185 protein-coding genes, 1 tRNA gene, 1 rRNA gene and 1 pseudogene are annotated in these 210,985 nt (G+C 72.5%); 114 read left to right on the top strand and 74 right to left on the bottom strand.

Going from position 1 to position 210,985, the window contains the following annotated elements:
• The 3 genes and pseudogenes from rrf to ACZ5WG_RS34425 form a co-directional block, all read left to right on the top strand.
• A 5S ribosomal RNA gene (rrf, locus tag ACZ5WG_RS34435) occupies window positions 1-91 on the top strand; the annotation flags it as partial.
• Window positions 92-677: 586 nt separating this feature from the next.
• Window positions 678-1,703 (top strand): annotated as a pseudogene (locus ACZ5WG_RS34430) (hypothetical protein); the annotation flags it as partial.
• Window positions 1,704-1,775: 72 nt separating this feature from the next.
• Window positions 1,776-2,642: a tetratricopeptide repeat protein gene (locus tag ACZ5WG_RS34425; protein WP_468728378.1), complete on the top strand. Its 867-nt coding sequence runs from the start codon at window positions 1,776-1,778 to the stop codon at window positions 2,640-2,642.
• Between the two features lie 69 nt (window positions 2,643-2,711).
• Here the strand turns inward: ACZ5WG_RS34425 and ACZ5WG_RS34420 are convergent, their stop codons facing one another.
• Entirely contained in the window at window positions 2,712-3,983 is a 1,272-nt protein-coding gene (locus tag ACZ5WG_RS34420; RefSeq protein ID WP_468728359.1) for a DUF1015 family protein, read from the bottom strand.
• 109 nt (window positions 3,984-4,092) lie between these two features.
• On the opposite strand from ACZ5WG_RS34420, the gene ACZ5WG_RS34415 reads away from it, so the two are divergent.
• From ACZ5WG_RS34415 to ACZ5WG_RS34400, 4 genes are all read left to right on the top strand, one after another.
• Window positions 4,093-5,124, top strand: a complete 1,032-nt coding sequence (locus ACZ5WG_RS34415; protein WP_468728358.1) for an HAD hydrolase-like protein — start codon at window positions 4,093-4,095, stop codon at window positions 5,122-5,124.
• Window positions 5,125-5,288: 164 nt separating this feature from the next.
• On the top strand, window positions 5,289-6,335 hold the full coding sequence (locus tag ACZ5WG_RS34410; protein ID WP_468728356.1) for a FecCD family ABC transporter permease: 1,047 nt from the start codon (window positions 5,289-5,291) through the stop codon (window positions 6,333-6,335).
• Entirely contained in the window at window positions 6,332-7,393 is a 1,062-nt protein-coding gene (locus ACZ5WG_RS34405) for a FecCD family ABC transporter permease (protein ID WP_468728355.1), read from the top strand. Before ACZ5WG_RS34410 ends, ACZ5WG_RS34405 begins: the two co-directional genes overlap by 4 nt.
• Window positions 7,390-8,247, top strand: a complete 858-nt coding sequence (locus ACZ5WG_RS34400; protein ID WP_468728354.1) for an ABC transporter ATP-binding protein — start codon at window positions 7,390-7,392, stop codon at window positions 8,245-8,247. The genes ACZ5WG_RS34405 and ACZ5WG_RS34400 overlap by 4 nt, the downstream gene beginning before the upstream one ends.
• Window positions 8,248-8,336: 89 nt before the next feature.
• Here the strand turns inward: ACZ5WG_RS34400 and ACZ5WG_RS34395 are convergent, their stop codons facing one another.
• Window positions 8,337-8,684 carry an SCP2 sterol-binding domain-containing protein gene (locus tag ACZ5WG_RS34395; RefSeq protein ID WP_468728352.1) on the bottom strand — a complete coding sequence of 116 codons (348 nt, stop codon included), beginning with the start codon at window positions 8,682-8,684 and terminating at the stop codon, window positions 8,337-8,339.
• Window positions 8,685-8,749: 65 nt separating this feature from the next.
• On the opposite strand from ACZ5WG_RS34395, the gene ACZ5WG_RS34390 reads away from it, so the two are divergent.
• From ACZ5WG_RS34390 to ACZ5WG_RS34370, 5 genes are all read left to right on the top strand, one after another.
• Complete coding sequence (locus tag ACZ5WG_RS34390; protein WP_468728351.1) at window positions 8,750-9,079, top strand: hypothetical protein; 330 nt, start codon at window positions 8,750-8,752, stop codon at window positions 9,077-9,079.
• 7 nt (window positions 9,080-9,086) lie between these two features.
• On the top strand, window positions 9,087-9,902 hold the full coding sequence (locus ACZ5WG_RS34385) for a TlyA family RNA methyltransferase (protein WP_468728350.1): 816 nt from the start codon (window positions 9,087-9,089) through the stop codon (window positions 9,900-9,902).
• Complete coding sequence (locus ACZ5WG_RS34380; RefSeq protein WP_468728348.1) at window positions 9,899-10,840, top strand: NAD kinase; 942 nt, start codon at window positions 9,899-9,901, stop codon at window positions 10,838-10,840. Before ACZ5WG_RS34385 ends, ACZ5WG_RS34380 begins: the two co-directional genes overlap by 4 nt.
• 52 nt (window positions 10,841-10,892) lie before the next feature.
• Window positions 10,893-12,656 (top strand): DNA repair protein RecN, encoded by a 1,764-nt coding sequence (gene recN / locus ACZ5WG_RS34375; RefSeq protein ID WP_468728346.1) that lies wholly within the window; start codon window positions 10,893-10,895, stop codon window positions 12,654-12,656.
• Window positions 12,657-12,963: 307 nt separating this feature from the next.
• On the top strand, window positions 12,964-14,091 hold the full coding sequence (locus ACZ5WG_RS34370) for a glycosyltransferase family 4 protein (protein WP_468728344.1): 1,128 nt from the start codon (window positions 12,964-12,966) through the stop codon (window positions 14,089-14,091).
• Between the two features lie 371 nt (window positions 14,092-14,462).
• On the opposite strand, the gene ACZ5WG_RS34365 is transcribed toward ACZ5WG_RS34370, so the two are convergent.
• The 3 genes from ACZ5WG_RS34365 to ACZ5WG_RS34355 all read right to left on the bottom strand — a co-directional run bounded on the left by ACZ5WG_RS34365 (window position 14,463) and on the right by ACZ5WG_RS34355 (window position 19,493).
• Window positions 14,463-16,082, bottom strand: a complete 1,620-nt coding sequence (locus ACZ5WG_RS34365; protein WP_468728342.1) for a PucR family transcriptional regulator — start codon at window positions 16,080-16,082, stop codon at window positions 14,463-14,465.
• Window positions 16,083-16,104: 22 nt separating this feature from the next.
• Window positions 16,105-17,484, bottom strand: coding sequence for an FAD-binding protein (locus tag ACZ5WG_RS34360; protein ID WP_468728341.1), 1,380 nt, complete (start codon window positions 17,482-17,484; stop codon window positions 16,105-16,107).
• 155 nt (window positions 17,485-17,639) lie between these two features.
• Window positions 17,640-19,493, bottom strand: a complete 1,854-nt coding sequence (locus ACZ5WG_RS34355; RefSeq protein ID WP_468728339.1) for a glycoside hydrolase family 15 protein — start codon at window positions 19,491-19,493, stop codon at window positions 17,640-17,642.
• A 478-nt stretch (window positions 19,494-19,971) separates the two neighbouring features.
• Here ACZ5WG_RS34355 and ACZ5WG_RS34350 point away from each other — a divergent pair, with 478 nt between their 5' ends.
• The 14 genes from ACZ5WG_RS34350 to ACZ5WG_RS34285 all read left to right on the top strand — a co-directional run bounded on the left by ACZ5WG_RS34350 (window position 19,972) and on the right by ACZ5WG_RS34285 (window position 36,295).
• A complete protein-coding gene (locus ACZ5WG_RS34350; protein WP_468728338.1) occupies window positions 19,972-21,615 on the top strand; it encodes a CTP synthase in 1,644 nt (547 codons plus the stop codon).
• Window positions 21,616-21,714: 99 nt separating this feature from the next.
• Complete coding sequence (locus tag ACZ5WG_RS34345; RefSeq protein ID WP_468728336.1) at window positions 21,715-22,344, top strand: NUDIX domain-containing protein; 630 nt, start codon at window positions 21,715-21,717, stop codon at window positions 22,342-22,344.
• A 114-nt stretch (window positions 22,345-22,458) separates the two neighbouring features.
• A complete protein-coding gene (locus ACZ5WG_RS34340; protein ID WP_468728334.1) occupies window positions 22,459-24,513 on the top strand; it encodes a tetratricopeptide repeat protein in 2,055 nt (684 codons plus the stop codon).
• 152 nt (window positions 24,514-24,665) lie between these two features.
• Window positions 24,666-25,781: an alanine dehydrogenase gene (gene ald / locus ACZ5WG_RS34335; RefSeq protein WP_389414282.1), complete on the top strand. Its 1,116-nt coding sequence runs from the start codon at window positions 24,666-24,668 to the stop codon at window positions 25,779-25,781.
• Between the two features lie 492 nt (window positions 25,782-26,273).
• Window positions 26,274-27,311, top strand: a complete 1,038-nt coding sequence (locus ACZ5WG_RS34330) for a ParA family protein (protein ID WP_229340921.1) — start codon at window positions 26,274-26,276, stop codon at window positions 27,309-27,311.
• Entirely contained in the window at window positions 27,296-27,787 is a 492-nt protein-coding gene (locus tag ACZ5WG_RS34325; protein ID WP_133898427.1) for a hypothetical protein, read from the top strand. Before ACZ5WG_RS34330 ends, ACZ5WG_RS34325 begins: the two co-directional genes overlap by 16 nt.
• Before the next feature lie 1,055 nt (window positions 27,788-28,842).
• Window positions 28,843-29,892, top strand: coding sequence for a segregation and condensation protein A (locus ACZ5WG_RS34320; RefSeq protein ID WP_468728377.1), 1,050 nt, complete (start codon window positions 28,843-28,845; stop codon window positions 29,890-29,892).
• Entirely contained in the window at window positions 29,889-30,539 is a 651-nt protein-coding gene (gene scpB / locus ACZ5WG_RS34315) for an SMC-Scp complex subunit ScpB (protein WP_468728332.1), read from the top strand. Before ACZ5WG_RS34320 ends, scpB begins: the two co-directional genes overlap by 4 nt.
• The gene (locus tag ACZ5WG_RS34310; protein ID WP_468728330.1) at window positions 30,539-31,951 is read left to right on the top strand and encodes a pseudouridine synthase; all 1,413 of its coding nucleotides are present in this window, start codon (window positions 30,539-30,541) and stop codon (window positions 31,949-31,951) included. Before scpB ends, ACZ5WG_RS34310 begins: the two co-directional genes overlap by 1 nt.
• A gap of 138 nt (window positions 31,952-32,089) precedes the next feature.
• On the top strand, window positions 32,090-32,686 hold the full coding sequence (gene pnuC / locus ACZ5WG_RS34305; RefSeq protein WP_468728329.1) for a nicotinamide riboside transporter PnuC: 597 nt from the start codon (window positions 32,090-32,092) through the stop codon (window positions 32,684-32,686).
• A 5-nt stretch (window positions 32,687-32,691) separates the two neighbouring features.
• Window positions 32,692-33,780, top strand: coding sequence for an AAA family ATPase (locus ACZ5WG_RS34300; protein WP_468728376.1), 1,089 nt, complete (start codon window positions 32,692-32,694; stop codon window positions 33,778-33,780).
• Window positions 33,777-34,520: an NUDIX hydrolase gene (locus tag ACZ5WG_RS34295; protein WP_468728327.1), complete on the top strand. Its 744-nt coding sequence runs from the start codon at window positions 33,777-33,779 to the stop codon at window positions 34,518-34,520. Before ACZ5WG_RS34300 ends, ACZ5WG_RS34295 begins: the two co-directional genes overlap by 4 nt.
• Complete coding sequence (locus ACZ5WG_RS34290) at window positions 34,517-35,533, top strand: ADP-ribosylglycohydrolase family protein (RefSeq protein ID WP_468728326.1); 1,017 nt, start codon at window positions 34,517-34,519, stop codon at window positions 35,531-35,533. The genes ACZ5WG_RS34295 and ACZ5WG_RS34290 overlap by 4 nt, the downstream gene beginning before the upstream one ends.
• 3 nt (window positions 35,534-35,536) lie before the next feature.
• Window positions 35,537-36,295 (top strand): nucleotidyltransferase domain-containing protein, encoded by a 759-nt coding sequence (locus ACZ5WG_RS34285; RefSeq protein WP_468728325.1) that lies wholly within the window; start codon window positions 35,537-35,539, stop codon window positions 36,293-36,295.
• On the opposite strand, the gene ACZ5WG_RS34280 is transcribed toward ACZ5WG_RS34285, so the two are convergent.
• The 3 genes from ACZ5WG_RS34280 to ACZ5WG_RS34270 all read right to left on the bottom strand — a co-directional run bounded on the left by ACZ5WG_RS34280 (window position 36,284) and on the right by ACZ5WG_RS34270 (window position 37,926).
• A complete protein-coding gene (locus ACZ5WG_RS34280) occupies window positions 36,284-36,991 on the bottom strand; it encodes a nucleotidyltransferase domain-containing protein (RefSeq protein ID WP_468728323.1) in 708 nt (235 codons plus the stop codon). The genes ACZ5WG_RS34285 and ACZ5WG_RS34280 overlap by 12 nt on opposite strands.
• A gap of 28 nt (window positions 36,992-37,019) precedes the next feature.
• The gene (locus tag ACZ5WG_RS34275; protein ID WP_468728322.1) at window positions 37,020-37,490 is read right to left on the bottom strand and encodes a Rieske (2Fe-2S) protein; all 471 of its coding nucleotides are present in this window, start codon (window positions 37,488-37,490) and stop codon (window positions 37,020-37,022) included.
• A 94-nt stretch (window positions 37,491-37,584) separates the two neighbouring features.
• Window positions 37,585-37,926 (bottom strand): DUF952 domain-containing protein, encoded by a 342-nt coding sequence (locus ACZ5WG_RS34270; RefSeq protein WP_468728321.1) that lies wholly within the window; start codon window positions 37,924-37,926, stop codon window positions 37,585-37,587.
• 107 nt (window positions 37,927-38,033) lie between these two features.
• Between ACZ5WG_RS34270 and ACZ5WG_RS34265 the strand changes: the two genes are divergently transcribed.
• The 5 genes from ACZ5WG_RS34265 (at window position 38,034) to der (ending at window position 42,679) form a co-directional block, all read left to right on the top strand.
• The gene (locus ACZ5WG_RS34265; RefSeq protein WP_468728320.1) at window positions 38,034-38,477 is read left to right on the top strand and encodes a YidB family protein; all 444 of its coding nucleotides are present in this window, start codon (window positions 38,034-38,036) and stop codon (window positions 38,475-38,477) included.
• A gap of 127 nt (window positions 38,478-38,604) precedes the next feature.
• Window positions 38,605-39,693 (top strand): prephenate dehydrogenase, encoded by a 1,089-nt coding sequence (locus ACZ5WG_RS34260; RefSeq protein ID WP_468728319.1) that lies wholly within the window; start codon window positions 38,605-38,607, stop codon window positions 39,691-39,693.
• A gap of 116 nt (window positions 39,694-39,809) precedes the next feature.
• Entirely contained in the window at window positions 39,810-40,499 is a 690-nt protein-coding gene (gene cmk, locus ACZ5WG_RS34255) for a (d)CMP kinase (RefSeq protein ID WP_468728318.1), read from the top strand.
• 56 nt (window positions 40,500-40,555) lie between these two features.
• Window positions 40,556-41,143 carry a lysophospholipid acyltransferase family protein gene (locus tag ACZ5WG_RS34250; RefSeq protein WP_468728375.1) on the top strand — a complete coding sequence of 196 codons (588 nt, stop codon included), beginning with the start codon at window positions 40,556-40,558 and terminating at the stop codon, window positions 41,141-41,143.
• Window positions 41,144-41,218: 75 nt separating this feature from the next.
• Window positions 41,219-42,679, top strand: coding sequence for a ribosome biogenesis GTPase Der (der, locus tag ACZ5WG_RS34245; protein ID WP_468728317.1), 1,461 nt, complete (start codon window positions 41,219-41,221; stop codon window positions 42,677-42,679).
• Between the two features lie 19 nt (window positions 42,680-42,698).
• Here der and ACZ5WG_RS34240 read toward each other — a convergent pair whose 3' ends face one another.
• Window positions 42,699-43,166 carry a hypothetical protein gene (locus ACZ5WG_RS34240; RefSeq protein ID WP_468728316.1) on the bottom strand — a complete coding sequence of 156 codons (468 nt, stop codon included), beginning with the start codon at window positions 43,164-43,166 and terminating at the stop codon, window positions 42,699-42,701.
• 198 nt (window positions 43,167-43,364) lie between these two features.
• A complete protein-coding gene (locus tag ACZ5WG_RS34235) occupies window positions 43,365-44,174 on the bottom strand; it encodes a hypothetical protein (RefSeq protein WP_468728315.1) in 810 nt (269 codons plus the stop codon).
• A 299-nt stretch (window positions 44,175-44,473) separates the two neighbouring features.
• On the opposite strand from ACZ5WG_RS34235, the gene ACZ5WG_RS34230 reads away from it, so the two are divergent.
• Window positions 44,474-45,283 carry a LysM peptidoglycan-binding domain-containing protein gene (locus tag ACZ5WG_RS34230; RefSeq protein ID WP_468728314.1) on the top strand — a complete coding sequence of 270 codons (810 nt, stop codon included), beginning with the start codon at window positions 44,474-44,476 and terminating at the stop codon, window positions 45,281-45,283.
• A 69-nt stretch (window positions 45,284-45,352) separates the two neighbouring features.
• The gene (locus ACZ5WG_RS34225) at window positions 45,353-46,318 is read left to right on the top strand and encodes a helix-turn-helix transcriptional regulator (RefSeq protein WP_468728313.1); all 966 of its coding nucleotides are present in this window, start codon (window positions 45,353-45,355) and stop codon (window positions 46,316-46,318) included.
• Between the two features lie 369 nt (window positions 46,319-46,687).
• On the opposite strand, the gene ACZ5WG_RS34220 is transcribed toward ACZ5WG_RS34225, so the two are convergent.
• Both ACZ5WG_RS34220 and ACZ5WG_RS34215 read right to left on the bottom strand, forming a co-directional pair.
• Complete coding sequence (locus ACZ5WG_RS34220) at window positions 46,688-47,776, bottom strand: phosphatase PAP2 family protein (RefSeq protein ID WP_468728312.1); 1,089 nt, start codon at window positions 47,774-47,776, stop codon at window positions 46,688-46,690.
• Between the two features lie 304 nt (window positions 47,777-48,080).
• Complete coding sequence (locus tag ACZ5WG_RS34215; RefSeq protein ID WP_468728311.1) at window positions 48,081-49,196, bottom strand: glycosyltransferase family 39 protein; 1,116 nt, start codon at window positions 49,194-49,196, stop codon at window positions 48,081-48,083.
• Between the two features lie 317 nt (window positions 49,197-49,513).
• Between ACZ5WG_RS34215 and ACZ5WG_RS34210 the strand changes: the two genes are divergently transcribed.
• Together ACZ5WG_RS34210 and ACZ5WG_RS34205 are read left to right on the top strand one after the other, a co-directional pair.
• On the top strand, window positions 49,514-51,169 hold the full coding sequence (locus ACZ5WG_RS34210) for an MFS transporter (RefSeq protein ID WP_468728309.1): 1,656 nt from the start codon (window positions 49,514-49,516) through the stop codon (window positions 51,167-51,169).
• A gap of 200 nt (window positions 51,170-51,369) precedes the next feature.
• Window positions 51,370-52,539: an acyl-CoA dehydrogenase family protein gene (locus ACZ5WG_RS34205; protein WP_468728308.1), complete on the top strand. Its 1,170-nt coding sequence runs from the start codon at window positions 51,370-51,372 to the stop codon at window positions 52,537-52,539.
• 9 nt (window positions 52,540-52,548) lie between these two features.
• Here ACZ5WG_RS34205 and ACZ5WG_RS34200 read toward each other — a convergent pair whose 3' ends face one another.
• On the bottom strand, window positions 52,549-52,998 hold the full coding sequence (locus tag ACZ5WG_RS34200) for a cell division protein SepF (protein ID WP_468728307.1): 450 nt from the start codon (window positions 52,996-52,998) through the stop codon (window positions 52,549-52,551).
• Window positions 52,999-53,280: 282 nt separating this feature from the next.
• Between ACZ5WG_RS34200 and ACZ5WG_RS34195 the strand changes: the two genes are divergently transcribed.
• The 4 genes from ACZ5WG_RS34195 (at window position 53,281) to ACZ5WG_RS34180 (ending at window position 57,418) form a co-directional block, all read left to right on the top strand.
• Window positions 53,281-54,612: a DUF5685 family protein gene (locus ACZ5WG_RS34195; RefSeq protein WP_468728305.1), complete on the top strand. Its 1,332-nt coding sequence runs from the start codon at window positions 53,281-53,283 to the stop codon at window positions 54,610-54,612.
• Between the two features lie 78 nt (window positions 54,613-54,690).
• Window positions 54,691-55,512, top strand: coding sequence for a DUF1684 domain-containing protein (locus tag ACZ5WG_RS34190; protein WP_468728304.1), 822 nt, complete (start codon window positions 54,691-54,693; stop codon window positions 55,510-55,512).
• 148 nt (window positions 55,513-55,660) lie between these two features.
• A complete protein-coding gene (locus ACZ5WG_RS34185) occupies window positions 55,661-56,536 on the top strand; it encodes a S1 family peptidase (protein ID WP_267000186.1) in 876 nt (291 codons plus the stop codon).
• 81 nt (window positions 56,537-56,617) lie between these two features.
• Window positions 56,618-57,418 (top strand): hypothetical protein, encoded by an 801-nt coding sequence (locus tag ACZ5WG_RS34180; RefSeq protein WP_468728374.1) that lies wholly within the window; start codon window positions 56,618-56,620, stop codon window positions 57,416-57,418.
• Here the strand turns inward: ACZ5WG_RS34180 and ACZ5WG_RS34175 are convergent.
• Complete coding sequence (locus ACZ5WG_RS34175; RefSeq protein WP_468728302.1) at window positions 57,351-58,211, bottom strand: alpha/beta fold hydrolase; 861 nt, start codon at window positions 58,209-58,211, stop codon at window positions 57,351-57,353. The genes ACZ5WG_RS34180 and ACZ5WG_RS34175 overlap by 68 nt on opposite strands.
• Window positions 58,212-58,327: 116 nt before the next feature.
• On the opposite strand from ACZ5WG_RS34175, the gene ACZ5WG_RS34170 reads away from it, so the two are divergent.
• Both ACZ5WG_RS34170 and fxsBH read left to right on the top strand, forming a co-directional pair.
• On the top strand, window positions 58,328-58,522 hold the full coding sequence (locus ACZ5WG_RS34170; protein WP_468728301.1) for a hypothetical protein: 195 nt from the start codon (window positions 58,328-58,330) through the stop codon (window positions 58,520-58,522).
• Window positions 58,523-58,542: 20 nt separating this feature from the next.
• Window positions 58,543-60,840, top strand: coding sequence for a radical SAM/SPASM protein FxsBH, inactivated beta-hydroxylase extension form (fxsBH, locus tag ACZ5WG_RS34165; RefSeq protein WP_468728299.1), 2,298 nt, complete (start codon window positions 58,543-58,545; stop codon window positions 60,838-60,840).
• A gap of 110 nt (window positions 60,841-60,950) precedes the next feature.
• On the opposite strand, the gene ACZ5WG_RS34160 is transcribed toward fxsBH, so the two are convergent.
• Entirely contained in the window at window positions 60,951-61,508 is a 558-nt protein-coding gene (locus ACZ5WG_RS34160; protein WP_468728298.1) for a TetR/AcrR family transcriptional regulator, read from the bottom strand.
• A gap of 239 nt (window positions 61,509-61,747) precedes the next feature.
• Here ACZ5WG_RS34160 and ACZ5WG_RS34155 point away from each other — a divergent pair, with 239 nt between their 5' ends.
• The 6 genes from ACZ5WG_RS34155 (at window position 61,748) to ACZ5WG_RS34130 (ending at window position 71,396) form a co-directional block, all read left to right on the top strand.
• On the top strand, window positions 61,748-63,148 hold the full coding sequence (locus ACZ5WG_RS34155; protein WP_468728297.1) for a purine-cytosine permease family protein: 1,401 nt from the start codon (window positions 61,748-61,750) through the stop codon (window positions 63,146-63,148).
• Window positions 63,149-63,217: 69 nt separating this feature from the next.
• Window positions 63,218-64,870 carry an amidohydrolase gene (locus ACZ5WG_RS34150; protein ID WP_468728295.1) on the top strand — a complete coding sequence of 551 codons (1,653 nt, stop codon included), beginning with the start codon at window positions 63,218-63,220 and terminating at the stop codon, window positions 64,868-64,870.
• 444 nt (window positions 64,871-65,314) lie between these two features.
• A complete protein-coding gene (locus ACZ5WG_RS34145; protein ID WP_468728372.1) occupies window positions 65,315-65,389 on the top strand; it encodes a putative leader peptide in 75 nt (24 codons plus the stop codon).
• 103 nt (window positions 65,390-65,492) lie between these two features.
• Window positions 65,493-66,740 carry a vanadium-dependent haloperoxidase gene (locus tag ACZ5WG_RS34140; protein WP_468728294.1) on the top strand — a complete coding sequence of 416 codons (1,248 nt, stop codon included), beginning with the start codon at window positions 65,493-65,495 and terminating at the stop codon, window positions 66,738-66,740.
• Between the two features lie 103 nt (window positions 66,741-66,843).
• Window positions 66,844-70,407 (top strand): DNA polymerase III subunit alpha, encoded by a 3,564-nt coding sequence (locus ACZ5WG_RS34135; RefSeq protein WP_468728292.1) that lies wholly within the window; start codon window positions 66,844-66,846, stop codon window positions 70,405-70,407.
• The gene (locus ACZ5WG_RS34130) at window positions 70,404-71,396 is read left to right on the top strand and encodes a DNA polymerase Y family protein (protein ID WP_468728290.1); all 993 of its coding nucleotides are present in this window, start codon (window positions 70,404-70,406) and stop codon (window positions 71,394-71,396) included. Before ACZ5WG_RS34135 ends, ACZ5WG_RS34130 begins: the two co-directional genes overlap by 4 nt.
• Window positions 71,397-71,405: 9 nt before the next feature.
• On the opposite strand, the gene ACZ5WG_RS34125 is transcribed toward ACZ5WG_RS34130, so the two are convergent.
• A complete protein-coding gene (locus tag ACZ5WG_RS34125; RefSeq protein ID WP_468728288.1) occupies window positions 71,406-72,548 on the bottom strand; it encodes an acyl-CoA dehydrogenase in 1,143 nt (380 codons plus the stop codon).
• A gap of 190 nt (window positions 72,549-72,738) precedes the next feature.
• Between ACZ5WG_RS34125 and ACZ5WG_RS34120 the strand changes: the two genes are divergently transcribed.
• Complete coding sequence (locus tag ACZ5WG_RS34120; protein WP_468728287.1) at window positions 72,739-73,605, top strand: esterase/lipase family protein; 867 nt, start codon at window positions 72,739-72,741, stop codon at window positions 73,603-73,605.
• 132 nt (window positions 73,606-73,737) lie between these two features.
• Here the strand turns inward: ACZ5WG_RS34120 and ACZ5WG_RS34115 are convergent, their stop codons facing one another.
• The 3 genes from ACZ5WG_RS34115 to ACZ5WG_RS34105 form a co-directional block, all read right to left on the bottom strand.
• Window positions 73,738-74,772, bottom strand: a complete 1,035-nt coding sequence (locus ACZ5WG_RS34115; RefSeq protein WP_468728285.1) for a lytic polysaccharide monooxygenase — start codon at window positions 74,770-74,772, stop codon at window positions 73,738-73,740.
• A gap of 245 nt (window positions 74,773-75,017) precedes the next feature.
• Window positions 75,018-75,503: a ribonuclease FAU-1 family protein gene (locus ACZ5WG_RS34110; protein ID WP_468728283.1), complete on the bottom strand. Its 486-nt coding sequence runs from the start codon at window positions 75,501-75,503 to the stop codon at window positions 75,018-75,020.
• Window positions 75,500-76,450 carry a GNAT family N-acetyltransferase gene (locus tag ACZ5WG_RS34105; RefSeq protein WP_468728282.1) on the bottom strand — a complete coding sequence of 317 codons (951 nt, stop codon included), beginning with the start codon at window positions 76,448-76,450 and terminating at the stop codon, window positions 75,500-75,502. Before ACZ5WG_RS34105 ends, ACZ5WG_RS34110 begins: the two co-directional genes overlap by 4 nt.
• A gap of 71 nt (window positions 76,451-76,521) precedes the next feature.
• On the opposite strand from ACZ5WG_RS34105, the gene ACZ5WG_RS34100 reads away from it, so the two are divergent.
• Window positions 76,522-76,908: a GntR family transcriptional regulator gene (locus ACZ5WG_RS34100; RefSeq protein WP_468728280.1), complete on the top strand. Its 387-nt coding sequence runs from the start codon at window positions 76,522-76,524 to the stop codon at window positions 76,906-76,908.
• A 56-nt stretch (window positions 76,909-76,964) separates the two neighbouring features.
• On the opposite strand, the gene ACZ5WG_RS34095 is transcribed toward ACZ5WG_RS34100, so the two are convergent.
• Window positions 76,965-78,074 (bottom strand): DUF5925 domain-containing protein, encoded by a 1,110-nt coding sequence (locus tag ACZ5WG_RS34095; RefSeq protein WP_468728278.1) that lies wholly within the window; start codon window positions 78,072-78,074, stop codon window positions 76,965-76,967.
• Window positions 78,075-78,271: 197 nt separating this feature from the next.
• On the opposite strand from ACZ5WG_RS34095, the gene ACZ5WG_RS34090 reads away from it, so the two are divergent.
• Window positions 78,272-79,075: an SGNH/GDSL hydrolase family protein gene (locus ACZ5WG_RS34090; protein ID WP_468728371.1), complete on the top strand. Its 804-nt coding sequence runs from the start codon at window positions 78,272-78,274 to the stop codon at window positions 79,073-79,075.
• Between the two features lie 9 nt (window positions 79,076-79,084).
• On the opposite strand, the gene ACZ5WG_RS34085 is transcribed toward ACZ5WG_RS34090, so the two are convergent.
• The gene (locus ACZ5WG_RS34085; protein ID WP_468728370.1) at window positions 79,085-80,794 is read right to left on the bottom strand and encodes a protein kinase domain-containing protein; all 1,710 of its coding nucleotides are present in this window, start codon (window positions 80,792-80,794) and stop codon (window positions 79,085-79,087) included.
• A gap of 348 nt (window positions 80,795-81,142) precedes the next feature.
• On the opposite strand from ACZ5WG_RS34085, the gene ACZ5WG_RS34080 reads away from it, so the two are divergent.
• Window positions 81,143-81,412: a hypothetical protein gene (locus ACZ5WG_RS34080; protein WP_172671376.1), complete on the top strand. Its 270-nt coding sequence runs from the start codon at window positions 81,143-81,145 to the stop codon at window positions 81,410-81,412.
• Between the two features lie 38 nt (window positions 81,413-81,450).
• On the opposite strand, the gene ACZ5WG_RS34075 is transcribed toward ACZ5WG_RS34080, so the two are convergent.
• From ACZ5WG_RS34075 to ACZ5WG_RS34065, 3 genes are all read right to left on the bottom strand, one after another.
• Entirely contained in the window at window positions 81,451-82,674 is a 1,224-nt protein-coding gene (locus ACZ5WG_RS34075) for a CaiB/BaiF CoA transferase family protein (RefSeq protein ID WP_468728276.1), read from the bottom strand.
• Between the two features lie 94 nt (window positions 82,675-82,768).
• The gene (locus tag ACZ5WG_RS34070; protein ID WP_468728275.1) at window positions 82,769-83,557 is read right to left on the bottom strand and encodes an ABC transporter permease; all 789 of its coding nucleotides are present in this window, start codon (window positions 83,555-83,557) and stop codon (window positions 82,769-82,771) included.
• Entirely contained in the window at window positions 83,554-84,543 is a 990-nt protein-coding gene (locus ACZ5WG_RS34065; protein WP_468728274.1) for an ATP-binding cassette domain-containing protein, read from the bottom strand. Before ACZ5WG_RS34065 ends, ACZ5WG_RS34070 begins: the two co-directional genes overlap by 4 nt.
• A gap of 63 nt (window positions 84,544-84,606) precedes the next feature.
• Between ACZ5WG_RS34065 and ACZ5WG_RS34060 the strand changes: the two genes are divergently transcribed.
• Complete coding sequence (locus tag ACZ5WG_RS34060; RefSeq protein ID WP_468728273.1) at window positions 84,607-85,341, top strand: TetR/AcrR family transcriptional regulator; 735 nt, start codon at window positions 84,607-84,609, stop codon at window positions 85,339-85,341.
• 43 nt (window positions 85,342-85,384) lie between these two features.
• Here ACZ5WG_RS34060 and ACZ5WG_RS34055 read toward each other — a convergent pair whose 3' ends face one another.
• Window positions 85,385-86,512 carry a type ISP restriction/modification enzyme gene (locus ACZ5WG_RS34055; protein ID WP_468728368.1) on the bottom strand — a complete coding sequence of 376 codons (1,128 nt, stop codon included), beginning with the start codon at window positions 86,510-86,512 and terminating at the stop codon, window positions 85,385-85,387.
• 180 nt (window positions 86,513-86,692) lie between these two features.
• Here ACZ5WG_RS34055 and ACZ5WG_RS34050 point away from each other — a divergent pair, with 180 nt between their 5' ends.
• On the top strand, window positions 86,693-86,854 hold the full coding sequence (locus tag ACZ5WG_RS34050; protein WP_468728271.1) for a hypothetical protein: 162 nt from the start codon (window positions 86,693-86,695) through the stop codon (window positions 86,852-86,854).
• Between the two features lie 74 nt (window positions 86,855-86,928).
• Here ACZ5WG_RS34050 and ACZ5WG_RS34045 read toward each other — a convergent pair whose 3' ends face one another.
• Complete coding sequence (locus tag ACZ5WG_RS34045) at window positions 86,929-87,678, bottom strand: GntR family transcriptional regulator (protein ID WP_389414098.1); 750 nt, start codon at window positions 87,676-87,678, stop codon at window positions 86,929-86,931.
• A gap of 51 nt (window positions 87,679-87,729) precedes the next feature.
• A complete protein-coding gene (hmgA, locus tag ACZ5WG_RS34040; RefSeq protein ID WP_468728270.1) occupies window positions 87,730-89,043 on the bottom strand; it encodes a homogentisate 1,2-dioxygenase in 1,314 nt (437 codons plus the stop codon).
• Between the two features lie 228 nt (window positions 89,044-89,271).
• On the opposite strand from hmgA, the gene ACZ5WG_RS34035 reads away from it, so the two are divergent.
• From ACZ5WG_RS34035 to ACZ5WG_RS34000, 8 genes are all read left to right on the top strand, one after another.
• A complete protein-coding gene (locus ACZ5WG_RS34035; RefSeq protein WP_468728268.1) occupies window positions 89,272-91,404 on the top strand; it encodes a right-handed parallel beta-helix repeat-containing protein in 2,133 nt (710 codons plus the stop codon).
• 184 nt (window positions 91,405-91,588) lie between these two features.
• Window positions 91,589-92,470 carry a cupredoxin domain-containing protein gene (locus tag ACZ5WG_RS34030; RefSeq protein ID WP_468728367.1) on the top strand — a complete coding sequence of 294 codons (882 nt, stop codon included), beginning with the start codon at window positions 91,589-91,591 and terminating at the stop codon, window positions 92,468-92,470.
• Between the two features lie 109 nt (window positions 92,471-92,579).
• Window positions 92,580-93,935 carry a hypothetical protein gene (locus ACZ5WG_RS34025; protein WP_468728266.1) on the top strand — a complete coding sequence of 452 codons (1,356 nt, stop codon included), beginning with the start codon at window positions 92,580-92,582 and terminating at the stop codon, window positions 93,933-93,935.
• 35 nt (window positions 93,936-93,970) lie between these two features.
• Window positions 93,971-94,591, top strand: a complete 621-nt coding sequence (locus ACZ5WG_RS34020; protein WP_468728366.1) for a TetR/AcrR family transcriptional regulator — start codon at window positions 93,971-93,973, stop codon at window positions 94,589-94,591.
• Window positions 94,592-94,772: 181 nt separating this feature from the next.
• Window positions 94,773-97,052, top strand: coding sequence for a molybdopterin-dependent oxidoreductase (locus tag ACZ5WG_RS34015; protein ID WP_468728265.1), 2,280 nt, complete (start codon window positions 94,773-94,775; stop codon window positions 97,050-97,052).
• Window positions 97,053-97,125: 73 nt separating this feature from the next.
• On the top strand, window positions 97,126-98,628 hold the full coding sequence (locus ACZ5WG_RS34010; protein ID WP_468728264.1) for a CitMHS family transporter: 1,503 nt from the start codon (window positions 97,126-97,128) through the stop codon (window positions 98,626-98,628).
• A gap of 102 nt (window positions 98,629-98,730) precedes the next feature.
• A complete protein-coding gene (locus ACZ5WG_RS34005) occupies window positions 98,731-100,143 on the top strand; it encodes an aldehyde dehydrogenase family protein (protein WP_468728262.1) in 1,413 nt (470 codons plus the stop codon).
• 126 nt (window positions 100,144-100,269) lie between these two features.
• Window positions 100,270-101,355 (top strand): Zn-dependent alcohol dehydrogenase, encoded by a 1,086-nt coding sequence (locus ACZ5WG_RS34000; RefSeq protein WP_468728260.1) that lies wholly within the window; start codon window positions 100,270-100,272, stop codon window positions 101,353-101,355.
• A 28-nt stretch (window positions 101,356-101,383) separates the two neighbouring features.
• Here the strand turns inward: ACZ5WG_RS34000 and ACZ5WG_RS33995 are convergent, their stop codons facing one another.
• The 4 genes from ACZ5WG_RS33995 to ACZ5WG_RS33980 all read right to left on the bottom strand — a co-directional run bounded on the left by ACZ5WG_RS33995 (window position 101,384) and on the right by ACZ5WG_RS33980 (window position 107,384).
• Window positions 101,384-102,631: an FAD-dependent monooxygenase gene (locus ACZ5WG_RS33995; RefSeq protein ID WP_468728259.1), complete on the bottom strand. Its 1,248-nt coding sequence runs from the start codon at window positions 102,629-102,631 to the stop codon at window positions 101,384-101,386.
• A gap of 34 nt (window positions 102,632-102,665) precedes the next feature.
• Window positions 102,666-105,737 carry a BTAD domain-containing putative transcriptional regulator gene (locus ACZ5WG_RS33990; RefSeq protein WP_468728257.1) on the bottom strand — a complete coding sequence of 1,024 codons (3,072 nt, stop codon included), beginning with the start codon at window positions 105,735-105,737 and terminating at the stop codon, window positions 102,666-102,668.
• Between the two features lie 49 nt (window positions 105,738-105,786).
• Complete coding sequence (locus ACZ5WG_RS33985; RefSeq protein ID WP_468728255.1) at window positions 105,787-106,581, bottom strand: SDR family oxidoreductase; 795 nt, start codon at window positions 106,579-106,581, stop codon at window positions 105,787-105,789.
• Window positions 106,582-106,730: 149 nt separating this feature from the next.
• A complete protein-coding gene (locus ACZ5WG_RS33980; RefSeq protein ID WP_468728254.1) occupies window positions 106,731-107,384 on the bottom strand; it encodes a TetR/AcrR family transcriptional regulator in 654 nt (217 codons plus the stop codon).
• Between the two features lie 76 nt (window positions 107,385-107,460).
• Here ACZ5WG_RS33980 and ACZ5WG_RS33975 point away from each other — a divergent pair, with 76 nt between their 5' ends.
• From ACZ5WG_RS33975 to ACZ5WG_RS33965, 3 genes are all read left to right on the top strand, one after another.
• Window positions 107,461-108,612: an acyl-CoA dehydrogenase family protein gene (locus tag ACZ5WG_RS33975; RefSeq protein ID WP_468728253.1), complete on the top strand. Its 1,152-nt coding sequence runs from the start codon at window positions 107,461-107,463 to the stop codon at window positions 108,610-108,612.
• Between the two features lie 59 nt (window positions 108,613-108,671).
• Window positions 108,672-108,962, top strand: a complete 291-nt coding sequence (locus ACZ5WG_RS33970; protein WP_468728252.1) for a YiaA/YiaB family inner membrane protein — start codon at window positions 108,672-108,674, stop codon at window positions 108,960-108,962.
• Window positions 108,963-109,053: 91 nt separating this feature from the next.
• Window positions 109,054-109,707 carry a TetR/AcrR family transcriptional regulator gene (locus tag ACZ5WG_RS33965; protein WP_468728250.1) on the top strand — a complete coding sequence of 218 codons (654 nt, stop codon included), beginning with the start codon at window positions 109,054-109,056 and terminating at the stop codon, window positions 109,705-109,707.
• Here the strand turns inward: ACZ5WG_RS33965 and ACZ5WG_RS33960 are convergent.
• A complete protein-coding gene (locus ACZ5WG_RS33960) occupies window positions 109,698-110,159 on the bottom strand; it encodes a MaoC family dehydratase (RefSeq protein ID WP_468728249.1) in 462 nt (153 codons plus the stop codon). The genes ACZ5WG_RS33965 and ACZ5WG_RS33960 overlap by 10 nt on opposite strands.
• Before the next feature lie 112 nt (window positions 110,160-110,271).
• Between ACZ5WG_RS33960 and soxR the strand changes: the two genes are divergently transcribed.
• Window positions 110,272-110,715 carry a redox-sensitive transcriptional activator SoxR gene (gene soxR, locus ACZ5WG_RS33955; RefSeq protein ID WP_468728248.1) on the top strand — a complete coding sequence of 148 codons (444 nt, stop codon included), beginning with the start codon at window positions 110,272-110,274 and terminating at the stop codon, window positions 110,713-110,715.
• Here the strand turns inward: soxR and ACZ5WG_RS33950 are convergent.
• From ACZ5WG_RS33950 to ACZ5WG_RS33935, 4 genes are all read right to left on the bottom strand, one after another.
• Entirely contained in the window at window positions 110,696-111,487 is a 792-nt protein-coding gene (locus tag ACZ5WG_RS33950; RefSeq protein WP_468728247.1) for a 3-keto-5-aminohexanoate cleavage protein, read from the bottom strand. The genes soxR and ACZ5WG_RS33950 overlap by 20 nt on opposite strands.
• 29 nt (window positions 111,488-111,516) lie before the next feature.
• Entirely contained in the window at window positions 111,517-112,137 is a 621-nt protein-coding gene (locus ACZ5WG_RS33945) for a hypothetical protein (RefSeq protein WP_468728246.1), read from the bottom strand.
• A gap of 150 nt (window positions 112,138-112,287) precedes the next feature.
• Window positions 112,288-113,730, bottom strand: a complete 1,443-nt coding sequence (locus tag ACZ5WG_RS33940; protein WP_468728245.1) for a serine-threonine protein kinase — start codon at window positions 113,728-113,730, stop codon at window positions 112,288-112,290.
• Window positions 113,731-113,815: 85 nt separating this feature from the next.
• On the bottom strand, window positions 113,816-115,084 hold the full coding sequence (locus tag ACZ5WG_RS33935; protein ID WP_468728243.1) for an exo-beta-N-acetylmuramidase NamZ family protein: 1,269 nt from the start codon (window positions 115,082-115,084) through the stop codon (window positions 113,816-113,818).
• Window positions 115,085-115,161: 77 nt separating this feature from the next.
• Here ACZ5WG_RS33935 and ACZ5WG_RS33930 point away from each other — a divergent pair, with 77 nt between their 5' ends.
• From ACZ5WG_RS33930 to ACZ5WG_RS33920, 3 genes are all read left to right on the top strand, one after another.
• Window positions 115,162-115,935, top strand: coding sequence for an SDR family oxidoreductase (locus ACZ5WG_RS33930; protein WP_468728242.1), 774 nt, complete (start codon window positions 115,162-115,164; stop codon window positions 115,933-115,935).
• The gene (locus ACZ5WG_RS33925; protein WP_468728241.1) at window positions 115,932-117,938 is read left to right on the top strand and encodes an AMP-binding protein; all 2,007 of its coding nucleotides are present in this window, start codon (window positions 115,932-115,934) and stop codon (window positions 117,936-117,938) included. The genes ACZ5WG_RS33930 and ACZ5WG_RS33925 overlap by 4 nt, the downstream gene beginning before the upstream one ends.
• Window positions 117,939-118,028: 90 nt before the next feature.
• On the top strand, window positions 118,029-118,634 hold the full coding sequence (locus ACZ5WG_RS33920) for a TetR/AcrR family transcriptional regulator (RefSeq protein ID WP_468728239.1): 606 nt from the start codon (window positions 118,029-118,031) through the stop codon (window positions 118,632-118,634).
• Between the two features lie 28 nt (window positions 118,635-118,662).
• Here the strand turns inward: ACZ5WG_RS33920 and ACZ5WG_RS33915 are convergent, their stop codons facing one another.
• The 8 genes from ACZ5WG_RS33915 to ACZ5WG_RS33880 form a co-directional block, all read right to left on the bottom strand.
• On the bottom strand, window positions 118,663-119,862 hold the full coding sequence (locus ACZ5WG_RS33915; protein ID WP_468728238.1) for a S8 family peptidase: 1,200 nt from the start codon (window positions 119,860-119,862) through the stop codon (window positions 118,663-118,665).
• A 189-nt stretch (window positions 119,863-120,051) separates the two neighbouring features.
• The gene (locus ACZ5WG_RS33910; protein ID WP_468728237.1) at window positions 120,052-121,293 is read right to left on the bottom strand and encodes an acyl-CoA dehydrogenase family protein; all 1,242 of its coding nucleotides are present in this window, start codon (window positions 121,291-121,293) and stop codon (window positions 120,052-120,054) included.
• Between the two features lie 9 nt (window positions 121,294-121,302).
• The gene (locus ACZ5WG_RS33905; protein WP_468728236.1) at window positions 121,303-122,346 is read right to left on the bottom strand and encodes a phosphotransferase family protein; all 1,044 of its coding nucleotides are present in this window, start codon (window positions 122,344-122,346) and stop codon (window positions 121,303-121,305) included.
• Window positions 122,347-122,550: 204 nt separating this feature from the next.
• Window positions 122,551-123,462: an MBL fold metallo-hydrolase gene (locus tag ACZ5WG_RS33900; RefSeq protein ID WP_468728234.1), complete on the bottom strand. Its 912-nt coding sequence runs from the start codon at window positions 123,460-123,462 to the stop codon at window positions 122,551-122,553.
• A gap of 114 nt (window positions 123,463-123,576) precedes the next feature.
• A complete protein-coding gene (locus ACZ5WG_RS33895) occupies window positions 123,577-123,873 on the bottom strand; it encodes a hypothetical protein (RefSeq protein WP_468728233.1) in 297 nt (98 codons plus the stop codon).
• A gap of 83 nt (window positions 123,874-123,956) precedes the next feature.
• Window positions 123,957-124,277, bottom strand: a complete 321-nt coding sequence (locus ACZ5WG_RS33890) for a DUF202 domain-containing protein (RefSeq protein WP_468728232.1) — start codon at window positions 124,275-124,277, stop codon at window positions 123,957-123,959.
• Window positions 124,274-124,672: a YidH family protein gene (locus ACZ5WG_RS33885; protein WP_383518972.1), complete on the bottom strand. Its 399-nt coding sequence runs from the start codon at window positions 124,670-124,672 to the stop codon at window positions 124,274-124,276. The genes ACZ5WG_RS33890 and ACZ5WG_RS33885 overlap by 4 nt, the downstream gene beginning before the upstream one ends.
• A 9-nt stretch (window positions 124,673-124,681) precedes the next feature.
• Complete coding sequence (locus tag ACZ5WG_RS33880; protein ID WP_468728365.1) at window positions 124,682-125,203, bottom strand: NUDIX hydrolase; 522 nt, start codon at window positions 125,201-125,203, stop codon at window positions 124,682-124,684.
• Between the two features lie 85 nt (window positions 125,204-125,288).
• On the opposite strand from ACZ5WG_RS33880, the gene ACZ5WG_RS33875 reads away from it, so the two are divergent.
• Window positions 125,289-126,944 carry an FAD-binding dehydrogenase gene (locus tag ACZ5WG_RS33875; RefSeq protein WP_468728230.1) on the top strand — a complete coding sequence of 552 codons (1,656 nt, stop codon included), beginning with the start codon at window positions 125,289-125,291 and terminating at the stop codon, window positions 126,942-126,944.
• A gap of 14 nt (window positions 126,945-126,958) precedes the next feature.
• Here ACZ5WG_RS33875 and ACZ5WG_RS33870 read toward each other — a convergent pair whose 3' ends face one another.
• Complete coding sequence (locus tag ACZ5WG_RS33870; RefSeq protein ID WP_468728229.1) at window positions 126,959-127,390, bottom strand: ASCH domain-containing protein; 432 nt, start codon at window positions 127,388-127,390, stop codon at window positions 126,959-126,961.
• 195 nt (window positions 127,391-127,585) lie between these two features.
• Here ACZ5WG_RS33870 and ACZ5WG_RS33865 point away from each other — a divergent pair, with 195 nt between their 5' ends.
• The 3 genes from ACZ5WG_RS33865 to ACZ5WG_RS33855 all read left to right on the top strand — a co-directional run bounded on the left by ACZ5WG_RS33865 (window position 127,586) and on the right by ACZ5WG_RS33855 (window position 131,793).
• Window positions 127,586-128,533 (top strand): hypothetical protein, encoded by a 948-nt coding sequence (locus tag ACZ5WG_RS33865; protein WP_468728227.1) that lies wholly within the window; start codon window positions 127,586-127,588, stop codon window positions 128,531-128,533.
• A 62-nt stretch (window positions 128,534-128,595) separates the two neighbouring features.
• Window positions 128,596-130,140: an APC family permease gene (locus tag ACZ5WG_RS33860; RefSeq protein WP_468728226.1), complete on the top strand. Its 1,545-nt coding sequence runs from the start codon at window positions 128,596-128,598 to the stop codon at window positions 130,138-130,140.
• A gap of 216 nt (window positions 130,141-130,356) precedes the next feature.
• The gene (locus ACZ5WG_RS33855) at window positions 130,357-131,793 is read left to right on the top strand and encodes an amino acid permease (protein ID WP_468728225.1); all 1,437 of its coding nucleotides are present in this window, start codon (window positions 130,357-130,359) and stop codon (window positions 131,791-131,793) included.
• Between the two features lie 97 nt (window positions 131,794-131,890).
• Here the strand turns inward: ACZ5WG_RS33855 and ACZ5WG_RS33850 are convergent, their stop codons facing one another.
• From ACZ5WG_RS33850 to ACZ5WG_RS33820, 7 genes are all read right to left on the bottom strand, one after another.
• Window positions 131,891-132,250: a zinc ribbon domain-containing protein YjdM gene (locus tag ACZ5WG_RS33850; protein WP_468728223.1), complete on the bottom strand. Its 360-nt coding sequence runs from the start codon at window positions 132,248-132,250 to the stop codon at window positions 131,891-131,893.
• The gene (locus tag ACZ5WG_RS33845; RefSeq protein ID WP_468728222.1) at window positions 132,247-133,764 is read right to left on the bottom strand and encodes a phytoene desaturase family protein; all 1,518 of its coding nucleotides are present in this window, start codon (window positions 133,762-133,764) and stop codon (window positions 132,247-132,249) included. The genes ACZ5WG_RS33850 and ACZ5WG_RS33845 overlap by 4 nt, the downstream gene beginning before the upstream one ends.
• A gap of 17 nt (window positions 133,765-133,781) precedes the next feature.
• Complete coding sequence (locus tag ACZ5WG_RS33840) at window positions 133,782-135,344, bottom strand: serine hydrolase domain-containing protein (RefSeq protein WP_468728221.1); 1,563 nt, start codon at window positions 135,342-135,344, stop codon at window positions 133,782-133,784.
• Window positions 135,334-136,452: an HTTM domain-containing protein gene (locus ACZ5WG_RS33835; RefSeq protein ID WP_468728220.1), complete on the bottom strand. Its 1,119-nt coding sequence runs from the start codon at window positions 136,450-136,452 to the stop codon at window positions 135,334-135,336. The genes ACZ5WG_RS33840 and ACZ5WG_RS33835 overlap by 11 nt, the downstream gene beginning before the upstream one ends.
• The gene (locus tag ACZ5WG_RS33830) at window positions 136,422-137,156 is read right to left on the bottom strand and encodes a DUF5819 family protein (RefSeq protein ID WP_468728219.1); all 735 of its coding nucleotides are present in this window, start codon (window positions 137,154-137,156) and stop codon (window positions 136,422-136,424) included. The genes ACZ5WG_RS33835 and ACZ5WG_RS33830 overlap by 31 nt, the downstream gene beginning before the upstream one ends.
• Before the next feature lie 92 nt (window positions 137,157-137,248).
• Entirely contained in the window at window positions 137,249-137,614 is a 366-nt protein-coding gene (locus tag ACZ5WG_RS33825; protein ID WP_468728218.1) for a hypothetical protein, read from the bottom strand.
• Between the two features lie 577 nt (window positions 137,615-138,191).
• Window positions 138,192-138,279, bottom strand: a tRNA-Leu gene (locus tag ACZ5WG_RS33820).
• 169 nt (window positions 138,280-138,448) lie between these two features.
• On the opposite strand from ACZ5WG_RS33820, the gene ACZ5WG_RS33815 reads away from it, so the two are divergent.
• The 3 genes from ACZ5WG_RS33815 to ACZ5WG_RS33805 all read left to right on the top strand — a co-directional run bounded on the left by ACZ5WG_RS33815 (window position 138,449) and on the right by ACZ5WG_RS33805 (window position 141,117).
• Window positions 138,449-139,774, top strand: coding sequence for a M20/M25/M40 family metallo-hydrolase (locus ACZ5WG_RS33815; protein WP_030294289.1), 1,326 nt, complete (start codon window positions 138,449-138,451; stop codon window positions 139,772-139,774).
• A 129-nt stretch (window positions 139,775-139,903) separates the two neighbouring features.
• Complete coding sequence (locus ACZ5WG_RS33810) at window positions 139,904-140,137, top strand: chaplin (protein ID WP_468728216.1); 234 nt, start codon at window positions 139,904-139,906, stop codon at window positions 140,135-140,137.
• A gap of 98 nt (window positions 140,138-140,235) precedes the next feature.
• On the top strand, window positions 140,236-141,117 hold the full coding sequence (locus ACZ5WG_RS33805) for a chaplin (protein ID WP_468728215.1): 882 nt from the start codon (window positions 140,236-140,238) through the stop codon (window positions 141,115-141,117).
• Window positions 141,118-141,157: 40 nt separating this feature from the next.
• Here the strand turns inward: ACZ5WG_RS33805 and ACZ5WG_RS33800 are convergent, their stop codons facing one another.
• A complete protein-coding gene (locus tag ACZ5WG_RS33800) occupies window positions 141,158-141,346 on the bottom strand; it encodes a DUF5703 family protein (protein ID WP_031146791.1) in 189 nt (62 codons plus the stop codon).
• A gap of 47 nt (window positions 141,347-141,393) precedes the next feature.
• On the opposite strand from ACZ5WG_RS33800, the gene ACZ5WG_RS33795 reads away from it, so the two are divergent.
• Window positions 141,394-142,077, top strand: a complete 684-nt coding sequence (locus tag ACZ5WG_RS33795; RefSeq protein ID WP_468728214.1) for a hypothetical protein — start codon at window positions 141,394-141,396, stop codon at window positions 142,075-142,077.
• A gap of 70 nt (window positions 142,078-142,147) precedes the next feature.
• Here ACZ5WG_RS33795 and ACZ5WG_RS33790 read toward each other — a convergent pair whose 3' ends face one another.
• Window positions 142,148-144,304 (bottom strand): helix-hairpin-helix domain-containing protein, encoded by a 2,157-nt coding sequence (locus tag ACZ5WG_RS33790; protein ID WP_468728364.1) that lies wholly within the window; start codon window positions 144,302-144,304, stop codon window positions 142,148-142,150.
• A gap of 440 nt (window positions 144,305-144,744) precedes the next feature.
• A complete protein-coding gene (locus tag ACZ5WG_RS33785; RefSeq protein WP_468728213.1) occupies window positions 144,745-145,737 on the bottom strand; it encodes an aldo/keto reductase in 993 nt (330 codons plus the stop codon).
• Window positions 145,738-145,838: 101 nt separating this feature from the next.
• On the opposite strand from ACZ5WG_RS33785, the gene ACZ5WG_RS33780 reads away from it, so the two are divergent.
• Entirely contained in the window at window positions 145,839-146,888 is a 1,050-nt protein-coding gene (locus ACZ5WG_RS33780; RefSeq protein WP_468728211.1) for an LLM class F420-dependent oxidoreductase, read from the top strand.
• A 186-nt stretch (window positions 146,889-147,074) separates the two neighbouring features.
• Window positions 147,075-147,863 (top strand): ferritin-like domain-containing protein, encoded by a 789-nt coding sequence (locus tag ACZ5WG_RS33775; protein ID WP_468728210.1) that lies wholly within the window; start codon window positions 147,075-147,077, stop codon window positions 147,861-147,863.
• 12 nt (window positions 147,864-147,875) lie between these two features.
• Here the strand turns inward: ACZ5WG_RS33775 and ACZ5WG_RS33770 are convergent, their stop codons facing one another.
• A complete protein-coding gene (locus ACZ5WG_RS33770) occupies window positions 147,876-148,868 on the bottom strand; it encodes a magnesium and cobalt transport protein CorA (protein WP_468728209.1) in 993 nt (330 codons plus the stop codon).
• 73 nt (window positions 148,869-148,941) lie between these two features.
• On the opposite strand from ACZ5WG_RS33770, the gene ACZ5WG_RS33765 reads away from it, so the two are divergent.
• The 4 genes from ACZ5WG_RS33765 (at window position 148,942) to mshC (ending at window position 152,573) form a co-directional block, all read left to right on the top strand.
• Window positions 148,942-149,679: a histidine phosphatase family protein gene (locus tag ACZ5WG_RS33765; RefSeq protein ID WP_468728207.1), complete on the top strand. Its 738-nt coding sequence runs from the start codon at window positions 148,942-148,944 to the stop codon at window positions 149,677-149,679.
• A 133-nt stretch (window positions 149,680-149,812) separates the two neighbouring features.
• On the top strand, window positions 149,813-150,403 hold the full coding sequence (locus ACZ5WG_RS33760) for a DUF3090 domain-containing protein (RefSeq protein WP_266668591.1): 591 nt from the start codon (window positions 149,813-149,815) through the stop codon (window positions 150,401-150,403).
• On the top strand, window positions 150,367-151,233 hold the full coding sequence (locus ACZ5WG_RS33755; protein ID WP_468728206.1) for an SCO1664 family protein: 867 nt from the start codon (window positions 150,367-150,369) through the stop codon (window positions 151,231-151,233). Before ACZ5WG_RS33760 ends, ACZ5WG_RS33755 begins: the two co-directional genes overlap by 37 nt.
• Before the next feature lie 110 nt (window positions 151,234-151,343).
• Entirely contained in the window at window positions 151,344-152,573 is a 1,230-nt protein-coding gene (gene mshC / locus ACZ5WG_RS33750) for a cysteine--1-D-myo-inosityl 2-amino-2-deoxy-alpha-D-glucopyranoside ligase (RefSeq protein ID WP_468728205.1), read from the top strand.
• A 132-nt stretch (window positions 152,574-152,705) separates the two neighbouring features.
• On the opposite strand, the gene ACZ5WG_RS33745 is transcribed toward mshC, so the two are convergent.
• From ACZ5WG_RS33745 to ACZ5WG_RS33725, 5 genes are all read right to left on the bottom strand, one after another.
• Window positions 152,706-153,698 carry a PAC2 family protein gene (locus tag ACZ5WG_RS33745; RefSeq protein ID WP_468728204.1) on the bottom strand — a complete coding sequence of 331 codons (993 nt, stop codon included), beginning with the start codon at window positions 153,696-153,698 and terminating at the stop codon, window positions 152,706-152,708.
• A gap of 127 nt (window positions 153,699-153,825) precedes the next feature.
• Entirely contained in the window at window positions 153,826-155,433 is a 1,608-nt protein-coding gene (locus ACZ5WG_RS33740) for a glycerol-3-phosphate dehydrogenase/oxidase (protein WP_468728203.1), read from the bottom strand.
• 37 nt (window positions 155,434-155,470) lie between these two features.
• A complete protein-coding gene (glpK, locus tag ACZ5WG_RS33735) occupies window positions 155,471-156,997 on the bottom strand; it encodes a glycerol kinase GlpK (protein WP_468728201.1) in 1,527 nt (508 codons plus the stop codon).
• 75 nt (window positions 156,998-157,072) lie between these two features.
• Window positions 157,073-157,855: an MIP/aquaporin family protein gene (locus ACZ5WG_RS33730; protein WP_468728200.1), complete on the bottom strand. Its 783-nt coding sequence runs from the start codon at window positions 157,853-157,855 to the stop codon at window positions 157,073-157,075.
• Between the two features lie 312 nt (window positions 157,856-158,167).
• A complete protein-coding gene (locus tag ACZ5WG_RS33725) occupies window positions 158,168-158,935 on the bottom strand; it encodes an IclR family transcriptional regulator (RefSeq protein WP_030294317.1) in 768 nt (255 codons plus the stop codon).
• Between the two features lie 252 nt (window positions 158,936-159,187).
• Between ACZ5WG_RS33725 and metH the strand changes: the two genes are divergently transcribed.
• From metH to ACZ5WG_RS33705, 4 genes are all read left to right on the top strand, one after another.
• The gene (gene metH, locus ACZ5WG_RS33720; RefSeq protein ID WP_468728198.1) at window positions 159,188-162,700 is read left to right on the top strand and encodes a methionine synthase; all 3,513 of its coding nucleotides are present in this window, start codon (window positions 159,188-159,190) and stop codon (window positions 162,698-162,700) included.
• A gap of 113 nt (window positions 162,701-162,813) precedes the next feature.
• Window positions 162,814-163,515 (top strand): HAD family hydrolase, encoded by a 702-nt coding sequence (locus tag ACZ5WG_RS33715; protein ID WP_468728196.1) that lies wholly within the window; start codon window positions 162,814-162,816, stop codon window positions 163,513-163,515.
• 480 nt (window positions 163,516-163,995) lie between these two features.
• Entirely contained in the window at window positions 163,996-165,600 is a 1,605-nt protein-coding gene (locus ACZ5WG_RS33710) for an ABC transporter substrate-binding protein (protein WP_468728194.1), read from the top strand.
• An 81-nt stretch (window positions 165,601-165,681) separates the two neighbouring features.
• Window positions 165,682-167,265: an ABC transporter substrate-binding protein gene (locus tag ACZ5WG_RS33705; protein ID WP_468728193.1), complete on the top strand. Its 1,584-nt coding sequence runs from the start codon at window positions 165,682-165,684 to the stop codon at window positions 167,263-167,265.
• Between the two features lie 86 nt (window positions 167,266-167,351).
• Here the strand turns inward: ACZ5WG_RS33705 and ACZ5WG_RS33700 are convergent, their stop codons facing one another.
• Together ACZ5WG_RS33700 and ACZ5WG_RS33695 are read right to left on the bottom strand one after the other, a co-directional pair.
• On the bottom strand, window positions 167,352-168,026 hold the full coding sequence (locus ACZ5WG_RS33700; RefSeq protein ID WP_468728191.1) for a response regulator: 675 nt from the start codon (window positions 168,024-168,026) through the stop codon (window positions 167,352-167,354).
• 65 nt (window positions 168,027-168,091) lie between these two features.
• The gene (locus ACZ5WG_RS33695) at window positions 168,092-169,006 is read right to left on the bottom strand and encodes a RecB family exonuclease (protein ID WP_468728190.1); all 915 of its coding nucleotides are present in this window, start codon (window positions 169,004-169,006) and stop codon (window positions 168,092-168,094) included.
• On the opposite strand from ACZ5WG_RS33695, the gene ACZ5WG_RS33690 reads away from it, so the two are divergent.
• The 3 genes from ACZ5WG_RS33690 to ACZ5WG_RS33680 all read left to right on the top strand — a co-directional run bounded on the left by ACZ5WG_RS33690 (window position 168,897) and on the right by ACZ5WG_RS33680 (window position 172,120).
• Window positions 168,897-170,399 (top strand): site-2 protease family protein, encoded by a 1,503-nt coding sequence (locus ACZ5WG_RS33690; RefSeq protein WP_468728188.1) that lies wholly within the window; start codon window positions 168,897-168,899, stop codon window positions 170,397-170,399. The two genes, ACZ5WG_RS33695 and ACZ5WG_RS33690, sit on opposite strands and share 110 nt — an antisense overlap.
• Before the next feature lie 18 nt (window positions 170,400-170,417).
• The gene (locus tag ACZ5WG_RS33685) at window positions 170,418-171,314 is read left to right on the top strand and encodes a tRNA (adenine-N1)-methyltransferase (protein ID WP_030016358.1); all 897 of its coding nucleotides are present in this window, start codon (window positions 170,418-170,420) and stop codon (window positions 171,312-171,314) included.
• Window positions 171,315-171,517: 203 nt separating this feature from the next.
• Window positions 171,518-172,120, top strand: coding sequence for a hypothetical protein (locus ACZ5WG_RS33680; protein WP_468728187.1), 603 nt, complete (start codon window positions 171,518-171,520; stop codon window positions 172,118-172,120).
• A gap of 4 nt (window positions 172,121-172,124) precedes the next feature.
• On the opposite strand, the gene ACZ5WG_RS33675 is transcribed toward ACZ5WG_RS33680, so the two are convergent.
• Window positions 172,125-172,445, bottom strand: a complete 321-nt coding sequence (locus ACZ5WG_RS33675) for a ferredoxin (RefSeq protein ID WP_267000304.1) — start codon at window positions 172,443-172,445, stop codon at window positions 172,125-172,127.
• 265 nt (window positions 172,446-172,710) lie between these two features.
• Here ACZ5WG_RS33675 and arc point away from each other — a divergent pair, with 265 nt between their 5' ends.
• The 6 genes from arc (at window position 172,711) to prcA (ending at window position 178,860) form a co-directional block, all read left to right on the top strand.
• Entirely contained in the window at window positions 172,711-174,477 is a 1,767-nt protein-coding gene (gene arc, locus ACZ5WG_RS33670; protein ID WP_468728185.1) for a proteasome ATPase, read from the top strand.
• Between the two features lie 248 nt (window positions 174,478-174,725).
• Complete coding sequence (dop, locus tag ACZ5WG_RS33665) at window positions 174,726-176,237, top strand: depupylase/deamidase Dop (RefSeq protein WP_030294331.1); 1,512 nt, start codon at window positions 174,726-174,728, stop codon at window positions 176,235-176,237.
• A gap of 176 nt (window positions 176,238-176,413) precedes the next feature.
• Window positions 176,414-176,626 carry a ubiquitin-like protein Pup gene (locus ACZ5WG_RS33660; RefSeq protein WP_133898495.1) on the top strand — a complete coding sequence of 71 codons (213 nt, stop codon included), beginning with the start codon at window positions 176,414-176,416 and terminating at the stop codon, window positions 176,624-176,626.
• A 39-nt stretch (window positions 176,627-176,665) separates the two neighbouring features.
• Window positions 176,666-177,259, top strand: a complete 594-nt coding sequence (locus ACZ5WG_RS33655; RefSeq protein WP_468728184.1) for an endonuclease VII domain-containing protein — start codon at window positions 176,666-176,668, stop codon at window positions 177,257-177,259.
• A complete protein-coding gene (prcB, locus tag ACZ5WG_RS33650; protein WP_266789484.1) occupies window positions 177,211-178,050 on the top strand; it encodes a proteasome subunit beta in 840 nt (279 codons plus the stop codon). Before ACZ5WG_RS33655 ends, prcB begins: the two co-directional genes overlap by 49 nt.
• A 45-nt stretch (window positions 178,051-178,095) precedes the next feature.
• Complete coding sequence (prcA, locus tag ACZ5WG_RS33645) at window positions 178,096-178,860, top strand: proteasome subunit alpha (RefSeq protein ID WP_468728182.1); 765 nt, start codon at window positions 178,096-178,098, stop codon at window positions 178,858-178,860.
• Window positions 178,861-178,914: 54 nt separating this feature from the next.
• On the opposite strand, the gene ACZ5WG_RS33640 is transcribed toward prcA, so the two are convergent.
• Entirely contained in the window at window positions 178,915-179,910 is a 996-nt protein-coding gene (locus ACZ5WG_RS33640) for a LacI family DNA-binding transcriptional regulator (protein WP_468728180.1), read from the bottom strand.
• Window positions 179,911-180,055: 145 nt separating this feature from the next.
• On the opposite strand from ACZ5WG_RS33640, the gene ACZ5WG_RS33635 reads away from it, so the two are divergent.
• The 12 genes from ACZ5WG_RS33635 to ACZ5WG_RS33580 all read left to right on the top strand — a co-directional run bounded on the left by ACZ5WG_RS33635 (window position 180,056) and on the right by ACZ5WG_RS33580 (window position 192,532).
• Window positions 180,056-181,342, top strand: a complete 1,287-nt coding sequence (locus ACZ5WG_RS33635) for an MFS transporter (protein WP_468728179.1) — start codon at window positions 180,056-180,058, stop codon at window positions 181,340-181,342.
• 58 nt (window positions 181,343-181,400) lie between these two features.
• Window positions 181,401-182,762: a Pup--protein ligase gene (pafA, locus tag ACZ5WG_RS33630; protein ID WP_030294339.1), complete on the top strand. Its 1,362-nt coding sequence runs from the start codon at window positions 181,401-181,403 to the stop codon at window positions 182,760-182,762.
• Window positions 182,763-182,865: 103 nt separating this feature from the next.
• Entirely contained in the window at window positions 182,866-183,804 is a 939-nt protein-coding gene (locus tag ACZ5WG_RS33625; RefSeq protein ID WP_468728178.1) for an FKBP-type peptidyl-prolyl cis-trans isomerase, read from the top strand.
• Between the two features lie 42 nt (window positions 183,805-183,846).
• Complete coding sequence (locus ACZ5WG_RS33620) at window positions 183,847-184,224, top strand: FKBP-type peptidyl-prolyl cis-trans isomerase (protein ID WP_468728177.1); 378 nt, start codon at window positions 183,847-183,849, stop codon at window positions 184,222-184,224.
• A gap of 180 nt (window positions 184,225-184,404) precedes the next feature.
• Entirely contained in the window at window positions 184,405-185,361 is a 957-nt protein-coding gene (locus tag ACZ5WG_RS33615) for a helix-turn-helix transcriptional regulator (RefSeq protein WP_266668631.1), read from the top strand.
• 155 nt (window positions 185,362-185,516) lie between these two features.
• Window positions 185,517-186,485, top strand: coding sequence for a helix-turn-helix transcriptional regulator (locus ACZ5WG_RS33610; protein ID WP_468728176.1), 969 nt, complete (start codon window positions 185,517-185,519; stop codon window positions 186,483-186,485).
• Window positions 186,486-186,634: 149 nt separating this feature from the next.
• Window positions 186,635-186,907, top strand: coding sequence for a hypothetical protein (locus ACZ5WG_RS33605; protein ID WP_468728174.1), 273 nt, complete (start codon window positions 186,635-186,637; stop codon window positions 186,905-186,907).
• 27 nt (window positions 186,908-186,934) lie between these two features.
• Complete coding sequence (locus tag ACZ5WG_RS33600) at window positions 186,935-187,135, top strand: hypothetical protein (protein WP_468728173.1); 201 nt, start codon at window positions 186,935-186,937, stop codon at window positions 187,133-187,135.
• Window positions 187,136-187,351: 216 nt separating this feature from the next.
• A complete protein-coding gene (gene tatA, locus ACZ5WG_RS33595) occupies window positions 187,352-187,648 on the top strand; it encodes a Sec-independent protein translocase subunit TatA (protein ID WP_468728172.1) in 297 nt (98 codons plus the stop codon).
• Window positions 187,649-187,721: 73 nt separating this feature from the next.
• Window positions 187,722-188,687 carry a twin-arginine translocase subunit TatC gene (gene tatC / locus ACZ5WG_RS33590; protein ID WP_468728170.1) on the top strand — a complete coding sequence of 322 codons (966 nt, stop codon included), beginning with the start codon at window positions 187,722-187,724 and terminating at the stop codon, window positions 188,685-188,687.
• A 17-nt stretch (window positions 188,688-188,704) separates the two neighbouring features.
• Entirely contained in the window at window positions 188,705-189,610 is a 906-nt protein-coding gene (locus ACZ5WG_RS33585; protein ID WP_468728169.1) for a diacylglycerol kinase, read from the top strand.
• Between the two features lie 69 nt (window positions 189,611-189,679).
• Complete coding sequence (locus tag ACZ5WG_RS33580; protein ID WP_468728167.1) at window positions 189,680-192,532, top strand: DEAD/DEAH box helicase; 2,853 nt, start codon at window positions 189,680-189,682, stop codon at window positions 192,530-192,532.
• A 208-nt stretch (window positions 192,533-192,740) separates the two neighbouring features.
• Here the strand turns inward: ACZ5WG_RS33580 and ACZ5WG_RS33575 are convergent, their stop codons facing one another.
• The 4 genes from ACZ5WG_RS33575 to ACZ5WG_RS33560 all read right to left on the bottom strand — a co-directional run bounded on the left by ACZ5WG_RS33575 (window position 192,741) and on the right by ACZ5WG_RS33560 (window position 197,320).
• Window positions 192,741-193,739: an RluA family pseudouridine synthase gene (locus ACZ5WG_RS33575; protein WP_468728166.1), complete on the bottom strand. Its 999-nt coding sequence runs from the start codon at window positions 193,737-193,739 to the stop codon at window positions 192,741-192,743.
• An 18-nt stretch (window positions 193,740-193,757) separates the two neighbouring features.
• Entirely contained in the window at window positions 193,758-195,308 is a 1,551-nt protein-coding gene (locus tag ACZ5WG_RS33570) for a serine hydrolase (RefSeq protein ID WP_468728164.1), read from the bottom strand.
• Window positions 195,309-195,531: 223 nt separating this feature from the next.
• Window positions 195,532-196,365 carry a siderophore-interacting protein gene (locus ACZ5WG_RS33565; protein WP_468728162.1) on the bottom strand — a complete coding sequence of 278 codons (834 nt, stop codon included), beginning with the start codon at window positions 196,363-196,365 and terminating at the stop codon, window positions 195,532-195,534.
• 49 nt (window positions 196,366-196,414) lie between these two features.
• The gene (locus ACZ5WG_RS33560; RefSeq protein WP_468728363.1) at window positions 196,415-197,320 is read right to left on the bottom strand and encodes a 5'-3' exonuclease; all 906 of its coding nucleotides are present in this window, start codon (window positions 197,318-197,320) and stop codon (window positions 196,415-196,417) included.
• Between the two features lie 259 nt (window positions 197,321-197,579).
• Between ACZ5WG_RS33560 and ACZ5WG_RS33555 the strand changes: the two genes are divergently transcribed.
• Both ACZ5WG_RS33555 and ACZ5WG_RS33550 read left to right on the top strand, forming a co-directional pair.
• Window positions 197,580-198,191, top strand: a complete 612-nt coding sequence (locus ACZ5WG_RS33555; RefSeq protein WP_051832331.1) for a helix-turn-helix domain-containing protein — start codon at window positions 197,580-197,582, stop codon at window positions 198,189-198,191.
• A 4-nt stretch (window positions 198,192-198,195) separates the two neighbouring features.
• A complete protein-coding gene (locus tag ACZ5WG_RS33550; protein WP_468728161.1) occupies window positions 198,196-198,918 on the top strand; it encodes a helical backbone metal receptor in 723 nt (240 codons plus the stop codon).
• Here the strand turns inward: ACZ5WG_RS33550 and ACZ5WG_RS33545 are convergent.
• Window positions 198,915-200,036, bottom strand: a complete 1,122-nt coding sequence (locus ACZ5WG_RS33545; protein ID WP_468728159.1) for a TDT family transporter — start codon at window positions 200,034-200,036, stop codon at window positions 198,915-198,917. The two genes, ACZ5WG_RS33550 and ACZ5WG_RS33545, sit on opposite strands and share 4 nt — an antisense overlap.
• Window positions 200,037-200,106: 70 nt before the next feature.
• Here ACZ5WG_RS33545 and ACZ5WG_RS33540 point away from each other — a divergent pair, with 70 nt between their 5' ends.
• Together ACZ5WG_RS33540 and ACZ5WG_RS33535 are read left to right on the top strand one after the other, a co-directional pair.
• Window positions 200,107-201,030, top strand: coding sequence for a LysR family transcriptional regulator (locus ACZ5WG_RS33540; protein ID WP_468728158.1), 924 nt, complete (start codon window positions 200,107-200,109; stop codon window positions 201,028-201,030).
• Between the two features lie 131 nt (window positions 201,031-201,161).
• Window positions 201,162-202,370, top strand: a complete 1,209-nt coding sequence (locus tag ACZ5WG_RS33535) for an amino acid deaminase/aldolase (RefSeq protein ID WP_468728156.1) — start codon at window positions 201,162-201,164, stop codon at window positions 202,368-202,370.
• 14 nt (window positions 202,371-202,384) lie between these two features.
• Here the strand turns inward: ACZ5WG_RS33535 and ACZ5WG_RS33530 are convergent, their stop codons facing one another.
• From ACZ5WG_RS33530 to ACZ5WG_RS33515, 4 genes are all read right to left on the bottom strand, one after another.
• The gene (locus ACZ5WG_RS33530; RefSeq protein WP_468728155.1) at window positions 202,385-203,683 is read right to left on the bottom strand and encodes a haloacid dehalogenase-like hydrolase; all 1,299 of its coding nucleotides are present in this window, start codon (window positions 203,681-203,683) and stop codon (window positions 202,385-202,387) included.
• A 142-nt stretch (window positions 203,684-203,825) separates the two neighbouring features.
• Window positions 203,826-204,617: a 3-oxoacyl-ACP reductase gene (locus ACZ5WG_RS33525; RefSeq protein WP_030860205.1), complete on the bottom strand. Its 792-nt coding sequence runs from the start codon at window positions 204,615-204,617 to the stop codon at window positions 203,826-203,828.
• 7 nt (window positions 204,618-204,624) lie between these two features.
• Complete coding sequence (locus tag ACZ5WG_RS33520) at window positions 204,625-205,989, bottom strand: aldehyde dehydrogenase family protein (RefSeq protein WP_468728154.1); 1,365 nt, start codon at window positions 205,987-205,989, stop codon at window positions 204,625-204,627.
• A gap of 100 nt (window positions 205,990-206,089) precedes the next feature.
• Entirely contained in the window at window positions 206,090-207,454 is a 1,365-nt protein-coding gene (locus tag ACZ5WG_RS33515; protein ID WP_468728153.1) for a glutamine synthetase family protein, read from the bottom strand.
• A gap of 77 nt (window positions 207,455-207,531) precedes the next feature.
• Here ACZ5WG_RS33515 and ACZ5WG_RS33510 point away from each other — a divergent pair, with 77 nt between their 5' ends.
• From ACZ5WG_RS33510 to ACZ5WG_RS33500, 3 genes are all read left to right on the top strand, one after another.
• Entirely contained in the window at window positions 207,532-208,278 is a 747-nt protein-coding gene (locus tag ACZ5WG_RS33510) for a FadR/GntR family transcriptional regulator (protein ID WP_468728152.1), read from the top strand.
• Between the two features lie 135 nt (window positions 208,279-208,413).
• Window positions 208,414-209,883 carry an ethanolamine permease gene (gene eat / locus ACZ5WG_RS33505; protein ID WP_468728151.1) on the top strand — a complete coding sequence of 490 codons (1,470 nt, stop codon included), beginning with the start codon at window positions 208,414-208,416 and terminating at the stop codon, window positions 209,881-209,883.
• Window positions 209,884-209,915: 32 nt separating this feature from the next.
• Window positions 209,916-210,620 (top strand): gamma-glutamyl-gamma-aminobutyrate hydrolase family protein, encoded by a 705-nt coding sequence (locus tag ACZ5WG_RS33500; RefSeq protein WP_468728150.1) that lies wholly within the window; start codon window positions 209,916-209,918, stop codon window positions 210,618-210,620.
• Window positions 210,621-210,985 lie beyond the last annotated feature (365 nt).

Here is a 210,985-nt window from a genome sequence, read left to right as displayed (position 1 = left end):
GCCCGGTTACATTCCGAACCCGGAAGCTAAGCCTTTCAGCGCCGATGGTACTGCAGGGGGGACCCTGTGGGAGAGTAGGACGCCGCCGAACAATCTTTCAAAGGACCCTTGGTCCAGCGTTCAACGCTGGACCAAGGGTCCTTTTTTGTTTTTCACCTCTTTACGCCGAAGCGCGGCCATGGGTTGGTTGCGCGAGAATGACTAGCGGTACCCCGAAGACAGGAGTCACACCCATGTCCAACTCTCCCGACGATCGTCCGGAGCGCGAGCCTCGGCGCAACGACGGCGGTGACAGGGGCGGCTACCGCGGGGGCCGTGACGACCGTGGCGGTGACCGTGGTGGCTTCCGCCGCGACGACCGCGGTGGCCGGCCGACCGGTGGCGCTGGTGGCGCCGGCGGTGGCGGCGGTTTCCGCCGTGACGACCGCGGTGGCCGTCCCTCCGGCGGCGGTGGCGGCGGTTTCCGTCGCGATGACCGCGGTGGCGACCGTCCCTCGTACCCGCGTCGTGATGACGACCGTGGTGGTTTCCGCGGTGGTCGTGACGACCGTGGCGGCGACCGTCCGTCGTACCCGCGCCGCGACGACCGTGGCGAGCGTCCTTCCGGCGGCGGTGGCGGCGGTTTCCGTCGCGATGACCGCGGTGGCGACCGTCCGAGCTTCCCGCGTCGTGATGACGACCGCGGTGGGCGTCCCTCGTACCCGCGTCGTGATGACGACCGCGGTGGTTTCCGTGGCGGTCGTGACGACCGTGGCGGCGACCGTCCGTCGTACCCGCGCCGCGACGACCGTGGCGAGCGTCCCTCCGGCGGCGGTGGCGGCGGCTTCCGCCGTGACGACCGCGGTGGCGACCGTCCGACCGGCGGCGGCTTCCGCGGCCGTGAGGACCGTCCGTCCTACCCGCGTCGTGACGACCGTGGCGGCGACCGTCCGAGCTACCCGCGCCGCGACGACCGTGGTGACCGCCCCGCCGGCGGTGGCTTCCGTCGCGATGACCGCGGTGGCGAGCGTCCCTCGTACCCGCGTCGTGATGACGACCGTGGTGGTTTCCGTGGCGGTCGTGACGACCGTGGCGGCGACCGTCCGTCCTACCCGCGTCGCGATGACCGCGGTGGCGAGCGCCCCTCGTACCCCCGTCGTGACGACCGCGGTGGCCGGCCTACCGGTGGCGCCGGCGCCGGCGGCGGTTTCCGTCGCGATGACCGGGGCGAGCGTCCTTCGTACCCGCGTCGTGATGACGACCGTGGTGGTTTCCGCGGTGGTCGTGACGACCGTGGCGGCGACCGTCCGTCCTACCCGCGCCGTGACGACCGTGGCGGCGACCGCCCGTCCTACCCGCGCCGCGATGACCGTGGCGGCGACCGTCCGAGCTACCCGCGCCGTGACGACCGCGGCGAGCGTCCCGCCGGTGGCGGTTTCCGCCGCGATGACCGCGGTGGCGAGCGTCCCTCGTACCCGCGTCGCGACGACGACCGTGGTGGGCGTCCTTCGTACCCGCGTCGTGATGACGACCGTGGTGGTTTCCGTGGCGGTCGTGACGACCGTGGCGGCGACCGCCCGTCGTACCCGCGCCGCGACGACCGCGGTGGCGACCGTGGCGGATTCCGCGGCCGCGATGACCGCGGTGGTGACCGCGGTGGCTACCGTGGCGGCCGTGATGACCGTGGCGGCGACCGCGACTACCGTGCGGACCGCGACCGGGACCCGGTCAAGCGGCTTCCGATCGACGAGGACGTCACCGGTCTCGAGATCGACGCCGACGTCCGCCAGGAGCTCCTGAGCCTGCCCAAGGGGCTGGCCGAGGAGGTCTCCCGGAACCTGGTCATGGTGGCCCGGCTGATCGACGAGGACCCGGAGCAGGCGTACGCGTACTCGCGCATCGCCCTGCGCCTGGCCTCCCGTGTCGCCGCCGTGCGCGAGGCCGCCGGCTTCGCCGCGTACGCCACGCAGAAGTACAGCGAGGCGCTCGCGGAGTTCCGCGCCGCCAAGCGCATGACCGGATCCGTCGAGCTGTGGCCCGTCATGGCCGACTGCGAGCGCGGCCTCGGCCGCCCCGAGCGCGCGCTGGCCATGGCCGGCGAGCCCGAGGTGCAGAAGCTGGACAAGGCCGGCCAGGTCGAGATGCGCCTGGTCGCCGCCGGTGCGCGACGGGACATGGGGCAGCTCGAAGCCGCCATCGTGACCCTGCAGAGCCCGGAGCTGGCCTCCCACTCCGTCCAGCCGTGGACCGCGCGTCTGCGGTACGCCTACGCCGACGCCCTGCTGGCGGCCGGCCGTGAGGACGAGGCGCGCGAGTGGTTCGCCAAGACGGTCGAGGCCGACAAGGACGGCTCGATGGACGCCTCCGACCGGCTCGCCGAGCTGGACGGGGTCGAGTTCGTCGACGCGCTCGTCGGCGATGAGCCGGACGAGATCGACGACGAGGACGACGAGCAGGACGACGCCGAGGTGGCTGCCGCCGAGCGCGCGTCCGACCAGGCCGAGTACTACGACGAGGACGACGAGGAGTACGAGCCCCTCGAGCGGTCCGAAGCGGACGCCGACGTCGACGTCACCGACGAGATCGTCGTCGTCGAGGACGAGGACCGGGACAACGAGCAGGACCGGGACGACGAGCAGGACCAGGCCCGCGACAAGGGCTGAGCGCTGAATCGGCTCGATTGAGAAAGGGCGGTACCCCTCCGGGGGTACCGCCCTTTTTCGCGTCCGCGGTCAGTCCAGGCTGCGCAGCACCAGGCCCGTGGCCGGCTTCGGTCCGAAGGAGGTGGACTTGCGGGGCATCGTCACGCCCTGGCGGGCCAGGTCCCGGACGACTTCCTCCCGTACGGGGTGCAGCAGGACCGCGGTGCCGCCGTGGCGCTCGGCCATGGCGACGGTGGCCGCCGCGTCGTGGATGTACGTGATCTGGTCCGGGGTGTCGGGGATCTGCCACAGGGCGTCGAGCAGCGTCGCGTGCAGGACGGTCGCGTCGAGCCGGCGCCAGGCCTCGGGGCGGTCGCGGCGTACGGTGCGCTCGAGAAGGTCCAGGTCCGGGTCGGTGACCAGGTGGAAGGTCCCGTCGCCGGTCAGGAGGAAGGCGTTGCCCCGCTCCGCGGCGTCGGCGAGGGCCTCCAGGGCGAGCGGCAGCGGGCCCTCGACCGGGCGGACCCGGAAGCGGCCCTCGACGGCGGCCAGGGCGTCCGCGAGCGGGAGGCGGCGCAGCATCCGGTGGATCGCGCGAACCTGGAGCGGGTAGCGGGCCGTGTCGACGAGGAGGACCAGGCCGAAGTCCCATGCGGTGGGGGACTGGTGCTCCTCCTGGAGGCGCAGGTACGTCGCCCAGCGGTGGTGTCCGTCGGCGATGAGGGCCTGGCGGTGGCCCAGGTCGGCGGTGACGGCGGCCAGGTCGGCGGGGTCGGTGATGGCCCAGAGCCGGTGCCGGAAGCCGTCCTCGGTGGTGGTGGCCAGCAGGGGCGGGCCCCCGGCGGTCCGCTCGACCACCTCCGCAGCCCCGGCCGCGGGATCGTCGCCGCGGTAGGTGAGCAGGAGCGGCTCGAGATTGGCCGACGCAGCACGCATCAGGCCGGCCCGGTCGGTGACCACGTCCGGCATGACGTCCTCGTGCGGGAGCACGATGCCCGCGTCGGGCTGCGTCAGGGCGAGGGCGCCGATGACGCCGCGCTGGAGCAGGCCGGCCTTGCGCTGCTCGTAGACGTAGAGCGCCGGCTCGGGGTCGGCGCTGAGGATGCCCTTGGCGAGCCAGTCGTGCAGGGTGCGCGCGGCCTGTTCGTTGCGCGCGGCAGGGGTGTCGGCCTGCGGAAGGATCAGGCGGACGATGTTGTGCGGGTCGGCGGACTCGAGGTGGTCGACGCCGTCGGGGCGTACGACCACGTCGTACGGCGGTGAGGTGACGGCGGCCAGGCTGCCGACACGCTCCGGGACGTAGCGCAGTCCATGGAAGGGGATCAGGCGCAGCCCGTCGTCCGCAGTACCAGATGTGGTCATTGGTGCATGGTAAGACGCGTCTCGCGATGCGGGATGATCGGGTGAGGAAGACCTCGGCGCAAATGCAACCGAGGCCGATCGAGGACCGAACGGACAGGGAGCCGACAGGATGACCCGGCAGAGCAGGACGAGTCCGGCGGGCAGCGAGCGCAGCCTGCACCAGGCGTACGACACGGCCCTGCTGGACCTGGACGGCGTCGTGTACGCGGGCGGCGAGGCCATCGCGTACGCGGCGGAGTCCCTCGCCGCGGCCCGGGCCGGCGGGATGCACCTCGCGTACGTCACGAACAATGCGCTGCGCACCCCCGACGCGGTTGCCGAGCACCTGGGCGAGCTGGGGATCCCGACCGAGCCCGGCGAGGTGATCACCTCGGCGCAGGCCGTGGCCCGGCTGATCTCGGAGCAGGTGGAGCCGGGGTCGAAGGTGCTGGTCATCGGCGGCGAGGGGCTGCGGGTCGCGCTGCGCGAGCGGGGGCTGGTGCCGGTGGAGTCCGGCGACGAGGAGGGCCTCGCGGCGGTCGTCCAGGGGTACGGGGGCCCGGATCTGCCGTGGTCACGGTTCGCGGAGGCCTCGTACGCGATCCACCGCGGGGTGCCGTGGTACGCGTCGAACACCGATCTGACGATTCCGGGGGCGCGCGGGATCGGCCCCGGGAACGGGGCCGCGGTGGAGGTCGTACGGATCGCCACGGGCGCGGAGCCGCAGGTGGCGGGTAAGCCGCTGCCCCCGATGCACCGGGAGACGGTGCTGCGGACCGGGGCGGAGCGGCCGCTGGTGGTCGGGGACCGGCTGGACACGGACATCGAGGGGGCCTTCAACGGGGAGGTGGACTCGCTGCTGGTGCTGACCGGGGTGACGGACGCGGCGCAGCTGCTGCGGGCCGAGCCGCGGCACCGGCCGACGTACGTGGACCGGGATCTGCGCGGGCTGCTGACGGGCCAGCCGGAGGTCGTGGCGGCCGGGGAGGGCTTCCGCTGCGGGGGCTGGACCGCGGTGGCTGCGGCGGGCGTACTGGAGCTGCGGGGCGAGGGCGATCCGGTCGACGGGCTGCGGGCGCTGTGCGCGGCGGCCTGGACGCAGGCCGGCGAGGGCGCGTGCGCGCTGGACGCGGGGAAGGCGCTGGCCCGGATCGGGCTGTAGACGGATCGGACCGCAGGCGAGGGCGCCGGGGCGTTCGGCAGGGGCCTGCGCGGGACATGGGCGGGCCTGCGCGGGACATGGGCGGGGCCTGCGCGGTGCGGCCGCGAGGAGGCCGGCGGATCCTGAAGGCCAGATCAGGAGCAGGGTAGGCTAACCTAACTTCCGTGTTGGTCGAGAGTCCCCCTGAACAGAGCGCGGCGCCGGTCGCCGCCGTCCGCCCGCGCCATGCGGCGCGCGCCGCCGGTCTGCTCGGCGCCCTCGCGGTGCTGGCCCTGATCGTGGTGGCGAGCATCGCCGTGGGCGCCAAGCAGATGCCCCTCGACCAGGTCTGGCACGGCCTGTTCCACTACGCGGGGACGCCCTCCGACGTGGTGGTGCGCGATCTGCGGGTCCCGCGCACCCTCCTCGGGCTGATGGTCGGGCTCGGGCTCGGCCTGTCCGGTGCGGTGATGCAGGCGCTGACCCGCAATCCGCTGGCCGAGCCGGGGATCCTCGGCGTCAACGCGGGTGCCGCGGCCGCCGTGGTCTCGGCGATCACCTTCCTCGGGGCCTCCTCGCTCAGCGAGTTCGTGTGGTGGGCCTTCCTGGGCGCCGCCGTCGTCTCCGTCGTGGTCTACGTGCTCGGCGGCAGCCGCAGCGCGACGCCGGTGCGCCTCGCGCTCGCCGGTACGGCGGCCAGCGCGGCCCTGGTCGGCTACATCAACGCCGTGCAGCTGATGGACAGCAAGGCGCTGGACAAGCTCCGCTTCTGGACCGTGGGCTCGCTGGCCTCCGCGAACATGGACACCGTCCGACAGGTCGCGCCCTTCCTGCTGGTGGGCGCTGTGATCGCGCTGTCGCTGGGCCGGCCGCTCAACGCGATGGCCATGGGCGACGACACCGCGCGGGCCCTCGGCGCCCACCTGACGCGGACCCGGATCGGCGCCATGGCCGCCATCACCCTGCTGTGCGGGGCGGCGACCGCCGCCTGCGGGCCGATCGTCTTCATCGGGCTGATGATCCCGCACCTGGTGCGGCTCATCACCGGGCCCGACATGCGGTGGGTGCTCGCCTACTCGGCGGTCCTCTCGCCGGTGCTGCTGCTGGGCGCGGACGTCATCGGCCGGGTCGTCACCCGGCCCGCCGAGCTCCAGGTCGGCATCGTCACCGCGCTGATCGGCGGACCCGTGTTCATCTACCTCGTCCGGCGCAAGAGGATGGCCCAGCTGTGACCGTCGACCTTCGGGCGGACAAGCCCGGATCCCGTCCCCTGCGCGGCCCCGGCGGGCTGTCCCTGCGGCTGGAGCCGCGTGCGCTGACGGTCGGGCTGCTGCTCACCGTGGCCGCGCTGTCCATGGGCGTCGTACTCATCGGCACCGGCGACTTCGAGATCGCGCCGTGGGACGTCGTACAGACCCTGCTGGGCAACGGCACGCCGGCGCACGACTTCATCGTCAACGACCTGCGACTGCCGCGGGTGCTGGTCGCCCTGCTGGTCGGTGCCGCCCTCGGCATGGCCGGCTCGGTCTTCCAGTCCGTCTCCCGCAACCCGCTCGGCTCCCCGGACCTGCTCGGCTTCAGCTACGGCTCCTCGGTCGGCGCGCTCACCGTGATCGTCCTGTTCAAGGGCGGCGCGACCGAGGTGGCGTCGGGCGCGCTGGTGGGCGGGCTGCTCACCGGCGTCCTCGTCTACCTGCTGTCGTACAAGCGCGGCATCCACGGCTACCGGCTGGTGCTGGTCGGCATCGGCGCTTCGGCGATGCTCGTCGCCGTCATCAACTACCTGCTGACCAAGGCCCAGCTCGTCGAGGCCACCCGGGCGATGGTCTGGCTGACCGGCTCGCTCGCCGGCCGGGACTGGAGCCAGGTCTGGCCCCTGCTGGGGACCTGCGCGGTGCTGTTCCCGCTGGTGCTCGGGCAGGGCCGGGCCCTGCGGATGATGGAGATGGGCGACGACGCCGCGTACGCCCTCGGGGTACGGGTGGAACGTACGCGGATGCTGCTGATGCTGGCGGCCGTCCTGCTGACCACCGCGGCCGCCGCGGCCGCCGGACCGATCTCCTTCGTCGCGCTGGCCGCGCCCCAGCTGGCCCGGCGCCTGACCCGCTCGCCCGGGTCGAACCTGCTCACCGGCGCGCTGATGGGCTCCGTCCTGCTGCTCGTGTCCGACTGGGCCTCGCAGCGCGCCTTCGGCGCCGACCAGCTGCCGGTGGGTGTGGTGACCGGGCTGGTCGGCGGTGTCTATCTGCTCTGGCTGCTCGTCACCGAGCGCCGGGCGGGACGTATATGAGCACGTATATGAGCAACTCAAGGAGTACGCACGTGCAGCGGCTGACCGCGCAGAACGTGACCCTCGGCTACGAGCAGCGGGTCATCGCCGAGAACCTGTCGGTGGAGATCCCCGACCACTCCTTCACGGTGATCGTCGGCCCCAACGCCTGCGGCAAGTCCACGCTGCTGCGGGCCCTGTCGCGGATGCTGAAGCCGTCCGCCGGGCAGGTGCTGCTGGACGGGCAGGCCATCGGGTCGATGCCGGCCAAGAAGGTCGCCAAGACGCTGGGCCTGCTGCCGCAGTCCTCGATCGCGCCGGACGGGATCACCGTCGCCGACCTGGTCTCGCGGGGCCGGTACCCGCACCAGGGGCTGCTGCGGCAATGGTCGCCGGAGGACGAGCGGATCGTCCTCGAGTCGATGGCCTCGACCGGGGTCGCCGAGCTCGCGGACCGGTCGGTGGACGAGCTGTCGGGCGGGCAGCGACAGCGCGTGTGGATCGCGATGGCGCTGGCGCAGCAGACGCCGCTGCTGCTGCTGGACGAGCCGACCACGTACCTGGACATCCAGCACCAGATCGACGTGCTGGACCTGTGCGCGGAGCTGCACGAGACGCAGGGGCGGACGCTGGTGGCGGTGCTGCACGATCTGAACCATGCGGCTCGGTACGCCACGCACCTGATCGCGATGCGGGGCGGCAAGGTCGTCGCGGAGGGGCCGCCGGCCGAGGTGGTCACGGCGGAGCTGGTGGAGGAGGTGTTCGGGCTGCGCTGCCAGATCATCGACGATCCGGAGACGGGGACGCCGCTGGTGATCCCGGCTGCGCGCAGGCCACTGGCCGGGCGCTTGGCGGGCTCCGGCGCCGCGGGCTGAGGTCCGGGCGCAGCCCCTGGCGTCCGTGCGGCGCCGTTGCCGGGGGCCCCGCCCCCGGCCCCGCACCTCAGAAGCCGGCGGGAGCCGGGTCAGAGCAGGCTCTTGAGGCGGAGCAGGTCGCGGAAGCCGGCTTCCAGGCGGACTCGGCCGGAGGCCCAGGCCCTGGCGAACTTCAGCTCGCCCGCGACCATCGCGACCAGGTCGTCGCCGCTCATCGCGAGCCGGATCTCGGCCTTGGCGGCGGGCGGGCCCGGGGAGACCGCGTCGACCCGGATCCGGCCGCCGTCGAGGCGGCCCGTGAAGGTCTGGTCCAGGTCGGTGATGTGGCAGCTCAGGGAGCGGTCCAGCGCGGCAGCGCCGCGCACGTCGCCGTCGGCCCGTGCGAGGTTGCCGGAGAGTTGGTCGAGTGCTGCTCGGCACTCATCGATCGTAGCCATCGTGATCTCGACCGTACCGCAGAGCCGTGCGCGGCCGCCCGGGTGCTTCGGGGTAGCGTCGGGGCATGACCGACGACTTGGCCGAAGCGGTGGCGAGCGTACCGGACGTATCGGATGTTCCAGATGAAACGGATGCATCCGATGCATCCGGCGTATCGGGGGAGGCGGCTCCCGAGCCTGCGCTCGGCCCCGCCGGGCCCGATCCCCTCGGCCTCGTCCGCACGCCCACCGGCCATGCCGGGGTCGACGCGCACCTGGAGCGGCTGGCCGACGCCGATCACCTCACGGCGGACGGACACGTCGCGGTGTACGAGGATGTGCACAGGGGGTTGCGCGACGCGCTGACCGCGCTGGACGCACCGCCCGTCCCCGGACCGTACGAAAACAGGAGCTGAACCGAACGTGGCAGGAGTGGCACGCCGCCGCCTGGACGCCGAACTGGTACGCCGCAGCATGGCCCGCTCGCGCGAGCACGCCGCCCAGCTGATCGCCGCGGGCCGGGTGACCGTCGGCGGCGCCACCGCGACCAAGGCGGCCACCCAGGTCGAGACCAGCGCGGCCCTGGTGGTCCTCAAGGACGACAGCGACCCCGACTACGTGTCCCGGGGCGGCCACAAGCTGGCCGGTGCGCTGGAGGCCTTCCAGCCGCAGGGGCTGGCCGTCGAGGGCCGCCGGGCGCTCGACGCCGGCGCCTCCACCGGCGGGTTCACCGACGTGCTGCTGCGCGCGGGCGTGGCCCACGTCATGGCCGTCGACGTCGGCTACGGGCAGCTCGCCTGGTCGCTGCAGAGCGACGACCGGGTCACCGTCAAGGACCGTACGAACGTCCGCGAGCTGACGGTCGAGCAGCTCGACGGGCTCCCGGTCGACCTCGTCGTCGGCGACCTGTCCTTCATCTCCATCGGCCTGGTGCTGCCGGCACTGGTGCGCTGCTGCGCCCCGGACGCGGACCTGGTGCTGATGGTCAAGCCGCAGTTCGAGGTCGGCAAGGACCGCCTCGGCAGCGGCGGCGTCGTGCGCAGCCCGGAGCTGCGGGCGGAGGCCGTGCGCGAGGTGGCGGCCCGGGCGGCGAAGCTGGGGCTCGGTGTTCTCGGGGTGACCGCGAGTCCGCTGCCGGGTCCGTCGGGGAACGTCGAGTACTTTCTGTGGCTGCGGGCGGGGGCACCGGCACTCGACCCGGCGGATGTTGACCGTGCAGTGGCGGAGGGGCCGCAGTGACTGATTCAGCGGATACACCGGGTACATCGGAGACGTCTGGTTCGACGGGGCGGACGGTCTTCCTGCTCGCGCATACAGGGCGGCCTGCGGCCATCCGCAGCGCCGAGCTGGTCGTGCAGGGCCTGCTGAAGAGCGGGCTGGGCGTACGGGTCGTGGAGTACGAGGCGAGAGACCTGCCGCTGCCGCCCGAGGTGGAGCTGGTCTCCGAATGCACCCCCGCGGTGCTCGAGGGCTGTGAGCTGCTGATCGTGCTGGGCGGCGACGGGACCCTGCTGCGCGGCGCGGAGTTCGCGCGCGGCTCCGGGGTGCCGATGCTGGGCGTGAACCTGGGCCGGGTGGGCTTCCTCGCGGAGGCCGAGCGGGACGACCTGGACAAGGTCGTGGACCGGGTCGTGACGCGTGCGTACGAGGTCGAGGAGCGGATGACGCTCGACGTGCTCGTACGGACGAACGGCGACGTCGTCCACCGGGACTGGGCGCTGAACGAGGCCGCCGTCCAGAAGGTGTCCCCCGAGCGGATGCTCGAGGTGGTCCTGGAGATCGACGGGCGCCCGGTGTCCGGCTTCGGCTGTGACGGGATCGTCTGTGCGACGCCGACGGGTTCGACGGCGTACGCCTTCTCCGCGGGCGGGCCGGTGGTCTGGCCGGAGGTGGAGGCGCTGCTGATGGTGCCGATCAGCGCCCACGCGCTGTTCGCGAAGCCGCTGGTGACCTCGCCGGACTCGGTGCTGGCGGTGGAGGTGCAGCAGGGGGTACCGCACGGGGTGCTGTGGTGCGACGGCCGCCGGATGCTGGAGCTGCCGGCCGGCGCCCGCGTGGAGGTCCGGCGCGGGGCGGTGCCGGTGCGGCTCGCCCGGCTGCACCACGCTTCGTTCACGGACCGGCTGGTCGCGAAGTTCGCGCTGCCGGTGTCGGGCTGGCGTGGGGCGCCTCACTGAGAGCCCACCTAATAGCACATGCGTTCGGGAAACTCTCGACGGGTGACGTCACATGGCACCGGTGAAACCTCGGTATCGTCGTCCCGTGCTTGAGGAGATGCGGATACGGTCGCTCGGGGTCATCGACGACGCGGTGGTCGAGCTGTCGCCCGGTTTCACCGCGGTGACCGGCGAGACCGGCGCGGGCAAGACGATGGTCGTCACCAGCCTCGGCCTGCTGCTCGGCGGTCGCGCCGACCCGGCCCTGGTACGGATCGGGGCCAAGGCGGCGGTCGTGGAGGGCCGCATCGTCATGCGCCCCGACGCGCCCGCCGCCGTACGCGCGGAGGAGGCCGGGGCCGAGCTCGACGACGGCACCCTGCTGATCAGCCGGACCGTGTCCGCCGAGGGGCGTTCGCGCGCCCACGTCGGCGGCCGCTCCGTGCCCGTCGGCCTGCTCGGCGAGCTCGCGGACGACCTGGTCGCCGTACACGGGCAGACCGACCAGCAGGGCCTGCTGCGGCCGGCCCGGCAGCGCCAGGCCCTCGACCGGTACGCGGGCGATGCCGTCGCCGTCCCGCTGGAGAAGTACGGGGCTGCCTACCGGCGGCTGCGCGCGGTGGCCGTAGAGCTCGACGAGATCACCACCCGGGCCCGGGAACGGGCCCAGGAGGCCGATCTGCTCCGCTTCGGCCTCGAGGAGATCGCGGCCGTGGAGCCGCTGGCCGGGGAGGACGTGGAGCTGGCGGCCGAGGCCGAACGGCTCGGCCACGCCGAGTCGCTGGCCTCGGCGGCGCAGATCGCACACGCGGCGCTCGCCGGCAACGTCGAGGACCCGGAGGGCGTCGACGCGAACACGCTCGTCGCGGGAGCCCACCGGGCCCTGGACGCCGTACGGTCGCACGACGCGGCGCTCGGAGCGCTCGCGGAGCGCATCGGGGAGCTCGGGATCCTGCTGGCCGACGTGGCCGGGGAGCTGGCCGGCTACGCCGACGACCTGGACGCCGATCCGCTGCGGCTGGCCGCGGTGGAGGAGCGGCGGGCGGCCCTGACCCAGCTGACGCGCAAGTACGGCGACTCGATCGACTCCGTACTGGAGTGGGCCGAGCGGGGTTCGGCGCGGCTGCTGGAACTGGACGGCGACGACGAGCGGATCACGGAGCTGACCGCCGAGCGGGACGGGCTGCGGGCCGAACTGTCGCTGCTGGCGCAGGCGCTGACGGACGCGCGGGTGGAGGCGGCGACGCGGTTCGCGTCGGCCGTCACGGAGGAGCTGGCGTCGCTGGCGATGCCGCACGCGCGGGTGACGATCGACATCCGGCAGGTGGCGGACCCCGAGGGGGTGGAGGTCGACGGCCGCCCCGTCGCGTACGGGCCCTCGGGCACGGACGAGGTCGAACTGCTGCTGGCCCCGCACCCGGGCGCCCAGCCGCGGCCGATCGCCAAGGGCGCCTCGGGCGGTGAGCTGTCGCGCGTGATGCTGGCGGTGGAGGTCGTGTTCGCGGGCTCCGACCCGGTGCCGACGTACCTCTTCGACGAGGTCGACGCGGGCGTCGGCGGCAAGGCGGCCGTCGAGGTCGGGCGGCGGCTCGCGAAGCTGGCCAAGTCGGCGCAGGTCGTGGTCGTCACGCACCTGCCGCAGGTGGCGGCCTTCGCGGACCGGCAGCTGCTGGTGGAGAAGACCAACGACGGGTCGGTGACGCGGAGCGGTGTCACCGTCCTGGAGGGCGAGGACCGCATCCGCGAGCTCTCGCGCATGCTGGCCGGGCACGAGGACTCGGTTTCCGCGCGGGCGCACGCCGAGGAACTGCTGGCGGCGGCGCGCGCGGACGCGTAGCGGCGGCCTGGCACAGGCCGGTTCGGGGGCGGGGCCCGGGGCGCGCGGAGCGTCCCGGGCCCTTGCCGTGGTTCCGGGGATGTCCGGGGGAGACCCGCCGGGACGCCGGGACGCCCGGGTGGCGCGGGGGGAGGCCCGGGGTGGCGCGGGGGTGGCGTCGGGGTGACGGGCGCTACGCCGTGTGGGTGAGCCGCGGGGGTGTGTCGCGGTATCTCCTGCGGGATCCGTACCCGTATGGTCCCGGAACGCGCGTGCGGACTGGCATCCTGGGCGACGTCCCTGCCTCCCTCACCTTGGAGCTTCGGCCGTGAGCAGCTCCCCGGTCTCGATCCCGGCCCCCGCGCAGCCGTACGGGCGGCCGCCGCTCCGCACCGTCCAAGTACTCGGCGGTGCGGGCGCGGGCAGCAGCGCGCACGTACGGTCGCTCACGACCGGGCTCGCCGCGCGCGGGGTCCGGGTCACGGTGTGCGCGCCCGTCGAGGCGGAGGGGGAGTACGACTTCACCGGCGCCGGAGCGCAGTTCACCCCGGACGCGGTGGGTGCGCTGCGGGCCGTGTGCGCCGGGGCGGACGTGGTGCATGCGCACGGAGTGCGGGCCGGGATGCGGGCCGCGCTGGCGCTGCGCGGGCGGCGGGTACCGCTGGTGGTGACCTGGCACAGCGGCGGGCCGGCGGCCGAGGGGCCCTTCGGGCGGCTGGGGCGGGTGCTGGAGCGGCACGTGGCGCGGGCCGCGGCGGTGGTGCTGGGCGCCTCCTCGGACCAGGTGGACCTGGCCCGGGCGCGGGGCGCGCGGGACGCGCGGCTGGCACCGGTGGCCGTGCCGATGGGCCCGGCGGGCGCGGCGGGCCCGGACGCCGGGGCGGACCCCGGCAAGGTGCGGGCGGAACTCGGGGCGGTGGAACGGCCGTTGCTGATCGCGGTCGGCAGCCTGGTGGAGCGACGGGGGTATTCCGTACTGCTGGACGCGGCGCGGGCGTGGCGGGTGCTGGAGCCGCTGCCGCTGGTGGTGATCGCCGGGGAGGGCCCGCAGCGGGCCGAGCTGGCCCGGCGGATCGAGGCGGAGGGACTGCCGGTACGGCTGCTGGGGCGGCGCCGGGATGCGGCGCAGCTGCTGGCGGCGGCGGACATCGCGGTGCTGCCGAGCCGGTGGGAGGCGCGGTCCCTGCTGGCGCAGGAGGCAATGCGGGTGGGTGTGCCGCTGGTCGCGACGGCGGTCGGCGGCGTGCCGGAGCTGGTCGGGGACGCGGGGGTGCTGGTGCCGTACGGGGACGCGGCCGCACTGGCCTCGGCGGTGACGGACCTCCTGTCGGACCCGCCCCGACGCGCCGCCCTCGCCGCCGCAGGCCACGCCCAGGCGGCCGGCTGGCCCACGGAGGACGACACGGTGGCCCAGATCCTGTCGGTCTACGACGAGTTGATGGACCGCCGCAAGTAGCCCCGGCGGGTCCTCGTCCAGCCGCGCCTCATATACCGGCGGGCCGGAGTCGCCGGGGTCTGGGGCGCAGCTCCAGGGAACGGTGGAAGGGCGGGTAGGGGACAAGCCCCGCAGGGCCACCCACCGGCACCCGGACCCCGCCCGCGCCGCCAGGGGGTACGGGCAGCGCACAGCGGCCGAGGCCGGGATCTGCCCGGCGGCCCGGCGGCTGATCAAGGGCCGGTCCCTGTTGCGCGTGACACGCAGCCGCCCACCGGCCGTGGTGAGACGTCGGCGGGGGAGGGACCCCGGCCGAGGTCCGCCGGACGGAGTTCGGCGCAGCGGCGCGAAGCCGGGGAGGCGCCTTGGCGCCGAGCCGTGCGAGCGGCGCGTCAAGAAGCAGTGTGACGGCGGGCGCGCAGGGCCAGGCTGAGGGAGAGGACCGTCTCCGGGTCGTCCAGGTCGGTGCCCAGGAGCTCCGAGATGCGGGCCAGGCGGTTGTACAGCGTCTGGCGGTTGAGGTGCAGCTCGCGCGCCGTCTCCGCCTTGCGGCCCGCGTGGGCCAGGTAGGTCTCCAGGGTGGGGAGGAGCGGGGGGCGGGACGTCGTGTCGTGGGTGCGCAGTGCTCCGATCGCGCGGTCCACGAACGCCGCCAGGTCGGGGTGTTCACGGAGCCGCCAGAGGAGCAGGTCGATGTCCAGGCGGCGGGCGTCGTACCAGGGGCGGGACGGGAGGCCGTGGGCGGCCGTTGCCGTTTCCGCCGCGTGGCGCAGGCCCGAGGAGGCCGCCGCCCAGCCGCCCGCCACGCCCACGACCACCGCCGGCGGGGCCGCCGCGCGGTCCAGGCCCGCCCGTTCCACGCCCGCCCGCAGCGCCGCCGCGACCCGGTCCGCCACCGTCGCGCGTTCCGCCTCGGTCCGCAGAGAGACCAGCAGGGGTACTCGGCCTTCCACCGGGCGTACGCCCAGGAGTACCGGGACGCCCACCGACGCGAGCTCCTCCAGGACCGCCCTGGCCAGGACCGCCCAGTTGCCCGACGGGCCCAGCTCCGAGGACAGCCGCATCACCACCGGCAGGAGCGGGCCCGACCCCGGTTTGAAGCCCAGTACGCGGGCCTGCGCCGGGGCGTCCTCCGCCGAGATGCGGCCCTCCGCCAGGTCCGTCAGGAAGTCCCCCCGGCCGCGCGCCGCCAGTTCCTCCTCCTGACGGGCCTGCATCAGGACCACTGCCAGTACGCCCGCCGTCCGCTCCGCCGCCATCCGGTGGACGGGCAGCAGCGGCGCCGAGACGCCGAGCAGGACCACCCGCGCGCGGACCGAACCCGTGCCGTGGCCGCCGCCGGGGACGTCGATCAGCACCGCGTTGGCCGACGGCTCCGCCTCGCGCTGGCCCCGCAGCCCCTCCCAGACCTGGAGCGGGTCCGCCGCGGCCTCCCCGGAGACCGGGCCCGCCGCGTACAGGAGTTGGCCGTCGGTGGTCTCCAGGAACACCGGGTTCCCGGTGAAGTCGGCCAGGATGTGCAGGACTTGGGGGATGCCACCACCGCTGAGCAGGGCCTCCGTACAGCGCCGGTGGACCTCCTCGGCCCGCTGGAGCAGGGCGTAGTGGTGGTTGACGATCTCGGTGTGGACCTCCTCGGTCACCGCCACGAACGGCACCTCGCGGTGCAGCTGGACGAGCGGGAGCCCGGCCGCCCGCGCCGTCTCGACGAGCGTGGCCGGGAGCCGGGTGAAGCGCGGGCCCAGTTCGACCACCAGCGCGGCGATCCCCCGGTCCGCGAGGCGCCGTACGAAGGCACGCTGCTCGGCGGGCCGGGTGCCGAGGCCCAGTCCCGTGGTCAGCAGCAGCTCCCCGCCCTTGAGGAGGGAGGCGATGTTCGGCACCTCGCCCGCGTGCACCCAGCGGACGGTCCGGCCGAGGCGGTCGGCGCAGGCCACCACCTCCGGCAGTCCGCTGCGCAGCCCGGGCAGCTCCAGTGCCCGCTGAACGGTGATCCCGCCCTGGTTGTCCATGTCGCGGGACGCTATCAGGGGGTCAGGCCGGCTTGATGTTGTGGTTGAAGCGGAACACGTTGTCCGGGTCGTACGCCCGCTTCACCGCGCCCAGCCTGGCCAGATTCTCCGCGCCGAGACCGGCCGTCACGCGCTCGGCGCCCTCGTCGCCGGTGAAGTTGAGGTAGACCGCGCCGGTGCTCCACGGCTGCACGTGGGCGCGGACGTCCTTCACCCACTGCACGTTGCGCTCGTCTTCGGCCGCGTCCTCCCAGATGCCGAACGGGTGCACCGCCCAGGGCGCGTCCCGGTACGGAACGGGGAACTCCGACGGCCCGTCCACGATGGCCCCGCCCTGCGGGAACATCACGTGCTGGGTCCCGCCCGTCGGCATCACGTCGCCGAGCGCGCAGAAGACGCTGACGAGTTCGTCCGGCAGGCCGGTCACGTACTCCGCGGACCAGTAGTTCCGCAGGCCCGGCGGGTCGTCCAGCATGCACTGGAAGTCCGCGTAGGGGAGGGCGGTGAGCACCTCCACCTCGTGCGGCAGCGCGAGCAGCGGCCCGGCGAGCCTGCGCAGCGCCTCCTCGCCGCCCGCGTACGTGAGCAGCGCGCCCGCCATCAGGGTCCCGACGAGCTGTTCCGGTACGAAGGGCTCCGGCGGGGCGGTCAGGTAGATCATGCCGCCGCCCGCCTCGTCGGGGCCGTTCTCGACGACGTCGCGGTAGGTGCGCAGCACCTCCGGGCCGGCCTCGGGCGGGTACAGCAGCAGGCAGATGGCGAACTCCGGCAGCTCGTGCAGGCGCAGGGTGACCGAGGTTGCGACCCCGAAGTTCCCGCCGCCGCCGTGCAGGGCCCAGAACAGCTCGGGGTTGTCCTCGGCGGTCGCCGTCACGGTCGCGCCGTCGGCGGTGACCAGGTCCACTCCGAGCAGGTTGTCCACGGCCAGCCCGAACTTCCGGTCCAGCCAGCCCGAGCCGCCGCCGAGGACGAAACCGGTGGCCCCGGTGGTGGAGACCCGGCCGCCGGTGGTGGCGAGCCCGTACGGCTGGCAGGCGCGGTCCAGCACGCTCATCACCGTGCCGCCCCCGACACGTACGGCCTTCGCCCCGGGATGGACGGTGACCTCCTGCATCCGGCGCATGTCGACGACCACGCCGCCGTCGTTGAGGGACATCCCGGCGACGCTGTGGCCGCCGCCCCGCACTGCGACGGGCAGGTCCAGCTCGCGGGCGAAACGGACGGTGGTGACCACGTCCGCCTCGCTCTCGCAGCGGGCGATGACCGCTGGGCGGCGGTCGATCATCGAGTTGAAGATCGTGCGGGCCTCGTCGTACCCGGGATCGTCGGGGGCGAAGACCTCACCGGCCAGATCCTCGCGGAGCGCGACCAGGGCCTGGCCGGCCTTCGAACGGGGAGTCATGGCTGCGGCCCTCCTTCCGGAGGAGGCGTAGGACCTATCCAGCGTAGGCGGGGGCCGCCCGTAGGGCGCGGCGGAGCCGGTGGCGGCAGTGCGCCGCGGGTGGCCCGGGGGCGCTGCCCCGGGCCACCCGCGCCCCGAACGCCGGCGGGGCCGGATCAGCCCCCGTACGCGCCGCTCGCCGTCAGGCGGAGGGCCGTGTCGATCAGGGGGACGTGGCTGAACGCCTGCGGGAAATTGCCGACCTGGCGCTGGAGGCGCGGGTCCCACTCCTCCGCCAGCAGCCCCAGGTCGTTGCGGAGCGCCAGCAGCCGTTCGAAGAGGTGGCGGGCCTCGTCGACGCGGCCGATCATCGCCAGGTCGTCCGCCATCCAGAACGAGCACGCCAGGAAGGCCCCCTCGTCGCCCTCGAGCCCGTCCACGCCGGCCTCCTCCCCGGTCGTCGGGTAGCGCAGGATGAACCCGTCGGGCGTGGACAGTTCGCGCTGGATCGCCTCGATGGTGCCGATCACCCGCTTGTCGTCCGGCGGCAGGAAGCCCATCTGCGGGATCAGCAGCAGCGAGGCGTCCAGCTCCTTCGACCCGTACGACTGGGTGAAGGTGTTGCGCTCCTTGTCGTAGCCCTTCTCGCACACGTCCTCGTGGATCTCGTCGCGCAGTTCGCGCCACCGGTCCAGCGGGCCGTCCGCGTCCCCGCTCTCGATCAGCTTGATCGTGCGGTCCACGGCCACCCAGGCCATCACCTTCGAGTGCACGAAGTGGCGGCGCGGGCCGCGCACCTCCCAGATGCCCTCGTCCGGCTGGTCCCAGTGGGCCTCCAGGTAGCGGATCAGCTTCAACTGGAGCACCGAGGCGTAGTCGTTGCGCGCCAGGCCCGTCATGTGGCCCAGGTGCAGGGCCTCGGTGACCTCGCCGTACACGTCCAGCTGGAGTTGGTGCGCGGCGCCGTTGCCGACCCGGACCGGGCGGGAGTTCTCGTACCCGGGCAGCCAGTCCAGATCGGTCTCGCCGAGTTCCCGCTCGCCCGCGATCCCGTACATGATCTGCAGGTTCTCCGGGTCGCCGGCGACCGCGCGCAGCAGCCACTCGCGCCAGGCCTGGGCTTCCTCGCGGTATCCGGTGCGCAGCAGCGAGGAGAGGGTGATGGCGGCGTCGCGCAGCCACGTGTAGCGGTAGTCCCAGTTGCGGACGCCGCCGATCTCCTCCGGGAGCGAGGTGGTGGGGGCGGCGACGATGCCGCCGGTGGGGCCGTACGTGAGCGCCTTGAGGGTGATCAGGGAGCGGATCACGGCCTCGCGGTAGGGGCCGTGGTAGGTGCAGTGGTCGACCCACTCGCGCCAGAACGCGGCGGTGGTCGCCAGGGCCTCCTGCGCGTCGGGGGTCTCCGGGGCGCCCTTGTGGGAGGGCTGCCAGCTGATGCAGAAGGCCTTCCGGTCGCCGGGGCCGACGGTGAAGTCGGAGTACGTCGTCAGGTCCTTGCCGTACGTCTGCGCGTCGGTGTCCAGCCAGACCGAGTCCGGGCCGGCGACGGCGACGGTGCGCCCGTCGACCTTGTGCACCCAGGGCACGACCCGCCCGTAGCTGAACCGCATGCGCAGCGCGGAGCGCATGGGGACGCGCCCGCTGACGCCCTCCACGATGCGCACCAGCTGCGGTGCGTGGTCCTCGCGGGGCGGCATGAAGTCGATCACGCGGACCGTGCCGCGCGGCGTCTCCCACTCCGATTCCAGGATCAGCGAATCACCCCGGTAGCGGCGGCGCGTCGCGGCAGGGGCCTCGGCGCCCCCCGGGAACGCCGGGCCGATCCGCCAGAAGCCGTGGTCCTCGGTGCCGAGAAGGCCAGCGAAGACGGCATGGGAGTCGAAACGTGGCAGACACAGCCAGTCCACCGAGCCGTCCCGGCAGACCAGTGCGGCGGTCTGCATGTCCCCGATCAGTGCGTAATCCTCGATGCGCCCGGACACGTAGATCTCCAGTCGAACGGCCACGTCCGCCCCGAAGGGCGCTTGCATTGCGCGGTTGCGCGGTCCCGTGGGTGTGGATCCCCGCACTGAGCTCATGATTCCGGATGCGGCCGGGTTACGCCGTCTGCCGGACTGCTCGGCGGCGATGTGAAGCGATATCCGAGCAGGATATGACGGCACCCTAGTGATCTCCTGAAGTCGGGGGACAATGTGACTCGACCAAACGGGTGACCCGAGGGGTGACCAGCGCGAACGGCGGCGGAACCGGTAGCCGGCCGGGCGGTGGCGCTCGGTCGAGCGCCCGTAGCGGCGCGTGGCCGGAGGCGGACGGGCCCGGGCGCTGATAGGCTGGTACCCCGTGGACCGGTGGTCTGCCTGTGCGAATCAGGAGCCCCGAAACCGCAGCTTCGGCGCCCCCTGAGAGCCTCCGGTTCGATGGTGGCCGGCGCCGGACGCACCTTCACTTCGCGACCACGGGAGCCCCCTCTTGGCGACGCCGCCCGCTGCTTTTCGAAACAGCACAGCCATGACGACCAAGCACATCTTCGTCACCGGGGGTGTCGCTTCGTCCCTCGGCAAGGGCCTGACGGCCTCCAGCCTGGGTGCGCTGCTCAAGGCGCGCGGCCTGCGGGTCACGATGCAGAAGCTCGACCCGTACCTGAACGTCGACCCGGGCACGATGAACCCGTTCCAGCACGGCGAGGTGTTCGTCACCAACGACGGCGCCGAGACGGACCTGGACATCGGCCACTACGAGCGCTTCCTCGACGTCGACCTGGACGGCTCGGCCAACGTCACCACCGGCCAGGTCTACTCGCAGGTCATCGCCAAGGAGCGGCGCGGCGAGTACCTCGGTGACACCGTGCAGGTCATCCCGCACATCACCAACGAGATCAAGCACCGCATCCGGCGCATGGCGACCGAGGACGTCGACGTCGTCATCACCGAAGTCGGCGGCACCGTCGGCGACATCGAGTCGCTGCCCTTCCTGGAGACCGTCCGCCAGGTCCGCCACGAGGTCGGCCGCGACAACGTCTTCGTCGTGCACATCTCGCTGCTGCCCTACATCGGCCCCTCCGGCGAGCTGAAGACCAAGCCGACCCAGCACTCGGTCGCGGCCCTGCGCAACATCGGCATCCAGCCCGACGCGATCGTGCTGCGCGCCGACCGCGACGTCCCCACCTCCATCAAGCGCAAGATCTCGCTGATGTGCGACGTGGACGAGGCGGCCGTCGTCGCGGCGATCGACGCCAAGTCGATCTACGACATCCCGAAGGTGCTGCACACCGAGGGCCTCGACGCGTACGTCGTGCGCAAGCTCGACCTGCCGTTCCGCGACGTCGACTGGACGGTCTGGGAGGACCTCCTCGACCGCGTCCACAACCCCGACCACGAGGTCAAGGTCGCGCTCGTCGGCAAGTACATCGACCTGCCCGACGCGTACCTGTCGGTGACCGAGGCGCTGCGCGCCGGCGGCTTCGCCAACCGGGCCCGCGTCCAGATCAAGTGGGTCACCTCCGACGACTGCAAGACCCCGGCCGGCGCCGCGGCGCAGCTCGCCGACGTGGACGCGATCTGCGTGCCCGGCGGCTTCGGCGACCGCGGTGTCAACGGCAAGGTCGGCGCCATCACCTACGCCCGCGAGAACAAGATCCCGCTGCTCGGCCTGTGCCTGGGTCTGCAGTGCGTGGTCATCGAGGCCGCGCGCAACCTCGCGGGCATCGAGGACGCGAACTCCACCGAGTTCGACGCCTCCACCCCGCACCCGGTGATCTCCACGATGGAGGAGCAGCTGGCCTTCGTCGAGGGCGCGGGCGACCTGGGCGGAACGATGCGCCTGGGCATGTACCCGGCGAAGCTCGCCGAGGGTTCGATCGTGCGCGAGGTCTACGGCGACCAGGCGTACGTCGACGAGCGTCACCGCCACCGCTACGAGGTCAACAACGCGTACCGCGGCGAGCTGGAGAAGAAGGCGGGCATCGTCTTCTCCGGCACCTCCCCGGACAACAAGCTCGTCGAGTACGTCGAGTACCCGCGCGAGGTGCACCCCTACCTGGTGGCCACCCAGGCCCACCCGGAGCTGCGCTCGCGCCCGACGCGGCCGCACCCGCTGTTCGCGGGCCTGGTCAAGGCGGCGGTGGAGCGCCAGCAGGCCGCCGCGGCCAAGTGACGGCCCAGAGCAGCCTGACCGCATAACGTAGACAGCCGGGGCACGGAACGTGTCCCGGCTGTCGCGTTTTCGGAAGGGTACGGGGTACGGATCATGGCCATGGGCATCGCAGACGCGGGGGAGTCGTGGGAGGTCATCGCCTCGCGGACCCCGTTCGAAGGCGCGAAGACGGCGGTCCGCTCGGAGCAGGTGAGCATGCCGGACGGGTCGGTGGTGCGCCGGGACTACCAGGTGCACCCGGGATCGGTGTGCGTCCTGGCACTGGACGACGAGGGCGGCGTACTGGTCCTGCGCCAGTACCGGCACCCCGTACGGCACAAGCTGTGGGAGCTCCCGGCAGGGCTGCTCGACGTACCCGGTGAGAACCCGCTGCACGCGGCCCAGCGGGAGCTGTACGAGGAGGCCCACGTCAAGGCGGAGGACTGGCGGGTGCTCGCGGACTTCTTCGCGTCCCCCGGCGGGTCGGACGAGGCGATCCGGATCTTCCTGGCGCGCGGCCTCTCCGAGGCGGAGGGGGCGCGGTACGAGGTCTCGGAAGAGGAGGCGGACATGGAGATCGCCCGCGTCCCGCTCGCCGACCTGGTCCGCGGGGTGCTGGAAGGCCGGCTGGGGAACCCGGGCCTGGTGACCGGAGCCCTGGCGCTGTCCGCTGCGCTCGCCGCCCCGGGCGGAATCGACGCCCTCCGCCCGCCCCAGACCCCCTGGCCGGCCCGCCCGTACGAGGCGTAACCCTCCCGGCCCGCTGCCTCGTGGCCCCGCCCCGGACCCCGCCCCTGCGGGGCGCCGGAGCCGGGGCCGCGGCCCCGGCGGCGTGGTGTGACCATCTGTTGATCCGATTGGGCGATGTGTCCGCCGCGCTCCCCACAGGTCGTCGCTCTGCGTGAACTACGCTCGCAACCCGAAGGCAGGGAGAGGAGCGGATCCGTGACGGATTTCGTCGGGCGGCGGCGTGAGCTCAAGGAGCTGCGCGAGGACATCGCACGGACCGGGCTCGACACCCTCTCGGGCCGCAAGGCCAAGTCGCCCAGGGCGCGCGTGCTGCTCGTCGCCGGCCGGCCGGGGTCGGGCCGCACCGCCCTCGCCGAGGCGTTCGTCCGCGAGATCGCCGACGACTACCCCGACGGGGTGATCAAGGTACGCCTGACCACCCCCGGCGGAGAGACGGTCGCCACCGAGCGGGCGATCCGGACCCTGCTGGAGGGGCTGGGGGAGGCCACGCCCCCCGGCGCCGCCGAGGACGAGCTCAGCTCCGCCCTGCGCACCGCCCTCGCCGGGCGGCGGATGATCCTCCTCGTCGACGACGCCGCCGATCCGTACCAGGTCGACGCCCTGCTGCCGGACACCCCCGAGTGCCTCGTCGTCATCACCGCCGAGGGGCCCCTCACCGGCATTCCGGATGTCCGCCCCTGCACCCTCGGCGGGCTGGACACCCCCTCCGGCGTCCAGATGCTCGCCCAGCGCATCGGGGACACCCGGATCGCCGTCGACCCCCGCGCCGCCGAGACCCTCGCCGAGGAGTGCGGGGGCCAGCCCGCCGCGCTGGCCCTGGTCGGCGGCTGGCTCGCCGCGCACCCCAAGGCCGCCGTCTCGGACGTGGCCAAGCAGCTCCACGACATGCCGCCCGGCACCAGCGGCCCGCTCGGGCGCGGCTTCCGGCTCGTCTACGAGTCCCTGCCGCAGCCTGCGCAGCGCACCCTCCGGTTGCTGCCGCTCGCCCCCGCCGGCATCGTCGACTCGCACACCGCCTCCGCCCTCGCCGGCTGCTCCGTGGCCGCCGCCCAGTCCACCCTGGAGGACTTCGCCGGGCTGGGTCTCGTCCGCCATGCGGCCAACGGGCTCTTCCTGCTGCCCGGCTGCCTCGCACCGCTGCTGCAGGCCCTGCTGGAGACCAAGGAGCGCGCCGCCGAGGTCCAGCTGGCCCGGGCCAGGATGCTGGAGCGCACCGTGCGCCTGCTGCACTCCTGCCGGGTCATGGCCCAGCCCGACGACGACACCGCGGGCGACGTACGGGAGAAGCTGGACGGGCTGCCGCGCGCCCTGCGGTTCCCCGATCGGCGGGCCGCCGCCACCTGGCTCGACACCCGGCTGCCCGCGCTGTCCGCGGCCGCCGCCCTGGCCGTGGCCGACGGCGGGCTGGACACCCTGGCCCGCCGGCTGGTCGCGGCCCTCGTACGGGCCCTCGCGGAGCACCGGGGCACCGCCGCGGCCGCCCCGGAACTGTACGGGCTGCACCGCCTGGTCCTGGACGTGGCCGAGCGCCGCAACCTGCACCGGGAGCAGGCCGCGGCCCTGCTGAACCTGGCCGACCTGGACGCCGAGACGGGCCGCACCCAGGAGGCGCTGGAGCGATACCGGGCCGCGCTGGACGCGGGACGGGCGGCGAACGACCCGTACGCGACCGGCCGCGCGATGGAATCCGTAGGCGGCGCCTACCAGGAACTCGCGGACTGGCACCGGGCCGCCGACTGGTTCGGCCGGGCCCTGTCCCAGGCCCTCGCGCGCGGGGAGCGGGCGGACGAGGCCCGGCTGTACGGACGGATCGGCAACGTGCACACGTACGCGGGCCGCTACGGGGACGCGCTGCGCAGCTGGCGGACCGCCGCCGCGGGGTACCGGAAACTGGCCGATGTGCCGGGCCAGGCAAAGGCGTTGAGCGAGATGGCGCGAATCCAGGAGTACGCCGGACGGCCCGAGGAATCGCTGCACACCTGCCGCGAGGCGGTGGAGCTCGCGCGCCGGGCCGGGGACCTGCGGCTTCAGGCCGCGCTCCAGGTGCGCCTCGCCGACACCCTCGACCGGCTGGGCGACCCGGCCGCTGCAAGGCTGCACCGCTCGGCGGCCGACAGATTGCTGGGAGACGACCCCGCAGCCTGCGAAATCCGTAGTGGTTCCGACTGAGATTATTGGTTTGCAAGGCTAGACAGCGCGTCGTCCTTCATTAGACTGGCTTCACCACGACATCCCGTGGTGCATCCCGTTGCGCGTTCTTGTGGGCGGGTATGTATGGAAGTGCCCCGAAAAATCCCCTGAGCCAAGGACCGTGATCGACGATGAAGGTCGGCATCCCCCGCGAGGTCAAGAACAACGAGTTCCGGGTCGCCATCACGCCCGCCGGCGTGCATGAGCTGGTCCGTAACGGCCACCAGGTCTTCATCGAGCAGAACGCCGGTGTCGGCTCCTCGATCACGGACGCGGAGTACGTCGCCGCCGGCGCCGAGATCCTCGGCACCGCCGACGAGGTCTGGGCCACCGCCGACCTGCTGCTGAAGGTCAAGGAGCCCATCGCCGAGGAGTACCACCGCCTCCGCAAGGACCAGACCCTCTTCACCTACCTGCACCTGGCGGCCTCCCGCGAGTGCACGGACGCCCTCCTGGAGTCCGGTACCACCGCCATCGCGTACGAGACGGTCGAGCTCGCCAACCGCGCGCTCCCGCTGCTCGCCCCGATGTCCGAGGTCGCGGGCCGCCTGGCCCCGCAGGTCGGCGCCTACCACCTGATGCGCTCGGCCGGCGGCCGCGGCGTGCTCCCCGGCGGTGTCCCCGGCACCCACGCCGGCGAGTGCGTGGTCATCGGCGGCGGCGTCTCCGGCTGGAACGCCGCGCAGATCGCCATCGGCATGGGCTTCCACGTGACCCTGCTCGACAGGGACATCAACAAGCTCCGCGAGGCCGACAAGATCTTCGGCACGAAGATCAAGACGATCGTCTCCAACGCCTACGAGCTGGAGAAGGCCGTCATCGAGGCCGACCTCGTCATCGGCGCGGTGCTGATCCCGGGTGCGAAGGCCCCGAAGCTGGTCACCAACGAGCTCGTCGCCAAGATGAAGCCCGGAAGTGTCCTTGTCGACATTGCGATCGACCAGGGCGGCTGCTTCGAGGACTCCCGTCCGACCACCCACGCCGAGCCGACCTTCCAGGTCCACAACTCGGTCTTCTACTGCGTCGCCAACATGCCGGGCGCGGTGCCGAACACCTCCACCTACGCGCTGACGAACGCCACGCTGCCCTACATCGTGCAGCTCGCGAACCTCGGCTGGGTCGAGGCGCTGCGTCGTGACCCCGCGCTCGCGCTGGGCCTCAACACCCATGACGGCCAGGTCGTTTACGGCCCGGTCGCCGAGGCCCACGGCCTCGAGACCCTCGAGCTGAGCACGCTGCTCGGCTGATCGGTCAGACCCCGTCAACGACTGACGTCAATCTCACGTATCCGGCCGGACCTTGCCCGCAAGGTCCGGCCGGACGCGTTTGCGACGGGTGAACGGGCGCGGTTCAACTCGCCTCGAACGTAACCCTTTAACCCTTTCGCACACCCGCGAAACTTCGCGGCGACAGCCCGGACGCCCTTGACAGAGTGGTGTTCGGTTGCCGACACATCGTTGCCGGTCCGACGGATTGTGTTGCCGCTGAGTGGTGACACGCCATAGAGTCGCCAACCGTCGGCATGGTGCCACGCTGACCTATCGATAAGTGTCCTGGTCACGTCCGAGGAGGTAAGACGACTTGTGAATGAGTCGACATTTGCTCCCGGAGGTGGTCGAGCGGGGACGCGCCCCCAGCGCCCTGCAGGCGCGGAGGTGCCCCCGGACCGGGGCCAAGGACCCGCCGGACTCGAAGCGGTCGGCTCCGTCGCAGTACGCACCTTCGCAAACCACCAGCACATGACGACGCCCCAAAAGAGCATGGACGGCCTAGACGTGAACTCCAGGGCCGGCGACCTGAGCGGCGAAAAGCCCGTGGGTTTCGCCGACTACGAAAATGTGCCCGAAGGGCACTTCTACGACCCGGACGCGGAGTACGAGCCCGACCCCGAGTACGCGGCCACCCTCGCTCCCGACGCTGCCCGCCAGCGCCGTGAGCGGATCGGCCCGACCGGACGGCCGCTGCCGTACTTCCCGATCCCGGGTCCGCTGACCGACCACGGTCCGGCGAAGATCATCGCGATGTGCAACCAGAAGGGCGGCGTGGGCAAGACCACGTCGACCATCAACCTGGGCGCCGCACTCGCCGAGTACGGGCGCCGCGTGCTGCTCGTCGACTTCGACCCGCAGGGCGCGCTGTCCGTGGGCCTCGGCGTGAACCCGATGGAACTCGACCTGACGGTCTACAACCTGCTCATGGAGCGGGGCATGTCGGCCGACGAGGTGCTGCTCAAGACGGCGGTCCCCAACATGGACCTGCTGCCGAGCAACATCGACCTGTCCGCTGCAGAGGTGCAGTTGGTCAGCGAGGTCGCGAGAGAGTCGACGCTGCAGCGGGCGCTCAAGCCCCTGATGGCCGACTACGACTACATCGTGATCGACTGTCAGCCCTCGCTCGGCCTGCTGACCGTGAACGCCCTGACGGCGGCTCACAAGGTCATCGTCCCGCTGGAGTGCGAGTTCTTCGCGCTGCGCGGCGTGGCGCTGCTGACCGAGACCATCGAGAAGGTGCAGGAGCGGCTCAACCCCGAGCTGGAGCTCGACGGCATCCTCGCCACGATGTACGACTCCCGTACGGTGCACAGCCGCGAGGTGCTGGCGCGTGTCGTCGAGGCCTTCGACGACCACGTCTACCACACGGTCATCGGCCGGACGGTGCGCTTCCCGGAGACCACGGTCGCCGGCGAGCCGATCACCACGTACGCCTCCAACTCCGTCGGGGCCGCCGCCTATCGCCAGCTGGCCAGGGAGGTGCTCGCCCGGTGTCACGCCGAGTGAGTCTGCCCGGAGCCGACGAACTGTTCCGTACGACCGGGGGGATGGCGCTGCAGTCGTCCTCGCCGAGGCGGGGCCCGGAGGAGGCACCCGCCGGGGAGCACGCGGCGGCTTCGGCGGAGGGCACGGCGGGGGAGGGCCGCAGCCGGGAGGCCGCGGCCGGTACGGAGCCGGTGGTGGCTGCACCCCGGCGCTCGCAGGAAGGTTCTGTCAGTCCGGAACCCCGGCGGGGCAAGGGCCAGGGCCGCGGGGCGAACCGCCGGCCCAGCGGGCGTGAACGGCACGACGAGAAGATCACGGTCTACGTCTCCGCCGAGGAGCTCATGGACCTGGAGCACGCGCGGCTGGTGCTGCGCGGGGAGCACGGCCTGGCGGTGGACCGCGGCCGTATCGTCCGCGAGGCGGTGGCGGTGGTCCTGGCGGATCTCGAGTCCCGCGGCGACGCGAGCATCCTGGTCCGCAGACTCCGCGGCCGCTGACGGCCTGTCCGGCCGTCAGGCCGTCCGGCCGACGCCGGGGGGCCTGCATACGGTGCGCGGGTCGGCTGTGCGGCGGGAGTCGCCGGGCCGGTGGCCGGTGCTGTGGCCCGGTGGCGGTGGCGGTTTCGGTGGCGACCGTGGTGGCGGTGGCGGCGGTGGCGGTGGCCGTGGTTTCGGCGGGGCGGTGTCGGTGGAGCGCGGGGCACGGCCCCGCAAGCAGGCCCGCAGCCGCCCCTGCCCGCCGGGCCCGCGGCCGTCGGCGGCCTGCGGCTCGTCTTCCCCGTACCTCAAGACGCCCCCACCGTCGCCCCGCCCCACGTACCCGCACCTTCCGACCACTGGTGCTGCCCGTCGGTCGTGACCGTGACCGATGCCGACCTGGCGGTGTTCTTCCCCCCTCCCACCTGCGGTGACCGGTGGCCCGGCCGGCACGTGGCTGAGCCGATGTCGACCTGACGGTGTTCTGGCGGCTGGAGGGCCCACTCATCCGTGGTGACCGGTGGCCCGGTCGGCATGTGGCTTCGTGTGGGGGCTGGCGGCTCCTCCGGCTCGTCGTGACCGTGACCGATGTCGACCTGACGGTGTTCTGGCGGCCGGAGGGCCCACTCACCCGTGGTGACCGGTGCCCCAGTCGGCAGGAGGGCCCGTGACGGGCGGTCGGAAGGCGGGGAGGGCGGGCCGCCGGGCCTGCTTTGACTGCATCCCGGTGGGGATTTCGCGCTCCCGCCCCCGCGGCTTCCGGCCTGCCTCCCGGTCCGATCTCGCGCCCCGGCCGCGCGCCTGCCGCCCTTCCTCCCAGCTGCCGCCCCCTCCTCCCCGGTACCGCCCCTCCCCGGACCCCCCTTCCTCCCAGCTGCCGCCCCCTCCTCCCCGGTACCGCCCCCTCCCCGGAACCCCCCTTCCTCCCAGCCGCCACCGCCCCTTCCTCCCCGATGCGCTGCGCGTCCCGCCCCCGCGGGTTCCGGTCGCCGGGCGGGTCCGGGGGAGCGGGGTGGAGGGAGCGTGGCAGCCTTGGGGGTGGCCGCCGACCCCCTCCCGTACCGCCTTGGACCGTGATGCCCCTTCCCGCCGATCCCGGCCGCCCCGCCCGCCGCAGTCTGGGTCGCGGGCCGGGTACCCAGGCCGTGTCCGAGCCGCGAGACGCCCACGCGCCCCCTGAGGGGCCCGTGGCGCCCGGGCCGGTCGAGGGCCCCGCAGGGCCCCCCGCGCCCGCTGACGCCCCCGCAGGGGCCCCGCAGGAGCCCGCGGAGGGCGGAGCGGGAGCGTCCGCCGTCGTACCGGGCCCGGCCGTGGCCGCCGGGGCGCAGTCCGACGGGCGGTTCACCTTGCGGCTCGCCAACTTCGAGGGGCCCTTCGATCTGCTGCTCCAGCTGATCTCCCGGCACAAACTCGACGTCACCGAGGTCGCCCTCTCCAAGGTCACCGACGAGTTCATGGCGCACATCCGCGCCATGGGCCCCGACTGGGACCTCGACCAGACCACCGAGTTCCTCGTGGTCGCCGCCACCCTGCTCGACCTGAAGGCCGCCCGCCTGCTGCCCGCCGCCGAAGTCGAGGACGAGGCCGACCTCGCGCTGCTCGAGGCCCGCGACCTGCTCTTCGCCCGCCTGCTCCAGTACCGCGCGTACAAGCAGATCGCCGCGATCTTCGAGCAGCGGGCCGAGGCCGAGGGCCGCCGCCACCCCCGTACCGTCGGCCTCGAGGAGCACCACGCCGAGCTCCTCCCCGAGGTCGTCATCAGCATCGGCGCCGAGGGGTTCGCCCGGCTCGCGGTCAAGGCCATGCAGCCCAAGGCCAAGCCCCAGGTCTACGTCGACCACATCCACGCACCGCTCGTCAGCGTGCGCGAGCAGGCCGCCGTGGTGGTCGCGCTGCTCAAGGTGCGCGGCGAGGCCACCTTCCAGGAGCTCACCGAGGACGCCGACGACACCCTCACCGTCGTCGCGCGCTTCCTGGCCCTCCTGGAGCTCTACCGCGAGAAGGCGGTGCTCCTCGACCAGGAGGAGGCCCTGCGGACGCTCACCGTCCGCTGGAGCGGCGGGGACGGCGACGGAATGCCGACCGTCACCGACGAGTTCGATCAGGTCGTGGAGGCCAAGGAATGACCGGAACCACTCCGCCCCAGACGCCGCAGACGCCGCTGCAGGCGCTCGCGCTGAAGCCGGCCCTGGAGGCCGTCCTCATGGTCGTGGACGAGCCCGCGACCGAGGCCCACCTCGCCAAGGTGCTGGACCGCACTCCGCGCGAGGTCGCGGACGCCCTGCGCGAGCTGGCGGACGAGTACACCGTGCAGGGGCGGGGCTTCGAGCTGCGGCTCGTCGCCGGCGGCTGGCGTTTCTACACCCGGGCGGAGTACTCCGACGCCGTGGAGCGCTTCGTTCTGGACGGCCAGCAGGCCCGGCTGACACAGGCCGCACTGGAGACCCTGGCGGTCGTCGCGTACCGCCAGCCGGTGAGCCGCTCGCGGGTCTCGGCGGTCCGCGGAGTGAACTGCGACGGGGTCATGCGGACCCTGCTCCAGCGCGGTCTGGTGGCCGAGGCGGGCACGGAACCCGAAACAGGTGCGATCCTGTACAGGACGACGAACTACTTTCTGGAGCGGATGGGCCTGCGAGGCCTGGACGAGCTCCCGGAGCTCGCGCCCTTCCTCCCCGAGGCGGACGCGATCGAAGCTGAGACGCAAGAGGGTGTTCCGTCGTTCGATCCGGATGCACCGGATACCGATGAAGACGACAAGACGACGGAACTTTGATGCGAAGCAGCGGCAACGGCAACGGTGGCGGCAACAGGAACAGCGGCGGCGGTGGTGGCGGCGCGCGCGGTGGCTCCCGCGGCGGCAGCTCCAGCGGCGGCGGTGGTGGCTACCGCGGTAGCGGCTCCGGCGGCGGCAGCGGCTCGGGCGGTGGCTCGCGCGGCGGCAGCTCGGGCGGTGGCTACCAGGGCGGTGGCTCGCGCGGCGGCAGCTCGGGCGGTGGCTACCAGGGCGGTGGCTCCCGTGGCGGCAACTCCGGCGGCGGCTACCGCAGCGGCGGCAGCTCCGGTGGCGGTTACCAGGGCGGCGGCTCCGACTCGCGTGACCGCGACCGCGAGCAGGCCCCCCGCATCCGCAACCCCCGCCCCGAGGAGCGCCGCTACGACGTCGGCCCCGAGGGCGAGCGCAGCCGCGGCGGCGCCAAGGCCGGCGGCGGCGGTGCCCGCGGCGCGGCCGACGGCAACCGCGGTGGCGGTGCCCGCGGCGACGCGGCGCGCGGCGGCGCCAAGGGCGGACCCCGCACCTCCAAGACCCCCGGCATCGGCGGGGCCGGCGGCCCGCGCCGCGGCCCCGGCAGCCGCAGCGGCCAGTCCCGCCCGCGCGAGCTGGACGCGCGGATCGAGGAGCGCGTGCGCGACCGGTACGCCGACAAGCCCGTGATCAAGACCCCGAAGACCTTCCCGGGCGCCGAGCAGGAAGGCGAGCGCCTGCAGAAGGTGCTCGCCCGCGCCGGCATGGGCTCGCGCCGCGCGTGCGAGGAGCTCATCGAGCAGGCCCGCGTCGAGGTCAACGGCGAGATCGTGCTGGAGCAGGGCAAGCGCGTCCAGCCGAAGGACGAGATCAAGGTCGACGGCCTGACGGTCGCCACCCAGTCGTACCTGTTCTTCGCCCTGAACAAGCCGGCCGGTGTCGTCTCCACCATGGAGGACCCGGACGGCCGCCAGTGCCTCGGCGACTACGTCACCAACCGCGAGACCCGGCTCTTCCACGTCGGCCGGCTCGACACCGAGACCGAGGGCATCATCCTCCTCACCAACCACGGTGAGCTGGCCCACCGCCTCACGCACCCGAAGTACGGCGTGAAGAAGACCTACGTCGCCGCCATCACCGGCCCGCTGCCGCGTGAGATCGGCAAGCGGCTCAAGGACGGCATCGAGCTGGAGGACGGGTACGCCCGCGCCGACCACTTCCGCGTCGTCGACCAGGTCGGCAAGAACTACCTGGTCGAGGTGACCCTCCACGAGGGCCGCAAGCACATCGTCCGCCGCATGATGGCGGAGGCCGGCTTCCCGGTCGAGAAGCTCGTACGGACCTCCTTCGGGCCGATCGAGCTGGGCGACCAGAAGTCCGGCTGGCTCCGCCGCCTGACGAACACCGAGGTCGGCATGCTCATGCGCGAGGTCGGTCTGTAGCCCCTCCGCAGTCCCGCCGTCGCCGACGGACCAAAGCCCGCAGTGCCCCCGTGGCACTGCGGGCTTTTCGCTTGTCAGGGACCCCTCCCCGTGTTTATAGTCAATGTGACCATTAAAGAACGAGGGAGGTCGGCCGTCATGAGCTGGACCGAAATTCTGGGGTTCGCCACCGGGGCCCTGTGCGTCTGGCTCGTCGCCCGGCAACACGTCGCGAACTGGCCCATCGGCATCGCCAACAACATCTTCTTCATCGTGCTCTTCGCCCAGTCCGGCCTGTACGCCGACGCCGGGCTCCAGATCGTCTTCATCGCCCTCGCCGCGTACGGCTGGTGGTCCTGGACCCACGGGGGTGGACCAGGATCCGCAGAGGCCCTGCCGGTGCGTCGCACCACGCGCACCGAATGGGCCGTACTGGCCGCGGCGGGGGCGGTGGGGGTGCTCGGGCTGACGCTCCTGCTCAGCCGGGTCACCGACTCCACCGTCCCGTTCTGGGACGCGCTGACCACCGGGCTCTCGCTCATGGCCACGTACGGCCAGTGCCGCAAGCTCGTCGAGTCGTGGTGGCTGTGGATCGCCGCCGACCTCGTGTACATCCCGCTCTACGCCTACAAGGGGCTGTACCTGACCTCGGCCCTGTACGCCGGCTTCCTCGCGCTCTGCGTGGTCGGCCTGCTCGGCTGGCGGCGCACGCTGCCGGCGCGGGGCGCCCGTACGGCAGCGGAGGCGGCGGCGTGAGCGGCGTGAACGGGACGAAGCGCTTCGGGCACGGGCTGGTGCTCGGCAAGTTCTACCCGCCGCACGCCGGCCACCACCACCTCGTACGCACCGCCCAGGAGCAGTGCGAGCGGCTGACCGTGCTGGTGTGCGCGGCCTCGGTGGAGTCGGTGCCGCTCGCCGACCGGGTGGCCTGGATGCGCGAGGCACACCCCGGGGCGGAGGTCGTCGGCGCGGTCGACGACATCCCGGTCGACCTGCACGACCCGGCGGTCTGGGAGGCGCACATGGCGGTCTTCCGGGGCGCGGTGCCCGGGCCGGTCGACGCCGTCTTCACCTCGGAGGAGTACGGGAGCGAGCTCGCCCGGCGGTTCGGGGCCGAGGAGGTCTGCGTGGACCCGGGGCGCACCCGCTTCCCCGTCTCCGGCACGGCCGTGCGGGCGGACCCGGTCGGGAACTGGGAGTTCCTGGGGCCGGGCGTACGGGCCGCCCTGACCCGGCGGATCGTCGTACTCGGCGCCGAATCGACCGGTACGACGACCCTGTCGCGGGCGCTCGCGGCCCACTACCGGGCGCGCGGCGGGGTGTGGGCGGGGACGGGCTGGGTCGCGGAGTACGGGCGCACGTACAGCGAGGAGAAGCTGGCGGCGGCGCGCGCGGCGAACCCGGCCGCGACCTGGGAGGACGTGTCGTTCACCACCGCGGAGTTCCCGGTGATCGCGCGGCGGCAGGACGCGGAGGAGGAGCGGGCGGCCCGGACGGGTTCGCCGGTGCTGATCTGCGACACCGACTCCTTCGCGACCGGCATCTGGCACGAGCGGTACATGGGAGGGCGCAACGAGGAGGTCGAGAAGATCGCCGCCCTGACGCCCCGGGACCTGTACCTCCTCACCGACCACGAGGACGTGCCCTTCGAGGACGACGGCCTGCGCGACGGCGAGCACCTGAGACCCTGGATGACGGACCGCTTCCGCGAGGAGCTCACGCGCACGGGCAGGCGTTTCCTGACCGTGCGCGGGGACCGCGGGACGCGGCTGGCGCAGGCCGTCGCGGCGGTCGACGAACTGCTGGCCGAGGGCCGGCACTTCGCGGATCCGCTGCCGGAGCACCGATGACGACGGCCTACGACCCGCACGCGTTCGAACCCTTCGCGGTGACGGTCGACCTGGCGGTGTTCACCGTTCGGGGCGGGGCGCTCCACGTCCTGCTGATCCGGCGGGGGCAGGAGCCGTACGCGGGAGCCTGGGCGCTGCCCGGCGGCTTTCTGCTGCCGAGGGAGTCCGCGGAGACCGCGGCCCGCCGGGAACTGGCCGAGGAGACCGGCCTGTCGCAGGCCGTCGTCGCCGCGCTCCACCTGGAGCAGCTGCGCACCTACAGCGAACCGGACCGCGATCCCCGGATGCGGGTCGTCTCGGTGGCCTTCACCGCCCTGGTCCCGGACATGCCGGAGCCGGCGGCGGACGGCGGCGGCGATGCGGCCCAGGCGCGCTGGGTGCCGGTGGGGGAGGCCGGGCAGGCTGCGGAGGACCTGGCCTTCGACCACGCGCTGATCCTGGCGGACGCGCGGTCCCGGGTCGGTGCGAAGCTCGAGTACACCTGCCTGGCCACGGGGTTCTGCCCGCCCGAATTCACCCTCGGGGAGCTCCAGTCCGTCTACGAGACCGTCTGGGGCACCGCCCTGGACCGCCCCAACTTCCGCCGCAAGGTCCTGGCCACGCCCGGCTTCGTCGAGGCCGTGCCCGGCGCCGCCCGGCTGACCGGAGGCCGCGGCAAACCGGCCGCGCTGTACCGGGCGGGCCCGGCGACCGCCCTGCACCCGCCGCTGCTCCGCCCTACGGAAGGAATCCCGAAGTGAATCTGCAGAAGCGGGCGGCCACGGGGGCTCTCGTCGGCCTGGCCCTGGGAGATGCCCTGGGCTTCCCGACAGAGTTCAACGACGTCCCGTCGATCCTCGCCAAGACCGGCCCGTGGCGGGAGATGCGGCTGCCGAGCCCGGCGATCGTCACGGACGACACCCAGATGACGCTGGCCCTGGCACGCGGCATACGGACGGCGAACGAGCGCGGCCGGGTGGGCCCGCTCCGCCTGGCCCGTCCGGTCCGGGAGGAGTTCGTCGACTGGTACCTCTCCCCGGAGAACAACAGGGCGCCCGGCAACACCTGCCTGCGGGCGTGCAATCTGCTGAACGACCCTTCCCGGGACTGGCGGGACGCGAGCCAGATCGGTTCGAAGGGCTGCGGGGCGAACATGCGGGTGGTCCCGGTGGGCCTGGTCCCCGGCTGGACGGAGGAGGAACGCTCCGGCGCGGCCCAGCTCCAGTCGGCCCTGACCCACGGCCACCCGACGGCGCTGGCCGCCTCGGACCTGACGGCCCGGGCGGTGTACCTGCTCGCGCAGGGCACGGAGGTGACGGGCCTGGTCGGGCAGCTGCGCTCGTACGCCCTGCACCACCGCACCCGCTACCACGAGCGCTGGCTGGGCGACCTCTGGATGCGCACGGCGTCGGATGCCTCGCCGGAGTCCTTCATCGCCCGCGGCTGGGACGAGTGCCTGTCGGTCCTGGACCGCCTGACGGCGGCCCTTCGAAACCCTTCCCCGGAGACGGACCCATGCCTGACGACGGGTGACGGCTGGATCGCGGAGGAGGCGCTCGCCACGGCCCTCCAGTGCTTCCTCCTCTTCCCGGACGCCCCCCTGACGGCCCTGCGCCGCGCGGCCTGCACGGCGGGCGACTCGGACTCGATCGCCTGCCTGGCCGGCGCCTTCGCGGGCGCCCACCTCGGCGCGGACGTCTGGCCCCCCGACTGGGAGGGCCGCATCGAGTACCGCGACGAACTCCTGTCCTTCGGCGCCCTCTGGGATTCTTGATCCATGTTGGATGCACTGAGTATCGACCTGACCCCCGTGGTGGCGGAGCAGCCCGACCCGCTGCTCTTCGCCACGGTCTCGGGCGCCCACCTGTACGGCTTCCCCTCCCGGGACTCGGACATCGACCTGCGCGGTGCCCACCTCCTGCCGGCGTCGGCCCTGCTCGGCCTGCGCGACCCGGAGGAGACCCGGACCCGGATGTGGGACCGGGACGACGTGGAGATGGACCTCGTCACACACGACCTGCGCAAGTTCGTCCGGCTGATGCTGAACCGCAACGGCTACGTCCTGGAGCAGTTGCTGTCCCCGCTGGTGGTCCACACGACACCGGCGCACGAGGAACTGATCGCACTGGCCCCGGACGTCCTGACCTCCCACCACGCCCACCACTACCGGGGCTTCGCGAACACCCAGTGGCGCCTGTTCGGGAAGACCGGTGAACTCAAGCCGCTGCTCTATGCCTTCCGCGCGCTGCTGACCGGCATCCACCTGATGCGCGCCGGCGAGATCCAGGCACATCTGCCGACCCTGCTGGGCGACGTACGGGAGTCCCCGGCGTACCTGGCCGACCTGATCGAGGCCAAGGTCGCGGCCGAGCACGGCCCGGCCGCCGGCACGGACGGATCCCGCGTCCAGCAGGACTTCGAGGCGTTGCACGCCGTCCTGGAGGCGGCGCAGGCCGCGTCCGTACTGCCGGTGCACGAGTCGGCGTACGACGCGCTCGACGACCTCGTCGTCCGGTGCCGGAGGCTAGAAGGCTGACATCCGGCGGGTGCGGACGAGGAAGTCCTCCACTCGGGCCAGGTCCGGGGCTTCGGGGAGCGGGGTCGTGGCAAGGGCCGTTTCCGATTCCGCCGTCAGGCGGGTCATCCAGGTGTCGACCTCGGGCCAGGTGAGTTCGCCGCGCTTGACCGCGAGGAGGCGGTCGCGGTGCTCGGTGGCGTCGATCGTCAGGCGGCCCGTGCGCAGGAGGTCGCGGCAGGACAGGAGCAGGCGCAGCAGGTGCATGGCGTGCTTCCAGCGCGGGGCGCCGTGGATGCGGACGTCCGCGACGAGTTTGGCGTGCTGGGACGCCGCGTACCGGGTGAAGGTGGTGTGGGCCCGGCGGGAGAGGAACGCCTCCCGGAGGGAGAGGAGTTCCTCGCCCACCGGGGTCAGCCGTTCCACCAGCGGGGAGTGCAGGCACTCCAGGATGTTCGGGTTGGCGCGCAGGGCGAGTTCGCAGAAGCGTTCCAGCTCCCAGGAGAACTCCTCCTCCCGCGGGCCCTCCACATGCGTCGGCGGCTTCTCGAAGTGCCAGAACAGCGGCGTCGGGGCGACGTACACACCGCGCCGGTCGGTGTCGCTCGCCTCCGTCGCCAGGCCGAACGCCCGGGAGCCCATGACGCACGCGTAGACCGTGTGGTCGCGCACCAGGGTGAGGTTCAGGGCTTCCGCGGGCGTCGTCGGCTCGTTCATCCGGGGAGCGTAGGCGGGCGGGGCTCCGCTACGCGAGCGAGATATTGCCGTCCGGGGCCACCGTGATCTGCTTCTCCGCCAGGGGGCGGGTGGCCGGGCCGTGGGCCACGGCGCCGTCCGTCATCTGGAACTTGCTGCCGTGGCAGGGGCAGTCGATGGTGCCGGCCTCCACCTTGTTCACGAGGCAGCCCTGGTGCGTGCACACCGCCGTGAAGCAGCGGAAGGACCCGGCCGTGGGCTGGGTGACGACCAGCTTCTCCTCCTTGAGGATCGTGCCGCCGCCCACCGGTACGGCAGAGGACTTCAGCAGGGCCTTGCCCGCACCCGTCCCGGACGAGGGGGCGGGGGACTGCGCCGCCTGCGCGGTGGAGGCGCTGCCCGGCTCGCTCTTCGGGTTCTTCTCCTCGCCGCCGCACGCGGTGAGCGTGCCGCCGGCCAGCGCGGCGGCGGCACCTGCCGCCAGTACCGTGCGGCGGGCTGTCGGCGTGGGGTCGCTCATGGGGTTGCTCCTCGATCCGGTCCGGGAAGGGGGGATGGCGAGCAGCATCCTGGCGCGTCCCGGGCCGCAGGAGAAGCCCCCGCGCCGCCGGGGCTCAGGAGCGCTGACCCCACGGGGCCAGTTCCGCCGGACCGCCCGGCGTCCGGACGACCTCCCAGACGCGGACCACGGCCGCCCGGTCCAGCGGGCCGTGGACGTGCGGGTAGCGGCCACCGGATTCACCCTCGCGGCGGACCTCCGAGGTCAGGGCCCGTTCGTCGAGCTCGACGGCCAGCAGCGGACCCGGTACGCCGCGGTAGTGCGCGTCCGCGATCTCGAGCACCGTGGGGCGGTCCGCCGAGCAGTGCACGAAGCCCTCCGAGTCGAGCGAGGAGGGGGCGTACGGAAGCTCGGGCGCGGCGGTCCAGTCGGCGAGCGGAACGATGTGGAAGATCATGCCTCCGGTTCTACCGCAGCGGCCGCCGACTGCTTGCACCAAGTGGTGGATTGGCGTGGAACGAGTGACATTGTCCGTGTCTCGAACCCTCTCGAAAGGCATGGACGATGGCGGGTAACGACCTCGGCTCCCTTCTGGGCAGCCTCCTCGGAGGCGGCAGCGGTGGTCAGGCAGGCGGTGGTGGCGCCAACATCCTCGGCGCGCTGCTCGGCGCCCTCATGGGCGGCGGCGGTGCGGGCGGGTCCCAGGCGGCCGGAGGCGGGAACAACCCCCTCGGCGGGCTGATGGACATGCTCGGCAAGCCCGGTCTCGCCGACCAGGCGCAGTCCTGGATCGGTACGGGCGAGAACAAGCCGGTCAGCGGTGCCCAGATCGCCGAGGCGCTGCCGGACGACACCCTGCAGAAGGTCGCCGAGCAGGCGGGAGTCAGCCCGCAGGAGGCCGCCGACCAGATCGCGCGGCAGCTGCCGCCGGCCATCGACAAGCTGAGCCCGGCCGGTTCGATCCCGAGCGGGTCGCTCGAGGACATCATCCGGCAGCAGAACCTCTAGGGCCTGCCCCAGCCGAGGGTCCGGCCGCCGTCCCACATGACGGGCTGCCGGGCCCCCTAGGCGTGTGCGCTGGCTACTCTGGCCCTGACTTGCCGTTACTCGTCATCCGCATCCCTGGAGCGCCCCCGTGAGAACCGCCGTCGTCATCGGAACCGGACTGATCGGCACCTCCGCGGCGCTCGCCCTGGCCGCCCGCGGCATCACCGTCCACCTCGCCGACCACGATCCGGCCCAGGCCCGTACGGCCGCCGCGCTCGGCGCCGGCACCGACGAGGCCCCCGACGCTCAGGTCGACCTCGCGATCGTCGCCGTACCGCCGGCCCACGTGGCCGCGACCCTGGCCGACGCGATCGGCCGCGGCGTGGCCCGCGCGTACGTGGACGTGGCCAGCGTCAAGGGCGGGCCGCGCCGGGAGCTGGCGGCCCTGGGCGTGGACGTCACCGCGTACATCGGGACCCATCCGATGGCCGGCAAGGAGCAGTCGGGGCCGCTGGCCGCGACGGCCGACCTCTTCGAGGGCCGGCCCTGGGTGCTGACCCCGACCCGGGACACCGATCACGAGGTGCTCAACCTGGCGCTCGAGCTGGTGGCCCTGTGCAAGGCCGTACCGGTGGTCATGGACGCCGACGCGCACGACCGGGCGGTGGCGCTGGTCTCGCACACCCCGCAGCTGGTGTCCAGCATGGTCGCGGCGCGCCTCGAGGAGGCCGACGAGACGGCGGTACGGCTGTGCGGGCAGGGGATCCGGGACGTGACGCGGATCGCCGCCTCCGATCCGCGGATGTGGGTGGAGATCCTCTCGGCGAACCCGGGCCCGGTGGCCGACGTCCTCGCCGGGATCGCGTCCGACCTGGAGGCGACGGTCGACGCGCTGCGCGGTCTCCAGTCGGCGGACGTCGAGAAGCGCCGCGGCGGCGCGGCCGGCATCGAGGACGTCCTGAAGCGGGGCAACGCGGGCCGGGTGCGGGTGCCGGGCAAGCACGGCGCGGCGCCCATCGCGTACGAGACGGTCGCCGTGCTGATCAGCGACCAGCCTGGCGAGCTCGCGCGGATCTTCGCCGACGCCGGGCGGGCCGGGGTCAACATCGAGGACGTGCGGATCGAGCACGCCACGGGCCAGCAGGCCGGTCTCGTACAGCTCATGGTCGACCCGAGGGCGGCCGGCGCCCTCACGGCGGAGCTGCGGGAACGGGGCTGGGCCCTGCGCCAGCAGTAGTCCCGCGGGCCGCCTCCCCGGTACTGGGCGGCGCCGGTGCCGGGGGCCGGTAACCTTGGTGAGGGGCGCTTTGGCGCGCCCGGACACGTACGCGCAACCAGGAAGGTGCCCGCACCGTGGAAACCGCAGCTCCGTCCGCCGTGATCGTCGCCATCGACGGTCCCTCCGGCACGGGCAAGTCCAGCACCTCCAAGGCCGTGGCCGCCAAGCTCGGGCTGCGCTACCTGGACACCGGTGCCCAGTACCGGGCCATCACCTGGTGGATGATCAGCAACGGGATCGACACCGACGACCCGCACGCCATCGCCGTGGCCGCCGGCAAGCCCGGCATCGTCTCCGGTACGGACCCGGCCGCGCCGACCATCACGGTCGACGGCCTGGACGCCTCCGGCCCGATCCGCACGCAGGAGGTCACCTCCAAGGTCAGCGCCGTCAGCGCCGTCCCCGAGGTGCGCACCCTGATCACCGAGCTCCAGCGCAGCATCGCCGCCGCGGCGGAGGGCGGGATCGTCGTCGAGGGGCGGGACATCGGCACCACCGTCCTGCCCGACGCCGACCTCAAGATCTTCCTGACCGCGTCGCCCGAGGCACGCGCCGCGCGCCGCAGCGGTGAGCTGCGCGGCAAGGAGGCCACGGACCTCGCGGCCACCAAGGAAGCCCTGATCAAGCGCGACGCCGCCGACTCGGGCCGCAAGACCTCCCCGCTGGCCAAGGCCGGCGACGCCGTCGAGGTGGACACCACCGAGCTCACGCTCGACCAGGTGATCGAGTGCGTCGTGACGCTCGTGGAAGAGCGGCGCAAGTGAGCGGAACGCCCTCCCTCAAGGGTGCGGCGCTCGGCCGGCGGATCGGCATCGGCCTCATGTACGGGCTGTGGAAGCCGCGCGTACTGGGCGCCTGGCGCGTGCCCGCCTCGGGCCCTGTCATCCTTGCCGTGAATCACGCGCACAACATCGACGGGCCCATGGTCATGGGCACCGCCCCGCGGCCGCTGCACTTCCTCATCAAGAAGGAGGCGTACATCGGCCCGCTCGGCCCGTTCCTGGACGGGATCGGCCAGGTCAAGGTCGACCGTACGGGCACGGACCGGGGCGCGATCACCAAGGCGCTCTCGGTGCTCGAGAACGGCGGCGCCCTGGGGATCTTCCCCGAGGGCACCCGCGGCGACGGCGACTTCGCCTCGCTGCGCGCCGGGCTCGCGTACTTCGCGGTCCGCAGCGGCGCGCCGGTCGTGCCGGTGGCCGTGCTGGGGAGCACCGAGCGCCAAGGGCGGCTGGTCAGCGGACTGCCGCCGTTCAAGAGCCGGGTCGACGTCGTCTTCGGCTCCGCCTTCGACGCGGGGGACGGCACCGGCCGCCGCACCCGTACGGCCCTGGACGAGGCCACCGTACGCATCCAGAGCAGGCTGACCGCCCATCTGGCCGACGCCAAGCGCCTCACCGGGCGCTGAGCGAGACTTGACCTAGTAGTGGAACCGCGCTGCGCGGGCGCCACCGACCACCACGAACGACGAGGAACGGACTTCATGAACGACCAGCACGACCACGGAGCGCTCGGCGATGCCGAGTACGCGGAGTTCATGGAGCTCGCCGCGGAGGAAGGCTTCGACGTAGAGGACGTCGAGGGCGCGATCGCGGAGGCCGGCCACGGGCCGCTGCCCGTGCTCGCCGTCGTCGGCCGCCCCAATGTCGGCAAGTCGACTCTGGTGAACCGCATCATCGGCCGCCGCGAGGCGGTCGTCGAGGACAAGCCCGGCGTCACCCGCGACCGCGTCACGTACGAGGCCGAATGGGCCGGCCGCCGGTTCAAGGTCGTCGACACCGGCGGCTGGGAGCAGGACGTCCTCGGCATCGACGCCTCCGTCGCCGCCCAGGCCGAGTACGCCATCGAGACCGCCGACGCGGTCGTCTTCGTGGTCGACGCCAAGGTCGGCGCGACCGACACCGACGAGGCCGTCGTCAAGCTGCTGCGCCGGGCCGGCAAGCCCGTCGTCCTGTGCGCGAACAAGGTCGACGGCCAGAGCGGCGAGTCCGACGCGGCCTCCCTGTGGTCCCTGGGCCTCGGCCTGCCGCACCCGGTCTCCTCGCTGCACGGCCGCGGTACGGGCGACATGCTCGACGCCGTCCTCGAGGCCCTGCCCGAGGCGCCGGAGCAGACCTTCGGCGGCGCCCCGGTGGGCGGGCCCCGGCGCATCGCCCTCATCGGGCGCCCGAACGTCGGCAAGTCCTCGCTGCTCAACAAGGTCGCGAAGGAGGACCGGGTCGTCGTCAACGAACTGGCCGGCACCACCCGCGACCCGGTCGACGAGCTGATCGAGCTCGGCGGCGTCACCTGGAAGTTCGTGGACACCGCGGGCATCCGCAAGAAGGTGCACCTCCAGCAGGGCGCCGACTACTACGCCTCCCTGCGCACGGCCGCCGCCGTCGAGAAGGCGGAGGTCGCGGTCATCCTGATCGACACCACCGAGACGATCAGCGTCCAGGACCAGCGCATCATCACCATGGCCGTCGACGCCGGGCGCGCGATCGTGATCGCGTACAACAAGTGGGACGAGCTCGACGAGGAGCGCCGCTACTACCTCGAGCGCGAGATCGAGACCGAGATGCAGCAGGTCGCCTGGGCGCCCCGCGTCAACGTCTCGGCGCTCACCGGCCGCCACATGGAGAAGCTGGTCCCGGCGATCGAGACGGCCCTCGCGGGCTGGGAGACGCGCGTCCCGACCGGCCGCCTGAACGCCTTCCTCGGCGAGGTCGTCGCGGCCCACCCGCACCCGATCCGCGGCGGCAAGCAGCCCCGCATCCTGTTCGGCACCCAGGCGGGGAGCAAGCCGCCGCGGTTCGTCCTCTTCGCCTCCGGCTTCCTGGAGCACGGCTACCGGCGCTTCATCGAGCGCCGCCTGCGCGAGGAGTTCGGCTTCGAGGGGACGCCGATCCACATCTCCGTGCGCGTGCGCGAGAAGCGCGGCGCGCAGTACAAGAAGAAGTAGCAGCGGCGGTGGTCCGGGGTCAGTAGCCCCGGCGCGGAGCGGGCGGCAGGGCCGCCGGGATGTGGTGCATTCCGGTCTGGTGCTGCCGCCCGCCGCCGTATGCGGAGCCGGCACCGGAGGAACCGCCGTGGTCGCCGCCGGCCGCGGAGGACCCGGCGTACGCGTACGAGGGCTGCGGCGCCGGGGCGTACGCGGCCGGCCACGGGTCCGTCTGCCACGCGGAACCGTTCCAGCCGCTGCCGTACGAGCCGCCCCCGTACGCGGAGCCGTCGGCGCCGGCGCCGACGCTCACGGCGCTGCCGTACGCGCTGCCGCCGCCCGTGTACGAGCCGCCGTACGAGAACGCCGCGAACCCGAGGTCCTCCTCGCCCGTGCGGTCGCCCGGCAGGGCCCGGAAGGCACGCAGGTACTCCGAGTACAGCGTGTCGTAGATCGGGGTGTGCGAGAGGGCGGCCGGAGCGCTGTCCCGGTCCCTTGCGTGGCGCATCGGGGAGACGGTGCTCGCGTGGGCAGGGGCGCGGGAGGGGTCGTATGAATGCACGTATCAGCCAACGAACCCGGGGCCCTGCGGATGCGGGCGAGGGGGCAGAAAACGCAGATGACCGGTGGGGTGTCCCCACCGGCACACGGCTGCGCCGCCCCTGGTGGGAGGGGCGGCGCAGCCGTTCCGGGATCCCTGCCGGCGTCAGGCGCCGGGGGTGCCTGCCAGCGGCATCGAGGCCGCCACGAGCTTGCCGCCGGCGGCGGCCTTGTCCAGCGCGTCACGGAGCAGGTCCTCGCGGGGCTGCTGGCCGATGGAGCCGACCGGGGCGGCGTAGATGAGGACGCGCTGGGTCTTGTTGACGGCGGCCCGCCAGCCGTCGGTGACCGACAGCGGCTGGTGCGCCTGCCACCAGGCGACCTGGCCACCGCCCTCGGCCCCGGGCTGGAGCACGGCGTGCAGCAGGCCCGCGGCGAGCAGCACCGACCAGCCGGCGAGCGGGGACGGCAGCTCGGCGGTGTCGGTGACCGGGATGAACCCCTGCTCGATGAGGAGCGGCAGGAAGTCGTCGCCGGGGCCGGTGGTGCCGGGGCGGGCGATCGGGGCGGTCGGCTCGACCACGAGGGCGGGGTGCAGATCGCCGCCGATCAGCACCAGGCCGCTGGTGATGCCGAGGACGGCCTGGCCGCCGGGCACGTTCTGCGGTGCGGCCGCGGCGGATCCGCCGGAGGCGGGGCTGTCGCCGGTGATGCTGCGGACCGCGCCCTGCAGCTGCTCCTCGGAGACGGTGACCACCTGGGAGGGGATGCAGCCGGCGTGGGCGAACGCGAGGACGGCCGTCTCCTCGCCGACGAACAGCACCGTGCTGGTGCGGTCGGTCTCGGGGTCCCCGGGAGTGCGGCAGGAGGTGCAGTCGTAGCTGCGCGGTGCGTCGTCGCCGGTGAGCAGCCTCTCGGCTTCTTCGTCACCGATCTCGGCACGTACCTCATCACTGACGTCGAGCATGCGGGGCACGGGCTGGCTCCTCGGACTAGGCGAGCGGGGGCCGGGCGGTTCCCGGCTCGCCGGGCTCAACGGCTGAGCGGCTGCCGGGGTCACGCCGTTGCAGGGAACGGAATCGAACCTGGCCCCCGGAGGGGTGAACGGCCGGACCGGGGCTTTGTTTTCCTGCCAACTGTTGTCTGGGTGTGCGCAGTTGGTGGCCGGTCCTGGCCGTTTTCGGGAGGGGTGGCGGATCGGCCGACCGGGTGGGGTGCGGGACGGGCCGCGTGGCGGGTCCGGGCGGGCGGCGCGGCGCTGCGTAGCGTGACGCGATGCCCGACCTCCGGATCCGGCGGGCCGTTCCGGCGGCCGCTGCCGCCGCCGCGCTGGCTCTCGTCCTCGTACTCCCGTCGAGGGCCGGCGCGGCTCCGCCGCCCCCTGCGCCCGGGCCCGCGGGGGCGGCTCACCCCGGCTCGCCCGGGATCATCGGGAACGGGCCGGGGGACTGCGGGCCGGGCGGGCAATGGCCCTGGGACTGCGTGGCCGACTGCGAGAGCAGCGGACGCTGGGCGGTCAACACCGGCAACGGCTTCTACGGGGGCCTGCAGTTCTGGCAGCCGACGTGGGAGGAGTACGGGGGTCTGGTGTTCGCGGCGCGGGCCGATCTGGCGAGCCGGGAGCAGCAGATCCGGGTGGCGGAGGACCTGCTGGGCTCCCAGGGGTGGGACGCGTGGCCGGTGTGCTCGAAGCGGTACGGGCTGGCGGGGCGGATGCACGTGGTCCGGGCCGGGGACACGCTGGACGGGGTCGCCCGCCGGCACCGGGTGAAGGGCGGCTGGAAGGCGCTGTACGAGGCGAACCGGGCGGTGATCGGGCCGAAGCCGCGGGCGCTGGTGGTCGGCACGCTGCTGGCGCTGCCGCCTTCGCCCCCGGCGGACCCGGTCCCGGCGCCGGTCCCGACGGCTCCGGCCGTCCCGGTCCCGACGGCTCCGGCCCCGGTGCCGACGCCGGTTCCGGTCCGGAAGCCGTCAGCGGCTCCGAGGCCACCGGCCGTTCCGGCGGCCGAGCCCGCCGCCCCCGCGCCGGCACCGACCCCCGGCCCGAGGCGTACGCCCGCTCCGGCGGCCGTACCCGCTCCCTGACGGGGTTTCGGCCCGGCGGCCCGCGGGGGCGGTTCGAAAGGTGGCCGGGCTACCGGCAGACTGCTCGGCATGCTGGAGACCTCCGCACGACTGCTGCGCCTGCTGTCCCTGTTGCAGGCCCACCGCGAATGGACCGGCGCCGATCTCGCGGAGCGCCTCGGCGTGACCCCGAGGACGGTGCGGCGCGATGTGGACCGGCTCCGGGAGCTCGGCTACCCGGTGAACGCCAGCCCCGGCACCGGCGGCGGCTACCAGCTCGGTGCCGGGGCCGAGCTGCCGCCGCTGCTGCTCGACGACGACGAGGCCGTCGCCGTCGCGGTGGGCCTGCGGACGGCCGCGGGGAACGGCGTCGAGGGGATCGGGGAGGCCTCCGTACGGGCGCTCGCCAAACTCGAGCAGGTCCTGCCGGGGCGGCTGCGGCGGCGGGTGTCGGCGCTCAACGAGTTCACCGTGCCGATGCTGCGCGGGCCGGCCCGGGCCACCGTCGACCCCTCCGTGCTGACCGACCTCGCCGCCGCGTGCCGGGACAGCGAGCGGCTGCGCTTCGGGTACCGCGACCACGAGGGCAACGTCAGCCGCCGCGTGGTGGAGCCGCACCGGCTGGTGTGCACCGAGCGGCGCTGGTACCTGGTCGCCTGGGACGTGGACCGGGAGGACTGGCGGACCTTCCGCGCCGACCGGATCGAGCCCAGACCGCCGCACGGACCGCGCTTCACCCCGCGTCCGGCACCCGCCGAGGACCTCGCCGCGTACGTGTCGCGCGGCGTGTCACAGGCTGCGTACGCGGCCAGGGCGGTGCTGCGGCTGAAGATGCCGGCGGAGGCGGCGGCCCGGATCGTGGGGCCGAGCGACGGGGTCCTGGAGCCGGTCGACGCCGAGAGCTGCCTGCTGCGCACCGGGGCCGTGAACCTCGACGTACTCGTCATTCACGTCATGCTGCTCGGCTGTGAGTTCGAGGTGCTCGAGCCGCCGGAGCTGACGGACCGCATCAGAGCGGCCCGGGACCTTCTCGGGCGAGCCGTGGAGAAGATGTAAGGAAACTGAGGGGTGTTCACGTGGCCGGGCGGGGTTGGCCACGGCAATCCCCGGGGAAATTCCGGGGCTCCCGGGCGGAATGCGAAACGAGATGCGCGGAGGACATCTCGCGCGCCGGAAAAAGAATGGCCCGCACTCACTTCCGCGGCTGTCCGGATGAAGCCGGCCCCGTCAAAGAACTGTCGACATTCCGTGACACAAGCGTGACCCGGTACGGACGAACGTCCGGGCGCGGCGCTGACGTTCCGGTCGTGTGTACGGCGCGGACCACCGCAATGGCCGAGGCGGGCCGGGTGATGACCCGGCCCGCCTCGGTGGTGCGGGGTGAGGTGGTGCGTACCGTCCCGCGAAGTCCCGTACGGGGGTGGCTCAGCCGCCGGCGGCCGGCCGGGCGGCGGCCCGTCCCGCGGCGGGCCGCTCGGTGTGCGCCGGGCGGCGGCTGCCGGCCGGCGTGACCGGGGTCCGCTCGGACCGGATGAGGTGCGGCCGGCCGGGGACGTGCGCGGCGGGCCGGGGCACCGGGGCGTGCGCCTGGCCGGCCGCCGCCTGCACGGTCGCGGGGGCGGACGCCGGTGCGGCCTCGGCGGCGGGCTCCTGCGGGCCGGCGGCCTCGGTGGCGAGCCTGAGCTGCCACTTGCCGCCCGCGGAGAGCATCGGGGTGAGCACGGTGGCGACCGGTACGGGCACGGTTCCGGTCTCCAGCCGGCGGCGCAGCCGCTCCCGCACCGCGAAGACGCGGGCCTCGGCCCCGGCGATCAGCGGCTCGAACCAGGGCAGCGCCAGCATGATCAGCAGACCTGCGGACCAGCCGAGCAGCACGTCGCTGACCCAGTGGGTGCCGAGGTACACGGTGGTGGCGCCGACGCTCAGCGAGACGACCGCGGACACCACGGACAGCACCCGCCGGGTGACTGTGGTCGAGGCCAGGTAGGCCAGGATTCCCCAGGTCACGACGGCATTGGCGGTGTGGCCGGAAGGAAATATATCGCCGCCGGCGAAGAGCTCGGCGGAGCCGATCTGCGTGGCGTAGTGCGGCCCGAGCCGGCCGAGGCCGAGCTTGACGGCGCCGACGGTGATGTTGAGCAGGAGCAGCGCCACGCCGAGGGTGATCAGCGGGCGGAGGGTGTGCTGCCGCCAGGAGCGCCAGCCGAGCCATGCGGCGACCATGACCGCGGTGGGTCCGCGCTGGCCCAGGACCACGAGGTAGTCGAGGAAGGCGTGCAGCTGCGGCCACTGCTCGTAGGGCCGGAAGAACATGACCTGCCAGTCCAGGCGGACGAGCCAGGACGTGGTCAGGACGGCCACCACGATCGCGAGGTAGAACGCGAGGGTCGATCCGAGGAGCACGACGCGGTGCCGGCTCATCTGCGGTGTTTGCAGATGAGCCGGTCGCTCTGGTTCCCGGTCCAGCCGGGCGAACACCCGCTCCAGACGGGTCAGGATTTGGTCGGTACGCACTCAATCGACGTTACCGCGCGCCGATGGGCGGCCCGGTCGAAGCGCGGGCTTTGTGATGACCATGTGATGTGGAGTTGGTCTCACGCGCGGCTTAATTCCTCGGATTTAGGCATTAGTTGGAGCCGCGTCGATCCATTGGCCTGGCCATTGTTTCGCACACTTAGCCGGGCTTTATCGGTGCCGCTCAATTACTTTGCTCAAAGATGGATCGGAATGATCCATTCCGTGATGCGGGCCCGCCGCGAGCGCCGCGCGGGCCGCTACGGGGCCCGAACGGCCCGAACGACCCGAACGGTCCGAGCCCCTATGGGGGTCCCGAGCCGTTCAGCCAGAAGGCCCCGTACACCGCCGAGGCCAGCGCCACGGCGCCGAGCACCGCGACCGCCCGCCCGGTCCGCCACCGGGCCAGTGCCACCGCCGCCGGCAGCAGCAGCGGGAACGCGGGCAGCAGCAGCCGGGGCTTGGAGCCGAAGTACCCCGACGCGCACAGCGCCAGCGCGACGACGATCCCGCAGTAGACGAGGAGCGCGGCCGGCTGGCGCTGCCGCACGCACAACGCGTACAGCCACAGCACCAGCACGACGCCCGCGGTCAGCCCGACCCCGGCGAGGAACGCGGACGAGGCCAGCTTCGCCCCGACGAACCGGGCGAAGGCCCAGCCGCCGTCGAAGCCGTTGCCCCAGCCGCCCTGCACGTCCAGATAGCCAAGCAGCCCGTCACCGGTGCGCGCCCCGACCCACAGCACGTACGCGGCCGCCCCCATCGGGGCCAGCAGCATCCCGGCCGCCATCCGCCAGGACCGCTCCCCACGCCGATGGGCCGTCACGGCCGCCACCCACACCGCCGCCACCACCGCGGCGCCGACCGGGCGGGTCAGCCCCGCCCCGGCCGCGAGGAGGCCCGCGGTCAGCCACCGGCCGCGCAGGGCCCCGTACAGCGCCCAGGCGGCCAGCGCCGTGAAGAGCGACTCGCTGTACGCCATCGACTGCACGACGCCCACGGGCAGCGCGGCCCAGGCCCCGACGGCGAACACCCCGGCCCGGCGGCCGTAGAGGAGGTCCGCGACCGTGAAGATCCCCCAGGCCGCCGCGAGCCCGGCCAGCACCGAGACCACCAGGCCCGCGGAGCCGTACGACAGCCCGGTCGGCGCCGAGACCAGCCGCTCCAGCCAGGGCAGCAGCGGGAAGAAGGCCAGGTTCGAGTGCACGTCCCCGTTCGGGAGCACCACCTCGTACCCGTACCCCTCGGCGGCGATACGGGCGTACCAGAGCGAGTCCCAGCGCGCCGACAGCAGCGTGTGCGGACTGCTGCCGACGGCCGCGCCCCAGGCCGCGAGCACGGCCAGCCCGAGGAGCCGGACCGCCGCGAAGACGGCCAGGGCGGGCGCGGCCCGGCGAAATGCAAGATCTTTCACGGGCATGATTATCGGTGGCGCGGGTGCATGCCGTCGGCGCAGAACCACAGGTCGTGACCGCGCGTGTACGCGGTGGGGGCGCCTCCCGGCGGTGGGCCGGGGGAGGAGGGGAGGGCGGGGTGATCCGAGTGGCGCACACCACACCGCGGGCTCCGCCGCTATGAGAGCTTGACCACGTGTCGGACAGGGGAACTCGCGTACGCTGACGCTTCACTCGCGTGTCGATGCCGGACCCCGTAGGACGCCGCACAGTGCCCACCACCACCGTGGCTCCGCCAAACGCTGGTCCGCCGAGTGCGAGCGATCATCTGGGAGGTACATGCATGTCGGGGACGAACGCGGCCGCCTTCCGGCTGCGGCTGCACGCCGCCTCCGGCGGGACCAACCGCTGGCTCGTCCTCGCGGTCCTCTGCGTCAGCCTGGTCCTCGTGGCGCTCGACGCGACGATCCTGCACGTCGCCGTCCCCTCCGTCACCGAGGACCTGCGCCCCGGCTCGGTCGAGCTCCTGTGGATCGTCGACGCCTACCCGCTGGTCTGCGCCGCCCTGCTGATCCTCTTCGGCACCCTCGGCGACCGGGTCGGCCGCCGCCGGATACTCCTGCTCGGCTACGGGCTCTTCGGCGCGGCCTCCGCCCTGGCGGCCCTCGCCGACAACGCCCAGGTCCTGATCGCCGCCCGCGCCCTGCTCGGCGTCGGCGGCGCGATGATCATGCCCGCCACCCTGTCGATCCTGCGGCAGGTCTTCCCCGACCGGCGCGAGCGGGCCCTCGCCATCGGCATCTGGACCGCCGTCGCCGCCATCGGCGCGGCCAGCGGACCCGTGCTCGGCGGCTTCCTGGTCCAGCACTTCTGGTGGGGCTCGGTCTTCCTGATCAACATCCCGCTGATGGCCCTGATCCTGCCGCTCGGGCGCTGGCTGCTGCCCGAGTCCAAGGGGTCCTGCGACGGGCCCTGGGACGTGCTCGGCGCGCTGACGGCGGCCGGCGGTGTGCTCGGCGTGGTCCTCGGGGTCAAGCGGATCGGTGCGGAGCGCCGGCTCCTCGACGCCGAGGCGCTCGTGCCGCTGCTGCTGGGCGCGGTGCTGCTGATCCTTTTCGTACGGCGGCAGAAGCGGCGCACGCACCCGCTCATCGACATGCGGATGTTCTCGCGCGCCGCCTTCTCGACGTCCGTCGGGTGCATCGTGCTCGCCATGCTGGCGCTGGTCGGGCTGGAGCTGATCGCGGTCCAGTACCTCCAGCTGGTGCTGCACCTCAGCCCGCTGGAGACGGGGCTGCGGCTGCTGCCGCTCACCTTCGCAGCGATGGCCGCAGGCGCCACCGGGTCGTACACGCTGGCCCGGATCGGGCCGCGCACGATGGTGTCGCTCGGCTTCGTGCTGACGGCGTTCGCCGTGCTGCTGCTGACGTTCATGGGGCAGCACGACCGGCCGGTGCTCCTCACGGTCGGGTTCATCCTGCTGGGCTTCGGGCTGCAGACCACGCTGTTCGCGGCGTACGAGTCGATGCTGAGCGAGGCGCCCGCGGCCACGGCCGGCGGGGCGGCCTCCATAGGCGAGACCTCGTACCAGCTGGGCGCGGGCATGGGCATCGCGCTGCTCGGCAGTGTCATGAACGCGGCCTACGCGCCGGGGCTGCTGCACGTGCCGGGGGTGTCGGCTTCGGATGCTGCGGGGGCGGCGAATTCTCTGGGCGAGGCGTACAAGATCGCGGGGGCCCTCGGGGGCGCCGCGGGTGAGTCGCTGTACGCGGCGGCGCGGCACTCGTTCGTGCACGGGCTGCACGTCACTCTCGTGGTGAGTGCCGGGTTGCTGCTGGCGGGGGCCTTGATGGCATTGAAGCTGCCGCGGGCGATGGAGTGCGCGGACTCTGCCGAGTGCGAGGCCGAGCCGGTCCGCCTCCCCGTCCAGGCGGGGCCCGATGCCCAGCGCGCCCCCGCCCCGGTGGCGGACCGCGACCCGGCCGCCCGCCCGGCCTGACCGCCGCGCGGGCTTTCTCCCCGCCCCACCGCTGTCCCGTTCACCGGGGCGGAGCCCCGGACCCCTTGCGGGGGTCGGCCCCCGCACCCCCGCGCCTCGAACGCCGGCGGGGCCGAAAAGGCGGGGGTGGACCGCGGGCGGCTGCACGGACAAACTTGCACCGCTAGGTTTCGAACCGCAGGTCCGCACCAGGAGGCGCCGTGCCCTTCGTACCCACCGATCCGCTCGGGCTCGACGAGCTCCTCGCGCCCGAGGACCTCGCCATCCGCGACACCGTCCGCGGCTGGGCCGCCGACCGCGTGCTCCCGCACATCGCCGGCTGGTACGAGAGCGGCGAGCTGCCCGGGATCCGGGAGCTGGCGAAAGAGCTCGGCGCGCTCGGGGCGCTCGGGATGTCGCTCGAGGGGTACGGCTGCGCCGGGGCCTCCGCCGTGCAGTACGGGCTCGCCTGCCTCGAGCTGGAGGCCGCCGACTCCGGGATCCGGTCCCTCGTCTCCGTGCAGGGGTCGCTCGCCATGTATGCGATCTGGAAGTACGGCTCCGAGGAGCAGAAGCAGCGCTGGCTCCCCGGTATGGCCGCCGGCGAGCTGATCGGCTGCTTCGGGCTGACCGAGCCCGACGTCGGCTCCGACCCGGCGGCCATGCGCACGTACGCCAAGCGCGACGGCACCGACTGGGTGCTCAACGGGCGCAAGATGTGGATCACCAACGGCAGCGTCGCGGCCGTGGCCGTCGTGTGGGCGCAGACCGATGAGGGGATTCGCGGGTTCGCCGTCCCCACCGACTCGGCCGGGTTCTCCGCGCCCGAGATCAAGCACAAGTGGTCGCTCCGGGCATCCGTGACGAGTGAACTCGTGATGGACGACGTGCGGCTGCCCGCCGATGCGGTGCTTGCGGGGGTCACCGGGCTGAAGGGGCCGCTGGGCTGCCTCAGCCACGCGCGGTACGGGATCATCTGGGGGGCCATGGGCGCGGCGCGCGCCAGCTTCGAGGCCGCGCTCGACTACGCGCGGACGCGGGAGCAGTTCGGCAAGCCCATCGGCGGTTTCCAGCTCACCCAGGCGAAGCTCGCCGACATGGCGCTGGAACTCCACAAGGGCATCCTGCTCGCCCACCACCTTGGGCGGCGGATGGACGCGGGCACCCTGCGGCCGGAGCAGATCAGTTTCGGAAAGCTCAACAACGTCCGCGAGGCCATCGAGATCTGCCGCACCGCGCGGACCATCCTCGGTGCCAACGGGATCTCGCTCGAATACCCCGTCATGCGGCACGCCACGAACCTCGAGTCGGTGCTCACCTACGAGGGCACCGTCGAAATGCACCAGTTGGTGCTGGGCAAGGCGCTCACCGGGCTCGACGCCTTCCGGTGAGGGCCCTGCTCAGCTCTGGTTGAAGAAGTCGCGCGAGCGGCCGGCGGGCTCGCCGCTCACGACCTGGGTGTCGGCCGGGGTCAGCAGGAAGACCCTGGTCGCCACCCGCTCGATCGAACCGCGCAGGCCGAAGGTCAGGCCGGCCGCGAAGTCGACCACGCGCTTGGCGTCGGTGGGGTCCATGGACGACAGGTTCACGATCACCGGGACGCCCTCGCGGAACAGTTCGCCGATGCCGCGCGCGTCACGGAAGCCGTCGGGGGTGACCGTCGCGATGCGCCGGCCGTGCTCGACGGCCGACTCCGACGCGACCTTGACCCGGGGGTCGGTGACCCACTGGTCGCCGGGGCCCGAGACGGAACCCTGCGCGGCCTCCGCGTAGTCGTCGTCGTAGTAACGCTCGTCGTCGCTGTCCTCCACGAGACCCAACCAGGCACTCGCCTTGCGTACCGAACCCATGGACGCCTCCTTTCACCGCAGTCAGTTGTCTTCTCTCCGCTGCCCCTATGGTCGTCCATGATGCTGACAACGCGCCAAGTGGATAGCCGCCGCGCAGGGGTTTCGTGACGTTACTGGTGCAGAACATCCGTTGCACCGTCAAGGATCCTGATGGCTACCGCTGCTGTCTGAGTGAAAATACGACTGCAGCCGCCGTGTGGGTGACCGACAGGGACGTACGAGTGAACGATCCGGCTCGATACGATGCGCATCACGCACGCGTATGACACACGGGGGACCGGTTTGTTCGGCATCGTCAGACCCTGCACGCACCGGCTGGGGGAGCGGTTCAAGACGGAGTGGATGGCCCATCTCTGCGGGCTGTGCCTGGCACTTCGCGGGGACCACGGGCAATTCGCCCGCATCGTGACCAACTACGACGGGCTGCTCGTCTCCGTTCTGACGGAGGCTCAGTCGGGACCGGCGCCCGGCTCGCGGCGCACCGCCGGCCCCTGCCCGCTGCGCGGGATGCGCACCGCCGCGGTGGCCAAGGGTGAGGGTGCGCGGCTCGCGGCAGCCGTCTCGCTCGTGCTCGCCTCGGCGAAGGTGCGGGACCACGTGGCGGACCGGGACGGGCTGTTGGCCCGCGCGCCCATCGCCGCCGCCGCGCGCAGGGTGGCCCGCGGCTGGGACCGGGCCGGCGCCCGTACCGGGGCATCGCTCGGCTTCGACACGGCGGTCCTCGTCGACGCCGTGGACCGGCAGGCCGGCATCGAGACGCTGGCCGGCCCCGGCACGCCGGTGCTCGTGGTGACCGAGCCCACGGAGACCGCGACGGCAGCCGCCTTCGCCCATACCGCGCAGCTGGCCGGACGGCCCGGCAACGCGCCCGCGCTCGCCGAGGCGGGTCGCTACTTCGGGCGCCTCGCGCACCTGCTGGACGCCGTCGAGGACCAGGCCGCGGACGCCGCGGCGGGCGCCTGGAACCCGCTGACGGCCACCGGGACCTCGCTCATCGAGGCCCGGCGGCTGGCCGACGACGCCCTGCACGGCATCAGGCTGGCCCTGCGCGAGGTCGAGTTCGCGGACGCCGGGCTGGCCCACCGGCTGCTCGTGCACGAGCTGAAGACCTCGGTGGACCGGGCCTTCGGGGTCACGGGCTGCGCGCACACGGGCGGGCAGGCAGGCATGAACGCCGCGGGGCAGGGTGGGTACGGGGCGCCGCCGCAGGGCCACGGCCCGGGCCAGGGCGCCCCGTACGGCAGCGGCCCGTACGCCGGCACCCCGTACGACGGCCAGGGCGGCCAAGGCGCCCAGGGCGGCAACCCGTACGGCGGGAATCCGTACGGCGGCGCGGGCGGCCCCGGCGGCCCCTGGATACCGGGACCGCCCATGGGCCCCGGCGGCGGCCTGCCCCCGCAGAAGCCGCGCCGCGGGCTGCTCGCCGGCTGCGCGGTGGCCCTCGGGCTGTTCTGCACGTGCCAGCTGTGCTGCACCGACCACGAGGGCCCGTGGTCCCGCAAGAAGCGGGACGCGTGGTGCGACGCCTGTGACGGCTGTGACGGCTGCCCCGACTGCAGCGGGTGCTGCGACTGCTGCAGCTGTGACGGGTGTGACTGCGGCTGCGACTGCTGAGCCCCCGTCAGACGCGCACGGGGCCGGACGGCGTACAGGGAGATTCCCGTCCGGGCCCGTGTGGAAGGGTTGAGCGGCATGAGCGATGACGCAGATGATCCGAAGACAGCCTGGCGGAAATGGCACGAGCATCGGGTGGCCTCCGTGTCCGCCCCCTACGGCCCCCTCTCCCTCATCGGCACCCACTGGCTCTCCGACCACCCGGAAGGTCGAATTCCGGCCGTTCCGGGGCGCTGGCGCGCCATCGAGGGCGGGGTGGCGCTGACCGCCTCCGCCGAGGACGGTCTCAGCCTCGACGGTGAACCCTTCACCGGCGACGCCGTCCTGGCCGCCGACGAGGCCCCGCCCGCGCACTCCCGGATCGCCGCTTCCCAGGACCTCCGGATCACGGTGATCCGGCGCGAGGGGGAGTGGGCGGTACGGGTCTTCGACCCCGCGTCCGCGGCGCGCCGGGCCTTCCCCGGCATCGAGGCCACCGCGTACGACCCGGACTTCGTGCTGCCGGGGCACTTTCGGCCGTACGGCGAGGACCGGATCGTCCAGGTGGCGAACGCCGACGGGCGGGCGCGCGGGTTCGGCCTCGGCGGCGAGCTGAGCTTCGCGTACCGGGGCGCCGAACACACCCTCCAGGTCGCCGTCGACGAGGACGACGGCAGCCTCTGGGCCGTGATCGGCGATGCCACCGCAGGGAGCTCCAGCTACCGCTTCCGCTTCCTCAGGCCGGGAGTTCCGGACCCGGTGGACGGCTCGATCGCCGTCGACTTCAACCGGACCGTGCTGCCGCCCTGCGCCTTCGCGGACCACTTCATCTGCCCGTTCCCGCCACCCGGGAACACCCTGCCCTTCGAGGTCGCGGCGGGCGAGCGGAGGCTGAAAGATGCCCTTGCCGCCCGAATCTGACGCCGAGACACTCCCGACAGCGCCTTCCGGGGGCTTGTCAGGGGCACGACGAAATCCTGTGCGCCCGCCGTACCCCCGGCTGCGCCTCACGGGCTCCGGCGCCCCCCACTGTCCGCCGGGCCCCCGATCCCTCCCGGGAGGACGAGAAGTGAGGATCAAGAGCATCACCCGTACCCGGCTGCTCGCCGTGGCCGCAGGCCTGGCAGCCGTCGCCGGGCTCGCCGCCCCCACCGCGGCGAGCGCGGACAGCGGCTTCAGCGCAGCACGGCTCGCTGCGGCCGGCGCCTCCGTCCAGCGTGCCGACGTCGCCGGCACCGCCTGGTACACCGACCCCGCCAGCGGGACCCTCGTGGTCACCGCCGACTCCACCGTCACCGCCGCGGACCTCGCCAGGATCCGTACCGAGGCCGGAGCCGACGCCGCGGCCCTGCGCATCGAGCGGACCCCCGGCAAGCTGCGCAAGCTGACCTCCGGCGGCGACGCCATCTACACCTCCGGCTGGCGCTGCTCGCTCGGCTTCAACGTGCGCAGCGGGAACACGTACTACGTGCTGACCGCCGGGCACTGCACCGACGGCGCCGGCACCTGGTGGACCAACTCCTCGCACACCACCACGATCGGCGCGACCGTGGGCTCGAGCTTCCCGAACAACGACTACGGACTCGTCCGCTACGACAACACCGCCCTGGCCCACTCGGGCACCGTCGGCAGCCAGGACATCACCAGCGCCGCCAACGCCACCGTCGGGATGTCCGTGACCCGGCGCGGCTCCACCACCGGTACCCACGGCGGCTCGGTGACCGGCCTCAACGCCACCGTCAACTACGGTGGCGGCGACATCGTCTACGGCATGATCCGCACCAACGTCTGCGCCGAGCCCGGCGACAGCGGCGGCCCGCTCTACTCCGGCACCCGCGCGATCGGCCTCACCTCGGGCGGCAGCGGCGACTGCTCCTCGGGCGGAACCACCTTCTTCCAGCCCGTCGTCGAGGCCCTCAACGCCTATGGCGTGAGCGTGTACTGACCCGACCGCCCTGCGGCACAATGAGCCCCCGCCCAACTCCCGGGCGGGGGCTCGCCTTTCGGGGGAAACGGGGTAGTGCGCATGGTCAGTGCACCTTTAGGGCGGGGCGGCTCCGCACCCGACGCGCAGCGGCGGATCCGGCGCAACCGCTGGCTGTTCACCGCGCCCCTCGTGCTGCTCTGCCTCCTGGGCGCCGTACTCGTCTGGGAGATCGTGCGCGGGAACATGTCCGAGGCCTCCCGCGGCCACTGGCCCTGGCGGCTCCAGCTGATGAGCCCCGAACCCCTCGCCAGCCTGCTGGCCGTCGCAGCCGGCGCCGTCCTGGCCCGCGCCCAGTACGCCCGTACGGTACGGCCCGCACTGGGCTGGCGGGCCGAGTTCGTGGCGGGCCAGCTGCCGGGCCCCGGCAAGGACTGGAGCGTCGGCGTCCTCAACGGCGGCCAGCACAACGTGGTGGTGGAGCACGTGGACTACCGGCTGGCCCTGGCCCGCGACCCGGCCGCCGGGCAGCCCGGCGAGGACGAGGGGTGGACGAGCCTGGCGGGCGTCGGCGAGCGGCTGGCCGCCGCCGGACTGCGCGCCACGGTGGACTTCCGCCTCGTCGGGATGGGAGCGGGATACCCGCTCGTCGCCACCGGTACCTACGAGACCGTCGGCGTGGGGGTGTTCTCGAAGCGGTTCATCAACGAGGTACGGGCCTTCCACATGCGCATCCAGGTCGTCGACAGCGTCGGCGACACCCACGAGCGGATCGTCCAGTGCCTCGAAGGCGCCCGCGAGGCGGTCGTCGCGCCCGTCGAGGAGGTGCATCCCGTCACAGCAGCCACTCCAGGGCCTCCGGCTGCGCGTACTGAGCCGCGAAGTGACCGGCCCCCGGCTTGAGTACGGCGGTGCTACGGTCGATGTGCCCGGCCAGCCAGCGGAAGTGCCCCAGGGGGGAGAACGCGTCCTCGGCGCCGTGCCACAGCAGGACCCGGCCCGGGATCGAACCGGGGTCGAAGCCCCACGGCCGGCAGAAGGCCAGGCTGTCGTCCAGCCACCCGTACGCGGAAGTGCGCAGCGCCTCGCGGTAGCCGTCCGTCAGTGCCCGGTGCACATCGGGGTCCGAGAGCACCGGCAGGTCGGCTTCGGACAGCTGCGCCCGCAGCTCCTCCAGCAGCCTGCCCGGATCGCTTCCGATCGCCGCGGCCCGGGGGGTGAGCCGGCGCTCCAGGGCCGCCGGGTCGCGGGCGGCGAGGGCGTAGTGCTCCACGTTGTGGGCGGTCATGCCGGCGAACCAGTCGAGCCCGGCCCCGCCCCAGGGCGCCAGGCTGACCAGGGCCGCCGTCCCCGTCACCCGCTCCGGGAGCAGCGCCGCGCAGGCCAGGGCGTGCGGACCGCCCCCGGATCGGCCCACGACGGCGAAGGTGTCCAGGCCCAGGGCGTCCGCCACGGCGGCGGAGTCCGCGGCCGCATCGGCCACCGTACGGCCCCGGGCACGGTCGGAGTCCCCGTAGCCGGGCCGGTCGTAGGCGAAGAAGCGAATGCCCGGACAGCGCTCGGTGATGTCGCTCAGGGCGGTGCCGAGGCGGCTGCCAGGGGTGCCGTGGTGCAGCAGGACGGGCAGCCCGCCCGGGTCCCCCCAGTCCTCGGCGACGAGCCTGCGGCCGTCCCCTGCCCTCACCTCGACGCGCACCACGCCTCCGCGGTCTACCGGCTCCCTGCGGATGTCCCTAGTCTCATCCCGACAGCTCTCTCGATGTCATGCTCGATGTCCTGATGGAAGCACAACCACGACCCGGAGGGGGAACCGTGACGACCATTCAGAAGCACAATCCCGCAGTCATACCGGTGAACGAGGAGCACGACGACCGGCCCTCGCCGACCTCCCTCGCCTCCCTCGCCGCGCGCGGGGCCGCCGAGTCCGACCGGCTCATCGACCGAGTGCTGCCCGGCCGGGACGCCGCCCCGGCGGTCCGGACGGTCACCTTCAACTCCTCCCTCTGAGCGGGGGCGCCCCCGCCGCGATGGAGTCCACCGGGGCCGGTGCCGCCGCAGCCCTCATCCCGTTCCGCGAGTTCGTGGTCAAGGTGCACAGCAGATGCGATCTCGCATGCGACCACTGCTACATCTACGAGCACGCGGACCAGAGTTGGCGGCAGCGGCCCGCGGTGATCCCCGAAGCGGTCGTCGAACGCTTCGCGGAGCGGCTCGCCGAGCACGCGCGCGCCCACGCGCTGCCGTCGGTGACCGTCATCCTCCTCGGCGGAGAGCCGTTGCTGGCCGGACCAGCCCGGCTGCGCCGGCTGTGCGAGGCGCTCACCCGGGCCCTCGACGGGGTGGCGGGCCTCGATCTGCGCGTGCACACGAACGGGCTGCGGCTGAACGAGTCCGTCCTCGCGCTGTTCGCCGAGTACGGGGTGGGCGTCGGGGTGTCCCTCGACGGAGACCGCGCCGCCAACGACCGGCACCGCCGTTACGCGAACGGCCGCAGCAGCCACTCCCGCGTACTCGCCGCGGTCGGCCTCCTCGGCGAGGACCGCCACCGCCCCCTCTACCAGGGGCTGCTCTGCACGATCGACGTGCGGAACGACCCGGCCGCGGTGCTCGACGCGCTCCTCGCGCTCGCACCGCCGCGCATCGACTTCCTCCTGCCGCACGCCACCTGGGAGGCGCCCCCGCCCCGGCCCGACGGGCGTCCGGACGCCTACGCCCGCTGGCTGCTGCGGCTCTTCGACCACTGGGAGGGCCTGGGCCGGCCGGTGCCCGTACGGCTCTTCGACTCGCTGCTGAGCACCCTGCGCGGCGGGCCGAGCCTGACCGAGTCCCTGGGCCTGACCCCCACCGACCTGGTCGTCGTCGAGACCGACGGCACCCTGGAGCAGGCCGACTCGCTCAAGACCGCCCACGAGGGGGCCGCCGCCACCGGCTTCGACGTCTTCCGGCACGCCTTCGACGAGGTGGCCGCCCACCCCGGCATCCGGGCCCGGCAGCTGGGCCTCGCGGGCGTCAGCGCCGAGTGCCGCGCCTGCCCGGTGGTGCGCTCCTGCGGCGGCGGCCTCTACGCGCACCGGTACCGCGCCGGGAACGGCTTCGACAACCCGTCCGTCTACTGCACCGACCTGAAGGCGCTGGTGGAGGGCGTCGAGCAGCGCACCGCCCGGGCCTCCGTCGCGGCCGAGGCCACCGAGCCGGCCGCGCTCGCGGCCGCCCAGCAGGAGCTGACCCGGGTGCTGCTGGTCCGGCTGAACGCGGAGCTGGAGGGGCGCGGTGATGCGGACTGGCGGCGCTCCTGGGAGCTGGTCACGGCCGTCGAGGCCGAGGCGCCGGACGCGCTCGACGCCGTACTGGACCACCCGTACACCCGCACCTGGCTGCTCGCCGCCCTGGACGCCGTACGGCAGGGCAGGCCGCTGCGGGTGCCGCCCGGGCACAGGCTGTCCGCGCTGGCCGCCGCGGCCGTGGTGCGCGGGAGGCTGGAGCTGCCCGCACCCGTGGTCCACGGGGGCGGCGGGCTGTACCTGCCCACCGTCGGGCTGGTGCGTGCGAACCGGGGGCGGGCCGAGGTCCGGGCCACCGCGGAGGGGTTCTCCGTACGGGGGGAGGGCGGCGGCGTACGGACCTTCGGGCCGGGCGGGGACGCCGCGGACTGGCAGCCGGTCCGGATCCTGGCGGGCGGAGCCGGGGCGGGCGCGCCCCCGGCGTCCCTGGCTCTGGAGGACCTGGACCCCGACCGGGGCTGTTTCGCCCTGCCGCCGACGCCGAGGCTGGACGCGACCGGGGCCGAGCGCTGGGAGCGTCGCCTGGCCGAGGCCTGGGAGCTGCTGCACCGCACGGTGCCGGCGCGGGCGCGGGAGACGGTGGCCGGGCTGACCACGCTGACCCCGCTCGCGGGCGCGGGGGCGGGCGACGGGGCGGCGGGGGAGGACGCGCGGCACGGGCCCGGCGCGCTGGGCGTGCCGCTGGGTGCGGGCGTACGGGAGACCGCGCTCGCGCTGCTCACCGGCCGGCGGCGGGCCCGGCTGCGCGAGCTGACGGAGGTGGCCGACCTGTACGCGTCGGACGGGGAGTGGCTGCACCCGTCCCCGTGGCGGGAGGAGCCGGTGCCGGTGTCGCGGCTGCTGGCGGACGCGCACGCGGCGGTGGCGGCGGAGGCGTTCCGGGGGGCGGGCGGCGGGCCCGGCGGCGGGCTCGGCGGCGCCGGCGGGATCGAGCGCGCCCTGGACCGGCTCGACGGGGCGGCGGAACTGACGGTGAGCGGCAAGGCGGTGGTGGCGGCACTGCGCCGGGAGTTCGCATCAGAAATGTGCGCGCCGAGCGCCTGAAGCCCTATCGCCCGACCGCCGCGACGGCGGAGGCCCGTAACGGCAGAGGCCCGTCCGGGCGCGCGGAAGTCCCGGGCGGGCCTCCCGCGTGCCCGGCATGAGCCACGGCACTAGAGGTGGGGGATGAGCAGGGCCGTCGCCGAGCGGGCCCGGTCCAGGGACGCGGCCCGGTCGGCGCCGCGCTGCCCGAGCACCACACGCGTGCTCAGCCCGTCCAGCAGCGCGAGCAGCTCTGAGGCGCGGGCGGGCACGTCCAGTCCGGCGGCGAAGCGGCCCTGGTCCACACCCTTGGCGAGCAGGGTCTCCAGGTCCCGCTGCCAGCCGTCGTCGATCTCCTGCTGGGCGGCGCGCAGGTCCTCGTTGGCGGGGGTGCGGGCCCACAGCTCGATCCACAGGGTCCAGCGCGGATCGCGGGGGCCGCGCGGCAGGTAGAGCTCGAGGAAGAGCGCGAGCTTGCGGTGCGCGGTGACCCGGCGGGCCAGCAACTGCGCCCGCTCGGCGGCGAGTCGGTCCTCGCTCCAGCGCAGTGCGGCCAGCAGCAGCCGGTCCTTGCTGCCGAAGTAGTAGAGGATGTGGCCGCCGCTGGTGCCGAGCCGCTCGGCGAGCGCGGACATGGTGAGCTCCGCCAGCCCGCCCTCGGCGATCGCCGCCATGGCCTCTTCCAGCATCCGCTCCTGGGCGATCCGCCCGTCGCGCCGCCGCGCCGACCCCGTTGCCCCTGCCGCTCCCGCCGCCCCGGCTACCCCTGCCGCTCCCGCCACCCGTGCCGCCTTCCCGATCTTCGTGGCCCGACCCTATCCCGGACAGGGTCTTGACGCGGTCCCGATCGGCGGCGCATCTTGAATGCCATTCAAGAACTTAGAACGTCATTCAAGGTTCAGTGGGTCCACAGTCAGGGGTACGGCGCATGACGCAGCAGGAGACGACGGCCGACGTCGACGAGGTGTTCCGGGTCGAGACCCACGGCATCGACCCCATCCCCGACGCCGAGCGGCACGGCGGCGCCCGGGACCTGTTCTGGCTCTGGTTCGGCTCCAACCTCACCTTCACCTACGTGATCAACGGGGCCCTCGCCGTGGCCTTCGGCCTCTCCTTCTGGCAGGCCACCGCCGTCGTCGTGATCAGCGGACTGTCCTTCTTCGCGGTCAGCGCCGCCGGACTCAGCGGCATCCGCACCGGCACCGCCACCCTCGTCATCTCCCGCGCCGCCTTCGGGGTCCGCGGGAACTTCCCGGCCGGCGTCCTGAACTGGGTGGTGAGCATCGGCTACACCATCGTCAACACCGTGGTCGGCACGCTCGCCCTGGAGGTGTTCTTCGCCGAGGCCGGCCTCGGCGAAGGCGCGGCGGTACGGGCCCTCGCCCTCGGGATCACCCTCGCGCTCACCTTCGCCGTCGCGATGTGGGGCCACGCCACCGTGCAGTTCGCAGAGCGCTGGATGGCCTACGTCCTCGCCCTCGGATTCGGCGCGCTGCTCGTCTTCCTCCTGCCCGGCGCCGAGACCGCCGTTCCGGCCGGCGCCGGTGCCCCGGGCCTGTCCGGCTGGAGCCTGGCGTTCGTCGTGATGCTGGCCGGGCCCTTCTCGTACCTGCCGATGCCCGCCGACTACACCCGCTACCTGCCCCGGACCACCTCGCTGAAGTCGATCACCTGGATGGGCGCGCTCGGCGGATTCGTCTCCTCCGTCGCCCTCGGCGTCGCCGGGGTCGCCGCCGCCACGCAGACCGACATGACCGATGCCGTCGCGGGGGCCGAGAGCCTGCTCCCGGGCTGGTTCAAGCCGGTGTTCCTGGCCCTCGTCCTCGGCGGCTCCGTCACCAACTCGATCATCACCCTCTATTCCTCCAGCCTGAACCTCCAGGTCCTCGGCATCCCGTGGAGCCGCGCCCGCGCCATCGTGATCAGCGCCGCGGTCACCGCCGCCGGATCGCTCGCCGCGCTCTTCCTGACCGACTTCACCACCTCGCTGCTCTCCTTCCTCTCGCTGCTGATCATCGTGTTCGCGCCCTGGGGCGGGGTCTTCCTCGCCGACATGCTGCTGCGCCGCTGCCGCTACGACTCCGAGGCACTGCACGCCGGGAGCGCAGGTGCCTACTGGTACCGGGCCGGGTACCACCCCGCCGGCATGGCAGCGCTCCTGGCCGGCATGGTCTTCGCCGCGCTGACCTGCGATTCCGAGCTGTGGACCGGCCCGCTCGTGGCCCCGCTCGGGGGCGCCGACCTGACCCTGCTCGGCTCGGTCGTCTCCGCGCTCACGTACTGGGTCCTCGCCGCCCGCCGGGTGCCCGCGTACGCCCCGGCCGCCTGACCCCCGTCCTCCCGGCTTCCCGTCCTCCCGCACCGCCACATCCGCCGCCTCTGCACAGGAGCACCACCCATGCCGCACCCCGTCCCCGCCGACCTGCTGCTCACCGGAGCCCGGATCCACACCGTCGACCCGGAGCTGCCCGAGGCCGAGGCCCTGGCCGTGTCCGACGGCCGGATCGTCTGGCTCGGCCCGGACGCGGAGGCCGCCGCCTGGGCCGGCCCGGACACCGAGCGGATCGACGCGGGCGGCCGGCTGGTGCTGCCCGGCTTCGTCGACGCCCACAACCACGTCCGGCTCGGCTCGGACGACGCGTGCGTCCAGCTCGCCGGGGTGCGCACCCTGGAGGCGATCCTCGAGCGGATCGGGGCCTGGCGGGAGGCCCACCCGGACGCCGAGTGGATCGAGGCCGAGGCCTTCGACTACTCCGCGATCCCGGGCGGGCGGATGCCCACCGCCGCCGACCTGGACCCGGTCACCGGGGAGGTCCCGGCGATCGTGCTCTCGTACGACGTGCACACGGCCTGGCTGAACACGGCGGCGATGCGCCGCCTCGGGGTCGCGAAGGACCGTACCGACCTGCCGTTCGGCACCGCGGCCGTCGACCCGGCGACCGGCGAGCCCACCGGCTTCGTCAAGGACTTCGCGATCAAGGGGCTCTCCCGGGACGGCCACCGGGCGCTGCGCGAGCTCGGCGTGCCGTGGGCCTCGCCGGACCGGCAGTACGGGCGCCTCGCCAAGAGCCTGGACGACGCGATCGGCTTCGGCATCACCACGGTCGTGGAACCGCAGAACTCCCTGGACGACCTGGAGCTGTACGAGCGGGCCCGCGCCGAGGGCCGGCTGCGCTCGCGGATCGTGGCGGCGCTGTTCCACCCGCGCGGCACGACGGAGGAGGAACTCGACGCCTTCGCGGCGGCGGCGCGCATGTACGCGGGGGACCGGCTGCGGGTCGGACCTCTCAAGCTGTACATCGACGACGTGGTGGAGCCGCGCACGGCCGCGCTGCTGGAGCCGTACACCGGGTGCGGGGCCCACCGGGGCGAGACCTTCTACCCGGCCGAGGAGTTCGCGGAGCTGCTGGCGCGGCTGGACGCGCGCGGTTTCCAGTGCTTCGTGCACGCCACCGGCGACCGGGGGATACGTACGGTCCTGGACGCCGTCGAGCACGCCCGTACGGTCAACGGGCCGCGGGACGCCCGCCACCAGGTGGTGCACGTGGAATGCCTGGACCCGGCGGACGTACCGCGCTTCGCCGCGCTCGGCGTGGTGGCCTGCATGCAGCCGAGGCACTGCGCGCCGGAGATCGCCGGGCCCGGCCAGGACTGGGCGGAGAACGTGGGCGAGGACCGCTGGCACAAGGCGTGGCCGATGCGGAGCCTGGCCGAGGCGGACGCGGTGCTGGCCTTCTCCAGCGACTGGAACGTGGCCGAGATGGACCCGATGATCGGGATCTACACGGCGGTCACCCGCCGCCCGCTGGACGGTGGCGCCCCGTGGCAGCCGGCCGAGACGGTGGACGTGGCGACGGCGGTGTACGGCTACACGATGGGCTCGGCGTACGCCAACTTCCTGGAGGCGGACCGGGGTTCGCTGACGGTGGGCAAGGCGGCGGACTTCGTGGTGCTGTCCCGGGACATCCTCGCCGTGACCCCGGACCGGATCCCGGGCACGGTGGCGGAGACGGTGGTGGTCGCGGGCGAGGTCGTCCACCGGGCCGGCTAAGGGCTGTCCCGTAATCCCCGGCGGGCGCACGACGACGGTGACGGCGCCTCGCCGCGTTGTCGGAGCGCCCGGATACGCCCGGTACGAGGACGCTCCTCCGCCTTGCGATGCACCGCATCCGACGCCGCGCGCTGATCCAAGGGGATTACGGGACAGCCCTTGGGCGACCCGGCGTTCGGCGGACTCCGGGGGACCGGGTACCGGGTGGAGTCCCCGGCCGCGGCTCGCGGGGTACGGGAAGCCGAGCGCCGGGGCGGAGGGGCGCGGGCACGCACTTCGAGGCGCCGGTGTGCGGGGCCGTCGCGCTGCCGGTGAGCGGCCGAGCCGCTTCCGGGGCGCCTTGCGTGACGCGCTCGTGGCCGGCGTACGACAGGTCCGTGTCCGAACGGGCCAGGCGGGCAAGGGCCGTTGCACGGCGACCAGGTGCGTGGCTAGCTTCGGCGCATGGCAAGCACTTCCGCTCTGACCAGGCGGCGCGCGATCGACTTCATGCGCGTCGCGGGCGCGCTGTGTCGGTGAGGACCTCTGCGTCCCGCCCGGCCCGGCCCGGCCCCGCCCGGCCCGGCCCGTACCGCCCCGAGCCGTCCGTCGCCCGCCGTTCCGCCGTCCGTCAGGAGTGTCCGTGAAACCGTCCCGCTCTGCCCTGCTCTCCCTCGGGTCCGCCCTGGCGCTGGCCGCTACGGCGGTCGTCCCCTCCGCCCGGGCCGTCGCGTCACCGACCGCCGGCAGCGGGGCCGTCGTACGCGACTGGTACGACGTCACCGCCGAGACCGTTGCCGCCGCCGGCGCGCCGACGCAGATCACCAACAGCCGGACCTGGGCGATCAGCTGGCTCGCGGCCGCCCGCGCCACCCGGGAGGCGCCCGCCGGGCGGGACCGGGCGGCCTTCCAGGACGCGGCGGTCGCCTCCGCCGTCCACGACGCCCTCGTGTCCCTCGCGCCCGCCCGCGCGCCGCAGCTCGACGCCGCGCTCGCCGCCGCCCTCGAGCGGATCCCCGACGGCCCCGGCGAGGACGGGGGCGTCGCCGCCGGTGCACGGCAGGCGAAGCGCGCGCTTGCCGAACGCCGGGGCGACGGCCTCGATCCGGCGTCCGTGAACGCGCCCTACACCGTGCAGCCGGCCGCCCCCGGCGTCTGGCAGCCGACGCCCGACGGCTACGCCCCCGCCGCCCAGTACGGCAACCGCGTTGCCAGGCCCTTCCTGCTCGACTCTCCGGCCCAGTACCGGCTCGGCCCGCCGCCCGCGCTCGACTCGCGCCGGTACCGGGCCGACCTGGCGGAGGTGCGCGCGTACGGGAAGGCCGACAGCTCCGTGCGCACCCCGCGCCAGACCGAGACCGCCACCTTCTGGTACGGCCCCTCGCTGACCCTCTACACCGAACCCCTGCGGGTGGCCCTGACCCGCTCGCACCGCCCGGCCGCGGAGCGGGCCGCCCTGGTCGCGCTGTTCCACGCCGCCCTGGTCGACACGCAGATCGCGACCAGCGACAGCAAGTACGCGTACGCGCGCTGGCGCCCGGTCACGGCGATCCGCACCGGCTCCCTCGGCACCGACCCGGCCTGGACCCCGCTGCACCAGACGCCGGCCCACCCCGACTACCCCAGCGGCCACAACACCTACTCCGGCGCCGCCGAAGTGATCCTCGACGCCCTCGCCGGATCCCGGACCGCACCGTTCTCCCTCACGAGTCCGACCGCGCCCGGCGTCCGGCGGACGTACACCGGCTGGAGCCAGCTGACGCGCGAGAACGTCGACGCGCGTGTCTTCTCGGGGATCCACACCCGCTCCTCCGACGAAGCGGGCGTCGCCCTCGGCAAGGAGGTCGGCCGGCACGCCCTGCGCAACGCCGACCGGCTCTTCAGGTCCTGAGGGTCCGGGCGCTGGGCTCCGTCCGCCCGGCCGCCCTCGCTGCCGCTGCTCCAGACAGGTGGATGATCGAACAAGTGTTTCGCACGGATATTCGAATTGCTCTATGGTGGAGACGGGGGTGGTGTTCACGTTCGAGCGAAGCAGGAGGCCGCGGGTGCCTGGTTTTACGCATCTGCACACCGTTTCGGGGTTCTCCATGCGCTACGGAGGCTCCCACCCCGATCGGCTGGCGGAGCGAGCCGTCGAGCGGGGCATGGATGCCCTCGCCCTGACCGACCGCGACACCCTCGCGGGTGCGGTGCGGTTCGCGAAGGCCTGTGCGAAGGCCGGGATCCGGCCCCTGTTCGGGGCCGACCTGGCCGTGTCGCACGCCCCTGCACCCGCCGCGGGACCGGCCGGCCCGGGCAGCCCGGTCGGATCCGGGCACGGCGGCTCCGGGGAGGCGTCCTGCCGGCGGCGGACCCCCGTCGCGGGCGGCGCCTTCGTCGACGAGTCCGCACCCCGGGTCACCTTCCTGGCCCGCGACGGCGCCACCGGCTGGGCCGAACTGTGCCGGATGGTCACGGCGGCCCACGCGGGCGCCGGTGGCGCCGCCCAGCCCGTCGTGCCCTGGGCGGAACTGCGCGGTGTCGGGGTGTACGCCCTGCTCGGGCCCGGGTCCGAGGTGGGGCGGGCGCTGGCCGCCGGGCGGCCGGACCGGGCCGCCCGGCTCCTCGCGCCCTGGCGGGAGGTCTACGGGGACTCCCTGCGCCTGGAGGCCGTGCACCACGGCCGCACCGGCACCGGCCCCGGCTCGCTGCGCCTGGCCGCCCGTACGGTCGGCTTCGCCGCCGAGCAGGGCGTCCCGGCCGTGCTCACCAACGCCGTCCGGTACGCAGACCCCGGCCAGGGCCCGGTCGCCGACATCCTCGACTCGGCCCGCCGCCTCGTCCCCGTCGACCCCCGCGGCCCCCTCGACAGCGGCGAACGCTGGCTCAAGGACCCCGCCGCCATGGCCGAGGCCGCCGACCGGATCGCCCGGGCCGCCGGCCTGCGCCCCGCCGACGCGCGCCGGCTGCTCGCGGAGACCCGGCGTACAGCCGAGGCCTGCTCGGTGGACCCCGAGGACGACCTCGGCATGGGCTCCGTGCACTTCCCCGAGGCCCATCTCGTCGGCGCGGCCCACCGCACCGCCCAGCGGGTCCTGGCCTCCCGGGCCTCCGCCGGCATGGTGCTGCGCGGCTACGCCGACGACCGCGCGTACTGGGAGCGGATGCACCACGAGCTGGACATCATCGCCTACCACGGGTACGCCTCGTACTTCCTGACGGTCGCTCAAGTCGTGGACGACGTACGCGCGATGGGCATCCGGGTGGCCGCCCGCGGCTCCGGCGCCGGCTCCCTCGTCAACCACCTCCTCGGCATCGCCCACGCCGACCCCGTCGAGCAGGGCCTGCTGATGGAGCGCTTCCTGTCCAAGCGCCGCCGCGTCCTGCCCGACATCGACATCGACGTGGAGTCCGCCCGCCGGCTGGAGGTCTACCGGCGGATCATCGACCGCTTCGGCACCGAGCGCGTCGCCACCGTCTCCATGCCCGAGACCTACCGGGTCCGGCACGCGATCCGTGACGTCGGCGCCGCCCTGTCCATGGACCCGGCCACCGTCGACCGGCTCGCCAAGGCCTTCCCGCACATCCGGGCCCGCGACGCCCGCACGGCCCTGGCCGAACTGCCGGAACTGCGCGACGTGCGCGGGGAGGAGCACGGCCGGCTGTGGGAGCTCGTCGAGGCGCTGGACGCGCTGCCGCGCGGGATCGCCATGCATCCGTGCGGGGTGCTGCTCTCCGACGCCTCGTTGCTCGCCCGCACCCCCGTGGTGCCGACCAGCGGCGAGGGGTTCCCGATGTCCCAGTTCGACAAGGAGGACGTGGAGGACCTCGGGCTGCTCAAACTCGACGTGCTGGGCGTGCGGATGCAGTCCGCGATGGCGCACGCCGTCGCGGAGATCCGGCGCGGTACGGGGGAGGAGCTCGACCTGGACGACCCGGCGCAGGTCCCGCCGGGCGACGGGGCGACGTACGAGCTCATCCGCTCGGCCGAGACGCTGGGCTGCTTCCAGATCGAGTCGCCGGGCCAGCGCGACCTGGTGGGGCGGCTCCAGCCGTCGACCTTCCACGACCTGGTCGTCGACATCTCGCTGTTCCGGCCCGGCCCGGTCGCCGCCGACATGGTGCGGCCGTTCATCGAGGCGCGGCACGGGCGGGCCCCGGTCCGCTTCCCGCACGAGCACCTGGCGGAAGCGCTGCGCGAGACGTACGGGGTGGTGGTCTTCCACGAGCAGATCATCGAGATCGTCCACGTCATGACCGGCTGCGGGCGCGACGAGGCGGACCGGGTGCGGCGCGGGCTCTCCGACCCGGAGTCGCAGGCGCGGATCAAGGTGTGGTTCGCGGCAAAGGCGGGCGAACGGGGCTACTCGGCCGAGGTGATCGGCCGGACCTGGGAGATCGTGGAGGCGTTCGGCTCGTACGGCTTCTGCAAGGCGCACGCGGTGGCCTTCGCCGTGCCGACGTACCAGTCGGCGTGGCTGAAGGCCCATCACCCGGCGGCCTTCTACGCCGGGTTGCTGACCCACGACCCCGGGATGTACCCGAAGCGGCTGCTGCTGGCGGACGCGCGGCGCCGGGGCGTGCCGGTCCTGCCGCTGGACGTGAACCGGTCGGCGGTCGCCCATCGCATCGAACTGGTGTCCGAAGCCGGGGCTCCGCCGGTGTGGGGGCTCCGGCTGGCCCTGGCCGACGTCCACGGCATCAGCGAGGCGGAGGCGCTCCGGATCGAGGACGGGCAGCCGTACGGATCGCTGCGCGACTTCTGGGACCGGGCGCACCCGGGCCGGGCCGTCGCGGGGCGGCTCGCGCAGGTCGGGGCGTTGGACGCCTTCGGCGCCAACCGGCGCGACCTGCTGCTGCACGTGGCCGAGCTGCACGGCGCGCAGCGGTCGGCGGGGGCCCGGCCGGGCAGCGTCCAGCTCCCGCTGGGCGGCGGGCGGTCGACGGCCCCGGTCGGCCTGCCCGACCTGAACGATGCGGAGCGGCTCAGCGCGGAGCTGGGCGTGCTCGGCATGGACGCCTCGCGGCACCTGATGGAGGACCATCACGCCTTCCTGGCGGAGCTGGGGGCGGTCCCGGCCGCCAGGCTGCGTGAGGTCGAGCACGGCCGGACGGTACTGGTCGCGGGGGCCAAGGCGGCCACCCAGACCCCGCCGATCCGGTCCGGGAAGCGGGTCGTCTTCACCACGCTGGACGACGGGACGGGCCTGGTCGACCTGGCCTTCTTCGACGACAGCCACGAGGCGTGCGCGCACACCGTCTTCCACTCGTTCCTGCTGCTGGTACGGGGTGTCGTCCAGCGGCGCGGACCGCAGAGCCTGAGCGTGGTCGGCGCGGCGGCCTGGGACCTGGCCGAACTGGTGGAACTGCGGGCCGCGGGCGGCCTGGACGCGGTCGCGGCCCGCCTGGCCGAGCCGCTGCCCGGTGCCGCGGACCCGGCCGGCTCCGCCGGCTCCGGGCGCCGCATCCACCTGCCCACCGGGTACGAGATGAACCCGTGGGCCGACCTCCAGCCGGCCGGCGACCGCGCCGCGACCGGCCGCAAGCTGTGGCACTCCAGCCCGGGGAGCGCGGGATGACCCCGGCGAACGGCGTCCTGCACGTACGGTGCGCTCCGGCGGTGTCCGAGGAGGGGTACCGCGAAGTCCTGGAACTCCTGCGGGAGTTCTCCCCGACGGTGCAGGCCCTGCCGCCCCGGGCGGCGCTGGTGCACGTACGAGGCGCCCGGCGGTACTTCGGCGCGGACGCCTGCCGGATCGCCGAGCTGGTACGGCTGCGCGCGGTCGCCCGGCTCGGCACGGACGTACGGATCGGGGTCGCCGGGTCCTGGGCGGTGGCGGCGACGGCCTCCGCCCGGGTGCCCGGGCCCGGCGGTGTCCTGGCCGTGCCCGAGGGCGCGGTGGACGCCTTCCTCGGGCCGCTGCCGGTGGAGGCCCTGCACGGCATCGGCCCCAAGCAGGCGGAGGCGCTGCGCGGGTACGGACTGCACACGGTGGGCGCGGTCGCGGCCGTCTCCCCGGGCACCGTCGAACGGATCCTGGGGCAGCGGGCGGGCCGGCTGGCCGCGGAGCGCGCCCGCGGGATCGACCCGCGCCCCGTCACCCCGAAGGACCTGCCCGCATCGGCCGCCGTCCGCAGCGGCTTCACCCGGCACGAGCTCGACGGCCCGCACACCCGGGCCGTGCTCCTCGGCCTGGTGGTCCGGCTGGGCGCGGTACTGCGGGGCCGCCGCCAGGCCGCCCGGTCCCTGTCGCTGACCCTGCAGTTCGCCGGCGGCACCCGCTGGGAGCGGACCCGGCGGCTCACGGAGGCGTCCGCGCACGACGAGGACCTGCGGGCGGCGGCCTACCGCCTGCTGGACGCGGCCGGGCTGCAACGGGCCCGGCTGACCGGCATGGTGCTGCGTGCCGAGGACCTCACGGGCGCCGAGCGGGTGTCCCGGCAGATCTCGCTGGACCCGGTCCGCGAGGCCCGCCTGACGGTGGAGGCGGCCGTCGACCGCGCGAACGCCCGCTTCGGCCCGGGCACGGTCCGCCCGGCCGCCACCTTCCACAAGGCGGCGGCTTAGGCCGTGTCGTCAAAGTAGCCCGCCCAGCAGCCGCCGGGCCATTTCGGTGCGGAGCCGGGAGGTCTGGGCCTGGATCAGGTGGAACTGGGCCTCGCGGGCGAGGCGGCCGGCGGTGTTCCCGTACGAGATCGCCCGGCCGCCCGTCGCGGCTACGCAGGCGGTCGCCGCCCGTACGCCGAGCTCCAAGGCGGCCGCCCGGAGCGCCAGCCGGTCCTCGACCCGCTCCTCCGGCGGGAGTTCGTCGCGCAGGGCGTAGGCCTCCGCGCGCAGCCGGGCCGCCTCCTGCGCCACCCGTCGGCCGAGCTCCTCGTACGCGCTGCCTGCGGCGGGGGCCGACCGCAGAAGGAAATCGGCCGCGGCGCGCACATGGCCGAACACGGCGGGGTGGGCGTTCGCGTTCTCGAGATCGTATGCACGGGCCCACTCCGCCCGGGGCTGTACGGAGATCACCGCGCTCCGCGGGACGAGGACATCGCGTACCTCCACCGCCACCGTGCGGGTGCCGTTCATCGCCCACAGCGGCGCGGGTTCGGCCGCGACCAGCCCGGGATCGCCGTCCGGCCCGCAGGCGACCGCGGCGAACAGCACCCGGTCGTCCGGGGCGAGGGCGCCCAGGTACACCACGTCGGCGAGGCCCCAGCCGGTCATCCAGGGCACCCGGCCGCGCAGCCGCCAACCGTCGGCGACCGGTTCGGCGGTGACGGGCGGCCGGGCGTGCCGCAGGAAGGCGAAACCGGCCGTGCCGCGCCGGGCACCCGAGGCGAGGGCGGGCGTCCACTGCTCGCGCAGCGCGGCCGCCTCCGTCCCGGTGGCCGCGTGGAGCGCCTTCACGAGGGCGAAGTGCTGGGTGTGCACGAACCAGGTGGACGGATCCGCCGCCGACAGCAACTCGTTCACCTCGCGGACCACTTGACGTGTGGTCAGCCCGCTCTCGGGGCCGGGCGTGTGGCCGAGGGCCCCGTACGCACCGCAGCGGGCGAGGGCGTCGAGGTGCGAACGCGGTACGCCCTCCTGCGCGGTCTCCTCCGCGACGGGCCCCAGCGTGCCCACGGCGATCTCGGTGACCGCGGAAACGAGCGGGTCGGCGGCCATGCCGGGCGGGGTGGCCAAGGCAGTGCCTGCACCGGGGGCCCGCTGCATCCGATCACTCACCTCACGCGGAGTAGGGGACTCCATTGTCCCGAGGGCGTGCGGGGGCGGGGGCCGACACGCTTTTTTTACCGACGCGTAACTTCCAAGTTTTGCTACTCGCCCGTAATTTGGCCGAAGCATCACCCACTTGTGATCCGGATCACGGGACGAACCCCCACGTATTTCCCTGACCCAGCAAGGAGATCACCCGATGCTGCCCTGGCGACGCCTGCTCCGCCCGCTGGCCGTCCTCACCCTCGCCGCTGCCGCCCTCGTCGCCCCCACCGGCGCCGCGCAGGCCGCGTCCGCACCCAGCAGCGGCTGGAACAACTGGTCCTGCAAGCCCTCTGCCGCCCATCCCCGCCCCGTCGTCCTCGTCCACGGCACGTTCGGGAACTCCGTGGACAACTGGCTCGGATTCGCCCCCTACCTCGTCCACCGCGGGTACTGCGTCTACTCGCTCGACTACGGGCAACTGCCCGGCGTGCCCTTCTTCAACGGGCTCGGCCCCATCGACGAGTCGGCCGGACAGCTCGACGTCTTCGTGGACAAGGTGCTGGCCTCCACCGGAGCGGCGAAGACCGACATCGTCGGCCACTCGCAGGGCGGCATGATGCCGAACTACTACCTCAAGTTCCTCGGCGGCGCCCCCAAGGTCAACGCCCTGGTCGGGCTCGCCCCCGACAACCACGGAACCACCCTGAGCGGGCTCACCCAGCTGCTCCCGTACTTCCCCGGCGCCGAGGACCTGATCAGTTCCGCGACCCCGGGGCTGGCCGACCAGATCGCCGGATCCCCCTTCGTCACCAAGCTGAACGCGGGCGGGGACACCGTCCCCGGGGTCCAGTACACGGTCATCGCGACCAAGTACGACGAGGTCGTCACGCCCTACCGGAGCGCCTTCCTCCAGGGGACGGGCTCCAACGTACGGAACGTCGTGCTCCAGGACCTGTGCCCCCTGGACCTCTCCGAGCACGTCGCCATCGGGCTCACCGACCGGATCGCCTGGCACGAGGCGGTCAACGCCCTCGACCCGGCACACGCCTCCCGGACCACCTGCGCGTCGGTCTTCGAGTGACGGCGACGCACGGGCGGTCCGGACGGTGAGCCGGCCGGACCGGCCGCGGGATCGGCGGCCGGACCAGCGGCCGGACCACCAGCGGCCGGACCAGCGGCCGGACCACCAACGGCCGGACCACCAGCCGCCGGACTAGCGGCCGTGCCGGCCCGGCGCCGTCGCACGGCGTCGGGCCACGCCGAACAGCACGGCCGCACCGAGGGCCAGCACGCCGGCTCCGGCGATCGCGATCGCCGGGGTGGCGCCGCTGCCGCCGGTCTCGGCCAGGTTGGTGGTGCCCGCGGGGGACTCCGAGGGGACCGGGGCGAGGGCGGTGCTGCCGTTCGTCCTCGGGTCGTTGTCGCCGTGGCCGTTGTGCTCCACGGTGGACTTGCTCTCGCCGTCGGCGATCTGCTGGTCCGTCGGGGCCTTGGGTGCGTCCGAGGGGCGGCCGGCGGAAGGCTTGGCGCTCGGCTTCGTACTCGGCTTCGCGCTCGGGGTGGTGCCGGTGCCGCCACCGGTGCCGCCGCTCGCGCCGCTCCCGCCGTTGTCCTTGCCGAACACCACGTCCGAGCAGGTGTAGAAGGCCTCCGGGCTGTCCGAGCGCTGCCAGATGCTGTAGATCAGGTGCCGCCCGGACTTGTTCGGCACGCTGCCGGAGAAGACGTAGTCCCCGTTCTGCATGCCCGGGTCGGTGGCCTTCGCGAACGGCGCCGGCTCCAGGTCGGACCACTTCAGCGGCTTCGTCGGGTCGTACCCGTCCTTCGTGATGTACAGCTCGAAGGAGCCCTTGTGCGGGGCGGTCCCCTTGTACCGGAACGTGTGCTCGCCTGCGGACATCGGGCCGGCCGGCCAGTCGGCGCGGGCCAGGTCCAGGCCCTGGTACTTGTCGTTGCCGGCGGAGCAGAGCTGGCCGTTCGGGATCAACGACCGGTGGTTGCCCGCCGCGTTGGCGATGTTGACCGCGTTCCAGTCGTAGAAGGCCTGCGTGCCGCTCGCCGCCACCGCGGCCTTGCAGGCCGCCGACTTCGGCGACTCCGGCCCCTCCGCGTAGCAGGCCGCCACCCGGCTGACCGGGTCCGTCATCGAGCCGTGGGCGGCCGCCGGCGCGGCGGCGTACGCGGCCACCGCGAGCGGGGCCAGACCGACTGCGGCGATACGGGTCACGGTGCGGCGGCGTGCGGGCATGGGTGGATCTCCTTCGGAGCGGCGATGCGGGCACCACGGTCGTGGATGCGCCGGGAGCGCCGGGAACCGGGCTGGGCGGCGCCGCCCCCCGTCGGGTCCGGCGCCGCCTCAGGCCTCCCTGGCCCCGCCAAGCTAGCCCTCCGCACCAGCGGTTCCACCCCTTTCGGAGCCCTCCCGAAGATCCTTAGGGTGCACTTAAGGAACCGCTAAGCGGGCCTACAGAAACAGGGCGCGAGCGGCCGTGATCAGCTGAGGAGGGCGGTCAGGCCGGCCGGCTCGAGGGCCTGGGCGGCCAGGGCGTCGAGGGCGCGGACCGCCTCGGCCGCCGCCTGCGGGTCGGTCTCCGTGAGCCCGCTCGCCGCGAACTCGTCCTCGTCCAGCCGCAGGACCGCGGACCCGTCCGCCGACACCCACAGGTCCAGGTCCAGGTCCTCGACGAGGATCTCGCCGTCCTGCACCACCGCCGGGCGCGTGACGTCGCAGTACCAGCCCTTGAGGACGCCCTCGCCCGTCCGCACCTCCTTGACCGCGTACCAGCGCGTCCGCCAGAAGTGCTCGGTGAACACGTCGCCCGGTTCGAAGCGCACGAAGCCGAAGTCCCGTGCGCCGTCGGCCGCCCAGGGGGCGCGTACGGAGATCCGGTCGCCCGTGTCCGTGACCAGGGCGGCGGGGTAGCGGATCTTGGTGCGGCCCGCCTTGGTGAGGGCGACGGTCAACTCGGTGCTGCTCATGACTGCTGGGGTCCCTTCAGCTGCTTCGTGTAGCGCGTTTCGGTCGCGCAGATCTCGTATCCGAACCACTTGTTGATGGCGAGCATCGGCTCGTTCCCGGTGTCGTTGCCCGTGAAGGCCTCCGTGTAGCCGGCGGCGCGGGCCCGGTGCAGGGAGTCCGTCTTGGCGAGCTTGGCCAGGCCGCGGCCGCGGAAGGCGCGCAGGGTGCCGGTCATCGCCGAGCCGTAGCGGGTGGCGCGGTCCGTCCGGGCGGCGCAGAACGCGGCCACGACCCCGTCGACCAGGACGACCGTGGTCAGCTCCTTGTCGAGGTCGGGGTGGTGCCAGACGGTAGTGAGCCAGTCCTCGTAGTCGTCCAGCTCCGCCGGTACGTCGCCCGGCTCGTCGCCGGAGGCCTCCGCGTCCGCCTCGTACAGCGGTCGCGGGTCGGCGGCGAAAGCGCTGCCGGGGCGCAGCTCGACCCCGGCGGGCAGCACGTCCGGGTACGGGGGCAGGGCGGCGGAGGCCAGGTCGAGGCGCAGGAAGTGTGCGCAGCGGCTCGGGCGGTATCCGCGCCGCTCTGCGAAAGCGCGAGGGGCGGGCTCGTCCAGCACCCAGGAGTACGTGCTCGTGGCGCCCTCCGCGGCCAGGTGCTCCTCGGCCGTCCGCAGCAGGGCGGCGCCCGCGCCGCCCCCGCGGTGCGCGGGGTCGACGTACGCGTTGACGAACGAACGGCCGGACTCCGGGCTGTCGTACACGAGGCCGGCCTCGGCGGTGCCGACGACGAGGCCGGCCGCGGTCTCGGCGACGAGGATGCGATGCCGCTTGGCCGGAACGGCGCAGGACAGCTCGAAGGCAACGCCGTCGGCGGTGGCGATCAGGAAGGGCAGTGCGGCGCGGCGCACCCGTACGACGGACTCCGCGTCCGAGGGGTGGCCCGGGCGGAGGCCGCGGATCGAAATGGTCATGCCGCCGACCGTAGGTGCGGGGAGGGGCGGATGCCTCCGAATTTTCCCCGGGGATGGGGGAGAATCGCCGGGTGACCTCGACGAACCTGAAGATCCGGATCGACGGCTCGGCCGGCGCGGCCGCCCCGTACGAGCAGCTGCGCGCCCAGATCTCGGAGGCGGCCCGGGCGGGAGACCTGCCGGTCGGGTACAAGCTGCCGACGGTGCGCGGGCTCGCGGAGGAGCTGGGGCTGGCGGCGAACACGGTCGCGAAGGCCTACCGGGCGCTCGAGGGTGACGGGGTGATCGAGACCCGCGGCCGGAACGGGACCTTCATCGCGGCGGCCGGCGACGGGGCCGCGCGGGAGGCGGCCACCGCCGCGCAGGCCTATGCGGAGCGCGCGAAGCGGCTGGGCCTGACCTTCGACGAGGCGACGTCGGCCGCCCTCGACGCCCTGCGCGCCCGGTACGCCGACTAGGTCGTCTCCTTCGGATCGCACCGGTCGAGCCCGCGGCCGGTCCGGGCACGCACCGCCTACAGGTACAGGCCCGCTTCCGAACCGTGCTGGCCCTGCGGCGGCAGCAGCGCCGAGGGGCCGGTGCCGCGCCGCAGCGCGAACAGTTCGGCCAGCGTGGCGCCCTCGCGCGGAACCCCCTCGTCCGTGCCCAGCCAGTCCACCGCCTCGCCGTGCGTCAGACGGCCCACCTCGATCCGCGCCAGGCAGCGGCCCGGCCGGACCACCGCAGGGTGGAGCCGTTCCAGGTCCTCGTTCGTGGTCACGCCGACCAGCACGTTGCGGCCCTGACCCAGCAGCCCGTCCGTCAGGTTCAGCAGCCGCGACAGCGCCTGGCCCGCGGTGTGCCGGGCCTCGCCGCGGATCAGCTCGTCGCAGTCCTCCAGCAGCAGCAGCCGCCACCGGCCCTTCGCCGTGCCCTCGTCCTCGCCGATCGCGATGTCCATCAGGTAGCCCACGTCGTTGAACAGCCGCTCCGGGTCCAGGACGCAGTCCACCTGGCACCAGTCCCGCCAGGACCGGGCCAGCGTCCGCAGCGCCGAGGTCTTGCCCGTACCGGGCGGGCCGTGCAGCAGGAGCAGCCGCCCCGCGATGTCGTCCGGGGTCACCTTCATCAGCCGGTCCATCGCCCCGGCCACCGGCGCCGTGTAGTTGGGCCGCACCTCCGCCCAGGTCCCGGCCGCGATCTGGCGGGTCGTCCGGTACGGGCCGCGGCGCGGGGAGACGTACCAGAAGCCCATCGTGACGTTCTCCGGCTGCGGTTCCGGCTCGTCCTGCACGCCCTCCGTGGCCTCGCCGAGCACGCTGGAGGCGAGTTCGTCGCTGATCGCCGTCACCGTCACGTCCGCTCCCCGGCTCCAGCGCGAGACGAGCATCGTCCAGCCCTCGCCCTCCGCGAGGGTGGCGCTGCGGTCGGAGTCGCGCGCCGAGCGCAGCACGGTGGCCTCGGGCGGCAGCAGGGTCGCCTCCGCCTTCACCCGCTCGATCGTCACGCTGTGCGAGTACGGCTGCTCGCCGGACGCGAACCGGCCGAGGAACAGCGCGTCCACGACATCCGACGGTGAATCGCTGTCGTCGACGTTGAGCCGGATCGGCAGCGCGTCATGCGGGTTGGCTGGCATGGCGCCCATGATCCGGCACGAAGTGTCCTCGTGCACCCGTGTTTCGCCGGATCGGGTGCCCAAGTTCCCTCTTCAAACGCACCGGTGGTGAAGATTCGGCTGGCAACTCTGCCCCGAAAATTCTTGGCATGAACACTTCCAGCCATCCCCGGCTCCTTGTACCACGGACTCAGGAGTAACCCCCACAAGGAGCCGCACACATGAGCATGAAGATGTCGCGCTTCGCAGCCCTGACCTCCTCCCTGTTACTCGCCGCAGGCGCCGCCCTGTTCGGCGCGGGACAGGCGGCCGCCGCCACGGCCGATTTCGGCTACGTCGCCCTCGGCGACTCGTACTCCTCCGGCGTCGGCGCCGGCAACTACGACAGCGGGAGCGGCAACTGCAAGCGCACCTCCCGCGCCTACCCGGCCCTGTGGGCCGCCGCCCATTCCCCGCAGACCTTCTCCTTCACCGCCTGCTCGGGCGCCCGTACGGGTGACGTCCTCTCCGGCCAGCTCGGCCCGCTGAACTCCGGCACCGACCTGGTCAGCATCACCATCGGCGGCAACGACGCCGGATTCTCCGACGTCATGACGACCTGTGTGCTCCAGTCCGAGTCCACCTGCATCAACCGCGTCAACCAGGCCAAGGCGTACGTCGACTCCACCCTCCCCGGCCAGCTCGACCAGGTCTACACCGCCATCCACGGCCGGGCGCCCGGCGCCCACGTCGTCGTCCTCGGCTATCCCCGCTTCTACAAGCTCAACGGCACCTGCGCCGCAGGGCTGACGGAGGGCGAGCGCTCCGCCATCAACGGGGCCGCCGACTACCTGAACGCCGCCATCGCCAAACGCGCCGCCAACCACGGGTTCACCTTCGCCTCGGTCGCCGGCGCCTTCACCGGCCACGAGATCTGCTCCGGCGACGCGTGGCTGCACAGCGTCAACTGGCTCAACATCGGCGAGTCGTACCACCCCACCGCCGCCGGACAGTCCGGCGGCTACCTGCCCGTCCTCACCAACGCCGCCTGATCCGGACGGCTACGAAGCGGCCGCTTCGGGCCCCGGGGCGGCCTCCAGGTCCGCGGCCCCGGGCTCGGGCTCGGGCTCGGCGGCGTCCGGCGTAGCCGGTCCCGCCGGGACGGGCCCCGCCGTCACCGGGGCCGGCGTACCGCTCGGACCGGGGGAGGGGGAGGTCCCGCCCGCCGGGGTCTCCTCCACCTCGCACATCACGGAGAACTCCACCCAGTCCGAGGCCGTCGGGTCCGGCCCCCGGACCTCCAGCCGGACCGCGTCGTCGAAGGTCGCGCTCGGGTAGTACGTGAGCTCGGTGTGGTCCAGCTGCCGGCTCCGGGGGCCGTCCGCCGCGTACGTGACGGACTGCCAGCCGGGGCCGGAGGTGACCCCGCTGCGCGTCGCCCAGCGGTACTCCAGCACGGCCGGCGTCCGGTCCGCATCGACCGTCGCCGTGAAGGCGGGCGCCTGCTCGGCGGGCGGCGGGCACGCCCCGCGGTAGTCCGTCCGTACGGCGCGCACCGACACGGCGAAGTGCGGTGCGGGCGTGGCCGACGGCGAAGCGGACGGCGACGGCGACGGCGAAGGGGACGCGGAGGGCGACCCCGGTCCGGACGCGCTCACGGACGCCGCGGCCGAGGTGGTGGCCGGGCCCGTCGGCCCGGTGCCGCTCCCGCCCGGCTCCTCGCGTTCCTTGAGCAGCAGCCACGCCAGGGCGACCACCGCCAGCAGCAGCACCACGATCCCGGCGGTCAGCACCAGCCCGGCCCGCCCCTCGCGCGGCGGCGCCCCGCGGTCCGCAGCCCCCGCCGGTGCGGGACCCGGCACCGGCGCGGGCATCGGCACCGGCATCGGCGGGGTGGGCCCCTCGGGGCGGCCCTGCGCGTCCGGGGGGCCGTGCCGGTGGTGCACCGTGGCCGTCGGCGAGTCCGGACCCGACACCGCCCCGCCGGAGCCCCGTACGATCCCGCCCGCCCCGATGATCCGCAGCATCCGGGCCGCCTCCGCCGCAGGCAGCCGCTCCGCCGGGTCCTTGCGCAGCAGCCCCTCCAGCACCGGTGTCAGCGGACCGGCCCGGCGCGGCGGCGGCAGCTCCTCGTCCACCACGGCCCGCAGCGTGGACAGCGGGGTGTCCTGCCGGAACGGCGAGACCCCCTCGACGGCGGCGTACAGCATCACCCCGAGCGACCACAGGTCCGACGCGGGGCCCGGATCGCGGCCCAGCGCCCGCTCCGGCGCGAGGAACTCGGGGGATCCCACCACCTCGCCCGTCATCGTGATCGCCGACGAGCCTTCCAGGCTGGCGATCCCGAAGTCGCTCAGCACCATCCGGCCGTCGTTGGCGATCAGCACGTTGGAGGGTTTGACGTCCCGGTGCAGCACCCCCGCCTCGTGCGCGGCGCGCAGCGCGGCCAGCACCTGCTCCCCGAGATGTGCGGCCCGCTGCGGGGTGAGCGGCCCCTCGGCCCCGAGTACGTCGGCCAGCGAGAGCCCGCGCACCAGCTCCATCACGATCCAGGGCCGGCCGTCGTCGGTGGCCACGTCGTAGACCGTGACGACGCCGCGGTGCGAGACCCGGGCCGCCGCCCAGGCCTCGCGCTCGAGCCGCCGGTACATGCGCCCGATCTCGGCGCCGTCCAGTCCGGCCGGGGGCCGTACCTCCTTGACGGCCACCTCGCGGCCCAGGACCTCGTCGCGGGCCCGCCACACGATGCCCATGCCGCCCCGGCCCAGCATGTCGAGCAGCCGGTACCGGCCCGAGATGACACGGCCGGCGGCGGATTCCCCGTCCGCCCCACCGATGTTGTCACTCACGCGAGCCCCCAGGTGTGTCCGTGTGTCGGCGGGCGATCACTCCAAGTTAGCGCAGTGCGCGCGATGTGGCCCCGGTCCGCGCGGGACTCGCGCAGGGACCCTTCAAACGGCCGCTTCCCCTGCGGAGAGTGACGGCCGACTCCGCTGAGTAACCGTCAACTCCCCGTCGCCATAGGGGTAATTCACACCACCGGGATACCCGAGCGCGACGCGGGGGCGATAGGGTTAACCTGCCCGGGCCGGGTGCCCTCGTACGGGTGGGGAGAGAACATGGAACAGATAGCAATGCGCAGCAGGCCGCCACGCGTGCCTGCCATCACCTGCGGCAGCAGCGCGACCAGCTCGCGCCTCGACCGCCACCTCGCCGTGCTGGGCGGACCCGCCGTCCCGCACCGCGAGGCGGCCGAGGCGACCCTGCTGATGCGCGAACTCACCTCGCGCGACCACACGCACCGCCTGCGGAGCCGGAGCGCGCGCGTCTCGCTCTTCGCGCCGCTGCGCCGTCTGCGTCGCACGCTCTTCGGCAGCCGCCGCTCGTAACAACCGTCCCCGACCCCTACTGGTTTCGCCCCCCGGCCCTACGCAACCACACCATCCCGGCGCAGTGTCGTGATCTGTGCGCCCGTCATCCCCAGGGCGCGCAGCAGGGCCTCGGTGTGTTCGCCGAGCGCGGGCACCGCACCCATGTGCGGTGCCGCGCCTCCCGGCAGTCCGATCGGCGGCAGCAGTGCCCGGAGCGGACCGGCCGGTGACTCCACCTCCCGCCAGCGGTCCCGTGCCGCCAGCTGCGGGTGTTCCGCGAGCTGGGCCACCGAGTTCAGCCGCGCGCAGGCGATGCCCGCCGCCTCCAGCCGCCCGATCGCCTCGTCCGCGCCGAGCCGGCCCAGCACCTCGGCGACCACGGCGTCGGTCTTCTCCCGGCCCCGGGTGCGCGCCGCGTTCGTCGCGTACGCCGGATCCTCGGCCAACTCGGGCCGCTCCAGGACCTGTTCGGCGAGCCGCCGCCATTCGCGGTCGTTCTGCACGGACAGCAGCACCCGGTCCCCGTCCGCCGTCGGGTAGGCGTCGTACGGGGCGATGACGGCGTGCGCGAGGCCCGTGCGCACGGGCTGCTCCCCGCCGTGCATCGTGTGGTGCAGCGGATGGCCCATCCACTCGGCCAGCGCGTCGAGCATCGAGACCTCCACCCGGCCCCCGCGCCCGGTGGTCCCGCGGCGCAGCAGGGCCGCGAGGGCCCCGGAGAAGGCGTACATGGCCGCCGCGATGTCCGCGGCCGGGATGCCCGCCTTGACGGGCTGTTCCGGGGTGCCGGTCACCGAGACCAGCCCCGCCTCGCACTGCACGAGCATGTCGTAGGCGCGCTTGTGGGCGTACGGGCCCTCGGCCCCGTACCCGGAGATGTCGACGGCGACCAGCCGCGGGTACCTCGCGCACAGCGAGGCCGAGTCGAGCCCGAGGCGGGCGGCGGCACCCTGGGCGAGGTTCTGGACGAAGACGTCGGCCCCGTCCAGCAGCCCGTGCAGGACCTCCCGGCCGCGCGGGTCCTTCAGGTCGAGCGCGATCGACTCCTTGCCGCGGTTGGCCCAGACGAAATGCGAGGCCAGTCCTTGCGCGGCGGTGTCGTAGGCGCGCGCGAAGTCGCCGCCGTCGGGCCGCTCGACCTTGATCACCCGGGCTCCGAGGTCGGCGAGCTGGCGGGTGGCGAAGGGGGCCGAGACGGCCTGTTCGACGGCGACGACGGTGACGCCGTCGAGGGGCAGGGGTTCCACGGGGCGTGCGGGCGCGGGCGAGTCAGCTGTCATGACAGCCTGCCTACCGGTTGGGACCCCGGCCTGTCACCATACGGGCGGCCGACATCGCACGCTGTGCGCGGTTCGTCCGCCTGTGGCTCCCGTCTCAGTCCCGGCCGTCCGCGAACCTGCGGGTGGCCGACGGCGCGAAGAGGACCAGCAGGAGCAGCGACCAGGCGACGGCCCCCGCGACCGGGTGCGCCGCCGGCCAGGCGGCGCCCGCCGCGGCCTCGCCACCCGCGTTGCCGCAGAGGGCGCGCACCGCCGTGGCGACGGCGCTGATCGGGTTCCACTCGGCGACCGTGCGCAGCCACCCGGGCAGTCCGGCGGTCGGCAGGTACGCGCTGGACAGCATCGGCAGCACGAAGGTGGCGCTGCCGAGCTGGCCCGCCGTCTCCTCGCTCCGGCTCAGCAGGCCGAGGTACGTCCCCACCCACGCCGTGGCGAAGCGGAACAGCAGCAGCACGCCCAGCGCCCCCAGCGCGCCCGGGAGCCCGTTCTCGATCCGCCAGCCCATGGCGAGCCCCACCAGCATCACCGGCACCATGGAGACCGCAGTGGTCAGCAGGTCGGCGGCAGTCTGCCCGAGCGGTACGGCCGCGCGGCTCATCGGCAGGGTGCGGAAGCGGTCCGTCACCCCGCGGTGGGCGTCTTGCGCGGCCGTGAACATGCCGGTCATCAGGCCGTTCGCGGCGGTGGCGGCGAGCAGGCCGGGCACCAGGAACTCGCGGTACTCCGAGCCCGGCACGGCGAGCGCGCTGCCGAAGACGTAGCCGAAGAAGAGCAGCATCGTGATCGGCATGGTCTGGGTGAGGATCAGCAGCGCGGGCGCGTGCCAGGCCTTCTGCAGCTGGCGGGTGAGGACGGCGCCGCCGTCCGACAGCAGGGTGCTCATGCCGCGTGCTCCGTCTCTGTCGTCTCTGTCGTCTCTGCCGGCTCCGCCGACGGGCTCCGGGTGAGGCGCAGGAACACCTCGTCGAGGGTGGGAGGGCGCAGGCTCGCGTCGGTGACCGGGACCCCGGCGTGGTCGAGCGCGCGGATGATCCGGGGCAGGGTGAGCCCCTGGTCCAGGACGGTCGCCCCGGCGGAGAGGCGCTCCCGGTCGAGTACGGGCCGGCCGCCGGTGAGCTGGTCGAGCACGACGGCCGCGCCGGGGAGCGCATCGGCCCCGGCGACGGTCACCTCGGCGTACGCGCCGATCCGGGACTTGAGTTCGGCCGGGGTGCCCGTGGCGGCGGCCCGGCCGCGGTCGACGACCACGATGTCGTCGGCGAGGCGGTCGGCCTCCTCGAGGTACTGGGTGGTGAGCAGGACCGACGTGCCCTCCTCGGCGAGCGCTCGGACCGCCGTCCAGATGTGCTCGCGGGCCGCCGGATCGAGGCCCGTGGTGGGCTCGTCGAGGAAGAGCACCCGGGGGCGGGTGATGAGCCCGGCGGCCAGGTCGAGGCGCCTGCGCATCCCGCCGGACCAGGTGGCGGCCACCCGGTCCGCGGCCTCGCCCAGGCCGAAGCGCTCCAGCAGCTCGTCTGCGCGGGCCCGCCCGGCAGCCCCGCGCAGTCCGGCGAGGCGGGCGAAGAGCCGCAGGTTCTCGCGGCCCGTCAGATCCCCGTCGACCGAGGCGTACTGGCCGGTGACCCCGATGGCGCGACGGACGGCGTCCGGATCGCGGGTGACGTCGTGTCCCGCGACGAGGGCGCGGCCGCCGGTGGGCCGGGTCAGCGTGGTGAGGATCCGTACGGCGGTGGTCTTGCCCGCGCCGTTGGGGCCGAGGAGGCCGCAGACCGTGCCCTCCGGCACGGCCAGGTCGAGGCCGCGCAGGGCGTGGACCTCGCCGAAACGCTTCTCCAGGGCTTCACTAAGTACAGCGTACGTAGTTGTCATGCAGCGGACCCTACCTCACTACGTACGCTGTACGTAACTAGGATGAGGGCGAGGTGATGAGTGATGGCAGCCAGCGGGCGACCCGCCCAACCCGAAGTGATCTGGGCCCGCCCGGGGCGCGCCGGCCGCGGACCCCGGCCCGCGCACACCCGCGAGTCGATCGCGGCCGAGGCCGTGCGGATCGCGGACGCGGAGGGGATCGAGGCCGTCTCCATGCGGCGCGTGGCCGCCGGGGTCGGCGCCGGGACGATGTCCCTGTACAACTACGTGCCGCGCAAGGAGGACCTGTACGAGCTGATGGTCGACGCGGTGAGCGGGGAGTACGAGCTGACCCCGCCGACCGGGGACTGGCGGGCCGACCTGCTCGGGCTCGCCCGCCAGGCGCGGGAGCTGATGCACCGCCACCCGTGGCTGCCCCGGCTGCTGTCCCCGGTCCACGGCTTCAGCCCGAACGCGCTGCGCTACCTGGAGCACAGCCTGGACTGCCTGGTCCCGCTGGAGGTCTCCGGTGCGCAGAAGCTGGAGCTCGTCGCCGCGGTCAACGGCACGGTGGCCGCGTTCGTGGCGAGCGAGCTGGCCCTGGCCGAGCGGGCCCGGTCGCTGCCGTGGAGCGAGGCGGCCGAGGAGGGCGTACGGACGGCCTGGCTGGGCTCGAGGCTGGCGACCGGGCAGTACCCGCTGCTGGCGGCGGCGCTGGCAGGCGGTCACCCGGTGGCGGAGGCGGCCCCCGACCTGGGCACGGTGTTCGACCGCTCGGTGTCCCGGCTGCTGGGGGCGTGGGGGCCGGCGGAGGGCTGAGTGCGGCCGGCCGGCCCCGTCGGAGCAGGGCGAACTGGCCGCGTCAGAGCAGGGCGAACTGGCCGCCCGGGCCCTCCTCGTGGTGGTCCAGCACGGAGGCCGGGCGCCGGGTCCAGCGCGCCGGCGGCAGCACGCCCGCAGCCGCCAGCTCGGCGGCCGGCAGCGGCGGCCCGGGGGTGAACGCCGCCCGCTCCGGGGCCAGATCGGCCAGCAGCGCCAGGGTGGTCACCAGCGCGAGCAGCTCCGAGGTCCAGGCCTGCGGCCACTCGGCCGGCCCGAGGGCGTCCAGCCCGTCGGCCTCCGGATCCCGGTGGGCGGTCCGGGCGGCGAACCAGGCCTCCAGCACCCGCGTACCGCCCTGCACCTCGTACTCCCAGGCGCCCGGCGGCACGGGGGAGACCGTCCCGGCCCCGAGACTCATCGTCTCGGTGTCCGGGTCGTACGCGAGCCCGTCCGGCCAGGCCTGGACCGCCGAGCGGACGTACGGGCGCCGCCCGCCCGGCAGCCGGGGCGGCTCGGCGCCGGGCCCGCCGCGCAGCTGGACGGTGAGCAGCCGGTGCCCGAGCTCCAGCCCGGCCCGCCAGCGCCCGGGGTCGCCGGTCAGCGGGACCTCGTACCCCCGGGGCCCGGGGCGGCCCGCCGCGAGGATCCAGCACAGCACGTCCTGCGGGGTGACCCAGCCGCCGTAGCGCTCGCCGAGCAGCTGCAGCAGGCCCGGCGCGAGATTGGGCTCGGCGCCGCCGGGGCGCCGGTGCAGCGGGCGGATCCGGCCCAGGCGGCCGGCCGGGAGGTGTGCGGTGACCAGCAGCTCCGGGGTCTCGACGGCGAAGAGCTGGTGCTCGTCCAGGACCCGCCACAGCTCCGGGCGGGCCGTGTCGATGAGCCGCTGGTCGGGCAGCAGCCACTGCTCGTCGAAGGGGTCGCGCAGCACCCGTACGGGGTCCGGGCAGGGGCCCGGCGCATCGGTGAAGCGGGCGGTCGACGGCGAGCGCCGGCCGGGCAGGGCCGCCGCGCCGGTGGTGGGCGTACGGGTCCGGGTCGGACGGAACAGCCGGTCCCGCTCGGCCCCTTCAGCGCCGGTCAGGGCCGCCCAGCGGGCGCGCAGGGCCGCGGGGTCCGGGGCCGCCACCCAGGCCCGGCCCAGGCGCAGGCCGCCCACGGCCCAGGGCATCAGATCGTCCAGCAGCGGTACGTCTTCGCTCACCCGGCAGATGGTAGCGACGGCAGGCGGCGGCCGGGGGTGCGGCCGGGGGTGCAGGCAGGGGTGGGGGTGGGGCGCGGCCGGGCTGTGTCCAGGCCGAAGAGCTACGCTCCCTATATACGGATATGTTCCGATGTCGAGGAGGCGGTCATGAGTCAGTACGACGAGTACTCGACTCCGTCGCAGGCCGAGGGCGAGCGGCTCGACGAGGACATGGACGAGAAGGAGAAGATGCAGCGGCACCCGCAGACGATGCGGACCACGCCGTCGCAGGCGGAGGGCGAGCGCAGCACGGACGACGAGGAGAAGTAGCCCCCTGCGGGTACGGCCCAGAGGCCGGGCAGAGGTGCCGGGCAGCGGTGCCGGGCAGCGCTGCCGGGCAGGGGTCAGGTGGCGTCGACGGTCACCGTGAACGAGAAGCGGTCGCCCCGGTACCGGATCCGCGCCACGTCCACGACCCGGCCGTCCTCGTCGTACGTGACGCCCGTGTAGTGCAGGATCGGGCTGAGCAGCGGCACCTGGAGCAGCTCGGCCGTCTCCGGGTCGGCCAGCCGCGCCTCGACCGTGTCCGTGATCCGGCTGATCCGCACGCCCACCACGTCACGCAGCACCTTGGTCATCGGCCAGCGCGCCAGATCGGCCAGGTCCACCGCCTCGGCGACCTCCGGGCGTACCGCGTTCTCCACCCAGTTGGTCGGCTCGCCGCTCTCGCCGTCGTGGCGCAGCCGGCGATAGGTGACCACCTCGGCCGTGTCCGGGAAGTGCTCCAGCAGCTCCCCGGACACCGCGGTCCGCTCCAGGCCGAGAATCGTCGTACGGTCGCCCGACTGCTGCGCCACGATCGCATCGACCGAACCCAGCAGCCGCACCGGCGCCCCGCGCCGCGCACCCGGCTCGATGAACGTGCCGCGCCGCCGGTGCCGGCTGATCAGCCCCTCGCCCTCCAGCTCCTTGAGCGCCTGGCGCATGGTCAGCACGCTCACCCCGTAGTGCTCGGCGAGCTGCTCCTCGGTGGGCAGGCGCAGCGAGGCGTCCGGGGTGCGCCCCAGTATCGAGGCGCGCAGCGACTGTGACACCTGGTACCAGAGCGGCAGCTTCCGGTTGAGCACCAGCGAGTCGGGGGCGAAGGCGGTCACGGGTGGGTTCTCCGTACAGACGGGGCGTGGGGCGCGTGGCCCTTGGTGATACTAGGCGCGGAAGTGGCGCTGGAGCCCCTGCCAGACGTCGTCGTATCCGCGCTGGAGGTGATCGGCGCCGGCCGCCTGGGTGGTGGCGGTGATCGGCCAGCGGGTCTCGAACATGAAGGCCAGACCGTCGTCGATCTTCTGCGGCTTCAGCTCGGCGGCGCTCGCCTTGTCGAAGGTCTCCCGGTCCGGTCCGTGCGCGGACATCATGTTGTGCAGCGAGCCGCCGCCGGGGACGAAGCCCTCCGCCTTGGCGTCGTAGGCACCCTCGATCAGGCCCATGTACTCGCTCATGACGTTCCGGTGGAAGTACGGCGGGCGGAAGGTGTCCTCGCCGACCAGCCAGCGCGGGGCGAAGACCACGAAGTCCACGCCCGCCAGCCCCGGGGTGTCGGAGGGCGAGGTCAGCACGGTGAAGATCGACGGGTCGGGGTGGTCGTAGCTGATGGAGCCCAGGACGTTGAAGCGGCGCAGGTCGTACACGTACGGGGTGTGCGTGCCGTACCAGGCGACCACGTCGAGCGGGGAGTGGTCGTAGGTGGCGGCCCAGAGGTTGCCGCAGAACTTGTTGACCACCTCGGTCGGGCGCTCGCTGTCCTCGTACGCGGCCACCGGGGCCCGGAAGTCGCGTGCGGCGGCGAGACCGTTGGCGCCGATCGGGCCCAGGTCCGGCAGCTCGAAGGGGCGGCCGTAGTTCTCGCAGACGTACCCGCGGGCGTCCTCGTCCAGGAGCTCGACGCGGAAGCGCACGCCGCGCGGGATCAGGGCGACCTCGCCGGGGCCGGCGCTGAGCAGGCCGAGCTCGGTGCGCAGCAGCAGGCCGCCGCGCTCGGGGACGATCAGCAGCTCGCCGTCGGAGTCGCTGAAGACCCGGTCGGTCATGGAGGTGTTGGCGGAATAGAGGTGGATGGCCATGCCGGTGCGCTGGGTGGCGTCGCCGTTGCCGCCGAGGGTCCACAGGCCCGCCAGGAAGTCCGTGCCGGGCGCCGGGTCGGGGAGCGGGTTCCAGCGGAGCCGGTTGGGGTCGGCCGGGGCCTCGGTGAAGGGTGCGGAGCGCAGGGCGCCGTTGTCGGTCCGGGCGAACGGAGGGTGGGCCGCGGAGGGGCGGATCCGGTAGAGCCAGGAGCGGCGGTTGTGGTTGCGCGGCTCGGTGAAGGCGCTGCCGCTGAGCTGCTCCGCGTACAGGCCGAGGGGGGAGCGCTGGGGCGAGTTGCGGCCGGACGGCAGGGCGCCGGGGACGGCCTCCGAGCTGTGCTCGTTGCCGAAGCCGGTGAGGTACTCCAGTGCCTCCGCCGTCTTCCTGGCCTGCTCGCTCATGGGTGCTCCCGCTCTGTCGCTGTCGAAGGAATCCTATGGTCGACAGTAGGATTCCGTGGCCCGCGCGTCAATGGCCCCGCGGGTGCGTGGCCGGATCGGGCGGGTGGGGTGGCGGCGGGTGATGCGGGATACCGATTCGCGATGCCCGGCGCGAGATGTCGATCCGGGTGTCGATTCGCGGTGCCGCGGGGGGTCCAAAAAGATGAACATTGCTCTACTCTCACGCGCATGTCGTGGACCCGCAGGTTCCCTGCCGTGCCGGCGGCGCTCCTCGCCGCCCTCCTCGCTCTCCTGTCCCTCCTCGCCGCCGCGCCCGCCGCCAGCGCGCACGAGGAGCGCCCGGTGGCCCTCCCGGACGGCTCCGGATCCGTGCCGCAGTACCGGAAGGCCGAGCCCGACCTGCTGGTCTGCAAGACCGACCGGCCCGCCTTCGAACGCCGGATATCCGCCTTTCCCGAGGAGCTGAAGCAGCGCAACCTCGCCCTGTACGAGCGGTGCGAGAAGGGCGGCTACCGGCACCTCCAGGAAGCCGTCGACGCCGTGGACCGGCCGGGCACGAACATCGCGATCCTCCCCGGCCTGTACGAGGAGGAGCCCTCCCTGCCGAAACCCACGGGGGAGTGCGCCGAGCTCAAGGCCCCCAACTCCTCGCTCGGCTACCAGATCCTGACGTACGAGCAGCAGGTGCAGTGCCGGCACAACCAGAACCTCGTCGCGATCCTCGGCAAGACGGACCTGCAGATCGAAGGCACGGGAGCGTCACGTCTCGACGTCGTCATCGACGCCAAGTACCAGAAGCTGAACGCCATCCGCGCCGACAAGTCGAACGGCATCTACTTCCGCAACTTCACCGCCCAGCGCACCACCTTCAACTCGCTGTACGTCCTTGCGGGCGACGGGTTCGTCATCGACGACGTGCTGACCCGGTGGAACGACGAGTACGGGTTCCTGACCTTCGCCAGCGACCACGGGCTCTACAAGAACTGCGAGTCGTACGGGAACGGCGACTCCGGCATCTACCCGGGCAGCGCCTCGAACATCAACGACGGGCGCGGCTACGACGTCCCGCGCTACTCCATCGAGATCACCGGCTGCCACAGCCACCACAACATGGTCGGCTACTCCGGTACGGCGGGCGACTCCGTCTGGGTCCATGACAACGAGTTCGACCAGAACATGGGCGGCGCCTCGATGGACAGCGCCTTCCCCGGGCATCCCGGACTCCCGCAGAACCACGCCAAGTTCGAGCGGAACCTGATCCACGACAACAACGCCGACTACTACGGCCACGTCGCCGACGGCACCTGCGCCAAGCCGCCGATCGAGCGCGGCTACGAGCAGGGGGTGGTCTGCCCGCAGATCTCCATGCCGCCGGGCACCGGCGTCATCACCGCGGGCGGCAACTGGAACGTCTACGAGAACAACTGGGTGTACGGGCACCGGCGTGCGGGCTTCTTCCTCTCGGCCGTTCCGGCGTTCATCCGCGGCGAGGAGGAGTGGTCGAAGCAGGCGGACACCTCCCACCACAACCGCTACGCCGCCAACATCCTCGGCAAGGACAAGTCGGGGGCGTCCCGCCCCAACGGGATGGACGTGTGGTGGGACGGTCAGGGCCGCGGGAACTGCTGGCAGTCCGGACCCGACGGCTCCACCCCGGGCACCCTCCCGCACTGCGGTGACCGCCGGGGCGAGGTGTCCGGAGGGTCCTCCCGCCTGCTGGGCGAACCGGTGAAACTCGCCCAGCTGCTGGTCTGCGCCGACTACAGCGTGCAGGCGCGCAAGCTCCCGGCCGGCTGCGACTGGTACGGGGCGCGCGGCCTGGAGCGGGTGGAGACCCAGATCGCGCTGGCCGTGGCGGCGGTGCTGCTGCTCGTGGGCGGGGTGCTGTGGTGGCGCCGCCTGCGCGGATCCCGCCTGGGCACGGCGGCCTCGCTGCTCGGCCTGGCCGGGCTGGCCCTGGACGTGGCCGGCTCCACGATGCCGCTCGTGGGCACCTTCGTACCGGCACTGGCCCTGCTCCTGCTGGGCCTGTGGTGGACGGGCGCGGGCATCGCGCTGCGCCCCGGCCGCCCCTGGCTGGCGCGGCTGACCCTGCTGCTGGCGGCCCTCACCCTGCTCGACGCCTTCGACAAGGCCGTCCTGATGATCCCCTGGATCCCCGTCGGCCCCTCCTGGCTCCGCGCCCTCCTGACGATCCCCTGGGTCCTGTGGGCCGTGGTCGCCGCCTCCCGCCCAGCCCCCACCCCGGACCGCCCCGCGGGACCCGCCGGCCCGGGCGGCGACCCGGCGGGCGACCGCTCCCCGGCCCCGGCAGGCCCGGACCCGGCCCTGCACACCGAGGCCACCCCGGACGTGGCATGACCCCCGACCCCCACGGCACCCGGCCGAGCGCCGGCCCCATGTGCCGGGGCGGAGACGGGTGTCGCAGTGGGCCGTGCCCGGCCGGTGGGGCGGAGCCGGCCGGTTGCCGGGAAGGCATGACCTACGAAGGAGTGCAGTGAGCGACGACCGGACCCGAAATCCCATCAGGTGCGATGGCTGCGGGGTGCCGCCCGTCGGGGCGCGGGCCCGACGGGGCACCCGGACCGCGGCCCTGCTCGCGCTGGTACTCCTGCTCCTCGGCGGCTCGGCGACGGGCTGCGGCGGGCGGGCCACCACCCACCACAAGCCCGGCACCAGCCACGAGCAGGCCACCGGCAGCGTCGGCACCCTGCTCGACGCCCAGGACCCCACCGGCCACCGGCTCCGCGAGGTCCCGGCCGAGGGCGCGCCGGAGGTGCAGCTCGCCGCCCGCCCCGACTCCGAGGACGGCTGGAACCTCCAGCTGACGGTGAAGGACTTCCGCTTCACCCCCGACAGCACCGGCGGCGCCGCCCTCCCCGGCGCCGGCCACGCGCACCTGGAGCTCGACGGACGGAAACTGGCCCGGCTGTACGGCCCCTGGTTCCACCTGCCCGCCGCGCAGGTCCCCGAGGGCGCGCACACCCTGACCGTCCGCCTCTACGCGGACGACCACACCGCCTGGGCCGTTGCCGGCAAGCCGGTCGAGGGCACGGCCCAGCTCACCGCCGCAGCCCCCGCCCCCGGACAGGCCGGCCACAGCCACACCCCGCCGTCGGCGCAGCCGTCGCCCTCGGCACCGCCGCCGTCGCCGCAGGCGCAGGCCGACCGCACGGTCACCCTCACCGTCCGGGACGGCAAGGTCACCCCCGCCCCCGGCCGCACCGAACTGCGGCGCGGTGAACGCATCGCCCTGCGCGTCACCAGCGACCGCGCGGACACCCTGCACGTCCACGGCTACGACAAGGAACTCGCCCTGCCGGCAGGCCAGGAGGCCACCCTGGTCCTGACGGCCGACCGTACGGGCCTCTTCGAGGTCGAGACCCACGAGTCCCGCCTCGTCCTGACCCAGCTCCTCGTCCGGTGACCCGGCCCGCGCCCGCGCCCGCGCCCGCGCCCGCGCCCACCCCGGGCCGGACCCACCCGGCCACGTTCCCCTTCCGCGGCGGGGAACGAGGCCGCGCGGGCGGCCCGCGATGACCCCGGTCGGGCCGGGTCCCGTACCCGCCGCGGGCGGCGGTGGCGGGGGCCAGGGCGTGGTCCTTCACCCGGCCGATCCGCTCACCGTGCTCGCGCACGGGATCGGGTCCCAGCACGATCTGCCGATCTCTCCCTTCTACGCATTCGCCGGTGCCTTCGCCGCGCTGTTCGTCTCCTTCCTCGCGCTCGGTCTGCTCTGGTCCTCCTCCCGTTTCCGCGGCGACCGCTCAGGCCTCGCCCTGCCCGCCGCCCTCGAGCGGATCGCCGACGCGCCGGCCACCCGTACCGCCCTGCGCGGACTCGGCCTCGCCGCCGCGCTCGCCCTCCTCCTCTTCCTCCTCCTCGGTCCCGACGACCCCGCGCACAACCCCGCCCCCGGCGCCGTCTACGTCCTCCTCTGGGTCGGACTCGTCCCCGCCTCCCTCCTCCTCGGCCCCGTCTGGCGCCTGCTCAACCCGCTCCGCACCCTGTACCGCCTGCTGCCCCACGCCCGGCGTCAGGCACATGCCCCCCTCCCCGCCCGGCTCGGCCAATGGCCAGCCGCCGCCGGGCTGTTCGGTTTCACCTGGCTCGAACTCGCCGCTCCGGATCCCGCATCCACCACCACCCTCCTGACCGCCCTCGCCCTGTACACCGCCGCCCACCTCGCGCTCGCCGCCCGCTTCGGAGAGCGCTGGTTCGCCGGCGCGGACGCCTTCGAGGTGTACTCCGCCCTCCTGGCCCGGCTCTCTCCCCTCGGCCGCCGCAGCGACGGCCGCCTGGTGCTCCGCAACCCCTTCCACGGACTCGACGCGACGCCCGAGCGGCCCGGACTCGTCGCCACCGTCTGCGTCCTGCTCGGCTCCACCGCCTACGACGGCTGCTCCGACAACCCGTCGTGGATCAACACCCTCCAGACCTCCCCCCTCGGCCGCACCCCCACGGCCACGCTCGGACTGCTCGCTTCCATCGCCCTCGTCGCCACCCTGTACTGCCTCTGCGCGGCGGCCACCCGCCTCGTCTGCGGCCCGCACCCGGGCCCGCTGACCGCCTTCGCGCACTCACTCGTACCGATCGCACTCGGCTATCTCGTCGCCCACTACTTCTCCCTCCTCGTAACCGAAGGACCACGCACAGTAAGCATGGCACTCGGCACTGACAACGCCCCGGAACCCTTGTCGCCACTGGGCCCCGGCGCTCTCGCCGCCCTCCAGGTCCTCGCCGTCGTCACCGGCCACGTGCTCGGCGTGATCGCCGCCCACGACCGCTCCGTACGCCTCTTCCCGCCCGCCAGGGCCGTCGCCGGCCAGCTGCCGCTGCTCGCGCTCATGATCACTTACACGATCGGGGGGATCGGCCTCCTGCTGAACTGAGACCGCCGGTGTACCGAGAAGCCAGGAGCGGCATGATGGACCACGTGCCCCCCGCCCACCCCTTGCGCCGTACGCCGATCCAGCAGCGCAGCGCCGACCGGCTCGCCCGGATCCTCGACGCCTGCGCCGAACTCCTGGACGAGACCGGGTACGAGAACCTCAGCACCCGGGCCGTCGCCCTGCGCGCCGGCGTTCCCATCGGTTCGGTCTACCGCTTCTTCGGCAACAAGCGCGCCATGGCCATCGCCCTCGCGCACCGCAACCTGGACCGGTACACCGAAGGCATCGCGGAGCGCCTCGCCGCCCTCCCGGCTGGCGACTGGCGGCCCGTCGTGGACGCCGTCCTCGACGAGTACCTGGCCATGAAGCGCACCGTCCCCGGTTTCGCGCTCGTCGACTTCGGCGTGCCCGCCCCGCCCGCCGAAGGACCGGCCGCCGACCCCAACCGGCTGGTCGCCGTACGCCTCACCGGACTGCTCGGCGCGCACCTCGGCCTGACCCCGGACGCCCCCCTGGAACGGGCGGTCCTGGTCGCCGTCGAGGCCACGGACGCGCTGACGAAGCTGGCCTTCCGGGCCGACCCGGCCGGCGACCCCGCCATCGTGGCCGAGATCCGGACGATGATGCACGCCTACCTCGCCCACGCCCTGGACTGACCCGCCCCGCCCCCGCCCCGGCCGATGCCTCTGCAGCCGCCGGCGCGCCGCCCGGGCACCCGCCCGGGGTGCGATGCGACGTCCGCGCCGGCCGCCGCACCCCCTCCCCACCATGCCTACCGGTCGGTATGCTCAGGGTGCCCGCGTGTTCGTGCCGCAGCCTGCCGCCCCTGGAGGGCCCATGCCCCGCACCGCCCTGCGCATCTGCCCCCTCTGCGAAGCCACCTGCGGCCTGACCCTCACCGTCGAGGGCGCCACCGTCACCGGCGCCCGCGGCGACCGCGAAGACGTCTTCAGCCGCGGCTTCATCTGCCCCAAGGGCGCGGCCTTCGGCGCGATCGACGCCGACCCCGACCGTCTGCGCACCCCCCTCGTCCGCCGCGACGGACAGCTCCGGGAGGCGACCTGGGAGGAGGCGTACGAGGCCATTGCCGCCGCGATCCCGGCCCTCGTGCAGAAGTACGGAGCCCAGTCCGTCGGCGTGGTCCTCGGCAACCCGAACGTGCACACCATGGCGGGCGCCCTCTACCCGCCGCTCCTGCTCAAGGCCCTCGGCACCCGCAACCTCTTCACCGCCAGCACCCTCGACCAGATGCCCAAGCACGTCTCCAGCGGGCTCCTCTTCGGCGACCCCTTCGCCATCCCGGTCCCCGACCTCGACCGCACCGACTTCCTGCTCCTCCTCGGTGCCAACCCCGTCGAGTCCAACGGCTCCCTGTGCACCGCCCCCGACTTCCCGGGCCGGCTCAAGGCGCTGCGCGCCCGCGGCGGCACCCTGGTCGTCGTCGACCCGCGCCGCACCCGCACGGCCAAGCTCGCCGACCGGCACCTCGCGCCGCGCCCCGGCAGCGACGCCCTGCTGCTGGCCGCCCTCGCGCACACCCTCCTCGCGGAGAAACTCGCCGCCCCCGGCACGCTGGAGGAATGGACCGACGGTCTCGGGGAACTCGCCGAGGCGCTCGGTAGTTTCACTCCTGAGGCCGTTGCCCCCGTCTGCGACCTCACGGCCGCCGAGATCCGCGACCTCGCCCGCGAGCTCGCGGCCGCGCCCACCGCCGCCGTCTACGGGCGCATCGGCAGCTGCACCGTCGAGTACGGCACGCTCGCCAGCTGGCTGGTCGACGTGCTGAACATCCTCACCGGCAACCTCGACCGGCCCGGGGGAGTCCTCTTCCCGCTCCCGGCCGCCGGTCCGCGGCCACGCCCCGCCGGGCCCGGCAAAGGCTTCGCCCTCGGCCGCTGGCGCAGCCGGGTCAGCGGCCACCCCGAGGCCAAGGCCGAACTGCCCATGGCCGCCCTGGCCGAGGAGATCGAGACGCCGGGGGAGGGGCGGATCCGCGCCCTGGTCGCCATCGCCGCCAACCCCGTACTGTCCGCCCCCGACGGGCGGCGCCTCGACGCGGCCCTGGCCGGGCTCGACTTCATGGTGAGCATCGATCCCTACCTCAACGAGACCTCCCGCCACGCCCACGTCGTGCTGCCTCCGCCGCCGCCTTCGCAGAGCGCGCACCACGACTTCGCCTTCAACGGGTTCGCCATCCGCAACCAGGCGCGCTACACCCGCCCTGCCGTCCCGCTCGAAGCAGGCCGGCTCGACGAGTGCGAGATCCACGCCCGCCTCGTCCTGGCCGTCTCCGGCATGCACGGCTCCGCCGCCCCGAGCGCCGTCGACGACATGGTCATCCAGGGCGCCCTCGCCAAGGAGACCGCCGACCCGCGCTCCCCGCTGCACGGACAGGACCCGGCGGGCCTGGCCGGCCTGCTCACCGGGGAGAGCGGTCCCGAGCGGCGGCTCGACCTGATGCTCCGACTCGGACCGTACGGAGACCGGTTCGGCGCCGGCTCCGCCCCCGAAGCGGGCGCGGGTGCAGGTGCAGGCGCAGGCGCAGGCGCGGGCGAGGGCCTCAGTCTGGAGCGGCTGCTCGCGCACCCGCACGGTATCGACCTGGGCCCGCTCCGGCCCAGGCTCCCCGGCGTGCTGAGGACGCGCAGCGGCAGGATCGAGCTGCTCCCGGACCCGATCACGGCCGAGCTCCCCAGGCTGCGCGCGGCGCTCGCCGACCGCCCCGCCGCCCTCGTGCTCGTGGGCCGCCGCCATCTGCGGTCCAACAACAGCTGGTTGCACAACGTCCCGGCCCTCACCGGAGGTTCCAACCGATGCACCCTCCAGGTGCATCCGGAGGACGCCGGCCGGCTCGGCCTCACCACGGGCGGCCTGGCCCGGATCACCGCCGACGGCGGGAGCCTGGAGGTCCCCGTCGAGGTCACCGACGCCGTCCGCGCCGGCGTGGTGAGCCTCCCGCACGGCTGGGGTCACGACCGCGACGGGGCCCGGCTCTCCGTCGCCTCCGCCGCGCCCGGCGTCAACGTCAACCAGCTCCTCGACGGCTCCCGGCTCGACCCGCTGTCCGGCACGGCGGTGCTCAACGGTTTCCCCGTCGAACTGACACCCCTGCCCTGAGCTGGGGTTTTGCTCGTATTGCTCACGCGCCGACGTCTTGTTGGCATAAGGAGGAGGCACCTACGTTCCCTGCATGCTGACCTTCCTCGGCTTCGCCATGATCGCCACCTTCCTGGTCCTGATCATGATGAAGAAAATGTCGCCCATCGCGGCGCTCGTCCTCATCCCCGCGCTGTTCTGCGTGTTCGCAGGAAAGGGCGCCCACCTCGGTGACTACGTCATCGACGGAGTCGGCAAACTCGCGCCGACCGCCGCGATGCTGATGTTCGCCATCGTCTACTTCGGCGTGATGATCGATGTCGGCCTGTTCGACCCGATCGTGCGCGGCATCCTGCGCTTCTGCAAGGCGGACCCGGTACGGGTCGTGGTCGGCACCGCGGTCCTCGCCGCGATCGTCTCCCTCGACGGCGACGGCTCGACCACGTTCATGATCACCGTCTCGGCCATGTATCCGCTCTACAAGAGGCTCGGCCTCAGCCTGGTGGTCATGACGGGCGTCGCCGCGACCGCCAACGGCGTCATGAACACGCTGCCCTGGGGCGGCCCCACGGCTCGTGCCGCCACCGCCCTCAAGGTCGACGCCTCCGACGTCTTCGTCCCGATGATCCCCGCTCTCGCGGTCGGTCTGCTGTTCGTGTTCGTCCTCGCGTACGTCCTCGGGCTCAAGGAGCGCCGCCGGATCGGCACGCTGGTCCTGCCCGGCGACGTGGAGCAGGTGCCCGGGGAGGTGTCCGGGCAGATCCCCGAGCCCGCCGAGGAGCGGCTGCTCGTCGGCGCCACCGGGTCCGCCGAGGGCGGGACCGCGGTCCCGGCCAAGCCGTCCGCCTCCGGCTCCAGCTCCGGCTCCAGCTCCGGCTCCAGCTCCGGCGGTACGGGCATCGGGTCGGGTTCCGACTCCGGCCCGGTGCCCGACTCCGCCGCGCCGGAGGACGGCTTCCAGGGCCTCGATCCGCGCCGTGCGACCCTCCGGCCGCACCTCTACTGGTTCAACGCCGGCCTCACCGTGGCCCTCCTCACCGCGATGATCACGGAGCTGCTGCCCATCCCCGTGCTCTTCCTCCTCGGCGCGGCCCTCGCCCTCACCGTCAACTTCCCGCACATGCCCGACCAGAAGGCCCGGATCGCCGCCCACGCCGACAACGTCCTCAACGTCGCCGGCATGGTCTTCGCCGCCGCCGTCTTCACCGGCGTCCTCAGCGGCACCGGCATGGTCAAGCACATGGCCGACTGGCTCGTCGGCGCCATCCCCGAGGGCATGGGTCCGCACATGGCCCTGATCACCGGCCTGCTCAGCCTGCCGCTCACCTACTTCATGTCCAACGACGGCTTCTACTTCGGCGTCCTGCCGGTCCTCGCCGAGGCCGGCGCCGCGCACGGGGTCTCCCCGCTCGAGATCGCCCGCGCCTCGCTGGTCGGCCAGGCCCTGCACATGTCCAGCCCGCTGGTTCCCGCCGTCTACGTCCTGGTCGGCATGGCCAAGGTCGAGTTCGGCGACCACACCCGGTTCACCGTGAAGTGGGCGGTCCTCACCTCCCTCGTCGTCCTCGGGGCAGGGATGCTTTTCGGCATCATCTGACCCCCGACACGCCTGGCGCGCCGAAAACTACCGACGCTAGTTTGTAGGGTGTTCGAACGAGGTCAGGTCTCTGCGCGCTCGTGCGTGCTCGGGAGGAAAGCCATGAAGGCCCACGACGGGATGTACATCGGCGGCGAGTGGCGGACCGCCGCCGGACGCGACCGGATCGAGGTGGTCAACCCGGCCGATGAGCAGATCATCGGCGGGGTGCCGGCCGGCAACGCCGATGACGTGGACGCGGCCGTACGCGCGGCACGTGCCGCGTTCCCCGGCTGGGCGGCCACGGCTCCGGCCGAGCGGGCCGCCCTGATCGCGGCGCTGCGTGACGTGCTGATCGCCCGCAAGAGCGAGTTCGCCGAGATCATCACCGCCGAACTCGGCTCTCCGCGGGGCTTCTCGGAGATGGTCCATGTGGGAGCGCCGGTCGCGGTGTCCTCCTCGTACGCCGAGCTGGCGGCCTCGTACGCCTTCGAGGGGCGGATCGGCAACTCCACCGTGCTGCTGGAGCCGGTCGGTGTCGTCGGCGCCATCACGCCCTGGAACTACCCGCTGCACCAGATCGTTGCCAAGGTGGCGCCCGCTCTCGCCGCCGGCTGCACGATCGTCCTCAAGCCCGCCGAGGACACCCCGCTGACCGCACAGCTCTTCGCCGAGGCCGTGCACGAGGCGGGCATCCCGGCCGGAGTGTTCAACCTGGTGACCGGGACCGGCCCGGTCGCCGGCCAGGCGCTGGCCGCGCACGAAGGGGTCGACCTCGTCTCCTTCACCGGCTCCACCGCGGTCGGCAAGCAGATCGGCGCCACGGCCGGCGCCGCCGTCAAGCGCGTCGCCCTCGAGCTCGGCGGAAAATCGGCCAATGTCATCCTGCCCGGGGCCGACCTCGCCAAGGCCGTCTCGACGGGTGTGGGCCACGTCATGAACAACTCCGGCCAGAGCTGCAACGCGCTCACGCGGATGCTCGTCCACCGCGACCAGTACGAGGAGGCCGTCTCGCTCGCGGCGGCCGCCGTCGCGTCGTACCCCTCCGGCGACCCCCGCGACCCGGGCACCCGCCTCGGCCCGGTCGTCAACGCCAAGCAGCGCGACCGCGTCCGCGGATACATCGCCAAGGGTGTCGAGGAGGGCGCGCGCCTCGTCGCCGGCGGCCCCGACGCTCCGCACGAGCACGGGTACTTCATCGCCCCGACCGTGTTCGCCGACGTCACGCCCGAGATGACGATCGCGCAGGAGGAGATCTTCGGCCCGGTGCTGTCGATCCTCCCGTACGAGGACCAGGACGACGCCCTCCGCATCGCCAACGGCACCGTGTACGGGCTGGGCGGCGCGGTCTGGGCGGCGGACGAGGAGACCGCCGTCGCCTTCGCCCGGCGCATGGACACGGGCCAGGTGGACATCAACGGCGGCCGCTTCAACCCGCTCGCGCCCTTCGGCGGCTACAAGCAGTCGGGCGTCGGCCGCGAGCTCGGCCCGCACGGTCTGGCCGAGTACCTCCAGACCAAGTCCTTGCAGTTCTGAGCCGCCCGCAGTTCTGAGCCGCCCGCAGCTCTGAGCCGCCCGCAGCTCTGAGCCGTCCGCAGCTCTGAGCCGCCCTGCCGATCCAAGCCGCCCTGTAGTCCTGAGCCCCGAGAGACGGAATCGACCATGGTCCGCGCCGCCATCCTGCCCGCCGTCGGAGCCCCGCTGGAGATACGGGAGATAGTCCTGCCCGATCCCGGCCCCGGTCAGGTCCGGGTGCGGCTCGCCGCAGCCGGTGTCTGCCATTCCGATCTCTCCCTCACCGACGGCACCATGAGGGTGCCCGTCCCCGCCGTCCTCGGCCATGAGGGCTCGGGCACGGTCCTCGCCGTCGGCGAGGGCGTCACGCACGTCGCCCCCGGCGACGGCGTGGTGCTCAACTGGTCCCCGTCCTGCGGGCAGTGCCACCACTGCTCGATCGGCGAGGTCTGGCTCTGCGCCAACGCGCTCACCGGGGTCGGCGCGGTCTACGCCCACGACGCCGCGGGCACGCCGCTGCACCCGGGGCTGAACGTGGCCGCGTTCGCCGAGGAGACGGTCGTCGCGGCCAACTGCGTGCTGCCCGCGCCCGCCGGGATCCCGCTCGCCGAGGCCGCCCTGCTCGGCTGCGCGGTGCTCACCGGCTACGGCGCCGTCCGCAACAGCGCCCGGGTCCGCCCCGGCGAGTCCGTCGCCGTCTTCGGCGTCGGCGGTGTCGGCCTGGCGGCCCTCCAGGCGGCGCGGATCGCCGAAGCGGGCCCGATCGTGGCCGTCGACGTCTCCCCGGCCAAGGAGGAGCTGGCCCGTGCGGCCGGGGCCACCGACTTCGTGCTCGCCTCCGACACCACGGCCGAGCAGATCCGGGCCCTCACCGGCGGCCAGGGCGCCGATGTCGCCGTCGAGTGCGTCGGCCGGGCGGAGACCATCCGCGGGGCCTGGGACTCCACCCGCCGCGGCGGCCGCACCACGGTCGTCGGCATCGGCGGCAAGAAGCAGCAGGTCACCTTCCACTCCATGGAGATCTTCCACTTCGCCCGCACCCTCACCGGCTGCGTCTACGGGAACAGCGACCCCGCCCGCGATCTCCCGGTGATCGCGGACCACGTCCGCGCGGGCCGCCTCGACCTCGGCTCCCTGGTCACCGACCGCATCACCCTCGACGGCATACCGGCCGCCTTCGACGCGATGCTCGCCGGCAAGGGCGGCCGCTCGCTGGTCGTCTTCCAGCCGTAGGACACCGCGCGGCGTCGCCGCGGAGCGCTCACCCGCCCGCCTTCGGGAGGGCGGGGTTCCGCGGCCGGAGCCGGTCCCACTCGCCGTAGTCCCGCAGCGTGATGTTCTCGGCGGTCTTGCGGGCGATCCTGGCCGCCATGTCCTTCCCCGGCAGATACGGCATGACCTTGTAGTAGCGGTTGAGGAGCGCGGCCATGAGGCGGCTCCCGGGAACCATGAGCCCGGCGACGCCGTCGCCCATCTTCTGGCAGCCCGCCGCGTACTCCCGCAGTTCGCCCTCGTAGCGGGCGAACGCGACACGGTGGTCCCCGCGCGCCGCGGCCAGCTCGCCGGCCAGCACGTACGCGCCGACCAGGGCGAGTCCCGTACCCATGCCGGACAGGGACGAGGGGCAGTAGGCGGCGTCGCCGAGCAGGGCGACCCGGCCCCGGCTCCAGGAGTCCATGCGGACCTGCCCGACCGAGTCGAAGTAGAAGTCGGGCGCGTAGCGCATGTCCTCCAGCAGCCGGTCGCTCTCCCACCCGTTGCCCGCGAACTGCTCGGCGAGGACGGCCTGCTGCCGCGCGACCTCGCGGCGGTCGAGGTCCAGGAGCGGGGAGGCGAAGTAGAAGACGGCCTTGGCCTCGGTGTTGTGGCGGGCGCTGTACATCGCGACGAGCCTGCCCGCCGTGCGGTAGGCGTGTCCGCTGTGGTCGAGCCCGAGCCGGTTGGCCGTGGTGAAGATCGCGCAGTGGACACCGAGGTGCCGTACGAACCGCTCCTCCGGGCCGAACGCCAGGCGGCGGGTGGTGGAGTGCAGCCCGTCCGCACCGATCACCAGGTCGAACCGGCGCGGCGCACCGCGCTCGAAGGTGACGGTCACGCCCTCGGCGTCCTCGGTGAGCGAGGTGACGGAGTCCCCGAAGACGTACTCGGTGTGCGGCGCGGTCGCTTCGTAGAGGATCCGCGCCAGGTCGCCGCGGAGGATCTCGACGTCTCCTGCGAACAGATCGGCGGGCAGCTGTGCTTGCGGCTTGCCCGCGCTGTTGACGTACGACATGGAGCCCATGCCGGTCCGGGCCCGTTCGACGGCGTCCAGGATGCCCATGCCGCGGAGGACCGACAGATGGGCCTCGCCGCGGAAGTCCACGGCGTAGCCCCCGTCGCGGAGGGCGGGCGCGCGTTCCACGACGGTCGTGGCGAAGCCGTACCGGTGGAGCCAGTGGGCGAGCGCGGGGCCGGCGACGGAGGCGCCGGAGATCAGTACGCTGACGTTCTTCGTCTCTGTGGTGTCCATTCGGTGAGCTTCCTCGGCAGGGCTCACCGCGTGCTCACCGCGTGCTCACCGCCTCGACGACGCGTTCGGCGACGTCCGCGGGCAGGCCCAGCAGACGGAGCGCCTCCGGGGTGCCGGCCCCCGTCCTCAGCACTGCCTCGGCGGCCTCCCGGTAGCGGCTCCGGGCCGCTGCACGGTCGCCGCGCGCCTCGGCGACGCGGCCGAGGCCGACGAGCGTACGGACCCGGGTGCCGACGCTCTTGACCCAGTGCGGGTCGGCCCGCTCCAGAGCCTCCTCGTACAGCCGCTGCGCGCCGGCCGGATCCCCGTCCAGCAGGGCCATGTCGGCCAGTCCGCGCAGCGCCGCCGCCAGACCGGTGGGGCTGCCGGCGCGGCGGGCGAGCGCGGCGGCCTCCGCATAGTCGGCGCGGGCCGACGCCGGGTTCTCGCCGACGCGCTGGTCGGCCCGGTTGACCAGCAGGTCGGCGCTGTCCTCCAGGGCGCCGAGCTGCTCGGTGAGCGCGAGGGCCTCGTCGGTGAGCGCGACGGCCCGTACGCGGTCGCCGCGCCCGCCCGCCAGACCGGCGAGGGCGTCCAGGGCCAGGGCGGTGCCCCAGCGGTCACCGAGCTCGCGGAACCCGCGGGCGGCGGCGCCGAAGGTCTCCTCGGCCAGCGCGGTATCCCCCTCACCGAGGGGCCCGAAGCCCGACACGTACCGGGCTGCGGCCCGCGCCCACGGTTCGGGGCAGTCGCGCTGGGCCGAGACGAGTGCGAAGGCGCTCTGCCCGCCGGCCCCGCCCGCGTTCCGCATCATCCACAGGAACAGGCCGACGGGGTAGCGGCCCGGGCGGGCACCCGGCCATGCGGCGGCCAACGCCTGTTCGGCCGCCGCCCGGTGCCGCTGCCACACCGGCCGCCCCGCCGTGCCCGACGCCGCCAGCAGCACGCACAGGACGTACTCCTCGCCGAGCCCGGCCCACGGCGGCGCCTCACCCGCCCAGCCGTCGATCGCCTCACCCGTCCCGCCGTCGATCGCCTCACCCGTCCCGCCGCCGGTCGCCCCGCCCGTCCCGCCGCGGATCGTCTCGCCGGCCGCCTCGCCCCGTGCGTCCGCTCGCACCTCGCCCCGCGCTTCGCCCGGTACCCGGCCCATCGCGTCCAGGAGCATGATCGCCTGCGGCGCCACCGAGGCGGAGATGCCCCGGATCCACAGGTAGTGCGAGGCCGCGGCGAGCAGTTCGAGGCCCGTCCGCGCATCCGGCGACTCGACCGCCCAGTGCAGGGCCGCCAGGAGGTTCCCGTGCTCGACGGTGAGGCGGGGCAGCCACTCCAGCTGCTCGGCCCGCCGCAGATGCGGGTCGCAGGTCCGCGCCAGCTCCAGGAAGCGCCCTGCGTGGGCGCGCCGGACCGCATCGCGTTCGCCCGCCGCATCGAGCTGTTCTCCGGCGTAGGCGCCGATCGTCTCCAGCATCCGGTAGCGGCCGCCCGAGAACTCCAGAAGCGATTTGTCGACCAGCGCTTCGAGCGTCTCGCCGTCGGTGTCGCACACCCGCATCGCGGACTCGGCCGTAGCGCCGCCGGCGAAGACCGTGAACCGCCGTGCGGCCCGCTGCTCCGGCGCGGAGAGCAGCTCCCAGCTCCACGCGACGACCGAGCGCAGCGTCCGGTGGCGCTCGTCGGAGCCTCGGCTGCCGCGGGCCGCGACCCCGAGCCGGTCGTCCAGCCGTCCCGCGAGTTCGTCGGCGTCCAGCGTCCGGATGCGCGCCGCCGCGAGCTCGATGGCCAGGGGCAGGTCGTCGAGGGCCGCGCAGATCCGCCGGACGACCTCGGGGTCGGCGGTGAAACCGGGCCGTACGGCGCGGGCCCGCTCGCTGAAGAGCCGTACCGCCGCGTCACCGTCGAGCGGCCGCACGGGCCAGAGCCTCTCGCCGATGATGCCGAGCGGCTCCCGGCTCGTCGCCAGGACCCGCAGCCGCGGGCAGGCCGCCAGCAGCCGCGCCGCCAGCGCCGCGATCTCGTCCACGACGTGCTCGCAGTTGTCCAGGACGAGCAGGAGCATCCGGTCCGAGAGCGCTGCGATCAGGCGGTCGGCCGGCGTCTGCCCGCTGTCGCCCACGCTCAGCCCGGTGGCGCGCAGGCCGAGCGCGCTCAGCAGCGCCTGCGGCAGACCGGCGCCGTCGCGCAGTGGGGCCAGCTCCACGAAGCACACCTCGTCCGCCCCGGCCCCGGTGCCGGCGGCCCCCACGACCTCCACGGACAGCCGCGTCTTGCCGACGCCGCCGGGCCCGGTCAGCGTGACCAGCCGGGCCACCCGCAGCAGACCCGCGACCTCGGTCACCTCGCCGGCGCGCCCGACGAACGCCGTCAGCTGCGCGGGTGGCGCCGTGGGTGCCGGTCCCGGATCGGCGCTCAGCAACTCCCGGTACAGCGCCGTCAGTTCGGGGGAGGGGTCGGTGCCCAGCTCATCGGCCAGATGCCGCCGGGTCTCCTCGTACGCCACCAGCGCGGCGGCCGGGCCCCCCTCGGCGAACAGTGCCCGGATCAGCAGCCCCGCCAGCCGTTCCCGCAGCGGATGGCGGCCGACCAGCTCGCGCAGCTCGGGTACGGCGCCGGCATGCCCGCCGAGCAGGCACTCGGCCTCGATCCGGTCTTCGAGCGCCCCGAGCCGGCGCTCTTCCAGGCGTACGGCGGCAGGCCGGGCGCTCTCGCTCTCGGCGAGGCCGGCCAGCGCCGGGCCCCGCCACAGCCCCAGCGCCTCGCGCAGCAGCGTGACGGCCCGCCCGGCGTCGTCGGCGCGCAGCGCGGCCCGTCCCTCCTGGGCCAGCCGCTCGAACCGGCAGGCGTCCACGTCCTCCTGAGGAACCACGATCCGGTACCCGGCCCCGGCCTGCTCGATCGCGGCCCCCGGGCCGAGGGCCTTGCGCAGCCGGGACACCTGGGACTGGAGGGCGTGCGCCGAGAGCGTCCCGTCCGGGTCGACGCCGTCGGCCAGCCGGTCCACCGGCACGGCTTCTCCCGGGTGGGTCAGCAGCAGGGCCAGCAGGGCGCGGCGGGCCGGTCCGCCCAGCGGAACCTCGGCCCCGTCGTCGTGCCACGCCCGGGTCTCACCGAGGATTCCGAACAGCATGCCGGTGATTATCCACCGGAGTCGATCAGTTGATCAGCTGATCGGTCGATCAGACGTGGGCGATCGGGCCGAGATAGGTCCCGCCCGAGACGTCGATCGTCTGGCCGGTCACCCACCGGCCCTGCGGGCCGGCCAGGAAACCGACGACATCGGCGACGTCCTCGGGCTCGCCGAGCCGGCCGAGCGCGGTGATGGATTCCAGTGCGGCGACCGCCTCGGGGACGGCGGTGTAGCCGGCGGTCATGTCGGTCCGCACCGCGCCGGGTGCGACGGTGTTCACCGTGATGCCCCGGCCGCCGAGCTCGTTGGCCAGCGACGGCGTCATCGACTCCAGCGCCGCCTTGCTGATGGTGTAGCCGATCTGCGTGGAGACGGCGAACCGGCTGGCCGTCGAACCCATGTTGACGATGCGGCCGCCGTCGTTCAGCAGCGGCAGCGCGCGCTGGACCACGAAGAACGGCGTGCTGACGTTGACGGCGAGCAGCCGGTCGAGCTCCTCGGGGGTGACGTGCGCGATCGGATTGCCGGAGATGATGCCCGCGTTGTTGACCAGGATGTCCAGCCCGAGCCCCGCCAGCCCCGCGGTCAGGCCCTCGAACAGCCGGTCCACGGCGCCGTCCTCGCCGAACCGGGCCCGGACGGTGAACGCCCGGCCGCCCGCCGCCTCGATCTGCGTCACGGTCTCCGAGGCCGCCGCCTCGTTGCCGCCGTAGTGGACGGCGACCAGCGCGCCCTCGGCCGCGAGCCGCAGCGCGACCGCCCGGCCGATCCCGCGCGAAGCGCCCGTCACCAGCGCCGTCTTGCCGTTCAGCGTGCCCGTGCCCGTGCCCGTGTTCATCCCCATGAGACTGCCCCTCGCCCAGCGGCCGGTCCTCGGTGGATCCGGCGATGGGGCAACAGTCGCGGCGGCGGCTCACCGCACGCTCACCGCCGGCTCACCGGGCGTACGGGGCCGCCGCAGGCCCACGGCCGCCGTACCGCCGAGCTTCCCGTTCAGGCCTCGGGCAGCGCCTCGTACTGGAGGGCCAGCCCGTCCAGCAAGGCGGCCAGGCCCGTCTCGAACGCGCCCTCGTCCACCTCGCGCTGATGCTCGGCCAGCAGATGGGCCTGGCCCAGGTGGGGGTAGTCCGACGGGTCGTACGCAGCCTCGTCGTCCACGAAACCCCGGGCGAAGGAGCCCACCGCCGAGCCCAGGATGAAGTACCGCATCAGGGCTCCGATCCGGGTCGCCTGCGCCGGGGGCCACCCTGCGGCCGTCATCGCGCCGAACACCGCGTCCGCCAGCCGCAGTCCGGCCGGGCGTCGGCCCGGGCCGCGCGCCAGCACCGGCACGATGTTCGGATGGTCGGACAGTGCGTCCCGGTACGAGTGCGCCCAGTCGTGCAGGGCGGCCTGCCAGTCCCGGCCCGCCCCCGGCTCGAACATCGACAAGTCGACTCGCGCGCTCACCGCGTCCGCGACCGCGTCCAGGATCTCGTCCTTCGTGCGGAAGTGGTTGTAGAGGGAGGGTCCGCTGACCCCCAGCGCGGCCGCCAGCCGCCGCGTCGAGACCGCCTCCAGCCCCTCCGCGTCCACCAGCGCGCCCGCCGCCTCCACGATGCGGTCTCGGCTGAGGAGGGGCTTGCGCGGTCTGGCCATGCGCCACATAGTAGGCCTGCCCGCCATAAACTACCGGTGCTAGTTAACGCGCGCCGGTCCACGCCGCCACACCCGGAGGTGCCCGGTGAACCTGGAGCTGAGCGAGGAGCAGGAGGCCGTACGCCGACTCGCCCGCGAGTTCACCGAGCGCGAGATCGTCCCGTACGCCGCCGAGTGGGACCGCGCCGAGAGCGTGGACCGGGCCATCGTGAAGAAGCTCGGCGGCCTCGGCTTCCTCGGGCTGACCGTCCCCGAGGAGTACGGCGGCTCCGGCGGCGACCACCTCGCCTACGTCCTCGTCACCGAGGAGCTCGGCCGCGGCGACTCGGCCGTGCGCGGCTTCGTCTCCGTCTCGCTCGGCCTGGTCGCCAAGACCCTCGCCGCCTGGGGGACCGAGGAGCAGAAGCGCTCCTGGCTGCCCCGCCTGTGCTCCGGCGACGCGCTCGGCTGCTTCGGCCTGACCGAGCCCGGCACCGGCTCCGACGCCGCCGGCCTCACCACCCGCGCCGTGCGCGAGGGGGACGCGTACGTCATCAGCGGCAGCAAGATGTTCATCACCAACGGCACCTGGGCCGACGTGGTCCTCCTCTTCGCCCGCACCGGTGACGAGCCCGGCCACCGCGGGGTCTCCGCCTTCCTCGTCCCCACCGACACCCCCGGCCTGACCCGCCGCGAGATACACGGCAAGCTCGGCCTGCGCGGCCAGGCCACCGCGGAACTCGCCCTCGACGGCGTCCGCGTCCCCGCCTCCGCGATGGTCGGCCCCGAGGGCAAGGGCTTCTCCGTGGCCATGTCGGCCCTCGCCAAGGGCCGGATGTCGGTCGCCGCCGGGTGCGTCGGCATCGCGCAGGCGGCGCTGGACGCAGCCGTCTCGTACGCCGCCCGGCGCGAGCAGTTCGGCAAGCCGATCGCCCACCACCAGCTGGTCCAGGAACTGATCGCCGACATCTCGGTCGACGTCGACGCGGCCCGGCTGCTGACCTGGCGGGTGGCCGACCTCGTCGACCGCGGGCAGCCCTTCGCCACCGAGTCCTCCACCGCCAAGCTCTTCGCCTCCGAGGCCGCCGTACGCGCCGCGAGCAACGCCCTCCAGGTGCACGGCGGTTACGGCTACATCGACGAGTACCCGGCCGGCAAGCTGCTGCGCGACGCCCGCGTGATGACCCTGTACGAGGGCACCAGCCAGATCCAGAAGCTGCTCATCGGCCGCGCCCGCACCGGTGTCTCCGCCTTCTGAGTACGCATCTGAGTACGTGTGCGGATGTGGCCCCGGTCACGCCGTCCGATGCTGGGCCCATGAACGAGACACCGGTCAAGCAGCGCAACTCGACGGCGTACTACGGCCAGGCCGTGGCGTCCTTCGGCATCGCGATCTGCGCCGTGGCCCTGGGGATCTACAACCTCCAGGTGGACGGCTGGGTCCGCGCCTTCCTCGGCATCGCCGTCCTCTACCTCACGACCTCGGCCTTCACCCTCGCCAAGGTGATCCGCGACCGCCAGGAGCTCACCCAGATCGTCACCCGGGTCGACCAGGCCCGGATGGAGAAGATCATGGCCGACTACGACCCCTTCCAGCCGAAGGTCTGAACGCGGGCCGCTCTGTCGCCGAAGTCCGCTAAGCGCTTGCTCACCCTCCGGTAGGGTGTTCCTTCCACAGGGCGAAGAAGGTGAGCGAGCGATGGACAGCGCGGAGGAGACGACAGGCGGCTACCGGCCGTGGTCGGAGGTCACCCCCGACGCCGCGCGGCGGCTGCTCGTCGCCGCCGTCGAAGCGTTCGCGGAGCGCGGGTACCACGCCACCACCACGCGTGACATCGCAGGGCGTGCCGGGATGAGTCCGGCCGCGCTCTACATCCACTACAAGACCAAGGAAGAACTGCTCCACCGGATCAGCCGGATCGGCCACGACAAGGCGCTCGAGATCCTGGAGACCGCCGCTTCCGGCCCGGGCTCGGCCGCCGAACGGCTCGACGCCGCCGTCCGGTCGTTCGTGCTGTGGCACGCCGCGCACCACACCACCGCGCGCGTGGTCCAGTACGAGCTCGACGCCCTCGCCCCGGAGCACCGCTCCGAGATCGTGGAACTGCGCCGGCAGAGCGATGCCGCCGTACGCCGCATCCTCGCCGACGGGGTCGCGGCGGGGGAGTTCGACGTGCCGGACGTCCCCGGCACCACCCTCGCCGTGCTGTCCCTGTGCATCGACGTGGCCCGCTGGTTCAACGCGGCCGGCCGCCGCACGCCCGACGAGGTCGGCGCGCTCTACGCCGACCTCGTCCTGCGCATGGTGGGCGGGGCCCCCGGGGCTCCCGCCTTCGCAACGGCTCAGAAGTAGTAGCGGGACACCGACTCCGCCACGCACACCGGCTTGTCGCCGTCCTCGCGCTCGACCGTGACCGTCGCCGCGACCTGGACGCCGCCGCCCGCCTCCGTGACCTCCGTGATCACGGCGGTGGCGCGCAGCCGCGAGCCGACCGGCACCGGCGCCGGGAAGCGCACCTTGTTCGTGCCGTAGTTGATGCCCATCTTCATGCCCTCGACCCGCATGATCTGCGGCACCAGGCTCGGCAGCAGCGACAGGGTGAGGTAGCCGTGGGCGATGGTGGAGCCGAAGGGCCCGCCCGCGGCCCGCTCCGGGTCCACGTGGATCCACTGGTGGTCACCGGTGGCATCGGCGAACAGGTCGATCCGCTTCTGGTCCACCTCCAGCCACCCGCTCGGGCCGAGCGCCTCCCCGATCCCTGCGTGCAGCTCCTCGGCGGACGTGAAGATCCTCGGCTCGGCCATGCCTCTCCCTCTCCCTGGCGAATAAGCGCTTGCTCAGCATGCTGGGGCCGCATGTATCTGTCAACGACACGTCTGTCAACGAATGTCGGCCCGGCCGACTACCCTCGGCGTCGTGCCGCAGATTCCCGAGAAAATCCACGAGCTCACCGTCGGCCAACTGTCCGCCCGCAGTGGCGCGGCCGTCTCCGCGCTGCACTTCTACGAGACCAAGGGCCTGATCAGCAGCCGTCGCACGGCCGGCAACCAGCGCCGCTACGGCCGCGACGCACTGCGCCGGGTGGCCTTCGTACGCGCCGCCCAGCGCGTCGGCATCCCGCTCGCCGCCATCCGCGACGCACTCGCCCAGCTCCCCGAGGAGCGCACCCCCAACCGTGAGGACTGGGCCCGGCTTTCGGAGGCCTGGAGCGCCGAGCTCGACCAGCGGATCACCCGGCTGATGCGCCTGCGCGACCACTTGAGCGACTGCATCGGCTGCGGCTGCCTCTCGCTGAAGACCTGCGCCCTGTCCAACCCGGACGACAAGTTCGGCGACCAGCTCACCGGCTCCAGGCTGTAGCGCCGCTCTCCGCAGCGACCGCCTCGAGGGCCGCCGACACCAGCTCGGCATTCGAGCGCGCCGGCCGCCCGTCCGGCAGGTGCAGTACGTCGCCCACGCCGATCCGCGCGCCCGCACCGCACCGCGCGGCCAGCCGCAGCACCGGCCAGGCGGCGGCCTCCCGCCCGAACAGCAGCAGCGGCACCGGCGGCAGCCACCGCAGCCCCGCCACCAGCGCCGGATCGGCCACCGCCAGCTCCACCGCCAGCCGGATCCGCGCGGGGTCCCGTACCGGCCAGGCCAGGAACCGCGCGAGCGCTCCCGGCTCCGGCTCCATCGCCCCAGGCTCCGCCCCCGCCCCGGCGCCCTGCCCGCCCAGCGGGACCACGGCGTCCACCGCCACGCCCCGCGCCAGCAGGGCCTCGGCCAGTTCCTCGGCCCCCGGCTCCGCGAAATGCACCACCGCCCGGTCCGGCAGCACCGTCCAGGACCGGACCCGCTCCAGCCGCCCCGCCGGATCCGGCTCGGCCCCGATGCCCGCCGACACCGAAAGCGGTACGGAGACCCCCGTGCCCCGCACCGCCTCCAGCAGCGGCCCGACGACCCGGGGCGACAGGCTCTCCCGGCCGCACGGGGTCCGCGGATGGACCAGCACCTCCCCGGCCCCGGCGGCGACCGCCCCCAGGACCGACTCCACCACGTCCGGCGGGGACAGGGGCACGGCGCCGCCGTCGGCGGCAGTGCGCCCGCCGTTCAGCGACACCGACACCGACACCGGCGCTGGCACCGACACCGGCGCCGGCACCCGAAGCCCCCGCGACCTCATGCCGCCGAAGCCGGATCCGTGGCCGAGGCCGAGTCGGCCAGCGCCGGCCTCGGCACGACGATCCCGCAGCCCGCGCACACCGGCCCGTCCCAGGCCCACGCGCCCTCCCAATTGCCATGCCCCGCGCGGGGCCCCCGTCTCTGCCCCGGCAGGTGCGCCGGCCAGCGCAGCTCCTGCTCCCCGCAGACCGGGCACCCCGTCCCCGGCTCCGACTCCAGCGCCGCCACCAGCCGCCGCAGCACCTCGCCCAGCGTCCCGTCGGGCCGCACCCCCGGATCGGCGCACCGCACCACCGCGTCCCCGCTGCCGCCCCACGCCCACTCCGGCCGGCGCAGCCCGTGGTACTTCTCCCGCCGGCGCCGCTCCGCGAACTGGCGCTCGTACTCCAGCCAGACCGCCCGCGCCTCCTCCAGCTCCTCCAACGCCGCGACCAGCCGCTGCGGATCGGCTCCCCGGTCCTCGGGGGCGATCCCGTGCCGGTCGCACAGGTGCCACCACGTCGCCCGGTGCCCGTACGGAGCGAACCGCTCCAGGCAGCGGCGCAGCGAATGGCGCCGCAGGGCACGGTCATTGCGTGCGTCCCGCACCTGGTACGCCAGACTTCGGAATCCCGCCATCACACCTTCACCTCCGTCGCGCCCACGCCCGCACCGGGGGCGTCGTACTACGTCGAACGACGACGCACCGTGAGATGTGCCCAACATGCCCGGTCAGGTGCGGGCGCATGCGGGGGCGGTCGAGGCGTGCGGGTGGCACATGGCCGGAACTCAGCGCCCCATGCGCCCCGCAGCAACCACGAGCCGGGCCAGCTCCTCGTGGCAGATGTCGCTGTGCGCCCCCGAGGGCGGACCGCCGCGCCGCACCACGGACCCGGTGTCCACACTGACGCAACCGGCCTCCGGGACCCCCTGGCGCAGGGCCGTGTCGAGGCTGATCCGCGGCGCGCCCGGCACCGCCTGCACCCCGTCGTGACCGATCGCGCCCCACCGCTCGTCGAAACCGAGCAGACCGGCCGAATCCCCTGCCATCCGGGAGGCCAGCGGATAGAAGACCTTGAGGGCCGAATCGTACGGGGAGTGGCAGGCGAGCACCGGGCCGTCGACCCGGCGCTGCATCCCGCGCAGCGCGCCGCCGCTGCCCTTGTCGTGGGGGAGCCGGTCGGCGAAGGCGTAGTGGGAGAAGGCCCCTTGGAGCAGGGTCGCGGATTTCACGTACCGGGCCCCGTCCGGCACCGCACGCAGCGAGAAGGACACCACCCGGGCCCCGAAGCTGTGGCCGATCAGATGGATCCGCAGGGCCGGGCGGTGACCCGCCAGTTCGGCCAGCACCGGGCCGAGGCCGCGCTCGCCCACGACCCCGGCCCGCTTCTTCATCTGGTAGTACGTGGCCTGCCGCAGCAGCTCCTTGGCGCCGTTCCACAGCGCGCGCAGCCCGCCGCCGGGGGAGAAGCCCTGCCCGGCGGCGCCCCGGGGCAGGGCGCCCGCCGCGATCAGCCCCTCGGTGAAGGCCCGGCACACCTCCAGCACGTCGTGCGTGAAGATGGCGGGCACGTCCCGCACGTCCCGCACGTCCCGCACGGCCGGGTCCGCGACGGCCGTGACTGCTGCGACACCCGTGACTGCTGCGACACCCGCGACGGCCGCGTCGGACGCCTCCGCCGGATCGGGTGCGTCCACCGCGTCCACACCCGCCAGCTCCCGTACCAGCGCGCCGAATTCGATGAAGGCGGCCGCCGACTCCGGCCGGTCCTCCAGCAGTTCGGCGACCCGGTCCAGCTCTGCCACCCGCCCCGGCCAGAACTCCCCGAGCGCCCGCAGCGTGGCGGGGTCCAGCGCCGTCCCGTGGCTCGGCTCGGCGAGCGTGGCGTGGGGGTCGAAGTCCGGAATCGGCTCGTCCGAGAACCGGATCGAGGGCCAGACGACACCCACGTACCCCAGCCGCACCCCCGCCCCCACCAGCCCCGGGAAGGGGGCGTAGAAGCGGTCGAAGAGCCGGGTCGACGTCGAACGGTCGCTGTTCCAGCCGTGCGCGAAGACCAGCAGATCGGTGGCCTCCAGCGCAGCCACCGCGTCCTGCGTGCTCCGGTCCACGTCCCCGTCGGAGTCGAAGGTCAGCTCCGCGTACGGACCGACCCCGATCCCGGCGCCCGCACGCACACCCGTACCCGCACTGAGATCCGCACCGAGACCTCTGACCGTTCCGTCCGACATGGGGTCCCCCTCCGCGCCGCCTCTCCGGTGCCGTCCAGCATCCTGCTGCGGCCCCCGCCCGGCCAGACCCCTGCCGCGCAAGGATTCACGGGTAGAGCAGGTACCGCCCCCGCACCGCCGCGAACCGCTCCAGCCCTGCCGCCCAGTCGGCCGCGATCTCCTCCACCCCGGCCCCCGCGTCCACCATCCTCCGGACCCGGTCCGAGCCGGTCAGCTGGTCGATCCAGTGGTCCGTGCGCCATGCAAAACCGCTCCACGTCCGCTTCGCGGTCACCAGCAGCCCGATGCCGGCCCGTACCGGGTCGAAGGCCGCCCGGTCGTGCACGATCAGCCGGACCCCGCCGCACACCTTCCCGACGTGCTTGGAGAAGGTCGGCGTGAAGTAGGCCTCCCGGAACCACACCCCCGGCAGCCCCAGCTCCTGGGCCGCCTCCGCCCACCGCCGGTCCACGCCCTCCGCGCCGACCACCTCGAACGGCGTGGTCGTCCCGCGCCCCTCCGAAAGGTTGGTGCCCTCGAACAGGCAGGTGCCGGCATAGGCGAGGGCCGTGTCCGGCGTCGGCACGTTCGGGCTCGGCGGCACCCAGGGCAGTCCGGTCGCCCCGAAGAAGGAATCCCGCCGCCACCCGGTCATCCGTACCGTGCTCAGCCTGACCGGTTGCGCGGCCAGGAACTCCCCGTTGAACAGCAGAGCCAGCTCGGCCACCGTCATCCCGTGCGCGAGCGCGATCGGCTCGCGGCCCACGCCGCTCGCGTACGCGCGCTCCAGCACGGGCCCGGCGGCCCGCCGCCCGCCCACCGGGTTCGGCCGGTCCAGTACGACCACCGCCTTGCCGGCCAGCGCGGCCGCGCGCATGCAGTCGTACAGGGTCCAGATGTAGGTGTAGAAGCGCGCCCCGACGTCCTGGATGTCGAAGACGACGGTGTCGATCCCGGCCGCCGTGAACACGTCCGCGAGCTTCTGCCCGCTCTTGCCGTACGTGTCGTACACCGGCAGCCCGGTCGCCGGATCGCGCCCGGCCGCCTCCGAGTCGCCCGCCTGCGCCGTCCCGCGGAACCCGTGTTCCGGCCCGAACACCGCCACCAGGTTCACCCTTGCGTCCGCGTGCAGTACGTCGACCAGGTGGCGGGCGTCGGGGGTGATCCCGGTGGGGTTGGTGACCACCCCGACACGCTGCCCGGCGAGCACCGCGTAGCCGTCCGCGGCGAGCTGCTCGAAGCCCGTGCGTACCCGGTCGGTGGCTGCCGCCGCCGGGTCCGATGCCCGTCCGGGCGCCGCGCCCACCGCCCCGAGAGTCCCCAAGGCCCCCGTCGTCCCCGCCAGTCCCAGCAGCCCCCGTCGTGACAGCGTCATCCGGCCACGCTAAGCGTCTGCCCCCTTCCACCCCTACATACCGACCGGTTAGTCTGCCCGGCATCCGGCCATGAAAGGTGATCCCCGTGAGCGCGTACCAGGACCAGCGAGTCGTCGTCACCGGCGCGGGCGGCGGCATCGGCGCCGCCCTCGCCCACCGCTTCGCCGCCGAGGGGGCCACGGTCGTGGTCAACGACCTCGACGCCGCCAAGGCCGCCGCCGTGGCGGGCGCGATCGGCGCCCGGGCGATCGCGGTCCCGGGCGATGCCTCGGCCGTCGTGGCGCAGGCCCGCGAGGCCCTTGGCGGACGGGTGGACGTCTACTGCGCGAACGCCGGACTCGCCTCGGGCGGCGATGCGTTCGCCGACGAGGCCGTGTGGGAGGCGGCCTGGGACACCAACGTCATGGCGCACGTCCGTGCTGCCCGGCTGCTGCTGCCCGAGTGGCTGGAGCGCGGGAGCGGGCGCTTCGTGTCCACCGTCTCGGCCGCAGGGCTGCTGACCATGATCGGGGCGGCGCCGTACAGTGTCACCAAGCACGGTGCGCTCGCCTTCGCGGAGTGGCTCTCGCTGACCTACCGCCACCGCGGCGTTCAGGTCCATGCCATCTGCCCGCAGGGGGTCCGCACCGACATGCTGACGGCCGCGGGCTCGGCGGGCGAACTCGTCCTCGCGCCGACCGCGATCGAGCCGGAAGCGGTTGCGGACGCACTGTTCGACGGCATGGAGAAGGGCCGGTTCTTGATCCTCCCGCACCCCGAGGTCGCGGACTACTACGCCGCCCGCGCCACCGGACCGGACCGCTGGCTCGCCGGCATGAACCACCTCCAGCAGAAGTGGGAGACCAGGTGACCCGGTCCTCCGGCTATGCCGCCAAGCCGTGGACCGGGCTGCTGAGCCCGGCCCAGCGCGCCCCCGTCTCCCCGCCGCCCAGCGTGCTGCACGCCTTCCGCGCCGCCGTCGCCCGGGCCCCGGAGCGCACAGCGCTGGCCTACTTCGACGGCCGCATCGGCTACGCGGAGACCGACGCGCTCTCCGATTCGGTCGCCGGCCACCTCGCGGCGCACGGCATCCGCCGCGGGGACCGGGTCGCCGTCATGCTGCAGAACACCCCGCACTTCGTGCTCGCCGTCCTGGGCGCCTGGAAGGCCGGGGCGGTGGTCGTCCCGCTCAACCCTATGTACAAATCGGGTGAGATCGGGCACATCCTGCGGGATTCGGGGGCTGCCGCGCTGGTCTGCGACGGCCGCGCGTGGTCGGCGTACGTGGCCGAGGCCGTCCGCGGCACGGCCGTGCGGGTCGCCCTGACCGCCTCGGACCGGGACTTCCAGACCCGGAACGACCCGCGCGTCCTCGCCCCGGCGGAACCCAGCTCCGCCCCCACGCCACCCCGGCCCGCGCCGGACCTGGCCGTGCCGGTCCCGGCCGCGCCGGACCTGGCCGTGCCGGACCGGACCGTGTCGGTCCCGGCCGTGTCGGTCCCGGCCGTGTCGGTCCCGGCCGTGCCGGTCCCGGCCGTGCCGGACCGGACCGCGCCGGACCGGACCGCGCCGGACCGGACCGCGCCGGACCGGATCGCGCCGGACTTGGCCGAGCCGGACCAGGCCGCGTCGGGCTCTGCCCCGGCGCCGGCAGGCGCGGTTGGACCGGTCCCGCAGCCGCGACACCCACAGGCCGGATCCCGGCGGCCCGGACCCGCCGGTCCCGGTGCCGAAGCCCCCCGGGCCCCCACCCCGGCCGACCTCACCGCCGTGGCCCGCCAGGGCCACCCCGCCCCGCCGGACCCCGGCCTCACCGCCGCCGACACCGCGCTCATCAGCTACACCTCCGGCACCAGCGGCACCCCCAAGGGCGCCATGAACCCGCACGGCGCGCTCACCCACAACGCCGTCCGGCAGGTCACCGGACACCCGCTCCCCGAGGGCGCCGCGTACTTCGCACTCGCGCCCCTGTTCCACATCACCGGCATGGTCTGCGAGCTCGGCGCCTGCTTCGCCAACGCCGGCACCCTCGTCCTCGCCCACCGCTTCGACGCCGGCGTCGTCCTCGACGCCTTCCTCGAGCACCGCCCCGCCTACACCGTCGGCCCGGCCACCGCCTTCATGGCCCTCGCCGCCCACCCCGAGGTCACCCCGGACCACTTCGCCTCGTTCCAGGTGGTCTCCTCCGGCGGCGCCCCGCTCCCGCCCGCCCTCGTCGAACGCCTCCGCGCCGCCTTCGGCTTCTACCTGCGCAACGGCTACGGCCTGACCGAGTGCACCGCACCCTGCGCCTCCGTGCCCGTGCACCTCGAAGCCCCGGTGGACCCCGCCTCCGGCACCCTCTCCGTGGGTCTGCCCGGCGCGGACACGCTCGTACGGATCCTGGACGAGCACGGCGGCGAGGTGCCCTTCGGCGAGACGGGCGAGATAGCCGTCCGCGGGCCCCAGGTCGTCCCCGGCTACTGGGGGCTGCCGGCGGACACTGCCAAGGCCTTCCCGGACGGCGAACTGCGCACCGGCGACGTCGGGTTCATGGACGCGGACGGCTGGCTCTACGTCGTCGACCGCAAGAAGGACATGATCAACGCCTCGGGGTTCAAGGTCTGGCCGCGCGAGGTCGAGGACGTGCTCTACACGCACCCCGCCGTGCGCGAGGCGGCCGTGGTCGGCGTCCCGGATCCGTACCGCGGGGAGAGCGTGAAGGCGTACGTGAGCCTGCGCCCCGGCACCTCGGCGCAGCCGGAGGAGCTGTCCGCGTACTGCGCCGCCCGCATCGCCGCGTACAAATACCCGAGGCAAGTGGAGATCCTGCCTGTCCTGCCTAAGACGACGAGTGGCAAGATCCTGCGACGGGAACTGCGCGACCGCGGCTGAAAACAGTCGTACGGTCGTACAGCCGGTCGTACGGCTGGTGCGTACGGCCGGTCGTACGCACCAGAGAACAGGGAAGGGAAGGTCAGCGCCATGGCTGCCAGGACCACGGAGCCCGAAGGCACGCACGAGACCCCGGTGCCGCAGCGGCTGCTGGCCGTCGCCACCCGGCTGTTCGCCGAGCGCGGCTACGACCGCACCTCCGTACAGGAGATCGTCGAGGCGGCCGGGGTCACCAAGGGCGCGCTCTACCACTACTTCGGATCCAAGGACGACCTGCTGCACGAGGTGTACTCGCGGATGCTGCGCCTCCAGCAGCAGCGCCTGGACGCGGTGGCCGATTCCGATGCCCCGGTCGAGGAGCGGCTGCGCGCCGCGGCCGCCGACGTGGTGGTCACCACCATCGAGAACCTCGACGACGCGGCGATCTTCTTCCGGTCGATGCACCAGCTCAGCCCGGAGAAGTTCAAGCAGGTACGGGCGGAGCGCCGGCGCTACCACGAGCGCTTCCGGGCGCTGGTCGAGGAAGGCCAGCGCACCGGAGTCTTCTCCACCGCCACGCCCGCGGACCTGGTGGTGGACTACCACTTCGGATCCGTCCACCACCTGTCCACCTGGTACCGCACGGACGGCCCGCTCACACCGCAGCAGGTCGCCGATCACCTCGCCGACCTGCTGCTGCGCGCGCTGCGACCGTAGGAGCACGGTCAGTGCGTCGGGTCACCCGTTACGGGGCCACCTTCAGCAGCTTGTTCGCCGTGCCGGGCGACGGGTTGCTCACCGCACCCGCCGTGGCCGCGGCCGTCAGCGCCGCGGCCGTCTGCGCCGGGGTCGCGGACGGGTGCCCGGCCAGGTAGACCGCCGCGGCGCCCACCACGTGCGGGGTTGCCATGGAGGTGCCCGAGATGGTCTTCGTGCCGGTGTCGCTGTCGTTCCAGTCGGACGTGATGTCCGAACCCGGCGCGTACAGGTCCACCACGGAGCCGAAGTTCGAGAACGAGGACTGCTCGTCGTCGATGGTGCTCGACGCCACGGTGATCGCCTCCGGAACCCGCGAGGGGGATCCCTGTCCGGCGTCGGCCGACTCATTGCCCGCCGCGACCGCGAAGGTGACGCCCGAGGCGATGGCCCGGCGCACCGCCTCGTCGAGGGCCTCGTCCGCGCCGCCGCCCAGGCTCATGTTGGCCACCGAGGGCCCCGAGTGGTGCTGGGTGACCCAGTCGATCCCGGCGACCACCTGCTCGGTCGTGCCGGAGCCGTTGTCGTCCAGCACCCGCACCGCGACCAGCTTCGCCTTCTTGGCGACGCCGTGCGCGGTCCCGGCTATGGTGCCCGCGACGTGCGTGCCGTGGCCGTTGCCGTCGTCGGCCTTGTCGTCGTTGTCCACCGCGTCGAAGCCGGACGTCGCGCGGCCGCCGAAGTCCTTGTGCGTCGTGCGTATGCCGGTGTCGATGACGTACGCCGTCACGCCCTCGCCGGCGCTGTCGGGGTAGTTGTACTTCTTGTCGCCCGCCTTGGCCGTCTGGTCGATCCGGTCCAGGCCCCATGAAGGCGGGTTGTCCTGCGTGGCGTTGATGGTGAACTTCTTGTTCTGCACGACCTTGCCGACGGCCGGGTCCGCGGCGAGCCGCTTGGCCTCGGTCTCGCTCATGCCCGAGGCCGAGAAGCCGTTGACCCCGGAGCTGTACGTGCGCTGCAGCTCGCCGCCGTACTTCTTGGCCAGCTGTTCCTTGTTCGCGGATGCGTCGAGAATGACGACGTAGCTACCGCTGATCGCACCGGGTGCGCCCAGTCCGTACACCGTGCCCTCGGCCGGTGTCGCAGCCCCCGCTAAGGGGCTGGCGATCAGGGCAACAGTGGCCGCGGCAGCGACTCCCGTGCCGACCGCCGCGTACCGGAAAGTGCGCGAGCGCTTGTGAGTTGCCATCTGGAGAGTTCTCCTCTTGCTGACGTGTGGGGCGTCAAACGTTCTGGAGAACCCTGTTCCGATTGACAGGCGCAAATCAAGAACGTACCGGCGGTTCGGGGTTGTTCAACAAGGTTTCTTAAAAGGCCCCCCGCACCGCCTTCACGTCGCACATGAGTTCGCGCGAACTCCTGCACGATTCCTACACGTTCACGAGCGGCCCGCGTACTTCTTCAGCTCCCGGTGCGCCAGCGAGCGCTGGTGCACCTCGTCCGGCCCGTCCGCGAGCCGCAACGTCCGTGCCGCCGCCCACAGTTCGGCCAGCGGGAAGTCCTGGCTCACCCCGCCCGCGCCGTGCAGCTGCACCGCGTCGTCCAGGATCCGCACCACCGCCCGCGGGGTCGCGATCTTGATGGCCTGGATCTCGGTGTGCGCACCCCGGTTGCCGACCGTGTCCATCAGCCAGGCCGTCTTCAGGACCAGCAGGCGCAGCTGCTCCACCGTGACCCGGGCGTCCGCGATCCAGTTCTGTACGACGCCCTGCGCGGCCAGCTCCTTGCCGAAGGCCGTACGGCCCACCGCGCGCCGGCACATCAGCTCGATGGCCCGCTCCGCCATGCCGATGAGCCGCATGCAGTGGTGGATCCGGCCCGGGCCGAGCCGGGCCTGGGCGATCGCGAAGCCGGTGCCCTCCTCGCCGATCAGGTTCGCGGCCGGGACCCGGGCCCCGTCGAAGACCACCTCGGCGTGGCCGCCGTGGTCGTGGTCCTCGTACCCGTAGACGGTCATCGCCCGGCGCACCTCGACGCCCGGGGTGTCGCGCGGGACCAGGATCATCGACTGCTGGCGGCGCGGGTCGGCGCCCTCCGGGTCGGTCTTGCCCATCACGATGAAGATCTTGCAGTCCGGGTTCATGGCCCCGGAGATGAACCACTTGCGGCCGGTGACCACGTACGCGTCACCGTCGCGCACGATCCGGGTCTCGATGTTCGTCGCGTCCGAGGAGGCCACGTCCGGCTCGGTCATCGCGAAGGCGGAGCGGATCTCCCCGGCCAGCAGGGGGTGCAGCCACTGCTTCTTCTGCTCCTCGTTGCCGAACTGCGCCAGCAGCTCCATGTTCCCGGTGTCCGGAGCCGCGCAATTGGTCGCCATCGGGGCCAGGTGCGGGCTGCGGCCGGTGATCTCGGCGAGCGGCGCGTACTGGAGGTTGGTCAGCCCGGCGCCGTACTCCGCGTCCGGCAGGCTGTGCTGGTCTACGAAGAACAGGTTCCACAGGCCCTGACGGCGCGCCTCGGCCTTCAGTTCACCGAACACGGCCGGGGTGTCCCAGGGCGAGGCCAGCCGCGCGCGCTGCTCGGCGGCGACGGGTTCCGCCGGGTAGACGTACTCCTCCATGAACGCGAGCAGCCGCTCGCGGAGTTCCTCGGTCCGGGTGTCGAATGCGAAGTCCATGGGTGTGGCTCAACCTTCCTGGAGGGTCGTCAGACCGTGCTCGATGAAGACCGGGACCAGCTCGCCGATCCGGTCGAAGCCCGCGCCCACCGTCTGCCCGAGCGTGTAGCGGTAGTGGATGCCCTCGAGGATCACGGCGAGCTTGAACCAGGCGAAGGCCGTGTACCAGGCGATCGCGCCGGTGTCCCGGCCGGACCGGGCGGCGTACCGCTCGATCAGCTCGGCCGGCGCCGGATGGCCGGGCGCGCCGCTCGTCGTGCTGACCGGGGAGTCGGTCAGCCCCAGGTCCGAGCTGTACATCACCAGCAGCCCGAGGTCGGTCAGCGGGTCGCCGAGCGTGGACATCTCCCAGTCCAGCACCGCCCGGATCGTGTCGTCCGGACCACCGATCAGTACGTTGTCCAGCCGGAAGTCGCCGTGTACGACGGTCGGGGCGGGGGAGTCGGGCAGGGCGCGGCCGAGCGCGCCGTGCAGTTCGTCGATGCCCGCGAGCTCGCGCCCCCGGGAGGCCGCGAGCTGCTTGCCCCAGCGGCGCAGCTGCCGGTCGAGGAACCCCTCGGGCCGGCCGAAGTCGCCCAGGCCCACCGCCTCCGGGTCCTGCGCGTGCAGGTCGACCAGCGTGTCGACCAGGCCCAGGACCGCCCGCCGGGTGCGCTCGGGGCCGATAGCGGCCAGCTGTCCGGCCGTCCGGTACGGCACCCCGTCCACGTACTCCATGACGTAGAACGGCGCCCCGAGGACCGACTCGTCCTCGCACAGCAGCAGCGGCTCGGGCACCGGCACGGCCGTACCGTGCAGCGCCCGGATCACCCGGTGCTCGCGCCGCATGTCGTGCGCCGTGGCCAGGACGTGGCCGAGCGGCGGGCGGCGCACCACCCAGCGGGCGGTCCCGTCGGTGATCTCGTACGTGAGGTTCGAGCGGCCGCCTTCGATCAGCCGGCCGCGCAGCGCCCCGGTCACGAGCCCCGGCCGCGCCCGGTCGAGATGACCGCGCAGCCGCTCCAGATCGAGGCCCCGGGGGCCGGCTGAAGCGGACGCTGACGCTGAGGTCATGGTGCGCACCTCCGTGCGGAGTGGACGAGGACGGGCGAACGAGAGACATCATGCCGACCAGTCGGTATGTCGTCCAGTGTGCAGGGCCCACGAGTACGGGCCGGAGGGGACCCTCCGCCCGTCCGCAGCTCGGAACAGCAGCTCGGAACAGCAGCTCGGAGCAGCGGATCGGAGCAGCGGGTCAGAACGGCAACGCCACGCGTGTCACGCGTGGCAGAGGATCGGCTTCCCGCCGTTCATCACCGTCATGTCCTGGAGCACCGCCAGTATGTTCAGCGGCGCCCCTTCCGGCTCGCCGGCCAGCTCCGCGTACGCCCGGTGCAGGTTCGCCACCAGCCGCTCGCTCTCCCGCCACGCCCCGAACTCGCCGAGATCGGCCTCGCGCGCCACCTCCAGCGGGGTCAGCCCCTTCGCCCTGCCCTCCCGGGCGAGTCCGGCCACGTACTGCAGGTAGCGCTCGGTGGCCTCGTAGGCCGACGGGTCCGTCAGCGGCCCGTGACCCGGTACGACCGTCTCCGCGCCCAGCGAGCGCAGCAGCTCCAGCGCCCGCAGCGACCCGGCCAGCGAGCCCATCGCCAGGAACGGCGTGCCCTCGGCGAAGACCAGGTCGCCGGTGAAGACGGTCCGCTGCCCGGGAAGCCACACGATCGAGTCCCCGGTGGTGTGCGCGACGCCCGGGTGGATGACCTGGACCTCCGTCCCGCCGAGGTGGAGGGTCGCCCGGTCGCTGTACGTGAGGTCGGGCGGGATGATCTCGATCGCGCCGAAGTCGGTCGTCGGCCAGATCATCTCCAGCTGGTGCCCGGCGGCGAGCTGCTCGGTGCGCGCGTTGTCGTGCCCGAGGATCAGGGCCTCGGGGGCGAAGACGCCGTTGCCGTACGTGTGGTCGCCGTGGTGGTGGGTGTTGACCACCGTGCGCGGCAACGGCACCCCGGCCGCCACGACCGCCTCGCGCAGGGCCCGTGCCCGCCGCTCGGTGGCCGCGGTGTCGACGAGCAGGGTCCGGCCGCCGTCGCTCACGAAGCCGGCGTTGTTGAGGCACCAGCCGCCGTCCGGCTGGACGTAGGCGTACACCCCGCTCGCGGGCTGGACGAGGTACGGCTCTTCGGCGGTCATCTGCTCTCCCCGGGTCGCTCTGACAAGCGGTCAGCATCCTGCCAGTCGCGGCGGCGCCGGGGGAGAGCGGGGGCGGGTCGGTGCGGCTGTTTCCGGCAGCCGTCCAGCGGTCCGTCAGTGGTCGTCGTAGTGGCCGTCGTGCTCGGCGTGCCGGTGCCCGTCGTGCATGTAGTCCACGTGGTCGCCGTGCCGCACGGCCTCATGCCCGCAGGCCGGTCCGTGGGCGTGTTCGTGGGCCTCGTGGGCGGTGTGTCCCGCGGGCTCGCACTCGTCCCAGTGCCCGGAGTGCTCGCGGTGCAGATGGCCGTCGTGCGCGTAGTCGACGTGGTCGCCGTGGGACACCTCGGTGTGGCCGCAGCCGGGGCCGTGGGTGTGCTCGTGGGTGGGGTGTTCCTGGTGCATGGTCGTCATGGCGCCGAGGCTAATGCGGAACGCCCCTTATCGCCTGCTGTGTCCCAAGTGGCGCGAACAAGCCGGATCATCCGACGAGCTGCTCAGAAGATGACCGCCACCGCAAAGACCGACAGCGCCACCGTGCACGCCACCGCAGCCAGCGCCGACCCCGGCGCGAGCCCCGGCGGCCGGACCGCCGCCAGCTGCCGCATCCGCACGTGCGCGACCCCCAGGAACGCCAGCCAGATCAGTACGATCACCGCCGCCCCGACCACCTCCACCGGCGAACCCGACCCGCGCAGCGCCTGCCGCAGCGCCAGCACCGCCGTCACCGAGCACGCCAGCGTCGTACGCCGCCACGCGAGCCGGGTCCGCTCGGGCTGCAGGCCCGCGTCGCGCCCCGCCGTACTGGAGGACGTCACTGCCCGCTCGTCCAGCCCAGCAGCACCACCAGCACCATCGACACCGCGACCAGCCCCACCCCCAGGCTCAGCACCACCGGGAACCGGGACAGCGGCAGGTCCTCGCCACGCCGCATCGCCCGCTCGCACCGCACCCAGTGGTTCACCGCCCGCAGCGCACAGGCCGCACCCACCGCGAGCAGCGCGAGGGACATCCCGACCCGCACCCCCCAGCGCAGGTCGGGCAGGAACTGGTCCACCGCGAAGCCGCCGCCCACCAGGGCGAGGGCGGTCCGGATCCAGGCCAGGAAGGTCCGCTCGTTGGCCAGCGAGAAGCGGTAGTCGGGGGTCTCGCCCTCGTCCCTCACCCGCTGCGGCGCGAACCAGAGGCGCACGTCCTTGACGAAGTCGATCACCTGGTCAATCTACTGGCCGGACCCCCGGTGCGCGCGCAGCCGCCGGTACGCCTCCAACCCGTCCGGCACCCACTCCCACTCGCCGTCCGCGACCCGCTGCGCCAGCTCCTCCTCGGAGAGCCACGCGTGCCAGGCGACCTCCGACTCCTGCGGCCGCACCGGCAGATCGCAGCGCACCTCGTGCACGTACGACCACCAGGACCCGCCCGGCCCCTCGTACAGGAACTTGAACAGCGGCACGGGCTGCGCCAGCCCCTGCACGCCCAGTTCCTCCTCGGCCTCCCGCAGGGCGGCCTGCGCATAGCTCTCGCCGGCGCCCAGCACCCCGCCCACGAACATGTCGTGGGCCGAGGGGAAGACCAGCTTCGAGGCCGTCCGCCGGTGCACGAAGATCCGCCCCCGTGCATCCCTGGCCTGCACGAACACACAGCGGTGGAGCAGCCCGCCCGCGTACACCTCGCCCCGCGGCGCCTGCCCCGTCACCCGGTCTTCCCGGTCCACCACGTCCAGTACTTCATCAGCGGCACTCACACGGCTCATCCAACCACCGCTGTTGACTGGTTACCGCTCCGTAGCCAAGGATCTGCCCCACCACCGACCGGAGGACGGGTTCGCAATGACGTACGACGCAGACGTGATCGTGATCGGGGCCGGACTCGCGGGCCTGGCGGCCACCGCCGAGCTCGTCGACGCGGGCCGCAAGGTCATCCTGCTCGACCAGGAGCCCGAGCAGTCGATCGGCGGCCAGGCGCACTGGTCCTTCGGCGGGCTGTTCTTCGTCGACTCGCCCGAGCAGCGGCGGATGCGGATCAAGGACAGCCGCGAGCTCGCCCTGCAGGACTGGCAGGGCACCGCCGGCTTCGACCGCGAGGAGGACGCCTGGCCGCGCCGCTGGGCCGAGGCCTACGTCGACTTCGCGGCCGGGGAGAAGCGGCCCTGGCTGCACGCCCAGGGCGTCCGCTTCTTCCCGGTGGTCGGCTGGGCCGAACGCGGCGGCTACGACGCGAACGGCCACGGCAACTCCGTCCCCCGCTTCCACATCACCTGGGGCACCGGGCCCGGCCTGGTCGAACCCTTCGAGCGGCGGGTCCGCGCCGGGGTGGCCCGCGGCCTGGTCCGGTTGCGGTTCCGCCACCGGGTCACCGGGCTCGCCCGGACGGCCGGGGCCCTCGACACCGTCACGGGCGAGATCCTGGAGCCCTCCGCCGCCGTACGGGGCACCGCGAGCGGCCGCGAGAGCACCGGGGCCTTCTCCCTCCGGGCCCAGGCGGTGATCGTGACCAGCGGCGGTATCGGCGGCAACCACGACCTCGTACGCGAACAGTGGCCGGCCCGGCTCGGCACCCCGCCGCAGCGGATGCTCTCCGGGGGTCCGGCGCACGTGGACGGCCTGATGCTGGGCATCGCGGAGGAGGCCGGCGCCAGCCACATCAACAAGGACCGCATGTGGCACTACACCGAAGGCATCGAGAACTGGAACCCGATCTGGGCCAAGCACGGCATCCGCATCCTGCCCGGACCGTCCTCGCTCTGGCTGGACGCCACCGGCAAGCGCCTGCCCGTACCGCTCTTCCCCGGGTTCGACACCCTCGGCACCCTCGACCACATCATGAAGACAGGCCACGACCACACCTGGTTCGTGCTCAACCAGCGCATCATCGGCAAGGAGTTCGGCCTCTCGGGCTCCGAGCAGAACCCGGACCTGACGGGCAAGTCCATCCGCGACGTCATCGACCGGGCACGGCAGGCCGTACCGGGACCGGTGCAGGCCTTCATGGACAACGGCGCGGACTTCGTCGTCGAACGCGACCTCGCCTCGCTGGTGCGCGGCATGAACGCGGTCACCAAGGAGGACCTGCTCGACGAGGAGACGGTCCGCCGGGAGATCGTGGCCCGGGACCGGGAGATCGCCAACCCGTTCACCAAGGACCTCCAGGTGACGGCCATCCACGGCGCCCGCAAGTACCTCGGCGACAAGCTGATCCGCACCGCCGCCCCGCACCGGATCCTGGACCCCAAGGCGGGCCCGCTGATCGCCGTACGGCTCTCCATCCTGACCCGCAAGTCCCTGGGCGGCCTGGAGACCGACCTGTCCTCCCGGGTCCTCACCGCATCCGGCGATCCGCTGCCCGGCCTGTACGCGGCCGGCGAGGCGGCCGGCTTCGGCGGCGGCGGGGTCCACGGCTACCGCGCCCTGGAGGGCACCTTCCTCGGCGGCTGCATCTTCTCGGGCCGCGCGGCGGGCCGCGCCGCGGGACGGGCGGTGGGCTGAGGCGGCCGGCCCGGTCAGGGCAGTTGCAGGTGTTCGACGACCCGGAAGCGTTCCGTGACGACCAGCGTGTCGTCGGCCACCGTGAACTCCGGGTCGCCCAGCACCTCGCGGATCTCCGGCCCGTGCCAGAACCGCTCGTGGGAAACGCGCCATTCGGCCACGGACGTGTACCCCTCGCCCTCGTCCAGGGCATGCCGGAGGTCCACCTCCGCGAGCGGTAGAACGCGTACGTCCGTCACCTCCAGGACGGCCACCGGACGCTCCGCGGAGTCCATGACCGCCATCCGCCCGCCCACGACCGGCAAGGGGTCGCCCGTGACCTCGTATTCGGTCAGCAACCCGGTCGTCGTGGTCTTCGCACCGCTCAGCACCGCCGCCACCAGGCTGTCGCGCAGCGGCCCGGGGAAGGCGAACAGGGCCGGCGGGAGATCGTCGTACGTCGTCATGAGCCCACCCTACGGGCGGGCCCGCGACGGCCGCCAACGGGTTGTTCCACCCCAACTGGCGTCATGTACATACCAGTTGAAACGCGCCACGCAGTGGACTGGACCTTGACGCGGAGCTGTGCCTACCGCTTTGCTGTGCGTGATCATCCAGCCAATCGTCCGCCCGCGCCCGTGCCCTGGAAGGGAATCCCGCGGATGTCCCCGCCTCCGCCGCCCCTCGGCCGCGCCCGCAAGCGGGACGCCCAGCTCTTCGACCCGGCCCTCTGCGACACCGAACTGGTCGACGTGCGAACCCAGTTCACCCAGGGCCGCTGGGCCAAGGCCCGCTCCCTCCTCGTCGGCACCGGCGACGACTGGGACCGCCGCGGCCACCGCGTCGTCGTGCTCGCCGAGACCCCGGCGGCCACCGCCTGGGCCCGCGAATGGCTGCTCGCCGAACCCGACAGTCCCGACGCCGCCACCCTGCTCGCCTGCGCCGCCGTCTTCTCCGCCCTGCGCCGCAAGGGCACGCCCGAGGCCGCCGAGCAGGCCTGCCGCCGGGCCGCCGCCCTGCTCCCCGCCGACCCCACCCCCTGGCTGGGGCTGCTCATGCTCTCCCGCGCCTTCGGCACCGAGGAGGAGTTCAGCCGCCACTTCGACCAGGTCCGGGCCCGCCACCGCGAGCACCACCACGCCCACCACCTGATGGTCGCCAGGCTGGCCGAGCACACCCCCGGCGCAGGCCACGACCCGCTCCACGAGGTCTACGACTTCGCCGCCTGGGCCGCCGAGGAGTCCCCGGCCGACTCCCCGCTCGCCGTCCTCCCGGTCATCGCCCACGCCGAGCGCTACCGCGTGCTCGCCGCCACCGAGGGCCGCACCCCCGACGGCGCCGCCGCCCACTGGTCGAGCCGCCGCGCCCGCCAGGTGCTGCGCTCCGCCTTCGACTGGTGGCTCGAATGGGAACGCGAGGACCACCCCCGCAACCGGGTCGACCTCAACTTCCTGGCCCACGCCAAGCTCTGCGAGGGCCGCCCGGCCGAGGCCGCCGCCCTCTTCCACCGCATCGGCAGCCACGCCACGCCCGCCCCCTGGTCCTATCCGGACCTCGACCCGCACAAGGCCTTCCTCGCCGCCCGCAGCGCCGCGCTCGGCACGGCCTGACGCACACCCCCGCTCCACAGCACCCCGCTCCGCTCGACCCTCCCCCGAAAGGACACCCCGCCATGGCGACGGGCAGATCCACCACGCTCAGCACCGCGCCCGAGATCCGTACCTACAAGGGCCAGGACCGCGCCCTGCGCGCCGACCGCCTCGGCACCGCCGGCCTGCTGCTCTCCGTACTGGCTGCCAGTGCACCCCTGATGGTGGTCGCCGGCGTGATGCCCACCACCTTCGGTGTCATGGGCGTCGTCGGCCAGCCGCTGCTGTTCGTGATCCTCGGCATCGTCCTCGCGCTCTTCAGCATCGGCTACGCCGAGATGAGCCGGCACGTCCACAACGCCGGCGCCTTCTACGCGTACATCGCCCGCGGCCTCGGCCCCACCGCGGGCGCCGGCGCCTCGCTCGTCGCCCTCGTCGCGTACAGCGCCATGCAGGTCGGCGTCTACGGCATCCTCGGCTTCGAGATCTCCGGCCTCTTCGCCACCTACCTCCACATCGATGTCGCCTGGTGGATACCGGCCCTGGCCGCCGTCGCCGTCACCGGCGCGCTCGGCTGGCTCAAGATCGACCTCAACGCGCGCGTCCTCGGCGTCCTCCTCCTCATCGAGTGCGCCCTCGTCGTCGTCTTCGACATCGCCGCCCTCGGCGACCCCGGCCCCGAAGGCCTCTCGCTGCACGCCTTCAACCCCGAGACCCTCGGCGGCGCCGGACTCGGCACGGCCCTCTGCTTCTGCATCGCCGCCTTCGTCGGCTTCGAGCAGTCCCCGGTCTACGCCGAGGAGACCAGCAAGCCCCACATCGTCGTCTCCCGCGTGATGTTCCTCGCCGTCGGCTTCGTCGCCCTCTTCTTCGCGTTCAGCGCCTGGGCCCTCACCGTCGCCACCGGCCCCTCCGAGGTCGTCAAGACCTCCGCCGAAGCCGGCCCCGGCCTGCTCTTCCAGCTCACCGAGGGCCGCCTCGGCACCACCTTCACCGACGTCCTGCACGTCCTCTTCGTGACCGGCATGTTCGCGGCCATGCTCAGCTTCCACAACGTCGTCGCCCGCTACGCCTTCGCCATGGGCCGCGAGGGCCTGCTCCCGGCCGCCTTCGGCCGGACCAGCGCGGGCACCGGCGCCCCCGCCACCGGCTCCCTCCTGCAGACCGTCATCGCCACCCTCGTCGTCCTCGCCTTCGCCTTCACCGACGACCAGCCCGCCGGCGACCCCACCGCGCCCGTCCTGCACCTGTTCACCTGGATGGGCAGCGTCGGCGCCCTCGGCGTGACCCTTCTCATGGCCGCCGCCTCCTTCGCCGTCATCGCCTTCTTCGTCCGCCGCGGCACCGCCGGCGCCCAGGTCTGGCGGCTCGTCGCGGCCGGCGCCGCCGGAGTCGCCCTGCTCGGCATCGCCGGGTACACGGTGAAGGACTTCGGCGTCCTGGTCGGCGCCGAGGAGGGCTCCGCGCTCAGCTGGCTCCTGCCCGGGATCATCGGCGCCGCCGTCGTGGGCGGACTGCTGTACGGAGTGGTCCTGCGGCGCAGCCGCCCCGAGGTACACGCCCGCATCGGCCTCGGGAACGAGGCCTTCCGCCTCGACCAGGCCGCGGAGGCCGGCCCCCGCGACTGACCCCACCGCCTCGCTTTCGACCTCGTACGAAGCCCCCGGCACCCGTTTCCATGGTCGTCGGGGGCTTCCGCGCGTCGAGGGCGGGTTTTGGCCATGGCCCGGGCTCATGGTCTCCTGTGTCGACAAAACCATCCGACCTCGCACAGGTGACACCACCCGGCTCCCCTGCGCGGCGGCCCGGACCTGCCTGTCCCACCCACGAAGGCGAAGTCCTACATGAGTGACCGCACCTTGACCGAGGCCCCGGCCCCGGCGTCCTCCCGCCACGTCGACGCCGGTGACGAGGGCTACAGCAAGGACCTCAAGTCCCGCCACATCAACATGATCGCGATCGGCGGGGCGATAGGCACCGGCCTGTTCCTCGGCGCCGGCGGCCGGCTCGCCAACGCGGGCCCCTCCCTCGCGATCGCCTACGCGGTGTGCGGCATCTTCGCCTTCTTCGTCGTCCGGGCCCTGGGCGAGCTCGTCCTCTACCGGCCCTCCTCCGGCGCGTTCGTCTCCTACGCGCGCGAGTTCATGGGGGAGAAGGGCGCCTACACGGCCGGCTGGCTGTACTTCCTGAACTGGTCCACGACCACCGTGGCCGACATCACGGCCGCCGCGACCTACGCGCACTTCTGGTCCATGTTCACCAGCGTCCCGCAGTGGGTCCTCGCCCTGATCGCCCTCGCCGTGGTCCTCACCGCGAACCTGATCTCGGTGAAGTACTTCGGCGAGATGGAGTTCTGGTTCTCCCTCGTCAAGGTCGCCGCCCTGGCGATCTTCCTGGTCGTCGCGATCTACCTCGTCGCCACCAGCCACGACATCGGCGGCTACACCCCGGGCCTGTCCACCATCACCGACCACGGCGGCATCTTCCCCTCCGGGGTCCTGCCGATGCTCCTGGTGGTCCAGGGCGTCGTCTTCGCGTACGCCTCCGTCGAGCTGTGCGGCGTCGCCGCGGGCGAGACCGAGAACCCCGAGAAGATCATGCCGAAGGCGATCAACTCGATCATGTGGCGCGTCGGCCTCTTCTACGTCGGCTCCGTCGTCCTGCTCGCGATGCTCCTGCCGTACACCGCGTACTCCGGCGACCAGAGCCCCTTCGTCACCGTCTTCGACAAGCTCGGCATCCCCGGCACCGCCGGCATCATGAACCTGGTCGTCCTGACCGCAGCGCTCTCCAGCCTGAACTCCGGCCTCTACTCCACCGGCCGCATCCTGCGCTCGATGGCCATGTCCGGCTCCGCGCCGAAGTTCACCGCCCGCATGAACAAGGGCAAGGTCCCCTACGGCGGCGTGCTCTTCACCGCCGCCTTCGGCCTCGCCGGCGTCGGCCTGAACTACCTGATGCCGAAGGACGCCTTCGAGCTGGTCCTGAACTTCGCCTCGCTGGGCATCCTCGGCACCTGGGCCATGGTCATGATCTGCTCGCTGTTCTTCTGGCGCCGCGCGCAGGAGGGCAGCCTCGAGCGCCCGTCCTACCGCCTGCCCTGGGCCCCGTACACGCAGATCGTCACGCTGGTGTTCCTGCTCACCGTCCTGGTCCTGATGTGGTGCGACGGCGGCGTCGGCCGCACCACGGTCCTGTGCGTCCCCGTCATCGGGGCGGCCCTCGTCGGCGGCTGGTTCCTGGTCCGCCGCCGCGTGGCGGAGATCGCCGCGAACCGCTGACGCCCTGAACGGCGAAGGACCCCCTGCCGGCCCGGCAGGGGGTCCTTCGCCGTTCTTGCGGGTGCCGTGGGGTCCACGGCCCCGCCGATGGCCCGGATCAGGCCTTCTTCACCACGCTGGACTTCAGCTGCATGGCGCCGAAGCCCTCGATGCGGCAGTCGATGTCATGGCCGTCGACGCCGTCCACGAGGCGGATGTTGCGCACCTTGGTACCGGCCTTGATGCCGGAGGCGCTCCCCTTCACCTTGAGGGCCTTGACGACGGTGACGGTGTCGCCGTCCTGCAGGACGTTGCCGACGGAGTCACGGACGACCCGCTCGCCGGCGGCTTCCGCGTCAGGGGCCGCCTCCTCGGCGGGGACCCACTCGTGGCCGCACTCGGGGCAGACCACGAGCGCGTTCATCTCATAGGTGTACGAACAGGAGCATTTCGGGCAAGGGGGAAGATTGTCGATCACACCCCCAGGGTATCCCCGGGCCCGCGGCCGCCTACCGCCCGGCGGTCTGCCGGCAGATGCCCGTCGGGCGCGAGGGACGGTGGGGTGCGGATCCCGTACTCGCGGCGCAGCACGGAGAGGGCGGCGAGGTAGCCGGACATGCCGTGGACGCTCGGTCCGGGCGGTGTGGAGGCGGAACACAGGTACACGCCCGGCAGGGGCGTGCGGTACGGGTCGATCTGGGGTACCGGGCGCAGGATGCTCTGAGTGAGTGTCATGGCGCCCGATCCGATGTCGCCACCCACGTAGTTCGGGTTGTACGCCTCGTACGCGGCGGCGCTGATGCCCCGCTGGGCGAGCACCGTGTCGGTGAATCCGGGAGCGTAGTGCTCGATGCGGGCGCGCACGATGTCGACCGGGTCGCGCGTGTCGCCGTTGGGCACGTGCGCGTAGGCCCACACCGGGCGCTTGCCGGGCAGACCGCGCCCAGGATCGACCGTCATGGGATCGACCACCAGCACGAAGGGCTCGTCCGTGGGAATGCCCTTCGCGGTGAGGTTCTCCTGGTGGAACATCTCGCGCTGCGTGCCGCCGAGGTGGACCGTCCCCGCCCTGCCGACGTCCGGGTCGCTCCAGGGGATCGGGTCGGAGACGAGAAAGTCGACTTTCGCGGCGCCGGGTCCGTAGCGAAAGCGCGCGAGGCGGCGCGCGTAGCGGTCGGGCAGCTCGTCGCCCGCGATCTGCAGGAAGGTCTTCGGGCTGGTGTCGAGCAGCACCGTTCTTGCGTGTCCGAGCTCCCTCAGGTCCGTGATGCGCCGCCCGGTGTGGATCGTGCCGCCATGAGCCGTGATGTCGCGAGCCATCGCCTGGGCGATCCGGGCGCTGCCACCCCGTGGAATCGGCCAGCCCGTGCCGTGCGCGAGATGTCCCAGCAACAGGGCGACTGCGCCGGAGGCGAGGCTGGGCAGCCTCCCCACGGCATGCGCGGCGACACCGGTCAGCAGCGACCGGGCCCGCTCCGTACGGAACAGGGCGGGCGCGAACAGGCTGCCGTGGGCGAGCACCCTGGGGGCCAGCACGAAGGGAGCGAGGAGGTCGCGGGGGATGCCGCGCTGTCCGGAGAGGATCAGGTCGACGACACCGGTGCTACGGCGGAGCAGCGGCTCCATCGTCGCCCGCCACCGGGCCCCGTCAGGGCCGAGGTGCTCGCAGGTGGTGTCCAGGTCGTGGAAGGCGAGCGCGGCGGGCGAGCGGTCCAGCGGATGGGCGTAGCCGATCTCGGGCTGCAGCAGGTCCACACCGCGCGCTGACAGGTCGAATTCGCGGAAGAAGCGGGAAGCCGCGGCCATCGGATGGACGGCCGCACAGACATCGTGGACCACACCGCCGTCGAAGAGTGCTGTGCTGCGCAGGCCGCCGCCGAAGTCCCGGGCCGCCTCGTAGAGCTCGACGCGCAGTCCGGCGCGGGCCAGGGTCACGGCGGCGGCCAGGCCGTTGGGGCCCGTACCCACCACTGCCGCGTCTGTGTGGTTCATGGATCGTCTCGTGGTTTTCATGACAGCTCGGCTGCGATGACGAGCAGGAACAAGGACAGAAGGCCTGCCGCGTACCGCAGTCCCAGCAGAGCCGCCCTGACGGGCGGCTGATCCTTGCGGTCACCGTCCGCCGGGGGGTATCGCAGGATTCCCCACCAGCAACCCAGTGCGAGGAGGACGACGCCCACGGCCCACAGCCATGGCGGCACGAAGAGCCAGTCTCCGATGCGCCGCGTCAGGCCGAGGAGGGCGATGCCGAAGCCGATGCTCAGGACGGAACGGACGCAGTACGTCCTTCTGGGGAATCCACGGCAGGCCACATGGAGAACCGGACACACGGCTCCGACACAGCACAGCACCGTGAGCAGGGTGCGCGAGGCCTCATGCGTGGGGTACGACCTCTCCGGCGTGAGCCCCAGCAGACGTTGCCCGATGCCGTCGACCGGTTGATCCGTATTGGAGAGGACGACCACGCCTGTGCCGCTGGACCGGTCGAAGCCCATGTAGGAGGTGAACCCGCCCGTTTCGCCGTCGTGCCAGGTGATGTCGCGGCCCTGCAGGCGTGTGGTGTACCAGCCCAGCCCGATGCGTCCCGCAGCGCCGGCATCGAACTGGGGCGTGGCCGCTCCGGCTCCCGGTGCCGTGCCGAGCATCACGGCCCGCATGAGAGCCGCAAGGTCTCCGCTGGTCGACCAGAGGTCTCCGGCGGGTGTGTAGCCCGACGCCAGCCAGTGCTGCATGCCGACACCGTTGGCCTTGTGGCCGACGGCACTGCTCGGCGGAATCTCGCTCTCGGAGCGCACGCTCCGGGTGTGGAGCATCCCCAGCGGCACGAGGAGGTGTTCCTGCAACAGTTCCTCGTAGGGCTTGCCCGTGACGCGCGCGGCCGTCTGGCCCGCGAGCGCCATGCCGAGATTCGAGTACCGGAACCTCCCGGTTCCGCTCGAGGAGGCCTCGCGGCCGGACGTGACGACGTCGTCCGGGGTGGTGCCCCGGTACGGATCCCAGCCCAGGGTCCGCAGCTCCGCAGCGCGCAGAAGCACGTTGAGGTTCGACGGCATCAGGTCGACTCCCGCCCGGTGGGTCGCCAGGTCCGTGAGCGTGGCCGCCCCCAGCGTCGGATCGCTGAAGGGCACATCGGGCAAGAGACTGTCCAGGGGAGCGTCCAGCCGCAGGGCGTGCCGGGCGGCGAGCTCCGACAGGAGCATGCCGGTCACGGGCTTTCCCAGCGAGCCTGCCTCGAACACGGTGGACTGGTCAACGGCAGGGCGCTCGGGGTCGCCCGAGTCGCCCACTCCGGCCAGACGGATCCCGTCACGGCTGATGACGGCCACCGACAGCCCGTAGTACCCCCGGCCGTCGCCGGCGGCCTCGCGTACCTGCGCGGCGAGGACGGCGTCACCGGTCGTCGCGCTGCCCAGAGCCGCCGGACGGGGAGCGAAGAACGTCCCCGCCACCCCGCCCGCCAGCACCGTCAGGCCCAACAAGGCGAAGCCGCGGCGCCCGTGCAGGCGTACGCGCGTGCGCAGCGCACCGCCCGGCCCGCCGTTCCGTGCCGCGCGCGCCGGCTCAGTCGGCATGGGCTGCCGGTCGACGACCACCGAACTTCGCCGCCAACGCTCGTGCACCACCTGCGAGGCGCCGGTAGTGATCGTCGCCCATGATGACCAGTTCCAGAGCGATCATGGTCAGGGAGAACGTGATGAGCCCTGCCATGTGGATGGCGATGCCCAGGTGCAGAAGGACGCCGCAGGCGACGGCGAAGGGCCGCAGCGCACGCTTGAGGAGCAGGAACGAGAAGCCGAGCTGGAAGAACACCGTTCCGTACGTCATCGCCACGACCAGGGTCGCGTGCTCGTAGACGAAGTGATTGACCCCGGGCCAGCCGAACTCGGCCCCCCGGAGGATGTAGTAGAGCGCGGTCCCGTTCTGCCAGCGCTCGCCCTGGACCTTGTACATGCCCGAGACGAGGTAGATCGTGCACACCTGGAGGATGACGGCCAGGAGTCCCGCGTGGTGCAGGAACGATCCGATCCTGTACCGCATCGATCCGGAGGCGGGCGAGGTATTTGCGGACTTCTTCCGTCGGCGTGCCCGGGCGTCGAGCGAGAACCGGGACCCGGAATCGACGAACAGCATGAAGACCAGAACGAGCACGGTCGCATTGTCGCCACCGTCCAGGATCAACGGATTACGCTGCTGAAGTGACCACAGGAATACGTAATGGGCAACGTTCATTGCACGGGTCTTCCACCCCAGCATGAACAACAGGGCGGCTATGACACCGGCGTGGAACACCAGCTGGAACCATGCTTCGGACTTGCTGAGGGCGTACAGGGAGAACGCCTCGCCGTCCCCGTCGATGAAATTCTGCCAGGGCCATATCGCTTCGGGACCCCAGATGAAACTCCGGTTCGTGTAATCCCGCAGATAGAAGTAGATCGCGGTTGCGCCCAAGAGGATTCTGGTGAGAGAGGCTCCGACGAGGGCGTACCGCTTACCGGTGAACTTCTCGAACCAGGCGTAGAACAACGTCTTCGGCCCGGACAGGGCGGAGGCTGATCCGGATCCGGAAGTGGATCCGGATCCGGATCCGGAAGTGGAGTCGGCAGTGGATCCTGCACGCGACTCCTTCGCCGTCATTGCTTCGGTCATTGTCATGACGCGACCTTGATCGGCTTCATCCACGGCAGGTCGTAGTAGGAAATCTTGCCCTTGGCGTCTCGAACGTAACGCTGCGAGAACCTGGGAAATTCGTTGGACACGATGCGCACCTGAACGGATTCGATGCCGGATCCCCACAGTTTTGCCGCGTAGGCGCTGGCGAAAGACTGGGTGTAACGGAGGGCCATCTCCCGGTTATTCTTCTCGTCCTGCGTGATCGGAGGGTCGAGGTCCTTCAGCTTTTCTTCCGTGGCGTCCTTTTCGGACGCCCTCTCCGGCTGGTTCTTCTTCCGGATCTTCTCTAGCTCGGGGTCGTGCCAGGAGTCGAGCTGCTGCGGCACGCTGGTGGCGAGGCGGGACTCCCGCGACGGCCAGAGCCGCTCGTCGTAGAGCTTCTGAAGGCCGGGTGAGGTGGCGTCGGACCACTCCGTGATGACCGTCGCCCCGTCCGGCTGCTGCCTCTTGGCCCTGACCAGCACACCCAGGTCCTTGTCCACGGGATCCGGTGCGAAGAGGTGCCAGTCCTGGCCGAAATACGGCAACATGTAGGAGGAAATCTCCTTGTGGTATTTCTCTTTGACCGGGTTGAACGGCGTGTGGTACATGGCCGTCATGCCGAAGTGGACTGCCAGGGTGAGGGATATTGCGGCACCGGCCGCCATCAATACCCTTCGCCTGGCTCTGCTCCACTGGGCGAGCGGTACTTCTTCGGGTTGGGAGTCTTCCACTGTTCCAGCTGCTTTCCTGGCTGCGCTGCGCCCGGGTGGCGGGCCTGGTCAAGGGCCCGCCACCCGGGACTGATCGTGCGGTGTTGTTGCGGTTAGTCGAAGGCGCGGGAAAGGTCAGACCCGTTCGTCTCCGGAACCGAGGTGGCGCCGCCCCGCCGGAACTGCTTCGCCGTCGGCTTCAGCATTCCCGCGGCCACCTTCTTGCCGCCTTCCCAGGCGGCACTGGCCAGGACACCTGCCCCGATGTTCCTGGCGAACGCCGCGCCGCACTGCGGCGTCATTTCAATTTCCGGGTCGATGACGTTCTCGGCCTTGGTGGAGGCCTCCTGGAAAGCGGCCACAGTGGTCTCGCCTCCCGAACGGGAGGCGGAAGGCGACGCGGACGCGCTCGTCGCGGTAACGGCCGAGGCGCAAACGGCCACGGCGATTCCTGCGATGACGAGCTTCACTGTCTTCATTTTTTGCATCTCTCTTGACCGGGTGCGAATGCACCATGGTTCACCGCCCGTCCTGTGGTTACGGACGGTGATGAACAGTAGCGAGGTGTCACATTACACGAGAAGATGATCTTGAGCAGTGGTGGGCGTCACAAAATGGCGAGAAGATTTCGCAGGGTCTTGCGGAAATAGCTGAAGCTCGGATTCCGATTCCCGGCCCAGCCCTTGTCGTGAATTTGTTGCGCATTAATCTATTCCGCCGCGCGGGCGAGGTCGTCGCCGGCGCGGCCGGTGCGCCGGGAGGTTCCCGGTACCTCGCAGACCACACCGGGCCCGTTCGTGGGTGAGGGCCGGGTGGGGCGCACGGTGTGCCGGTCATGCGGGCGGGCTCGCCTGCCGGACGCTTGGTGACGGGGGTGGGCCCGATCGGCCCCGCCCGCGGGGCGGCCTGATCCGAGATCCCCGGACGGTCGGTCTCGCGGTGCGTCCCGCCGCCGGTCCGGGAAGTGCCTGGCCTCGCGGGTCACGCGGTGGGCTGCGCGGAGTGCCGGCAGGTCCAGGAAAACAGAAAGACCCCAGATGAACTGGGGTCTTCCGCTGGTGTCCGAGGGGGGACTTGAACCCCCACGCCCGATAAAGGGCACTAGCACCTCAAGCTAGCGCGTCTGCCATTCCGCCACCCGGACAAGGTGTCTGTCTCGCGTCCCTCGCGGGCCGTTCCGACGTGGAAAACATTACCAAACATTCCGGGGTCCTCGATCACACCCCCCGACGGCCGGGGATCGCCCTTGGGGAGAGCCGTCCCACGCGCGAGGATGGGGAGGCAGTCGGCACCGATCAGTGGGAGGAAGCAGCGTGAGCGAGTCGAGCGCGGGCAGGACCGTTTCCGGCGAGGACGAGGTCGTCGACCTCTGCCGGGACCTCATCCGGATCGACACCAGCAACTACGGAGACCACTCCGGCCCCGGCGAGCGCAAGGCGGCCGAGTGGGTCGCGGAGAAGCTCGCCGAGGTCGGGCTGGAGCCGCAGATCTTCGAGTCCCACAAGGGGCGCGCCTCGACCGTCGCGCGCATCGAGGGGGAGGACCCGTCGAGGCCGGCACTGCTGATCCACGGGCACACCGACGTCGTGCCGGCGAACGCCGCCGACTGGACCTACGACCCCTTCGCGGGCGAGATCGCCGACGGCTGCGTGTGGGGCCGCGGCGCCGTCGACATGAAGGACATGGACGCGATGACGCTGGCCGTCGTACGCGACCGGCTGCGCAGCGGCCGCAAGCCCCCGCGGGACATCGTCCTGGCCTTCCTCGCCGACGAGGAGGCGGGTGGCGTGTACGGCGCCCGGCACCTCGTGGACAAGCACCCCGGGCTGTTCGAGGGGGTCACCGAGGCGATCGGCGAGGTCGGCGGCTTCTCGTTCACCGTCAACGAGAACCTGCGGCTGTACCTGGTGGAGACCGCCCAGAAGGGCATGCACTGGATGCGGCTCACGGTGGACGGCACCGCGGGACACGGCTCGATGACGAACAACGACAACGCCATCACGGAGCTCTGCGAGGCCGTGGGCCGGCTCGGCCGCCACCAGTGGCCGGTCAGGGTCACCAAGACCGTGCGGTCGTTCCTGGACGAGCTCTCCGACGCGCTCGGCACCCCGCTCGACCCGGACGACATGGACGCGACGCTGGCCAAGCTCGGCGGCATCGCCAAGATGGTCGGCGCGACGCTGCGGAACTCGGCCGCCCCGACCATGCTCGGCGCCGGCTACAAGGTGAACGTCATCCCCGGCCAGGCCACCGCGCACGTCGACGGCCGCTTCCTGCCCGGCTACGAGGACGAGTTCTTCGCCGACCTCGACCGGATCCTCGGCCCGCGCGTGAAGCGGGAGGACGTGCACGGGGACAAGGCCCTCGAGACGGACTTCGACGGGAAGCTCGTCGACGCCATGCAGGGCGCCCTCAAGGCCGAGGACCCGATCGCGCGGGCGGTCCCGTACATGCTGTCGGGCGGCACGGACGCCAAGTCCTTCGACGACCTCGGCATCCGCTGCTTCGGCTTCGCCCCGCTGCAGCTGCCGCCGGAGCTGGACTTCGCCGGGATGTTCCACGGAGTCGACGAGCGGGTGCCGGTGGACGGGCTGAAGTTCGGCGTGCGCGTGCTCGACCGATTCATTGACAACTGCTGAGATTCGGGAAGGTGTGCGTTTTCCACTGAGAAGAGTGAATGCGCTCATACGCTCGTAGCCCTGGTGATGCCTCCTCGTTACAGGTGGTGCGGTCCGCGGCTGGGACCGCATTGCCAACTAGGAGGAACAATGTTCAAGAAGGTTGTCGCCGCTGCGGCTGCCACCGGTGGTCTGGTTCTCGCGGGTGCGGGCCTGGCCCACGCCGACGCGACTGCCCAGGGTGCGGCCATCGGGTCCCCCGGTGTCCTGTCCGGCAACGTCGTCCAGGTCCCGGTTCACATTCCCGTGAACGTCTGCGGCAACACGGTCAACATCGTCGGCCTGCTGAACCCGGCCTTCGGCAACACCTGCGTCAACGCCTGACGCGTCTGAAGTCTTGGGCCCCGGAGCGCATTCCAGCGCTCCGGGGCCGCCGGGCTTCAGGGCCCGGCTGTTCGTACACAGCAGGGGGATGACAACACATGCGACGCAAAGTCCTGATCACCATGGCGGCCGCGGGGGGTGTGCTCGCGCTGGGTGGGGGCTACGCACACGCGGACTCCGGCGCGTCCGGCCATGCCGCGAACTCTCCGGGCGTGCTGTCCGGGAACACCGTCCAGGCACCCGTGGATGTTCCGGTGAACGCCTGCGGCAACACCGTCTCGGTCGTGGGGCTGCTGAACCCGGCCTTCGGGAACCGCTGTTCGAACCACTCGGCCACGCCGGACCACCACACCGGCAATCCGGGACACCCGGGCAATCCCGGTCACCCGGGCGATCCCGGGACCCCCGGCCAGCCCGAGGAGCCGGACGAGCCGTGTGACGAGGACGAGCCGAACCACCCGGGCCACCCGGGTAACCCCGGCACGCCGGGTCACCCCGGACACCCGGGCAACCCCGGGACCCCCGGACACCCGGGCAACCCCGGGACCCCCGGACACCCGGGTACGCCCGGCAATCCCGGCCAGCCCGGCAACCCCGGAACTCCTGGCCAGCCCGGCCAGCCCGGCCAGCCCGGCAACCCCGGAACTCCTGGCCAGCCCGGCCAGCCCGGCAACCCCGGAACTCCTGGCCAGCCCGGCCAGCCCGGCAACCCCGGTAACCCGGGCACGCCCGGCAACCCCGGTCAGCCCGGCACTCCGGGTGCGCCCGGCCGGCCCGGTGGCTCCACCGGCCCCGGCTCCGGCAGTGTCACGCCCGGCACCCACCCCGGCCAGGGGACCGGAACCGGGATCACGCCCGCTCAGCACGCGGGGCTCGCCGCCACCGGCGCAGGAGACGTCCTCGGCGTGGGCCTCCCGCTCGCCGCCGGCACGCTGCTGGCCGGTGCCGTGCTCTACCGGCGCTCCCGCAACGCGGCCTGACGGGCGCCTTCACGACGCGGGCCCCGACCCGGGGCCCGCGTCACCAGGTCGCGCGGACCTGACGGATGATCCGGCGGCGCAGCCGCACACGACGGCTGCCGTCCCGATGCAGGGTGAGCCGGTCGAGTTCCCAGTTCCCGTACTCGGCATGGTCGGTGAGCAGGCGGGTCGCCTCCTTGCGGGGCACACCGCGGGGCACGTACACGTCGACAAATTCGTATTCCGGCATCGCATCTATTGTGCGGGCAGAGCCCTGCTACGGATAGCGTCTGCACTATGTCTGATGCCGCTCTGCCCAGTGTTGCCGAGGTACGCGCCGCCGCCGAGGCGGTCAAGGCCGCGCTCGACCGCCACCTCGCCGCGGTCGAGAGCAGGATCGGGGACGAGGACCCGGCCGTCTACGCCGCTTTCAACGAACTCGCCGCCGCTGCCGAGGAGTACGACGAACTCCTCTACGACCGGTACGACGAGGTCACCCCCTTCGAGATCCCCACGCCCGAGGACGGTGTCCCGTACACCGGGCCGGCCGAGCCCGCGGCCTTCAGCGTGCTCATCCGCCGCGACTACGCCGTCGTCGAACCGCCGAGGCTGATCGCCCAGGCCGAGCGGGTGGCCGCGCACGACCGGGAGGCCGAGCTCGCCTTCGACGGCGGCACGGCAGGTGCGCTGGGCGTGCTCTTCGGGGAGTACGAGCCCGACGAGATCGCCTCCCGCTACAAGGAGTTCGGTCTGGAGGAGGGGGACTCCACGCTCTGGATCGCGGCCTCGGAGGAGGTCGCGGAACCGGGGGAGTGGCTGGGCTCGCCCTTCGGGCACACCGACCCCCAGGACGTACTGCACCGGTTCGACGTCAGCTCCGTCTTCGACGAGGAAGCCGACGATTTCGACGACGAGGAAGACGCGGACGATGCGGAGGAAGCGGGCGGCCAGGCGGCCCAGCCCGGCCTGACACCCGCCTGATCCCGGCCCGCGCACGACAACCGCGGCCCCCGTCCCGGACAGGGCGGGGGCCGCGGTGTCGTATGCGGGGTTACTCCGGCTGGTCCTGCGCCGCGGCCGCGAGGGCGCGCAGGAGGCCGGTCAGCCGCGTCGTGCGCGGCTTCGGCAGCACCTCCGCGACCGCGCGCGGCAGCGCCTGGTCGACGCCGTGCACCACGGACAGGTGCCGCTCCGCCCGCCCGAACGCCGTGTACACCCAGTCCCGGGAGAGGGCCTGGGCCGCGTCACCGGGCAGGACGACGACCACGGCCGGCCAGCGGGCGCCGACGGCCTGGTGCGCCGTCACCGCCCAGCCGTGCCGCACATGCGACTCCACCTGCTCCTTCGGTACGACGATCCGCGCGCCCGCGGCGTCCAGGTGCAGCCCCTGCGCATCGGCCGACACCACCCGGGCCGGCACGGCCCGCCCGGGCGAGGGCACGTGGACGACGCGGTCGCCGGGGTCGAAGCCGCCGAACCGGCCGGGGCCCGGGTTCAGCCGCTCCTTCAGGGCCGCGTTCAGCGCCCGGGTGCCCGCCGAGCCGCCGTGGCCCGGGGTGATCACCTGGACGGCGTCCGCCGGGATCCCGAAGGCGCGCGGCACCGACTCGGCCACCAGCTGCACGGCGCGGTGCACGGCCTCCCCGGCGTCGCGCACCGGGACGATGACGACCTCCCGGCCGGGGGCGTCGACCTGGTTCAGCTCCCCGATCCCGACCCCGGAGACCAGCTCGCCGATCGGGCCCGGGTCGGGGATGCGGGAGACCAGCTGCGGGCAGGCGCGGGCCGCCAGCACATCGCCGAACACCCGCCCGGGCCCGGCGGACCCGAGCACCCCGGGGTCCCCGGACAGCACCAGCCGGGCCCCGTCGGGGACGGACTCGACGAGCGCGGCGGCGGTCTCCACGTCCAGCTGCGGGGCGTCGAGGACCACGAGCAGGTCCAGTGCGAACTGCCCGTCCGCGTCCCGCCCGGGCCCCTCCGTGCCGGCGAGCAGCCCGGACACGGTGACGGCGCCCTGCGCGGGGGTGTGCGCGGCCAGGCAGACGCGCAGGCCCAGGTCGCGGGCGGCCGCCAGCAGGGCCAGCGGCTCGGCGCGGGCGGCTTCGCCGCCGGTGTGGGTGACCAGGCCGTGGCCGGAGACGGCGCGGATCAGGTCGGCGCCGGGGCCGGTGGCCGCGGCCTTCTCCCAGTCCGCCGGGTCGTTGAAGGTGTTGGCCAGCCGCGCCAGGCCGTCGGCCAGGCTCTCCTCGGCGAGCGCGTACCCCTCGAGGCCGACGAGGACGCGTACGGGCTGTTCCTCGCCTTCGGCGACGGGCGGGCCGAGCGGTTCGTGGAAGACGAGGACGGTGCCCTCGCCGATGGCCTGCTCCAGGGACGCGGCGGGATCCGGGACGCCGTACTGGGAGAGGGCGGATTCCAGGGTGGGGGCCTCCAGAGCGGTGTGCCCCTTGAGTGCGGCCTGCTCCAGCAGCCAGCCCACGAGGGCGGCGGCACGCCGCTCGTCACCGGGACCGGCCTCGGGGCCGAGCAGGGCCCGGGCGAAGCCGTCGGCCTGGGTGGGACGGACGCCGGCCACGGCGAGGAGCCGCCAGGGGTCGTGGGCGAGCTGCTCCGCGGCGTCTTCGCCGAGGGCGGTGGCGGCGGGTGCGGCCAGCGCCTCGGGGGCGCCGCCGCGAGCCAGTACCGAGCGCACGCCCTCGATACCGGCGGCGGTGGGGGCCGGGGGAGCGGGACGGGGGGCTGCCGGTTGCGCGGCGGGGGCCGCGGGCTTGCGGGGCGCCGTCGGGGCCTCGTCGAAGTACACCGGGGAGGGCTTCTCCCCGCTCTCCACGGCCCGTACGGCGGCCAGCAGATCGGCGGCCTTCCCGCTGAGCTTGGCTCCGGCGTCGACGGGGCCCTGCCGTTCCGCCTTCCGGCGGGCGATGCGCTCCCGTTCGATCTTCTGCGCGGCCAGCTCCGCCTCGGCCTCGCTGAGCACGGGCGCGGCCTCGCCCTCCGCGGCAGCGGTGCCCGCTTCCGCGGGGCCGCCGTCGGCCCCCGGCTCCGCCGCGGCGTCGTGCTGCGGGTCCCCGGCCGCCGGCCCGGCCTCCGGTCTGCCGGTGCCGCCGTCGGCCGCGGCGGGCGCCTCGGCATCGTCGGGCCCGGCGGCGGGGCCGTGGTCGGCGGACGGTTCGCCGGTGCCCGTCCCTGCGGGGCTTTCCCCCACCCCGCCCCTTCCCGAAACCGGGGGCTGCGCCCCCGGCCCCCCGCCGTCGGCGCCCGGCGCCTGCGCCGCTCCCGCACGCGCGGCTTCGCCGGAGTGGGCCCCGCCTTCGGCCTCCCGCGGCTCCGCCGCAGGGCCGCCGGCCTTGCGCCCGGCTTCTCCGGCGCTCTGCGGCTCTGCCGGTTCCGCGCCCCCGGTGGGCTGCGGTTCTGCCGGTTCCGCGTCGGCGGCGGGCTGCGGGTTTGCCGGTTCCGCGTCGGCGGCGGGCTGCGGGTTCGCCGGTTCTGCGTCGGCGGCGCTCTGCGGTTCTGCCGGGTTCGCGTCGGGGGTGGGCTGCGGTTCTGCCGGTTCTGCGTCGGCGGCGGGCTGCGGTTCTGCCGGGTTCGCGTCGGGGGTGGGCGGGGGGGCCGCGGAAGCGGCTTGCGCGGCTTGGCGGTCCGTGCTCACAGCGTGCTCCAGTCGTGGTCGGGATAGCGGTGCACGGGCGCCGACACATCGTCCAGGGCCCGGCAGATCTCCTCCGGAAGAGTAAGGGGCTCCACCGACAACGCCTCGCTGAGCTGCGCGGACGTCCGCGCGCCCACGATCGGCGCGACCACCCCCGGCCGGTCCCGGATCCACGCCAGGGCCACCTGGAGCGGGGTCACCGCCAGCCCCTGGGCCGCCGTCGCCACCGCGTCCACGATGCCGCCCGCAGTCTCGTCCAGGTACGGGTCCACGAAGCCCGCCATGGTCGGCGAGGCCCCCCGCGAGTCCGCCGGGATGCCGTCCCGGTACTTCCCCGTCAGCACCCCCCGCCCCAGGGGAGAGGAAGGGAGCAGCCCGACGCCCAGGTCCAGCGCCGCCGGCAGGACCTCGCGTTCCACGCCCCGCTGGAGCAGCGAGTACTCCATCTGCGCCGACGCCAGCCGCGTCCGCAGCCCCGGCGCGGCCAGCTGCCACGTCGCCGCCTTCGCCAGCTGCCAGCCGGAGAAGCCCGCCACCCCCGCGTACCGGGCCCGGCCGCTGCTCACCGCCAGGTCCAAGGCCTGGAGGGTTTCCTCCAGCGGGGTCCCCGGGTCGAAGGCATGGACCTGCCAGAGGTCCACGTAGTCGGTGCCCAGGCGGGCCAGTGAGTCGTCCAGCGCCGACAGGAGATGGCCGCGCGAGCCGTTGAACCGGCGGTCCGGGTCCCGTACGGAACCCGACTTCGTCGCGATCACCAGGTCCCGGCGCGGGACCAGCCCGTCGATCAACTGTCCCAGGAGGTACTCCGCCTCACCGCCTCCGTACACGTCGGCGGTGTCGACCAGCGTGCCGCCCGCCTCCCAGAACGTCTTCAACTGCTCGGCAGCGCCCGACTCGTCCGGTCCCTCCGTGGAACGGCCCCAGGTCAGGGTGCCGAGGCCGATCCGGGACACGCGCAGTCCGGTGCGGCCGAGATGCCTCTGCTCCATGACCGCTGAGACTACTGGGGCACTGACGCGGGGAGCCCTGGCGCGCTACAGTCCCCCGCAGACCTACGTTACTGATCGGTAAACCGGTAAGGGGACGACACATGCGGCTCGGCATCAATCTCGGCTACTGGGGCGCTGGCATGGACGCCGACAACCTCGCCGTGGCCCAGGAGGCGGACCGCCTCGGCTACGACGTCTGCTGGGCCGCGGAGGCCTACGGCTCCGACGCCCCGACCGTGCTCGCCTGGGTCGCCGCCCAGACCGAGCGCATCGACGTCGGCTCCGCGATCATGCAGATCCCGGCCCGCCAGCCCGCGATGACCGCCATGACGGCCGCCACCCTCGACTCCCTCACCAAGGGCCGCTTCCGGCTCGGCCTCGGCGTCTCCGGCCCCCAGGTCTCCGAGGGCTGGTACGGCGTCAAGTTCGACAAGCCGCTCGCCCGCACCCGGGAGTACGTGGAGATCGTCCGCAAGGCGATGACCCGCGAGCGCCTCAGCTACGAGGGCGAGCACTGGACGCTGCCGCTGCCCGGCGGCCCCGGCAAGCCGATCAAGCTCACCGTGCACCCGGAGCGCGAGCACATCCCGCTCTACATCGCCGCCATCGGGCCGAAGAACCTGGAGCAGACCGGCGAGATCGCCGACGGCGCCCTGCTCATCTTCCCGGCCGCCGAGCACCTCGAGGCCACCGCGCTCACCCACATCCGGGCGGGCCGCGAGAAGGCCGGGCTGACCATGGAGGGCTTCGACGTCTGCCCGACCGTGCCGCTGGCCGTCGGCGACGACGTGACCGCCCTCGCCGACATGTTCCGCCCGTACACGGCCCTGTACGTCGGCGGCATGGGCAGCCGGAAGCAGAACTTCTACAACCAGCTAGCCCAGCGCATGGGCTATGAGAAGGAAGCCGCCGAGATCCAGGACAAGTACCTGGGGGGCGACAAGACGGGCGCCGCGGAGGCCGTCCCGCACTCGCTGATCGACTCCACGACCCTGCTCGGCTCCGTCGACCGGATCGCGGACGGGATGCGGGCCTACGCCGAGGCCGGGGTCACCACCCTCACGCTCGCCCCGGCCGGGTTCACCCTGGACGAGCGGATCACCGCCCTGCGGGCGGGTACGGAGGCCATGGAGCGCGCCGGCCTGGCATAGGCATCAGGAACAGGGCCTGCGGCCGTGGTGGGGGCTCGGGGGTCTTCCCCGCCACGGCCGACACAGTCAACAACGCGGGCGGCACCCTCCGGGTTACGCCCGCACGCACCCCTTCGCATCGTTCATTCGGCCGATCAGCGCGACCCATCGGTTGCCCGGCCCCCGGATCGGCCGTTGACTCGATGCATGCTCTCTGCCCGCAGCCTGTTCCAGGAGATCGTCGACAACGACGACTCGTTCCAGCTGTTCTGCTCCATCGCCGCCAGCGGGGAGTCCCAGGGCGGCTGGGAGAACGCGAGGATCGCGGCCCTGGTGCCCGACAGCATGCGCGAGCTGGCACCCAAGATCATCCGGCACGGCGCCGACGAGGACAAGCACGGCCGGATCTTCCAGGCCCTGCTCCGCAAGCGCGGCCTGCCGCCCGTCCCCGTGCCGCCCGAGACCGACTACACGATGCTGCTGGAGCGGCGCGGCATCGGCCTCGCGCACGAGAAGCTGCGCCGGGCGGAGCCGCTGACCGAGCGGGACATCGTCGTCTACCTCTCGCACAGCCGGGTCACCGAACAGCGCGCCGCCGACCAGATGGTCATGCTCCTGCGGCAGTTCGGGGACCACCCCGAGGTCGGCAAGGCCATCCGCATGATCAGCCACGACGAGGACAACCACCTCGCCTACTGCCACGAGGAGCTGCTCCGCCTCGCGCGCCAGGGGCACGGCCGGACCATCCAGCAGGTGCTGCGCGAGAGCGCCCTCGCCGAGATCTCCATCTACCGGGACGTGAGCCTCGCCGTCATGGGCCACATGGGCCGGCTGCTGCGCTGGCCCGCGCCCAAGGCGGCCGCGCTGGCCGCCGGGATCCGCGGCCTGTACGCGTACGAGCGGTTCGCCGGCTGGCACCGGATGATCAGCCTGAGCCTGCCGGAGCGGCGCAACGCGCTGGGCGGCGTACCGGTAACCGCGCCCGAGTACGCGTAGGAGGCGCTTGCGCTACAGCCAGCCGCGGGACTTGAACATGCGGTGCAGGCCCAGACAGACGCCCACCATCACCATGAGCACCAGGGGATAGCCCCAGGGCTGCCGCAGCTCCCACATGTGATCGAAGTTCATTCCGTAGATCCCCGCCACCATCGTCGGGACGGCCGCCATCGCCGCCCAGGCCGAGATCTTGCGCATGTCGTCGTTCTGCCGGACGCCCATCTGCGCCAGGTGCGCGGACAGTGCGTCCGACAGCAGCCGGTCCAGGCCCTCGATGTACTCGCTCGCCTTCGTCAGGTGGTCGGCGACGTCGCGGAAGAACGGCTGCGCGTGCTCGTGCACGAAGGGCACGTTCCCGAAGGCGAGGCGGTCCATCGGCTGGAGCAGCGGGCTCGTCGCCCGGCGGAACTCCAGCACCTGCCGCTTGAACCCGTAGATCCGGGCGGCGGTGTTCTTCGTGTCCGTGGCGGTCGGCGCGAAGACGTCCGCCTCCACCTCCTCCAGGTCGGCCTGGAGCTCGGCCGCGACCTCGATGTAGTGGTCGACCACCGCGTCGGACACCGCGTACAGCACCGCCGTCGGACCGTGCCGCAGGACCTCCGGCTCCTGCTCCAGGCGGTGGCGTACGGCGGCCAGCGCAGCCCCCTCGCCGTGCCGGACCGTGACCACGAAGGAGTCGCCGATGAAGAGCATCAGCTCGCCCGCGGTCACCGTGTCGGTGTCGTCGTCGTACGTCACCGGCTTGAGGACGACGAACAGCGAGTCGTCGTACACCTCGAGCTTGGGGCGCTGGTGCGCGGTCAGCGCGTCCTCCACCGCCAGCTTGTGGAGCCGGAACTCGTGGCTGACGTGCTCGAATTCCTCCTCCGTCGGCTCGTACATGCCGATCCAGAGAAAGGCGTCACCGCTCGCCCGCGCCTCGTCGAGGGCGTCCGAGAGGTCCTCGGGCGCAGGCGAACGGCGGCCGTCCCGGTACATGGCGCAGTCGACAATCACGAGGGGCATTCTCCCCTGCCCGCGCCCGGCCCGCACCCGAGGGGCACCGCGCCCCGCTGCTTCCGCCCTTAGGCTTTGCGTCATGGCCACGCTGATCCTGGTACGACACGGGCGGTCCACCGCCAACACCGCAGGGCTGCTCGCCGGATGGACCCCGGGAGTGGCCCTCGACGAGCGCGGCACCGAGCAGGCGGCGGCGCTGCCCGGGCGGCTCGCCGCGGTGCCGCTCGCCGCAGCCGTCAGCAGCCCGCTGCAGCGCTGCCGGGAGACCCTCGCCCCGCTGCTGGCCGCACGCCCGGAGCTGGAGCTGCAGACCGACGACCGGATCGGCGAATGCCACTACGGCGACTGGTCGAACCGCAAGCTCTCGGAGCTCAACGACGAACCGCTGATGAAGATCGTCCAGCAGCACCCCTCGGCCGCAGCCTTCCCGGGCGGGGAGTCCATGCGCGCCATGCAGGCGCGCGCCGTGGACGCCGTACGGGAGTGGAACGCGCGGATCGAGGAGGAGCACGGGAGCGACGCCGTCTTCCTCATGTGCTCGCACGGCGACGTCATCAAGTCCCTTGTCGCGGACGCCCTGGGCATGCACCTGGACCTCTTCCAGCGCATCCACGTGGACCCCTGCTCGGTGACGGCCGTCCGCTACACGCCGACACGCCCGTTCCTGCTCCGGCTCGGCGACACCGGGGACTTCGGCTCGCTCGCGCCGCGCCCGGCCCGTGCACCGGACGCGGCCGCGGCGGAAACGGAGACCTTCGAAAGCGCGACCGAAGACGGCGGGAACGCCGTCGTGGGCGGCGGCGCGGGCGCGGCGTGATCGAACGGCGCAGTAGGGTGGACTGGCCCAAATAAACGAGCACGGCGGGGCGAGCACGGCTCCGCGAGCACAGCCACAAGAGCAGCCACACGCGCGCAGCCATGCCCCTGCCGCCGAGACTTGGAGACTGGACGTGCCCCGTCAGGTGTTCCTCTACGATCCGCCGGACCGCTTCGTGGCCGGCACGGTCGGCCTTCCGGGACGCCGTACGTTCTTCCTGCAGGCCTCGTCCGGCCCCCGCGTCACCAGCGTCTCCCTGGAGAAGACCCAGGTCGCGGCGCTGGCCGAGCGGATGGACGAGCTGCTGGACGAGGTCGTACGGCGCACCGGGGGCAATGCCCCGGTCCCGGCCGTCGCCCCCGCCGAGGCCACCGACACCGCGCCGCTGGACGTCCCGGTCGACGAGGAGTTCCGCGTCGGCACCATGGCCCTGGCCTGGGACGGCGAGGAACAGCGGATGATCGTCGAGGCGCAGGCTCTGGTGGAACTCGACGCCGACTCGGAGGAGGATCTCGCCGAGGCGGAGGAGCGGCTGCTCCAGGACGAGGAGAACGGCCCGCCGATGCTGCGGGTCCGCCTCACCGGCGCCCAGGCCCGGGCCTTCGCCAAGCGGGCCCTGGACGTGGTCAACGCCGGCCGGCCGCCGTGCCCGCTGTGCAGCCTGCCGCTGGATCCCGAGGGCCACGTGTGCCCGCGCCAGAACGGCTACCGGCGCCAGGCGTGACCGCCACGGGGGAACTTGAGGAGCTGCTCGCCAAGGGCGAGCTCACCGTCGTCGGCCGGATCCGCGAGGCGTCCAACGCCGTGCTGCTGTGCACGGTGGCGTACGGGGGCGCCAGCGCCGACTGCGTGTACAAGCCGGTCAAGGGGGAGCGCCCGCTCTGGGACTTCCCCGACGGGAACCTCGCGCAGCGGGAGGTCGCCGCCTACCTGGTCTCCGAGGCCACGGGATGGGGCCTGGTGCCGCCGACCGTGCTGCGCGACGGGCCGTACGGCGAAGGCATGGTCCAGCAGTGGATCGAGTCCGCGCCCGCCGAGGAGGTGCCGGGAGATCCCGAGGAGTCGGACGAGAGCGGTCTGCTGGCCCTCGTCGAGGGCGAGGAGGCGGGGGAGGGCTGGAAGCCGGTCGCCCTCGCCGATGTCGGGGAGGGCCGCACCGCGCTGCTCGTGCACGCCGACGACCCGCGGCTGCGCCGGCTCGCCGTCCTCGACGCCGTGATCAACAACGGCGACCGCAAGGGCGGCCACCTGCTGCCCGCGCCCGACGGGCGGCTCTACGGCATCGACCACGGGGTGACCTTCCACCGCGAGGACAAGCTGCGGACCCTGCTGTGGGGCTGGGCGGGCGAACCGCTGACCGACGAGGCGCGCGAGGTGCTGGCCTCCCTGGCCGCCCGGCTGGCCGACGGGGAGGCGCTCGCCACCCGGCTGGCCGAACTGATCACACCGGTCGAGCTGGCCGCCGTACGGGCCCGGGTGGCCCATCTGCTGCGCACCGGGGTGCATCCGCAGCCGTCGGGGCAGTGGCCCGCCATCCCCTGGCCGCCGGTCTGAACCGGACGGGCCGGGCACGCACAGAATCAGCCAGACCGCAAGAGTGCTGATCAAGCCAACAGTGCAGGTCCGGTTCGTTTTCGGAACACGCGTCCGGTTAGGCTCGAGACATGCATGCCTGGCCCGCTTCTGAGGTCCCCGCCCTGCCTGGCAAGGGCCGCGACCTCCAGATCCACGACACCGCGACCCAGGGGACGATCACCCTCGCCCCCGGTCCCGTCGCCCGTATCTACGTCTGCGGCATCACTCCGTACGACGCGACCCACATCGGTCACGCGGCGACCTACAACGCGTTCGACCTCGTGCAACGCGTGTGGCTCGACACCAAGCGGCAGGTCCACTACGTCCAGAACGTGACGGACGTAGACGATCCGCTGCTGGAGCGGGCGCTGCGCGACAACCTGGACTGGACCGAGCTCGCGGAGCGCGAGACGGCTCTCTTCCGCGAGGACATGACCGCCCTGCGGATGCTGCCCCCGCAGCAGTACATCGGCGCCGTCGAGGCCATACCGGGCATCGTGCCGCTGGTGGAGCGGCTGCGGGACGCCGGAGCGGCGTACGAGCTGGACGGCGACATCTACTTCTCGGTCGAGTCCGACGCCAACTTCGGCAAGGTCTCCCGCCTGGACGCCGAGGCGATGCGGCTGCTGTCCGCGGAGCGCGGCGGCGACCCGGAGCGCCCGGGGAAGAAGAACCCGCTGGACCCGATGCTGTGGATGGCGGCGCGTCCGGGCGAGCCGAGCTGGGAAGGCGCCTCCCTGGGCCGCGGCCGGCCCGGCTGGCACATCGAGTGCGTCGCCATCGCCCTGGACCACCTGGGCATGGGCTTCGACATCCAGGGCGGCGGCTCCGACCTGGCGTTCCCGCACCACGAGATGGGCGCCTCGCACGCGCAGGTGCTGACGGGCGAGTTCCCGATGGCCAAGGCGTACGTGCACGCGGGCATGGTCGCGCTGCACGGCGAGAAGATGTCGAAGTCGAAGGGCAACCTGGTCTTCGTCTCCGCGCTGCGGCGCGCCGGGGTGGACCCGGCGGCGATCCGCCTCGCCCTGCTCTCGCACCACTACCGGGCCGACTGGGAGTGGACGGACGAGGTCCTCGACCAGGCGGTGGCGCGTCTGGAGCGCTGGCGCGCGGCCGTGTCCCGGCCGGACGGCATCGCGGCGGACGCGGTGCTCGAGGAGGTCCGCGAGGCCCTGGCGAACGACCTGGACGCCCCTGCGGCGCTGGCGGCCGTGGACCGCTGGGTGGAGCTCCAGAACGCCACCGACGGCGACGACGAGTCGGCCCCCGGCCTGGTCTCCCGCACCGTGGACGCCCTCCTGGGCGTGGCCCTGTAGCCACCCCCGCAGCCCTGCTGCCGATGCCCCCCCGGCCACCCGGCCCGGGGGCATCGCCCTTTCCGCGGCCGGACGGTGCTGCCGCTGCGCGGGGCCGGTGAGAGGCTCCGCGCAGCGGCGACCCCCGCGCGGTCAGGACTCCGGCGGGGTGTCGTCCTCGTCCGGCTCCGGGCTCTCGCCCGACGGGCCCGGCTCGGGGTCCGGCTTGCGCTTCGGGGGGCGGGTCAGGCCGCTGCTCGTGTCGCGGAGGTACGAGCCGTCGCCCGCCTCGGCCGGGGGCCCCGCCGGGTCGCGGCGCCGCAGGTACCGCTCGAACTCCCGGGCGATGGCGTCTCCCGACGCCTCCGGCAGGTCCGCCGTGTCCCGCGCCTCCTCCAGCGTCTGGACGTACTCCGCCACCTCGCTGTCCTCCGCGGCCAGTTGGTCCACGCCGAGCTGCCACGCCCGCGCGTCCTCCGGGAGTTCGCCCAGCGGGATGCGGATGTCGATCAGATCCTCCAGCCGGTTGAGCAGGGCCAGCGTCGCCTTCGGGTTCGGCGGCTGGGAGACGTAGTGCGGGACCGCCGCCCACAGGGACACCGCGGGCACCCCGGCGTGGGTGCAGGCCTCCTGGAGGATGCCCACGATCCCGGTCGGGCCCTCGTACTTCGTCTCCTCCAGGTCCATCGTGCGCGCCAGGTCCGGATCAGAGGTGACCCCGCTGACCGGTACCGGCCGCGTGTGCGGGGTGTCCCCGAGCAGAGCCCCCAGGATCACCACCATCTCCACGCCCAGTTCGTGCGCGAAGCCCAGGATCTCGTTGCAGAACGACCGCCACCGCATGGACGGTTCGATGCCCCGTACGAGGACGAGGTCACGCGGCTTCGCGCCGCCGATCCGGACCACCGACAGCCTCGTCGTCGGCCACGTGATCTTCCGTACCCCGTTGTCCAGCCACACCGTCGGCCGGTTGACCTGGAAGTCGTAGTAGTCCTCGGCGTCCAGCGCCGCGAAGACCTCGCCCTTCCACTCCCGGTCCAGGTGCGCGACCGCACCGGAGGCCGCGTCACCCGCGTCGTTCCAGCCCTCGAACGCGGCCACCATGACCGGGTCGATCAGCTCGGGCACGCCCTCAAGCTCGATCACCCAGGTCTCCTTCCGAAGTTCCCTTGCGTACGTGGGTCAGCCTAAGCCTTGAGACGACACCAGCCACAGCCCACGACAGAGGGGCGGTTCCCCTCGGAACCGCCCCTCTTCCCCACCTGCGTAAGAGCTATGCCTTGCGGCTCAGCATCTCCTCGACCCGCGCGCGCACGGACTCGTCGTCCAGGCCGCGGATCGTCACCGTGGTGCGCCGGCGCAGCACGTCGTCGACCGTCTCGGCCCACTCGTTGTCGCGGGCGTAGGCGACCTGCGCCCAGATCTCCGGGCCGTCCGGGTGGATCCGCTCGGCCAGCGCCGCGTCCTCGTTCGCCAGGCGCGCGATGTCGAAGGCCAGCGAGCCGTAGTGGGAGGCCAGGTGGCGGGCGGTCAGCGGGTCCATCCGCGTGCCGGGCTCGCGGTCCACCAGCAGGCGGTGCGCGACGGCGTTCGGGTTGGCGACACCGGGCAGCGGCACCCGGCGTACGAGCGACTTCACCGGCTCCATGTCGTCGGTGAGCGGGCTGCCGGGCAGCTTGGCCAGCTTGTCCATGACGACGCGGCCGATGTGCCGGTACGTCGTCCACTTGCCGCCGGCCACCGACAGCATGCCGCCGGCGCCCTCGGAGACGACCGTCTCGCGCTTGGCCTTCTCGACGCCGCCGGGGCCGCCGGGCAGCACCCGCAGGCCGGCGAAGGCGTACGTCATCAGCGAGCGGTCGAGGTCGGCGTCCTTCACCGAGAATGCGGCCTCGTCCAGGATCTGCTGGATGTCGGACTCGGTGGCGCGCACGTCCGCCGGGTCTCCCTCGTACACCTCGTCGGTGGTGCCGAGCAGCAGCTGGTCCTCCCACGGGAGGGCGAAGGTGATGCGGTACTTGTCGATCGGGGTGGCCATGGCGGCCTTCCACGGCGACTTGCGCTTCATGACGATGTGCGCGCCCTTGGAGAGGCGGATCGACGGCATCGAGTGCTTGTCTTCCATGCGCCGCAGGTGGTCCACCCACGGGCCGGTGGCGTTGAGCACGACGCGCGCGTCGACGCCGAACTCGGTGCCGTCGAGGCGGTCCTTGAGCTCGGCACCGGAGACCCGGCCGCGCGTCTTGCGCAGGCCGGTGACCTCGGCGTGGTTGAGGACGACGGCGCCCGACTCGACGGCCGCGCGGACCGTCATGACGGCGACGCGGGAGTCGTTCATCTGGTGGTCGTAGTAGACCGCGACGGCCTTGAGGTTGTCCGTCTTCAGGCCCGGGTTGTCGGCGGCGGCACGGGCCGGGGATATGACCTTGCCCATGCCGTCGCCGAAGGCCGAGAGGGCGGAGTAGGCGAAGACGCCCGCGCCCAGCTTGGCCGCACCGACCGGTCCGCCCTTGTAGACCGGCAGGTAGAAGGTGAGCGGGTTGACCAGGTGCGGGGCCACGTCCTTGGCCAGCACCCGGCGCTCGTGGTGGTTCTCGGCGACCAGCTTGACCGCGCCGGTCTGCAGGTAGCGCAGGCCGCCGTGGACGAGCTTGGAGGAGGCCGAGGAGGTGGCGCCGGCGAAGTCGCCGGCGTCCACCATGGCAACCCGCAGACCCGACTGCGCGGCGTGCCAGGCCACCGAGGTGCCCAGGATTCCACCGCCGATGACCAGCAGGTCGTACGTGGCCTTGGCCAGCTGCTCACGGGTCTCGGCACGGCTCGCGTTCGAACCGGCGGTCGGGTGCGTGCCCAGGGTGGGAACGCTCTGCAGGCTGCTCATATCTCTTAGCTCCTCGTCGATTGACTCAGCTGGTGCGTCAGCTGGCGTCTTCGTCGTCGATCCAGCCCATGGACCGCTCGACGGCCTTGAGCCAGTTCTTGTACTCGCGGTCCCGCTGCTCGGCGGGCATCCGCGGGGTCCACTCCGCCGCGCGGCGCCAGTTGGCGCGCAGGGCGTCGGTGTCGGGCCAGAAGCCGACGGCCAGGCCGGCGGCGTAGGCGGCGCCGAGGCAGGTGGTCTCCGCGACCATGGGACGGACCACGGGGGCGTCCACGAAGTCGGAGAGGGTCTGCATCAGCAGGTTGTTGGAGGTCATGCCGCCGTCGACCTTGAGGGCCGCGAGCTCGACGCCCGAGTCCTTGGTCATGGCGTCGGTGATCTCGCGGGTCTGCCAGGCGGTGGCCTCCAGGACGGCACGGGCGATGTGCGCCTTGGTGACGTACCGGGTGAGGCCGGCGATCACACCGCGGGCGTCGGAGCGCCAGTACGGGGCGAACAGGCCGGAGAAGGCCGGCACGAAGTAGGCGCCGCCGTTGTCGTCGACCGAGAGCGCGAGGGTCTCGATCTCGGCCGCGGTCTTGATCATGCCCATCTGGTCGCGCATCCACTGGACGAGCGAGCCGGTGACGGCGATGGAGCCCTCCAGGGCGTAGACCGGCTTCTGGTCGCCGATCTTGTAGCCGACCGTGGTCAGCAGGCCGCTGTAGGAGTTGATGACCTTGTCGCCGGTGTTCATCAGCATGAACGTGCCGGTGCCGTACGTGGACTTTGCCTCGCCCTCGGCGAAACAGGTCTGGCCGAAGAGCGCGGCCTGCTGGTCACCGAGCGCCGAGGCGACCGGGACACCGGCGAGGACGCCGTCCTTGACGTGGCCGTAGACCTCGGCGGAGGACTTGATCTCGGGGAGGATGTCGAGCGGCACCTCCATGGACTCCGCGATCTTGGCGTCCCACTCCAGGGTGTGCAGGTTCATCAGCATGGTGCGCGAGGCGTTGGTGACGTCCGTGACGTGCACACCGCCCTGGGCGCCACCGGTGAGGTTCCAGATGACCCACGAGTCCATGGTGCCGAAGAGGATGTCGCCGGCCTCGGCGCGCTCGCGCAGGCCCTCGACGTTGTCGAGCAGCCAGCGGGCCTTCGGACCGGCGAAGTAGCTCGCCAGCGGCAGGCCGGTCTCGCGGCGGAAGCGGTCCTGGCCGACGTTGCGGCCGAGCTCCTTGCACAGGGCGTCGGTGCGGGTGTCCTGCCAGACCAGCGCGTTGTGCACCGGCTCGCCGGTGTTCTTGTCCCACAGGACGGTGGTCTCGCGCTGGTTGGTGATGCCGACGGCCTTGACGTCCGCGGCGGTGATCTCGGCCTTGGCGATGGCCCCGGCGACGACCTCCTGGACGTTGGTCCAGATCTCGGTGGCGTCGTGCTCGACCCAGCCCGGCTTCGGGAAGATCTGCTCGTGCTCCTTCTGGTCGACGGCGACGATGCGGCCGTCGCGGTCGAAGACGATGCAGCGGGAGGAGGTGGTGCCCTGGTCGATCGCGGCGATGAAGGGGCCGGTGCTGCTGGTCATGTGGCTGCTCCTGGCAGGTCTAGGCAGGCGGAATCAGGTGGGCAGTGCGGATCTTGCGATACGTGCCGATGCTGATCAGGCGAACGCGATGTTGTACAGACCACCGGCGAGGGCGGCACCGGCGAGCGGGCCGACCACCGGGATCCAGGAGTATCCCCAGTCGGAGCCGCCCTTGTTGGGAAGCGGCAGCAGGGCGTGGACGATGCGCGGACCGAGGTCGCGTACCGGGTTGATGGCGTAGCCGGTCGGGCCGCCGAGCGAGAGGCCGATGCCGACGACGACGAAGGAGGTGATCAGGACGCCGATGACGCCCAGGCCCTTGCCGTTGTCCTGGAGGCCCTGGGTCAGGATCGCCAGGACGAGGACGAACGTACCGATGATCTCGGTCACGAGGTTCTGGACGACGTTGCGGATCTCGGGGCCGGTGGAGAAGACACCGAGGACCGGGCCGGCCTGGTCGTGCGGGTGCGGGTCCTCCGGGCCGAGCGTGGCGTCACGGATGTGCTCCGGGTCCGAGAGGTGCACCCGGAACTGTCCGTAGTACGTGACCCACATCAGGACGGCGCCGAGCATGGCGCCGAGGAGCTCTCCGGCGAAGTAGACCGGAACGTCGCTCCAGTCGCCGGTCTTGATGGCCAGACCGACGGTGACCGCCGGGTTGAGGTGCGCACCGGAGAGCGGGGCGGCCACGTAGGCGGCGATCAGAACGGCGAAACCCCAGCCGAACGTGATGGCGAGCCAGCCTGCGTTGCGGGCCTTGGAGCTCTTGAGTGTCACGGCGGCGCAGACGCCACCGCCGAGCAGGGTGAGCAGGGCGGTACCGATGGTCTCGCCGATGAAGATGTCGGAGGTGGACACCCGCGACTCCTTTGCCTTGCAGGGGTGGGCGGACACCGGGTCCCGTCCGGTGGTCCGCGCACTCGGTGAGTGGTTCACCGGTCCTTGGCCTTGCCACACCCTAACGCGTATTGCCGGTAGGTGTTCGACAATGCCGACCGATGAACGGCAGTTTTCCGCTCAGGTGAAGAACGCGTCAAGGGTCGGCCAGGCCAAAGTGTCGGATCGTTACCACTAGGTACGATCAGCCAAACCCGGCCATCAGATGGCCGGGATATGGCGAAAAGAGGGCAGAAAGCGGCCAGGCGGTGGCTGGAAGCCGCTGGAAGGGGCCTAGAACCGGCCCGCGCCGAGGTCGCGTGAAACAGCGCGCGCACAGTCCCGTACGGACGCCACGAGGCTCGCCCGGGGCTCCCCGGACTCCCCGCACACCCGCTCCACGGCCCCCGCGACCGCCACCGCGCCCACCGGCATGCGGCGCCGGTCGTGGATCGGCGCCGCCACCGAGGCGATGCCGTCCCAGGTCTCCTCGACGTCCGCGGCCCAGCCGCGCGCCCGGGTCAGGTCGAGGACCTCCTCGAAGCCCGCGCCGTCCGTGACCGTCCGGGGGGTGAACGCCTCGCGCTCCGCCTCCAGTGCCTCCGTATGGGCGACCGGGTCGTACGCCGAAAGGACCTTGCCCAGGGCCGTGGAGTGCAGCGGCTGCATGGCGCCCACCTCCAGCACCTGACGGCTGTCGTCCGGACGGAACACGTGGTGCATGATCAGCACCCCGCTCTTGTGGAGTACGCCCACGTAGACGCTCTCGCCGCTCGCCCGGGCCAGATCATCCGTCCAGACCAGCGCGCGGGCCCGCAGCTCGTGCACGTCCAGATAGCTGTTGCCCAGGCGCAGCAGCTCCGCGCCCAGCTGGTACCGGCCCGAGGCGGGGTCCTGCTCCACGAAGCCCTCGGCCTGCAGCGTGCGCAGGATCCCGTGCGCCGTGCCCTTGGCCAGGCCCAGCGAACTGGCCACGTCCGAAAGGCCCAGCCGGCGCTCGCCGCCCGCCAGGAGTCGCAGCATCGCAGCGGCTCGTTCGAGCGACTGGATGTTCCGTGCCATCGCGCAGCCTCCTGCTGACGTAGTTCGACAATGCTGAACAGTATCGGTCGATGTCGACCTTGTGCATGGTTGGGCAACTGTTCAGGCCTCCGTCGACCAGGACACCCCTGGCAGACCCCCGCGCACAGAATGCAGTCCGCCACGTGGGACACCCCCACCGGGGTTGGTGCCGCGCGGTTACCCTGACCGCGTGCACCCTTGACACAGCAAGGGTGCAAAGCCGACAGCCGTCGCATCCCAGGGAGCTCAACCATGGCCTCGTTGCCGAACCCGCCCGCTGACACCCAGACCAGGGCCGACGCCCTCCGAGAGGCGCTCGCGACCCGCGTGGTCGTCGCCGACGGAGCCATGGGAACGATGCTCCAGGCGCAGGACCCCTCGATGGAGGACTTCCAGCAGCTGGAGGGCTGCAACGAGGTCCTGAACGTCACCCGCCCCGACATCGTGCGCACGGTGCACGACGCGTACTTCGCGGTGGGCGTGGACTGCGTCGAGACCAACACCTTCGGGGCGAACTTCGCGGCACTCGCCGAGTACGACATCCCCGAACGCAACTTCGAGCTGTCGGAGTCCGGCGCCCGGATCGCCCGTGAGGTCGCCGACGAGTACACCGCGAAGAGCGGGCAGCAGCGCTGGGTGCTGGGCTCGATGGGCCCCGGCACCAAGCTGCCCACCCTCGGCCACATCGACTACGCGACGATCCGCGACGCGTACCAGGTCAACGCCGAGGGCCTGATCTCCGGCGGGGCCGACGCCCTGCTCGTCGAGACCACCCAGGACCTCCTCCAGACCAAGTCCTCCATCATCGGCGCCCGGCGCGCGATGGAGGCGCTCGGCGTCTCGGTCCCGCTGATCTGCTCCGTGACCGTCGAGACCACCGGCACCATGCTCCTGGGCTCCGAGATCGGCGCCGCGCTCACCGCGCTGGAGCCGCTCGGCATCGACATGATCGGCCTGAACTGCGCCACCGGCCCCGCCGAGATGAGCGAGCACCTGCGCTACCTGGCGCGGCACTCGCGCGTTCCGCTCTCCTGCATGCCGAACGCCGGCCTGCCCGTCCTCGGCAAGAACGGCGCGCACTACCCGCTGTCCGCTCCCGAGCTCGCCGACGCCCAGGAGACCTTCGTCCGCGAGTACGGGCTCTCCCTCGTCGGCGGCTGCTGCGGTACGACCCCCGAGCACCTGCGCCAGGTCGTCGAGCGGGTCCGCGCCCTGGACCCGGCCGTCCGCGAGCCCCGGCCGGAGCCCGGCGCGTCCTCGCTCTACCAGACGGTCCCGTTCCGGCAGGACACCTCGTACATGGCGATCGGGGAGCGGACGAACGCGAACGGGTCGAAGAAGTTCCGCGAGGCGATGCTGGAGGCCCGCTGGGACGACTGCGTCGAGATGGCCCGCGACCAGATCCGCGAGGGCGCGCACATGCTCGACCTGTGCGTGGACTACGTGGGCCGCGACGGCGTCGCCGACATGAAGGAGCTCGCCGGCCGGTTCGCGACGGCCTCGACGCTGCCGATCGTCCTGGACTCCACCGAGGTTCCCGTCATCCAGGCCGGCCTGGAGAAGCTCGGCGGGCGCGCCGTCATCAACTCCGTCAACTACGAGGACGGTGACGGCCCGGAGTCGCGTTTCGCCAAGGTCACCCGTCTGGCGCAGGAGCACGGCGCCGCGCTGATCGCGCTGACCATCGACGAGGAGGGCCAGGCCCGCACCGCCGAGCACAAGGTCGCCATCGCCGAACGGCTGATCGACGACCTGACCGGCAACTGGGGCATCAACGAGTCGGACATCCTCATCGACACCCTGACCTTCACGATCTGCACCGGTCAGGAGGAGTCCCGGGGCGACGGCATCGCCACGATCGAGGCGATCCGCGAGCTCAAGCGCCGCCACCCGGACGTCCAGACCACGCTCGGCCTCTCGAACATCTCCTTCGGCCTGAACCCGGCCGCCCGGGTGCTGCTGAACTCGGTCTTCCTCGACGAGTGCGTCAAGGCGGGCCTGGACTCGGCGATCGTCCACGCGTCGAAGATCCTGCCCATCGCCCGGTTCGACGACGAGCAGGTCAGCACCGCCCTCGACCTGATCTACGATCGCCGTGCCGAGGGCTACGACCCGCTGCAGAAGCTGATGGCCCTCTTCGAGGGCGTCAACACCAAGTCGCTGAAGGCCGGCCGCGCCGAGGAGCTCATGGCGCTGCCGCTGGACGAGCGGCTCCAGCGCCGGATCATCGACGGTGAGAAGAACGGCCTGGAGGCCGACCTCGACGAGGCCCTCCGGACCCGTCCGGCCTTGGACATCGTCAACGACACCCTCCTGGAGGGCATGAAGGTCGTCGGCGAGCTGTTCGGCTCCGGTCAGATGCAGCTGCCGTTCGTCCTGCAGTCCGCCGAGGTCATGAAGACGGCGGTCGCCTACCTCGAACCGCACATGGAGAAGACCGACGACGAGGGCAAGGGCACCATCGTCCTCGCCACCGTCCGCGGAGACGTCCACGACATCGGCAAGAACCTCGTCGACATCATCCTCACCAACAACGGCTACAACGTCGTCAACATCGGCATCAAGCAGCCGGTCTCCGCGATCCTGGAGGCCGCGCAGGAGCACAAGGCCGACGTGATCGGCATGTCCGGGCTGCTCGTGAAGTCGACCGTGATCATGAAGGAGAACCTGGAGGAGCTCAACCAGCGCAAGCTGGCGGCCGACTACCCGGTCATCCTCGGCGGCGCCGCCCTGACCCGCGCCTACGTCGAACAGGACCTCCACGAGATCTACGAGGGCGAGGTCCGCTACGCCCGCGACGCCTTCGAGGGCCTGCGCCTGATGGACGCCCTGATCGCCGTCAAGCGCGGCGTGCCGGGCGCCTCCCTGCCCGAGCTGAAGCAGCGCCGGGTGGCCAAGCGGGACACCGCGGTCCTCCGGGCGGAGGAGCCCGAGGAGACGGGCGGCCGCTCCGACGTCGCGATCGACAACCCGGTCCCGGCCCCGCCGTTCTGGGGCACCCGCGTGGTCAAGGGCATCCCGCTCAAGGACTACGCCTCCTGGCTCGACGAGGGCGCCCTGTTCAAGGGCCAGTGGGGCCTCAAGCAGGCCCGCGCCGGCGGGGCCACGTACGAGGAGCTCGTCGAGAGCGAGGGCCGGCCGCGGCTGCGCGGCCTCCTCGACAAGCTGCACACCGAGAACCTGCTCGAGGCCGCGGTCGTCTACGGGTACTTCCCCTGCGTCTCCAAGGGCGAGGACCTGATCATCCTCGACGACGACGGGAACGAGCGGACCCGCTTCACCTTCCCGCGCCAGCGCCGCGGCCGCCGCCTGTGCCTCGCCGACTTCTTCCGCCCGGAGGAGTCCGGCGAGACCGACGTGGTCGGCCTCCAGGTGGTCACCGTCGGGTCGAGGATCGGCGAGGCCACGGCCAAGCTGTTCGAATCCGACTCCTACCGCGAGTACCTGGAGCTGCACGGCCTGTCGGTGCAGCTCGCCGAGGCCATGGCCGAGTACTGGCACGCGCGTGTCCGCGCCGAGCTCGGCTTCGGCGGCGAGGACCCGGCCGCGGTCGAGGACATGTTCGACCTCAAGTACCGCGGCGCCCGCTTCTCGCTCGGCTACGGCGCCTGCCCCGACCTGGAGGACCGCGCCAAGATCGCCGACCTCCTCCAGCCGGAGCGGATCGGCGTCCACCTCTCCGAGGAGTTCCAGCTCCACCCGGAGCAGTCCACCGACGCGATCGTCATCCACCACCCCGAAGCGAAGTATTTCAACGCACGCTGACGCGGACCGACGTACACTTGTCGGTCCCATACAGGCCGGTCGCCTGTTCCCCGGGGAATGCCCCATGGGGAAGAGGCGGCCGGCCTTCTCGTCCCCTGAGAGAGGTGTGCCGGATGACCAGCACCGTTCCCGCGCCCGTCGCCCGTACGGCCGACGGGCATGCCCTGCAGGCGGTGCTGCTCGACATGGACGGCACCCTCGTCGACACCGAGGGCTTCTGGTGGGAGATCGAGGTGGACGTCTTCGGCGAGCTCGGCCACCGGCTCGACGAGGCCTGGCGCGACATCGTCGTCGGCGGGCCCATGACCCGCAGCGCCGCCTTCCTCATCGAGTCCACCGGCGCCGCCATCACCCTTTCGGAGCTGAGCGTCCTGCTCAACGAGCGCTTCGAGGCGCGGATCGCCGACCAGGTGCCGCTGATGCCGGGCGCCGAGCGGCTGCTCGCCGAGCTGGCCCGGCACAACGTGCCCACCGCCCTCGTCTCCGCCTCGCACCGACGTGTCATCGACCGGGTGCTGCGCTCGCTCGGCCCCGAGCGGTTCGCGCTGAGCGTGGCCGGCGACGAGGTGGCCCGCACCAAGCCGCACCCCGACCCGTACCTGCTGGCCGCCCGCACCCTCGGCGCGCACCCCTCGCGCTGCGCGGTCATCGAGGACACCGCGACCGGCGTCGCCTCCGCCGAGGCCGCCGGCTGCCGGGTCGTGGCCGTCCCCTCGGTCGGCGTCATCGCCCCCGCCCCGGGCCGGGCGATCGTCGGCTCGCTGGAGGACGTCGACCTTCCGTTCCTGCGCTCCCTGATCACTCCGATGAACTGATCGCGCACGCTCAGTGCCGAACGGAAACCCGGCGGGACCGAGGTCCCGCGGAAGGATCTTCCGTTCCATGGCCCGGAGGCTGAAATTCCATCCTTTCCCTGGCGGTTGTCCCGGGTGACCTTTGTCACGCGCCAAGCCCCCTACGGACCTGTCCGGGGGCCCGGAAAGCTTCCCTTGTGTCCGGATTGATCAGCTCCTGACCGAATCTGCGGTGACTCCCACATGGACAGGCAGTCCGCACCCATCACCGTGCGATTACGCCCCAAGTCCTGCCAGTTCAAGCCATCCCGTCCCAGGCCACTAATGTCGACGCGGGCACTACGCCGCACCGCTGCGGTCCCGGACGCACACCCATGTGCCCGGACCGCGTGGACCGATCGTCACAACACCGGCCCGATCGTTCCGCCCTGAACGGGCGACCGCCGCGAAGTGCCCTTTACGCCGCTTTGAGCAAGTGCCGGTCAAGGGAGTACTTCCAGCATGAACCGCAAGACCCTGGTGCTGACGGCTGCGGCCGGACTGCTCACCCCCGCGCTCGCCGCATGCGGCAGCACGAGCGGAGGCGGAGCAGGATCCGGAGCGATCGTCGTCGGCACCACCGACCGGTTCGAGGCGGCCGACTACGCTCCCGCACCGTTCGACCCGGCCTACGCCTACGACGCCGGCGCCTGGAACGTCCTGCGGCAGACCGTCCAGACGCTGATGCACACCCCCCGCGGCGGCGGCCAGCCCGTCCCCGAAGCAGCCTCCGACTGCCGCTTCACCGACACCGGCAACGAGAGCTACCGCTGCACCCTGCGGCCCGACCTCAAGTTCGCCAACGGCGAGCCGCTCACCGCGAAGGACGTCAAGTTCTCCATCGAGCGCGTCCTCGCCATCAAGGACGAGAACGGCCCCTCCTCGCTGCTCTCCACCGTCGACACCGTCGAGGTGAAGGCCGCCGACACCGTCGTCTTCCACCTGAAGACCCCGGACGCGACCTTCCCGCAAAAGCTCTCCACCCCCGCCGCCGGCATCGTGAGCGAGAAGAACTACGACGCCAAGAAGCTCCGCGAGGGCTTCTCCGTCGACGGCTCCGGCCCGTACACGATGAAGGCCGAGGTCAAGGACAACCACCTCGTCCGCGCCGTCTTCAGCAAGAACCCGCACTACAAGGGCGACCTCAAGCTGCAGAACGACAAGGTCGAACTGCGCACCTTCAAAGACTCCGCGGCCATGGGCAAGGCACTCACCGCCGGGTCCATCCACATGGTCTCCCGCACCCTGTCGCCCGCCCAGATCACCGAGTTCGCCGCCAAGCCGCCCAAGGGCGTCAAGCTGGTCCCGATGCCCGGCCTGGAGATCCGCTACATCGGCTTCAACACCGAGGCCCCGGCGGTCAAGGACAAGGCCGTACGGCAGGCCCTCGCCGCAGCCGTCGACCGCAACGCGATCATCGACAAGGTCTACGGCAAGTCCGCGCAGCCCCTGTACTCGCTGGTCCCCACCACCCTGACGGGCCACGTCAACTCCTTCTTCAACAAGTACGGCGAAGCCAACACCGCGAAGGCCGCCGACCTGCTGAAGAACGCCGGGATCAAGACCCCGGTCAAGCTGACGCTGAACTACACCAAGGACCACTACGGCGACGGCACGGCCACCGAGTTCGAGACCCTGAAGAACCAGCTGAACTCCACCCAGCTGTTCGACGTCACCGTCCAGGGCTCCGACTGGTCCGAATTCCGGCCCGCGCAGAAGAAGGGCGACTACGCCGCCTACGGGCTCGGCTGGTTCCCCGACTACCCCGACGCCGACAACTTCCTCGCTCCCTTCCTGGAGCAGGACAACTTCCTGGGCACGCCGTACGCCAACGCCGCGGTGCGCACCAAGCTCGTCCCCGACTCCCGGCGCGCCGTCGACCGCAACGTCGCCGTCCCCGCGATCACGGAGATGCAGGACATCGTCGCCGAGGACGTGCCCGTCCTGCCTTTGTGGCAGGGCAAGCAGTACGTCGCCGCACGCGACGGGATCACCGGAGTGGAGTGGTCGGTCAACGCCATCTCCGACCTCCAGCTGTGGGAGCTCGGCCGCGGTGTCAGCGGCTGAGACCGGCAGCAACCGGCAGCAACCGGCGGCGGGTGTCGCAGGCCGGCGGAACGAAACAGTGAGACTGTGAAGGACGTTCGCGTGAATCGACGTAACCAGTGGTTGGCGGCCCCGCTCGGCGCAGCCACCGCCGCCGCGCTGCTCAGCGGTTGCGGTTCGACCGGCAGCCCCACCGCCGGCGGCGGCAAGGGTGTGGTCATGGGGATATCCGACAAGGTGAAGTCCACTGACCCCGCATCGGGTTACGACCCGGGGTCCTGGCTGCTCTTCAACAACGTCTTCCAGTCCCTGCTGAGCTTCCCCAAGGGCGGAACCACCCCCGAGCCCGACGCCGCCCAGGCCTGCAGCTTCGAAGGCGGCGACAGCAAGCTCTACAAGTGCACCCTGCGCACCGGCCTGAAGTTCAGCAACGGCCACGCCCTCACCTCGAAGGACGTCAAGTTCTCCTTCGAGCGCACGCTGAAGATCAATGACGCCAACGGCCCCTCCGTGATGCTGTCGTCGATCGCCGGCATCGACACCCCCGACGACAAGACCGTCGTCTTCCGCCTCAAGACGTCCGACGCGACCTTCCCCAGCAAGATCGCATCGGGTGCGGGCTCCATCGTCGACCACAGCGAGTACCCGGCCGACAAGCTCCGCACCGACGGCAAGGCCGTCGGCTCCGGCGTCTACAAGCTGGACTCGATGAACGAGAAGAGCGCCAGCTTCTCCGTCAACGACTCCTACAGCGGCAAGGCCAAGGCCAAGAACACCGGCGTCACCCTCAAGTTCTTCAACGAGGACCAGGCCGCCCTCAAGAGGGTCCTGGAAAGCGGCGAGGTCGACTTCGCCTTCCGCGGCCTCGCCGCCAAGGACATCGCGAGCCTGTCCTCCACCAAGACCGGGGACCACAAGGTCGAGGTCGTCCAGGGCACCGGCGCCGAAGTCGAGCACCTCGTCTTCAACATGAACGACCCGGTCGCCGGAAAGCTCCCCATCCGCAAGGCCATCGCCTACCTCGTCGACCGCGAAGCGCTCGTCAAGGACGTCTACGACGGCACCGCGACCTCGCTGTACTCGATCGTCCCGGCCGGCATCGGCTCCCACAACACCGCCTTCTTCGACCGCTACGGCGGCAGCCCGCAGCCGAAGAAGGCCGAAGCCGTCCTGCGCGCCGCCGGCATCAAGGACAAGGTGAAGATCACCCTGTACTCGACGCCCACCCGCTACGGCCCGTCCACGGACCAGGAATTCCAGCTCATCGCCAAGCAGCTCAACGACAGCGGGCTCTTCGAGGCCGACGTCAAGTCCGTCGAGTTCGGGCAGTACGAGAAGGACATCCAGGACGGCAAGTACGGCGTGTACGTGAAGGGCTGGGTCCCCGACTACCCGGACGCCGACAACTTCACGCAGCCGTTCTTCGGCCCGGACAACGTCCTGCGCAACAACTACGACAACAAGGAGATCACCGGGACCATCATCCCGTCGACCTCCACGAAGTCCGACCGCACCGCGGCCACCGTCGACTACAACCGCCTCCAGGACATCGTCGCCGACGAAGTCCCGATCCTCCCGCTCTGGCAGGGCAAGCAGTACGCCGTCACCCGCCAGAACGTGACGGGCCTGCAGTGGTCGCTGGACGCCTCCACCGTCTTCCGCTTCTGGGAGATCAGCAAGGGCTGACCCGTACCCGGTACGGCGAAGGGGCCGGCAGCCGCACGATGCGGCTGCCGGCCCCTTCGGCTGCTCCCGGCCGGCCCGGTGGCGCGCTACTGCCCCGCGCCCGGCCGCACCAGACCGCTCTCGTACGCGTACACCGCCGCCTGGACCCGGTCGCGCAGGCCCAGCTTCGTCAGCACGTGCCCCACATGCGTCTTCACCGTCGTCTCGCTCACGAACAGATCCGCCGCGATCTCCGCGTTCGACAGGCCCCGCGCCACCAGCTTCAGCACCTCGACCTCCCGCTCGGTCAGAGTCCCCAAGACGTCCGGCACACTGTCCTCGCCCGACGGCAAGTGGCCCGCGTACTTGTCCAGCAGCCGCCGGGTGATGCTCGGCGCCAGCATCGCCTCGCCGCCCGCCACCACCCGGATCGCCTGCACCAGCTCATTGGCCGGCGCATCCTTCAGCAGGAACCCGCTCGCCCCCGCCCGCAGCGCCTCCACCACGTACTCGTCCAGATCGAACGTGGTCAGCACGAGCACCTTCGCCGGCCCGTCCCGGCCGGGACCGGTGATCTGCCGCGTCGCCTCCACCCCGTCCATCCGGGGCATCCGGATGTCCATCAGCACCACATCGGGCTGCAGCGCCCGCACCTGGTCCAGCGCCTGCAGACCGTCCCCGGCCTCCCCGACAACCGCCAGGTCCTGTTCGGCCTCCAGGATCATCCGGAAGCCGGTGCGCAGCAGCGGCTGGTCGTCGACCAGTAGGACGCGGATCGCCACGGGGTGTACCTCGTATTCGTACGGCGGCAACGACGGACGCCGCCCATTCTGCCCCGACCGGCCCGTCAGGATTCCTCGGGGCGGCCCGCCCCCGCCTCCGCCCCCGGCCTCGGGATGATCATCAGAGGATAGGCCGGGGGAGTCCCCCCGAACTCCGGACACACCGCCTGATGATCACACCAGCCGCACAGCTTCGTCGGACGCGGCCGCCAGTCACCCGTCTCCGTCGCCTCCTTGATCGCCTCCCACAGCGCAAGCAGCTTGCGCTCCACCCGCTCCAGATCCGCGATCACCGGGTCATACGTCAGCACGTCACCACTGCCCAGATACACCAGCTGCAGCCGCCGCGGCACCACCTGCTTCAGCCGCCACACCACCAGCGCGTAGAACTTCATCTGGAACAGCGCACCCTCGGCGTACTCCGGCCGCGGAGCCTTGCCCGTCTTGTAGTCGACGATCCGCACCTCGCCCGACGGAGCCACGTCCACCCGGTCGATGATCCCGCGCAGCCGCAGCCCCGACTCCAGCTCCGTCTCCACGAAGAACTCCCGCTCCACCGGCTCCAGCCGCGTCGGGTCCTCCAGCGTGAACCACCGCTCCACCAGCGCCTCGGCCTCCGTCAGCCAACGCGCCAGCCCCGCCCCCTCGTCCCCCTCCGGGAACAGCTCCACCAGCTCCGGCTTCGACTCCAGCAACCGGTCCCACTGCCCCGGAACCAGCGCCTTCGCCCGCGGCGCCGTCCGCTCCTGCGCCGGATGGTCGAACAACCGCTCCAGCACCGCATGCACCAGCGTGCCCCGCGTCGCCGCGGCACTCGGCTTCTCCGGCAGCCTGTCGATCACCCGGAACCGGTACAGCAGCGGGCACTGCATGAAATCGCTCGCCCGCGAAGGGGACAGCGAAGAAGGCGCCACAGCGCTCGGCGCTGCATCGGCATCGGCATCGGCTGCGCCAGGAACCGGACCGGGGCTCGTCGTCATGGACAAAACCCTACGACCCGCCACCGACAGCGCGCGCATACCATCGACGCCGAGCCCCCTCGCACTGCATGATCGGAGCATCACACCGCGCCACCACGCACCCCGCCCCGCACCGACCGTGCACCTGAACCACACTGAAAGCACCGCCGGCCGCAACCCGCCGGACAGCACCGAACGAAGGACACCCGTGGCAGACACCGACGAAACCGGCGAGCGCGCAGCCAAGCGCCCCGGACCGGGCGGCGGCATCCTCATGGGCCGCCCCTTCGGCGTCCCCGTCTACGTCTCGCCCAGCTGGTTCCTCGTCGCCGCCCTCATCACCTGGGTCTTCGGCAACCAGCTCGACCGCGTCCTGCCCGACCTCGGACCCGCCCGCTACCTCGTCTCCCTCTTCTTCGCCGTCGCCTTCTACGCCTCCGTCCTCGTCCACGAACTCGCCCACACCGTCGCCGCCCTCCGCTTCAAACTCCCCGTACGACGCATCCAGCTCCAGTTCTTCGGCGGAGTCTCCGAGATCGAGAAGGAATCCGAGACCCCCGGCCGCGAATTCGTCCTCGCCTTCGTCGGCCCCCTCCTCTCGCTCCTCCTCACCGGCGCCTTCTACCTCGGCATGGAACTCGTCGACCCCGCCAGCGTCCCCGGCGTCCTCCTCGCCGGCCTGATGATCTCCAACCTGCTCGTCGCCGCCTTCAACCTGCTCCCCGGCCTCCCCCTCGACGGCGGCCGCATGCTCCGCGCCGTCATCTGGGGCATCACCGGCAAACCCATGGCCGGCACCATCGCCGCCGCCTGGGTCGGCCGCGCCCTCGCCGTCGCCGTCCTCCTCGGCCTGCCGATGATCACCCACACCGGCATCCTCGGCTCCGGCACCGGTGCCGGCGAGTCGACCGGAATGAACACCGTCATGGACGCCCTGCTCGCCGCGATCCTCGCCGCCATCATCTGGACCGGCGCCGGAAACAGCCTGCGCATGGCCCGCCTTCGCGAACACCTCCCCGAACTCCGCGCCCGCACCCTCACCCGCCGCGCCGTCCCCGTCGAGAACACCACCCCCCTCTCCGAAGCCCTGCGCCGCGCCGTCCAAGCAGGCGCCCGCGCCATCGTCATCGTCGACGGCCACGGAGAACCCGTCTCCATCGTCCGCGAGACCGCCATCGCCTCCGTCCCCGAACACCGCCGCCCCTGGGTCGACGTCAGCACCCTCGCGCAAGAGCTCACCGACGGAATGAAGGTCTCCGCGGAACTCTCCGGCGAAGAACTCCTCGACCACCTCCGCGCCACCCCCGCCACCGAATACCTCGTCGTCGAACCCGGCGGCGAGATCTACGGCGTCCTGTCCACCCTCGACGTCGAAAGGGCCTTCGTGAAGGCCATGGCGCGGCCCCAGTCCTGAAGCCAATACACTGGTCACATGTCCGAACCGACCGGTGCCGCCCGCCGACGCGGGCCCTTCGAGGTCGGGGACCAGGTTCAGCTCACCGACCCCAAGGGCCGCCACTACACGTTCACGCTCGAAGCAGGGAAGAATTTCCACACCCACAAGGGTTCCTTCCCGCACGACGAGCTGATCGGTGCTCCCGAGGGCAGTGTTGTCCGTACCACGGGGAACGTCGCGTACCTCGCGCTGCGCCCCCTGCTCCCCGACTATGTCCTGTCCATGCCCCGCGGTGCCGCCGTGGTCTACCCCAAGGACGCAGGCCAGATCCTGGCCTTCGCCGACATCTTCCCCGGCGCCCGCGTCGTGGAAGCAGGCGTCGGCTCCGGCTCCCTGAGCAGCTTCCTGCTGCGCGCCATCGGCGACCAGGGCATGCTCCACAGCTACGAGCGCCGCGCGGACTTCGCCGAGATCGCCACCGCCAACGTCGAGCGCTACTTCGGCGGCCCCCACCCCGCGTGGCAGCTGACCGTCGGCGACCTCCAGGACAACCTGTCCGACACCGACGTCGACCGCGTGATCCTCGACATGCTCGCCCCCTGGGAATGCCTGGAGGCCGTCTCCAAGGCCCTCGTCCCCGGCGGCATCCTCTGCTGCTACGTGGCCACCACCACCCAGCTGTCCAAGACCGTCGAGTCCATCCGCGAGATCGGCTGCTTCGCCGAGCCGCAGCCCTGGGAATCGATGATCCGCAACTGGCACGTGGAAGGCCTCGCCGTCCGCCCGGACCACCGGATGATCGGCCACACCGGCTTCCTCGTCACCGCCCGCCGCCTCGCGGACGGCGTCGAGCCCCCGATGCGCCGCCGCCGCCCCGCCAAGGGCGCCTACGGCGAGGACTACGACGGACCCGGCAGCGACCGGTCCGCCTAGACACCGGAGACCGAGGCCGCCCGGCCCCACCCAACACCAAGGCGCTGTGGCGCAGTTCCCCGAACGACCCGGGAACTGCGCCACAGCGCCTTTTCGTTGTCCTCCACACCGGCCCCGCCGACGCGGACCCGGCCGTTCCACCCCCGTGTGAGGTGTGGCACGATGCTGGCTCCCCGTCACCGTTCGCACAGGAGACACCCCGCGTGCCGCACCGCCCCTCCGAGCTGACGCCGACACTCGAAACCCTCGCGCACAACAGCGCCGGGCCCCTCCACTGGCTCGCCACGGCCACCGCCATGGCCGCCGTCATAGCCGCCGCAGGACTCCTCCAGCCCGACGCGGCCGCCACCGGCCACACCACGGCCCCCGCAAACGGCCCCCAGGCCCCCCAGGCCACCGCCCCCGACCCGGCCGGGGCCACCTACCCCCTGGACTGCAAGGGCCTCCCCGTGGCCGTCACCGCCACCGCCCAGGGCGACCTCGACGGCGACGGCCGCCCCGAAACCGTCGCCGCCGTCCGCTGCGACTCCGGCTCCGGCACCCCGCCCCACGCGATCTACGTACTCACCCAGGACAAGACCCCCGGCGCCGCACCCAGGGTCGTCGCCACCCTCCTCGAGGCCGGAAAACGACAGACCGCCACCGACCTCACCATCCGCGACGGAGTCGTCACCGCCAGTCTCCTCGGCTACTCCTCACCCGAGGTGCCGCGCTACAGCCCCGACGTGAAACAGCTCGCCAAGTGGCGCTGGAGCGGCGGAAAATTCCGCCAGGAGCTGACGAACTCAGACGCCAGGAGTGTTTGAACCGTCACTCCGCGTCGGGGCCGTACACCTCGACCCTGTCCGAAACACGCCTCACATGGATGCAGTCACCCGGGCATTCCTTCGCCGAGTCCACCACGTCCTGCAGCAGCGTCAAAGGAACCGGAGTGGTCGCCCCCGCGTCCACCAGCAGCTCGTCCTCCGGGCTCTTCACGTACGCCAGACCATCGATGTCCAGCTCGAACACCTCCGGCGCGTACTGGACGCAGATCCCGTCGCCGGTGCAGAGGTCCTGGTCGATCCAGACCTCCAGCGGCTCGCCGGCCTGCCCACCGCCGCCCGCGGAAGCCTCCTGCTGCACGGTCATATCTCCTGCCGTTCCCTGCGCTCAGTGATCCGTTTCCGCCACGAGCCCGCGGCAAGTCGCGCGAGCCCTGACGGGTGTTGAACAGTTCGACCTTACAACCGGCCGCTTTCCGATGTTGATGGGTGGGTATTTCCTTGGCGTGAGGGAGTACGCAAGGGTGAAGATCGGACACACCCCTACCGTCTTTGTGATCTAGGGGTTTCAATCACCACCAGCCCAGGTAGGGTCAGGAAGCGTCCAGCTCCCCTTGGAGGAGGTGAGGACCGTGGCAGCCCACGACGACGACAACAACCGCGGCATCCGGCCGGGGCGAGGGTCTGAGGACCCCGCCGGTCAGGTTGCCTATCTCGAGCAGGAAATCGCCGTCCTGCGACGTAAGCTCGCCGACTCTCCGCGACACACGAGGATTCTCGAAGAGCGGATCGTCGAGCTCCAGACAAACCTGGCCGGCGTCTCCGCACAAAACGAGCGACTGGCAAATACGCTCCGTGAGGCCCGCGACCAGATCGTCGCCCTCAAGGAGGAAGTCGACCGGCTCGCACAGCCGCCGGCCGGCTTCGGTGTCTTCCTTCAGTCGAACGAAGACGGCACCGTCGACATCTTCACCGGCGGCCGAAAGCTCCGCGTGAACGTCAGCCCCAGCGTCGAACCGGAAGACCTCCGGCGAGGCCAGGAGGTCATGCTCAACGAGGCCCTCAACGTGGTCGAGGCCATGGAGTTCGAACGGGCCGGGGACATCGTCACCCTCAAGGAAATCCTCGAGGACGGCGAGCGCGCCCTGGTGGTCGGGCACACCGACGAGGAAAGGGTGGTGAGGCTCGCCGAGCCGCTCCTGGACATCACCATCCGCCCCGGCGACGCCCTCCTGCTCGAACCCCGCTCCGGCTACGTCTACGAGGTCGTCCCCAAGAGCGAGGTCGAAGAACTCGTCCTCGAAGAGGTCCCCGACATCGACTACAGCAAGATCGGCGGCCTGGGCGACCAGATCGAGCTGATCCGCGACGCGGTCGAGCTCCCGTACCTCTACCCCGACCTCTTCAAAGAGCACGAACTGCGGCCCCCCAAGGGCATCCTGCTCTACGGCCCCCCCGGCTGCGGCAAGACGCTCATCGCCAAGGCCGTGGCCAACTCCCTTGCCAAGAAGGTCGCCGAGGTGACCGGCCAGCCCGCCGGGAAGTCCTACTTCCTGAACATCAAGGGCCCCGAACTCCTCAACAAGTACGTCGGCGAGACCGAGCGGCACATCCGCCTCGTCTTCCAGCGTGCCCGCGAGAAGGCGAGCGAGGGCACCCCCGTCATCGTCTTCTTCGACGAGATGGAATCCCTCTTCCGCACCCGCGGATCCGGAGTCAGCTCGGACGTGGAGAACACCATCGTCCCCCAGCTGCTCGCCGAGATCGACGGCGTGGAAGGCCTGGAGAACGTCATCGTCATCGGCGCCTCCAACCGCGAGGACATGATCGACCCGGCCATCCTGCGCCCCGGCCGGCTCGACGTGAAGATCAAGATCGAGCGCCCCGACGCCGAAGCGGCCAGGGACATCTTCGCCAAGTACCTCAAGGCCTCGCTGCCGCTCCACAGCGACGACCTCTCCGAGCACTCCGGCTCGCCCGAGGTCGCCGTCCACAGCATGATCCAGACCGTCGTCGAGCAGATGTACGCCGAAACCGAGGAGAACCGCTTCCTCGAGGTCACGTACGCCAACGGCGACAAGGAAGTCCTCTACTTCAAGGACTTCAACTCCGGCGCCATGATCCAGAACATCGTGGACCGTGCGAAGAAGATGGCCATCAAGGCCTTCCTCGAGCACAACCAGAAGGGCCTTCGCGTCGCCCACCTCCTCCAGGCTTGCGTGGACGAGTTCAAGGAGAACGAAGACCTGCCCAACACCACCAACCCGGACGACTGGGCCCGGATCTCCGGAAAGAAGGGCGAGCGGATCGTCTTCATCCGCACCCTCGTCACCGGAAAGCAGGGCGCAGACACCGGACGCTCCATCGACACGGTGGCAAACACCGGTCAGTACCTCTGATCGAACAGGGCGGCTGCGGATGCCCTCACCGGGCACCCGCAGCCGACTGCTTTACCGACTGCTCTTTTCAGCCGGTGACGGGGCAAAGTCAATGACTGAAATGATCTCCCCACCAGCGCGGAGTGGTTCTAGGCTCTTCCGTACCGCCGGTCGCGCAGTGCGGGGACGGGCACCGCACACGCACCGGAGCACCAGCGGTACTTGAGCGCCGCTCCCGAACGGGAGCGCCGCCGGGCAAGGAGGGCCGCATGACCGTACGGCGAGTAATGGGAATCGAGACGGAGTACGGGATCTCCGTCCCGGGCCACCCGAACGCCAATGCCATGCTCACCTCGTCCCAGATCGTCAACGCCTACGCGGCGGCGATGCACCGGGCGCGACGCGCCCGCTGGGACTTCGAGGAGGAGAATCCGCTGCGGGACGCCCGCGGCTTCGACCTCGCCCGCGAGGCCGCCGACAACAGCCAGCTCACCGACGAGGACATCGGCCTCGCCAACGTCATCCTCACCAACGGCGCACGGCTCTACGTCGACCACGCGCACCCCGAATACAGCTCCCCGGAGATCACCAACCCGCTCGACGCCGTCCTCTGGGACAAGGCCGGCGAACGGATCATGGCCGAGGCGGCCGTACGCGCAGCCCAGCTCCCCGGAGCCCAGCCCATCCACCTCTACAAGAACAACACCGACAACAAGGGCGCCTCCTACGGCACGCACGAGAACTACCTGATGAAGCGGGAAACCCCCTTCTCGGAGATCGTGCGCCACCTCACCCCCTTCTTCGTCTCCCGCCAGGTCGTGACCGGCGCGGGACGCGTGGGCATCGGCCAGGACGGCCGCGAGCACGGCTTCCAGATCAGCCAGCGCGCGGACTACTTCGAAGTCGAGGTCGGCCTCGAGACCACACTCAAGCGCCCCATCATCAACACCCGCGACGAGCCGCACTCGGACGCCGAGAAGTACCGCCGGCTGCACGTGATCATCGGCGACGCCAACCTCTCCGAGATCTCGACGTACCTCAAGCTCGGCACCACCGCCCTCGTCCTCTCGATGATCGAGGACTCCTTCATCAACGTCGACCTGGCCGTCGACCAGCCGGTGCGCACCCTGCACCAGGTCTCCCACGACCCCGACCTGCAACACCTGATCACGCTGCGCAGCGGCCGCACCCTGACCGCCGTACAACTCCAGATGGAGTACTTCGAGCTGGCCAGGAAGTACGTGGACGAGCGTTTCGGCTCCGACGCCGACGAGCAGACCAAGGACGTGCTGGTCCGCTGGGAGGACGTGCTCGGCCGGCTCGAGAGCGACCCGATGAGCCTGTCGGGAGAGCTCGACTGGATCGCGAAGCGCGAGATCCTCGAGGGCTACCGGAGGCGGGACGGACTCGGCTGGGACGCCGCCCGGCTCCACCTGGTGGACCTCCAGTACGCGGACGTACGGCCCGAGAAGGGCCTGTACAACCGCCTGGTGGCCCGCGGCAAGATGAAGCGGCTGGTGGAGGAGCCGGCGGTGGAGCGCGCCCAGGGCAAGCCGCCGGAGGACACCCGGGCGTATTTCCGGGGCCGGTGCCTGGAGCAGTACGCGGACGACGTCGCCGCGGCCTCGTGGGACTCGGTGATCTTCGACCTCCCGGGCCGCGACTCCCTCCAGCGGGTCCCGACGCTGGAACCCCTGCGGGGTACCCGCAAGCACGTGAAGGAGCTCCTGGACCGCTGCCGCACGGCGGAGGACCTGGTGCGGGTGCTTTCGGGGCAGTGAACGGGGCTGAAAGTCCTCCGGTCCGGGAATCATGAGAAAGCCCGCACGTTAATGAAAGTGCGGGGACGAATGCCGGACCCTCCTTGTAGGGTCCGACGTAAGGTCTGATCTTGAGGGATCCCGAATTCCCGGGGTCCCTCGCCGTGAGCGTGCGAACCGAGCGGGGTGAGGTAGACATGGCGACCAAGGACACCGGCGGCGGACAGCAGAAGGCGCAGCGCTCGACCGAGGAGGTCGAGGAGGCGGCGGTCGAAGAATCGACCGACCTCAAGGAGCGCCAGGAGAAGCTCTCCGACGACGTCGACTCCGTACTGGACGAGATTGACGACGTCTTGGAGGAGAACGCCGAGGACTTCGTGCGCTCCTTCGTGCAAAAAGGTGGCCAGTAAGCCATTTGACCTTCGAATCGGAGGCAAGGGGTGGGGTGGGTGCTTGCGAGGCCGGAATCGAAGCGCTGCGCGCGGTGTGGTGAGGAGAAGCCGCGCGCGGCCTTCGCCATCAAGCGGTCGAACATGGACGGCCTTCAACGTGAATGCCGTGAATGTATGGCCGACTACCACCGCAACCGACAGATCGCCGACGGGCGAACGGTGCGTCCCAGGGTGGAGGTTCCGGAGGGGCACAAACATTGCCTTCGCTGCGGAGAAGTCAAGCCGCATTCTGAGTGGCATCGGAATGCGACCGCTTCGGACGGCCTGTCGACACGGTGCAAGGTGTGTCGTGCCGCCGAGGGGCGAGCCGGTCATCTCAAGCGTTCGTACGGCATCACCGAGGCTCAACGTGACGAAATGATCGAAGCGCAAGACGGGCTCTGCTGCATCTGCCTACGGGCTCCGGCCGTGCATGTGGATCACTGCCATGAGACGGGTAGGGTCCGAGGCGTACTGTGCTTCAACTGCAACTCGGCCATCGGCAAGTTGGGAGACGATCCCGACACTCTGCGTCGGGCCATCGCATACCTGGAGGGACACGCGTGGAAGCCAACAATCGTGGCACAGGGCGTCTACCGGCAGCCTTCCTGACGCCGGGGTCGTCGTCCTTCATGGACTTCCTGGGCGCGCACTCGCCCGAGATGCTGCCGGGGAACCGGAAGCTGCCCGAGGGCGTCGTCGAGGCGCCGCACGGGACGACCATCGTGGCGACCACCTTCCCCGGCGGGGTCGTGCTCGCCGGTGACCGGCGGGCGACCATGGGGAACATGATCGCGCAGCGGGACATCGAGAAGGTGTTCCCGGCCGACGAGTACTCCGCGGTGGGCATCGCCGGTACGGCCGGCCTGGCCGTGGAGATGGTGAAGCTGTTCCAGCTGGAGCTGGAGCACTTCGAGAAGGTGGAGGGGGCGACCCTCTCCCTCGAGGGCAAGGCCAATCGGCTGTCGACCATGATCCGGAGCAATCTGGGGATGGCGATGCAGGGGCTGGCCGTCGTGCCGCTGTTCGCCGGCTGGGACGAGGGCAAGGAGAAGGGCCGGATCTTCTCCTACGACGTGACCGGCGGCCGCTCCGAGGAGCACGGCTTCGCCGCCACCGGTTCCGGCTCGATCTTCGCGCGCGGCTCCATGAAGAAGCTGTACCGCCCCGACCTGACGGAGGAGCAGGCCACCACCCTCGTCGTGCAGGCGCTGTACGACGCGGCCGACGACGACTCGGCGACCGGTGGGCCGGACCTGTACCGCCACATCTACCCGATCGTCACCGTCATCACGGACGAGGGATTCCGCAGGCTCAGCGACGAGGAGTCGCAGGAGCTCGCCCGTACGGTCACCAACCGTCGTCTGGAGCAGCCCGACGGCCCGCGTGCCGCTCTGCTCTGACCATCCGTCGCCCTGTAGGACCCAGAAGAAAGGGACGGACAGCCGGTGTCGACTCCGTTCTACGTCTCACCCCAGCAGGCCATGGCCGACCGGGCGGAATACGCCCGGAAGGGCATCGCCCGGGGTCGCAGCCTTGTCGTGATTCAGTACGCCGACGGCATCGTGTTCGTCGGCGAGAACCCGTCCCGCGCGCTGCACAAGTTCAGCGAGATCTACGACCGGATCGGCTTCGCGGCCGCCGGCAAGTACAACGAGTACGAGAACCTGCGGATCGGCGGTGTGCGCTACGCGGATCTGCGTGGATACACGTACGACCGTGACGATGTGACGGCCCGTGGGCTGGCCAACGTCTACGCGCAGACGCTGGGCACGATCTTCTCCAGTGCCGGTGAGAAGCCGTACGAGGTGGAGTTGGTCGTTGCCGAGGTCGGTGCGACGGCCGCCGGTGACCAGATCTACCGGCTGCCGCACGACGGTTCGATCGTGGACGAGCACGGTTCGGTCGCGGTCGGTGGCAATGCCGAGCAGATCAGTACGTACCTGGATCAGCGTCACCGGGACGGGATGACGTTGTCCGAGGCGCTGAAGCTGGCGGTGCAGGCGCTGTCCAGCCAGGCGAGCGGTGCGGACAAGGCGATTCCGGCGGAGCGGCTGGAGGTTGCGGTGCTGGACCGGACGCGGGCTCAGCAGCGGAAGTTCAAGCGGATCCGGGGCCGGCAGCTTTCGCGGTTGCTGGAGGCGGATGTCACGGCGGCCGTGCAGGCCGATGCCGTGTCGAACGACGAGGCTCCCGAGGACGAGTCCGAGTAGGGATCCACGTGCGAATGGCGCCCCTGGCCTTCCGGCCGGGGGCGTCTTCGTGTTTCAGGCGGGGGCCGGGCCGGTGGAGGCGCGGACGATCAGGTCGACCGGGATGTCGGGGGCGGTCCAGGGGGTGCCTTCGAGGACGGCGAGGAGGGCGGCCATGCCCTGTTCGCCGACGCGTTCGGCGGGCAGGTGGACGGTGGTGAGCTCGGGTTCGACGGCGGTGGCGAGGGCGAGGTCGTCGAAGCCGGTGACGGAGAGGTCGTCGGGGATGCGCAGGCCGAGGCGGCGGGCGGCTTTGCAGGTGCCGGCGGCGAGGATGTCGTCGTCGCAGACGACGGCGGTGGGCCGGTCCTCGGGGGCTGCGAGGGCGGCTTCCATGGCCGTACGGGCGTCGGTGACGGTGAGCGGGGCCCGTACGGTGCGCAGCTCGGCGTGGGGCTTGACGAGGGTGGCGAGGGTGTTGGCGCGGATGTCGAAGGTCCAGGAGTCGACGGCGGAGGCGAGGTGGAGGATGCGGCGGTGGCCGAGTGCGAGGAGGTGTTCGGTGATCTGGCGCATTCCGTCGGCCATGGCGAGGTTGACGTGGGCGGCGGCGCGGCCGGCGGTGGGGTCGCTGTCGAGCATGACGAGGGGGAGTGCGGCGTCGCCGATGGCGTCGAGGGCGTGGGCGGCCATGGAGGAGGCGATGACTCCGTCGAGGGCGGTGCGGGCGGAGGCGAAGGGGTCGCGGGCGGGGCCGGTGCCGTCGGGGGAGGGGTAGAGGACGACGCCGAAGCCGTGTTCGGCGGCGATGCGGGCGGCGCCGGTGTAGACGCGGGCGAAGAACTCGTTGGTGAGGGCGGGGACGACGAGGAGGGCGGTGCGGGTGGAGCCGAGGCGGAGGCTGCGGGCGGCGAGGTTGGGCCGGTAGCCGAGTTCTGTGGCGGCTTCGCGGACGTGGGTGGCGGTGCGTTCGGAGACGCGGCCGCGCCATTTGTCGCCGAGGACGAGGGAGACGGTGGCCTGGGAGACCCCGGCGGCGGTGGCCACGTCCCGGCTGGTGGGTCTCGTCACACGGTGCTCCTGTAGTGCGAGGTGGGCGGGGGTGGTGTGGTCTTTCGGGTGGACCCCCGTGGTGTGGCCATGGTACGTATGACGGGTCACGTTATACGTATTACCTTGATTACTCCCGGCTGGTTCCGGGCAGGAGGGGGCGGTCATGGCCGCGGGATACGCGGAGCTGCTCAGGACCCGGCACGCCGCGAGGCTGCTGGTGGGCACGCTCGTGGGACGGCTGCCGAACGGCACGGGGCCGATCGCGATCGTGCTGTTCACGCGTGCCGAGGGCGGCAGCTACAGCCTGGCGGGCGCGCTGGCGGCGGTGTACGGGCTGGCGAACGCGGTGGGTCAGCCACTGCTGGGCCGTGCCGTGGACCTGTTCGGGCAGCCGCGGGTGCAGCTGCCGGCCGCCGTGGTCTCGGCTCTGGGCATGGTGTGGCTGGCGGTGGCGGGTACCGGGTCGGCGGCGGCCGCGTACGGGGCCGTGGTCGTGGCGGGGCTGTTCACGCCGCCGCTGGAGGGCGGGCTGCGGGCGCTGTGGCCGGGTGTGCTCGGCGGCAAGGAGGAGCGGGTGCACGCCGCGTACGCGATGGACGCGGTGGCCCAGGAGGTCATGTTCACGGTGGGGCCGCTGCTGGTGACGCTGTGCGTGGCGCTGTGGGATCCGGCCGGTGCGCTGCTGGTGATCAATGCGATCGGTGTGCTGGGGGCGCTGTCCGTCGTGGTGTCGGAGCCTTCGCGTACGTGGCGTTCGGCGCCGCGTGAGGCGCACTGGCTGGGTGCGCTGCGTTCGCGGGGGCTGCTGGCGCTGCTGGGTTCGTTCTTCTTCGTGGGGATGGCGCTGGGTTCGATCACGGTGGCGGGTGTGGCGTACGCCGACGATCACGGGAACCAGGCGGTGTACGGCTGGCTGATGGCGGCGCTGGGGCTGGGTGCGCTGGTCGGCGGGGTGGCGTACGGGGCGCGGCAGTGGCCGGGTGCGCCGGAGCGGCGGCTGCGGCTGCTGGTGGCGCTGCTGGCGGTGTGCTATCTGCCGCTGATGCTGGTTCCGGGCCCGGTGGTGATGACGGCGCTGGCGGCGCTGGCGGGTGTGTTCCTGGCGCCTGCGCTGGCGTGTGCGTTCATCGTGGTGGACCGGCATGCTCCGGCGGGGACGGTGACGGAGGCGTTCTCGTGGCTGGTGACGTTCTTCGGGGTGGGTGCGGCGATCGGTACGGCTGCGGCCGGGCCGGCGGTGGAACTGGGCGGTACGGCGACGGGGTTCGGCGTGGCGAGTGTCGCGGGTGCGGCGGCGCTGCTGGTTCTGACGGTGACTCAGCGCGTTCTGGCTGCTCCGGGCCGGACCCGTACGGTGGCGGGCTCGGTGTCGGGGTCGGCCGAGGGCGCGGGCGGGGGTGTGGCGGAGGGCCCTGCGGGGGGTCCGGCGGAGCGGCTCGTCGGGAACTGATCGAAACGGCGTTCACGAACCCGGTTTCAGAACAGTGCAGAAGGCGTAATGTTCAGTCATGGACCGCCGCATTTTCGGGCTGGAGAACGAGTACGGCGTCACGTGCACGTTCAGGGGACAGCGCCGACTGTCTCCTGACGAAGTGGCGCGCTACCTCTTCCGCCGTGTTGTGTCATGGGGCCGCAGCAGCAATGTCTTCCTGCGGAACGGCGCCCGTCTGTACCTCGACGTGGGTTCGCATCCGGAATATGCAACTCCCGAATGCGACAACGTGACCGAACTGGTCACGCACGACAAGGCGGGCGAGCGCATTCTCGAAGGCCTGCTCGTCGATGCCGAACGCCGCCTGCACGAGGAGGGAATCGCGGGCGACGTCTATCTCTTCAAGAACAACACCGACTCGGCCGGCAACTCGTACGGTTGTCACGAGAACTATCTCGTGGCCCGGCACGGAGAATTCTCCCGCCTGGCGGACATCCTCATTCCGTTCCTTGTCACGCGGCAGCTGATCTGCGGCGCGGGCAAGGTGCTGCAGACCCCTCGGGGTGCGGTCTACTGCGTGAGCCAGCGGGCCGAGCACATCTGGGAGGGCGTCAGCTCCGCGACGACCCGGTCCCGGCCGATCATCAACACGCGGGACGAGCCGCACGCGGATGCCGAGCGGTACCGCCGCCTGCACGTGATCGTCGGGGACTCGAACATGTCCGAGACGACCATGCTGCTCAAGGTGGGGGCCACCGACCTGGTGCTGCGCATGATCGAGGCGGGCACGGTGATGCGGGACCTGACCCTGGAGAACCCGATCCGGGCGATCCGCGAGGTCAGCCACGACATCACGGGCCAGCGCAAGGTGCGCCTCGCGAGCGGTCGCGAGGCCTCGGCGCTGGAGATCCAGCGCGAGTACTACGACAAGGCCGTGGACTTCGCCGAGCGCCGGGGGATCCGTACCGGCACGGTGGACCAGGTGCTGGAGCTGTGGGGCCGAACCCTCGACGCGATCGAGGCCGAGGACCTGGACCGGATCGGGACCGAGATCGACTGGGTCATGAAGTACCAGCTGATCGAGCGGTACCGGGCCAAGCACGGCATGACCATGTCGAATCCGCGGGTGGCTCAGATAGACCTCGCGTACCACGACATCCACCGCCGGCGCGGGCTGTACTACCTGCTGGAGCGCAAGGGGCAGGCGGCGCGGATCTGCAACGACCTGAAGATCTTCGAGGGCAAGTCGGTGCCTCCGCAGACCACGCGGGCGCGGCTGCGCGGTGATTTCATCCGCCGGGCGCAGGAGCAGCGGCGGGACTTCACGGTGGACTGGGTGCACCTCAAGCTCAACGACCAGGCGCAGCGGACCGTGCTGTGCAAGGACCCGTTCCGGTCGGTGGACGACCGGGTGGAGAAGCTGATCGCCGGGATGTGACATCGCGCTGATCTTGGCCGGGGCCCCGTACGGATCTCGTACGGGGCCCTCTGCACGCCTTAGAGTGGCGACGACCGCCAGCCGTCTGAGATCTGAGGAACCCGTGCGCCGACTTGCCGGCCTGCTTGTCGTACCCCTTCTGCTGCTGTCGACAGCAGCCTGTGGCGACAGCGGCTCCGACTCCGCCGAGATGAAGAACGGGGCGCCCGCGATCACCAAGGGTGCCAAGTTCGGTGAGACCCCGACCCTGTCCAAGGGCAAGGGCGACCCGCCGAAGGAGCTGAAGGTGGTGACCGTCAGCGAGGGCCCCGGCCCGGCGCTGAAGAAGGGCGATGTCGCCCAGGTCAACTACCTCGGCCAGGTGTGGGACGGCAAGGAGCCGTTCGACCAGAGCTTCGGCAAGGGCAAGCCGTTCGAGGTGACCATCGGTGCAGGAATGGTCATCAAGGGCTGGGACCAGGGCCTCGAGGGCAAGAAGGTCGGCAGCCGCGTCGAGCTGGTGATCCCGCCGGACCTCGGCTACGGCGAGAAGGGCTCCGGCGACAAGATCAAGCCGAATGCCACGCTGGTTTTCGTCGTGGACATCGTCAAGGGCACCTCGGTCCCGGCCTCGGCCACGGGCAAGGAGGTCGCGCAGGACAACAAGGACCTGCCGAAGATCGGTACGAACACGGACGGCAAGGAAGTCTCCGTGACCGTTCCGAAGGACACCACGCCGCCGGCCAAGCTCGTCTCGAACTACGTGCTGGAGGGTGACGGCCCGGCCGTCAAGGACACCGACAGCGTCGTCGTCAAGTTCAACGGCAAGACGTGGAAGGACGACAAGACCTTCGAAAGCACGTACGCCACCGACCAGACGGTGACGTGGCCGATGGAGCAGCTCTCGGTCAAGGGCCTCAAGGACGGCCTGCTCGGCAAGAAGGTCGGCAGCCGCATCCTGCTGGTCATCCCGCCGGACCAGGGGTTCGGCGACAAGGAGCAGGGCACCATCCCGGCGAACTCGACGCTGGTCTTCAGCCTCGACATCCTCGCCGTGATGTAAGACTGTCCCAGTTGACCTGATTCAGTTTTGAGGAGCAGTTCCGTGAGCAACCAGCTCGAGAAGCCCGAGATCGACTTCCCCGACTTCCCGGTCCCGGACGACCTCGTCATCGAGGACATCTGGGAGGGCGAGGGCGCCGAGGCCACGGCCGGCAACAAGGTCTCCGTCCACTACGTGGGCGTGGCCTATTCCACCGGCGAGGAGTTCGACGCGTCCTGGGGCCGCGGCGCGCCGCTGCAGTTCATCCTGGGCATCGGCCAGGTCATCCCGGGCTGGGACAAGGGCATCGAGGGCATGAAGGTCGGCGGCCGGCGCAAGCTGGTCATCCCCGCCCACCTCGCGTACGGCGACCGTGGCGCCGGCGGCGCCATCAAGCCGGGCGAGACGCTGATCTTCGTCTGTGACCTGATGGGTGTCTGATCCGGCACGCAGTGATCGGTGAAGGGGCCCCCGCCGTGAGGCGGGGGCCCTCGCTTTTGCCGGGGCCCGCCGGGGCGGTACGGTCAACGGTCACGGACGTGTGCGTCGTACGTGTCGGGCGTGCCGTGCACGTCCTGTGCGTCGGGCAACTTGTAAGCGGAGAAGGGCGGAAGGGCGTCGATGGCGATTGCCAAGGCCGAGCGGCTGATGAATCTGGCGCTGTGTCTGCTGGGGACCCGTCGGCCGCTGAGCAAGCGAGAGCTGCGCGGTTCCATCGAGGCGTACATGGAGGCCGGCAACGACGAGTCCTTCAACCGCATGTTCGAGCGGGACAAGGACGATCTGCGTGAACTCGGCCTGGTCATCGAGACGGTGGAGAACCTGGAGGGCGAGACCGGCTACCTCGCCCGCCGCGACAGCAACCGGCTGCCGCCCGTCTCGCTGGACGCCGAGGAGGCCGCCGCCCTCGGGCTCGCGGCCAAGGTCTGGCAGCAGGCCCGCCTCGCCGGAGCCGCCAGCGGCGCCCTGCAGAAGCTGCGCGCGGGCGGGATGCCGGAGGCTGGTGACCCGTACGAGGGCCAGCACAGCGCCATCGAGCCGCGCATCCCGGTCCACGAGGCGGCCTTCGAACCGCTGATGCTGGCCTGCCGCGACCGCCGGCCGGTGGTCTTCGACTACCGCAAGTCCACCGCCGCGCGCCCCGAGACCCGCCAGGTCGAGCCGTGGGCGCTGGAGTGCTGGCGCGGCCACTGGTACCTGGCCGGCTACGACCGCGACCGCGGGGCGGAGCGGGTGTTCCGGCTCTCCCGGATCACCGGCAAGGTCAAGTCCCGGGCGGCCAAGTACACCGCCGAGGTCCCGGACGTGGTCACCGTACGGGAGACCGTGGCCAGCTGGGCCGGGGAGAGCGCCGACCGCTCCGCGCTGATCCGGCTGCGGGCCGGCGCCGGGTACCCGCTGCGGGCCAAGGCCACCGCCGTGCGCGAGCGCGGGGACGGCTGGGACGAGCTGGAGATCCCGTACGGGCACGGGCTGGACGCCTGGCTGGTCGAGTTCGGGCCGGACGTGGTGGTCGTGGAGCCCGCCGACCTGCGGGCGGACGTCGTGGACCGGCTGCGCGCCGTGGCCAAGGGCTGAGACCGGCCCGGCACACCCGGACCGGGCACACCGGACCGGGCGGGCCGGATCCGACAGGCCGCAGCCGTCGCGGCCGCCGCACGATCCGCACCCATCGCACAGACCGCACCACCGCACCGTTCGCAAGACGTGCCCTGAGGGGGAGACGTACCAGCATGGCTGCCAACGCCATCGACCAGACCCGCCGGATGCTGTCCCTGGTGACGTACCTGCGCGAGCGCCCCGGGGCGCACGTCGCCGACGTCGCCCGCGCCTTCGGGATCACCGAGGACGAGCTGATCTCGGACCTCGACGTGCTGCCCATGTGCGGGACCAGCTTCCGGGGCGGGGACCTGCTCGACATCGACACCGACGGGGAGCGCATCTGGTGGCGCAACCCCGACGCGTCGGGGGAGTCCACCGCCGAGCCGCTGCGCCTCGCCGCCGACGAGGCGACCGCGCTGCTGGTCGCCGCCCGCGCCGTGGCCACGCTGCCGGGGCTGCGCGAGAGTGACCGGGACGCGCTGCTGCGGGCCACCGCGAAGCTGGAGGCGGCCGCGGGCGAGGCGGCCGGGGCCAGCTCCCGGCTGTCGGTGACCTTCGAGGCGGAGGGCGGGGTCTTCGCGGACGTCGACCGGGCCATCGCGGAGCGCCGCCGGCTGTGGCTGCGCTACTACTCGCCGGCCCGGGACGAGCTGACCGAGCGCAAGGTCGACCCGATCCGCCTCTTCGCGGTGGGCCACACGTACATGGAGGGCTGGTGCCACCTCTCCGAGGCCCGGCGCACCTTCCGCCTCGACCGGGTCGCCGAGATCCGGCTGCTGGACGAGCGGGCCGAGCCGCCCGCCATCGAGCCGCGCGACCTGTCCGAAGGGCTCGTCCAGCCGGCCGCCGAGGACCCGGAGGTCGTGGTCGAGGTCGGGCCGGGCGGACGCTGGGTCGCCGAGTACTACCCGCACGACAGCGCCGAGGAGCTGTCCGACGGCGGCCTGCGGATCACGCTGCGCAGCCCGGACCCGGCCTCGCTGCGCCGCCTCGCACTGCGGCTGGGCCGCGAGGGCCGGATCGTGGCGCCCCCGGAGCTGGCCGACAGCGCGCGGCAGGCGGCCCGGGAGGCCCTCGCCGGGTACGGGGAACAGGGCTGACCGAGGGGAAGCGGCGGGGCCGTGCGGGTACGGGGCCGTGCCGTGGGAAGCCGAACCGCACGTGACCCGTACCGCACGGAGGCAGTGCCGTACGGAAGCCGTGCCGTACGGAACGAGTGGGCTGAGGGGAGCGCCGAGCGATGTCGCCAATGTCTGGGCCACGGGGTGTGCAAGCCGCCGCAGGACCGCCGGGGCGGTCGGCCACGGTCGGACCGGTCTCCTTCAAGGCGGCCTGTTCCGACTGCCGCGCCCGCTTCGAGCTGGACGCGGGGTCCCTGCGGCTGGTGATCGGAGGCAGCCGGCGGACCACGTTCTACTCCTTCACCTGTCCCGAGTGCGGGGCCTCCGTGCGGAAACCGGCCGGCGAGCGCATCGTGGAACTGCTGACCGGTGGCGGAGTGAGCACCCTGCGCAGCATCTGAGGCCGACGGTGGCCTAGGCTCGACCCCATGCTGTGGCCGATGCTCGCAATCGCCCTGGGTTTCCTCGGGCTCGCCGTCCTCGCCGTCCTCGCGGTGCGCGTCTTCGTGGAGGTGCGGCGACTGTCCGGCCAGGTCGAGCTGGCCAGCCGGCGGATCGCGGACGCCTCGGGGGACCTGGAGCGCGCGGCGAGCGGTCTGGCGCGTGCGGGCGGCGCCACCCGGCTGTAAAAACCGGTACAAACCGCAGGATCGTGGCTCGCAGGTCTCTGGAAAGTGCGGGGCGGGACCCGTACCGTCGGTCCCAGCCGCACGCAAGGCGGGATACCCCGGGGGATTGCCGGGCGTTAACCCCAGGGGGTTACGATCCTTGCCTGAGCGGCCACGGATCACGATCCGTGACCGTCGACACCACAACCAGCCGTTTCGGTGAGAAGGAAGTCAGACATGATCGGCAATCTGAAGCCTCTTGAGATCCTCCTGATCATCGCCGTGATCTTCCTGCTGTTCGGTGCCAAGAAGCTCCCCGACATGGCGCGCTCGCTGGGCAAGTCGGCCCGCATCCTCAAGAGCGAGGCCAAGGCCATGAAGGCGGAGAGCGCGGCGGACGACAACGCCACCGCCGCGACCGTCGCCGACCAGGCCCCGCAGCAGGCCGCCGCCCCGCGCACCATCAAGGCCGCTCCCGGCGACGTGACCAGCTCGCGTCCGGTCAACGAGCCGAACCACACCACCCAGGGCTGATCGCCCGGCCGCCGGACTGCCGGTCCGCGGTCGCGATCACGCCGGTCATCTGCAACGAGACAAGGGACGTGGGTTGCTCAAGTCTGCCCGCAAGCAGGAGAAGCAAGGCAAGCAGGACAAGGACGCCGAAGGGCGCATGCCTCTTGTCGAGCACCTGCGTGAGCTGAGAAACCGCCTGCTGAAGTCGGTCCTGGCGATCCTCGTGATCACTGTCGTGGCGGCTTTCTACTACAAGAACCTGATCGACTTCATGCTGAAGCCGATGCTGGACTCCGTCGGCTGCACCAACGGCGTGGTCTCGCAGCGCAACGGCCGGCCCTGCGCCGACATGACCGTGAACGGCCTCATCGCCCCGTTCTCGATCGCCCTCAAGGTCTCGCTCACCGCCGGTGTGGTGCTCTCGGCCCCGGTGTGGCTCTACCAGCTCTGGGGCTTCGTCGCCCCCGGCCTGCACAACCACGAGAAGCGCTACGCGATGGGCTTCGTCGCCGTCGGCGCTCCGCTGTTCGGCGCCGGTGCGGTGCTCGCGTACAAGCTCCTGCCGAAGACCGCGCAGATCCTCCTGGAATTCACCCCCGAGAACGCGCGCAACCTGCTCCCGGTCGACGACTACCTCGACCTGGTCACGCGCATGGTCGTCGTCTTCGGCCTCGCCTTCGAGCTGCCGCTGCTGCTGATCCTCCTCAACTTCACCGGGGTCCTCACCGCGAAGCGGCTGGCGAGCTGGTGGCGGGCCATGGTGCTGGGCATCACGATCTTCGCCGCGTTCGCCACGCCCACCGGCGACCCGCTGACCATGCTCTCGCTGGCCGCGCCGATCATCGCCCTCTACTTCATCGCCCTCGGGATCTGCCTGGTCAACGACCGCAGGCGGCGCCGCGGCAACCCCGACGCGCTGCTCGACGACGACGAGGCGTCCGAGCTGGACCTCACGCCCGCGCCGATCGGTGAGCTGGAGTCCGTGCAGGCCCCGACCGCCCTGCCCGAGCAGGCCGACGGCGGCCGCAGGCAGATCAACGGTTACGACGACGCGACCTGACAGGTACATTCCGGTGCGTGAGCGCTGAGATCACCCTCCTCGTCAATCCCACCGCGGGACGCGGCCGGGGCGCGCACGCCGCGCAGCCGGCCGCTTCCGCGCTCCGGGCCGCCGGATTCTCCGTACGGACGGTCCTCGGCGCCGATGCCGGGGACGCCCTGGCCCGGCTGCGCACCGCCGTGCGCGAGGGCACCGGGGCGGTGATCGCCGTCGGCGGCGACGGCGTGGTCTCGCTGGCCCTGCAGGCCCTGGCCGGGACGCTGGTGCCGCTCGGGGTGGTCGCGGTGGGCACCGGGAACGACTTCGCGCGGGCCATGGGGCTGCCCGTACGGGAGCCCGCGGAGGCGGGCCGGCTGGCCGCCGAGGCCCTCAAGGAGGGCCGGATCCGCGAGATCGACCTCGGGCGGGTGGCGGGGACCCCCGACCAGCGGGAGACCTGGTACGGGACCGTGCTGTGCTCCGGCTTCGACTCGCGGGTCAACGACCGCGGCAACCGGATGCGGCTGCCGGCGGGCCGGTTCAAGTACGACCTGGCGATGCTCGCCGAGCTGGCCGCCTTCAGGCCGTTCCCGTACCGGATCACCCTCGACGACGGCCCGGTGACCGAGACCGAGGCCACGCTGGTAGCCGTCGGCAACGGATCCTCTTACGGGGGCGGCATGCGGATCTGCGCGGACGCCGTGCCCGACGACGGACTCTTCGACGTCGTGGTCGTGGGCGACTGCAGCCGGGCCACTCTGCTGAAGGTGTTCCCGCAGGTCTACAAGGGGACGCACCTGAGCCACCCGAAGGTGACCGTCCACCGGGCCGCGAAGATCACGCTGGAGGCCGCCGGGATCACCGCGTACGCGGACGGCGAGCCGCTCGGGCCGCTGCCGGTGAGCGCCGACTGCGTCCCCGGAGCCCTGCGGCTGCTGTCGTAGCGACGGCTGTGCGGTCCATATAAATGATCGCGACTGTTGTCAGGGGCGGCGGGTAGGCTCGAGAACAAGATGACCGAAGAACTCTCACCCGCCGAGCGGTACGCCGCTGCCCGGATCCGCGCCGCCGAAGAGGCCTCCGCCCTGGCCCCCTTCCGCGAGATGTACGAATTCGACCTGGATCCGTACCAGGTCGACGCCTGCAAGGCACTCGAGGCCGGCAAGGGCGTGCTGGTCGCCGCCCCGACCGGCTCGGGCAAGACCATCGTCGGCGAGTTCGCCGTACACCTGGCCCTGCAGCAGGGCCGCAAGTGCTTCTACACGACGCCCATCAAGGCCCTGTCGAACCAGAAGTACGCCGACCTCGTCAAGCGCTACGGCGCCGACAAGGTGGGCCTGCTGACCGGCGACAACAGCGTCAACTCCGAGGCGCCCGTGGTCGTGATGACCACCGAGGTGCTCCGCAACATGCTCTACGCGGGCTCGCAGTCGCTGCTCGGCCTCGGGTACGTCGTGATGGACGAGGTGCACTACCTCTCCGACCGGTTCCGCGGAGCCGTCTGGGAGGAAGTGATCATCCACCTCCCCGAGTCGGTGACGCTGGTGTCCCTGTCGGCCACCGTGTCCAACGCCGAGGAGTTCGGCGACTGGCTCGACACCGTGCGCGGCGACACCGAGGTGATCGTCTCCGAGGAGCGGCCCGTCCCGCTGTGGCAGCACGTCATGGCCGGCCGCCGGATCTACGACCTCTTCGAGGAGGAGTCCGACCACGGAGGCCGCGGATCCGCGCGCCGCGAGGTCAACCCCGACCTGCTGCGCATGGCGCGCGAGGAGAACACCCGCACGTACAGCCCGAAGGACCGGCGGCGCGGCAAGATGGTCCGTGAGGCCGACCGCGAGCGCGAGCGGCGCTCCCGCGGCCGGATCTGGACCCCCGGCCGCCCCGAGGTCATCGCCCGCCTCGACGGCGACGGGCTGCTGCCCGCGATCAACTTCATCTTCAGCCGGGCCGGCTGCGAGGCCGCCGTCCAGCAGTGCCTGTTCGCGGGCCTGCGGCTCAACGACGACTCCGCCCGCCTGAAGGTGCGCGAGATCGTCGAGGCGCGGACGGCCTCCATCCCCGCCGAGGACCTGCACGTCCTGGGGTACTACGAGTGGCTGGAAGGCCTGGAGCGGGGCATCGCCGCGCACCACGCCGGCATGCTGCCCACCTTCAAGGAGGTCGTGGAGGAGCTGTTCGTCCGCGGCCTCGTCAAGGCCGTCTTCGCCACCGAGACCCTGGCGCTGGGCATCAACATGCCCGCGCGCACGGTGATCCTGGAGAAGCTGGTCAAGTGGAACGGCGAGCAGCACGCCGACATCACCCCCGGCGAGTACACGCAGCTCACCGGCCGGGCCGGGCGCCGCGGCATCGACGTCGAGGGCCACGCAGTGGTGCTCTGGCAGCGGGGCATGGACCCGGCGGCGCTCGCCGGGCTCGCCGGTACCCGTACGTATCCGCTGCGCTCCAGCTTCAAGCCCTCGTACAACATGGCCGTGAACCTGGTCCAGCAGTTCGGGCGGCACCGCTCGCGCGAGCTGCTGGAGACCTCCTTCGCCCAGTTCCAGGCCGACCGCTCGGTCGTCGGGATCTCCCGGCAGGTGCAGCGCAACGAGGAGGGCCTGGACGGCTACCGGGAGGGCATGACCTGCCACCTCGGGAACTTCGAGGAGTACGCGCAGCTGCGCCGCGACCTCAAGGACCGTGAGACGGACCTGGCCAAGCAGGGCGCGGCCCAGCGCCGGGTGCAGGCGGCGAGTTCGCTGGAGAAGCTCAAGCCGGGTGACATCATCCACGTGCCGACCGGCAAGTTCGCCGGGCTCGCGCTGGTCCTGGACCCGGGCGTGCCGGCCGGGCGGGTCAACGGGCACCGCGGGTACGAGTACGCAGAGGGCCCGCGCCCGCTGGTGCTGACCGCGGAGCGGCAGGTCAAGCGGCTCGCCGCGATCGACTTCCCGGTCCCGGTCGAGGCCGTCGAGCGGATGCGGATCCCCAAGACCTTCAACGCGCGCTCGCCGCAGTCCCGTCGGGACCTGGCGTCCCAACTGCGCGCCAAGGCCGGGCACATCGCGCCGGAGCGGCGCGGGCGCGGCAGGGCGGCGGCGGCCGACGACCGCGAGATCGCCCGGCTGCGCGCCGAGCTGCGGGCGCACCCCTGCCACGGCTGCGACGAGCGCGAGGACCACGCCCGCTGGGCGGAGCGCTACCACCGGCTCAAGCGGGACACCCAGCAGCTGGAGCGGCGCATCGAGGGCCGGACGAACACGATCGCCCGCACCTTCGACCGGATCCACGCGCTGCTCACCGAGCTGGACTACCTGCGCGAGGACGAGGTCACCGTGCACGGCAAGCGGCTCGCCCGGCTGTACGGGGAGCTCGACCTGCTGGCGTCCGAGTGCCTGCGCGCCGGGGTCTGGGAAGGCCTGACCCCGGCCGAACTGGCCGCCTGTGTCTCGGCCTTGGTGTTCGAGGCGCGGCAGTCCGACGACGCGGTGGCGCCGAAGGTGCCGGGCGGCGCGGCGAAGGCGGCGCTGGGCGAGATGGTCCGGATCTGGGGCCGGCTCGACGCGCTGGAGGAGGAGCACCGCATCAACCAGGCGGAGGGCGTCGGCCAGCGCGAGCCCGACCTGGGCTTCGCGTGGGCGGCGTACCAGTGGGCCTCCGACAAGAGCCTGGACGAGGTGCTGCGCGAGGCGGAGATGCCGGCCGGCGACTTCGTGCGCTGGTGCAAGCAGGTCATCGACGTGCTGGGGCAGATCGCGGCCGCCGCTCCGGCCTCCTCCGCCCCGCCCTCCTCGCAGGGCGGCAGTACGGTGGCGCGAAATGCCCGCAAGGCCGTGGACGCACTGCTTCGGGGCGTAGTGGCTTACAGCTCGGTCGGCTAGGCGCCTTTGGGGCTTCCTACGAAGGAGGTCATGGCCGGATCTCATCTCTTGCCATGATCACTTCGAGGATGTCCTGTGCGACGATCGCCCATGACCGGGGGAGCGGCCGAAGGGCCGAGACGGGTCGGCCGGCCGCATGCCGATCGGCTGTGGCCGGCGGGCGGCCGGCCGCCGCGTGAGGAACTCCTCTGCGCGGCGGCCGAGCCGTTCACCGTCCGGGGGCAGGCGGCCACCACCCCGGGGCCGCTTGGGTGCCGGTTTCCCAGCCCGCGAGGTCGTCCCAGGCCCGCAGGGACAGGGCGCTCTCGAAGCGGCGCGGGATCCCGGTCACCGGGTCGGTGAACGACACGGAGCGGGCCAGGAGTTGCAGGGGCCTGCGGTAGTCGTCCGGGGCCGGGTCGGTGACCTGCGGATACACCGGGTCGCCGAGGATCGGCAGGCCCAGGGCGTTCATGTGCACCCGCAGCTGGTGGGTGCGGCCGGTGTGCGGGGTGAGCCGGTAGCGGCCCAGTTCCCCCTTGGTGGCGAGGAGTTCGACCAGGCTCTCGGCGTTGGGTTCGGCGCCCGGGACCTCGGCTGCGGCCATGACTCCGCGGGTCTTCTCGATGTGGCTGCGGACCGTGCGGGGGAGGACGACCGCCGGGTCGTGGCGGGCGAGGGCCTCGTACTCCTTGTGCACCTGCCGTTCCTGGAACAGCAGCTGGTACGCGCCGCGGTCCTCGGGGCGGATGCTGAACATCACCAGTCCGGCGGTCAGCCGGTCCAGCCGGTGGGCCGGGCTGAGCTCGGGCAGGTCGAGCTCGGTGCGGAGCCGGGCCAGTGCGGTCTGCGTGATGTGGCTGCCGCGCGGGGTGGTCGCCAGGAAGTGCGGCTTGTCCACGACCAGGAGGTGCGCATCCCGGTGGACGACGCGGATCGGGAACGGGACGAGCGGCTCCGGCTCCATGTCCCGGTGGAACCACAGGTAGGCGCCTGGCTCGTACGGGTCCTGCGGACTCAGGACCCGCCCGCCGGGGCCGAACACCCGCCCGGCGCGCAGCAGGTGCGCGATGGACTCGGCGCCGCGGGTGCCGGCGTAGCGGGCGGCGAGGTAGCCGCCGAGGTCGGGCCAGCGCCCGTCGGGGTCGGCGGGCAGCCGCAGCCGGACCGGGTCGATGCCGGCGACCTGGGGGAGGGGCGAGGGGGGTGCCTGGGCTCTGCGTCTCATCGGGTCCAGGCTATGCGGCTACTGCTTGGTGAAGGTGCCCAGGTGGTTGGCGTCCAGGTACTCGATGCGGACCGTGCCGTCCTTGAAGACCACCCCGGTGCGGCCGACGGCGTTCTCGCCGGAGGTCACGTAGCTGAAGGTGTCCCCGTCGTAGTGCGTGAGCGGGAAGCGCATCGGCTTCGGGCCGAGGGAGAGGGTGAGACCGCCCTTGCCGCCCTCGTTCGCCGTCACGGTCAGCTTCCCGTAGTACGGGCTCACGTAGGTGCCGGTGTACGCGCTGTCGGCGCGGGCCCGCTTCGCGCCCGCGGGCGGGTGCGCGTAGTCGGTGGCGGAGGGGCCGGGGCCGAGTTGCTGGGCGTACAGCTCGGCGAAGAGGGGCAGCCAGTCCGTGGTCGGCGCGCCGTGCTCGGCGGTGTCGAAAAAGTCCATCGCGATGGCGTCGGCCATGCCGACCGGGGCGCCGTTGGTGAGGACGACGATGCCGAGCTTCTCCAGCGGGAGCAGCGTGACGTTGGTGTTGGCGCCGAGTTCGAAGCCGCCGGAGTGGCTCAGGCGCAGCCGGCCCGCGTCGTCGTACGAGACGTTCCAGCCGAGCCCGTAGAAGCCGGTGTGGTCCAGGGGCGGGGTCGGCGCCTGCGACACGATGTGCGGCAGGCGCGTGGCCGCCAGGGTGTCGGCGGGAATGATCCGCTTCCCGTCGAGGGTGCCGCCGGCGAGCTGGAGGCGCAGCCAGCGGGCCATGTCGGTGGCGGTGGAGCTCACGCCGCCGGCCGGTGCCTGGGCGTCGGGGTCGCGCACGAAGCGGGGCGACCAGGTCCCGTCCGGGTTCTTGACGTGGGTGGCCGCGTGGTCGGGGGCGTTGACGAAGGCCGAGAACTCGGTGCTGGTGTGCGTCATCCCGGCGGGCTTGAACAGGGTGTCCTGGCTGAGCTTCTCCCAGGTCGTGCCCTTCTGCCGGGCGACGGCCTCGGCGGCGGCGGTGAGGCCGAAGTTGGTGTAGTTGTAGCTCGCGCGGAAGGGGGTGAGAGGCTCCAGGCGGAGGTGGTCGAGGATGTACGCCTGGTCGTAGCCGAGGTCTTCGAGGAGGTCCCCGGCGTGGTCGGGGAGGCCGCTGCGGTGCGAGAAGAGGTCGGCGGTGGTGACGTGGCCGGTGACCCAGGGGTCCTTCAGCGCGAAGCCGGGGAGTTCGGTGCGGCCGTTCCAGTCGGCGGGGTCCTTGAGGGCGCCGGCCACCACCGTGGAGGACATCGGTTTGGAGACGGACGCGACCTGGAAGACGGTGTCGGGGCCGATGGCGCCGGGGGCGTCGGTGCGGCGGACGCCGAAGCCCTTGAGGTAGACGACCTTGTCGTCGTGGACGACGGCGACGGCGGCCCCGGGGACCCCGGTGCTGCGCATGGTGTCGGTGACGAACCCGGGCAGGCGCGCGAGCGCCTTGTCCACTTCCGCGTCGGTGATCTGCGGCTTGGGCGCGGGCGGCGGGCTGGGCGCGGCGTGCGCGCCGGCCACCGCCGTCGCCGTGAGGACGGTGGCGGCTCCGGCTGCGCCGAACATGCGGAGCGTACGCATGCCCACATTGTCACGCCGAACGGGTGACCCCGCCGCTCGGAGCGGCGGGAGAGCAGCCCGGCGGGTCGGGAACCGCGGGGGGACGGGCCCCGGCCGTGTCGGCGGGGCCGGGTACCCGCGGGGTGTGCCCCGGGGACGGGGCGGAGGGGGCGGTGCCCGGGCCGGGCCCGTGTGCCCCGGGGACGGGGCGGGGGGCGGTGCCCGGGCCGGGCCCGCGGTGCCGTTACGCCGCCGATTCCTGTTCGGCCAGGACCCGGGCGTTCCAGTCGCCCTTGATCGCGCGCCAGCCCTCGTCCGTCTCGCCGAGCCGCCAGTAGCCGGAGATCGACAGGCGTTCCTTCGGGACGCCCCGCTCCAGGCGGAGGTGGCGGCGCAGGTCCTTCACGAAACCGGCCTCGCCGTGGACGAAGGCGTGCACGTCGCGGGAGGGGAACTCGAAGGCCCTGACCGCCTCGGTCAGGATCTCGCCGAGCGGGCGGGTGCCGCGGTGGAGCCAGACCGGGACGACGCCGTCGGGGGTGGCGATCTTCTGCTCGTCCTGCGGGCCCTCGACCTCCACGAACGCGTGCACCCGCGCGCCCACCGGCATCCGCTCCATCGCGGCCCCGATCGCCGGCAGCGCACTCTCGTCGCCCACCAGCAGGTGCCAGTCGGCCGTCGGGTCGGGGGCGTAGGCGCCGCCGGGGCCGAGGAAGCGGACCAGTTCGCCCGGCTGGGCGCGCGCGGCCCAGGGGCCGGCCAGGCCCTCGTCGCCGTGGACGACGAAGTCGAGCGTCAGCTCCAGGTGCGCCGGGTCCCACGACCGGACCGTGTACGCACGCTGGCGGGGCCACGCCTCACGCGCGTACTCCGCGCGGATCCGGTCCAGGTCCCACGGCGAGGGGTAGGTGACACCCTCGGGTGCGAACAGCAGCTTGATGTAATGGTCTGTGAACTCGCCCGCACTGAACCGGACCAGTCCGGCACCACCCAGCACCACGCGCACCATGTGCGGCGTCAGCCGCTCTGTGCGCACGACGACTGCAGTGCCGATCTTGCGGGCGCGTCCTTCTGCCACGGCGTATCCCCTTGCTCCCCTGAAACTTAGGATTACCTAAGTTAGCACCTCAAGGGCGGAGCGCGCTGCTGAGGCGCGACACCGCTCCGCCGAGACCCCACCGGCGCGCCAGCGCATCGACGAGTTCCGGCTGCGCGGGCACCGCCGGCAGAGCGGGGTCGAACGCAGGAAGGGGGACGCCGGAGGCCACCTGGACCACCTTCGGAGCGACCGCCAGATAGGGCCGGGATTCGTCCAGCCGCTTGCGCTGGGCGGGGGTCAGCTTCGACTTCGGGTCGTCGATCGCCGCGATGATCCCGGCCAGCGTGCCGTACGCGTCCAGAAGCTTCGCCGCCGTCTTCTCGCCGATCCCCGGGACCCCGGGCAGCCCGTCGCTCGGGTCCCCGCGCAGCAGGGCCAGGTCCGCGTACCCGGGGCCGTCCACCCCGTACTTCTCGCGCAGCCACGCCTCGTCCGTCACCTGCAGCGTGCCGACCCCCTTGAGCGGGTACAGCACGCGCCGCTGCCGGGCGTCGTCCACCAGCTGGTACAGGTCCCGGTCGCCGGTGACGATGTCCACCGGGCCGGTGGCGCGCGCCGTGAGCGTGCCGATCACGTCGTCGGCCTCGTACCCGGCGACCCCCACCCGGGCGATCCCGAACGCGTCCAGCGCCGCCTCGATGATCGGCACCTGCGGTGCCAGGGTGTCCGGGGTCTCCTCCACGTCCGGTCCGGACTCGGTCTCCTCCGCGACCCGGTGGGCCTTGTAGGAGGGGATCAGCTCCACCCGCCAGTGCGGGCGCCAGTCGGCGTCCATGCACGCCACGAGATCGTCCGGGCGGTGGTCCTGGACCAGGCGCCCGATGAAGTCGAGCAGCCCGCGCACCGCGTTGACGGGGGTGCCGTCCGGGGCCTTCACGGAGTCCGGCACGCCGAAGTACGCGCGGTAGTAGAGGGAGGCGGTGTCCAGCAGCATCAGGCGTCGAGTCGTCGTCACGGTGACGATGATGCCGCAACCCTCACGTGTACCCGCGGCGGACGGTTACGGCCCGGGGCACGGAAAGTGGCCGCGAGAGCGATCGGACATGGCACGGGAGTTTCACCCGGGGCGTACCTTGGTGAGCTCTTGCGCGCGAAACCGGGGGCGGTTGCTGCGTAAGGTGCTTACAGCACACCGAAGTGAGACGGACGCCGACGTACGCCGACGGACCAGACAAGGGGAGGGCAGCCCCGCCATGGACGACAGGGACGGCTCGGACGACAAGGAACGCGACAAGGACGCCAAGGAACCGCTCCGGGTGGGTGTGGCCGTGCGCAAGCGGCGCCGGGCGCTGCACCTCACCCTCGCCGCCGTATCGGCGCGCAGCGGCCTGTCGGTGCCCTTCCTGAGCCAGATAGAGAACGAGCGGGCCCGGCCCAGCATGCGGTCCCTCGAGCGGGTCGCGGACGCGCTGGAGACCACGGCCGTCGAGCTGCTGGCCGCGTCCGACACCGCGCGCACGGTCGACCTCGTACGGGCCGGCGACGAATCCGGGCTCACACCGGTCCCGGGCGTGCGTCCCCTCGTACGCGGACACCACCAGCTGCACGCACTGGAGTTCACCGGGGACCAGGACGCCGGCCGCGAGTACCAGCACCGCAACGACGAGCTGATGTACGTGGTCTCGGGCGCCTGCCAGGTGGAGGCCGAGGGGCGGGCGTACCGGCTGGAGAGCGGGGACGCGCTGTTCCTGTCCGGCGGCGTACGGCACCGCTGGCGGGCCGTCTCCGAGGACACCCGGCTCCTGGTCGTGGCGGTCGGGGAGCACATCCACGCGACCTCCGAGCCGCCCTCGCCCGGGCGCTGAGCGGATGCGGGTCGTCTCGCTGGTGCCCTCGCTGACCGAGGCGGTCGCGGTGAGCGCTCCCGGGCTGCTCGTCGGGGTGACCGACTGGTGCACCCACCCGGCGGACCTCGGGGAGCGGGGCGCGGTGCGCATCGGGGGTACGAAGAACCCCGACGTGGAGCGGATCACGGCGCTGCGCCCGGACCTGGTGATCGCCAACGAGGAGGAGAACCGGGCCCCGGACCTGGCGGCGCTGCGGGCGGCCGGGGTTGAGGTGCTGGTCACCGAGGTACGGGAGCTGCCGCAGGCGCTGACCGAGCTGGACCGGGTGCTGGTGGGAGCCCTGGGGCTGGCGAGGCCGCGGTGGCTGGACGAGGCCGAGGCCGCATGGGCGCGGGTGGAGCCGGCCGGCCCGCTCCGGGCGTTCGTACCGGTGTGGCGGCGGCCCTGGATGGTGCTCGGCCGGGACACCTTCGCGGGCGATCTGCTGGCGCGCCTCGGCGTGCGCAACGTCTACGCCGGCCACGACGAGCGGTACCCGCGGGTGCCGGTGGAGGAGCTGGCCGCTGCCGGCTGCGATCTGGTGGTGCTCCCCGACGAGCCGTACCGATTCACGCGCGAGGACGGCCCGGAAGCCTTCCCGGACCGCCCGTCCGCCCTGGTCAGCGGCCGCCACCTCACCTGGTACGGCCCCTCGCTGGCCGAGGCCCCGGCGGTACTGGCGGCGGCCCTGCGGGCCGCTCGCTAGCGGGGCAGCAGGGTGCCGGTGAGCAGGCCGCGCAGGGTGTGGGCGGCGGCCAGCAGCCAGGCGGTCAGCAGGGCCAGGAACAGGGCGGCCGCGAGCCAGGCGAACGCGGTCAGGCCGGTGTGGCGGGCCAGGCCGGCGGCGCCGGTGACGCAGGTGCCGACGGGGAAGGTCAGCGCCCACCAGGTCATCGCGAAGCCCATGCCGCCCCGGGCCGCCCGGACGAGCATCGCGGCGGCCAGGGCCAGCCACAGCAGGGCGAACCCCATCACGGGCACGCCGTACACGACCGCGAAGGCGCCGAGCGCACCGGCGTAGGGGGCGCCGATCGCCTGCGGGGCCATGTCGGCGAGCTGGTTGACCGCGGTGGTGGACTGGCCGAGGGGGCCGAGGACCAGGAACAGCGTGGGGGTCAGCAGCAGGGGCAGGGGGCCGCTCGTGATCAGCCGGCCGAACACCAGGGGCAGCATCAGCAGCGTGGCGAGCAGGCTGATGCCGAACATGGCGTAGCAGGCCAGCAGCAGCGCCTCGCGGGGCTGGCCGGCGGGCAGGTGCGGTATCAGCAGGGGGCCCAGGGCGGCGGAGACCATCGGGGCGACCAGGGGCAGCAGCCAGACGGGGGTGGCCTGCGCGGCCTCGACCTTGTGGCGGACCACCATCAGGTACGGCACCACCACCGCCATGAGCAGGCCGATCGCGGTGCCGGCGGTGAACAGCACGGCGTCGACGGCGACCGCGGCGCTCACGCCGATCAGGTCCTTGCCGACGATCAGGGTGCCGCCGCCGACGGCCAGCAGGGCCATCGCGAGGCACCCGTAGAACGGGGCCACGGCGGGGTCGAGGAGATGGGCGCGGGCCTGGTCGCGGTGGTGGAGCCAGTGGCCGGCGCGGGCGGTGAGCAGGAGGGCGAGGGCCGCGGCGGACAGCGCCCAGACGATCTGGCAGGCCACGCGCTGGCCGGGCACCTGGTACGGGAGGGTCGCGCCGGCGTTGGCGACGATCGCCGTGCCCATGACGGACGCGTACCAGTTGGGGCCGAGGTGACGGAGCGCCGGGAAGGCCTTGTGGGCCTGGGGGGTCCGGGAAGTGTGTTCGTGAGGTCGCACGAGGGTGGTGGCCATGGACCCAGCGTCGTCTCGGGGACCGGCGGACGGCAGGGGCCAACTCTCTATGAGGTCATAAACTGACTTTATGGGTAACGAGGAGTGGGTTCCGCTGGCACACCGGGTACCGGACCTGGGAGCGCTGGAGCTGCTGCTCGCGGTGGCGCGGGTCGGCAGCCTGAGCGGAGCGGCCAGGCGCATGGGCATCACCCAGCCCGCCGCGAGCAGCCGGATCCGGGCGATGGAGACCCGGCTGGGCGTGGCGCTGGTGGACCGTTCGCCGCGGGGGTCGACCCTGACGGCGGAGGGGGCGCTCGTCACGGACTGGGCGCGGCAGGTGGTGGAGGCGGCGGAGGCGTTCGACGCCGGGGCGCAGGCGCTGCGCGGGCGGCGCGACTCGCGGCTGCGGGTGGCCGCCAGCATGACCATCGCGGAGTACCTGCTGCCGGGGTGGCTGATCGCGCTGCGCGGACAGCGGCCGGGGACCGCGGTGTCGCTGCACGCGGGGAACTCGGCGGTGGTCGCGGAGCGGGTGCTCGCGCACGAGGCGGACCTGGGCTTCGTGGAGGGGCTGTCGGTGCCGGAGGGACTGGACTCGGCGGTGATCGCGCAGGACCGGCTGGTGGTGGCGGTGGCCCCGGGGCACGCGTGGGCGCGGCGGACGCGGGGCGTCGAGGCGGCGGAGCTGGCGGCGACGCCGCTGATCCTGCGGGAGCGGGGGTCCGGGACCCGGCAGGTGCTGGACGCTGCGCTGGCCGGGAGCGGAGGGCTGGCGGCGCCCCTGCTGGAGCTCGCGTCGACGACGGCGGTGAAGGCGGCGGCGGTGAGCGGGGCGGGGCCGTGCGTGCTGTCGGAGCTGGCGCTGGGGGACGAGCTGGCCACGCGGCGGCTGGTCGAGGTCCCGGTGTCGGGGGCGGCGCTGGGGCGGGCACTGCGGGCGGTCTGGCCCGTGGGCGCCAGACCGGCGGGCCCGGCCCGCGACCTGCTGTCCCTTACCCGCGCCACCCCGTGACCTCCACCCGCTGACGGCTGCGGGGGTTCATGGGTTCGGGGGCTCGTCCCCGTAGGCGGTGCGCGCGGCCCGGGGGCCACGGCGGCCGCACACCCCTACCCACCGGTAAAACCATCTGGCAGGCTGCCGCCATGAATCTTCCCGCCGGTGGAGACAGGGCCCGGTACGACCGGGCCACCGCGCATCTTGACGCGCCCCTGGCCATCGTCGATCTCGCCGCGTTCGACGCCAACGCGGACGATCTCGTCCGCCGGGCCGGCGGCAAGCCGATCCGCGTCGCCAGCAAGTCCGTCCGCTGCCGCGCGCTCCTCGAACGGGTCCTCGCCCGGCCCGGGTTCGCCGGGATCATGTCGTACACCCTCGCCGAGTCGATCTGGCTGGCCCGCTCCGGCTTCGAGGACGTGCTGCTGGCCTATCCGTCCGCCGACCGCGCCGGGTTCGCCGAGCTCGCGGGCGACCCGAAGCTGGCCGCCGCCGTCACCGTCATGGTCGACGACCCCGCCCAGCTGGAGCTGATCGACAACTCCCGGGACGGCGCCGGCACGCAACGGATCCGCGTCTGCCTCGAACTCGACACCGCGCTCCACCTGTTCGGCGGCAGGGTCCGCGTCGGCGCCCGGCGTTCGCCGCTGCGCGATCCCGCCGCGGTCGCGGACCTCGCCCGTACGGTCTCCGCCCGGCCCGGCTTCCGCGTCGTCGGGATCATGGGCTACGAGGGCCACGTCGCCGGCGTCGGCGACGCCCTCGCGGGGCGCCCGCTGCGCTCCCGCGCCATCCGGCTCATGCAGGCCACCGCCCGCAAGGAGCTCGCTGCCCGTCGCGCCGAAGCCGTACGGGCCGTCCGAGCGGTCGTCCCGGACCTGGAGTTCGTCAACGGCGGCGGCACCGGCAGCGTCCAGCAGACCGCCGCCGAGGACGCCGTCACGGAGATCGCCGCCGGCTCGGGGCTCTACGTACCGCGGCTGTTCGACAACTACACGTCCTTCCGCGGCCGCCCCGCCGCGCTCTTCGCCCAGCCGGTGGTCCGCAGGCCCGGCGTCGGCGTGGTCACCGTGCTCGGCGGCGGCTACCCCGCCTCCGGCGCGGCCGGGGCGGACCGGCTCCCGGTCCCGTACCTCCCCCAGGGCCTGCGCTACGACCCCCAGGAGGGGGCCGGCGAGGTGCAGACCCCGCTGCTCGGCAGCCCGGCCGACGATCTGCTGATCGGCGACCGGGTCTGGTTCCGGCACGCGAAGGCGGGCGAACTGTGCGAGCGCTTCGACGCGTTGCACCTGATCGAGGGAGACCGGGTGACGGCCACCGTCCCGACCTATCGGGGCGAGGGCCGCACCTTCCTCTAGTACGCCTGGTACGCCTAGTACACGCTGTCCGTCTGGTCGGGGATGACACTGGTGTCACCCCGGCGGACGGGGCCCGCAGTGCCGTCGTGGTCGACGTAGCCCGTGGTCGAGCACGGGTACGGCGTGCTCTTCTGCTTCTTCGGCTCGATGAACATCGGGTTCACGATCCACTTGCCGTCGCCGTTGTCGTACGCACGGCACATCAGCTCGTTCTTGTTCCGGTTCACGACCAGCCGCAGCGCGGTCGCGTCCCGCAGGAACGAGATGTCGGTGTCGGAGTCGCCCGCGGCGAACACCTGGCGGCGGGCAGCCGGCTGGACCTTCTCGGCGGCCGTGCCACGGGCGCCGAAGATTTCCTTGTTGATCCAGCACCGCTTGCCGTCGATGTACGTGATCATCGTGTCGGCGCCGTCCTTCACCGATCCGCAGCCCTGCAGGTGCGCGGTGAACTTCCCGCCGGACGCGGTCGTGTTGCGGATGCCGATGACGTGGTCCGCGTCGACGCCGACGCCCTTGGCCCACACCTCGACGACCGGCTGCGGCGAGGCCGAGCTGATCCAGACGTCGAAGCCGGCCTTCTGCAGGCCGGCTATGAGGTCCTTCTGCTGGTCGTAGTAGCGGACCCAGCCGGTGGCGGTACCGGTACCGACCTGCTGCTTGGCGCCGACCGGCGCGGCCAGGTTCTCGGCCTGCGCGGCGGCCGCGAAGCCGCGGACCTCGCGTGCGGTCCAGCCCTGCATCAGCTGGGGCAGCCAGGCGTACGCAGGCTCGATGGTGCGGTGGTCCCAGCCGGCGAAGGCGGCGGCGCCGGAGCGGGTCGCCGCGGTGCCGTAGACGGCGGCGAGCTCGTCGGCGCAGCCCGCGCCCTCGGGGGTGCCGGTGGGCAGCGGGTCGCCGGGGCGGGCGAGGGCGCCGCAGGCGTCGGCGAGGGCCTGGGCGGCGGCCGGGGTGAGGTAGCGGCTGGTGGCGGTCCAGTCCCCGGCAGCGGGCCGGCGGATCTTGCCGTTCCGCAGCAGCCAGTACATGGTGGCGTCGCCGACGTCGTTCTTGACGACGGTGTTGTCCCAGTCGAAGACGGCGACGGGTTTGTTGCGGCTCGGCCGGTAGGGGTTGCACTTGCCGTACTGGTCCACCAGCTGCTGGAGCCGGGCCTGGTTGTCCCCGTACCAGCCGGCGGCGAGCTGCGGGGTGGTGCAGTGGGCGCCGGGGCGGGCCGCCTGGGCGGCGGGCGCGGCGGCGACGAGGGTGCCGGCGGCGATCGCGACGGCGGCGCCGACGGCCTGCAGCCGTCGTGCGGTGCTACGTGGGGTCACTGAGGTGAACACTCCCTGCTTCCAACGAAGATCATCTCGGACGGTAGAACACGACAGCCGGGCGTCGTGCGACGCCCGGCTGTCGGGGGAATGGAGTACGGGTGAACGCTCGGGGCCCGCAGGGCCTGCCGGCGGAGCCGGTCTACAGGGGGGTGACGTACGCGCCGGAGATGCCGCCGTCGACCAGGAAGTCGGTGGCGTTGATGAACGAGGAGTCGTCGCTGGCCAGGAAGGCCACGGCGGCGGCGATCTCGGTGGGCTCGGCGAACCGGCCCAGCGGGATGTGCACGAGACGGCGGGCCGCCCGCTCCGGGTCCTTGGCGAACAGCTCCTGCAGCAGCGGGGTGTTGACCGGACCCGGGCACAGGGCGTTGACGCGGATGCCCTCTCGCGCGAACTGCACGCCGAGCTCGCGGGACATCGCGAGCACGCCGCCCTTGGAGGCGGTGTACGAGATCTGCGAGGTCGCGGCGCCCATGATGGCCACGAAGGACGCGGTGTTGATGATCGAGCCGCGGCCCTGGCGCTGCATGTAGGGCAGGGCGGCCTTGCAGCACAGGTACACGGAGGTGAGGTTGACGTCCTGGACGCGCTTCCAGGCCTCGAGGCCGGTGGTGAGGATCGAGTCGTCGTCCGGGGGCGAGATGCCCGCGTTGTTGAAGGCGATGTCGACGGAGCCGTAGGTGTCGAAGGCGGTCTTGAACAGGGCCTCGACCTCCTCGGGGCTGGTGACGTCGACCTTCACGAACAGGCCGCCCACCTCCTCGGCGGCGGCCTTGCCGGCCGTCTCGTCGATGTCGGCGCAGACCACGTTGGCGCCTTCGGAGGCCAGACGGCGGGCGGTGGCGAGGCCGATGCCGCTGCCGGCTCCGGTGATGACGGCGGTACGGCCGACCAGGCGGCGGCAGACGATCTCGGTGTCAGAAGTGGTCATGGTGTGCTCAGGCCTCCGTGCTGATGAAGACGTTCTTGGTCTCGGTGAATGCGGTGAGGGCGTCGGGTCCGAGCTCGCGGCCGAGTCCGGACTGCTTGTAGCCGCCGAAGGGGGTCCAGTAGCGGACGCTGCTGTGGGAGTTGACGGACAGGTTGCCCGCGGATACGGCGCGCGAGACGCGCAGCGCGCGGCCGACGTCACGGGTCCAGAGGGAGCCGGAGAGGCCGTACTCGGTCGCGTTGGCCAGCCGTACGGCGTCCTCCTCGTCCTCGAAGGGGAGGACGACGGCGACCGGGCCGAAGACCTCCTCGGCCGCCACGGGCGCGGTGGGGGCGACGTCCGTGACGAGGGTCGGCGGGTACCAGAAGCCGGGGCCGTCGGGGGCGGTGCCGCGGATCGCGGTGAGGTCGTCGGTGACGTACGACCGCACGCGGTCCAGCTGTACGCGGGAGATCAGCGGCCCCATCTGGGTCTTCTCGTCGGCGGGGTCGCCGACGCGAACGCCCTCGATGCCGGGGGCGAGGAGCTCCAGGAACCGGTCGTAGGCCGAGCGCTGGACGAGGATCCGGGTGCGGGCGCAGCAGTCCTGTCCGGTGTTGTCGAGGAAGGCCATCGGCGCCGCGGCGGCGGCCGCCTCCAGGTCCGCGTCGGCGAAGACGATGTTGGGGCTCTTGCCGCCGAGTTCGAGGGTGACCCGCTTCACCCGGTCGGCGCACTTGGCCATGATCTGCTTGCCGACCGGGGTGGATCCGGTGAAGACGATCTTCGCGACGCCCGGGTGCTCGACGAGCGCGTCTCCGGTGACCGTCCCGCGGCCGGGGAGCACCTGGAAGAGGTGTTCGGGGATCCCGGCCTCGAGGGCGAGTTCGGCGAGGCGCAGCGCGGTGAGCGGGGTGGTCTCGGCGGGCTTGAGCAGGACGGCGTTGCCCGCGGCCAGGGCCGGGGCCAGGCCCCAGGCGGCGATCGGCATGGGGAAGTTCCACGGGGCGATCACGCCGATGACGCCGAGGGGTTCGAGGAAGGTGACGTCGATGCCGCCGGCGACGGGGATCTGGCGGCCGGAGAGCCGCTCCACTCCGCCGGCGGCGAATTCGAGCAGGTCACGGACGTTACCGGCTTCCCAGCGGGCGTTGCCGATGGTGTGCCCGGCCTCGCGGACCTCCAGCTGGGCCAGTTCCTCGATGTGCCCGTCGACGACCGCGGCGAAGCGGCGCAGCAGCCGGGCCCGGTCGGCGGGGGCGGCCGCCGCCCAGCCGCGCTGGGCCGCGGCGGCCCGCGCGACGGCGGTGTCGACATCGTCCCGTGTGGCGGCCGGGACGATGGCGACGATTTCCTCGGTGGCCGGATTCAGGACTTCCAGCACATCGGACACGTGGTGCCTCACAGACTCTCGGTTCGGTGGCGTGCGTGGCGCGCGGTGGCATGCGGGCGCGCGGTGGCATGCGGGGCGCGCGGCGTGCGGGGCGGGGTGGCTACAGGCGCTCGAAGGAGCGGCGCAGTTCCCAGTCGGTGACCGCGGAGTCGTACGCGTCCAGTTCGACGCGCGCCATGTTGCGGTAGTGGGCGACCACCTCGGGCCCGAAGGCCGCCTTGGCGATCTCGCTGTTCTCCCAGAGCTCCGCGGCCTCGCGCAGGGTGGTGGGAACGTGCGCGAAGTCCGCGGTGTACGCGTTCCCCGCACAGGCCTCCGGCAGCTCGAGGCGGTTCTCGACGCCGTAGAGCCCGGCCGCGACCAGGCCGGCGACGGCGAGGTACGGGTTGACGTCCCCGCCCGGCAGGCGGTTCTCGAAGCGCATGGAGCGGCCGTGGCCGACGACCCGGAGCGCACAGGTCCGGTTGTCCACGCCCCAGGCGACGGCGGTCGGCGCGAAGGATCCCGGCCGGAAACGCTTGTATGAATTGATGTTCGGGGCGTAGAGAAGGGAGAAGTCGCGCAACGCGGCCAGCTGTCCGGCCAGGAAGTGCCGCATCACCGGTGACATTCCGCCCGGGCCGTCACCGGCCATCGCGTTGTGCCCGTCGGCGTCGCCCAGCGAGAGGTGGATATGGCAGGAGTTGCCCTCGCGCTCGTCGAACTTGGCCATGAAGGTGAGCGAGACGCCTTCCTGGGAGGCGATCTCCTTCGCCCCGGTCTTGTAGACGGCGTGCTGGTCACAGGTGGTCAGCGCCTCGTCGTAGCGGAAGGCGATCTCGTGCTGGCCGAGGTTGCACTCGCCCTTCGCGGACTCGACGATCAGGCCCGCGGCCTGCATCTCGTTGCGGATCCGGCGCAGCAGGGGCTCGATGCGGCCGGTCCCGAGGACGGAGTAGTCGATGTTGTACTGGTTGGCGGGGGTCAGGCCGCGGTAATTGGCGTTCCAGGCCTGCTCGTAGGTGTCCTGGAAGACCATGAACTCCAGCTCGGTGCCGACCATGGCCGTGTACCCGTGCTCGGCGAGGCGCTCGAGCTGGCGGCGCAGGATCTGCCGGGGCGCGGCGACCACGGGCGAGCCGTCGTTCCAGGCGAGGTCGGCGAGGAGGAAGGCGCTGCCCGGGTTCCAGGGGATCCGGCGCAGCGTCGCGAGGTCGGGGTGCATGGCGAAGTCGCCGTAGCCCCGGTCCCAGGAGGACATCTCGTACCCGTCGACGGTGTTCATGTCCGTGTCGACGGCGAGGAGGTAGTTGCAGCCCTCGGTGCCGTGCGCGAGGACCTCGTCGAGGAAGAACTGTGCGGCGAACCGCTTGCCCTGGAGCCGCCCCTGCATGTCGGGGAAGGCCAGGACCACGGTGTCGATCTCGCCGCTGGCTACGAGGGCGCGGAGCTCCTCGGGTGCGAGCGGCGGCTTGCGGTCTACCACTGGAATCTCTCCTTCGGTGAGCCGAGGAGGCCTAAGGTATTGAATAGAACCATTGCTTGGGAAGGGGAGGAGCCGAGATGACCGACACGACGAGCGAAGGCGGCGCGATCGCGCGGCTGAATCCGGTGCTGCGACAGGTGCGGGCGGGCAACGGTTTCGAGGAGGCGCTGGAGCAGATCCTCCAGGTGGTCCGGCTGGGGCTGGTGCCGGGCGGGGAGCGGCTGCCGCCCGAGCGGGAGCTGGCGGAGCGGATGGGGATCAGCCGGGTCACCCTGCGGGAGGTGCTGAAGGTGCTCCAGGACCAGGGCCTCGTCGAGGCCCGGCGCGGGCGGTACGGCGGAACGTTCGTGCTCCCCCGCCCCGACACCCCCGTCGGCGGTACCGAGGACGAGCTGCGCCGGCGCGTGGTGGGCGTGGACATCGAGGACGTCCTGCGGTTCCGCGAGGTCCTGGAGGTGGGCGCGGCCGGGCTGTGCGCCTCCCAGGGGCTGACCGGGGAGGGCGCCGAACGGCTGCTCGGCGCGCTGACCGCCACTCATGACGCACCGCTGCCCGACTACCGCCGCCAGGACACCCTCTTCCACCTCACCCTGTGCGAGCTCGCCGGATCCGCAACCCTCACGGCCCAGTACGCGGCCGTCCGGGCCACCGTGAACGACCTGCTGGACTGCATCCCGCTGCTGGTGCGCAACCTGGAGCACTCGCAGCAGCAGCACTCCGCGCTCGTCGAGGCGGTGCTGGAGCGGAACGCGGACGCGGCGCGCGAGGTGATGCGCGAGCACTGCTGCGGAACGGCCGCGCTGCTGCGGGGGTTTCTGGCCTAGGGGGGCGGGCGCGGGGTGGGTGCGGGGGTGGCTCGTGAGGCTTTCGTAACCCTTGTTTAACGCAGGGGTCTTGCGCTCTCCACTCCGCTACGGCAAAGGTACGCCCCACAACCATTGCCCTAGGCAGGAGCGCACATGGCCGACGACACCGAGGCACGGCTCGCAGCCGTACCCGAACCCACCACGTCCCCCGAAGGCGGCGACGCCTATCTGGAACGCCGTACGCTCCGCCGCGGCAGCGCGGGCTGGCTGCTGCTGACCGGCCTCGGCGTCGCGTACGTCGTCTCCGGCGACTTCTCCGGCTGGAACGTCGGCCTCGCCCAGGGCGGCTTCGGCGGGCTCGCCATCGCCACCGCCCTGATGGGTGCGATGTACGCCTGCCTCGTCTTCTCCCTCGCGGAACTGTCCGCGATCCTGCCGACGGCCGGCGGCGGCTACGGCTTCGCCCGCCGGGCGCTCGGCACCTGGGGCGGCTTCCTCACCGGCACCGCGATCCTCATCGAGTACATCCTGGCCCCGGCCGCCATCGCCATCTTCATCGGCGACTACGTCGAATCCCTCGACCTCTTCGGCCTCACGTCGGGCTGGCCCGTCTACCTCGCCTGCTTCGCGATCTTCATCGGCATCCACCTGTGGGGCGTCGGCGAGGCGCTGCGCTTCTCCCTCGTCGTCACCGCGATAGCCGTGATCGCGCTGATCGTCTTCGCACTGGGCGCCTTCACCGAGTTCGATCCTTCGAACCTCGACAACATCGCCGTGGACACCACCGCCGCCGGCTCCAGTTCCTGGCTGCCGCTGGGCGTCCTCGGCATCTGGGCCGCGTTCCCGTTCGGCATGTGGTTCTTCCTCGGCGTCGAGGGCGTACCGCTGGCCGCCGAGGAGGCCAAGGACCCCGTGCGCTCCATGCCGCGGGCCCTGTCGATCTCCATGGGCATCCTCGTCCTGCTCGCGCTGGTCACCTTCCTCGCCTCGACCGGAGCGCGCGGCGCCGACGCCATCAAGGACGCCGGGAACCCGCTGGTCGTCGCCCTCGAAGGCAACCCGGGCCTGTCCTGGCTGAAGACCTTCGTCAACTACGCGGGCCTGGCCGGGCTCGTCGCCTCGTTCTTCTCCCTCATCTACGCCGGCTCGCGCCAGCTGTTCGCGCTCTCCCGCGCCGGCTACCTGCCGCGCTTCCTGTCCCTCACCTCGAAGCGCAAGGCCCCGTACCTCGGCCTGCTCATCCCCGGCGCGATCGGCTTCGCGCTCGCCGCGGCCACCGGGAACGGCCCGCGCATGCTCAACATCGCGGTGTTCGGCGCGACCATCTCGTACGCGCTGATGGCCCTCTCCCACATCGTGCTCCGCAAGCGGGAGCCGGGCCTGGAGCGCCCGTACCGCACGCCGGGCGGCATCGCCACCTCCTCGGTGGCCTTCGTCCTCGCCCTGTCGGCGCTCGTCGCCACCTTCCTGGTGGACAAGGACGCGGCGTTCATCGCACTGGGTGTGTACGCCGTCGCCCTCGCCTACTTCGCGCTCTACAGTCGGCACCACCTGGTGGCCTCCGCGCCGGAGGAGGAGTTCGCGGCGCTGGCGGAGGCCGAGGCCGAACTGACCCGAGACTGACCGTCGTTCTTCGTCCCTAGGAGGTAGCAACAGTGCCCAGGCCGCTCATCGGCATCACGACCTACGTGGAGGAATCCACCCGCTACGGGGTGTGGGACGTCCCGACGTCCCTCGTACCCACCGGGTACTACGAACTCGTCCAGGCGGCGGGCGGCGCGGCCGTGCTGCTCCCGCCGGACGAACCCGGATCGGCGGCGGAGGTGCTGAGCCGGCTGGACGGCCTGGTCGTCGCGGGCGGCCCCGATGTGGACCCGGTCCGCTACGGAGCCGAACGCGACCCGCGTACGGGGGCCCCCGCGACGCAGCGGGACGAGTGGGAACTCGCCCTGATCGAGGCGGCCTTGGCGGCGGGCATGCCGGTGCTGGGCATCTGCCGGGGCATGCAGGCGCTGAACGTGGCCCTGGGCGGCACGCTGGCCCAGCACATCGACGGCCATGCGGTGGCTCCGGGTGTCATGTCCTGGCACCCGGTCCGCCCGGTTCCGGACACGCGGTACGCGGCGCTGGTGCCGGAGGAGGCGGAGGTCCCGACCTACCACCACCAGGCCGTCGACCGCCTGGGCCGGGGCCTGATCGCCTCGGCGCATGCGGTCGACGGCACGGTGGAGGCCATCGAACTTCCCGACTCCGCGCACTGGGTCCTGGGCGTCCAGTGGCACCCCGAACGCGACAAGGACACCCGTGTGATGTCCGCCCTGGTCGAAGCCGCCGCACTCACCTCGGCGGTCCTGACCTAGCGCCTCCCGCGCCTTTTGCCGCCGCAGGCCCCCGCCGGCACCTCCCGGCGCGGCCGGCCGAATCCGGCCCCGCCGGCGTTTGAGGCGCGGGGGTTCGGGGGCGGGCCCCCGCGGTGGCGCCGCACGCGCACTCCCGGGCTTCCGCGGTCCGGACCGTGCGGGCCGCCGCTGCGCGGGGCGTGTCCCCGACCCGCCCTTCCACCGTTCCCCGGGGCTCCGCCCGGACCCTGCGCCTCGATCGCAGGCTGGGCTGGACGGCCCGGGGCTCCGCCCGGACCTGGCGCCTCAAACGTCGGCGGGGCTGGAGGATCCGGGGCTCCGCCCCAGACCCTGCGCCTCGATCGCAGGCTGGGCTGGACGGCCTG

The sequence above is a fragment of the Streptomyces sp. NPDC032745 genome (assembly GCF_055579465.1).
This window is presented reverse-complemented; position numbering and strand designations above follow the sequence as displayed.

What these genes read in the sequence shown, in the direction of transcription:
- ACZ5WG_RS33580 (WP_468728167.1), top strand. Translation starts at nt 189,680, where the DNA reads ATGACCGAAGAACTCTCACCCGCCGAGCGGTACGCCGCTGCCCGGATC.
- ACZ5WG_RS33935 (WP_468728243.1), bottom strand. Translation starts at nt 115,084, where the DNA reads ATGACGCTGTCACGACGGGGGCTGCTGGGACTGGCGGGGACGACGGGG.
- ACZ5WG_RS33800 (WP_031146791.1), bottom strand. Translation starts at nt 141,346, where the DNA reads ATGCCGGAATACGAATTTGTCGACGTGTACGTGCCCCGCGGTGTGCCC.
- metH (WP_468728198.1), top strand. Translation starts at nt 159,188, where the DNA reads ATGGCCTCGTTGCCGAACCCGCCCGCTGACACCCAGACCAGGGCCGAC.
- ACZ5WG_RS33535 (WP_468728156.1), top strand. Translation starts at nt 201,162, where the DNA reads ATGAATCTTCCCGCCGGTGGAGACAGGGCCCGGTACGACCGGGCCACC.
- ald (WP_389414282.1), top strand. Translation starts at nt 24,666, where the DNA reads ATGAAGGTCGGCATCCCCCGCGAGGTCAAGAACAACGAGTTCCGGGTC.
- ACZ5WG_RS34250 (WP_468728375.1), top strand. Translation starts at nt 40,556, where the DNA reads ATGTACGGGCTGTGGAAGCCGCGCGTACTGGGCGCCTGGCGCGTGCCC.
- ACZ5WG_RS34285 (WP_468728325.1), top strand. Translation starts at nt 35,537, where the DNA reads ATGTTGGATGCACTGAGTATCGACCTGACCCCCGTGGTGGCGGAGCAG.
- ACZ5WG_RS33995 (WP_468728259.1), bottom strand. Translation starts at nt 102,631, where the DNA reads ATGGACACCACAGAGACGAAGAACGTCAGCGTACTGATCTCCGGCGCC.
- dop (WP_030294331.1), top strand. Translation starts at nt 174,726, where the DNA reads ATGACCGTACGGCGAGTAATGGGAATCGAGACGGAGTACGGGATCTCC.
- ACZ5WG_RS34240 (WP_468728316.1), bottom strand. Translation starts at nt 43,166, where the DNA reads ATGCGCCACGCAAGGGACCGGGACAGCGCTCCGGCCGCCCTCTCGCAC.
- ACZ5WG_RS33990 (WP_468728257.1), bottom strand. Translation starts at nt 105,737, where the DNA reads ATGCTGTTCGGAATCCTCGGTGAGACCCGGGCGTGGCACGACGACGGG.
- ACZ5WG_RS33695 (WP_468728190.1), bottom strand. Translation starts at nt 169,006, where the DNA reads ATGACGACGAGCCCCGGTCCGGTTCCTGGCGCAGCCGATGCCGATGCC.
- mshC (WP_468728205.1), top strand. Translation starts at nt 151,344, where the DNA reads ATGCATGCCTGGCCCGCTTCTGAGGTCCCCGCCCTGCCTGGCAAGGGC.
- ACZ5WG_RS34015 (WP_468728265.1), top strand. Translation starts at nt 94,773, where the DNA reads ATGCCCCGCACCGCCCTGCGCATCTGCCCCCTCTGCGAAGCCACCTGC.
- ACZ5WG_RS33545 (WP_468728159.1), bottom strand. Translation starts at nt 200,036, where the DNA reads ATGGCCACCACCCTCGTGCGACCTCACGAACACACTTCCCGGACCCCC.
- ACZ5WG_RS33970 (WP_468728252.1), top strand. Translation starts at nt 108,672, where the DNA reads ATGAACGAGACACCGGTCAAGCAGCGCAACTCGACGGCGTACTACGGC.
- ACZ5WG_RS33905 (WP_468728236.1), bottom strand. Translation starts at nt 122,346, where the DNA reads ATGACCTCAGCGTCAGCGTCCGCTTCAGCCGGCCCCCGGGGCCTCGAT.
- ACZ5WG_RS33915 (WP_468728238.1), bottom strand. Translation starts at nt 119,862, where the DNA reads ATGGCAACTCACAAGCGCTCGCGCACTTTCCGGTACGCGGCGGTCGGC.
- ACZ5WG_RS34355 (WP_468728339.1), bottom strand. Translation starts at nt 19,493, where the DNA reads ATGCAAGCGCCCTTCGGGGCGGACGTGGCCGTTCGACTGGAGATCTAC.
- ACZ5WG_RS34400 (WP_468728354.1), top strand. Translation starts at nt 7,390, where the DNA reads ATGAGCACGTATATGAGCAACTCAAGGAGTACGCACGTGCAGCGGCTG.
- ACZ5WG_RS34095 (WP_468728278.1), bottom strand. Translation starts at nt 78,074, where the DNA reads ATGGGCGCCATGCCAGCCAACCCGCATGACGCGCTGCCGATCCGGCTC.
- ACZ5WG_RS33785 (WP_468728213.1), bottom strand. Translation starts at nt 145,737, where the DNA reads ATGGAGCAGAGGCATCTCGGCCGCACCGGACTGCGCGTGTCCCGGATC.
- glpK (WP_468728201.1), bottom strand. Translation starts at nt 156,997, where the DNA reads ATGACCAGCAGCACCGGCCCCTTCATCGCCGCGATCGACCAGGGCACC.
- ACZ5WG_RS34085 (WP_468728370.1), bottom strand. Translation starts at nt 80,794, where the DNA reads ATGCTGGGCCGGGGCGGCATGGGCATCGTGTGGCGGGCCCGCGACGAG.
- ACZ5WG_RS34265 (WP_468728320.1), top strand. Translation starts at nt 38,034, where the DNA reads ATGGCGGGTAACGACCTCGGCTCCCTTCTGGGCAGCCTCCTCGGAGGC.
- ACZ5WG_RS33865 (WP_468728227.1), top strand. Translation starts at nt 127,586, where the DNA reads ATGTCCCCGCCTCCGCCGCCCCTCGGCCGCGCCCGCAAGCGGGACGCC.
- ACZ5WG_RS33920 (WP_468728239.1), top strand. Translation starts at nt 118,029, where the DNA reads ATGGCTGCCAGGACCACGGAGCCCGAAGGCACGCACGAGACCCCGGTG.
- ACZ5WG_RS34010 (WP_468728264.1), top strand. Translation starts at nt 97,126, where the DNA reads ATGCTGACCTTCCTCGGCTTCGCCATGATCGCCACCTTCCTGGTCCTG.
- ACZ5WG_RS33900 (WP_468728234.1), bottom strand. Translation starts at nt 123,462, where the DNA reads ATGACCGCCGAAGAGCCGTACCTCGTCCAGCCCGCGAGCGGGGTGTAC.
- ACZ5WG_RS34345 (WP_468728336.1), top strand. Translation starts at nt 21,715, where the DNA reads ATGGGCATCGCAGACGCGGGGGAGTCGTGGGAGGTCATCGCCTCGCGG.
- ACZ5WG_RS33780 (WP_468728211.1), top strand. Translation starts at nt 145,839, where the DNA reads ATGCGGCTCGGCATCAATCTCGGCTACTGGGGCGCTGGCATGGACGCC.
- ACZ5WG_RS34280 (WP_468728323.1), bottom strand. Translation starts at nt 36,991, where the DNA reads ATGAACGAGCCGACGACGCCCGCGGAAGCCCTGAACCTCACCCTGGTG.
- ACZ5WG_RS34000 (WP_468728260.1), top strand. Translation starts at nt 100,270, where the DNA reads ATGGTCCGCGCCGCCATCCTGCCCGCCGTCGGAGCCCCGCTGGAGATA.
- ACZ5WG_RS33940 (WP_468728245.1), bottom strand. Translation starts at nt 113,730, where the DNA reads ATGTCGGACGGAACGGTCAGAGGTCTCGGTGCGGATCTCAGTGCGGGT.
- ACZ5WG_RS33690 (WP_468728188.1), top strand. Translation starts at nt 168,897, where the DNA reads ATGAAATCGCTCGCCCGCGAAGGGGACAGCGAAGAAGGCGCCACAGCG.
- ACZ5WG_RS34075 (WP_468728276.1), bottom strand. Translation starts at nt 82,674, where the DNA reads ATGACAGCTGACTCGCCCGCGCCCGCACGCCCCGTGGAACCCCTGCCC.
- ACZ5WG_RS33660 (WP_133898495.1), top strand. Translation starts at nt 176,414, where the DNA reads ATGGCGACCAAGGACACCGGCGGCGGACAGCAGAAGGCGCAGCGCTCG.
- ACZ5WG_RS34070 (WP_468728275.1), bottom strand. Translation starts at nt 83,557, where the DNA reads ATGAGCACCCTGCTGTCGGACGGCGGCGCCGTCCTCACCCGCCAGCTG.
- ACZ5WG_RS33555 (WP_051832331.1), top strand. Translation starts at nt 197,580, where the DNA reads ATGGACGACAGGGACGGCTCGGACGACAAGGAACGCGACAAGGACGCC.
- ACZ5WG_RS33985 (WP_468728255.1), bottom strand. Translation starts at nt 106,581, where the DNA reads ATGGGGATGAACACGGGCACGGGCACGGGCACGCTGAACGGCAAGACG.
- ACZ5WG_RS33825 (WP_468728218.1), bottom strand. Translation starts at nt 137,614, where the DNA reads ATGAAGACAGTGAAGCTCGTCATCGCAGGAATCGCCGTGGCCGTTTGC.
- ACZ5WG_RS33710 (WP_468728194.1), top strand. Translation starts at nt 163,996, where the DNA reads ATGAACCGCAAGACCCTGGTGCTGACGGCTGCGGCCGGACTGCTCACC.
- ACZ5WG_RS33805 (WP_468728215.1), top strand. Translation starts at nt 140,236, where the DNA reads ATGCGACGCAAAGTCCTGATCACCATGGCGGCCGCGGGGGGTGTGCTC.
- ACZ5WG_RS33635 (WP_468728179.1), top strand. Translation starts at nt 180,056, where the DNA reads ATGGCCGCGGGATACGCGGAGCTGCTCAGGACCCGGCACGCCGCGAGG.
- ACZ5WG_RS33960 (WP_468728249.1), bottom strand. Translation starts at nt 110,159, where the DNA reads ATGGCCGAGCCGAGGATCTTCACGTCCGCCGAGGAGCTGCACGCAGGG.
- ACZ5WG_RS34200 (WP_468728307.1), bottom strand. Translation starts at nt 52,998, where the DNA reads ATGGGTTCGGTACGCAAGGCGAGTGCCTGGTTGGGTCTCGTGGAGGAC.
- ACZ5WG_RS33525 (WP_030860205.1), bottom strand. Translation starts at nt 204,617, where the DNA reads ATGACCACTTCTGACACCGAGATCGTCTGCCGCCGCCTGGTCGGCCGT.
- ACZ5WG_RS33540 (WP_468728158.1), top strand. Translation starts at nt 200,107, where the DNA reads ATGGGTAACGAGGAGTGGGTTCCGCTGGCACACCGGGTACCGGACCTG.
- ACZ5WG_RS34225 (WP_468728313.1), top strand. Translation starts at nt 45,353, where the DNA reads ATGCTGGAGACCTCCGCACGACTGCTGCGCCTGCTGTCCCTGTTGCAG.
- ACZ5WG_RS33810 (WP_468728216.1), top strand. Translation starts at nt 139,904, where the DNA reads ATGTTCAAGAAGGTTGTCGCCGCTGCGGCTGCCACCGGTGGTCTGGTT.
- ACZ5WG_RS34340 (WP_468728334.1), top strand. Translation starts at nt 22,459, where the DNA reads ATGTGTCCGCCGCGCTCCCCACAGGTCGTCGCTCTGCGTGAACTACGC.
- ACZ5WG_RS33945 (WP_468728246.1), bottom strand. Translation starts at nt 112,137, where the DNA reads ATGGCGGGATTCCGAAGTCTGGCGTACCAGGTGCGGGACGCACGCAAT.
- ACZ5WG_RS34110 (WP_468728283.1), bottom strand. Translation starts at nt 75,503, where the DNA reads ATGAGCAGCACCGAGTTGACCGTCGCCCTCACCAAGGCGGGCCGCACC.
- ACZ5WG_RS34090 (WP_468728371.1), top strand. Translation starts at nt 78,272, where the DNA reads ATGAAGATGTCGCGCTTCGCAGCCCTGACCTCCTCCCTGTTACTCGCC.
- ACZ5WG_RS34360 (WP_468728341.1), bottom strand. Translation starts at nt 17,484, where the DNA reads ATGACTCCCCGTTCGAAGGCCGGCCAGGCCCTGGTCGCGCTCCGCGAG.
- ACZ5WG_RS33795 (WP_468728214.1), top strand. Translation starts at nt 141,394, where the DNA reads ATGTCTGATGCCGCTCTGCCCAGTGTTGCCGAGGTACGCGCCGCCGCC.
- ACZ5WG_RS34295 (WP_468728327.1), top strand. Translation starts at nt 33,777, where the DNA reads ATGACGACGGCCTACGACCCGCACGCGTTCGAACCCTTCGCGGTGACG.
- ACZ5WG_RS34025 (WP_468728266.1), top strand. Translation starts at nt 92,580, where the DNA reads ATGACCCCGGTCGGGCCGGGTCCCGTACCCGCCGCGGGCGGCGGTGGC.
- ACZ5WG_RS33550 (WP_468728161.1), top strand. Translation starts at nt 198,196, where the DNA reads ATGCGGGTCGTCTCGCTGGTGCCCTCGCTGACCGAGGCGGTCGCGGTG.
- ACZ5WG_RS33895 (WP_468728233.1), bottom strand. Translation starts at nt 123,873, where the DNA reads ATGACGACCATGCACCAGGAACACCCCACCCACGAGCACACCCACGGC.
- ACZ5WG_RS34390 (WP_468728351.1), top strand. Translation starts at nt 8,750, where the DNA reads ATGACCGACGACTTGGCCGAAGCGGTGGCGAGCGTACCGGACGTATCG.
- ACZ5WG_RS34105 (WP_468728282.1), bottom strand. Translation starts at nt 76,450, where the DNA reads ATGACCATTTCGATCCGCGGCCTCCGCCCGGGCCACCCCTCGGACGCG.
- ACZ5WG_RS33605 (WP_468728174.1), top strand. Translation starts at nt 186,635, where the DNA reads ATGTCTGGGCCACGGGGTGTGCAAGCCGCCGCAGGACCGCCGGGGCGG.
- ACZ5WG_RS34415 (WP_468728358.1), top strand. Translation starts at nt 4,093, where the DNA reads ATGACCCGGCAGAGCAGGACGAGTCCGGCGGGCAGCGAGCGCAGCCTG.
- ACZ5WG_RS34310 (WP_468728330.1), top strand. Translation starts at nt 30,539, where the DNA reads ATGCGAAGCAGCGGCAACGGCAACGGTGGCGGCAACAGGAACAGCGGC.
- ACZ5WG_RS34180 (WP_468728374.1), top strand. Translation starts at nt 56,618, where the DNA reads ATGGTCAGTGCACCTTTAGGGCGGGGCGGCTCCGCACCCGACGCGCAG.
- ACZ5WG_RS33600 (WP_468728173.1), top strand. Translation starts at nt 186,935, where the DNA reads ATGCTGTGGCCGATGCTCGCAATCGCCCTGGGTTTCCTCGGGCTCGCC.
- ACZ5WG_RS33685 (WP_030016358.1), top strand. Translation starts at nt 170,418, where the DNA reads ATGTCCGAACCGACCGGTGCCGCCCGCCGACGCGGGCCCTTCGAGGTC.
- ACZ5WG_RS33740 (WP_468728203.1), bottom strand. Translation starts at nt 155,433, where the DNA reads ATGAGCAGCCTGCAGAGCGTTCCCACCCTGGGCACGCACCCGACCGCC.
- ACZ5WG_RS34150 (WP_468728295.1), top strand. Translation starts at nt 63,218, where the DNA reads ATGCCGCACCCCGTCCCCGCCGACCTGCTGCTCACCGGAGCCCGGATC.
- ACZ5WG_RS33715 (WP_468728196.1), top strand. Translation starts at nt 162,814, where the DNA reads ATGACCAGCACCGTTCCCGCGCCCGTCGCCCGTACGGCCGACGGGCAT.
- ACZ5WG_RS33610 (WP_468728176.1), top strand. Translation starts at nt 185,517, where the DNA reads ATGGCTGCCAACGCCATCGACCAGACCCGCCGGATGCTGTCCCTGGTG.
- ACZ5WG_RS33770 (WP_468728209.1), bottom strand. Translation starts at nt 148,868, where the DNA reads ATGCCCCTCGTGATTGTCGACTGCGCCATGTACCGGGACGGCCGCCGT.
- ACZ5WG_RS33510 (WP_468728152.1), top strand. Translation starts at nt 207,532, where the DNA reads ATGACCGACACGACGAGCGAAGGCGGCGCGATCGCGCGGCTGAATCCG.
- ACZ5WG_RS34330 (WP_229340921.1), top strand. Translation starts at nt 26,274, where the DNA reads ATGACGACGCCCCAAAAGAGCATGGACGGCCTAGACGTGAACTCCAGG.
- ACZ5WG_RS34060 (WP_468728273.1), top strand. Translation starts at nt 84,607, where the DNA reads ATGGCAGCCAGCGGGCGACCCGCCCAACCCGAAGTGATCTGGGCCCGC.
- ACZ5WG_RS33725 (WP_030294317.1), bottom strand. Translation starts at nt 158,935, where the DNA reads ATGGCACGGAACATCCAGTCGCTCGAACGAGCCGCTGCGATGCTGCGA.
- ACZ5WG_RS34130 (WP_468728290.1), top strand. Translation starts at nt 70,404, where the DNA reads ATGACCCCGGCGAACGGCGTCCTGCACGTACGGTGCGCTCCGGCGGTG.
- hmgA (WP_468728270.1), bottom strand. Translation starts at nt 89,043, where the DNA reads ATGAGCGAGCAGGCCAGGAAGACGGCGGAGGCACTGGAGTACCTCACC.
- ACZ5WG_RS33570 (WP_468728164.1), bottom strand. Translation starts at nt 195,308, where the DNA reads ATGCGTACGCTCCGCATGTTCGGCGCAGCCGGAGCCGCCACCGTCCTC.
- ACZ5WG_RS34395 (WP_468728352.1), bottom strand. Translation starts at nt 8,684, where the DNA reads ATGGCTACGATCGATGAGTGCCGAGCAGCACTCGACCAACTCTCCGGC.
- ACZ5WG_RS33860 (WP_468728226.1), top strand. Translation starts at nt 128,596, where the DNA reads ATGGCGACGGGCAGATCCACCACGCTCAGCACCGCGCCCGAGATCCGT.
- ACZ5WG_RS33560 (WP_468728363.1), bottom strand. Translation starts at nt 197,320, where the DNA reads ATGCTGCTGGACACCGCCTCCCTCTACTACCGCGCGTACTTCGGCGTG.
- ACZ5WG_RS34020 (WP_468728366.1), top strand. Translation starts at nt 93,971, where the DNA reads ATGGACCACGTGCCCCCCGCCCACCCCTTGCGCCGTACGCCGATCCAG.
- ACZ5WG_RS33965 (WP_468728250.1), top strand. Translation starts at nt 109,054, where the DNA reads ATGGACAGCGCGGAGGAGACGACAGGCGGCTACCGGCCGTGGTCGGAG.
- ACZ5WG_RS33840 (WP_468728221.1), bottom strand. Translation starts at nt 135,344, where the DNA reads ATGCCGACTGAGCCGGCGCGCGCGGCACGGAACGGCGGGCCGGGCGGT.
- ACZ5WG_RS34230 (WP_468728314.1), top strand. Translation starts at nt 44,474, where the DNA reads ATGCCCGACCTCCGGATCCGGCGGGCCGTTCCGGCGGCCGCTGCCGCC.
- ACZ5WG_RS34275 (WP_468728322.1), bottom strand. Translation starts at nt 37,490, where the DNA reads ATGAGCGACCCCACGCCGACAGCCCGCCGCACGGTACTGGCGGCAGGT.
- ACZ5WG_RS34055 (WP_468728368.1), bottom strand. Translation starts at nt 86,512, where the DNA reads ATGCCCTGGGCCGTGGGCGGCCTGCGCCTGGGCCGGGCCTGGGTGGCG.
- ACZ5WG_RS34005 (WP_468728262.1), top strand. Translation starts at nt 98,731, where the DNA reads ATGAAGGCCCACGACGGGATGTACATCGGCGGCGAGTGGCGGACCGCC.
- recN (WP_468728346.1), top strand. Translation starts at nt 10,893, where the DNA reads ATGGCACCGGTGAAACCTCGGTATCGTCGTCCCGTGCTTGAGGAGATG.
- ACZ5WG_RS33765 (WP_468728207.1), top strand. Translation starts at nt 148,942, where the DNA reads ATGGCCACGCTGATCCTGGTACGACACGGGCGGTCCACCGCCAACACC.
- pnuC (WP_468728329.1), top strand. Translation starts at nt 32,090, where the DNA reads ATGAGCTGGACCGAAATTCTGGGGTTCGCCACCGGGGCCCTGTGCGTC.
- ACZ5WG_RS33845 (WP_468728222.1), bottom strand. Translation starts at nt 133,764, where the DNA reads ATGAACCACACAGACGCGGCAGTGGTGGGTACGGGCCCCAACGGCCTG.
- fxsBH (WP_468728299.1), top strand. Translation starts at nt 58,543, where the DNA reads ATGGAGTCCACCGGGGCCGGTGCCGCCGCAGCCCTCATCCCGTTCCGC.
- ACZ5WG_RS33870 (WP_468728229.1), bottom strand. Translation starts at nt 127,390, where the DNA reads ATGACGACGTACGACGATCTCCCGCCGGCCCTGTTCGCCTTCCCCGGG.
- der (WP_468728317.1), top strand. Translation starts at nt 41,219, where the DNA reads ATGAACGACCAGCACGACCACGGAGCGCTCGGCGATGCCGAGTACGCG.
- ACZ5WG_RS34190 (WP_468728304.1), top strand. Translation starts at nt 54,691, where the DNA reads ATGAGCGATGACGCAGATGATCCGAAGACAGCCTGGCGGAAATGGCAC.
- ACZ5WG_RS33980 (WP_468728254.1), bottom strand. Translation starts at nt 107,384, where the DNA reads ATGTGGCGCATGGCCAGACCGCGCAAGCCCCTCCTCAGCCGAGACCGC.
- ACZ5WG_RS33675 (WP_267000304.1), bottom strand. Translation starts at nt 172,445, where the DNA reads ATGACCGTGCAGCAGGAGGCTTCCGCGGGCGGCGGTGGGCAGGCCGGC.
- ACZ5WG_RS34215 (WP_468728311.1), bottom strand. Translation starts at nt 49,196, where the DNA reads ATGCCCGTGAAAGATCTTGCATTTCGCCGGGCCGCGCCCGCCCTGGCC.
- ACZ5WG_RS34210 (WP_468728309.1), top strand. Translation starts at nt 49,514, where the DNA reads ATGTCGGGGACGAACGCGGCCGCCTTCCGGCTGCGGCTGCACGCCGCC.
- ACZ5WG_RS34270 (WP_468728321.1), bottom strand. Translation starts at nt 37,926, where the DNA reads ATGATCTTCCACATCGTTCCGCTCGCCGACTGGACCGCCGCGCCCGAG.
- ACZ5WG_RS34120 (WP_468728287.1), top strand. Translation starts at nt 72,739, where the DNA reads ATGCTGCCCTGGCGACGCCTGCTCCGCCCGCTGGCCGTCCTCACCCTC.
- ACZ5WG_RS33910 (WP_468728237.1), bottom strand. Translation starts at nt 121,293, where the DNA reads ATGGACTTCGCATTCGACACCCGGACCGAGGAACTCCGCGAGCGGCTG.
- ACZ5WG_RS34035 (WP_468728268.1), top strand. Translation starts at nt 89,272, where the DNA reads ATGTCGTGGACCCGCAGGTTCCCTGCCGTGCCGGCGGCGCTCCTCGCC.
- ACZ5WG_RS34320 (WP_468728377.1), top strand. Translation starts at nt 28,843, where the DNA reads ATGCCCCTTCCCGCCGATCCCGGCCGCCCCGCCCGCCGCAGTCTGGGT.
- ACZ5WG_RS33775 (WP_468728210.1), top strand. Translation starts at nt 147,075, where the DNA reads ATGCTCTCTGCCCGCAGCCTGTTCCAGGAGATCGTCGACAACGACGAC.
- ACZ5WG_RS34115 (WP_468728285.1), bottom strand. Translation starts at nt 74,772, where the DNA reads ATGCCCGCACGCCGCCGCACCGTGACCCGTATCGCCGCAGTCGGTCTG.
- tatA (WP_468728172.1), top strand. Translation starts at nt 187,352, where the DNA reads ATGATCGGCAATCTGAAGCCTCTTGAGATCCTCCTGATCATCGCCGTG.
- ACZ5WG_RS34080 (WP_172671376.1), top strand. Translation starts at nt 81,143, where the DNA reads ATGGAACAGATAGCAATGCGCAGCAGGCCGCCACGCGTGCCTGCCATC.
- ACZ5WG_RS33875 (WP_468728230.1), top strand. Translation starts at nt 125,289, where the DNA reads ATGACGTACGACGCAGACGTGATCGTGATCGGGGCCGGACTCGCGGGC.
- eat (WP_468728151.1), top strand. Translation starts at nt 208,414, where the DNA reads ATGGCCGACGACACCGAGGCACGGCTCGCAGCCGTACCCGAACCCACC.
- ACZ5WG_RS34160 (WP_468728298.1), bottom strand. Translation starts at nt 61,508, where the DNA reads ATGCTGGAAGAGGCCATGGCGGCGATCGCCGAGGGCGGGCTGGCGGAG.
- ACZ5WG_RS34050 (WP_468728271.1), top strand. Translation starts at nt 86,693, where the DNA reads ATGAGTCAGTACGACGAGTACTCGACTCCGTCGCAGGCCGAGGGCGAG.
- ACZ5WG_RS34365 (WP_468728342.1), bottom strand. Translation starts at nt 16,082, where the DNA reads ATGGACAACCAGGGCGGGATCACCGTTCAGCGGGCACTGGAGCTGCCC.
- ACZ5WG_RS33855 (WP_468728225.1), top strand. Translation starts at nt 130,357, where the DNA reads ATGAGTGACCGCACCTTGACCGAGGCCCCGGCCCCGGCGTCCTCCCGC.
- ACZ5WG_RS34350 (WP_468728338.1), top strand. Translation starts at nt 19,972, where the DNA reads ATGACGACCAAGCACATCTTCGTCACCGGGGGTGTCGCTTCGTCCCTC.
- ACZ5WG_RS34135 (WP_468728292.1), top strand. Translation starts at nt 66,844, where the DNA reads ATGGTGGAGACGGGGGTGGTGTTCACGTTCGAGCGAAGCAGGAGGCCG.
- ACZ5WG_RS34420 (WP_468728359.1), bottom strand. Translation starts at nt 3,983, where the DNA reads ATGACCACATCTGGTACTGCGGACGACGGGCTGCGCCTGATCCCCTTC.
- pafA (WP_030294339.1), top strand. Translation starts at nt 181,401, where the DNA reads ATGGACCGCCGCATTTTCGGGCTGGAGAACGAGTACGGCGTCACGTGC.
- ACZ5WG_RS33575 (WP_468728166.1), bottom strand. Translation starts at nt 193,739, where the DNA reads ATGAGACGCAGAGCCCAGGCACCCCCCTCGCCCCTCCCCCAGGTCGCC.
- scpB (WP_468728332.1), top strand. Translation starts at nt 29,889, where the DNA reads ATGACCGGAACCACTCCGCCCCAGACGCCGCAGACGCCGCTGCAGGCG.
- ACZ5WG_RS34065 (WP_468728274.1), bottom strand. Translation starts at nt 84,543, where the DNA reads ATGACAACTACGTACGCTGTACTTAGTGAAGCCCTGGAGAAGCGTTTC.
- ACZ5WG_RS33615 (WP_266668631.1), top strand. Translation starts at nt 184,405, where the DNA reads ATGGCGATTGCCAAGGCCGAGCGGCTGATGAATCTGGCGCTGTGTCTG.
- ACZ5WG_RS34155 (WP_468728297.1), top strand. Translation starts at nt 61,748, where the DNA reads ATGACGCAGCAGGAGACGACGGCCGACGTCGACGAGGTGTTCCGGGTC.